This window comes from Streptococcus varani (assembly GCF_001375655.1).
Taxonomy (GTDB): domain Bacteria; phylum Bacillota; class Bacilli; order Lactobacillales; family Streptococcaceae; genus Streptococcus; species Streptococcus varani.
The window spans coordinates 1-230,686 of sequence record NZ_CTEN01000002.1 but is presented as its reverse complement, the minus strand read 5'-3'; the positions used below and the strand labels follow the sequence as shown (position 1 = coordinate 230,686).

Here is a 230,686-nt window from a genome sequence, read left to right as displayed (position 1 = left end):
AGATTCTAACCTTATCTGTAGCAACTTTTAACAAACGAGCCTTGGCACTGTATCAAAAGGTTGGTTATGTAGCAGAAGAATATTATGATCAAACTACCAACGGCGGTCAGTATCCTTTTGTACGATTGATGAAAAATCGAAAGAAAGAAAGTGAATATGTCAACGAAACCTAAAAAAATAAAAGAATTGAAACAGCAGATAGAAAAAGAAGAAGTGGAGGAGAAGCCAAAGAAAACTCTAGACCTAGCATCGGCTTCAGGTATTTTCTTCATCCTCCTCTACATCTTTGGTGTGTACACGAATCTCGGTACAGGGAACTACCTAATGGCTGTTGTTTGGTGCATTCTAATTTTTATTAATCTGTTCTTTATTGTCCGCAACCGTCGGAAAAAATGAGTTTGATTGTTCTTATAAATAACCTTAGGAAACTGGGGTTTTTTGTTTGGCATTTTTTCAATCTGGAGGAAATAGTGCTATAATAAAAACAGGGAACATGCTTGTTACAGATCCGTTTAGATACCATAGGGTTTCCGTATCTTTTTAGATTTTGTAGATGAAAAATGAGGTCGGAGTAGATGATGAGTGAGACTAGAATAGAATTTAAAGGACAATGGAGAGACTATCAAGCCCGTGTCTTAGCCGCCAGTGAGAGTCACTTGAAGGATGGAAAAATTCATATCGTGGCTTCTCCAGGATCAGGTAAAACAACTCTTGGTTTGGAACTGATTGGGCGATTGAATCAGACTGCCCTCGTTTTAGTACCCACTGTCACTATTCGGGAACAATGGGTCAGCCGCATCCAGTCCTCTTTTGTAGTAGAGACCGTAGACGTATCAGAATTTGTTTCTCAGGATCTGAAGCATCCAAAGAAGATTACAGTTGCCACCTACCAGGCTCTTCATTCTGCTATCTCACATTTTAAGGGAACATTAAAGGAAAAGTCGGATGTTAATGAAGAAAGTGATGATCTATTAGCAGAGGTGGATGAACTCGTTGATTTTTCAAACTTTGATCTTATTAACAATATGAGTGAGCTCGGTTTAGCAACGGTTTGTTTAGATGAGTGCCACCATTTGCGCAATGAATGGTGGAAAAGTCTGGAGTTCTTCTGTCAATCCTTTCCGAAGGCAAAAACCATTGCTTTAACAGCTACACCACCCTATGATTCGACGCCTGCTCTTTGGCAACGCTATGTCAAGATGTGTGGAGAGATTGACCAAGAAATTTCAATTCCAGAACTAGTGAAGGAAGGGAGCCTCTGTCCCCATCAAGATTTTGTCTATTTTTCTCAACCAAGTCAGGAAGAAAAGAAGAAATTGGATGCGTTTTACCAGGCTAGTTTCCAATTTTGCGATAGCCTATTAAAGAGTTCTTCCTTTCAAGATGCTATATTGACTCATAAAGCGCTATCAGGGCAGTTGACCGATGAGGAACTCTTAGAACATCCTGCTCATCTCTCTAGTCTGTTAATTTATTTGCAAGCCAAACATCAAGCTTATCCACCACGATTGAAAGACTTGCTTTCAGATAAAAAATTACCGAGATTAACAGTTGATTGGCTGGGTCAACTTTTACAATATTTTTGCTATGATGAAGCTGATTTTTATGGTATTGAAGAAAGTTATCGCAAGCAATTAATCAAAGAGATGAAGGCTAGGGGCCTCATTGAAAAAAATAAAATTAGCCTAGTGAAGAATCAAGAATTAGACAAATTACTCTTACATTCCACAGGCAAGATTCAGTCCATCAAGGAAATTGTTTCACATGAATACCAGCAATCAGGGAGAGATTTACGCCAACTGATTCTAACGGACTACATTCGACGAGAGTTTGAAAGTCAGATTGGACAATACCAGCTCCTTATTCAGAAAATTGGTGTCTTGCCAATCTTTGAAGTTCTTCGTAGAGAGATGGTAGATAAGTGGCAAGAGATGAAAATGGGCATCCTCTGCGGCAGTATCGTGGTTATTCCTCTCTCTGCTAAAAGAGCTTTTTTAGACTTAGTAGACCAGGAAAAAGTTTCCTTGCAAAACTTTGCTGGATTAGAAGATTTCATCTCAGTTTCAACTATTGGCTCGAGTCATTTTTTGACTGCGGCTATAACAGAACTATTTATGCAAGGAGAAATCCAGGTTTTGATTGGGACCAAGTCACTTCTAGGAGAAGGTTGGGATGCTCCCTGTGTCAATAGTCTAATTTTAGCTAGCTTTGTTGGTAGTTTTATGTTGAGCAATCAGATGAGAGGAAGAGCTATCCGTTCTTGGGGTAATCACCCTGAAAAAACAGCCAATATCTGGCACTTGATATCTATGAACCAACGTCCCACCTTCTTTGTCCGAGAGAAAAGTGACAGTGGACTTCAGATGGATTTGGCTGAATCTAAACCAGATGATTCAATGGAGCAGTACGGTGAGGATAGTCCGGATTTTCAACTGTTAAAAAGAAGAACAGAACATTTTCTAGGATTGAGTTATGATGGTCAAACGATTGAGAGTGGTATGGAGCGATTGCAAACCATCAAAGCACCATTTTCTAGAAAAAAATTAAAAGAAATCAACCTTTCTATGCTGGAAGCCTCCAGCAATCGAAAGGCAATTCGTGAAGGTTGGCAAAGTGCTTTAACCATCTCTGATAGTTTTGAAGTGGCCAGTCTGACAGAGATGCCCAAAGAAGTAGTCAGTTCAGCTCTCTTTATTGATGCCAAACGGTCGTTCATTTATTCTTTACTCTTTGCTGGTCTGACCTTATTGCTTCATTCCTTACCTATTTTGCGGATTAATTTCTGGTTAGACCTGGTACTGATACTTGTTCTTCTTACTTTCATCGGAATTCAAGCTTGGCGCTTTTATCACTATCGATCCCCCCTAACGCGCCTACAGGTTTTTGGACAAGGGCTCTTACACAGTTTGCTGGACCAAAACAAATTATCGACACATGAATGCAAAGTCCATGTTGAGACTTTAGATGGCATAGTGATGATGATTTCTCTAAAAGGTGGAAATAACCGAGATAAAGAGATTTTTACACAAGCCATGAAAGAATTTTTTGCTCCTATCGATAATCAACGCTATCTCATTTATCAAAATGGAAAAAAAGCCAGGAAAGAAATGGCGGCCTATTTTGCAGTGCCTTCCATTTTTACGAGACAAGATCAAATTCTAGATTTTGTTAAAAAAATTAGCCACTATATCGGCCAATACGAACTGATCTATACGCGAAATGAACAAGGGCGCAAGAAGCTTCTAGAGGCAAGGGTAGTGGGCTTAGCTAATCAGCAAAATCAACTCTTGAATAAAAAAATGGTTTGCAAATCGGACTTAAAGTAGGACATTGCACTACAATTTAATTTACAGTTATCTCCTAAGAAAGAATCAAAGAAAAAGTGAGTTCACCTATGGATCTTGAAAAATACCACCAACTAGCTTTGCAAAAGCAAGTGGAGCATAAGAAATTTTTAGCAAGCTTGAAGAAAAAAGCTCCAAAGAATCTAGATAGAATCGTTCAGCGCATTCATGAAGAAGTATTTTCAGAGATCGACTGTCTCCAGTGTGCCAATTGCTGTAAGGGACTGGGACCTGATTTGAAAGAAGCAGATATCACACGGATTTCCAAACATTTCCGTATGAAATTGCAGGAATTTGAGGATGCTTATTTACAGGTGGATGAGGATGGAGATAAGGTTTTTCAATGTATGCCTTGTCCTTTCTTAGGACCTGATAACCTTTGTGACATCTATGATATGCGACCCAAGGCCTGTCGTGAATTTCCCCATACGGACAGGAAGAAGATTTACCAAATTAATCATCTGACCATTAAGAATACCTTGATTTGTCCAGCAGCCTATCTTTTTGTAGAAAAATTAAAAAAAGAAATCAAGTAATTGAAAAAAGACAAGAAAAATCACTCCTTTTGATTGACAAACTTTTTGAAAACTGTTACACTAATTAAGTAATAAGTTTTTTGAGTCAAAGTATCAGTTTTATCTATGTTTTATCTCTTTAAAATTTTTTTACAAATAAACAAAAAAGAGGTAACTCAAAATGGCAGTAGGAACTGTAAAATGGTTTAACGCAGAAAAAGGCTTTGGCTTTATTTCACAAGAAAATGGTCCAGATGTATTTGCACACTTCTCAGAAATTCAAACTGATGGCTTCAAATCTCTTGACGAAGGTCAAAAAGTTGAATTCGAAGTAACTGAAGGCAACCGTGGCCCACAAGCAAGCAACATCGTAAAACTTTAATAAGTAGAATCACAAACTGAGGTTTGTGATTTTTTTGTGCTGAGATTCGGATAGTTTGTGTTAAAATGAGGGTAATATAGGAATTTTCTATAGTCAAATGAATGAACTTTTGGACTAGGAATTGATAGACTGTTTGAGGCGGGAAATAAGGACTGACAATAAGTCAGTTCACCTTACAGTCTGGGAATAAACTGTTGGCGGTTGGAAATAGAAGGAACTAAGTTCCTCTCAACTGGAGTACGGCAAGTAGAAAACGACGACGGATCAAAGTTCATTCAAATGACTATATAAAAAGATTTAGTGAGGTGGATGATGGTTTCAGTCGTCTGGTTTAGACGGGATTTGCGGATAGAAGATCAGAAGGTCTTGGCCAAAGCTATTGCAGCTAAAAAGCCAATCTTGTGTTTTTTTCACTTCAACCCTCAGCAATTAAGCTCCCAACCCAGTCCCAATCAGTCAGCTTTTGTGGACAGTGTCCTTCATTTTAGAAAAACACTGCATGAGGCTGGAATTGAGTTGCACTTAGCTTACGGCGATATGATTAATTCCTTTGAAAAGCTACTGGATGATTTGCCGGACTGGACGGATGTGTATTTTAATTATGATGAGTCTGGCTTCGGACGAAAAAGAGATCAGCTTGCTGCTCAATTCTTTAGGAAAAAGGGAATACAGATTCATGCCTATCAGGACCATTATCTTCATGGTAGCCAAGAGATTCTCAACCAATCAGGTCAAACCTATAAGGTTTTCACTCCCTATTTTAAAGTTTGGCAAGAACGTGCCAAGGAGACACCAATTGAACTTGACTTATCACAAGGATCTTGGATTGAGCTTGCTACAGCAGACCAAGTCTTAAATCAAGTGGCATCATTGACAGATGCTAGTCACTTGCACCAAGCTGGTAGTCAGCAGGCAAAAAAACGTCTAGAAGAATTTATAGATACGACTTTGGGCAACTATGACCAGCTAAGAGACTTACCTGCTTATGATGGAACGAGCCGTCTTTCATCCTATTTACGCTCAGGTGAAATCAGCATCAGACAGCTTTATCAGTCCGTTAGTCAAGCGCCTGCTAGTCAAGGACGAGTCACTTACTTAAGAGAGTTGGCCTGGAGGGACTTCTACAATATGGTCTATGTAGCCAATCCCGATCAAAAAGAAAGGTCTATCCAAAAGGAATTTGATTTAGTGGAGTGGGACAATAATGAAGAATATTTTACTGCCTGGAAGAATGGTCAAACGGGCTACCCTTTGATTGATGCTGCCATGCGTCAGCTAAAAGAGACAGGTTGGATGCATAACCGTCTGCGGATGATTGTCGCTTCTTTTTTAACCAAGGATCTCCTCATTGATTGGAGAAAGGGAGAAAAGTATTTTCAAGAAATGCTGATTGATTATGATGCCGCTAGTAATATTGGTGGGTGGCAATGGGCTGCCTCTACTGGAACAGATGCGGTTCCCTATTTCAGAATCTTTAACCCTATTACACAAGGCCAACGATTTGATCCAGATGGTGAGTTCATCAGAAACTATCTACCCGAACTCAGGCAGTTGCCTAAGAAGTTCATCCATGAACCATGGAAATTACCTGAGGATCAAGCTGATGAGTTAGGATTTCAACTGGGTAGGGATTATCCAAAACCGATTGTCGACCATGGTCAGCAACGAAAACGAGCCATCGCAAAATACCAATGGGCTAAAGAAGCCTATGCTAGTCAAGAACATCAATGACCTTTTCAATTTGGAAAGGTTTTTTATTTATTTTCTTTGAGTATGAGCAGATTAGTTGTTATAGTCACTAATTAGTGATAATATAAATTATAGAAATCAGATAGGTAAAATCCTATCATGCTTGAGAGAAAAGAGGTAAACAGATGAAAGATACAGAACTATTAGGACTACACCACGTAACCGCTATGACGGATGATGCGGAACGCAACTACAAATTCTTTACAGAAGTGCTGGGCATGCGTCTGGTGAAGAAAACTGTTAACCAAGACGATATTCATACCTATCATACTTTCTTTGCGGATGACAAGGGATCTGCGGGAACAGATATGACCTTCTTTGATTTTCCTAATAACCCCAAAGCCCAACATGGAACCAATGCCATTACTCGAGCTTCTTTTCGTGTTCCGAGTGATGCAGCCTTAGACTATTACCTCAAGCGCTTTGAGGAGTTTGGGGTCAAGAATGAGGGGATCATAGATCTGTTTGGTCATAAGGCCTTGCCATTTGAGGAATCTGACGGCCAGCGTTACCAGTTGGTTTCAGATGAAAAGAACAAGGGTGTCGCTGGAGGAACTCCATGGCTTCACGGACCAGTTCCAAGCGAGATGGCCATTTATGGATTGGGTCCGATTGAGATTACTGTCAGCTACTTTGAAGACTTTAAAATCTTCCTCATGCAAGTTTATGGTATGAAAGTCTTGGAAGACGGAGAAAATTATAGTATCCTAGAGATGGGAGAAGGTGGGCATGGGGCTCAAGTCATACTGCGAAAGGATGAGACGAGCCAGCAGGAGCGCCAAGGTTACGGTGCTGTTCACCACGTGTCCTTCCGTGTCAAAGACAGCCAGGCTATTCGCCACTGGGCTGAAAAATACCAAACCCTTCACATACCAAACTCTGGTTGGGTCGATCGGTTTTATTTTGAGGCGCTTTATGCTCGGGTAGGTCATATCTTGATTGAAATTTCAACAGATGGTCCTGGTTTTGCGACGGATGAGCCTTATGAAACACTTGGTGAAAGTTTATCCTTGCCACCATTCTTAGAGCCAGAACGAGAGATGATTGAGAATACCATTCGTCCCTTTGATACAAAGAGACCGTAAGATGATTAGGAGTTGACTATGAAGACAATCCAACACATTCATCATATTTCTGCCATCGTTGGGAATGCGCAAGAGAATGTGGACTTTTACCGAGATGTCCTGCAGTTGCGTTTGATTAAGCAGACCGTCAATTTTGACGATTCATCTGTTTACCATCTTTACTTTGCCAACCAAAAAGCAGACGATGGAAGTTTGATGACCTTTTTCCCGTGGGACGAAGTTGCCCCTGGTCAAAAAGGAAGTGGTCAAGTTGGCCGCATCGCTTTTCGACTTCCAAAAGGCAGTCTAGACTACTGGAAAAGACGCTTGGAAGTTCATCAGGTTTCCTATAAAGAAAGTAAGTGGTTTGACCACCAAGCTCTCTTTTTCCAAGACAGACATGGTTTAGATCTGGCTTTGGTTGAAGGAGATGAGGTGGCTGAAGAAGTCGCTATTTTAGGTTTCCACGGAGCGGAACTCCTCTCTAGCAATCCCGAAGGGAGCAAGGATTTCTTGACTGCTTTTATGGGATTGGACCTACTAGCTGAGACGGAATTTGCCTACCATCTGGCAACCATTGGTGTCCTAGGTCATGAAATCATCATCCCTAAATATAGTCTGGACAAAGGTACTTGGGGACCAGGAACGGTTCACCACATTGCCTGGAATGTCCTTGATCAGGAGGAATTGGTAGCCTATGCGCAGTTGTTCAAAAATGAAGGCTATCATCCGACATCTGAACGGGACCGCAAGTATTTCAGGTCGATCTACTTGCGAGAAGCAGGTCGTATCATCTACGAATTTGCGACGCAAGGACCAGGTATGACAGTGGATGAACCCTTTGAAGAATTAGGGAAGAGCCTACAGTTACCAAAAGTATTTGAAAATCGTCGGGCAGCCATAATGGAGAAACTCAAGCCCCTGAAATGATAAGGAGAAAGCATGTTTGATTTTGCAAGTGAACAACTATCTGCCAAGCAACAATACAATATTTTGATTGGAACGGTCATTCCAAGGCCGATTGCCTGGATATCCACCACGACACAAGAAGGAACTGTCAATTTGGCACCTTTTAGTTTTTACAATATTGTGGCCTATGATCCAGCGATTCTTTCTGTCAGTATACAGCGAAATAGTGATGGTTCCATGAAGGATACTGCTCGCAATATTTTGACTGGAAAAGAAGCAGTTGTCCACAGTGTATCAGAAGACAACTTGAACTTAGCCAATCAAACAGCTATAGCTTTGCCACCGGAAGTCTCTGAAGTGGATGAGTCTTGCATGACCCTAGTTCCCTCTAAAACCATTTCAGTACCGGGAGTTTTACAAGCTAAGACCCGTTTTGAAACCAGTTTTTACCAACATATCGAAATCAAAGGCCATGATGGTCAGACGACAGCTGATTTACTCTCGCATGTTGTCAAGTCAAGTGCAACAAGTTGATTGATAACTAGAGATCCAGAGGTTAAGCTATTTGGGCTATCCCAAATAGGAATTTTGAAGATTGGTATTGAAGAAGTCGTCTCGGGCGCTCATTGATGGCTGTGATATAGTTGTCAAGTTCTTCAGAGGTTAGTGAATTAAAAGAGTTTCCTTTAGGGATATATTCTCTGAGGAGACCATTGAAGTTCTCATTTGTACCTCTCTCATGTGAAGAATATGGATGTGCAAAGTAAACATCAACAGCTTCCAAGTCTGAGAGTAAACTAAATTCAGAACCATTATCAGCTGTAATGGATGCAATAGGATACTGACTTGTAAGTTGTTTGACAGCACAATTAATGGTATGGGACTGTTTGTCTTCTAGCTTAACTCCTAGTGCATAGCGTGTCTGGCGCTCTACCAAAGTCAAAACAACAGCTTCACCTTTGGTTTTCTTTCCAAGAACCAAGTCAATCTCCCAATGACCAAATTCAGAACGGTCATTGATACACTCAGGACGTTCTTCGATAGACTGACCTAAAGTTTTCTTATTCGTCTTAATGACTGGCTTAGAACGTTTCCTGATACTGACCATCTTAGGTAAATCGATTGGTTTTATAACTAACAGCCCCTCTTTGATATAGCGATAAATGGTTTTGGTAGAGGGAACAACCTCCTCAGGATGATTTGCTTTATAAGTCTGAACGAAACTATCTACGCTATGGAGACGAATTTTAGCTTTCAAGGCATATCCTAATTGCTCAATGAATTTAGCGGAGCAGTCATTCAACTTGAGATAAGAGCACTTTTGACGATTGGATTCATAGACACGCTGTCCGCTATCAGCGAAATAGGCACTGAAATAGGTACGTTTCCCATTCTTATCCTGTACCTGATCCACCGAACCACGTTTGATTTCTCGACTGATTGTCGACCGGTGACGACCTAGAAGACGAGCGATTTCAGCCGGTTTCTTTCCCATTTTAAGATAAGCAGCCATTTCGCCACGTTCCGAGGCTGAGAGATGAGAATAGGTTGATTTTTTGGTAGAATGAGTGTTGGACATGTTCATCTGCTTTCTATACTGAGTTGGGGAATTCTAGTATATCAGACGAACATGTCTTTTTTGTTGCACTTCATTTTACAACGCGGGGCTGATTTACTCTTGCTTAAAATCGAACATTTCCACCTAGATGAAGAAGTTTTTCAAGAAAATCATATTGAGGATGATATTTTAAAACCCATGAGTCGTTTGGCAGGCAATGACTACAGCAAGCTCGGAGAGAAGGTCAGCCTAGAAAGGCCTTAAAGGAGAATACGATGCACCATATCTTCAAAAATGGGCAAGTTGATCAACCTATCTTTGTTCTTTTGCATGGCACCGGTGGGGATGAGCATTCTCTTCTTGGTATCGCCAATTTTCTCAATCCGCATGCCAGCTATCTTAGCTTACGAGGGCAAGTTAGTGAGAATGGGGCCCTTCGTTTCTTTAAGCGAAAAGCTGAAGGGCTTTATGATGAAGCAGATCTAGCTGAGAAAACCATTGAGACAGCAGCATTTATCAAGGAGGCGGCTCAGACCTATGACTTTGACGTAAACAAGGTCATATTAGTTGGTTTTTCAAATGGTTCAAATATAGGTATCTCACTCATGTTAGCCGATCAATCTCCCTTTAAAAAGGGGATTCTCATGGCCCCTATGTATCCGATAGATACCCACCAGTTGAAAGAAAGTAAGGCACAGAGTTCAGTTTTTCTGTCATTGGGAAGGCAGGATCCGATCGTCCCACTGGACCAAAGTCACAAGGTCATCTCTGAATTTGAATCCCGTGGTGCCCAAGTTGAAAGTTATTGGGTAACAAGCCACCAAGTGACAGAAAGCAGTTTAGAAGCTGCCAAAGACTGGCTAGAAAAAATAGAATAAGAGGAAGACTCCAATCAGTTTAAAGCTGCTTGGGGCTATGTTATACTGTAAGAAAATATGGGAGGAAAAGAGATGAGACCATTTAAAACGAACGATTTGCATTGGACTAGACAGCCAAAAGATTATGTGATTGAAGAGGACAAGATTTCCATCACCACTCAGCCATATACCGACCTCTGGCAGAAGACCTATTACCATTTCGTCAATGATAATGCACCGGTTTTACAGATGGAAACGGAAGAAGAATACTTTTCATTTACGGTCAAGACGGAGTTTTCGGATAGTCATACTCGCTTTGACCAGTGTGGTATCGTTCTTTATCAGGATTCTGAAAACTGGCTCAAGGGATCAATTGAGTATGAGAATGGTGATTTTCAGCATCTGGGCTCTGTTGTGACCAACTATGGTTATTCGGATTGGGCAACGACTGAAATAGACACTTCTGTCAAAAGCATGTGGTATCGCCTCAGTCGCCGGGGATCTGATTACTGCATCGAAAATTCAGTGGATGGCATCACCTTCAAGCAAATGCGGATTTGCCATCTTCAAGAAGGAGTAGGTAAAATCAGGTTTGGCGTCTATGCCTGCTCACCAGAAAATTCCTCCTTTACAGCTGTATTTACTAATATGGAATTGACTGAATGCAAGTGGCTGACCCATGATGGACAGAAACCGGATGAGGGATGAGAAAGTGAAAAATCAATGATTTATTTTAAAATAAGAAAAAAGAAAAAAGCATGAACTGAACAGTTTTTTCATGCTTTTGTTATTTAATTTTTTCAACTATGTTGCTGAGTCTTCCAACCTCGGTCATGTCACAGCGTTCTTCCTGACCGATTTCCTTAAAGTAGGATGTTCCCCACTCATAGAGGGCTAGGATAACAGGAGCCAAACTCTGCCCTCTTTCTGTCAGGTTGTAATCGGTTTTGGGCGGAACTACCGGATAAATGGTCTTGCTGATAAAACCGTCTTCTTCCAACTCTTTGAGTTTCTGGCTGAGAACCTTGGCACTGACATTGGAAAGTTTTTCCTGCAAATCGCCAAAACGTCTGGTTTTTCCCATCAGAACATAGAGGATTTTCAGCTTGTATTTGCCTCCGATAAAGTTAGCAGTGGTCGTGAAGGCACAGGTGGTTAAGTTTTTGGACATGGGCTCCCTTTCTTACTTTTTGGTAACTATCTAACTAAAAAGTGCCTTCTTGTAGGCTTAATGATACCATGATATACTAAGAATTAAGATTAGACAAGGAGTATCTCATGGATTTTCAAAAACTAGTTAGCCAACGACATTCAACACGTTCATTTTCCAATAAAACAGTTGACCTCTCTCTTATCAAAACCATTATAGAAGAAGCACAGACAACGGCATCCTGGGTTAATTCTCAACCTTGGAAGGTCTACGTAGCGACTGGACAGGCCTTGGAAAAAATCAAGGAAGACCATCTCAACTTAATCGAGGCCGGAAAAAAATCAGCACCCATCTTTCCCGTACTTTCACGCGTGGACTGGCAAGCTGATCAGCAGAAAAATATGGCGAATTGGTCTGAGGCATTAGAGCATTCTCAGCTCGATCAAGTGGAGTTTTGGCAACTTAACCGCCAACTCTTCAAGGCACCAGCCATCCTTTATTTTAGCTTACCCAAAGACTCACCAGACTGGTCAATCTTAGATATGGGAGCTTTTGTCCAAACTGCAACCCTATCTGCAAACAATCAAGGTCTGGGCACCATGGTTGCCTATGAATTTGTCAAATTTCCAGTGGAGCTTGCTTCAGCCTTGGAAGTTGATTCCAACTATGACATCGTCATCGGCATGGCCATCGGCTATGAAGATGACAATCCCATCAATGCTTTCCGAGCAAAGAGAAGAATTTTAGATGAAGTTTTGGTAGTGAAAGAATAGGGTGTTTGAACAGCCTTATTTTGTTAGAGTTGTTTATTTTAGAATCTTTTAGGAGTGCTTCGTTTTCTTATGAGAAAAAATCAACATACTATTTAATATTGAAAGTATGAATAAGTCTATTATTCTTTTAGAAAATAATTGATATAGACCTTATGATATAATAGTATTATTTAGTAATAGAATATCTCATCTATGAGACTAATTGGAAATTCGATTAAATATATTATTTTACTATTTTCATTAATTCATCCTCTCCAGAAAGGATCCAAACCCATGTCTTACAAATTTTTACTTTTCGACCTCGACCATACTCTGCTGGATTTTGATTTGGCGGAGGATGTGGCTCTAAGACTCTTGCTGGAAGATGCAGGAGTTGAGGATATAAAGGCTTATCAGGACTACTATATTCCTATGAACAAGGCACTTTGGGAAGATTTGGCGCTAGGGAAAATTTCCAAAGCTGACTTGATTTCGAGTCGTTTTGCCGAGTTGTTTGCTCATTTTGGCCAAGAAGTGGACGGGAATCTATTTGCTGAGAAATACCAAGAATTTCTTAGTCAACAAGGACAGGTCTATGCTGGGGCCAAAGAACTCTTGGAGCAGTTAAAGAAGTCTGATTACCGCATGCTAGCAGCTACTAATGGGGTCACCTACATTCAGAAAGGTCGTCTGGCCCAGTCTGGTATCTCCTCGTTCTTTGAAAAAATCTTTATCTCGGATGAGATGGGCTATCACAAGCCGGAAAAAGAATTTTATGATTTCATTGAGAAGGCGGTAGACGGCTTAAATACTCTTTATATATCAAGGGTTTTGAGCTGTTCGCCCCAAATTCGCCCCAAATTATGACGCTAGAAAAATACTTTTGATTTTCTCAAAGTTTCTCTCAGCTAGTGCCTCCATTTGGTGTGAATAAACTTTCAGAGTAATATCTGGACTTTCATGACCAAGAAGCTTGGAGATGGTCACAATGTCAACACCATTCAAAATCAAAAATGATGCGTATGTGTGCCTCAGAGTATGGTTTCTGACGGGTCTGCCTATAATCTTTTTAATTAGCTTATTACATGCTGAATTAGATACACCAAAACAGATTCTATTCTTGATATTTGCTTGCCAATAGTTTTGTCTATACACATATAAGATTTCTATTGTTTTTCTATCAATAGGAACTTTTCTTTCTGATGGATCATTCTTCAAGTTACAAAAATCTTGAGTTTTTGAGTAATCAAAAGCTTTATTGATATCCAGTATGCTATTTTTAAAGTCAACATCATTCCAGGTTAGCCCCATGACCTCAGAGAATCGCAAACCAGTGACGGAAAGAAGGTAGAGGGTGAAATAGGATACATACTGGATATTCTCTCTTGTGAGGGCTAAGAGAGCCTTATACTCAGTTTCTTCTAAGAAGTCATTCTCCTCAGCTCTTGATTCAATTTGTGATTTAACCTTTGCATCATCAGCAAAGTTAAAATGAATGACTTGTTCCCTCACAGCTACTTTCATAGCTCCCTTAATTTGGTAGTGGAATTTCTCAAGAGTTTCTTGAGCATATTTTTCACCAAATTCATTCAGCCTTTTTTGATAATAGAGCGGTGTTATATCCTTAACCTTTATATCTTTGAAATAGGTTTTGATGTGTCTAAAATTCTTTGTGTATGTTTCCCAGGTCTTATCCTTGACATAAGGTCGCTTATAGACTTCTGACCAAGTCTTGACAAAATCATATAGAGTAACTTCTCCATCTGTCAGGATATTTTGAGATAGTTTTTTCTCAATTTCCCTAGCAGCTGCCTGAGCAAGTTTCTTAGTTTTAAAACCGCTCTTTGATTTCTGCTTATATTTTCCAGATACATCTTTGTAGGAAATGCGGTATTCCCAACCGTTCTCCCTTTTGCGATAATATGCCATTTGTTTTTACCTCATTTTTTTGCTAAAATGGGTATAAGAAAAGACTTCAAAAGATAGTGTCTTTTGAAAAGATTTCTTATACTGTCCGCCTTACGCTCTCCTCTACCAAAATTTGAGCGTAGGGCTTTTTATTTTATTCAAACTCTAATTCATCTACACTTTCAGAAAAACTATCAAGAATTTCGTGCTCATTCATGAACTGAATCCAGTCGTCAATTTCTTCTTGATGAACGAATCGTTTCTTAAATTTTCCGTTAGCCTTGATTTTTTCATAGATATTTTTGATTATACCAGTCCACATTTTTTCAGCTTCACGTTCGATTTTCTCGTCACTCCAACGTTTACTAGCCGGAGTTCGTCGAGCGTTTTTTGTATTTTGATAATCTATAGCTTTTTGCATAAAGCGCTCATAAGACCGGCCATAGTTTTCTAAGTATTGTTTAAATTCATCTAAGTACATACAAACTCCTTAACTAAACAAAATTCCTCTTATATAATCGGTGACTCTCAATGTTTCTATCTACATCATTTTCATCCCAAATTTGTAACTCCCAAGGATAGTAGTGATTGCTCTTATTCTTGAAATAAACATGTATTCCTGTGTAATTATCTTTATCTCGTAAATACCAATTTTTTAAATCAAACGTATCTTTCCATCCATCAAGTTGTTCCATCACTTGTGAAATATCATCAGAAGATAGAATGATACGAGCGCCAAAGATATCATTAAGAATAGAATTCACAGGATAGCCATCTTGTCTTTGCGAAAAGCGTTCAATCTTATCCAAGATGCTTTCTGACGTTTTGACACGATAGACGTAAGGTATATCTTTAACGTCGGCTTTCATCAAATAATCATTGATGGATTCGTGTAAGTTCAAGCGATAGTCTAAAATAGCTTGAACAGGTACTTTTGAAACGGTATGTTTTAGGTTAATCTTTTCAACTTTTCCAGTCTCAAAATAATCTTGCGAATAAACCAGATGTATTCTATTTATTTCAGAAATTAGACGCTCTACTTTCTCTAACATTTTTTCTCCTTTACATCTCAATCGGCGTAAAACTACCGATAATTTCCCCGATAATTCTAAAGTCGCTATCAGCATCTATCTGTATATCATCATACTTAACATTTAAACTGTGTAGAAAGGCTCCCTCGTCGTTTATCAGCAACTGTTTGATATAAGCGTCACCGTAATATTCAAAGACCCCTATATCGCCGTCAGAGAGGTTTACAGACAGTTTAACGAACACATAATCCCCAGAGTGATACTCTGGCTCCATAGAATCGCCGTAGATTGGTATCACGAAGTCTGCGTCATAATCGACTGGTAACTCAATTGTTTCTACTTGAACGTCATTTAGATACTGACCTGTACCAGCGGAAGCAGGTTGGTCGTAGTAGTTGTAAGAGGATAACTTAGGAAATGGAATGATGTTATCAGTTACTGTATTCTTACTATCTTCTACTGTATTTTGTTGTTGTAATTGTGTTTCAGCAGTATCTAGTACGATAAGTTGACGTTCATGTTCGAGCTTAGAAGAAGTAGCATTTATTTTTTGTAGGGTTGATGGGATGAGTTCAACTTGAGGAGCGGAGGGGGTGTTTTTTTTACTTATAGGAGGGAAGAAATCATCAATCGTTTTTTCAAATAAATCAGACAAAGCAAATAAAACATCTTGATTTGCTTTTCTATCGCCTTTTTCATATCTACTTATTGTTTGCTTGGTTGTATCAATAAGATCTGCGAGCTGAGTTTGAGTTAATTTCTTCTCTAATCTGAATTGTTTTATTTTATTGCCTACCCACTGATTGAGTTCCATAGTGTTTTCCTCCTTTTGATTTGCTAATATTATATCACTAAATCACCGAAAAGGAAAACTTTTTTTACAAAAATACAATTTTAGTGTTGACGAGTCACCAAATCGGTGATATAATATAATCAAGCTTAAGGAATTAAGCAAAACGAAAGGAGGTACAACTGATGTTGTCAAGGCTAAACAAAAAGCCTAAACACAAAGAACTAGAAGTCGAAATCAAGATTCTTTGGTTTAAGCTTAGAATTAGATATCTGATTACATGGTAATCGGATAGGGGGTGAAATTCCCCCACCCCTAACGGGGTAAGTTTAGTTTAGCACATTGGCTGTATCTCCGCAAGAATGAAAGGAGAGTAGGTAGCATGCTTGAGATTACATTGTCAACAGATAGTTTAGATTCTGCTTTAGAAGCAATCGAAAAAATACAACAAGCCCACCTTAGTGGCGAGCTTGTATTAAAAGTATCTATTGCTGATTATTCTTGTCAACCTTAGATACAGTTTGGTAAAAAGAGTTATAAAAACTTTGAATATGGTTAACATCTAAATGTGAATGCAAGGCCTTCAGATTTGCTTTTACATTATAGTGTTCGACAGCTAGCTTTGTTAACTCTAATGCGATTTCTTTATCAGTCAATGACATAACTTATCCTCCTTTCCGCTAGGATAAGTTGATTATAACATTTTTAGGAGGCACAAAATGAATTGGAAAAAACTAATGCTAGGCGATTTAGAACGTACGTTTACTAGTCGTGATGGCAAGGAAAAAACAAGTATCAAGTTTGAAGGCGGAGTATTACCAGCGCTGTTAGTGTTAGGTGGTATCGCTTGGTTAGTAGCTTGGTTTATTACAAAATAAAAACTCCCAAGAGGGAGTGGGAAGGAGGAGGAAATGGAAGGAATAGAAAAAGTCCACGATAGACGTGGACGGCCGGATTCTTTGAAAGTTGAACAAGTTATTCACTTGTCGATTTTAAGAGGGGAAGGGACAGAATACGATAAGGTTCGAATGGTGGAACAATACTATGATATGGATGGTAATCTCATTTTTGAATTAGATCCGTGCTCAGAAGGGTATCAAGAATTTTTGGGCTTACGTTGAGATTGTTTGTTAGTATCCATATCTAAAATATCTTGAAGTAGTGTCTCATTATCGTGGCGTTCGATGTACCATTTTTGCATTAGGAGTTCTATAAATTTTAGCAATTTATGAGCTTCTAACGGTTCAATATCAACAATTAAGTTGATGTCTTTTTCAGGATGTGCTCCAATATTTCCGATTTTTCGCAGTGCATCTAGGACTTTCCGTGTACTCGGGTCTACTAAGTCATTTATAGCTTCGATTTCATCAGATAGACTACGTTTTGATACTTGCCAAAAATCTCTAATCATTCCTTGTAGACAACGTCTTGAAAGGGTTGCAGAGGCTTTTGGACTTAGGTTAAGAATAGCATGGGCCTCTTCATAGTCCTCTCTGATTGTCAGAGGGATGTAGTTGGGATAAGATTTTGCTAGCGAAATAGGGTTGAAGTTCATTATACGATTTCGGAACTGTCTGCCCTTGCCAATAATATCGATAGAGACATTTCGACAATTAGGACAATCCACAAGCTGGATAGTTATTTCGTCACGCTTGTGGAAATTTTCATCATCCGAAGGGACAAATTGAGGGCGGCCTTTTGAAAAATTCAGATTTTCTTCTCGGAAGGTATCGTAATGTTTTGGTACAGGACAACCGCAGAAAAGACAAAATAAATGTTCAGAATCCATGATTTTCTCCAATCATTTTATTTAAATTATACCACAGAAAGGGGGGCTAGAGAGATGCGCCCCAAAAAATATCCGTATAGCAAAAAAAATTATCCAGCGCCGAAGCTTCATAACGTCATTGAAACCGATAATCATTTCTTAATAGATGATAAAAGGATTCATTATGTTATTGAAGGTTCTGTAAAGACAAAAACCCTTGGCGATGGCTATGTTGAAGTAACACTTTCCATAATTGCCAAGAGTTTTACAAAATCACAAGGTTAGTTTGGCGATAGTTCTTTTGATAGAAGTTGGTGTAAGAGGGATACCTTCTTCTTTAAGGACATTCTTTAAACGGCTCGAAAAATTATTATCTTTAAGACTTTGAAGATATAAGTAACCAGTTGTTGTTACGCCATCGAAAAAATAGAAAGGAGGAGAAGATGCAGATTCTTTTATACAAACTGCGAAAAGAAAAAGGATTATCTCAAGACGCGTTGGCCTCTGTTATTCACGTCAGTGTAAACCAGTACGGAAAAAAAGAAAGAGGAGCAGCGCAGTTTACGCAGGATGAGATGTTTGCAATTGCAGATTTTTTTAAAAGGCCAATTGCTCAAATTTTTTTACCACGAAAGTCACCGAAACGGAAACAAATCCAACCCCATCCCCGCCGGACATAATCTCCGTTCGGTTGAAGACAGATAGAAAGGAGGAGAGAGATGGTCAATATTTTTGTTTCGGCATTCGTATCTTTTGTTGTATCACTATTTATGCTAAAGGTTAGCATTTACTGGTTTAAAAGATGGATTGATGATTTCTTTGAGAAAGAAGAAAAAGTCATCAAGTCACAATTCGAAGATTTTAAAAACCATATTAAAGAATCACTTCGGAGGTAAGCAGGTTTCACAGAAGTCTTGACCAAAAAATGTTAAGCGAACAATTCCAGGTTGGACATAGACTTCTTGGAAATTTGGATCATGGCTTTGCGTGTGGCTAGTAATATCATCTAAATAATTATTATCGTTTAAAAGAGAGTACTGATTGTTATCTATTTTGGTTTGGTTGTAGAGGATTTCAATAATTCCCATTCTCCTAAGATTTTCTAAGGAAGATGAATTGTAATCTAAGGTTTTTTGGTCTGGATTTAAAAGGAAAACGTTAGGGTGCGCCATTTTTAATCCTCGGCAGTTTTTATAAGTGAAATAATAGTTTGCGACAGGTATATCAGCATATTTGTAGTTAAAAATAATTGATAGGTTTTGAGCATCTAACGGACTGAGCTGTTTGATGATTTCTACGAAAGATGGAAGAACTAGGTTTTCTTTCGATGAATCGATATCAGAAGCAATCAATCGAGCAAACATGTTTCTAATTGTTTCTTGTTCAATATGGTATTTGGATGCCTCGAGAGCAGGACCAAGAATGTTCAAGCTAGGATCTTTCAGTCTATCAGTAGCTATTTGAATAATTTCTTCAGCAATTTTATGCTTGAAGTCGTCAATGTCACTAGCGTGTTTTATTCGGGCTTTTTCTGCCCAAGCGTGAAATTTTTCAAAACCTATCAAGGTCATTAAATCGTCAATAGCTCTTGCGGGATTATTAGCTTTTTGAACAGCGCCGGTTGCCAAGGTTGTTCCTAAACTTACAAGTATACTACTCACAGTTGTATTCATACCTATCTCCAACATTTTTTATTTAAATTATACCACAGAAAGGACACAATATGAGACCAAAACGATATCCGTATCAAAAAAGACCAGCTGATAAGCTAGTCATAAAATCTCAAAACGAGAAAGTAAAAATCGACTTAAACGAAGGAATCATTCACTTTCAAAAGTGATGATAGTAGTGTCGTCTTGCTTTGAAAATACAGGTTTTTTATTAGACCAGAACTCTGCAGTTTCAGAATTTACAAGAATGACTAAACCATTCTTATGAACGGTCAACGCTTGAACCATACTATTCTCGTCTTCACCAGCTACAAAAGTATATTCAACTTCTGAGTTAGCTTTGACACTGGTTTTGCCGATTGTTTGAGTACGGTATTTCAAGAATGTACCATATTTTGGTTTATCCATGTAGCATATCCCCTTTCTATAGTCTTTAGATTAACTCGTTGGTATGGGTCGCTAATCTAAAAACATTATATCAGAAAGGAACGGAAAACACAACATATTGTATTTTGTGAATTTACAAAATACAATATGTTGTATCTAATAGGAAAATGACATGTGGGAAAAAATTGAACAAATGATGGTTGAGAGGAATCTCAATATGAACAAATTAGCAAAACTGACAGGGATTAACAAAAGCCACTTTAGCGATTTAAAAAGTGGCAGAATCAAACATCTATCTTGGCCAAATATGGTCAAGTTATCTACAGGGTTAGGCGTCAGCTTAGACGAATTTAGATAACAGAAAGGAACAAAATGGAGGAAAATATCAAAGTCGGTGGAATGACTTATATAGTCAAAGTGCAAGAACATTTTAAAAGTCACGATGATGAGCGTAATCTTTGGGGGTATTGTGATTATGAACAACAAATCATTTATATTCGACAGTCATTATCAGACCAAAAGAAAAGGCAAGTGCTAATCCATGAATTAACACATGCTATTCTACATGAAGTTGGTTATAAAGAACAAGATGAAGAACTTGTTAGTCGTTTTTCAATCGGTCTGCACCAGGTTTTAAACGACAATCCAGAGCTACTTAGTGTTTAGTAGATTTGTGATTGTTGAGGGTTTGACTAGCCTTGGACTTAGCACTTGATGATTTGCTAGTGGCCAAAGTCTTGCCAGCCTTGCTTACTGGTTTGCAAGATTTCGCCATATTTTCCTCCTTTCCGTCATATTTTCAAGTAGATTATATCATGTTTTGGGGAGGAAAAGTCATCAGAAAGGGGATTTTATGACCGTAAAATTAATTGCCAATTGGCAAAAGAAAAATCATGAGCTTAGTCAGGTCATGATTGATAGTCTTGAGGGACTAGATATTTGGGAGACAATCCTAATACTTCAAAAAATAAGGAAAGGAATTTTATGAACGAAGTTTTTAATTTTCACGGACAGGAAGTCCGTACATTAACCATCGATAACGAACCTTGGTTTGTTGGAAAAGATGTTGCAGATATTTTGGGATATTCCAAAGCAAGAAATGCTATCGCACTTCATGTTGATGAAGATGACGCCCTAAAACAGGGCCTCACAGATAACCTTGGACGTATTCAAGAAACAATCATCATCAATGAATCTGGTCTGTACTCTCTCATTCTTTCAAGCAAACTACCTCAGGCAAAAGAATTTAAACGTTGGGTAACTAGTGAGGTACTTCCCCAAATCAGATTACAGGGAGCTTATGTTCCAGAAAATCTATCTGATGAAGCTTTTATTGCCCTGTTTACAGGACAGAAAAAGCTTAAGGCTAAAACGTTGGAATTGGCTCAGGATGTTGATTATCTAAAAAATGAGCAACCTATTCATCCAAGTTTTGCTCAATCGCTACTCAAGAAGAGAAAAGCTCGTGTTGTGGCTTTTCTTGGAGGAATTGACAGCCCAGCTTATGCTGACAAAATCTTTGCTCAATCTGTCTTTAGACAAGCTGAGGTTGATTTCAAAGACCACTTTAACATTAACCGCTATGACATGTTACCAAAGAAATTTGCTGAGGCAGCATTATCTTACTGGATGACATGGGAGCCAAGCACAAATACCAAAATGAAGATTTTGGAGTTGAATAATTATGCAATGTAAGCAAAAAAGCCTGACGGCAATCAGGCTCAAAACAAATAATTTTATAAGGTAATTTTATCATGGAACTATCTTTTAATCAATTACTTGATGAATTTGAAGCTGGTCTCATGGACAGGGCTTTGAAGGTCATGCATGTCGTTATGGATGAGAAACAGCGTTTCCCTATGGAACTGAACAAGTCTCAATGTTCAGAGATGTTACTTGGAACCAAGGACACTGGGACATTTGATGAACGTTTCAACTGTCATAAGGATTTTCCGAGGATTCCAAATGCTCGTGAGAAATATCCTCGTGATGAAGTCATTGAATGGTATCGCAAGAACTGGCAAAGAACTAGCAAAACATCTTAATTTTCAAGGAGAAAAACAATGGACGAAATCAACCTATCAACTGAGCAAGTTATCTACTTGATGGCCGTACTCATTCCGATCTTGGTTTATTTAATCAATAAGCTAACTGTGGTAAATATTGAAATGGATGATCCAGAGGAAGCAATTCCAGAAACAAATCTAAGATACTTACAGATTAACACATACTACGGGGGATAAACATGACCACTATATTATCAATTGGACTAGCAGCAATGAGCCTTTTAGCTTTCACGGCCATTTTTTACGGCTTTAAATTAAATAAAAAGATGCATTCGAAAGAATTCAAGTGTGAAGTTTTCCGTGAAATTGCTAAGGAAAATCATAAAAGACATGTGATGTTGAAGGAGGTCAAACATGGCAGAAACTAAACCAGTCAGATTTCATGATGGCCTAGTCACACTATCTGCTGAAGATTATTTGGCAGTACATGAGGAAAACTTTAGATTGAGGCAGCGTAATCTTGAATTACAGACAGCGTTGGAATCAATCAAAGGTTTGTCGGAAAGGGTATTAACATGAAAACAGTACCATTTTTTAAAAAAGAGGTTGAGAAATTTCAATATTTCCAACTTCCTCAGTGGCTTTTTAAAGAACCGTACTCTGGATTATCTAATGCTGCTAAGCTGAGTTATGCTTTTATTTTCGATCGTCTTGGCTTTTCGGTAAAGAATGAGTGGCATGATAAAGATGGAAAAGTGTTTATCTACTTTACAAATGCTGAATTTGCTGAAATCCTGAATTGTTCTGAAAAGTCAGTGATCAAAGCGAAAAAAGAGTTATCTGATATTGGACTTTTAAGAGAAGTTAGGCAAGGTTTATCAAAACCAAATAGGATTTATTTACTTGGTCCGTCACCTTTTAAAATGTCTGATAGTTCAGTTCAAGAACTGGAAAATTTACAGTCCAGAACTGTAGATTTTACAGCTACAGAACTGGAAAAAGTTCAGACAATCAAGACTAATAATACCAAGACTAATATATCTAATAATAATATAGTCAAGCAAGATGTGGCTTCCCAAAAAGTTCAGTTCAGGATTCCTTATCAGGATATCATAGATTATTTGAATAAAGCAACTGGAAAGAAATTTAGTCCACAAAGTAAAGCGAATAAGAAGCTTATAAAAGCACGCTGGTCTGAGGGTTATCGATTGGATGATTTTAAAAAAGTAGTCGATAATATGGCAGCTAATTGGGCAGGTACAGAATGGGAGAAGTATCTTCAACCATCCACGCTATTTAGGGATAGTAACTTTGATAAATACTTAAATCAAGTTCCATTTATCCAAAAATCAAATGTTCCAGAGTGGTCTAATGCAGAAATTAAGACTGAACAGACTGAGGAAGGTCAGCAAAAAATGGCAGAGTTATTTGCTGAGTTAGAGCAAATGGAAGGCGTTGGGAATGGTAGTAGTTAAAGAATGCGTTCTAATGAACGCTAAAAAATCAAAAGATCCGTTCATTAGGTTAATTTCTATCGGGTATACGGGTTTTGAGTTCAGATACGGGAATAAACAGCAAGCAATGAAATTCTTATCTCAAAATATTGCCATCATAATTTGCCAGGACATGCATAGGTATGGAGATTTTAGAATTGTGGAGGTGGATGGATGACTTTTGAAGCTAAGTGGATTTTACACGGGTTTTATCCGATACATGTTGGTTTTTACGATACTAAGGAATTGGCTGCTGAGGCACTCATAGGACATGCAGAAGTCTATTCGGCTATTACAAATAAAAGATTTGTTGCAAGCAAAAAAACACGTAGCAATCAAATCCGTCTTGATTACGGTGCTAAAGATTGCTACTACCTGATTGAGGAAATGGAACGTGAACAGGACGATTTGAAGAAAGAAGGACCGTTGTTATGAATAAACAAGAAGCGCTTAAAAAGCTAGAGAGCTATAAAGTGACGACAGCGTTTGCCGACTGGGTTGGTCATTCACTTGGTCTAGCACAATGTGAGATGTTCATCTACTTGCTCTTTGGAAACGAGGAGGAAAAAGATGATTAAAATCACAGCCTATACTGCTAACCGCAGAATTGAAAAATTTATCAAATCGTCTGAAGAAGCCCTTAAACTAAGAACCAAATTTCAATCTCAAATGAACAATGGTCATACAGTATCATTTGATTCAGCGCTACTGAATCCAAGTCACATAGAAGCTATTACTTTTGAGGGAATCGAAGATGAGGAGGCTGAACATGGCTAAAGGAGAAATTATACTTAATAAGGAGAACAATATGGCAGATATAAAAAAAACGCTAAAACTCTATATCGATACAGCACTAGCTGATCGTATAAATTTTCTCGAAGATGAATTATATAACCGGGCCTATAAAGACATTGAGAAATTAGAAACAGAAAATGCCCATCTAAAAAAGCTTTGCATCGAACAGCAGGAAGTAATCATGGATTATGAGTGGCTCAGACTAAAACGCTCTGCTTTTATCAGCCAAAAAAATCACAGAAAATGGAGGGCAAGATGAAATTAAGACTGGAAGAACTAAGAAATAAACTTGGGCTCAGTCGCCGAGATGTGCATGAAGCGACAGGAATAACACTAAATACAATCGGATACTACGAAAAAGGCGGGATTCCCTCAATCGGCAACATTGAAAAGATTGCAAGTGCATATAATGTTAATCCAGCTTGGTTGACTGGGTGGATTAATGATACAAATCAATCACAGCCACTTAAAATAGTCGTCGAAAAGATCGTTTACGTTGAAAAGGAAGGTTGTAGGTTGCCGCCATATTGGAACAATGATAACAATGGCAGAATCATCAAGTGGAAAGAATCAAAAAGAGCATTGCAAAGGAGGAAGGTATGAGAATAATGATAAACGGAGAATTTCAAGCGTTCCTGACATTCATGCTTCACCTTATCGTGATTGACTGGATTTGGAAACTCCTTGAAATCAATATTGCTGGCAAAGAAAATGGTAATCTACCAGATTCAATCTTGCTTGTGCTACTTTGCTTATATATTACTTGGATTTTGAGATAGGGCAGGAATTAGAATATTGAATGAAGCGACCATTAGACAATTAAAAAAACTCAGGCTGTTTTCAAGTATTATTAAGTCCAAGCGTGATGAAATATCAGAGTTACGTTCGGGGATTTTAAGAAGCCAACAATACAAAGACGAACCTAAAGGAAGTAAAATTGGCAATAGCTCAGAGCAATTAAATATTAGAATTATTGATAAAACAGATGAGATTCAGAATGAAATTAGCTTGCTCTATCAAGAAAGAGATACTATTGTGTCTGAAATTGAAAATTTGGATGATCCACAAGAAGCGTTAGTTTTGAGACTCTTTTATCTAAACGGATACTCTTGGGCAGACATATCTAGAGAACTAGGAGGAAGTCCCAAAACATGGCAAAATATACGTAAATCTGGTGTAAATAATCTAGCTAAAGTTTTATCCAAAAATTCCCAAATTTCTCTTTCAAAATGATAATCTGATATTGTGAAGGTAGAAAGAAGATGTATAGTTCACTCAAGAGGTTTTTACGTAAAACAACAAATATTTCCATAACAGAACTTTCTACTTTACGACTATGGGCTTGCTCATAGTCTTTTCTATTAGGAGGAAGACAATGGGAACTGTAGAACCTATAAGAAATCGTAAAGATGTTGAGATGTTAATTCAATACGTATTTGAAGAAAGTCCACATCGCGAGGAGGTACGAAATCGAAATGGTACAATTTTATTGATTGGATTCAATACTGGATTTCGTGTTGGAGATATTGTAAAGCTACAAAAGAAACATATCCGTGGATGGCATATTGAATTCTATGACCAGAAGACTGGTAAACATACTAGACGTAAGATGACAAGAAAACTTAAAACTCACTTACTTAGTTATACGGAAGGGATGAGACCAGAAGATTTTCTCTTTCCTAGTCGTGAGTGCCGTGGTAAAGGAAGCAGCAAGAAACGGCACAAACACATCCATCGTGATACTGTTTATAAATTTTTAAAGGCAGATGCTGACGCTCTTGGGTTAGAAAATATTGCCACACACTCCATGAGAAAAACATTTGGCATGATGATCTACGAACAGCAAAAAGATGTTGCAATAGTAATGGATTTACTGAATCATGCCTCACAATCATACACAGTTAGATATATTGGGAAGAACCAAGACTCTCAAGACAAAGCAATTGCTAAGTTTGAGGGTTTTTAATTTTTTAATGAGTTTAATTCTTTATTTTTTTTTGATGAGGAACTGGAATAGGGAGGTCAGACATAACACTTGATTTTACTGGCTTTAAGGACACTTTGTGAGTTCGACATAATATATAAAATAAAGAATTAAAAGAGGATAAATATACTGTATATATCGAATAAAACGAGAGGAGGTTGATTTGATTTGATTGATGTTTCGAGTAGAGAAAGTCGTAGGCAGTTCTACACATCTACGGCTTGGAGGAAGCTTCGGAGAAAAGTTTTAATCAGAGATCACTTTGAATGTCAGTGGTGTGCTGCTGAAGGTAAAGTAACAATGAGCGATCAAAGCATTCTTGAAGTAGACCATATAAAAGAGTTGGAACACTATCCTGAATTTGCACTTGATATAGATAACCTAAGAACGCTTTGCAAGGAACACCATAATCAGAGACACGAAAGGTTTGAATTTCGCAAAAAGGGTAAAAGTAAGAAAAAAGACTATCGAGATGACGAGTGGTGGGGATAAGTTTACAACGTTGACAATCGTCAATGTATTTGTGAATTTTTCACAAAAGCCCCCCGGTCTAAAAAATCGGTCAAAAAACGAACGTTGGGAACCGGTGGGAGGGGTCAACTCGCAAGAAATATGATGTAAATTTTGATGGGACGGGGGGTAACATGGAGAAAACTATCAAAGAAATTGAAAAACAGCTACTTTCAAAAGTTGGTAGATTTAGTAAAAATAAAAAAGATGCAGTTGAGCTTGAAAAAGTAAAACGCTATATGAATCTTGTAAGACAATATTATAGCTTGCAGGTCGAGATTGATTCTCTGGGGTTATTGGTTGAGACTAGAAATGCTGCTCAAACATTTATAAAAGATAACCCAGCAGTAAAATTACAGCTACAAATTTCAGCTCAACTTCTCGCAATTGAAAAGTCTTTTAGTTTTACTGTTGAAAATTCACCAATTAAACAAGATGAAGATACTGAGGACCTCATATGATTAGTCATAAGTTCATAGATGACTACTTTGGAAGATATGAGAGGGGAGAAATTCTTTTCAACAAAGAGCGTCAGTTGCTTTATGACTATTTAAAAAATGATTTTTTACTAAGAAATGATATCTACATAGATTCGCAGATGGTAGAAGATTATGTGACTTTCTCTGAAAAGTATTTTTTCCCTCTTGACGAGTGGGAGAAGTTTATCACACCATTTATTTTCTGTTATTACAAAAAGACTAATGATCTTGTATTTGAGAAATTCTTTATTACAATGGGTCGTGGAGGCGGAAAGAATGGGTTTATCACGACTCTTTCATTATTTCTGATTAGTCGGCTACATGGCATCAGGCTATATGATGTGACAATTGTTGCCAATTCAGAGTACCAGGCACAGCGTAGTTTTTTGGAGGCCCATTATAAAATTGATGAGAAACCTGTTCTTCAAAAGTATTTTTTGAATGGTAAGGCGAAAATTCAAGATAAAAATCTTAAGGGGACTTTTCGTTTTGCAACTTCTAATGCTAAAACAAAGGATGGCGGCCGTGAAGGTGCTGTTATCTATGATGAAATACATGAAATGGTTGATGATGCCATTGTAGATGTTTTCTCTGGTGGTCTTGGTAAGGTTGATAACCCTAGGGAGTTTTTTATTTCAACTAATGGTTTTGTGAGAGATGGTTATTACGATAAGATTTTTGCAAAGTCGATTTCTTTTTTAAAAGGGGAAGGCCAAGAAAATATTTTTCCGTTTATTTGTAAAATAGATGAATCGGATGAGGTTGATAATTTTGATAAATGGGAAAAAGCCAACCCAGTTTTTGCTAAACCAATGAATCGAAGATCAACTAGGTTATTTAACAAACGTGTCAATGATTACTATGAAATGATTGAGACACCTAGCAAGAGAAAGAATTTCATGAATAAGCACATGAACTTCCCTGAGTTGGATTTAGAAAAAGATGTGACTAGTCGTGAAAAGTTACTGGCTACTCAAAGAGAGCCGTCAGAATCTTTAGCGGGACGGTCATGTGTTGCAGGTTTTGACTTTGCGGGTATACGAGATTTTGCCTCAGTTGGTTTACTTTTTAAGATTGGTGATGATTATGTTTGGAAACAGCATAGTTTTGCTAGGCGTGAAATTATCCAGAAGTTCAATATCAAGGCACCTCTTAAGGAGTGGGAAAATGAAGGCATTGTCACTATTGTTGATGAGCCAAGTATATCGGCTAGTTTGGTGGTTAATAAGCTAATCGAGTGGAGAAACGAGGGATATCAGATAGAGGTTGTTTGTGCTGATAGCCATAAAATGGACTATTTAAAACTCTTATTGGAAGAGGCTGGTTTTGAGTTTGAATTTTTAAGAAACCCTGGCGCTATTCAAGCCAAGATGTCGCCAATCGTTGAAGATAACTTTGAGAATGAGCGGTTTATTTTTGGCAATGATAGAATGATGCTCTGGTATACGGATAATACTTTTGTTAAGCGTGACAAGGCTGGGAATGTTCGCTATGAGAAGAAAGAACAAGTTCGCAGGAAAACAGACGGTTTCCACGCTCTGCTTGCTGCGCTTTATAAGAGGGACAGGATTGAGGAAGGAAGTGCGACTGCTTTCTTAGATGCGCTTGATGGGTGGGATTTTTAAAGTGATTCCCGTTATTTCTATTTTTTCTTTTTTTATTTGGTATTATGTTAATGTGAATAATTGGGCGGCTATGGCTGTCCTTTTTGTTTGCTAGAGAGTGAGGTAGCTATGGGTTTGCTTGAATGGTTGCCCTTTTATCGAAACAAGAGTCCTGCATCAAGTCTTGAGTTTGATATTGATGATTTGTTCATTGACTTCCAAAAAGCCTATTTGAAGACTTTAGCTATTGATAAAAGCGCTGAGTTTGTGGCGCGAATCTTTTCAAAGGCTGAGTTTTTATTTCTAAAAAATGGTGAGGTATCTGATAATTCATGGTCTTACTTACTTAATGTGAAACCTAACAAAGATGATGTTGCTGCACGATTTTGGCAAAAGGTTATTTATCGTTTGATTGTCCATAACGAAGTCTTATTGGTCCTATCTGATGATAATCAGTTGCTTATTGCTGATTCATATACTCGTCGAGAGTATGCTCTATATGATGATGTCTTTGAATCTGTAGTTGTTAAGGATTATCAATTCAAACGATCTTTTAAGCGTGAGGATGTTATCTTTATTGAGTACAACAATCAGAGATTAACTGGATATCTAAACCAGCTTTCTGAAGACTATCAAACATTATATGACCGATTAGTCGAAGCTATTGCAAGAAATAATCAAATACGTGGAACTCTAAAAATTAAGGGTGCTTCACAGTTTGCTAATGATTATATGGAAAAATTAAAATCATATAGTGAACGATTATTTAATGCTTTTAAGCATAAATCAATTGCCATAGTGCCAATGATTGACCAGGTTGAATATAGTGAATTTACTAATAAGCTTAGTGGATCAAGCGTGTCAGTCGAAGACTTAAAGAAACTGAAATATCAATTTGAGGATGATGTTGCTGATCTAATCGGGATCCCTTCTGTAATGTTGCATGGAGAGATTGCTGGAATTGAAGAGGCTCGGAAATCTTTTACTATCGACTGCTTAAAACCTCTCACTAAAAAAGTGTCCGATGAACTTACTGTCGGATTGATTGATGAACGCGAATATAAGAATGGTTTAAGATTGGAAATCATTAAGGTTGTAGATCGTGACATTCTTGATTTATCATCAAACATAGACAAGATAGTTTCAAGTGGGGCATTTTTTGTCAACGAAGTTCGTAGGGAGGTTGGCTACACTCCTATTAAGGATGGTAATGTCATCATACGAACGAAAAACTATGAAGTAGCTAGCAATCAAAATGAGAAAGGAGAAATAAATGTATCAAATACAGATTAAAGGCGCCATCATTCCAGATGATGACCTTTGGTTTTATGAGTGGCTTGATCGAACGGCCACTGCTCCAAGAAATATCATCTTACCAGATGATGGTCAGCCTATTGAAGTGATTATCAACTCTGGCGGTGGTGATGTCTATGCTGGAAGCGAAATCTATACCATGCTTAGAAGTTATCCTGGGGAAGTCACTGTAAAGGTTGTTGGTATTGCCGCTAGTGCAGCTTCAGTTATTGCTATGGCTGGTGATGTTGTTGAAATTAGTCCGACTGCACAGTTGATGATCCATAATGTATCTACTGGTATTTATGGCGACCATAATAGATTACGAAATGAAGCTGAGGTCTTAGAGGGATTTAATCAATCCATTGCAAACAGCTACATTGCAAAAACAGGGCTATCTTTGGAAACATTACTGGAGTTGATGAATCAGACTACTTGGTTTACGGCTGATAAGGCTGTAGAACACGGTTTTGCAGACAAAGTGATGTTTGAAGAATCAGCACCTCAGTTAGTAGCTGGTCTTGATAATCTCATACCAAGCGATGTTATCGCAAAATTTGCCAATATAGTTAATCAGAAACAGGAGATTGACTATGACAAAGTAGTAGAAGCTGTTATTTTAAAAATGGGTACTCAAGCAAGTAGCCCTGTTAAAAAAATTGACAATGGAGCACCAAAAGGATTTGGCGCTTTTTTGTTTTAAAAAAAGGAGAAGAAAATGACTTTAAAACTATCTGAAAAATTCAATGACATTCGTCAGCGATTTATTGACTCTGTTACAAACGGAGAAGACATCACTGTCCAAAACGAAAACTATGCCGCTATGATTGATTCGCTTTTTGAAGAGGCGAAAAAAGAGGCCCGCCAAGAAGTTAGAGAGCTTATCGCCCAGACCCCTGCTGAGGCAGAACTGACTGTAGCGGAGCGCAAGTTCTTTAATGAATTTGACAAAACAAAGTCCGAAGGTATTGAAGAGCTAATTCCTCAGGAAACGGTTGATCGTATCTTTGATGATATGGTAAAAGAACATCCATTGCTGGAAGAAATTGGTTTGCGAAACAATGGTCTTCGATTGAAATTCTTGTCATCTGAAACAAAAGGCGTTGCCGTATGGGGTAATATGTTTGATGGCATTAAGTCTCAACTACAAGCTAAGTTTGGCAAGCAAGAAGCAATCCAGCATAAATTAACTGCTTTTGTGGCAATTCCAAAAGATGCTGTTGAATACGGTCCAGCTTGGTTGAAGTCATTCGTTGCTTTACAGATTAACGAGGCTTTCTCTGTTGCGCTTGAAGCAGGATTCTTGAGTGGAAATGGTTCAAATTGTCCGATCGGGCTCAATCGCAAATTGACTGGCACAACTGAAGATGGGGTTACTACTTACCCTAAAAAAGAAGCTCAAGCAACGAAGATCACATTTGCAAGCGCTGAGAAAGTAGTGGATGAAGTAACAGAAATCTTTAAATATCATTCTGTTAAAGCGGACGGAAAAACATCAGTTAAAACAGATGGTAATGTAGTTATCGTTGCGAATCCTGCTGAAATCTGGGACATTCGCAGTCAGTACACATCGTTAAATGCTATGGGGAGTTTTGTTACAGCACTGCCATACGGGCTAATCATTATCCCTTCATTTGCACAAACTAAGGGCGAGGTGACTTCTTTTGTTAAGGGGCGATATGATGCCGTAGTTGGCGGGGGCATTAAGATTGCTTATTACAAAGAAACTTTGGCACTTGATGACATGGATCTCTATACTTCTAAACATTTTGCTTATGGTAAGTCTCACGATGAGCGTACCTCAGCAGTATGGCAGCTAAATATGGATAAAGTGCTTCCTGGTGGGTAGGATATGAATAGCGAAGAGAATAAGCTATTGACTGCATTCAAAGAGCGGATGAGGATATTTCATGACGAGGATAAGAACTTAATCCAAATTCTTGAAAAATCTACGGCCGCCCTTAGTGAGCGGTTTGGATTTCCAGTTGAGACTGTAGAAACTGGAAAAGAGCTGATTTTAGAACGTTCTAGGTTTGTCTACAATGATAAACTAGAAGAATTTGCTACTGCATTTGCTGACGAACTAAATAGTTTTGCAATTGCCCATACATTAGATGAGGTGACATATGAAAGTAAAAGTTAATAATCCTTTTAGAGATTTGAAAGAAAGCGTTGTTCGACGTAAAGGCGAAGAATTCGAAGTAGACGATGAGCGTTTCAATGAGCTTGAAACAAGGCTTCCGGGATTCGTTGAACCTGTTTTAGAAAACAGTGAAAAGAAGAAATCTAAAAAAACCAAGGTAGAAGAAGATGGCACGGCGTGAGACGACTAATGGCGATCTAAGAACGCCTGTCGTTTTCTATTCTGCCACAGTCAAAGAAGGACTGGATGGTCGAGATACTTACTACAAGGAAGTTTTTAAAAGTTTTGCTAGTGTCTATCATCCAAGCATGAAGGATTTGGAGATTTCTGGTAGTAAAGGAACCAAAGCTAGTTTTACCATCAAAATTCGTGATCCACTTTCCAGCTATATTCCAGATAATAGCCACTATGTTGAAATACAGGATTTGAGGTTGCGTGGTAAAAAATGGTCTATTGTAGACATCCGGCCATCTTTTGATAATAGGCAATTTTTGACAATCTCACTTGGAGGTGATGCCAGTGGCTAGTGGTGTTAAAATAACTGGAATTGATGAACTATTAGCAAAAATGGAACGTGAGCTTGGCGAAGATAAGGTTACTCGTGTCGTTAATAAAGCATTACGAGAAACAGGTAAAGAATTGTTGCCTGACTTCAAAGAAGAGCTTTCTAGTTTTCGTGATACTGGCGAAACTGTTGAAAGTGCTATCATCTCAGGCGTCAGTCGTGCTAGTGGTGTACCAACTATTAAACTCGGATTTGGCGAAGGTACGAGATGGAGGCTTGCTCATTTAAACGAACTTGGTTATGCAAAGAATCCATATCCAAATGGTTTTGGGGTAATCCGTCGTTTTGCTGAGAATTTGGAGGGGAAATATCCAACAATGATAGCAAATAGAGTTAAGGGAGGATTTAGAATTGGTAAATGATATGTTAGGCGATATCTATCAGGCTTTTTTAAAGCAACCAGAGCTAGCTAACATCTGTATTAAATCTTTTGAACGACCAGAAACCTTAGAAGCTGATAAAAGTTCTATTGTTATTAAACCAGTCAGCTCTCCAATGAGGGTAATGAACGGCTCTGATACGAGCCTTGCTAAACGCTTCACGTATCAAATCAATGTGGAGTGTGCTGAACGGATTGAATGTAAAGAAATTTGGTCTGTTATTGAACCTATTTTAGAGAGTTTTCACTTCTATCAAGTAGCTGGTGACTTGGAGGACTACATCAGCCATATCAAGAGATATGTAGACGTGAGGACTTACCGTGGGGTCAGTCCTCTTTATAAAAAATATTAAAGGAGATTTAGGATGACATTAGTCGGATTTGAAAGTGCAGTTATTCGAATTCTGGATGGGAAAGGGCCAGCAACAGAGGGAGAAAACCTATTTACCATCAAGGGTGACGACAGTAAGGGGGCAACTAAGACTGCCCAAGTTTCAGGATTGGCAGTTGATCCTGTCACATCTTGGGGTAGTAATAGACCATACCACATTTCACGAAAAGGTGTGGGAGAACCCAAAGTTGAGTTTTCCGCTATCGATATCCCTCTTGCTTGCCAACATAAAATACTAGGTCGGAAAGAGAAGTCAGGACTTATTGTTGGTGGGTCAGAGACAGAAGCACCAGAATGTTCTTTAGCACTTTACGCCCATGACCCTCGTGGGGTTAAAGTTGCAATTGGATTTTTTGTAGGTGTTTTCTCATTAGATAGTCTTGAAATTGCTTCATCAGAAGGAAAAGCAGCTGAATTAGCAGAAGATAAATTGACTTTTGTTCCTCGTGCTAGTGATGATGAGACTTTTGATGGTGATGTTTATACCATTGCAGATACTAAGGAACGTATTACGACCATGGTAACTGCTCTTAAACATATTTCAGCTGGGTAAGTGAACGGATAGGGCAGCCTATCCGTTTGTTTTTTAGAAAGGAAACTATATGTCGATTCTTGAAATTAAAGTTAGAAACGAACAAGGGCAAAAGGTGGCCTATGAAAATAGCTATCTTCCTGTTTTGAAATATCGTGAGTATCTTGAAATGGCTGCGCGTCATGAAGATAGCGACCTTGGAATTACTGAGGCAGAAAAATTAGATGAGCAGTTGACGTTTATTGCTAGTCTTTTTGATGGGCTGACGGTAGATGCCATGTACTCTGGTATTGAAATGGCAGAGCTAAATGATATCATCAGCAAAGTCTTTATCAAACTTATTGGTGGTGACAACGACCCAAAGGGGAAAGATTAAGTTCCAGAGAGAGTCTAAAAAAGTTTGATTCTTTTATCAAGGCTTTAGTGAAATCTGATTATGGTATGAGTATTAGGGATATAATGAATACTGACTATGAGCACCTAGTTGCTATCCTATATGCAGAAGAAGATTCCCCTGAATCAGAAACAGAGAAAGTTGTGAGTCTAACGGATTTTATAGGGACACTCTGATAAAGTAGAGACCAGCTTCTTGATAATAAATTAGCTTGTCATCGCAATCATAACACATCAAAATACTTGATTTCGTGAGGTATTGGAGTATAATAGAGATAGAAAGAAGGTGTGTCATTATGCATTATGATGAAGAGTTAAATAGCTTACAACATACTTTTAATGTTTTCATTATTCTTTGTTTGCTTTGGATTCCTTATCTTGCATTTCTGGTGTACTGGATGTCTACTGACATTACCTTTTTTTCTCAACTATTCTTAATAATTTTCATTATCCCAGCTTTTTTTCAACCTGTATTTTGGTATTTGATGCTTGGTTGTTTTCTTTGGGTTATTATTGGAATGTACCGAAAGAAGTGGGAGCAAATGCTTGATCCTAAGTACTAGAGACGGTAGTCATATGATTCCTTTATCTGGCAATGTTTAATAGTTTTGTTTTAACACCTAGTTGTAGGTGTTTTTTTGTACTCTAAAATAGAGAAGGGAGAAAAATATGGCTACACCATTAGGTGCTATGCGAGTTGAGTTAGAACTGGATAGTTCAAAATTCGCAAGTAGTCTAACAGCTAGCAAAAAAGCCGTTAATTACTTTAAAGCTGAAGCTAGAGCACTAGATGGCGCTATGAAAAATAATGGGAACACCATGACGCTTCTAAGCGCAAAACAGAAAACCTTGACTCAGGCCTTGGAAAAACAAGGCAGCGTTTTGACGAAATTAAAAACCAATTTTGATACCCTGGAGGTTGGTTCAAAAAAATGGGAGAATGCAGCAACAGAAATCGAGAGGGAGAACGCTAAGTTAGAGCAACTTCGAAATGAACTAGGCAGAGTTCAAGATGCACTGATAAAAGTTCATGCTGAAAATTCAAGATGGGGGAAGGTCGGATCTGCACTAACAGGATTTGGAGAGGGAACTAAAAAGGTTGGTACCGTTTTAACCAATATGGGAAATGCAATGAGGCCTGTCTCAACGATACTAAGTGCAGGCTTTTCACTTGCGACGAAGAAAGCTCTTGATTTCGGCGGGCAAATGCAAACAGTGAAGGCCCTTCTAGGGGATACCATCACTGACTCAAAGAAGCTTGATGAAACAACTCTTCAGCTTGGCAATAGCTCTAAGAAGTGGTCTAAACAATTTGGAATTACTACTACTGAAATTAATACTGGTATGCAGGAAATTATCAAAGCTGGACTTGATGCTAACCAAACGATGGGAGCCATGCCACCGATCCTAACAGCAAGTAAGGCGACTGGTGAGGATTTCAACACGGTAATGAGCGCCTCGACATCAATTATGAGCCAGTTTGGATTAATCACAACCGATACTACTCAGATGTTAAAAAACACCAATAGGGTTACGGATAGCCTGTCCTTTGTTGCAAATAAGACAAAAGCAGGTTTTTCTGACATGGGTCTTGCAATGGAATATGTGGGGCCTGTCGCAAATTCTGTTGGTATGGATTTAGAAGAAACAGCGGCCGCCATAGGTATCTTGTCAAATGCAGGTATTGATGGGCAAAAAGCAGGGACAGCACTTCGCGGGGCCTTATCAAAATTATTAGACCCATCTAAAGAAAATGCTGCCGCATTCGAAAAGCTAGGTTTTTCTGCGGAAGAATTCCGAAGTGGGGCCATCAAGCTACCCGATGTTATTGACCGTATTAAGAAGAATACAGAAGACATGACAGATGCTCAAAAAGCATCGTTGATTGCACAAGCTTTTGGTATTGAGGCTCAGTCAGGGATTAATGCATTAGTTAATGAGGGTGCAGACTCGCTTAGAAAGCTAGCGACGGAAACAAAGAATGCTGAAGGATACACAGATAAACTCTATAAAAAGATGTCTGGTTCCGGCAAATCAGCAGTGGATAGATTTAAATCATCTTTGGAAGTCTTGCAAGTTACAATAGGCGAAAAATTGCTACCGATACTGGCCCCAATCATTGAAAAAGTCACAAAATGGGTCGAAAACTTTGCAGAAGCTGACGAATCAACCCAAAAATTTTGGATGACCATCGCAGGAGGATTAGCTGTAGCGTACCCTCTTTTAAATTTCACTGGCAATGTCGTTTCGGCTATTGGTAGTGTCTCAAGCGCCTTTGGTACGCTTGCTACGAAAATTAGTACGATTTTAGCAAAGAGAGCTATAACTAGCACGTTATCATCTGTAGCAACCTCTGCAACGGCAACAGGCACTGCAATGGCTGGTGCTACTGGAAAAGCAGGGTTGCTAACTAGTGCTATTGGGTTACTTGGGAATCCTCTTACTTGGGGGGTACTACTTGGTGGATCTGCTGTAGTCGCAGCCTCATTGTGGGCGGATGAAGCAAATAAAGCAGCTCAACGAACAGCTGAATGGGGGACCGCAGTTAGCAATACTGAAGCAAACGAACTTTCGAGATTTAAATCTAAGGTCGATGAGACAAATCATGCGATAGAACTTTTTGGGACAAAGGGAGTTCAGGATGTTGAAAACATCAAGAAAGCTTTTTCTGAATTAACTGGAGAAATCGCTAAATTGGTCGATGAAAACCTGACTAAAGATTTAGAATTGGCCGAAAAGCTGGGATTAACTGAAGAAGAAATCCAACGTATCAAAGATAACGCCAATCAGACGAAAAAAGCAACGGATAGCATGGCTTCAGATATCGTTGACATCTATAAGCGTGCGAATGAGCAAAAGCGGAAGTTGTCAGATGAAGAAAAGCAGATTGTACTATCTGCACAAAATGCCTTGATTAATGAACAGTTGGACTTGATGAAATTTTCAAGCAAAGAGAAAGAAGCCATTACCAAAGCCATGAACGGACGGTTGGAAGAGCTGAACTCTACTCAGCTAGCTAAAGCATTGTCAAATACAATGACAATGATAGAAGAGGAGAATAAAGCTTACAAGAGCCGTAAGAAGGATATTGAGCGGCTATATGAAGAAGAAAAAATCACCAAGGAAACCTATCATCGTGAAATTGAGCAACTTGAAGCTGAACATTCGGCTAAAATGGGTGTCTACAGCGAAAAGTACATGGATATGCAAAAGCGTTTGCTGGAAGTTAATGGTTCTCTTGCTAAAAGCACACCAGAAGCTCAGAAGTTAATTCTCAACCAAGTTAAACAAACTATGGAAAGTCTAGGCCTATCCTATAAAGAATTTGAAGCTAAGATGGAAGGAACAGCCCAAAAAGCATCAGAGACTTCATCTTTAGTTGGAGAATATTGGCAAGGGATGAGCGAAGACGCTAGAGCAGCTGTTAATTATTGGAATGGCATTGTTCTAGACCCAGTCACTGGCGAAGTAAAAACAAACGCTAGGGAAGAGATCCAAAAAGCCTTACACGCCGAGGGAGGTTGGGAGGCCATTCGACTGTCTCTTAAAGAAGGCAAGATGACCACAACTGCTAAAATAGCTATTGGTGATGCGCTTGTCGCCTCTGGACAATGGGAGCAACTTCGTCCAGAGGAAAAAGCTTTAGTTGTAGATGGTCAGCCAGCTATAAAAGCGATTGTTGAGAGCAAGGATAATCTTGCTATTTGGAATGCAATGCCAGAGAGTGTAAAAAAACTGCTTGGCGAAAATGATAAATTCATGAGTAGCGCTGAAACTGCGACAGAAACATTGAATAGATGGAATTTCCTTCAACCTTATCAGAAAGACTTGATTGTTAATGATTTGGCTACAGGGAAGACTGAGCAAGCACAGTTGGCGATAAATAATCTAATTGGGAAAACAGTTGGGTTGGATGCAGATGATTTACCAGTTTTGCAAAAGGTTATATCAACAAACACTGCCATCAATGGCTTAAAACAGACCAGTATACCAACCATGAATGCTATAGATGGAACTTCTGCCGAGGTGGCAAAAGCTAATGCTAGTGTTAATAGTCCGAAGCAAAATGCTCCAATCCAAATGTTTGGACTAGATAGCACGGGTCTTGCGGTAGCACAAACCAGTGCAAGTGTCAATAGTCCAAAGCAATTTCAACCAATAAACATGTTTGCTCAAAACAATACTGCAGGACCTGTTGCTCAAGCTACACAGGATGTTAATAGTCCACGGCAATTCAGCCCTGCGGTTATCAATGCAACTAACTATGCCAGTGCAGAAGCAAGACAAGCGACTTGGGATTTGAATAGCATTCCGAGAAGCATCACTTCTACAATTACAACCTTTGTTCAAAAAATCTTTAGCAATGAAAAAGGGACAGACTTCCACCCAGGCGGATTAGCTATGGTTAACGACCAAAAAGGGTCAATGTACAAGGAGTTAGTTACCTTGCCTACTGGCGAAAGCTTTATCCCAGAGGGACGTGATGTTATTTTACCACTTCCTAGAGGTTCAAAAGTTTTACCAGCAAATAAAACAAAACGTTTGATGGCTAAGATGGGGATTCCGAGATATGCTGAAGGGGTCGGCTATTCTAAGGATTCCCAAATCTTTAAAACGATGGACAGAATTGAAAAACAGTACTCGACTGATGTGACAATCAATACTGATAATAGTGCAATTATCCAGTTTTTAAAAGAAATTTTACAGATTTTAAAACAAGGTAAACTATATGATCAACCAATTACAGTTAATGTCGCCTCTGAAAGTGGTACAGACTATAATCGTCTTGCTGAAAAAGTTGGTAATCTGCTAGCTTTAGAAATTCAGAGGAAATCACAATTGAGAGGAGGCTAAAGTGACGCAATACAATGAACTCATTATTGACGGTGTGAAAACATCGTCTTTTCCTTTTCAATTAATTGTCAAAGAACCTCCGTTTTATGAGTTGTCAGAAAGCAAATCACAAATTCTGGAACATGATGGGATAAATGGGGCTATTATTCAATCCAATAAGCACAGACCTATTGTTAAGAAAGAGTACACTTTGCAATTGATTAACCCATCTGAAGAAGAGATTAATCAGTTTTTAGCATTATTCACTAGAGAAGGCTTTTGGTTGGAAAGTGAACGGTTAAAGACAACTCGTAGGTGGTGCTATAAGGTAGAAAATATCTTAGTTACTGAAGAGGCACCTGGCTTATATATCTGTAAAGTTACCTTCATCTGCCACCCTACCAAGTTTTTCAAAGGCACCGACATCCAGACGTTGACTGGGAATGGGGTTTTGAGGGTGCAAGGGTCAGCTCTTGCTTTTCCTAAGATTACAGTGGTTGGTCAGAGCGCTTCTGAGACATCGTTTACGGTGGGGAATCAAGTGATTAAGCTTGAAAAGCTCTCAGAATCGCTTGTGATGACCAATGATCCTGACAATCCTAGCTTTAAGACGGCTAGTGGCAAGCTCATTAAGTGGGCTGGTGATTTTATCACAGTTGATACTGCTAAGGGGCAGAATGTTGGTGTTGTTTTAGGTACTGGCATTCAGTCTTTAAAATTTGAAACAGTTTGGGGGTGGGCATAGTTGCTCTTTTTACTCGATGCAAATGTACGAACGGTCAAATGGAATGGGATTCCACTTCATGAGTCCAGATCTGCCATTGTCAAAGAAGAAGTCAATGGCGACTTCATCCTCACTGTCAGATACCCTATCACGGATTCAGGAGTTTATCAGCTCATCAAGGAAGATATGCTGATAAAGGCGCCTGTGCCTGTGCTGGGTGCTCAGCTGTTCCGTATCAAGAAGCCTATTGAGAATGATGATAGCCTGGATATCACTGCCTATCATGTCTCTGATGACATCATGAAGCGGTCTATCACTCCTGTGTCTGTGGTTGGTCAAGGCTGTGCTATGGCACTGTCTCAAATGGTTCAGAATGCTAAGACTGGGCTAGGTGATTTTTCCTTTACCAGCGACATTATGGACAGCAGAACCTTCAACACGACTGAAACGGAAACGCTCTACTCTGTCTTGATGGACGGTAAGCACAGTATCGTTGGAACGTGGGAGGGTGAGCTTGTCCGTGACAACTTTGCTCTATCTATCAAGCGTAGCCGTGGGGCTGATCGTGGAGTTGTCATCACGACACATAAGAACCTCAAGTCCTATCAGCGAACCAAGAACTCTCAAGGTGTTGTCACTAGGATTTATGCACGTTCTACATTTAAGCCAGACGGTGCTGAAGATGAAGTGACGCTCAGAGTGACTGTTGACAGTCCACTTATTAACTCTTATCCCTACATCAATGAGAAAGAGTATGAGAACAATAACGCTGAAACCGTTGAAGACCTGAGAAAATGGGCTGAGGCTAAGTTTACTAATGAGGGCATTGATAAGGTTTCTGATGCCATTGAGATTGAAGCCTATGAGCTTGATGGTCAGGTTGTCCATCTGGGCGACACGGTCAACCTCAAGAGCAGAAAGCACAGTGCTGACCTCTATAAGAAGGCCATTGCCTACGAGTTCAACGCTCTGACAGAAGAGTATATCTCCATTACCTTTGACGATAAGCCAGGGGTTGGTGGCTCTGGGGTGTCTAGTGGCTTGTCTAATGCTGCTGATGCCATTCTTGGGGCAAGTGCCACAGCTCAGGACGTTGCTATTCAGAGGGCTGTGAAAAATGCTAACGCTGCGTTTGATGCAGAGTTTGATAAAGCCAAAACACAGCTTAATGATGATATCGAAAGAACCAAAGCCAAAGTAGAAGTTGTCAAATCAGAACTGACCAGTCGCTTGGATAATCAGCTATTACCAGTCGCCAGTGAAGCTAAAGGTCTGGCTTTGAAAGCGCAGGCTGCTTTAGTTCAATCACAGGCAGAACTTCAAGGACTTACCAAAGAACTGACCAATCATAGGCAAACAGCCTTAGCTCAAATCGCTCAAGTTAAAGCACAAGCTCTTAGCCAAGGCCAACAACAGGCTGCCTTAACCACACAGATTGAAAATGCTGTTTCAGGCCTAGCCACTTTTAAGCAGACTGTTCATCAAGAGCTAGCTACTTTTAACCGGCTAACAGAGACTGTCAAGGGTAGGATTGATCAGGTTGAAAGCCAGAGTGAACAAACTGCTGCGGGCTTTAAAACCTCACTGAAAGCTCTTGAGACATACACTGCTTTAGAACCAACCAGAGCCAGTCGTTATTTTGAAGCCAGCAAAACAGAAACGGCAAGGCAGCTCACAGCCCTAAGGACAGAAGTTAGTGGATCTTATGTGGCTAAGTCGACCTATGAGGAAAATGCAAGGGGAGTCGCAAGACGCTTTGAAAGTCTCTCATCTGGTGGTCAGAATTACGCATTAGGGACGGAAAAAGATGTCTATGTGACGGTCTCGTCCGATGGTCTTTTTGACCTTTATGACTTTGGTGCCACTTTGGCCGTGAAAGGTGTTCAGGTTGGCGATACAGTGACCCTTGCCTTTAATTATTTCACCACTAATAAAACAGCCTTTGGCTCTTATGAGATTGAACTACACGGTCACAGCGGTAAGATTCAAAGGCTTGGCGAGGTAGAGCGAACGGTCTTAGGCCGTGGCACCTATCAGGTCAGCTTTGTCGCAAACCCTACTAACTATTTAGGTACATCTCTTAAGATACGCTTTACAGCTAGTCAGCTAAGCTTTCGTGTGACTAAGCTGCGACTGACAAAAGGCTCTATCGCAGCCGATTGGAGTCCAGCTCCAGATGACATGAAGGCCTACTCGGACCAAAAGCTGATACAATTTCGTTCGCAGTTTGAACAGACTTCTAGCGAGATAAAAGCCAATGTGGAAAGTCTAAGTAACCAGACGCTCAAAAAAGCCGATGTGAGCATCACCTCTGATGGTATTGTCCTCAAGGCTGGTAAGAGTACTAGTGATATGGCAAGAGCTATTGGCTCCTCCTTTGCGGTAACCCCTGATGCTATAAGGATCTTTAGTAATCTGATAAAGGTCAGCGGGAACATGTTGGTTGATGGCTCTGTCACAAGCCGTAAGTTAGTGACTGGTGCTGTAGAGACTGGTCATATTAAGGCGGGGGCTATTACAGGATACCTCTTATCCGCAGAAGCTGTGAGCGCTAAGCACGTTAAGGTTGATCAAGCCCTCTTTACTAAGCTCTTTGCCAATGAAGCTTATGTGAGACAGCTCTTTGCCAAAACAGCCTTTATCACACAGGTTCAAGCTGTGGACATCTCAGCGAATCGGGTTAAAGGCGGTCTTTTAGCAGCCATTAATGGGGCTACAAAATTCAATCTCCAGACAGGAGCTTTGGATTTCTACACGGACAGCCCGGCGCTTCGTAGGGTCTTATCAGGCTATCCAACGCAATTTATCCGGTTTACAACAGGTACTTCCAATGGTAAGAAGACGGGTGTCACCATTATCGGTTCTAATCGTAATGGAACGGAATCCTCTAATGATGGTGGCTTTGTAGGTGTTCGCTGTTGGAATGGTAATAGTACAGACCAGATTGATATTGTTGGTGATGTCGTACGTTTAGCTTCATCTGCCTTTGACAACTCTGACGGTTGGTCTGTAAAGACTTTACCGGGGAAACTAGAGATCGATGCTCATCGCTCTAGTGATCGCCCTAGTTCAAAATTGAACATTGGCGACGTTAACTTGTTCCGAACTGCCACGAACTATACTAGCTTGAAGGACATTCTTCAACAATTCAATATTAATTTCAAACATTTAGCCAATATCACCGGTCGAGGTGATGTTATTTCGACTTGGGAAACTATCAAATAGGAGAATACCATGGAATTACACTTACAAAATAAAGATTTAAAAGCACTTATCAATGTCCTTGAGACTATCACGGTAAGGAACATGCCAGCCAACCGAGGTAGAGCCAAGTTGCTTATGCATGCGACTAAAAAGTTCAACGAGTATGGTCAAGATGAGCTTGATATTATTAAGGAGTTCGCAGAGACAGACGCAGATGGGGAACTCCTTGTCAATGCATCAGGACAATTTGCTCTCAAAACCGATGCGGACATGACACTTGTTAACACTTTAGTAACAGAGTTATCCACAGAAAAAGTTGTGCTTAGTGCTGGGGAGTATAAGAAGCGCTATGAGGATTTCTTGACATATTTATCAAGCTGCGAAGATAACTTTGACGCAGAAGCTGTGATGGTGATTGATACCATCCTAGACCAATTTGAAGGAGCCAGTAAATGACATTAGTAGTTAAAAAAACGACACGCTTAGTTGGGGAATTAACCGTTGATGGCACTGTTGTAAAGACCATCACTGTTGAGTTAGATGACAAAGCTATGCCTACCGTAACGGAATGGACCAATGACGAAGCGCTCTATGCGGCTCACCGCAAAGAGATGCGCAAACAGAAAAAAGAATTTGATGATAAGCGTTTTGCCCTTGAGGATGCCATCCTAGCAGAGCTAGAAGCAGTCGAGGATTGAGGTAAGCTATGACGGTTGAACAAGCTGAAAGAATAGCTCAATCTCAATTTGTGTGGGCTATTCTCTTTATCTTGCTTTTTATGATTGTAGTTGGGTATCTGGTGCGAACGTCTGATAAGCGTGAGAAAAAGCTAATGGATTTCCACGATCACTCAAAAGCAGAATCTAATAAACGTGAAGAGTGGCTCAAAGGACACTTAGATAAAAATACAGAACAGTTACAGGACATTTCTCAGACCATTGGTGTGGTCCAAAAGGAGATGTCTTATATGAGCGACCGCATTGGTCGTCTAGAAAAACAGGAGACATAAAACATGATTAATTGGACAGTAAGACTTAAAAACAAAGCTTTTTGGACTGCGATTATCCCAGCGGTCTTATTAGTGACGCAAGCGGTAGCGAATGTGTTTGGTTACACGCTTGATTTAGGGGATTTAGGCAATAAGTTACTTGTGGTTGTCAATAGTGTCTTTGCAGTGCTCGTTATTACAGGTATTGTCACAGATCCAACGACTAACGGTGTATCAGATAGTGAACAAGCATTGAATTACACTGAACCTAAATAAGTCTAGCAATATGAAGAACATAGGAAAGGTATTTCTTGTGATGGTACTGGTAGTTTTGTCAGTACCTTTTCTTTTTCTTTTATTTTTTTTAGACCCATTTTTTGAACTATTTTACAAGGAGGAAGACAAATGACAATCAATACTGAGCAAGCTATTGCATGGATGTCAGCACAAGCTGGAAAAGTGACCTATTCAATGGACTACAGAAACGGACCAGGTTCTTATGATTGCTCTAGCTCTGTTTACTATGCCTTGATGTCAGCTGGAGCAATTACAGCAGGCTGGGCAGTAAATACTGAGTATCAGCATGATTGGCTCATCAAGAATGGTTATAAGCTCATTGCAGAAAACAAAGACTGGGACGCTAAGCGTGGTGATGTCTTTATTTGGGGTCGCCGTGGACAGTCTAGCGGTGCTGGTGGTCATACTGGTATCTTTGTAGACCCTGACAACATTATCCATTGTAACTATGCCCGCAATGGAATAACTATTGACAACTACAATCAGACAGCGGCAGCTAGTGGCTGGATGTATTGCTATGTTTACCGTTTATCTAATCAGTCATCAACCTCAACGGCTGGAAAAAGCCTTGATACCTTGGTTAAAGAAACCCTGGCAGGTGTTTACGGTAACGGAGATACCCGCAAGGCAGCTCTTGGCAATCAATATGAGGCTGTCATGGCAGTCATCAATGGCAAAACTACGGCACCTAAAAAGTCGGTTGACCAGCTTGCTCAGGAAGTAATTCAGGGCAAACATGGTAACGGTGAAGAACGTAAGCAGTCACTGGGTGCTGACTATCCAGCGGTTCAAAAACGTGTCACCGAATTGCTCAAAAAACAGCCCTCTGAGCCGTCTAATGCTCAAGAGGTAAAACAGTCCACGGAAACCAAAACAAGCCAAACTGAGCCAACTGGACAAGCCACAGCCACCAAAGAAGAAGGAGAACTCTCTTTCAATGGGGCGGTTCTCAAAAAAGCGGTGCTGGACAAGATTCTGGCCAACTGTAAGAAGCATAACATCTTGCCTAGCTATGCCATCACTTGCCTACACTTTGAGGGCTTGTGGGGTACATCAGCGGTCGGGAAGGCTGATAACAACTGGGGAGGTATGACCTGGACTGGTAACGGAAACCGTCCAAGCGGTGTGACAGTCACACAGGGTTCAGCACGTCCTAGCAATGAGGGCGGTCATTATATGCACTATGCTAGTGTGGATGACTTCCTGACAGATTGGTTCCACTTGCTAAGGGCTGGCGGTTCTTACAAAGTATCAGGAGCTAAGACCTTTTCAGAAGCTGTCAAAGGGATGTTCAAGGTTGGAGGTGCTGTCTATGATTATGCTGCTAGTGGTTATGATAGTTATATTGTAGGTATGGCAAGCCGTCTAAAAGCGATTGAGCAGGAAAATGGACCACTTTCTAAATATGACCAACAGGCCGACATCAGTGTCGGGCAGTCTGACAAGATTGATGTGGTTATTGATAGCCTAGAGATCACTATTAATGGTGTTACCTACACCGCAACTAAAAAACCATTTTAGGAGGTAAAGCTCCGTGATAAGACAAACGCCATCGCTTTTGCGGTGGCTTTTTTCTGTTATAGCGGACTTTTATTGAAAAGTCGCTTATAAAAGACCATTTTTAATAATAAGCTGAAAATATTTGTTAAAAACAATTGCTTTGTGTTGACAAATGTTTAAAACAAGTGTATAATGTAATTAAAGATAAGGAAAGGAGAAAAGCCAATGACAGAGCGAGAGCTTAAGAAAATTGCTAAGAAGCAAGGTTTTAGTAAAACTAACTTTGGCAAAGGGTCACACGAAGTTTGGAAACATCCAGACGGACGGACAGTGACGATACCTAAGCCAAAGGAAAAAGATTACAGACCAGGCACATTGAGCAACATTCTCAAAGTCTTGTATGGGGAGTGAGGATACTCCTCCCCATACCCCTAAAGGGGATACTCTGATCATTGGCTTAATCTAATATTATGAAGTACACTTATTTAGCATTGTTTGAAGCTGATAAAGAAAACGGTGGCTATAACATTTCTTTCCCTGATTTCCCTGGAGCATTTAGCGAAGCTGATAGTTTGAACGAGGCTATTTTTAACGCCCGTGAAGTTCTTGAAATCTATACTATTATGTTTGAAGACGATGGCAAAAAATTTCCGAAAGCATCCTCATTCAAGGCTCTTGCAAGCAATCTAGCAAGTGATGAAGATGTGATTCAGGCTATTTCAGTTGATACTGAGCTTGTTCGTGAGCGTGAACGGTCTAAGATTGTCAATAAGACTGTCACACTACCAAGCTGGCTTGTGGAAGTCGGAAAAGAAAACAAGGTTAATTTTAGTCAACTATTACAAAAGGCAATCCGTGAAGAATTGCAAGTATAAAAAATAGCGGTCAAATTGGCCGCTATTTTGTTTTTATAGGAAAAATTTCTTATCCAAAAGTCTGGCGATAGGTTACGAGCTAAAAAACAATAAAGAGACTGCCCTTATGGGGGCAAATTAGGGGCAAAAACTTTGTAAAAATATGTTTGATACTGGTGAGGTTAGTTTTTTATCTTTTTATTTATCCTTGATTTTGTCGCATTTCGTAGCTCTTTGTCTCTTTTAGTTGTTATAACGAATGTTGTTGCAAAAAGCAATCCGTGAGGAATTGCAAGTATAAGAAAAAGCGGTCAGATGGCCGCTCTTTTCTGTATAAAAAATTATGAAAATAGATAGTAATACTTTTCAAAAATTGAACTATGAAAAACTGTCCGCCCCAAATTCGCCCCAAATTATTTTCAAAGTTAGCCTGAATTAACCTAACGGGAAATCAAAAAAGCCTGTAAAATCAGGCTTTTCATTCGGTTAATTCCTGTTAATTCAGGTACTGAAAGGCGGTAGACGGATTTGAACCAAGTCAAGCGCTCATGATTGGAGATAGTCTGATGGCAGACATTCTCGGTGGTAACAATGCCGGCATCGACACAGTTTGGTACAACACGAAAAAAAGTAGCAATACAAGCTTTGCAAAACCAACTTATACAATCAGCAATTATCAGGAATTAATGCATATACTTCAAAGCTCTTAGATTTTCTAAGGGTTCTTTTTTAGATAAGGTAAAACTAGATAGATTTATTGAAAAATTGAGATTTTACCGCTTTCGTTATGAGAACGCTTTCTAATGTGCTATACTAAACTATATAGACACATGCAGGGGCTCTTAGCAGGATTTGTTGAGAAGCTCCATTCCATATAGAAGGAGGGACCTAATGGCCTATCAAACGATCTACCCTTTCACAAACGAAGTCTTAAAGACTTATGATAATGCAACAGATTCAGATCTAGAAACTGCATTGGACAAGGCTCACCTGTTGTACAAAAAATGGCGCGTGGAAAATGACTTGCAAGAACGGAAAATTATTTTACACAAAGTTGCCGAACTTCTCCGTCGCGATGCTGACAAATATGCTGAAATCATGACCAAGGATATGGGGAAACTTTTTTCCGAAGCTAAGGGTGAAGTAGAACTCTGTGCCGAGATTGCAGATTACTTTGCGGATAAGGCAGAAGAGTTTTTGCAGCCTCAGTCTTTTGAACCGATTCATGGGGAAGCCTATTGCATCAAACAAGCAGTTGGTGTTATCTTCATGGTGGAGCCTGGGAACTTCCCATTCTATCAAATTATGAGGGTTTTTGCACCCAACTTTATGATTGGCAACCCAACTGTTTTGAAACATGCTTCCATCTGTCCTGGTTCTGCCCAAGCCTTTGAAGATCTAGTATCTGAAGCTGGTGCAGAAATAGGTTCCTTCAAGAATCTCTTCCTCACTTATGACCAGGTCAGCAAAGCTATCGCGGATCCAAGAGTTCAAGGTGTAGCTTTAACTGGATCAGAACGTGGTGGAGCCTCTGTTGCTGCGGAAGCCGGTGCCAATATCAAGAAATCAGCTCTAGAGCTAGGTGGCAACGATGCCTTTCTCATCTTGGAAGATGCTGATTTTGAACTCCTAGAAAAGACCATCCTCTTTGCTCGTCTCTTTAATGCTGGCCAGGTTTGTACCTCATCTAAACGTTTCATTGTTGTCGGCCAAGAAAACTATAAGAAGTTTGTCAATATGGTGGTAGAGAAGTTCAAGACGGTCAAATGGGGCGATCCAATGAATTCAGAAACTACGCTTGCACCCCTATCATCTGCAGAAGCTAAGCGCGATGTTCTTTCTCAAATTAAATTAGCTTTGGATAATGGAGCGACAGCAGTTTATGGAAATGAATCCATTGACCATCCTGGCAACTTTGTTCATCCAACTGTTTTGACCAATATTACTAAAGAAAATCCAATCTACAATACGGAAATCTTCGGCCCAGTCGCATCCATCTACAAGGTTGATTCTGAAGAAGAAGCTGTTGCCCTTGCCAATGATTCCAGCTATGGTTTGGGCGGTACAGTCTTTAGTAAGGATGTGGATCATGCCAAAGAAGTAGCAGCTAAGATTGAAACAGGCATGAGTTTTATCAATTCTGGATGGACATCTCATCCTGAAGTTCCTTTTGGTGGAATTAAAAATTCTGGCTATGGAAGGGAACTCAGACAATTAGGCTTTAATGCCTTTATCAATGAGCACTTGATTTTTAGCCCCCACTAAAAATGTCCTTGATTAAAAACACAAGCTGCCTAGAATCTAGTGCAGCTTTTTTCTAAATATATACTATCCTCTGATATAGTAACTCTATCCAACCGATTTGCTGTCTCCATCTTGACAGAGCTAGGAAAAAGAAATAAACTCGAATTAGGATTGAAAAGGAGACAAATTATGACAATTAAAGTCCTTGCAACAGATATGGATGGCACTTTACTTACTTCTAATATGGACTACGATAGAGAGCGTTTTGAACGGCTTTTCCAAGTCATGCAAGAGAAAGGCATTCGCTTTGTAGCCATCAGTGGCAATCAATACTATCAAATTAAATCCTTTTTTCCGAACTTGCAGGATAAGATAACCATTGTCGGGGAAAACGGAGCTTATATTGTTGAAAATGGAATCTTTCTCAAGAGCTATCGCCTTCCAAATGAAATCGTTCGAACTGTTTTGGATTATTTGAGAGAACATGACATGGATGATGAGTTGGTCCTTTGCGGGGAAGCATCTGCCTATATCCTCAAATCTGCCAAGCCAGAAGCCAAAGACTATTTTGCCCTTTACTACCATAACTTGATAGAGGTCGATGCTTTCGAGTTTTTGCCAGCTGACCATTTCATGAAATTTTCTTTCAATACACCTGAAGAAGTAACCATGGACATTATTGCTCATCTGAATGACCTATTAGGTGACCAAGTTCAGGCGGTAAGCAGTGGTCATGACAATATCGATGTCATCGCCAAGGGCATTCATAAGGGAGCTGCAATGACTTATCTTTTGGATTACTGGGGAATTAGCTCAAACCAGTTAGCCGCCTTTGGTGATGGTGGCAATGATCTGGAAATGATAGAATTAGCCAAGTATTCCTATGCCATGGAAAATGGCAGTCAAGCTGCAAAAGATGCTGCTAAGTTCATAGCCCCATCCAATGATGTTAGCGGTGTTATGGAGATTATTGAAAAGCTCTTAAAGGATAATAAACTCAAGGAAATGATTTCTGAAATCAGAAATTAGCGGCTCTTTGTCAACTGTAGTGGGTTGCTGAAAAGTCATAACCTGGAGAGGACCAACTTGGTTCTCTTCTTTTTGATGTTCAAAGCGATGAGAATTCTTAATTTAAAGTTGTCAAAGTTCCGGAAACCAAAGGCATTACGCTTAATGACTTTGATGAGGTTGTTAGTAGCGTCTAGTTTGGCGTTTGAATAGGGGAGTTCTAATGCGTTAATGATCTTGTCCTTATCCTTCAAAAAGGTTTTAAAAATAGTTTGAAAGATGGGATTTACGCTGGGAAGCAGCTCCTCAATGAGGTCAAAGAAATGTTCAGCTTGCTTCTTTTGAAAATGAAAAAGCAATAGTTGGTAAAGTTCATAGTGTTCTCGAAGTTCCTGCGAGTAAGAAAGTAGTTTTTTAAGAATCTCTTTGTTGGTTAAATGCATCCGAAAAGTAGGGCGATAAAAGCGTTTATCGCTGAGTTTACGGCTATCCTGTTGAATGAGTTTCCAGTAGCTTTTTAGCGCCTTGTATTCATGAGATTTTCTGTCAAACTGCTTCATGATTTGGATGCGCAGATGGTTCATGGCCCGACTCATATGTTGGACGATATGAAAGCGATCGAGGACAATTTTAGCGTTTGGAAATAATTTTTTAGCGATATCGTAGTAAGGACTAAACATGTCCATAGTGATGACTTTGACTCGGTTTCTCACCTGTCTGGAATAGCGGAGGAAGTGATTGCGAATGGTCGTTTGTGTTCGTCCATCTAGAATAGCTAAGATAGTAAGCGAGTCAAAATCTTGTGCGATGAAGCTCATTTTGCCCTTCTTGAAACTATATTCATCCCAGCTCATGTGAGCTGGGAGCCAAGTTAGGTCAGTCTTGAATTGGAACTCCTTGAGTTTGCGAATGACTGTTGAAGTGGATACGGCCAAGCATTCAGCGATGTCTGTCATAGAAGCTTTCTCAATCAGCTTTTGAGCAATCTTATGGTTAACAATAGCTGGTATTTGATGATTCTTCTTGACCAGAGAAGTTTCTGCGACAGCTATTTTTCCGCAATCCTGACAACGAAAACGACGTTTCCTTAAACGAATTAAGGTCTTATATCCAGCACATTCCAGATAGGGGATTTTAGATTCTTTTTGGAGGTCATATTTAGCCATCTGACCATGACAGTTGTGGCATTTAGGAGCCGGATAGTCAAGTTTAGCGATGACTTCTTTATGAGTTCCAGCGTCCACATAATCTGAAATGGTGATATTAGGGTCTTTTATTCCAAGTAAGTTTGTGATAAAATCAAATTGTTCCATATGAGTCTTTCTAAAATGATGGTTTTGTCGCTTTTCATTATAGGTCATATGGGACTTTTTGTATACACTCAAAAAGGCTCCATAACCTCCATAGTGGTCTTACCCACTACAGAAATTATAGAGCCAAATTAGCTAGCACGACGCTAGCTTTTTTTAACTCATATTATGGTACAATAAGACTATGAATACCACGATTAAACACAAACTGGAACTCTTACCAGATAGTCCTGGATGTTATATCCACAAGGACAAAAACGGCACCATCATCTATGTTGGTAAGGCCAAAAATCTCAAGAATCGGGTGCGCTCTTATTTCCATGGTAGTCATGATACTAAGACTGAACTTTTGGTCTCTGAGATTGAAGATTTTGAGTTTATTGTTACAGGGTCTGATACCGAGGCCCTGCTTTTGGAGATTAATCTCATCCAAGAGAACAAACCTAAGTACAATATCAAACTTAAGGACGATAAATCCTATCCCTACATCAAAATTACCGACGAGCTCTACCCTCGCCTCCTCATTACCCGCCAAATTAAGAAAAAAGATGGTATTTATTTTGGCCCCTATCCAGATTCAAGAGCTGCGACAGAGATTAAGCGCCTATTAGATAGACTCTTTCCCTTTAAAAAATGTACTAATCCGGCTAACAAAGTTTGTTTTTACTATCATTTAGGACAGTGCAATGCCCACACCATTTGCCAAACAGATAAAGCCTACTGGAAAGGATTGACTGAGGATGTAAAACATTTCCTCAATGGCAAGGATAATAAAATCGTCAATCAATTGAAGGACAAAATGACCAAGGCTTCGGAAATAATGGAATTTGAACGAGCAGCTGAGTACCGCGATTTGATTCAAGCTATCGGACTCTTGCGGACCAAGCAACGTATCATGAACCAGGATCTCATGGATCGTGATATTTTTGGTTACTATGTCGAAAAAGGCTGGATATGTGTCCAGGTTTTCTTCGTTCGACAAGGGAAGCTCATCCAAAGAGATGTCAATACCTTCCCTTATTACAATGAGGCTGAGGAAGACTTTTTAACTTATATCGGTCAATTTTACCGTGATAGCCAACATTTTCTGCCCAAGGAAATCTTTATCCCCCAGGATATTGACCAAGAATTGGTGTCGGCTCTCGTTTCAGCAAAAGTTATCAAACCGCAGCGAGGGGAGAAGAAGCAACTAGTTAATCTAGCTACGAAAAACGCTCGTGTTAGTCTGCAACAGAAGTTCGATTTGTTGGAAAAAGATATAAAGAAAACCCATGGTGCTGTCGAAAATCTAGGTGATTTACTCAATATTCCTAAGCCAAGTCGGATCGAGGCATTTGATAATTCCAATATTCAGGGAACCAGTCCAGTATCTGCTATGGTGGTCTTTGTAGATGGCAAGCCTAGCAAAAAAGACTACCGCAAATTCAAAATCAAAACAGTTGTGGGGCCAGATGATTATGCCAGCATGCGTGAGGTCATTTACCGCAGATATAGCCGTGTGCTAAAGGATGGTTTGACACCACCAGACCTCATCATTATTGATGGTGGACAAGGTCAGGTCAAGGTGGCGCGTGATGTGATTGTGAACAAACTAGGTCTAGATATACCCATTGCTGGACTCCAGAAAAATGACAAACACCAAACCCACGAATTGCTCTTTGGTGATCCTTTGGAAGTAGTGGAGTTACCACGAAATTCAGAAGAATTCTTCCTTCTTCATCGCATCCAAGATGAAGTGCATCGCTTTGCTATTACCTTCCACCGTCAGTTGCGTTCCAAAAACTCATTTAGCTCCAAGTTGGATAGCATTGCTGGTTTAGGACCAAAACGCAAACAAGCCCTTATGAAACACTTCAAAAACCTAAACAATATCCAAAATGCAGCCATTGATGATATCATCAACTGTGGCATTCCACGAAATATAGCAGAAAGCATCAAAGAAAACTTGATGACAAGGGATGAGAATTGAATTCTCCTTTCATTCATGTTAAAATAAATGGAATATAATATTATAATTGAATTCGGCTACTACACGTTGCAAAAAGATAGGCAGCTGTTTCAGCTTTAGCTGGTTACAGATGTGGACGCCTTTAGGTATAAAATTTTCTTAAATGCTCAGCATTTTGTCAGCTTTCTTATTTGGCTACGTGTGGTTAAATGCCTTACTATTTTAAATAAAGGAGTGCCTCATGGCTTTCGGACAAGAAAAAACAAAAAAAACAACATTTGAAAAAATTACTTTGGTCATCATTCTCTTGATGGTTATTGCAACAATTGCTGGCCTTTTAGTTCCAGCCATTAGTGCCCTAGTATAAGAACGCTATTAAGCGTTTTTTTCAGGTAAAGAAAGGAAGGACTATATTTCTCTGTCTACTGAATGGGAAACAGCTGAAAAGTCCAAAATTACAATATTATGAGTATGTTTTTAGATACAGCTAGGATTACTGTTCGAGCTGGTAAGGGTGGCGATGGCATGGTAGCTTTTCGCCGTGAAAAGTATGTTCCAAATGGTGGACCATGGGGCGGTGATGGCGGCAAGGGCGGCTCTGTTGTTTTCCGTGTCGATGAAGGGCTACGGACCCTCATGGATTTCCGATACAATCGTAAATTCCGTGCTAAAGATGGTGAAAAAGGCATGTCCAAAGGCATGCACGGTCGTGGGTCAGAAGATTTGATTGTGCGGGTACCGCAAGGGACAACCGTTCGGGATAGTGAAACCGGAAAAATTATTACGGATCTAGTTGAAAATGGACAAGAGTTTGTCATTGCTCGCGGGGGCCGTGGCGGCCGTGGCAACATTCGTTTTGCCACACCACGTAACCCAGCTCCGGAAATTTCTGAAAATGGTGAGCCAGGTGAGGAGCGTCAGTTGGAATTGGAATTGAAAGTTCTCGCTGATGTGGGCTTAGTTGGCTTCCCATCTGTTGGAAAATCAACTCTGCTTAGTGTGATCACCTCAGCAAAACCAAAAATCGGTGCCTATCATTTCACCACCATTGTGCCAAATTTAGGGATGGTCCGGACCAAGTCTGGCGAATCTTTCGCAGTAGCGGATCTGCCGGGTCTGATCGAAGGGGCTAGTCAAGGTATTGGCTTGGGGACACAGTTCCTCCGCCACATCGAGCGGACTCGTGTTATCCTTCATGTGATTGATATGTCTGCCTCAGAGGGACGAGATCCCTATGAAGATTACCTTTCCATAAACAATGAACTGGAAACCTATAACCTCCGACTTTTAGAGCGTCCGCAGATTATTGTTGCCAATAAAATGGATATGCCAGAAGCCAAAGAGAACTTGGAAGAATTCAAGAAAAAATTGGCTGCTAGTTATGACGAATTTGATGAGTTGCCAATGATTTTCCCAATTTCATCCCTAGCTCACCAAGGTCTGGAAAATCTTCTAGAAGCAACTGCTGAACTCTTGGATAAAACGCCAGAATTCTTACTTTATGATGAAACTGAGTTTCAGGATGATGATGAAGCCTACTATGGTTTCCAAGACGACCAATCACCCTTTGAAATCACTCGTGACGATGATGCAACTTGGGTCTTGTATGGTGAACAATTGGAGCGTCTCTTTATGATGACTAACATGGACCGCGATGAGTCAGTTATGAAGTTTGCCCGCCAATTACGTGGTCTAGGTGTTGATGAAGCCCTCCGTGCCCGCGGTGCCAAAGACGGAGATATTGTCCGCATCGGAAGCTTCGAGTTTGAGTTTGTGGATTAAATTAAGATACAGAGCCGCTCAAACACGTTATTAGAGTGTTTGAGGCTGGCAACTTGAAATCGAGGCTTGCCAGCTTGTTCAAAGGTAATCAATGATTACCTTCAATAAACCAGCGACACAAAGCAAAATAGGAAAGCTGACAAAGATAACAAATTATCTAGGAAGTCTTTATCTTTTTGCACTGTGTCGCAGGCGAGTTCAATTGGAAATTGTCCAGTGGACAATTTCTGCCAGAGCTTAGCAACAAAAAAGGCGATGGAGTCCGGGGGAGTGAAACAGTCTGGAGATAGACTGTTTCAGCCGTCGTTTAAAAATACAAGAACGACGTAAAGAACCCGAGCCTGAAACTATAAGAGCGAGGCAAAGATACAGAGCTTTAAAGCGACACAAAGCAGTTTGAAAGCCTGTGCTTAGACTTTCAAAGTCACGATCACTAAAACAAAAAGTTAGTGAGAAAAACTGACGAGTCAAAAAGTCTGGATAGTTTTTAAGACAACTTGTCTAAAAGCAATAATAGGCAGAATGTCAATCTAGTACTTTTTAGTTAAAGAATCTACACCAATAATTCAACTAAAGCTGAAATGATTACCTATTTTTTACTGTATTATCATAGGTGATTTCAATTACAAACTTAAGGAGAACTGTTATGGGAGATAAACCGATATCCTTTAAGGACAAAGATGGTAATTTTGTTTCGGCAGCCGATGTATGGAATGCCGAAAAACTAGAAGAACTCTTTACTAAACTAAATCCCAATCGCAAGTTGCGCTTGGAACGGGAGAAGTTGGCTAAGGAGAGCCAAAAAAATAATTAGAAATTATGGTCTGAAACTCCGGTTTCAGATTTTTTTGTTGGCAAGTTGATTATTTAAAAATATAGTTTTTTTATCCAAAAATATATACTTTTTGATATACTAGATATATCAAAGTGTAGGCGGTTATCTATCGCTGAGCTAGTTTTAGCTCTAGAAAGGTTTTTATGAAAAATATTGTCTCTAATCTTTCCCAAGATTTCTTGTGGGGTTCAGCCTCTGCAGCCTATCAAGTAGAAGGAGCTTGGAATGAAGATGGTAAGTCTCCTTCAGTATGGGATAACTATGTTCGCATTCCAGGAACAACTTTTAAAGGAACGACAGGCGATATCGCTGTTGACCATTACCATCGCTATAAAGAAGATGTTGCCCTTATGGCTGAAATGGGACTAAAAGCCTATCGTTTCTCAATTGCCTGGACCCGTATCCTGCCTGAAGGTCGTGGTAAAGTTAATCAAGCAGGGGTTCAGTTCTATTCTGACTTGATTGATGAACTCTTAAAATATGGTATTGAACCCTTAATTACGCTTTATCACTGGGATTTGCCACAATGTCTCATGGATGAGTACGGCGGATGGGAATCTCGCAAAATTATCGATGATTTCAATGAATATGCCAGTGTTCTCTTTGAAAACTACGGTGATAGAGTGAAGTATTGGGTTAGTCTTAATGAACAAAATATCTTTGTTAGTTTAGGATACCAATTGGCTCTCCATCCACCAGGTGTTAGCAATGATGAAAGGATGTATCAAGTTAATCACATTGTAAATCTGGCCAATGCCAAAGTTATCAATACTTTCCATGATATGCTGCCACAAGGTAAAATTGGTCCAAGTTTTGCTTATGGTCCAACATACTCGAAAGATTCTGATCCTATCAATGTTTTGGCAGCAGAAAAAGCAGAAGATTTACAATCTCATTTCTGGTTAGATGTTTATCTCTATGGCCGCTATCCCAAATTGGCTCTTGCTGAGTTGGCAAAACAGGACATTCACTTAGATATTCGCCATGGTGATATGGAACTCTTAAAATCAGCCAAACCTGATTTCTTGGGTATCAACTATTACCAAAGTGGGACGGTTGCCTATAATCCGCTTGACGGAGTTGGACGAGGAGAAATGAATACCACCGGTAAGAAAGGTTCTTCTGGAGAATCAGGTATTCCTGGCCTTTACAAACGCATCACCAATCCATTTGTGGAACGAACCAATTGGGATTGGGAAATTGATCCAACTGGCTTGTCCATCGCTTTGACACGCTTAACTAGTCGCTATGATATTCCAATCCTCATTACTGAAAATGGACTTGGCGAGTATGATAAGTTGACAGAAGACGGAAAAGTTCATGACCAGTATCGGATTGATTATTTGGAAACACATGTAGCAGCTATCAATCAAGCAGTTGAAAATGGGGCTACTGTCTTAGGTTATTGTACCTGGTCTTTCACTGATCTTTTGTCTTGGTTGAATGGCTATCAAAAACGATACGGCTTCGTTTATGTGGATAAGCATGAAGTAGACGAAGGAAGTTTGGCACGGATTAAGAAAGATTCATACTTCTGGTATCAAGATATCATTAAAGAACATTCAGAACTTTAAGTATCGAGAAACTAAGAAAGATTCATTTTCAGTCAATTTTTTTCAAAATTATAGTTTAAAAAGGCTTAGAAATCAATCTTTAATGATATGATTCTAAGCCTTTTACTCTACCTAGTCTCTTTTTGAGGTAAATAGGTCAAAATATTAGGATAAATTTAATTCTTCTTCACTCAGCTACTTTTATCACTTGTCATTTCCTGCCTCTTTTCAAATTCAGTGTAAAAAGTCTATAAAATATGCTTTTTCCCAGTTCCAGCCCCAATGTTTGTTCTTTTAGCAGCATTACTTGGCTTTATCTTCTAAAAGAGAAAGATGCTGGCTATCTAATTGATAAATCTTTGTACAAACCTCATTAATAAAGTGACGGTCATGGGAAACGCTGATAATAGTACCCGGATAGTCCACCACCAGTTGGCGGATAAGTGGTTGACTCGTTGGAGAGAAGTGGCGCGTTGGTTCATCTAGAATTAAAACATTATTGCTTTCTAAGACCATGCGAGCTAGGAATAATTTGGCTTTTTGACCACCGGATAAATTCTGAACGTTATGTTGCACTTCCTGACGGGTAAACTGGAGACTGGCTAAAAGAGACCTTGCTTTCTCTTCACTGGCTCTTTGAGTAAGAAAAGAAAGTGCGGTATCCTTTGGGTCGAATTCCTCCTCATACTCTTGTGGCATATATCCGACAGATAGACTCTCTCTGGAACGTAGAATTTCCAAAATTTCTCTTAGTAATCTGGATTTTCCAATGCCATTCTTTCCGGTAATAACGAGTTTATCTTGCCCCCTTATCTGTAAGTGGATGATTTGTCCTGTATCTAAGGTTTTATCCTCTAAATTGAGGATAACTTTGCCTGCTGGCAAGGTTTGGATAGTTGAGAAGAAGAGGTGGATAGCATCCATATCTTGAGGAATTTCTGTGAAGTTCTCTCTTTCTTTCACTAGTCTCTTTTCTTGACCGAGCACGACTTTCATGCGTTTGGCTAACAACCTACCAGCAGTGCTATCGTGAGTATTGCGCAAGGTGTGTTCAACACTCTGATGAATGCGGTTGTGCTTGTCCATCTTTTTGGCATGCTCTTCTCGTTCTTTATTGGCTAGTTGGAGCTGACGCTCAAAGCGAGTCTGTCTTTCCAGTTTATAATTTTCATAGCTCCCTTGAAAAAATGTAGCACGTGGTGTGTTACGTTTTTTTAATAGCTCTAGATGTAAGATAGAAGTCGCAGCCTGTGCCAATAAATTCTCATCATGTGAGATGAAGAGCACCGTTTTCTCTGTTTTTTTGATAAATGTTTCCAACCATTGAATCGTATCCAAATCCAAGTCACTGGACGGCTCATCCAAAATCAATAGATCCGGATCCGTGGCCAATAGTTTAATAAGTTGAACCTTTAATTTTTCTCCACCAGATAGACTAGCTATGTTTTGGTTTTGATGTTCAAAGCGGTCTAAGTCCAATCCGAAGTGTTCAGCATAGCGATAGAAAAGATTAAAATTAAAGCGATCGTAGTTCAAGTCCTTGTAAAGAAAGTCAGTAACAGACATCTTGAGTTGCTTCTTTTCTAAATGCTGAGGTAAATAGCCAATCAGATGAAATTGATTGGTAATTTTACCCTCAAGATGGGCGTAACGTTCAAGTAAATTAGGATTGACAAAGGATTTAATCAAACTGGATTTACCAGTTCCCTCTTCTCCAATGATTGCCAGTTTTTGACCGGGATTGACGACCAGATTAAGGTCTTTTATTAAGTCTTGCAGATCGGTCTGATGGGTGATGGTGAGGTTTTCAATCTGTAGCATATTACCTCCTTTGTGTGTGTTATCTATTGCCTTTACTATGGCTAATGATGTTTTTACCATGTTGATTGGTATGAACTGGCTTCATAGTCTTATGGTTCGCACTAGCATGAGAATGTTTGCCTTCTGCCTGCTTTATTTGTTTTTTCAATTGATTTAGGTTTTTCATGATGGTTCCTTTCTCCTATAAATGAAAGCTTATTTTCTGCCGAGTGTTACAGTTCCAGTTTTGACTTTGGTCGGGACTGCATCAAGGTGTCGAGTTTCACCTTCGCCTTTTCAAGCTTGTCTTGCTAAGACCAGTATAGACCGTAGTTCTCCCAGATGTTCGAACTGCCTCAATGTCTCTAAACTCTGCTAGATCTTATTGACCAGCAATCGTTAAGACTGGTACAGACCGTAGTTCTCCCAGATGTTCGAACTACATCAATGTCTCTAAACTCTGCTAGGTCCTATTGACCAGCAATCGTTAAGAGACATAGAAAATCCCTACTTTATCAAGCAGGGATAGTTGAGTTACTTCAAAAAGACCGCATGCTGGTGCATGCTAGTTTGGGGAGAAGTAGAGCTCACTAAAAAACCACAACTTGATAACGTCTAGTATCTATTCTGAACTAAAACACTATACCAATAAGTGATTTCTTAGTTTTTCATGGCTCCTTACCTCCCTTTATTTTCATAAACAGTTTAGCAGTTTATGGAAGCGTTGTCAAGTGATGTTTCGTTTCTATTACTAATCATCAAGCAAGTAATTTCTTATTTATTTACTAGAAATTGAGAAGAATAAATTTATTCAATTTTTTGTATTTTTGTTTAAATCATCTCTACTAATGTGTCAGACTTTATCTACCATTCATACTGTGTGTAGTTTTTGAAATCTGATGATAAGTAGGAAATTATCTATCATTTTCATAAAGTAGAAAAAATTTTTTTAAAATAAAAATCATAAATTAGAAAGTAGTCTTTTTCAGGATGTTTTAGATGAGTTTAGTCTGGAAAGGAGCTCTGGAGATATCAATATTTCATTTTCAGATAAATAAAAAAGGAACTCAACCGAGTTCCTTTCAGACTGAAGACAAAGTCCTCGGAATTAGGTTTCTAAGGGCTTTTCTTTGTGAATAGGAGTATAATTAAAGTATCTAGTATGAGGAGGTTTGGCTATGCTTCATAAGGAAAAACCAGATTACAACCGCAATAAATATGGTTTCTATACACTTGATGACCTTGTTCCAATTGATCATTTCCTTCGTCAAGTTGATGAGGTGATTGATTTTAACTTCATTTATGAGTTGGTAGAGGACACCTACTCAACCGATAATGGTCGTCCGAGTTTAGATCCTGTCATGCTGGTTAAAATCCCTCTTATTCAGTGCCTCTATGGTATTCGGTCCATGCGTCAAACTATCAAGGAAATCGAAGTCAATATGGCTTATCGTTGGTTTCTCGGTCTTACTCTCGATGACAGGGTCCCCCACTTCACTACTTATGGGAAGAATTACAGTCGAAGATTCCAAGAAAAAGAGCTCATCTCTGAGATTTTCTCTCGAATTCTCAATCAAGCCTTAAGAGCTGGTTTGATTGACCCTTCTGAAATTTTCGTGGATGGAACTCATATCAAAGCTGCGGCGAATAATCACAAGTACACCAAGCAATTAGTGGAACAACAAGCCAAGTTTATGAGTGACCAACTGGAACTTGAGATTGATTTAGATAGGAAAAAACAGGCAAAAAAGTCGCTAAAGCCCGCAGAAAGCGAGGCTAAGGAAAAGAAAATTTCAACCACAGACCCAGAGAGCGGTTGGTTTCATAAGGGCGAACATAAGGAAGTATTTGCCTATTCTGCTCAGGTAGCTTGTGATAAGCACGGTTGGGCACTGGCTTATACAGTTGAAGCAGGCAATATTCATGATAGCCAAGCTTTCCCTACTCTATTTTCTAAAATTGAACCCTTTCAACCACACTACCTGATTGCGGATGCCGGCTATAAAACACCAAGTATTGCCAAGTTTCTTCTAGACCAAAATATTACTCCTGTTTTTCCATACACTAGACCTAGAGGAAAGAAAGGGAAACTACGACCAAAAGATTTTATCTACGATGAGTATTTCGACTGTTACCTTTGTCCAGAAAATCAAGAACTAACCTATCGAACAACAACCCGTGAGGGCTATCGTGAATACAAGAGTGATCCTAAAATTTGTGCACAATGTCCTTTACTATCTGTCTGTACAGAAAGCAGAAACCATCAGAAGGTTATAACACGTCATATATGGAAAGAGGCCCTTGAGATTTGTGAAGATATCCGACATCAAAAAGGAATGAAGGAGCTTTATCAGAAGCGTAAGGAAACGATTGAACGGCTCTTTGGAACAGCCAAAGAGTACCATAATTTGCGCTATACAAGAGAAAGAGGAAAGTCAAAAATGGAAGACAAGGTTGGACTGACTTTGGCATGTCTTAATATCAAAAAACTGGTGAAAATGATGGCTGGGAAGCCTTTTTATTTTGTCCAAATCTGTCAATTTTCACTACATTTCGCATCATTATTCCGAAAATACAAAAAAAGACAAACCTCAAAAATGAAGTTTGTCTACAATCTGAAAGGAACTCAACCGAGTTCCTTTTGCCATTAAACATTCAAGACTTTATCTAAGAAGTCAATCAAACGAGGGTGTTTTGGATTGTCGAAGATTTCTTCAGGTGTTCCGTCTTCCAAGAATTGGCCGCCATCTGTAAAGATGACACGGTTAGCTACCCTGCGAGCAAAGCCCATCTCGTGAGTTACGATCAACATGGTCATGCCTTGATCTGCCAAATCTTTCATTACGTTAAGAACATCTCCGACCATTTCAGGGTCAAGAGCTGATGTTGGTTCATCAAAGAGCATGATGTCAGGATTCATAGCCAGTGAGCGAGCGATAGCCACACGCTGTTTTTGACCACCAGACAAACTGTCAGGCATAGCATCAGCCTTATCTGACAAACCAACTTTTTCGAGCAATTCACGTGCATGTTTTTCAGCGGATTCTTTACTTTCTTTCCCTAATTCGATAGGAGCAAAAGCAATATTGTCTAAAACGGACATATGCGGGAAGAGATTGAAGTGCTGGAATACCATACCGATATTTTCACGAGCCTTATCCACATCGGTGTGTTTATCCGATAGTTCAAAACCATCTACCACAACTTTACCACTTGTAATGGTTTCAAGGAGGTTAAGCGTACGCAAGAAAGTGGATTTACCAGAACCAGAAGGACCGATGATACAGACAACATCGCCCTCATAGAACTTGGCATCAATCCCTTTTAACACTTCATTTTTTCCAAATGATTTATGCAAATCTTGAACGTCAATTTTCAATTCTGCCATTATTTAAGCCTCTTTTCTAATCGTTTGGCCAAGCGAGTCAGCAAGGTAATCATAATCAAGTAGATAACTGCCAAGATAGCGTACATACGGAAAGATTGGTAGTTACGCGCAATGATGATTTTACCAGTTTGGAAAAGTTCTACCAAACCGATAGCAGATACGATCGTAGTATCTTTCAATGAGATAACAAATTGGTTAATTAAACTTGGAAGCATGAGACGAACGGCCTGAGGTAAGATAACTTTTTGCATGGTCTTACCATAAGAGATACCCAAACTACGGCTGGCTTCCATTTGACCTGAAGGAACAGCTTCGATACCACCTCGGACAATCTCAGCGATATAAGCTCCACCATTAAGAGATAGGGCAATGGTAGCAGCGACAAAGTCATTGATTGGACTTTGGTTACCAGTGAGTGACGCAATCAAGTTAGGAATTCCCCAGAAAATGAAGGCAGCCACAATCATAAGCGGAATACCACGGACTACATCAACAAAGACAGAAGCAATCCCGCGGAGGATGCTATTTGGAGAAACACTCATCATACCAAAGATAACACCGATAACCAAAGCGATAGCAAAGGAAATTAGAGTTAAACTGAGTGTTGTTCCTAATCCAGACAGCAATTGATTATAGTTATTTGATAGAAGTCCGCCAATCGTTGATTCATCAACAGTATTAGTTTGTGTATCGGTTTCTTCAGTTTTACCAAGGTAATTTTCAACAATCTCGTCGTATTTACCAGACTCTACCAAAGCTGCCAAACCATTATTGAACATTTCAATCAACTCTGGATTAGAACCCTTGCTTACTGCGAAACCATATGCACCTGAAGGTTCTCCAGGAATTGGAGTATCAAACTCACGGCCCTGCTGGATGGCATAACGAAGAACAGCTTCATCATCCATGAGGGCATCAATGGAACCGGTATTCAAACTATCATACATGGTTGAAGCTTCGTCGAAGGCTCTGACTGTATAGCCGTATTTGCTAGCATTTTCTTCTAAGAAAGCATAAGAAGAAGTTCCATTTTTTGCACCAACGGTCTTACCTGAAAGGTCGTCATAAGAAGCATAAGAACTACCCGATTTTACAGCCAAAAGAATGTTAGAGGTATAATAAGAGTCTGAGAAATCAAAGATCTTTTTGCGGGCATCTGTAATGGACATACCTGCCATAACGGCATCGGCCTGACCTGCTTGGACAGCATTGAGTGCCGCGTCAAATCCTGGATTAGAGAGAGTGATAGTAAAACCTTGTTGCTCTGCAATTGCTTTAATCAAATCAACATCGATACCAACGTACTGGCCTGCATCATTTTGGTATTCAAATGGTGCAAAGGATGAATCCATGAAAATGTTGTAGTTAGCTTTGACGGGGCTAGCTTTGACTTTAGCATCTCCAGTGAGGGTCAAACTACTTGAAGCAGATGCAGTAGATTTTTTGGTATCATCGGCTTTTTCCTCGCCCAACCATTTTGCCATGATGGCATCGTAAGTGCCGTCTTTCTTCATTTCAGCAAGGGCTTTGTTAAAGTCTTCCACCAAGTCCTCATGCTTGCCGTCTTTTTTAACAGCAAAACCAAAACTTCCTACTGATTCACCGGCAATATGAATAGCATAATGTTTGCCTTGGTTGATAGCAAATTGGACAACTGGTTGGTCATCCATAGCTGCATCCACTGCACCAGCATCCAATGAGTTATTCATCAAATCACCAGTATCAAAGCTTTTGACAGTGTAGCCGTACTTATCCTTATTCTTTTCAAGGAATGTTTGAGAAATCGTTCCGTTTTTAACACCTACATTCTTCCCTTTTAACTCACTGTAATCCGTTATTTTTTGGTCAGCTCGAGTATAGAGGACAATCTTGGTGTCGTAATAAGGATCTGAGAATGTAAAGACCTTCTGACGAGCATCTGTGATGGTCATACCGGCCATGATAGCATCCGCTTGACCGGCTTGAACGGCATTGACAGCCGCATCGAAGCCCGGATAGTCCATGGAAAAGTCCCAATTAGCACGCTTAGCGACTTCCTCAATAAGGTCAACATCGATCCCTTTATAGACTTGATCTGAGTCCTTAAACTCAAATGGTGCATAGGCTGTATCAGATACAATGGTAATATCTGCTGCCTTAACAGTAGAATAGACAAAGAATAGTGGTAAGATTGTTGCAAGCAACATCAGTATTTTTTTCTTCATGTCAATCTCCTTCTCTAAATATGAGTAAAAGTATAGCATAAATTCTGAAAATTGGCAAATTCTTAGAACTTTCATGTTAGATTTTCTGACATACCGAGACTGATGCTTTTCTTCTTTAAATCTCTTTAAAAATTTGTTACAATAGAACCATAAAATATGAGGAGACTTTTCTATGAAAGAGGCACGGATTTTTGCCGCAGTCAGAGGTATTAATAACAAACTACTAGCCTGGCTTTACTCTTTAGCGACAATCTTTTTATTAGTTTTCTTTATCGAACTGGGTTCTTTTTTAGGCTCAACTCTCATTTGGGGTCTTCTTATGTCTTTGCCCGGACAAGTCATGCAGTTTCTTATGTTTACTCTAGACCCAATTTTTATAGATCTCTTGACCTTTATCTTTCCGGCCCTACTCCTTTTTCTTTGGGTTATAGCTGTGGAAAGACGTTCGCCAAGGGGGCTTGGTTTCTTCAAGCAGAAAGCTTGGCTCCAACTTCTAAAAGGCTGGGGGATTGGTTTTCTTTTAATTGGTGCTGTCGTTGGTTTACAAGTTGCTACATCAAGTATTCAACTATCTCAACTTGATTTTTCTGGGGCTAATATCCTTACTTTTCTGTTCATCATCCCCTTTTGGTTGCTCCAGAGTGGGACAGAAGAATTATTGACGCGTGGATGGCTTTTTCCAGTCATCTCTAAACATACCCGTTTATGGATTGGAACAAGTATCTCTAGCCTACTTTTTGCCATTCTTCACCTACAAAATCCATCGGTCAATTGGATTTCTATTCTGAATATCGGACTTTTTGGCTTGTTAGCCTGCCTTTATGTTTTGAAGACGGATAATATTTGGGGGATTTCTGCCATACATGCTGCTTGGAATTGTTTCCAAGGTAGTTTCTTTGGGCTAAAGGTTTCTGGCCTGTCCACCTCTTATGCCCCTATGAGATTTGTAAATGGAAGTGTACCAGATTTCATGTCTGGAGGCGATTTTGGACCAGAAGCTTCTATTTTTGCTTCTCTTGTCATGGGAACTTATATTTCTTATCTAGCTTGGACTTTATATAAGAAGAGAGTTGTTAATCGGAAATAACTCTCTTTTTCGTAGATAAGAGTGGCTTGTGATAAAATAGAGTGACACAAAGAAAGGAATAAGGGACGACAGATTCTTGCCAAAAAGATAAAAAGCGCCAAGATAGGAATGTCTTTGATTAGCTTACTTTTTATCTCTATATGCTATCTGCCCTTTGGATCTTAATTATGATTGATAGAAGAGAAAATAATCACTTTAAATTAATTTCAAAATATGAACCCTCTGGCGACCAGCCTCAGGCGATTGAAAAATTAGTGGACAATATAGAAGGTGGCGAAAAAGCCCAGATTCTCATGGGAGCAACTGGTACAGGAAAAACCTATACCATGAGTCAAGTCATCTCAAAAGTCAACAAGCCAACCCTAGTCATCGCTCATAACAAGACATTGGCTGGCCAGCTCTATGGCGAGTTTAAGGAATTTTTTCCTGAAAATGCGGTTGAGTATTTCGTATCTTACTATGATTATTACCAACCTGAGGCTTATGTGCCATCATCTGATACCTATATCGAGAAAGACAGTTCTGTCAACGATGAAATCGACAAACTTCGCCACTCAGCAACCTCATCCTTATTAGAGAGAAATGATGTAATCGTAGTGGCTTCAGTTTCGTGTATCTATGGTTTGGGTTCTCCAAAAGAATATGCGGATTCAGCAGTCAGCCTGCGTCCTGGACAGGAAATTTCTCGTGACCAATTATTGAATCAGTTGGTAGATATCCAGTTTGAGCGCAATGACATTGATTTTCAGCGCGGACGCTTTCGCGTGCGTGGAGATGTGTTTGAAATCTTTCCAGCCAGCCGCGATGAACATGCTTTTCGTGTAGAATTTTTCGGGGATGAAATTGATCGTATTCGCGAAATTGAAAGTCTGACGGGTCGTAATTTAGGAGAAGTCGATCATTTGGTCCTTTTTCCCGCAACTCACTTTATGACAAATGATGACCATATGGAAGCGGCTATTGCCAAAATTGTGGCAGAAATGGAAGAACAGGTCAAACTCTTTGAGTCAGAAGGGAAATTAATTGAGGCTCAACGAATCCGCCAACGAACAGAATATGATGTGGAAATGCTGCGAGAAATGGGCTACACAAACGGTGTCGAAAACTATTCTCGCCACATGGATGGCCGTTCGGAAGGGGAGCCTCCATACACACTCTTAGACTTTTTCCCAGAAGATTTTCTCATTATGATTGATGAAAGTCACATGACCATGGGACAAATCAAGGGTATGTACAACGGTGACCGCTCCCGCAAGGAGATGTTGGTCAATTACGGTTTCCGCCTGCCTTCGGCTCTGGATAATCGCCCGCTTCGCCGTGAGGAATTTGAAAGTCATGTGCATCAAATTGTCTATGTTTCCGCTACACCTGGTGATTATGAGCGTGAACAGACCGATACCGTTATCCAACAGATTATCCGTCCAACAGGACTTTTGGATCCTGAAGTAGAAGTACGTCCAACTATGGGACAAATGGATGATCTCCTTGGTGAAATCAATGCCAGAGTTGATAAGAAGGAACGTGTTTTTGTTACGACCTTAACCAAGAAGATGGCTGAAGACTTGACCGATTACTTCAAAGAGATGGGTGTCAAAGTCAAATACATGCACTCAGATATTAAGACCTTGGAGCGTACGGAGATTATACGCGATCTGCGTCTAGGTGTCTTTGATGTCCTAGTCGGAATCAACTTGTTGCGAGAAGGAATTGACGTGCCAGAAGTAAGTTTGGTAGCTATTCTAGATGCCGATAAGGAAGGGTTTCTTCGCAATGAGCGCGGACTCATTCAGACCATTGGACGTGCAGCTCGTAACTCTGAAGGGCATGTTATCATGTATGGGGACAAAGTTACTGATTCCATGCAAGGAGCCATGGATGAGACTGTCCGCCGTCGTGAAATTCAGATAGCTTATAACCAAGAACATGGCATTACACCACAGACGATCAAGAAAGAAATCCGTGACCTCATCGCCATCAGTAAATCAGCTGGAACAGATGTAGCAGAAGATACGGTTGATTACTCAGCTATGAACAAAAAAGAGCGTCAAGAGGCTATCAAAAAACTGCAAAAACAAATGCAGGAAGCCGCAGAGTTGCTTGATTTCGAACTGGCTGCTGAAATCCGCGATGTAGTCTTGGAACTCAAGGCTATGGATTAGATAAAATAAAAGTAGATTATTTTGAAAAGGAGCACTCATGCTACGTAGTCAAGAAACCATTTTAACCAACATGTGTCTGATTGAAGATGGACAAGGCAATATTGTCATGCAGATTCGAGATCACGAACGCTATGCTTGGTCGGGTGCTACCTTACCTGGAGGGGCTTGTGTCATAATAATGACAGGTGCAAATTACATAGATGTATCAAGGGATTAGAAAGTATCTCTTATAAATAAGGAGATATAATATTTTGTGTGTAGAGTTTAGATGAGTGACAAGCAATGTCCTATATTGTAATTTGGTAACAGAACTTGTAATGACAACCAAAATCCCCCTTGGAAAAGAACCAAGGGGGATTTATTGAGGAGAATATAAGGTTGAAATCCTCCAGCGCCCATTAGGGCTAACCTCGCGATTAACTTTATCTTATATTGGTCACTGGAAAAAGTCAATTATTTTTAGAGAAAATCAGGAAAGTCTCAATCGAAAATGATAGAGGAAATTAGGAAAGGTAATTATTGTTACTTTAGAGCTCATGTGTGATATAATATAAGCACATAAGTAACATTTCGAGGTGGAAATTTTGAACTACACAGAGAAAATCCTAGCATTTTTAGATAGACAAGAGTTGATACGAACTGCTGATTTAACTGAATTAGGTATTCCACGTATTTATCTCAGTAGAATGGTTGCCAAAGGACAACTGATTAAAATATCTCGAGGTTTGTATCGAAAAGCTGATAGTGTCTTGGATGAGTATTATATTTTCCAGCTCAGGTACCAAGCTACGATTTACTCTTATCTGTCAGCCCTATATCTTCATCAGCTGATAGATGTCATTCCTAAATATCTTGAGGTAACTGTTTATTCAGGATACAATGCCAATGCTTTCTCAGATAAGGTTAGGGTTCACTATATTAAGAAAGATTTGCATAAACTGGGCCAGATATGTGTTGTGACAAGCTTTGGTAATGAAGTTCTGACTTATGATAAGGAGCGTACCATATGCGACTTGATTTCTAATCGTTCAAAACTAGATGTAGAAATTTTTTCAACAGCTCTCAAAAGATATATGTCAAGTAATAGTAAAAATCTAACAAAACTCTATCGGTATGCCATAAAAATGGGGATTGAGAAGAAAGTTAGAGAAATTTTGGAAGTGCTAATTTGAATAAGAATAAATTGACAGCACTTTGCCATAAAATAGCCGTTGAGAAAGGAGTTTCCTTCAACGTAGCCATGACCTACTATTTTCTTGAAGTGATATTGGGTAAGATTGCTGCAAGTCCATATCAGAATAATTTTTTTTCAAGGGTGGATTTCTCTTGTCTAATATCATCGGATTAGAAAGTAGAACAACTTCAGATATGGATTTTGTTATTGAATACCTACCCATGGACCGAGAGGTACTTAGTGAAGCTCTGAAAGAAATTTTGATTGATGATGATATTCATTTTGAAATTGGAAAGATAAGTGAGATTAAAGACGAGGATCCATACGGGGGGATCGGATTTCGATTATCTGCCACTTGGAAAATATCAGGCAGACTGTTCCACTTGATATTGCGACTGGAGATCCGATAACGCCCAAGTCAATTTCTTATGCCTACAAGAGTATCTTCTTTGAACGTCAGTATACCATTCTTTCCTACAATGTCGAAACAATATTGGCAGAAAAGTTGGAAACCATCTATAGAAGAGGTTTTTTGAATACTAGAAGTAAAGATTTTTATGACGTTTATATTTTAGGGAAAACCAGAGGAGATTCTCTTGATTTCTCCAAGCTACAGAATGCCTGTGTCAATACCTTTGCCTACCGTGGAACTGATCTTGATATTGCTGATTTCAGGGAGTTACTTTCGGAGATGGTAGAACGACCTGAAATGAAATCTAATTGGATAAAATACCAAGAACATTACGATTACGCTAAAGAAATTTCATTTGATGAAGTCATTATAGTCTGTGATAAAGTTCTGGAAACGCTAGAAAACAGATAACAGTAATCTATTCAGATTTTTGAAATTTTCTTGCAATTCAGTTCTTGATATGTTGTTATTTATTTGTTGAATTGGGGCCTGCTTGTCAGGTCTGGGAGGGTCTGATGCATCAGTCCTCCTTTTTTGTAGAAAAAATCATATTATCGTTAGATATTTGATAGAATAGAAGCAGATTAGTTTGAAAAGGAGTCCCCATTTCCCGTCCCGAAAAGTTATCCTGACCAATATGTGTCTGATTGAAGATGGTTAGGGCAATATTGTCATACAAATCCGTGACCCTGAGCTGAGCGCTACAGGTGGTCTGGGGCGGCCTTGCCAGGTGGGGCTTGTGTCATAATAATGATAAGTGCAAATTACATGGATTTATCAAAGGGTTGGAGTTTCACTTAAATTTCTAGGAGGAGAAGGGACTATGAAGTAATTAAATTTTTCATGGAATGAGTTTTATATAAAAAATGGTTAATGGCCCAGACCTTAACAGTACAAAATTAATGTGAGAGATACATTAGAAAAGAGGAAAGAATTAGATCTCGTTTTGTTTGGTATATCCCATAGAGTATTGGCAAAATGAGCTATAGAGAATGCTTAATCATTCTTGGAGTTTATTGAATTAAAAGATAATAGATTAATAATAAATGGCCCAGAAATCGCCAATCATAACTAGATAGGACTGATTGAGAGAAAGGTCTATTTTATTTTATCAAAAAAATTGCATTTTATCATTTTGTTTGATAAAATACAAATATAATGATAATAAGGAGCTAAATATGGATATTTCAAAAATCAAGAGTGTCCTTAGTGCTTTCCATTTTGAAACACAAATACAGCCAATAATTCTAAAACTTCCGATTGTTTTTCAACGACGATATGAATTTTCAACCTTAACTGTCAAGGATTACACCTTTCTTTTGATCAAAGAAAAAAGGTCAGGGAGTTTAGATAACTTTGTCAAACAAGCTCAAGTTATTCAAAAACAGTTTGAAAAGGATGTTATTCTAGTTTTTAATCAACTATCTGACGGGCAGAAAAAGAAATTAATGCAGGTTGGGGCATCTTATCTTGACTATCAAGAAAATGCCTTTATCCCACAACTAGGATTACTATTTTCTAAATCAACTAAAAATTTTGGACTTGATAATCGGTTGTCTAATACTGAACAAAAGTTATTGATCACCTTGTTACTCCATACAAAAGGTTTCATTATTGACATGGAAAAAGTAAGCCAGTTAACCCATCTTTCTGTCCCTAGCTTATACCGTCATTTTAGAAGTTTTAAGGATCGGGAATGGCTTCATAATAAGCAGAAATCTTACCAATTTGCAAAAACTAAACGTATAATATTTGAAGAGTCCAAAGAGCTAATGGATGGACCAATCAGAGAAGTTTTGACGATAAGTGATACTGATTTTCAAAAATTAAAAGATGAGGTATCCTTCAAAACAACTCATTTTCAAGCCTTATCATACCTAGGCATGCTTGCGGATTCGGAAAATTATGGAAGCTATGCGATTTCAAAGAAAAAATATAAAAGTTTCAGCAGAAAACTTCAACAACATATCCTTCAAGGTCACAGACTTGAAATTTGGAATTATGAGCCAGTTCCATTTGACTACCAGAAAAATAAATGGCTTGAATCAACTAATGTTTCATTGGTTGATCCTATATCGCTCTATTTAACACTAAGAAATGATGAGGACCCTCGTATTGAAGAGGAAGTTGAGCAGCTAGAAGATAGGATTTTGAACTTATTAGGAGAATAAATATGCCCGCAAATATAAAACCAATTTTTCAAGAAATGTTTCATCGTTATCAAGATTACTATGTCCTAATTGGTGGAACAGCCACCTCTATCGTATTAGATGCGAAAGGATTGGAAAGTCGTACGACAAAAGATTACGATATGGTCATTATTGATGAGTTAAAAAATAAAGATTTTTATAACACATTGACTAAATTCTTGGAACTTGGAGAATATGAAGGGAGTCAAAAAGACAACAAAGCTCAACTCTTTCGTTTTACAACCAGGAAAGCTGGATTTCCAGAAATGATTGAATTGTTTAGTATTTTGCCTGAATACCCTCTGAAAAAATTTGGTCGAGAAACACCAGTTCATTTTGATGAGGATGCCAGTCTATCTGCCTTATTACTAGATGAGGAATATTATCAGTTGCTGGTGAAGGAACGGGAAGTGATAGAAGGTTATTCAGTATTAAGTAACCGAGGCTTAATTGTCTTTAAGGCAAAAGCATGGTTAGACATGACTGACCGTGTAAAAAATGGAGCGCAAGGCTTAAGCAAGAAAATTAAAAAGCACTTGAATGATGTGACTCGCCTTGCTGCTCTGCTTCATGAAGGTGAGCGATTGTCAGAGTTAGATGTCTCTGATACTGTTAAGAATGATATGACTAAATTCATTGATTTATTGACTTCAGACATTGAATCAATCCCTCAAAATTCAGATATTATGCTTACAAAAGATGAGGTTTTTGATATTTTAAAGGACTTTTTAACAAGATAAGTACTCTACTTTAAACTTAAACCGAATATACGAATAGAATCAAATATAGAATTTATTTATTCATTGGAAAATCGTATTATCGTTAGATATTTGATAGAATAGAAGCAGATTAGTTTGAAAAGGAGCACCCATGTCCCGTTCTGAAAAAGTTATCCTGACCAATATGTGTCTGATTGAAGATGGTCAGGGCAATATTGTCATACAAATCCGTGACCCCGAGCGCTATGCTTGGTCTGGGGCTGCCTTACCTGGAGGGGCTTGTGTCATAATAATGACAGGTGCAAATTACATAGATTTATCAAGGGATTAGTGGTTCTACCCAAAATTGTGAGGGAAAAACTGCTCTACTGTAGTTAGAAAGAAACTCCGAAATTCTTGACAAATAGTTAGATACCGCGTATAATAGAGGTAAATAAAAAGTAATAATTACTTGTGGGCTAGTGGATATGGTCTGCACCCGCCTGTGGGCTCTGTATACAGTTAGACTGTTTGCAGAGAAAAAGAATAACAGGACTGCCTACCCTTGAGGAATAGATAGGGCATATCTAGCGTGAGGTGAAACTCAATACGTGGAAGAGAAGGAAGCTCCTGCTTCCTTCTCTTTTTTAGGAGAAAAATTCAAATGACATATACTTTAGAATGGTTAGAAACTTTTGATGGTGAAATTGATATTGTCAACGTCAATATGTCGAGTTTAGCCAACACGATTGAGAAATATGTTTCTCAGTACAAATACACTTATAGGACAAACATGGAAGATTACCCTGAGATTATTCTTTTTGTTCCAAACTCTTCAATTCCCCACTTGTTGGGATTATCAAGAGAACATCATGTGAATTTACCGACCAATAATGCGGGGAGTATTTTTGAAGGCCTAAAAGATGATTGGACCTTAGAACGTCTTAATAAGGCGGACAATGGTTGGTTTAATGAAAATAAATACAAAATTGTAGGTACCTTGTTACTTTACCAAATGGTAAACCTGATGGAATGTAAATTTTATACTACTGACGGTATTTTGAATAGAAGAGCTGGTACACGATTTAGGCGAGATAATATCTACTTTGTGGTTTTCAAATTGAGTAATGGTGTTAGTTATACTGTTGAGTTATCACGTGAGCAAGGAAATCAATACTTCCCAAGGAGTCTGAAAATCAATGATTCCTCTATTGTGAATTGTAAGGAAATAGAACTGAAACTGATTGATAAAAAACGGATTAAGACTCCTAAAACAAGAAGGGTTGGTTGGTCGTCCTAAAAATAAATAGTGCATGATATAAAAGTAAACAATTGGTGATATCTGTATTTTGTTGATGAATTGGGGTCTGATGCGTCAGTCCTTCTTTTTTGTAGAAAAAATCGTATTATCGTCAGATATTTGATAAAATAGAAGCAGATTAGTTTAAAAAAAGGAGCACCCATGTCCCGTTCTGAAAACGTTATTCTAACCAACATGTGCCTGATTGAAGATGGTCAGGGCAATATTGTTATGCAAATCCGAGACCCTGAAATGTATGCCTGGTCTGGCGCTGCTCTACCTGGAGGCCACATCGAGGAGAAAGAGTCCTTGCATGGCTCAGTAGTTCGTGAAATTTATGAAGAGACAGGTTTGACCATTAAAAATCCTCGGCTTGTGGGAGTCAAACATTGGCATACGGGAGAGGGTATCCGCTATCTAGTCTTTTTGTATAAAACCAATGAATTTACAGGAACCATACGTTCATCTGAAGAAGGAGAAGTCCGCTGGATTGCTCGTAAGGACTTGGCAACTATGGATCTTGCCTATGATATGCTTAACCTACTCCGTATTTTTGACCAAGAAAACCTATCAGAACTCTTTTATGCAGAACGCTTAGAAGACGATTTTGTCAGAGAATTTTGGTGAGTGAAACAGTCATTGAAGTGACTGTTTCAGCTGGTCTCCTTGAAATGAGATAGAGACCATAAGTCTGGGAGACTATTTGTTCACGAGCCTTGAAAAGCAAAAATGAATTTAAATGGACTTGTGCAAAAACTCAAATACCAGTCATTCTTTTGAATAACAAATACTCTAAAAAGGCATAGACAGAACGTTTTTGATAAGGTAATGCTATGCCTTTTGCTACTCTATTCTGGAGTTTTTGCTAATCCTCTTTTCTAATAGTCAACAGTCTTTAAAGTGAGTGTCTTAGCACCAGCTAGTAATTTGGAAACGGGGCAGCGTAAATGTGCTTGATCCACAATTTCTTTAGCATCTGTGAGGTTCATCCCCTTAATAGCAGCCTCTGCATCCACTTGGAAGTAGTAGTAACCTAGTCCAGCCTCCTCTTTGCAAAGCGTAACAGTGATATCCACTTTAGAATCTATATTTTGTCTCTTTGCTTCCAAAAGAGACTGAATAGTGGCATTGAGACACGTAGCCCAGGCACTGGCAATCAATTGTTCTGGGTTGTAGCCATTTCCATCTCCCAAAGGATGTTTCGTAGGGAGTGGAAGATTGTCTGTAAAATACAGGTAACCATTTATGTCATCGTGTTTGCTAGCTTTTGTTTGGTACATCATGTAAACTCCTTAGATTGGTTTATAGTAAAATTATATCATATTTTGAAATATATTCAAAAAAATGAATATTATTAAAAAATATACTTGACATATGTATAAAAATAATTTAAAATAAACACATCTAAAAAAATAAAAGAAAGTATCTCGGTATTTATTACAGAGGAAATCGAAAAGAGGATTATGATGAAATTGAAAAAAATATTTTTTGCAGCAACACTCTTATTTACTGGTTTAAGTCTAGCAGCTTGTTCATCTGCAAAAACAGAACAATCCCCACTTGATAAAATCAAGGAAAAAGGAACATTGGTTGTGGCAACCAGTCCTGACTATGCTCCCTTTGAATTCCAAACTCTTGTTGATGGTAAAAATGAGGTTGTTGGATCGGATATTCTTTTGGCTCAAAAATTGGCAGATGAGTTAGGAGTTGAACTGGAAATTTCTACAATGAATTTTGACAATGTCTTAAATAGTGTTCAAAATGGTAAGGCAGATTTGGCAATTGCAGGATTAAGTATCTCACCTGAGCGTGAAAAAGTGTTTGATTTCTCTGATCCCTATTATCAAGATGGGAATGTCCTCTTGGTTCAAAAAGGAGATGTTGCAAAGTATGCTAAGGTAGCGGACCTTGATAATGCGGATTTGGCTGTTCAAAAAGGAACGACACAAGAAACATATGCGCGCGCAAACCTTTCAAATGCTAACATCGTTTCATTAACTTTGATGGGAGAAGCAGTTAACCAGCTCAAGAATGGTCAGGTAAAAGCAATTATTTTGGACTCATCAGTTGCGTCTGGTTATATGAGTCAGAATCCTGATTTAGCACTAGCAGAGTTGACCTTTGAAGCTGAGCCAGAAAATGCAAAAGCTATTGCAATGGCAAAGGATAGTGGAGAATTAAAGAAAGAGATTAATAAAATCATTGGCAAAATTGTCGAAAATGATGACTACAAGTCTTATCTTGAAGAAGCTGCAAAATATACAGTTGTTGAATAAAACGAAGAGGCTGGGCAAAAAGTAGCTTCAGAATAGAAAAAACGAGCATTTCCGCAGTTGGAGATGCTCGTTTCCCTATGTCATGGTTTATAATTATAATAACGACAAAACAACTAGAAAGCCATGATCATGTATAAAGAGTTAGAAAAACTTTCCAAAACAGAAAGTGGTCGCCAGAAACAAATCCATTACAATCCGACTTGGAATTACTTTAAAGAACTCATCAAGGAAGAATTACATAGCGAAGAAGGCTCTCGAATCTATGCCAAACGAAAGACAGATGTCGAACCCGTTTTTGGCCGATTGAAGAGTGTTTTTGGCGTGCGCAGGGTTCATGTCAGAGGCAATCAAGCCGTCCAAACGGAGATCGGCTTCCTATTCATGAGCATGAATCTAACAAAATTGGCTAAGAATCTCGACCCTAAAAATTCAAATACTCAAAAACCACACAGTGATTTTTTCATCTTGATTGTTTTCAAGACAGAAATCACTGTGTGGTTTTATTTGAAGCTACTTTTTGCCCAGCCTCTTGTGTTTACTTTTTCTTCTTATTAGGTTTCTTTTCTACTTTTTGGAAATAGTAGGAGGTTAAGCGTGGAACGGTCAATTTTACTCCAGCATCTTTAACACTAAGAGTAAAAGCATTAATTGGGATAGCATTGGATGAGAAAACCAATCGATACTCGCTATCTTTAGGCAAGTTTAGTTCAACATCAAAGACTTCTTGATCATTGAAGTTATTAACGACTAATATTTCTTGATCATCACTATGCCGTGTAAAAGCGTAGAAATTAGCAGATTCGTCAATTTTAATCCACTTAAATCCTTTCTCATGAGCCTGATAATCATACTTCCAAAAAGCATCATTTTTCTTGTAGAAAGTTGATAGAGTTTTCATCATCTGATAGAAGGATTCGTGGATTGGATAGAGTTTTAGATGCCAATCCATTTCTGTGTATTCATGCCATTCACGAATTTGTCCCCATTCATTCCCCATAAAGAGCAATTTTTTCCCTGGATGAGCAAAGAAGAAGCTGTAATAGGCTCTTGCTAAGTGGAACTTGTCCTCATAATTGCCGTCCATTTTATTGATGATGGATAACTTACCATGAACGACTTCATCGTGTGATAAGGGTAGGAGGAAATTTTCATTTGGATTGTAGTACATACCAAATGTAATCTCGTTTGAATGATAAGGTCGATAGATGGCAGGACGACTCATGTATTTGAGAGTATCGTTCATCCAACCTAGGTCCCATTTCATATCAAAGCCAAGACCACCATCTTCAAGAGCATGGGTTACCTTGGGATAGGAGGAAGAATCTTCAGCAATCATGACGACGCCCTTGTATTCAGTATGAACCATGGCATTGACACGTTTGATAAAGTCAATAGCTGCGTGATTGACTTTGTCATCTTCTGTCTCACCACGCAAGTAAATAAGATAAGAAAGAGCATCCACACGAATCCCGTCAAAATGAAACTCTTTCAACCAATATCGAAGATTAGAGAGGAGAAATGAACGAGTCAAACCTTTTCCTAAATCAAAGTTTGCTGTTCCCCACTGGCGATTCTCACGGTCATTTTCATTAGCGTATTCGTAGAGGGAACTACCATCAAATTGGTAAAGACCATGAGCATCCTTACAAAAATGAAGAGGAACCCAGTCCAAAATAACTCCGATGCCAGCCTGATGGCATTGGTCGATAAGGTATTTGAGTTCATCTGGTTTGCCATATCGGCTAGTCGGACTATAATAACCAGTGACTTGATAACCCCAAGAAGCATCCAAGGGATGCTCTGTCAGAGGCATAATTTCGATATGGGTATAGTTATTTTCTTTAACATAGTCAATCAGGAGTGGAGCGATTTCCTTATAAGAGTAAAATGCTGTAGCAGGTGCACCGGACTCATCCTTATTCACTAATTTTTGCTTCCAAGAACCTAAATGGACTTCATAGATGGATATTGGCTGACTTTTAAAATCATAGTTGACCCGATGATACATCCACAGATCATCTTTAAACTTATAACGGCTATTGTAGGTAGAAGATGCGGTATCTGGTCGAACTTGACTAAAGGAAGCAAAGGGATCGGCTTTGTAGATTTCTTGTCCGTCTTTGGTTACGATCAAGTACTTGTAATTTTCCAGTGATTTTAAATTTTCAACGTAGAGACTAAAAATTCCCTCTTGCTCTCGAGACATTGGATGATTTTTAGACCAATCATTGAAATTGCCGACAAGAAAAACTTCCTGTGCATTTGGAGCATAGACGCGAAATTGTGTGCCAAGAATTTTATTTCTTTCTTTTACCAGATGAGCACCCATCTTCTCGTAGAGAGAAGTATGCTCGCCTGTATTCATATAATATAGATCAAGGTCACTAAAAGTATTCATAAAATTCCTTTCAGAAGATACAAAGGCATAAAAGGATACCTGCACAATAGGAAAGTTGATACAGATGCTCAGGCATCTAGTAAATCCTTCCCTTTTTGCAGTGTATTGTAGAAGTTTTAATTTAAAGAGTCAATTCATTTTAAAAAGGGAGTGGTCGGTCCACCCAATGGTTGCCGGTATCGTACTCCCTTAATTTTTTATTGAGTAATCTCTTGGTAGAGATGGATATAGCGGTTAGCAGAAGCAGTCCAACTGACATCTAGATTCATAGCTTGTTCGACTAATTTTTGCCAGTCATCTGGCCGTTCGTAGTATGTCTCAAGAGCCAAATCATAAACCTGTTTCATACTAAAAGCATCTTTGCCACCAAAACTGAAGCCAGTGCCTTCTTTGCTTTCCATGTGATATGGTCTAACGGTATCACGTAGACCTCCTGTCTCGCGAACCAGTGGAAGGGTACCGTAATGCATAGAAATCAGTTGACTGATACCACATGGCTCAAACATAGATGGCATCAGGAAAAGGTCACTAGCTGCGTAAATCTGATGAGCTAGGGGTTCATTGTAGCCACGGTAGAAAGCAAATTTTTCAGGATAAGCTGACTTGAAATGATGGAAGGCATTTTCAATATCTTCTTCCCCATTCCCAAGAATGACAAACTGAACATGTGCTTGCAAGAGATGACTGAGAACTTCCGTCATGAGGTAAAAACCTTTTTGCCATGTCAGCCGAGAAACGATTCCAACTAGGATGACATTTTCATCCTGAGGGAGACCGAACTGAGCTTGCAAGGCCAACTTATTGGCTTTTTTATCTGAAATAGAAGCTAAATCATAATTTTTCACCAGGTAGTGATCATTTTTACTATTCCAGGTATCGTAATCAATACCATTGACAATACCAAGTAAGTCATGACGACGCAACTCAAGAACGTGTTGCATATTTTCGCCAAATTCTTCGGTTAAGATTTCCTGGGCGTAGGTTTCTGAAACAGTTGTAACCTTATCCGCATAAAGAATTCCTAACTTCATGAAGCTGATGCAGTCATCATAGAAACGCGCAGTTCCATCTCGGTAGTACCCATGGTCCATGCCAAGAGCAGACCAGAGATATCGCTCATTAAAGATACCCTGAAAAGCAAGATTATGGATGGTAAAGACATGCTTGATTGAACGAAATTCATCACGGTAGCTATAGAAGGTACGGCAAAGGAAAGGAATAGCAGCAGCATGCCAGTCATGAGAATGGATCACATCTGGGAAGAAGTTGAGAGCCTCAAGGAGGCGACAAGTTGCATGTTGAAAGAAGCCAAAACGCATGGCATCGTCATCATAGCCATAGAGTTCCTCACGTTCAAAGTATTGGCGGTGCTCGATGAAATAGAAGGTTACCCCGTCAACAACCTGACTGTAAACATTTGCCATGGTTTGAATGTCACCTGCACGGACATCAAAGCTAGCCATATAATCAAAATCATCGTGGTTATTGATAGCCATCTTAAGATAAAGAGGCAGGACCACACGGACATCCAAGCCTTGATGGACCAGTTCTTTTGGAAGAGAGCCAATAACATCAGCTAAGCCACCAGTTTTGATAAAGGGAAGTCCTTCTGAAGCTACAAATAGGACAGTTTTTTTAGTCATTTTTTCTCCTAAATGATGTGGTACGACTTGATGTAAGCAGGTGAATTCTCAAATCCTTTGATATCAACAGGATGAACAATTTTAGTTGCCTTATCAATGATTGCATTTTCAATGTGAGCACCGTTTTTTATGACCACACCATTCATGATAATAGAATTTTTGACTGTAACACCATCTTCAATGACCACATCGCGGTCAATAACAGAGTTTTCCACTTGGCCATTGATATTAGCGCCGTTGGAAATCAAACTACCTTTTACATCAGCTAAAGGTCCATACAAACAAGGTGAACTATCGCTTGTTTGAGTGTAAATAGGCCAATTGCTCTTGAAGAGAAGTCTACGAATATCTCGGTCAATCAATTCCAATTGAGTATTGTAATAGGCATCAACGTTGTTGATACAAGCAACATAATCACGGTGTGCGTAACCTACAATCTTATATTGGTCAACCACATCGCGAAGAATATCTTTCAGCCAATAGAGGGCAGAGACGCTCTTAGCGCGTTTGATTAATTCAATGAAAAGTTCTCGTTTCATGAAGTAGGCTTCTAAAGAAACTGGACGGTTTTTATATTTACCATGATTTTCTTGGAATTCTACGATTTGTTTGTCTTCCCCGAATTTCAAGGTTTGACAACCAATGAAGCTTTCCTTAGCTTCCGTCACATTTTTGTAAAGAACGGTGATATCTGCAGCAGTTTCCAAGTGTTGCTCTTGCAGTTTAGAAAAATCTTGGCTGTAGATAAAGTAGGAAGGTGCAATCAAGACGTATTCAGAATTAGCATTTTCAATATAGTGGAGGTTATCCGAAAAGGCTTTAATATCATGTTGGTATATAGAATTTGGGTCAATAGCACTATTCAATAGTCTTAGTTTACCACGTTTGCTATTGATATTGTATTGCTTACCCGTTCCCACATGTTGGATAGTAGAGCGCATTCTAGGTGGCATATAAACTTGGAATTCAGTGACTCCAGAGTTGGACATATTGGACAGAACAAAGTCGATAAGACGGTAGCGGCCTAAGAATCCATAAGCCTGAACACCACGATGGGACATGATTTCACCGAACTGGACATTTGTACCCTCAATATTGACAATTCCTAAGGTATTTCTTAACATAGTTTTCCTCTCCTACTTGGACACATTTTTGTCAATCAATAAGATATCATCAGCTGTACCAGATAAGGTCACACCCTCCGCAATCTTAACATTTTCAGCAACAATAACATATTCTAAGCTAGCATTATCTCCGACTGAAGCACCAGGCAAAATAACGGAATTTTCTACGAGTGATCCAGCACCAATTTGGACATCTGTCGAAATAACAGAGTGACTAACGCTGCCTTCTACGATAGCTCCTTTGTCAATGTAAGCATTGCTAACTCTAGCATGACTTCCGATAACCTGAGCAGGCGATCCAGAATCTTCAGAATAGATTCTCCAGGAAGAATCAGAGAGATCTAAATCTTTGGAATGGTCAATCAGGTCCATGTTGGATTCCCAGAGACTATTGACGGTTCCAACATCCTTCCAGTAGCCACGGAATGGGTATGCATAGAGACGCTTTTTATCCTTCAAATAGGTAGGGATAATATCATGTCCAAAATCGTGAGTAGATGTGTCGAGTTTGTCGTCTTCCTGTAAATATTTTTTAAGAGATTTCCAAGTGAAGATATAGACGCCCATTGAGGCAAGATTGCTCTTTGGATTAGCTGGTTTTTCTTCGAACTCTTCGATACGATACTCTTCATCAGTATTCATAATACCGAAACGAGAAGCTTCTTTGATAGGAACCTCGATAACAGCAATAGTAGCATCGGCTTGTTTTTGAATATGAGCATCCAACATTTTATCGTAGTTCATCTTATAGATATGGTCACCAGACAAAATGAGAACGTACTCAGGCTCATGTAAATCAATGAAGTCAATGTTTTGAGTGATGGCATCTGCAGTACCTTTGTAAAGGCCAAATCCTTCAATTTTCTCACGAGGAGGAAGGACAAAGACACCAGAACCTTGGACATCAAGCCCCCAACGTTGGGACTGAGCAACGTAAGAATTGAGTTGAACAGATTCATATTGAGTCAATACACCAACAACATCAATACCAGAGTTTGCACAGTTGCTCAAAGGGAAGTCAATGATACGATACTTACCACCAAAAGCTACGGCAGGTTTTGCGACTTTTTTTGTCAAGCCTTCCAAACGTGTACCACGTCCACCGGCAAGAATCATCGCTAATAATTTGTTATGTGCCAAAATAATCACTCCTTATTTTATTAAGATACTCTTAGTATATCATATAAAACAAAAAAATGAAAACGTTTTCTGGTCAAAAATCGAAGTATTTTCAATTTTATGCAGTAACATTTTCAATTTTTTTCATAAAACAATGGCGAAATCAATAAAATTGGATAAATAAAGAAAAATTGTCCAGATTTATACATCGTGGGGAACTTCCTCTAGGAGATAGGCAATAAATTTTTCTCCCATATTAGAAAGATTATTTTTTTCGTGTTGGATATAAACCAGCTCGATACGATCATCATAGTCCAAGGGAATAGAGAGGATATCATCGCCATTGAGATTACTATTTAAGATACCAGTCGCAATAGTATATCCGTTTAGACCAATCAAGAGATTAAAGAGTGTGGCCCGGTCGGATACTATAATGGATTTTTTGTGGTGTTCTTGAGAGAGGATTTCTTCAGAAAAGTAGAAAGAGTTGTGGATCCCTTGTTCATAGCTAAGATAAGGAAACTCTTGGAGGTCTTCAAGTGTCACTCGTTCTTTACTAGCTAAAGGATTAGACTTGCTGATAAAAACATGAGGCTTCGCTGTGAAAAGTAGTGTGTAGGTCAAGCGATTGTCATCCAGCATCTTTGTCAAAACATCCCGGTTAAAGTCATTGAGAAAGAGGACACCGATTTCAGAGCGAAAGTTCTTAACATCATCAATGATTTCCCACGTTCTTGTCTCCCTTAAAAAGAGTTGGTAATTTTCCATATTTGTCTTTTTTAAAAGACTGACAAAAGCATTGACTACAAAAGCATAATGTTGAGAGGACACACTAAAAAGCTCTCGTTTCCCATCGGGTTTCTTATAGCGTTCTTCCAGAAGTTCTGTTTGCTCAACAACTTGCCTTGCATAAGAAAGAAATTCAATGCCATCCTTGGTCATGGTAATCCCTTTTGGATTGCGGTGAAAAATCTCGATGCCCATTTCTTTTTCCAAATCCTTAACAGCATTGGATAAACTTGGTTGGGTAATAAAAAGTTGTTTTGCTGCTTCGTTCATAGAACCAGTTTCAGCAATCTTAATGATGTAGTATAACTGTTGAATTCTCATAGAACTAGTTTACCATATTTTTAATAGAATGTTTGAAGATATCTATTTTTATTAAAATTTGACTTTAAAAATTAAATATTCAAATAATTATTAGAATAGAATGGTTGAAATTATGCAAAAACATTTTTTAATAAGTAAAAAAAGATAGCATTATTGCTTGAGAAATACTTTGAAATATGTTATCATTAACAAATATATATAAAATTATTTTGAAATAGGAGAGTATATGTCTAGACATTTACGTACTTCAAGTAAAGGTAAAAAAGTGAGTAGTACTTGGCTACTCATTAATTCTGCGTTTTTAGCTCTATACACAGCACTTGCAGGTTTCTTTATTTATAAAATGTATGCACACCATTTTCTTGCTTTCAGAAATATCAATCACATTGTCGCGGGTATTCTGATTGCTATTTTTGTGTTTTCGGTGGTTTTAATCATTCTCAAAAAAGCAAAATTTTTCACAACTTTTACTCTCGTTTTATTTACACTTTTTACCTCTGCAGGACTTTACTTTGTTCAGTCAACTGTGCAAGTAGCTGAAAAGTTAAACAAAACTGCATCTTATTCAGAAATCGAAATGAGTGTTGTTGTACCTGCTGGAAGTGATATTCAGGATATTTCTCAACTGGGACAACTTCAGGCTCCTGTCAATAATGACTCTGAGAATATTCAAGCTCTGCTTTCAGACTTGAAAGTTCAAAAGAATCTTGATTTGGTCCCTGAGCCAGTAGATTCCTACCAACATGCTTATGAAAATCTACTCTCAGGTGGGACACAAGGAATGGTGCTGAATAGTGCTTATTCGAGCCTGTTAGAGTTGAGTGATGCAGACTATGCTTCAAAGATACGCACGCTTTATACCTATAAAATTACAAAAGAAGTGAAGCCAAGCGTTTCTGAAAATAAAAAGGACGAACATACAAATCCGAATGTTGTGAATATCTACATCAGTGGTATTGATACCTATGGTAATATCTCAACAGTTTCACGTTCGGATGTTAATATCATCATGACGGTAAATATGGATACCCACAAGGTTATGCTTACAACTACTCCACGTGATGCTTATGTTCAAATTCCTGATGGTGGTGCTAATCAGTTTGATAAGTTAACGCATGCTGGCATCTACGGCGTTGAAACGTCAATGAAGACTCTGGAAAACCTCTATGATATAAATATTGATTATTATGCTCGTATTAATTTTACAAGCTTTATGCAGTTGATTGATGTTTTAGGTGGAGTAGAGGTATATAATGATCAAGCTTTTGTAAGTAGAGTAGGGGGATATGAATTTCCTCAAGGACCGATTACCTTAAACTCACAACAAGCTTTAGGTTTTGTTCGTGAAAGATACTCTTTACAAGGCGGAGATGCGGATCGTGGTCGAAATCAACAAAAGGTTATTTCTGCTATTATCAACAAATTAGCTTCAGTAGATTCAATCACAAACTTCTCCACTATTATCAATAGCCTTCAAAATTCTGTTCAGACAAATATGCCATTGGAATCAATGATGCGATTGGCCAATACCCAATTGGCGTCCGGTTCTTCATTTACAGTGGTTTCACAAGATGTGACTGGTACAGGTTCAACAGGTCAATTACCATCTTATGCCATGCCTTCAGCAGCACTTTATATGATGAGCTTGGATGAAACAAGTATCTCAGCCGCAAAGCAGGCCATCAGAAATACGATGGAAGGAAATTAGTCAAAAATGATTGATATTCATTCGCATATTGTATTTGATGTAGATGATGGACCAAAATCACTTCAAGAAAGTATAGATCTCATCAGCGAAAGCTATGCTCAAGGTGTTCGGACGATTGTCTCTACATCTCACAGAAGAAAAGGAATGTTTGAGGAGCCAGAAGAAAAAATCTTTGAGAACTTCTCTATTGTTAAAGAAGAAGCAGAAAAGCAATTTCCAGATTTACAAATCAATTATGGAGGAGAATTGTTTTATACTAGCTCCCTTTTAAAAAAAATTGAGAATCACTTGGTTCCAAACATGGCTGACACGCGGTATTATCTCATTGAGTTTAGTATGGTGACGCCATGGAGAGAGATCCAGACAGCTGTTAAAAATCTATTAGCTATTGGTGTGACACCCATTATTGCTCATATTGAACGTTATAATGCTTTGGAGTTTAATAAAGAACGCGTAAAGGAATTGATTGCTTTAGGGTGTTATACTCAAATCAACTCTTCGCACGTCCTGAAAGCAAAAATATTTGGCGACAAGCACAAAATTTTCAAAAAACGTGCGCGTTTCTTTTTAGAGGAAAACGTGGTTCATTGTGTGGCTAGTGATATGCACAATCTAGATGCTCGAAAACCTTTTATGAGAGAGGCTTATGATATTATAGCCAAAGATTTTGGAGCCAAGCGGGCAAATGATCTCTTCCAGTTAAACCCGCAAATTTTATTAGAAAATGACTATTTATAGGAGATATTATGAATACTACTGGTAATGCGAATGTTATTGAAATTGACGTAATCCACTTGTTGAAAAAGATTTGGCAAAAGAAGGTGTTAATCATTTTTAGTGCCCTATTGTTTGGAGTGCTTTCTTTATTGTTTAGTGCCTTTGTATTAAAACCAACCTTTACTTCTTCAACACGGATTTATGTAGCTAACCAAACTACCGGAAATAATAATTTAACTGCTCAAGACTTGCAGGCAGGATCTTACTTGGTAAATGACTATAAGGAAATTATTCTTTCTGATTCCGTTATGTCTGATGTTATCAATAGAGAAGGCTTGACAATTTCAGAATCAGAATTACGCTCAATGGTTCAAGTATCTATTCCTAGTGATACTCGGATTATTACCGTTTCTGTTAACGCTAAGGAACCTCAAAATGCTCAACAAATGGCTAATACTCTACGTGTGGTTGCCGCTGAAAAAATTAAAGTGGTTACTAAAGTTGAGGACGTAACTACCATAGAAGAAGCAAAACTGCCTAATTCACCTTCTTCACCAAATATAAAACGGAATGTTCTTTTAGGAGCCATGATTGGCGGTTTTATTGCAATGGCACTTGTTTTGCTTTTGGAAGTTTTGGATGATCGAGTTCGGCGTCCTGAAGATATAGAGGAAGTTCTTGGATTGGTACTGATTGGTGTCGTTCCTGACACTGAGAAAATTTAAGGGGAGAAAAAATGTCACAATTTATACTAGGACGGGCGAAAGCTCAAATGGTTAAAGCCATGGAAGAATATTACAATGCTATACAAGTTAACATTCAGTTTAGCGGTAGTAATATTAAAGTTATCGCTGTTACCTCAGTTCAACCAGGCGAGGGTAAATCGACAACTTCAACTAGTCTTGCAATTTCCTTTGCCACATCAGGCTATAAGACCCTTTTGATTGATGCAGATATTCGCAATTCCGTTATGTCAGGAACGTTTAAAGCTGAATCTGCTTACCATGGCTTGACTAGCTACTTGTCGGGCCATGTGGACTTGTCTCAAGTTGTTCACGATACTAGCATTGATAATCTTAGCATCATACCAGCAGGTCAAGTTCCACCAAATCCGACTACATTTTTACAAAATGCTCGGTTTGACAACATGATTGAACGGGTACGCAATGGTTTTGATTATATTATTATCGATACTCCACCAATCGGTTTGGTAGTTGATGCAGCCATAGTGGCACAAAAGGCAGATGGAAGTCTCTTGGTTACAGAATCAGGTGCAGTTAGTCGACGCTTTGTCAAAAAAGCAGTGGAGCAAATGGAGCAAAGTGGAGCTCAGTTTTTAGGTGTTATCCTTAATAAAGTTGATACCACAAAAGACCGTTATGGATCGTACGGTTCATATGGTGCCTATGGAAATTATGGTAATTACGGCAAAAAAACAGATAAAGATTTATAAATCAGGGTTAATAGAATTGAATTAATTTCGGAATAGAGAATGAAATTGAATAATTTGAATAGGACAACGAAACGAATCATTTTGATGTGCATCGATGCAATCTTGCTTTTGCTTGCCTTGCAACTTTCTAATGGTTTCATCCATTTTTTTGCTAACGTCAGTACAGAAAAATTCATCATTACGTATATATTATTAATCTTTATTTACTTTTGTACAGCTTGGAAATTGAAAATTTTCTCTATTATCAATCGTTTTACAGATTATAGAGTCTTATTCAATCTTACTATTTCTATAACAGTTGCCTATCTGTTCATCTTATTCTCTACTTTTTTCTATTCTTCTTTTAGCTATCGTTTTATATTTTTAGGTTGGTTTTTCTCAATACCTATCCTTATGCTTCCACGTATTACTTGGCGTGTTTTAGGTGAAAAAAGTGAGAAAAATACCAAGAGTAAAATCCAAAAGAAGGTCAGAACTCTTGTTATTGGAGCAGGATCTGGTGGAAGTTTGTTTGTTAATACAGTTTTAAGTGGGAAGAGTGATATTGAAATTATCGGGATCGTGGATGCGGATATTAATAAGCATGGGACCTACATTCACGGAATTAAAGTTTTAGGGGATCGGAATGATATCCCTGAGATTGTAAGAAATTATGAAGTTGAGCAAGTAACCATTGCGATTCCTTCTTTGAATGGAACTGAACGCGAGAAATTAGTAGAAATATGCAATGATTTACAAGTAACTGTTAATTCTATGCCTAGCGTAGAGGATGTAGTTGTTGGTAAAGTTTCTACGCATCAGCTTAGAGAGATAGATATTGCAGATTTATTAGGTCGTAAAGAAGTTTTCTTAGACCAAAGAGAGTTTAATCACTATTTTACTCATAAAACTGTCTTAGTAACAGGAGCTGGTGGCTCAATTGGTTCAGAAATTTGTCGACAAATCTCAAAGTTTAAGCCAGCAAAGTTACTTCTGATGGGTCATGGAGAAAACTCAATTTATTTAATTCATCGTGAATTAACCAATCACTATAAAAATGAATTTGAAATTGTTCCGATTATTGCGGATATCCAAGATCGTGAACTCATGTTTAGCATGATGACAAGCTACAAACCAGATATCGTCTATCATGCTGCTGCCCATAAACATGTTCCTCTGATGGAGTATAATCCAAAGGAGTCTGTTAAAAATAATATTTTTGGTACTAAAAATGTAGCTGAAGCGGCAAAAGAAGCTGGTGTAAGCAAATTTGTTATGGTTTCTACTGATAAAGCAGTGAATCCACCAAATGTTATGGGAGCAACGAAACGCCTTGCTGAGATGATTGTTACGGGTTTAAACGAAGTTGGGAAAACTCAATTTGTTGCGGTCCGCTTTGGTAATGTATTAGGTAGTCGTGGGAGTGTCGTTCCAGTTTTTAAAGAACAGATTGCTAAGGGTGGTCCTCTAACTGTGACAGACTTTCGTATGACTCGTTATTTTATGACCATTCCTGAAGCAAGTAGATTGGTGATCCAGGCTGGTTACCTTGCTCATGGTGGGGAGATTTTTGTCTTAGATATGGGTGACCCTGTCAAGATTGTTGACTTAGCTAAGAAAGTTATTAAACTAAGTGGTCATACAGTTGAAGAGATTGGTATTGTTGAATCAGGTATTCGTCCTGGTGAGAAACTATACGAAGAGTTACTCTCTTCTGAGGAACTGGTTAGTGAGCAAATCCATGAGAAAATATTCATTGGTAAGGTAACATCAAAACCGCTAGAAGAAGTAGAAAGTTTTGTCAATGGACTCTTAGAATTAGACGAAGTCAATTTAAAAGAAAGATTACTTGCATACGCAAAACAATAGTTATTATATAGGAGATAAGAAAATGACTAAAATGAATATTCCGTTTTCTCCACCAGATATTTCCCAAATGGAAATTGACGAAGTGGTAGACACACTGAAGTCAGGCTGGATTACAACTGGTCCTAAAACGAAAGAATTAGAGCGTCTATTATCAGCCTATACGCAGACTAATAAAACAGTTTGTTTAAATTCTGCAACTGCTGGCTTGGAGTTGGTTCTCAGAGTTCTTGGCGTGGGTCCTGGTGATGAAGTTATAGTTCCTGCAATGACTTATACAGCTTCATGTAGTGTGATTACTCACGTTGGAGCAACACCTGTTATTGTGGATATTCAAAATGATGGATTTGAGATGGATTACGTTCAACTGGAGAAAGCCATCACAACTAATACAAAAGTTATCATTCCAGTTGAACTTGCGGGAATACCATGTGATTACAATCAACTTTATGAACTTGTAAAAAGTAAATCTCATTTGTTTACTGCAAAAAATAAATGGCAAGAATCCTTTAATAGAGTTGTGATATTATCAGACAGTGCACATGCTCTTGGTTCTTCTTATAAGGGGATTCCTGCTGGTAAGCTAGCTGATTTTACATCATTCTCATTTCATGCCGTGAAAAATTTTACAACTGGAGAAGGTGGCAGTGTCACTTGGAGACCATTTGATAAGATAGATGATGAAGAGTTGTACAAAGAGTTTCAGATGTATTCATTACATGGCCAAACTAAGGATGCTCTTGCCAAAACAAAATTGGGTTCTTGGGAATATGATATCGTTTTGCCAGCTTACAAGTGTAACATGACCGATATCATGGCTTCCATTGGTCTTGCACAAATGAAACGCTATTCTCAATTGCTTAGTCGTCGTAAGGAAATTGTTGATAAATATAATCAAGGTTTTGCTGGTACGACTATCAAAGCATTGCAACACAAAGGTAAGGATTATCAATCTTCTATGCACTTATATATCACGCATATTGAAGGTGCTAGCTTAGAGCAACGCAATGAGATTATCAACCAAATGGCTGAGCGTGGTATTGCATGTAACGTGCACTACAAGCCATTACCGATGCTAACTGCCTACCGTAATCTTGGTTTCTCTGTGGATGATTATCCAAATGCTTACAGCTATTTTGTCAATGAAATCACGTTGCCTCTTCATACAAAACTGACAGATGAAGAAGTTGAATACATCATTGAAAATCTAAAAAACATTGTAGAGAGTGTAAAAAATGTATAAGAATTTTTTTAAGAGATTATTCGATATTTTGATTTCTCTCCTTTGTTTGCCTTTTTTTATCATCATTGTTGTTATCTTTGGCCCTCTTATCTATTTTTCAGATAAAGGGACTATCTTCTATAATGCCGACCGTTTAGGAATGAATGGCAAAGTATTTAAGATGTATAAATTCCGTTCTATGAAGCTGAATGCTCCTGATATCCGCAATGAAGATGGGTCAACTTTTAATTCGGAAGATGATCCTCGTTTGACAAGTATCGGCAAGTTTATTCGTAAAACCAGTGTCGATGAAATTCCTCAAATTTTGAATGTTCTCAAGGGAGATATGAGTATTGTTGGACCCCGTCCAGATCTACCAGAACATTTTGAGGTTTATTCGGAAGCTGAGAAGAAGAAGTTATCTGTTCGCCCAGGGATTACAGGCTATAATCAGGCTTATTTTAGAAATACTATTCCTTGGAAAGAACGTATCAAAAATGACATTTACTATATTGACCATCTGAGCTTATGGATGGATATTCGAGTTGTTTTCAAGACAGCCTTGTCTATTCTCAGTCGCAAGTCAGTATTTATAGAAGTTGAGGAGAAAAATGAGCAGTAACTCATTTGATTATTCATACCTGGATTGGGACACAGATTTTTTTGGTGTGTCTTCTGGAAGAATTGTTTTGAATGATAGACTGACTGATGAAGATAAAAGTCTTGTCAAAGAGTTTTTTTCTCAAAATCAGTTTACAGTCATCTATAACGAAGATAATGTAGCAGCAAGCAACACTTGGCTAGGTGAAGAAACAGTAGCAAGTTTGACTGATGTCAATGTTCAATTCAGTAAAAAAGCTCTACAGTTTTCTACAGTTTTGAATGAAGAAGTCACGATTAGCAATCAACTGACAGCATCAGAAGAAATCCTAGCTATTGCGGAAGAATCCTTTAAGTATTCTCGTTTTTTTAATGATCCTTACTTAGACAAAGAAAAATCAAACAAAGTATACTGGAACTGGGTCAAGTCTTCCTTTGGTAAAGAAGAGAAGTATTTTGTTCAGTATATGCTGGATGGGAAGTGCCAAGGTTTTATTCTCTTTTCTGTGCATGATTCAGCTATCGTCATCGAGTTGATTGCTGTGAAGAAGACAACGATTCAAAAAGGAATCGGAAGTCAACTTCTTCAATCTTTAGAAACCTATGCCAAGGATTTAAGTACAATAGAAGAAATTAAAGTTGGTACACAGATTAACAATGTCGAAGCGGTGCGTTTTTACACAAAAAATGGCTATATTTACCAATCAACATCAAGTGTTTACCACCACTGGAATAAAGAGGAGTAGTAATGAAGAAAGTTCTAATCGTATCAACGGTTAGTCGTCAGTTCTATTTATTTGAACAAGCTAATATTCGTGTATTAAGAAAGCTTGGTTATGAAGTTCATGGAGCTGCTAACTTTGATGATAGAAGTGAACGATTAAAAGAGGTCAACGTCATCGAACATCACATTCCATTTCAACGTTCACCATTCACTCCAAGAAATGTGAAAGCTTATAAAGAGCTCTTAGCATTAGTTGAAAAAGAGCAATTTGATGTCATTCATTGCCACGCCCCAGTTGGTGGTGTATTGGCTCGATTGGTCGGAAAGAAATTTAAAAAGGCTAAAGTCATCTATACAGCACATGGCTTTCATTTTTACAAAGGAGCTTCAAAACTCAATTGGCTCTTGTTTTATCCAGTTGAGAAATGGCTTTCAAAATATACTGATCAACTGATTGTCATCAATCATGAAGATTTTAATATTGCTAATAGTAAATTTAAAATGAAGGCTCTGGATTTAGTTTCCGGAATTGGTGTCAATTTTGATAAGTTTAAGCCAGCTACACCATCATTGAAATCAGAAAAACGAGCAAAACTTGGCTTTAAAGATGATGATAAAATTTTAATCTACGTTGGTGAACTTAGTAAACGAAAAAATCAAAAGGTTTTAATCACTGCTATGGCAGATGTTGTCAAAGATTACCCAAATGCTTACTTACTCTTGGTTGGCCGAGGAGCGCTCAAGGCGGAATATAAGGAACTGATAGCATCTTTGGGACTTGAGAAGAATGTCCGAATGCTAGGCTATCGTGATGATATTGCTACCCTGATGCAGCTTTCTGATGTGGCACTTTCCAGTTCGACCCAAGAAGGACTGCCTGTGAACCTCATGGAGGCCTTGGGAACAGGTTTACCACTGGTCGTGTCAAATTGTCGTGGAAACAGCGATTTGGTTGAGAATGGTGTCAATGGTCAGATTATTTCAGAGAATGAAGCGGGGTTTTGGTCGCAGACCATTATCAACTTGTTAGGAAAGCCTCAAGTACTTGCTCAGTATGGAGTGAAGAGCCTTGAGAAATCAAAACTTTTTTCTGAAGAAGAAGTGATGCAAGAAATGCAGGAAATATATAGCAAGTAGTAGAAAATGTTGCTATTTTCCGGATATGAAAAAGGAAATAAAATGGGAACTAGCGATTTAAAAATTGTTCAAGATTATCTATTGGAAATGGTGATAGATATCAATAAAATGTGTAATGAGGAGAATATTCCCTTATTTGCAGTAGGAGGAACCCTGCTTGGTGCAGTCAGATACAAAGGTTTTATTCCCTGGGATGATGATTTGGACTTTGGAATGAAGCGAAGCGATCTTCCAAAACTGGCAAAACTCCTTGAAGAGTCTGACAAATATGACCTTCATATTCCTGAACTTGATTCACAAGGAAACTACGTCCGTTTTCCAAAAATTTTAAGAAAAAATACCATTTTTAAACAAACAAATGATGATGTTGTTTTTGACCAGCGCTTGTTTATTGATATTTTTACGATTGAAAATGTACCAAATAATCCTGTTCAAAAATTGATTCACGGTGTTCAATCGGAACTATTATCTATGATTGGTTCCTATGTTTTCTTTACGACAGATGGTCGATTTTTACTAGGTGGAAAATCAAAACCAGCCCAGCTAATCGTGCAAGTAATTGGTAAGTTATTTGGTTTTAAATCCTATAGTTACTGGAATGCGAAAGCTTTTCAGGTATTTGGAAAGTATGCTGGGAAAAAAACTGACAATGTTACCTTACCTGGTGGAGCAAAACACTACTTCGGTGAGATTTTATCTCAGCAAGTCTTTGGTGAGGGTAGTAAGATTGATTTTTGCAATATCCAAATTGATGCTCCAAAGGATATTCATGGTTATCTATTGAATCGTTATGGATCAGATTACATGACACCACCGAGTGTTGAAAATCAAATGAACCATGGAATTGTTTATTTTAAAGTAGATGGAAAGGAAATCATCAAATGATTACAGCTTTACTGACTGCAGCAGGAACAGGAACTCGTATGGGACAAGATATTCCTAAACAGTTTTTACATGTGAACAATAAACCAATTATTATTTACACAATGGAAGTCTTTGAAAACGACCCGAATATTGATGGTATCGTTGTTGTAACTTTAGAAGCTTGGGTAGAAGTCGTTCGTGCTTATGCGAAACAATTTAATATCACCAAGTTGAAAGATATTGTTGTTGGCGGAAATACTGGTCAAGAGTCCATCGCTAACGGGATTCACTCCATTGTTCAATTTGCTGGAAAAGACTCAACAGTCTTGATTCATGATGGCAACCGTCCTTTGGTCTCCTCAGAGATCATTTCTAGCGCAGTTGCTACCTTTAACAAGTATGGGTCAGCTGTTGCAGCTATTCCAACTGTTGAAGCGGTCTTTACAAGTCATGATGGCTTAATCAGCGAAGAGACCTTACCAAGAGAACTCTTGTATCGTACTCAGACACCTCACTTGTATTCGATTGCGGATGTTTTAGCTGCTCACGAAGAAGCTAAAGAAAATGGTATCAGCAACACAGCTGCCACTTGTGTTTTGATGCATGAGTTGGGCAAAAAAGTCTATTTTTCAAAAGGTGCGGAAACCAATTTGAAGATTACGACTGTAGATGATTTGTTGATTTTTAAAGCCTTATTGACAACTAGGAAGGATGACTTTATCCGTTGAGAACATTCAATAAGAGTAACTATTTCTCATCATTAGATCGATTAGTGACTGATGAAATAAAAACATTCTTTGATAAATCCATCTTAATTACGGGTGCCAATGGTTTGATTGGAGGAAGTTTGCTTGATTTCTTTCTCTTCTTAAACGAGAAGTATCAGGCCAATATTTCCTTAGCAGTTGTCGTTCGCAAAGACTTAGAAGTTCATGATTTTTTCCAAGAACAGAAGGTCGCAAGGATTATTCAATCTGTTGAGGAAGTCATTCATTTTGATGGTGATTTGGATTATATCTTCCATACAGCTAGCAATGCCCATCCGCAGGCCTACGATTTGTATCCAGTTGAAACCATCATGACGACGGTGGCTGGCACTAAGAATACTTTAGAACTTGCAAAAGAAAAAGATGCAAAGTTGATTTTTGTTTCTAGTTCGGAAGTATATGGTGAATTGCCTGAGGGTGCAAAACATCATGTTGAAAACCTCTATGGTCTGATTGATATCTTATCACCTCGTTCTTGTTATTCAGAAAGCAAACGCTTAGCTGAGACCTTGATTGTGTCTTACATTAAGGAATTCGGAGTAGAAGCCAGCATTGTCAGACCAGCTTATATCTATGGTGCTCGTTTTGCCGAGGCTAATACACGTGCAGATGTTGATTTTATTAAGAAATGTTTGGCAAAAGAGAATATTGTCATGAAAACAAAAGGAAGCCAAAGACGTTCCTATTGCTATGTTTTGGACTGTGTATCTGCTATGTTGGCAGTTGCTTTAAAAGGCGAAAACGGAGCCGCTTATAACATTTCCTCAGATTCAGGCAATGTGCAGCTGGTAGACTTTGCCCGTAAATTAGCTGAAATTTCTGGAGTTGAACTGATTTTCGATATTCAAGAATCCGGTGCTGGCTCACCTGTGCAGAATTCACTTTTATCAAATGAGAAATTAAAAGGCTTGGGTTGGAATGAAGGCTTTGACCTTTCTGAAGGAATTCGAGATACATTTAGTAATATCCTGGTCTCGTCATTCAAGGAGATGAAATGAAAAAAGTAGCAGTTATATTGTCAACATATAATGGCGAAAAATATCTGAGAGAACAGATGGAATCCTTGCTTTCTCAGACCAATGTTGATATCACTTTATTTGTACGAGATGATGGGTCAAAAGACCGGACGGAAGACATTCTTCTAGAATATAGTAACCGCATCAACATCTTACTTTATAAAGAAAAAAACCTTGGTTTCGAGCGCTCTTTCATGGAGGCTGTTTTGAAAACCCAAGGCAGCACCTTTGATTATTATGCTTTTTGTGATCAAGATGATATCTGGTATGCTGATAAGTTGTCAACAGGTATCGATTATATTGAGTCTAAAGGCAATAGCCAGCCTTTTCTCTACTGTTCAAACCAACAAATCATTGACGAAGAAGGACATTTTGTCCGTGATGAAGAGGATAAGCAAGACACGATTAGTAAGCAATCATCCTTGTTTGCCCTGAATCAACGTGGTTGCGTCATGATTTGGAATGACTTATTGCACCTACACCTAGTCGATTCCTATCAAATGATTCGGAAAAGTGATTTTATTCCTGCGCATGATACTTGGATTACTGTACTTGCTTACGCTGTAGGTCAGGTATACATTGATAATGCAAAAACCATGGGTTACCGTGTTTCGACGCACAATACAGCTGGTAGCTATATCGGCCTGGCTGGTAGAATCAAGTATGTTTGGAAAAAACTTGGAACAGTCTATAATAAAAGGAAGCACCAACGGGCGCAAATTTCACACTTGTTGCTATCCTACTTAGAATCTCTTCCTGAGAGTGATAGCGCCTATATTCGTACATTTCTTGATGCACAAACATCATTTTTCAAGGCTGCGGGATTTGTTTTTTCATCCAAACCGTATTTTAGAGGAATGAGTAAGAAGTGGGTCTATCTCACAAAGTTTTTGATTTTATTTAGGAGGATATAAAAATGAAAATACGAGTAAGGCTTTCAAGCCTTATTGCGCTACCATTAATTGCTTTTCAATACATTTTATTTTCCTTCAATACAGCTAATGCGGATATGTTACAGTATATTATGCGTTACAAAAATATTTTAAGACTGGGTCCAAGATATTTCGAAAACTTAGTTGATATTGGCTTTAACTATTTAATTTTCTATATTCAAATATTAAGAGTAGACTACCAAGGTTTTCTAATCATTTTAGGAATTCTCATATTTTTTCTTTTAATTCAACTCTGTCATTTTTATGAGGGAAGCTATTGGATTTTCTTTAGCAGTTTTATTTTGAGCTTTTTCTTTATTGAAGCTGTTATTGTTCGGCAGTTTCTTTCTAGTTCTATATTGGCTGTTGCTTTTATTTTTATTGCAAAAAAACCAACAACCACTAACAAAATAAAAAGTATCGGCCTTATAAGCTTAGCATTTTCCATGCATGTTAGTTCTTTCCTTGGATATTTTTACTATATAGCTGAAAAGATTGAATTGAGAAAACTTTATCTCGCAGCTGCAGTCGGCATGACAGTCAGTTTCCCACTTACGAACGTCGTTCTCCCGTTTTTGACCAGGCTTCTTGGTGCAAAATTCGCTCTTTATACAAATTCTACAAATAACTCGTTTGTATCATTTATTGCCAAAGTTGTATTTGTTGTTGTAACGGTTTTTTTGTTCCAATTGATTTATAGCTATGTTCTTGAGAATAAGCATTTCTTCTCAACGAAACAAATAAAGTTAGCTGAGTTATCTTTAAAATCAACTCTTGTCAATGGACTTTTTATTCCCTTGATGGCTATTAATATCAGTTTTGAAAGATTATTGATTGTTCCTGTCTTTATTTATTTAGCTACAATAGCATTTTTCTTTGAGAATAAGAGTCCAATGACAAACAATAAATTATTTATATTCTTTACTGTTCTTGCATGGCTTGCGTTATCTTATAGAATTTTTGTTTGGAGTGATAGCGCAGGTACGACTATCCCAATCTTGAACCACAACTTACTATGGAGCGAATAGAATATTCAATAGAGAAGTGTTTGTAATTTGAATTTTACATATAGGAGAATATGATGAAAAAATTAGTATTGAATAGTGCCAAAAAAATTTTCGGAAATGCGCTATATAAAAACAGGCAGAAAAAAATTGAGAAAATTTTGCGAAATAGTGATTTTTCAAAAATAGAAAACGAACGTAATATTACGGAAATAAAAACAATAGCTTTTGTCCTTCCGCGCATGGGAGCGTACTCAGGTGGAACAACCTCTATTTTAAGAATGGGGACTTTTCTACAAAGTATGGGTTATACGGTCAGCTATATTAGCTTAGCGCAACAATCGGAAGATGATATGATGACCAATGCTAAGATTAATTTAGAAAATTTTGGCGGAAAGGTTTTGAACTATTCAGATGATCTCAATTTTGATGTAGTAGTTGCGACAGCTTGGGAAACTGCTTATACAGTAAAGAAGATGTCTGGTTATAAAATGTATTTTGTTCAAGATTTTGAACCGCTATTTTGTACAGATGGTGAAACATATGCCCTAGCCCAAAAAACATATGATTTGGGATTACATATGGTTAGTCTGGGTTCTTGGAATAAACAAATGATTTTAAAAAATACAAAAGAAACTGTTAAGATTGATGTAGTCGAGTTTCCGTATGAAAAGAGTGAATATGAATATTTTCCAAGGGACTTCTCTAAATATAAGGGTAAAACGAAAATACAACTTGCGGTATTTTTAAAAGATGTTGGCCGAAGAATCCCAACAATCACTCAGCACGTCTTACTGGAAGCAAAAGAGTGCTTTAGAAGAGATAATATTGATTTACATATTATTGCATATGGAGGAATAAAAAAAATACCAAAAGAATTAGGGATAAATAGAGGAAAACTATCTAAAAAAGAGCTTTCAAATTTATATAAAGAGTCTGATTTTGGTATGGTAGCCTCAATGACAAATATCTCATTAGTTCCTTATGAAATGCTCGCAAGTGGGTTACCATTAATAGAATTTAAAGATGGTAGTTATGAAGATTTTTTAGGTAATGACACAGCAACTTTGATTGATTTTTCTGGACAAGAACTTTATATAAAAATTAAAGAATTAATAGACGAAACATATTTATTGCAGCAAAAAGATGCCAAAGCTCAAGAGAAATTAAAAAAACTTAGTTGGCAAAAAACAGGTCAACAATTTTTGGAAATTTTAAAAAAATTGGAGAAAATAGATGAAATCTGAGAAAATAATTGTCAAAAATACAATGTATAGTATTTTAAAGACAATTGCTACTATTATTTTTCCAATCATTACCTACCCTTATATATCTAGAACACTGAATGTTACAGATATTGGTAAAATTGAATTCTCTAGGTCAATTATTAACTATATCATATTATTAGCTGGTTTAGGAATTAATACATATGCTATTAGAGAAGGTGCGAAAATTAGAGATGATCAGCAAAAAATTAAAATTTTTTCAAATCAGGTCTTTTCAATTAATATTCTTTCAACAGTTTTTGCACTCTTTTTTTTAGGACTATTTATTTATTTTATTAAATACTTTAATCCCTATAGAGAATTGATTCTTATTTTATCTATTTCTATAATTGCAAATCTTGTTTCAAGAGAATGGTTAAACTCCATTTATGAGGATTTTAAATATATTACACTAAGAAACATATTTATTCAAGTTTTGTCTGTTATCTTTATGTTAATATGGGTAAAAAGCGCTAATGATTATTTAATATATGCTTTTATAATTGTTTTTTCTTCACTTGGCCCAGCAATTTTAAATTTATTCTATACAAAAAAATATACCTCTCTTGGAGTTAGTAAACAACTCGAGCTGTCTACTCATTTACCTCCAATTTTATTAATATTTGCTATTAATTTGTCAACTACTATATATGTTAATCTAGATACAACAATGCTAAATATTTTTTCAGGTGATTATGCAACGGGAATCTATAGTGCCTCAACTAAAGTGTATGGTTTGTTAAAAAGTTTGGTTGCTGCTGTTATTATTGTAATGTTACCTCGTTTATCAAATATGGTTGGAAAAGGACATCTCAGAGTTGAACAAATATTGACAAAAATATCGATAGTAATCATTTTATTTGTTGCTCCTGTTTGTTTTTTTACTTTTTTGTTATCTGATAGCATAATTGATATATTGGCTAGTAAAGCTTTTATGGCTGCTAGTTTTTCTTTAAAATTGTTAAGTATTTCATTGGTGTTTTCTTCTCTAGCATCCTTTTTGACAACATCAGTTTTATTGCCATATGGTAAAGAGAAAAAAATACTAATTGCTTCCGTATTTTCAGCACTAATCAATTTTATTTTAAACTTTTGGTTTATTCCAAGATATACCTATAATGGAGCAGCTCTAACAACAATAATAGCTGAGTTCTCAATGCTTATCATCAGTTATTATTTTGCTAGGGAATATTTTAAATTTACTAATGTCTTAATCTCTCTATTTATAAGTGTTATTGGAATGATTCCGGGCATATTATTGTATGTTGTAATCAATATATTTAAATTGAGCAGTTTTTGGAATATATTTTTAATTGGAGGCTTTGGTTTCTTACTTTATTTACTGATTGTCTATCGTCAAATGAGGATTTCCAACTTTTTAGAAAAAATGAATACTTAACTGGATGTTCTCAAAATCAACTTAAGACTAGAATTAAAAGTGATTGTGTCTATTTTTATTTTTCTAGAATATTTTTTGATGAAATTGGTTTTCTTTTTTCGTTAGGTATTTAGTATTTGCTTAAGTTTTAATTAGATAATGTATTACAACTCTATTTGCTTCGTGATTCTAACTTGAAAAACTATATTTCTCCTTGACATCCTATCTTTTTAAAGCTATAATGCTCATAAGTATGTAACCTTTAACTGAGTCCCGTGAGGCTAGCAAGGTGGACGGTTTGCGAATCGTTATCAAGTGAGAAGTAAAGTGGGAGACTCTGTCTCTCAAAAGATTTGAGTTTGTTTGACTCTGCTCTTTTCATGAACCTTGCCCTCGGGTGAGGTTCTTTTTTGTGGAAAGGGAAGTCATGAGTCCAAATTGTCATAAGAAGTCTAAGTTTTTGAAGGAAGATTTGTTGGTTGTTGGCCAAAGGGAGGTTGCTCCTCGTATTTTTGAGATGGTCTTGTCTGGTCAAATGGTTCAAAATATGGCAGTGGGTCAATTTCTCCATTTGCGGGTGCCGGATCCAAGTAAACTCCTGCGTCGCCCCATATCCATCTGCGAAATTGACAAGGAAGCTGGGCTCGTGACCATTGTTTATCGTGTGGAACGTGCTGGGACAGCTATTCTCTCCACGTTGAAAGCAGGTGATATCATCGATACGATGGGACCTCAGGGCAATGGTTTTGATCTTTCTGTTCTTGAGAATGGTCAGCACGCCCTCTTGATTGGCGGTGGTATCGGTGTTCCTCCTCTGGTTGAGACGGCCAAACAACTTCATGCTAAGGGAGTTCAGGTGACGTCAGTCATTGGTTTTGCCACTAAGGATGCGGTTATTCTGGAAGAAAAGCTGCGCTCCTATGGAGATGTCTATGTGACGACGGATGACGGTTCCTATGGGATAAAAGGATATGTATCGACAGTCATTGATAATTTTGACTGGTTGCCAGATGCCGTCTATTCTTGTGGAGCTCCTGGGATGCTCAAGTATGTGGATCAAAAATTTGAAAACCATCCGCATGCTTACTTGTCCATGGAATCCCGGATGGCCTGTGGCATGGGAGCTTGTTATGCTTGTGTGGTACCAGTTCGTGATGCAGTCGCATCTGTAAATAAGCGTGTGTGTGAAGATGGTCCTGTTTTTGAGACAGGTAGCATCAGCCTATAGGGGGAAAAGAGATGACTGAAAATCGATTAGCTATCCAACTTCCAGGTCTTGACCTGAAAAATCCTATCATTCCAGCTTCAGGTTGCTTTGGTTTTGGACAAGAATACGCTAGATACTATGACCTCAACAAGCTCGGTTCAATCATGATTAAAGCTACCACCCAGCAGGCTCGCTATGGCAATCCAACGCCTCGAGTAGCGGAAACACCATCCGGTATGCTCAACGCCATTGGCCTGCAAAACCCGGGCGTGGATGCAGTTTTAACTGAAAAAGTAGCTTGGTTGGCAGAGCATTATCCTGAACTACCGATTATTGCCAATGTAGCTGGTTTCTCCAATGATGAATACGCCTTTGTTTCCGAAAAGATTTCTCAGGCTCCAAATATCAAGGCTATCGAGCTCAATATTTCCTGTCCCAATGTCGACCATGGCAATGCTGGTCTCTTGATTGGCCAGGTGCCTGAATTGGCCTATGCTGCAGTCAAAGCCAGCGTCGAAAATTCGGCAGTGCCAGTTTATGTCAAACTAACACCTAGCGTGGCTGATATTACGACTGTGGCTAAGGCGGTGGAAGAAGCCGGAGCGACTGGTTTTACAATGATCAATACCTTGGTCGGAACCCGCTATGATTTGGCGACACGAAATCCTATCCTCGCTAATGGTCAGGGCGGCATGTCTGGTCCAGCCGTTTTTCCAGTTGCTCTTAAGCTGATTCGCCAAGTGGCCTTGGCTTCTGATCTGCCTATCATTGGGATGGGCGGAGTGGATTCTGCAGAAGCTGCTCTTGAAATGATGATTGCTGGGGCATCAGCGATTGGAGTAGGTACTGCCAATTTTACCGATCCTTTTGCCTGTCCAACAATCATTGATGATTTACCAAGGGTCATGGACAAGTACGGGATTACTGATTTAGAAACATTGCGTTTAGAAGTAAGGCAGCTACTGGGGAAGTAGGGTGTTATGGTGTTTGCAAATGTTTTAAAACCTTATTTTACCTTGACATTCAAGGTTCTAACTGTTAGAATGTAGTTAATTAAATAACCTTTAAACGTGTCCAGAGAGGCATCAAAGGTCTACAATTAGCAAGGGTGCAGTGTGCCCAGATTTTGTGTAGCCTCGCCCTCTTTGGTGAGGCTATTTTTCTATTACTCTTAGCGATTGCAAGTCCTAAGGACGTCGCAAAGCTTAGAGGTATTGATGCAGTTTGAGCGTAGCGAGAACTACGTTCCTTATTTCGCCATTGGCTTAATAGTTTGCGAAAGGACATTTATGAGAGAAACACGCCCCATCATTGCCCTTGATTTTCCTTCTTTTGAGGAAGTCAAGTCCTTCCTAGCACTTTTTCCGAGTCAGGAAAAACTATATGTTAAGATTGGTATGGAATTGTATTATGCTGTTGGTCCAGAGATTGTCTCTTATGTAAAAAATCTGGGGCATTCGGTTTTTTTGGATTTGAAATTGCATGATATACCAAATACCGTTCAGTCGGCTATGGCTGTTTTGGGTACATTAGGAGTAGATATGACCAATGTCCATGCGGCCGGTGGTATAGAGATGATGCAGGCTGCACGTGCTGGTTTGGGCGCAGGCCCCATCTTGATTGCGGTAACGCAGTTGACTTCGACCTCAGAAGAGCAGATGCAGGAATTTCAAAATATCCAGACCTCTTTGGGAGAATCGGTCATCCATTATGCTCAAAAAACTACTGAAGCTGGTCTAGATGGTGTGGTTTGTTCAGCCCAAGAAGTAGACCTCATTAAACGAGCTACGTCGGATCAGTTTCTTTGTCTGACACCGGGGATTCGTCCGGAAGGCTCAGAGTCTGGAGACCAAAAACGAGTGATGTCGCCCAAACAAGCGCGTGAAATAGGAAGTGATTACATTGTAGTGGGCAGGCCAATCACCCAGGCTAAAGATCCTGTGGCAGCCTATTTTGAGATTAAGGAAGAATGGAATTATGGGTAAGATTATATCAAAAGATATTTTTTTAAATGGCTTTAGGTACCGCTTTGATGATGGGCGCGTGGAGCATTTTATGCCTAATATTCTCTTGCACGGTTATAAGGGGGATAATGGCTCTCGTATCGAACCCGCTCTATTTGGTGGCTATAGGGTTATACGAAAAGATGGCCGCATTGAAAAAATGAAGATTTAAAAATAACATATTGGTTAGCCAATCGCACAGAGCATTTTATTGGAGGAAAAACGATGACACTCGCTACAGAAATTGCATCACATTTGTTAGATATCAAAGCCGTTTACTTACAACCAGAGGAGCCGTTCACATGGGCTTCTGGGATCCAATCACCGATTTATACGGACAACCGTGTGACCTTATCTTATCCAGATACACGTAGCTTGATTGAAAACGGTTTTGTGACCAAAATCAAAGAAGAATTTCCAGAAGTCGAAGTGATAGCTGGAACAGCAACAGCTGGGATTCCACATGGGGCTATTATTGCGGATCGGATGAATCTGCCATTTGCTTATATCAGAAGCAAACCCAAAGACCATGGTGCAGGCAATCAAGTAGAAGGACGTATTGTCAAAGGTCAAAAAATGGTCGTTATTGAGGACTTGATTTCGACTGGTGGTTCCGTTCTAGATGCGGTAGCAGCTGCAAAACGTGAAGGGGCGGATGTCCTTGGTGTGGTAGCTATTTTTACCTATGAACTACCAAAAGCCGATAAAAATTTTGAGGATGCTGGAGTCAAATTAGTAACGTTATCCAACTATTCTGAGTTGATTAAGGTGGCTAAGGTCCAAGGTTACATCGATGCGGATGGCTTGCAACTGCTTAAGAAATTCAAGGAAAACCAAGAAACTTGGCAGGATTAAAATAGGGGGCGTAAGCCCTCTTATTTTCTATTTCATAAAAGTCGTATTTCAATAGAAATGATGAAATATCATTTCAACTTTCTATACTCTTCTTGAATAAGATGGAATCCTTCGGTAGAATAATGATAGAAATTGCTGAATCAGAAAGGAATAGACATGACCAATCAGAAACAGAAACAAGCAAGACCTCCAGCGACTCAATTTTACGGAGCTGAAGCCTTTGGAGCCATTGATAAAACTGAACTGCGCTGGTTAGGCAACTCCGGCCTGCATATCAATAGCCATGGGACCAACATCATGATTGATCCAGTGGTGGAGGATTTTGATATGCCGCTGTTGATTGATATGCCCATTACATCTGATAAGATTCCTCATTTAGATGCTGTTCTGATTACTCATGATGATAACGACCATTTTAGTCAAACTTTCCGTGCCAATACCAAAGAAACAGTTGATATCTACCATGCTCCACATTTCGTAGCTGGATTGATTCAAGCAGAAGGTTTAGAGGCTCAAGGTCATGATATTGGCTCTGATTTCACAGTTGGAAATATAGATGTAGAAGTGACAAGAGCTTGGCATAACTGGAAGAGTGATAATCCTAAATACGGCCGTAAGTATGCAGTAGAAGACCTTTGTGGCTTTTATATTCGCACGGTAGATGGTAGTATCTACGTACCTGGTGATTCCAAAGCCTTGCCAGAGCAGTATGAGATGGAAGCACCGGATGCCATCTTCTTTGACTGGTCGGACAATTTCTGGCACATCGGATTTCTCAATGCCGTTCGCTTGGCAAATGCTTATCCAAATGCAGATTTGATCTGCCAGCACTGGGGAACAGTGGATGCACCAGATATGAATACCTTTAATATGGATCCTGCTGATCTTTACGATAAGGTAATTCATCCAGAGCGCATTCGTGTCCTTGCTCCTGGTCAAGCTTTTACTTTAGGAAGAAAATAAAGAAAGAGGCTGGGCAAAAAGTAGCTTCAAATAAAACCACACAGTGATTTCTGTCTTGAAGATGATCAAGATGAAAAAATCACTGTGTGGTTTTTGAGTATTTGAATTTTTAGGGTCGAGATTCTTAGCCAATTTTGTTAGATTCATGCTCATGAATAGGAAGCCGATCTCCGTTTGGACGGCTTGATTGCCTCTGACATGAACCCTGCGCACGCCAAAAACACTCTTCAATCGGCCAAAAACGGGTTCGACATCTGTCTTTCGTTTGGCATAGATTCGAGAGCCTTCTTCGCTATGTAATTCTTCCTTGATGAGTTCTTTAAAGTAATTCCAAGTTGGATTGTAATGGATTTGTTTCTGGCGACCACTTTCTGTTTTGGAAAGTTTTTCTAACTCTTCCAATAAAACATGATTAGGGATACTGTCCACAAAAAGACTGATCAATCTAACCTCGTGATTCATAGGAATATTGTAGGCAAGATTTAGTTCCAAACTGAGTTGATTTGTGTTATACTCTTTATACATGATCATGGCTTTCTAGTTGTTTTGTCGTTATTATAATTATAAACCATGACATAGGGAAACGAGCATCTCCAACTGCGGAAATGCTCGTTTTTTTCTATTCTGAAGCTACTTTTTGCCCAGCCTCTTAGTTTTTGTAGATTAATCATTATCCTCTAATTGTGATGCTAGATTGATTTTCCGAACATAGTTAGAGAAGTAATTTTTCTTGAAATAGACAGCGTAGAGGCTGTTGAGGATGAAGAGGATGGATTCCTCGGTGGAGAAGTTTCCAATTTTTTTGTATTTGGCTTCTCGGGTACAAATTGTAAAATGGATATGACTGACTTGTTTTAGTGGGAAACCGTGTTGGCTGGTCAATCCAATCATTTTTACTTTGTTTTTCTCTAAGATGGAAAGGTAATCAGACGTTTCGGTTTGCAAGGAATTTCCAGAATAAGAAATAATGATTGCAAGATCGCTTGACTGGAGTGAAGCAGCTGTTATTCCAAATTCCCCTGCTTGGGCAACTTCAATAGCTTTGCCAATGCTGAGCATTTTTCGTTTGAAAATTTGAGCCATATATTGATTAGGTGTCAATCCAAAAATCATAACTCGCTTAGCTTTTGCAATCTCCTGAGCAGCCTCTTCTAGATCGCCGGGAACTAGTTTATCAGCTGTATCTTGAATGCTTTCTTTTTCGATAGTAGCAATTTTTTGAATGATGGTTTGGATATCATCCTGGTCTGAAAAGGGCATACTGTGGTCCACATCGGAATAATGAGTCGCCCAATAGTGTCTCTCCTTGAGTAATTGCGGCAAAAATTCTTTCCAACCCTTAAAGCCAAGAGCTTGAGCAAATCGAACCAAGCTAGCCTTGGAGGTATAAGTGGCTTGAGCTAAATCATCCAAAGAAGTCTCTTCAATGGTTTCTAAATGTTGGAGAACATATGAAGCGATGGCGGATTTTGATCCTTTTTTTAAGTCTGCGATAGTTCTGATTTTTTCGAGCATGGAGAATCCTTTTTGTTTCAGTAGATTTCAAAGAAATGAAATTAGAGTAGTTCTTATTGAAACCTTATACCAAGTTTACCGAAAAGCACCTTATTTGTCTAGTTCACCTGTTATAATAACCTTAAATTAAAAGAGAAAGGAACTTGATTTTGAACAGAATTAGAAAAATTTCCCTTTTACTGGTTTCACTCCTTGTTATTTCATCCGGTGTCCTTTTACCTTCCTTACCTGAAATCACCAGCCAATACCAGTCAATCAATCCAACATTTGTAGAAGTTTTGGCGACCCTGCCAGCTCTATTGACCATGATGACCGTGGGATTTAGCCCACGTATCGCTCGACAATTTGGTTATAAAAGGACCGTTCAGCTAGGACTAATCGTCACTTTTCTTTCAGGAATCTTACCTATTTTCACCACTTCCTTTACTCTGCTTTTTGTCAGTCGCGTGACTTTTGGTATTGGCGTAGGACTTTTTAATCCCTTACTCTTTAGTTTTTCATCTCGTCTTTATAAAGGCAAAGAGTTGTCGGATATGATTGGTTTTCAATCAGCTTTTGAAGGAATGGGTGGGATACTGACTTCCTTTCTTGTCGCTCAACTTATTTTATTTGGTTGGAGGCATACTTTGTGGACTTACTTGTTGATTCTTCCTGTCTTTACCTTGTTCACTCTCTTCGTACCAGACATAAAGCCTCTAGAAGAGGAAAAGAAAGCAGAAAAAGTTAAAATTGATAAATCCTTTGTTGCATATATCTTCCTTTTGATTGTCTTGATTACAGTTTACATGAGTGTTTCTATTAAATTGACAGCCTTCTTGTTAGAACAAGGAGTTGGGAATGCAAAGGATACGAGTAATGCTCTGGCTCTCATGGGGGTAGGCGCCATGTCTGCAGGGCTTCTTTTTGGCCGAAATATGCAACTCTTTAAGGAGTGGCTCTTACCTATTGCTTTTTCAGGACTCAGCCTTTCCCTCTTTCTCTTGGCAAATAGTCAGCAGGTTTGGATGGTTCTTGTTCTTAACTTCTTTATCGGACTTTGCTTCCGGACTTTTATGCCTTTTCTACTCAACAAAGCCAATCAGTCTTCAGATGGTGGTGGGGAAAAACGAACAGCCCTCTTATTGGCTGGTTTTAATATCGGTTCTGCCTTGGCACCAGTTAGTATTCGTATCATGCAAAATCTTCTCAGTCTTCGCTATGTCAAAGATATCTATCTAACGGAATCTTTACTCCTTACTATTATCGCCATTGGAGCAATTTTAGCAACCATTTTTTCCAAATTAAACAAAGGTTCGGGTCTATAATCAAATAGGCCTTTTTCTTTGGGTCAAAATGGCTTTGATGCCCATTTTTTGGTATAGTATTACTAAGAATTGGGCTACTCAAAAGGAGAAAAAATGCAACATTCAGCCTGGCATGATGCCATTAAAAAATACTTACCAGAACACTACTACAGCAAAATCAATGATTTTTTAGGTCAAGTTTATGGGCAAGGGACTGTCTATCCGCCTAAGGATAAAGTTTTTGCTGCTTTGCAAACAAGTAGTTTAGAAGATGTTCGGGTGGTCATTTTAGGTCAGGATCCCTACCACGGACCCAATCAAGCTCAAGGTCTGTCATTTTCAGTACCGGATGACTTACAAGCGCCACCTTCCCTTCAAAATATTCTCAAGGAATTGGCTGATGATATTGGGGAGCGAAATCATCATGACTTGACAGCCTGGGCTGAGCAAGGAGTGCTTTTACTCAATGCTTGCTTGACCGTTCCAGCTGGTAATGCCAATGGACATGCGGGATTGATTTGGGAGCCCTTTACGGATGCCATCATCCGAGTCATCAATGATTTGGACAGGCCTGTCGTCTTTATCCTCTGGGGTGGTTATGCTCGTAAGAAAAAAGCTCTCATTAATAACCCACAGCACTTGATTATCGAATCTGCCCATCCTAGTCCTTTATCCTCTTATCGTGGCTTTTTTGGTAGCAAACCCTTCTCCAAAAGCAATGCTTTTTTGATCAAAAACAATAAAAAACCGATTGACTGGTTGAAGTGAGGAAATCATGGTAAAATTAGCAACCATTTGTTATGTGGATAACGGTAAGGAGTGGCTCATGCTCCATCGCAATAAGAAGCCAAATGACGTTCATGCAGGAAAGTGGATTGGTGTCGGTGGTAAGTTAGAGGCTGGAGAAACACCCGATGAATGTGCCATCCGCGAAGTCAAAGAAGAAACTGGCTTGATAGTTAAGAAACTGGAACTGAAAGGTATCATTACTTTTCCAGAGTTCACGCCTGATAATGACTGGTATACCTATGTTTTCAAGGTAACAGACTTTGAGGGTCAAGTTATTGATTGTCCAGAAGGAACCCTTGAATGGGTGCCTTATGAGGATATTTTATCCAAACCGACCTGGGAGGGCGATTACACCTTTATGAGCTGGCTCTTGGAAAATAAGCCTTTCTTCTCTGCCAAATTTGCTTATAAAGGGGATTGCTTGCTAGATTCCAGTGTTCGATTTTATGACTAGGAGGAAGACATGAAGTTAACAATAGAAGATTATCAGGCATATTTAGCGGAACATTATGCACATCATCCTAAGGGGATGGAAACCGGTCTTTTTATGAAATTGGCAGAGGAAGTTGGTGAAGTAGCAGAAGTTCTCAATCAGGCTTCTGGACGCAAAGCCCAAAATAAGGATGATTTAGATAAGGAATTAGTGAGAGAGATAGCGGATGTGATCCACTATGCTGTGGCTCTATCCGCTGTCAAGAAACTTGATTTGACGGCGACGATTCTTGAAAAAGATAAAAGTGCCTCTATTAAATACCAGCATGATATCCATTTGGAAGAATTTATAAAAAAGAGAGGGTACTGAATGGCAAAGTATGGCGAGTTACAGGCAAAATATCCAGATTTGGAAGTTTGGGGGACACCCAGCAGAGTATAGCGACTTGTATGATTTGACGGTTTCAGGACAAAAGACCGCTAGCTCTTACTGGTTTGCAGAGGATGAGTACGATATGGACAGTCTGGACCAAGCTGGAGATCGCTCCATCATGTTGGACAATCTAGATCAGCCAACTCGTGAAGTTCTGTTGGTGACGGATAAGGTTATTGTAGAGAAATTTTCTGACATCTCAGTAGAAACGGCCTACGCTAATGGAGAGGGAAATCGAACCGTGGCAGACTGGCAACGGATTTTCGGGGACTTTTGGAAGAAGTACTTGCCAACAGTTGGACTTGAATTTTCCGAAGACGGTTTGGTCGTGACAGAATTTTTTCATGTAGAAGAAGAATAAGGAGAAACTATGCTCATCATCAAAAACGGTCGTGTCATCGACCCACAATCACACTTTGACAAAGTAGCGGATATGTTGATTGAAGACGGAAAAGTGCTTGAGATTGCAGAAACGATTGAGCGTGCAGATGCTCAGGTTATTGATGCGACAGGTTTGGTGGTAGCACCTGGTTTGGTGGATGTCCATGTTCATTTTCGTGAGCCTGGTCAGACTCATAAAGAAGATATTCATACCGGAGCCTTGGCAGCAGCAGCAGGTGGTGTGACTTCTGTTGTCATGATGGCCAACACCAATCCGACCATCTCCACAGTTGAAACTCTCCGAGAAGTCCTAACTTCATCAAGCAAGGAAGACATCAATGTTCATACGGTAGCAACTATTACCAAGAACTTTGATGGAGAAAATCTCACCGATTTTGACGCTCTTTTGGCAAATGGAGCGGTTGCCTTCTCAGATGATGGGATTCCTTTGACCAATGCAGGGGTGCTTCGTAATGCTATGAAATTAGCTAAGAAACACGATGTTCTCCTCAGTCTTCATGAAGAAGATCCAAATCTCAATGGTATTTTAGGACTTAACGAAAACATTGCGGAGAAGCACTTCCATATTTGCGGGGCAACTGGTGTTGCGGAGTACAGTATGGTGGCACGGGACGTCATGATTGCCTATGAAACAGGTGCTAAGACTCACATCCAGCACTTGTCCAAGGCGGAATCGGTCAAAGTAGTTGAGTTTGCCCAATCACTTGGGGCTAAAGTAACAGCAGAAGCAGCTCCTCAACATTTCTCAAGGACAGAAGATTTACTGTTGACCAAGGGAGCAAATGCCAAGATGAATCCTCCTCTGCGACTGGAATCTGACCGCTTAGCGGTTATCGAAGGCCTCAAATCAGGGGTTATCTCCGTTATCGCAACTGACCATGCCCCGCACCACCCTGATGAGAAAAATGTGACGGATCTGACTCAAGCCCCATCTGGTATGACCGGTTTAGAAACCTCGCTCTCATTGGGTTTGACGCATCTTGTAGAGTCTGGACATCTAACTCTTTCTCAACTCTTGGAAAAAATGACCATCAATCCAGCTCGTCTGTACAAGTTAGATGCCGGCTATCTTGCTGAAGATGGACCAGCGGATATCGTCATTTTTGATCCTAATGCTGACAGAGAAGTCTCAAGTCACTTTGCCTCAAAAGCATGTAATTCACCATTTGTTGGGGATAAACTCAAAGGTCAGGTCAAATACACAATTTGCAAAGGACAAATCGTTTATCAGGCTGATGAAAGTATGTAAAAAGAGGCTGGGCAAAAAAGACTAAAAGATAGAAAATGGCTTAGAATAACGTCGTCAGAAACGTTAATTCTAAGCCATTTTTGGTTATTATGATTTAAATAGAAAGTCTAAATTTTGAGTTTACCCAGCCTCTTATTTTTTGATTTGTTGGGTAATATTTAAGCCGAAAGGCACCAAGTTTTCTCTCTTTTCTTGAATGCGTTTAATATTATCCTTATGTCGGACAATAACAAAGCAGCCTAAGAAGAGGATGACCAAGGTGAAAATCAAGTCATATTTGGGAAGAATAAAATGAACGGCTGGAAAAAGAATGACGGTCAAAATAGCGAAAGTCGCTGCCACAACGCTGGACAAAGAAACAATGGATGTTAGAAAAAGCGTTGTAGAAAAGACGACAAGGAGGAAAAGCCCGTATACTGGAGAAAAACTCATCAGCATGCCTGCTGAAGTTGCGACTGCTTTACCACCCTTAAATTCAGCAAAAATAGGAAAGGTATGGCCCAAAACAGCAAATAAACCGAAGACAATGGGCGATAAGCCATGGACATGAAAAATCATGGGCAACCAAACGGCTAAGCTTCCCTTGAAGAAATCCATTAGAAAGACGATGCATCCGGCTTTAGGACCCAATATTCGAAAAGTATTGGTCGTTCCAGTATTACCAGATCCGTATTCGCGTAGATTTTTCTTGAAGAAAATTTGACCAATCCAAAGGCCAGATGGGATGGATCCCAGTAAATAAGCAATCATTAAAAATAAAATAGTCACTATCATTCTCCTATTATACCATAGAGACACAGTAAAATATCGCAAGTTCTTACTAAAATTTCATCAACTATTGATACAGCGGATAGGAGAAGCAAGAGGATTGATATTTTGAAAATAAGGCAATAAACGTTTAAATATAGCACCTTTTCCGTTTTTTTGGTAAGATAGTAAGGATGAAAAATTTGGAGGATAGAATGTCCAAAAAAGAAATAAATATAAACAATTACAATGATGATGCCATTCAGGTTTTGGAAGGTCTCGATGCTGTTCGCAAACGTCCAGGCATGTACATCGGATCTACCGATGGTACAGGACTTCACCATCTGGTATGGGAAATTGTCGACAATGCAGTTGATGAGGCCTTGTCTGGTTTTGGCGATCGAATTGACGTGACCATCAACAAGGATGGCAGTATGACTGTTGCTGACCATGGTCGCGGAATGCCCGTTGGGAAGCACGCTATGGGAATCCCAACCGTTGAAGTTATCTTTACCATTCTCCACGCGGGTGGTAAGTTTGGTCAAGGAGGGTACAAGACATCTGGTGGTCTTCACGGGGTGGGGTCTTCCGTAGTGAACGCCCTGTCTAGCTGGTTAGAAGTGGAAATTACCCGTGACGGAACGGTTTATAAGCAACGCTTTGAAAATGGTGGCAAACCGGCGACAGGTCTGAAGAAAGTTGGTACGGCACCTAAGTCTAAATCTGGGACAAAAGTGACCTTCATGCCAGATGATAGCATCTTTTCGACAACGGACTTTAAATTCAATACCATCTCAGAACGCCTCAAAGAATCTGCTTTCTTGCTGAAAAATGTGACCATGTCCTTGACGGATAACCGTCCAGATGAAGTTCTTAAGGAAGAATTCCATTATGAAAATGGAGTTCAGGATTTTGTTGAATATTTGAATGAAGACAAGGAAACCTTGACCCCAGTCATTTTCTTTGCTGGTGAAGACCAAGGATTTCAAGTAGAGGTCGCCCTCCAGTATAATGATGGTTTCTCAGATAATATCCTCTCCTTTGTCAATAATGTCCGTACTAAAGACGGGGGAACTCATGAGACCGGATTGAAAGCAGCCATCACTAAGTCTATGAATGATTTTGCACGAAAGACGGGCTTGCTTAAGGAAAAAGATAAGAATCTAGAAGGTTCTGATTACCGTGAAGGTCTGTCTGCTATTATTTCTCTCTTAGTGCCTGAAGCGCATCTGCAGTTTGAAGGGCAAACCAAGGACAAGTTGGGGTCACCTTTAGCTCGACCAATTGTGGATGGCATTGTATCAGAAAAACTGACCTATTTCCTTTTGGAAAATGGAGAAATCGCCTCTAACTTGATTCGTAAGGCTATTAAGGCGCGTGATGCGCGTGAGGCAGCCCGTAAGGCGCGTGATGAATCTCGCAATGGCAAGAAGAACAAGAAGGACAAGGGACTATTGTCAGGGAAATTGACGCCAGCTCAGTCCAAAAATCCTCAGAAAAATGAACTCTATCTAGTCGAGGGAGATTCTGCCGGTGGTTCAGCCAAACAAGGTCGTGATCGGAAATTCCAAGCCATTTTGCCACTTCGAGGTAAGGTCCTTAATACTGCCAAAGCTAAGATGGCTGATATCATGAAGAATGAAGAAATCAACACTATGATTTATACCATTGGAGCAGGAGTTGGAGCTGACTTTAATGTGGAAGATTCCAACTATGACAAGGTTATCATCATGACCGATGCGGATACTGACGGTGCCCATATCCAAACCTTGATTTTGACTTTCTTCTATCGATATATGCGTCCACTCGTTGAATCTGGTCATGTCTATATTGCCCTACCTCCTCTTTACAAGATGTCAAAAGGAAAAGGCAAATCAGAAAAGATTGCCTATGCCTGGTCAGATGGTGAATTGGAAGACCTGCGTAAGGAATTTGGCAAAGGATCTCTCCTCCAACGCTACAAGGGTCTGGGTGAGATGAATGCTGACCAACTTTGGGAAACTACCATGAATCCAGAAACCCGTACGCTCATCCGAGTCACTATTGAAGACTTGGCCCGCGCCGAACGCCGCGTCAATGTCCTCATGGGCGACAAGGTCGAACCCCGCCGTAAGTGGATTGAAGACAATGTTAAGTTTACGCTTGAGGAAAATACTGCTTTCAGCAAATAAAAAGAGGTACTACTATGTTTATTAAATGTATCATTGACAAGGCTCAGGCTAAAAAATTATTAAAAGGGCAGTACAATGCCTCTCGTCAGACAATTGAAAGTCCTGATAAACTGGAAAAATTGCTTCAAGCCATTGAAAGAAAGTTAAAAATAGTTCCTTTCGTTGGGAAAAAAATAAGTAAAATGGCAGTGATGATTTCCTTGGTCAAAGCCTATGTTGAGGGCCGTTATAGAGAAATACCAATTGGGTCATTAATTGCAATCGTTGCTGCCTTGATTTATTTTTTAACACCGGTCGATATGATGCCGGATATTATTCCAAGTTTCGGCTTTCTTGATGATGCCGCAGTTGTTTCAGCTGCTCTCTTGATGGTTCAATCTGATATTGATGACTACATCGCGTGGCGAAAAGGTCAACCAAAAAAGAGTGATCAGTAAACATGGATATTGGGGAAAGTCTAATTAAAGAGATTTCTCTGATAATTAGAAAAAAGATAAAGACTTCCTCTTTTCATTTTGTCGCTAGCAGTAAAGCCAAAAATCCTTCACATTATACGAAAGGAATTAAACCCGGCCAGGGTCTGGGTTTAAGATAATTACCCCCTTTTCATCTTAAACGAAAGGAAAGTTCATTCCATATTGGGATTGAACAAGGGACCAATTTCCTGGTAAAAAGATAAATCTTTCCTAGATGCAAGCATCTTCGTCAGATTTCCTATTTTTCTACAGAAATTTTCACAAATGAAACGTCCCTTTGTATCTTATGAATAACATTCAAAACATGTCCCTTGAGGACATCATGGGAGAGCGTTTTGGTCGCTACTCCAAATACATTATTCAGGAGCGTGCGCTTCCTGATATTCGTGATGGCTTAAAGCCTGTACAGCGCCGTATTCTTTATTCCATGAATAAGGATGGCAATACCTTTGAAAAAGGATTCCGTAAATCGGCCAAGTCGGTCGGAAACGTCATGGGTAATTTTCACCCACACGGGGATTCTTCTATTTATGATGCCATGGTCCGTATGTCTCAGGACTGGAAAAACCGTGAAACCTTGATTGAGATGCACGGTAATAATGGTTCTATGGATGGGGATCCGGCGGCCGCTATGCGTTATACGGAAGCTCGTCTTTCTGAAATCGCTGGTTTCCTCTTGCAAGACATCGAGAAAAATACGGTGCCCTTTGCCTGGAACTTTGACGATACAGAAAAAGAACCAACCGTCTTGCCGGCTGCCTTTCCAAACCTTTTGGTCAATGGTGCGACAGGGATCTCAGCTGGTTATGCGACAGACATTCCGCCGCATAACTTATCTGAAGTCATCGATGCCGTTGTCTACATGATTGACCATCCGTCTGCTAAGTTGGACAAACTCATGGAGTTCTTGCCGGGACCCGATTTTCCAACAGGTGCCATCATTCAAGGCCGCGATGAGATTCGCAAGGCCTATGAAACAGGTAAAGGCCGCGTGGTTGTTCGTTCACGGACAGCAATCGAAGACCTCAAGGGTGGCAAAAAACAGATTATTGTGACTGAAATTCCTTACGAGGTCAATAAGGCTGTACTGGTTAAGAAAATCGACGATGTTCGTGTCAACAACAAGGTTCCAGGCATCGCAGAAGTGCGTGATGAATCGGACCGTGATGGACTACGCATTGCTATTGAGTTGAAGAAGGATGCGGATGAACAAACCATCCTCAATTACCTCTTTAAGTATACTGATTTACAGGTCAATTATAACTTCAACATGGTGGCCATCGACAACTATACGCCGCGTCAAATCGGTATTATTCCGATGCTGACAAGCTATATTGCCCACCGTAAGGATATTATCATCGGTCGTTCTAAGTTCGACAAAGAGAAGGCTGAAAAACGCCTCCACATCGTGGAAGGCTTGATTCGAGTGATTTCCATCTTAGATGAAGTCATCGCCCTCATCCGAGCTTCAGAGAACAAATCGGATGCCAAGGAAAACCTAAAAATCAGTTACGATTTCTCAGAAGAACAAGCAGAAGCCATTGTTACCTTGCAACTCTATCGTTTGACCAATACAGATATCGTGACCTTGCAGAATGAAGAAGCTGGACTGCGCGAGTTGATTGCAACCTTGGCAGCCATTATCGGAGATGAGCGGACCATGTATAATGTCATGAAAAAGGAACTTCGTGATGTTAAGAAGAAATTTGCCAATCCCCGTCTCAGTGAGTTGCAAGATCAGGCGGAGACCATCGAAATTGATACAGCAAGCCTGATTGCAGAAGAAGAAACCTTTGTCAGCATTACTCGTGGTGGTTATATCAAACGGACCAGTCCTCGTTCGTTTAATTCATCAGCAATGGAAGAAATGGGTAAGCGGGATGAAGATGAATTGATTTTCCTGGAGAAAGTCAAGACAACCCAGCATTTGCTGATTTTTACCAACTTTGGAAATGTCATCTATCGACCAATCCATGAATTGACAGACATTCGTTGGAAAGATATTGGTGAGCATTTGTCACAAACCATCACCACTTATGGCAATGAAGAACAAGTTCTTTATGCTGAAATTGTCGATGACTTTGGAGCTCAAACCTACTTTGCGGTGACGAAATTGGGTCAAATCAAGCGATTCGAGCGCAAGGAATTTGCCCCATGGCGGACCTACAAGTCTAAGTCGCTCAAGTTTGCTAAGTTGAAAAATGAAGCAGATTCCATTGTAACCGTTTCGCCAATTCTGATGGATGATGTTATCTTAGTAACGCATAATGGGTATGCACTGCATTTTTCTATCGAAGAAGTGCCTGTTATCGGTGCTAAGGCGGCGGGTGTGAAAGCCATCAACCTCAAAGGTGATGATGTGGTGGCAAGTGCCTTTATTGCAAATACGAAGTCTATGTATGTCTTGACGCAACGTGGTAGTCTCAAACGCATGTCTATCAACGATATTCCATTGACCAAGCGCGCTGGACGCGGTTTGCAGGTTCTCCGTGAACTCAAGGCTAAACCACACCGTGTCTTCCTTGCAGGACCTGTCTTTGCGGAAAATGGCGGAGCAGAATTGGATCTCTTTGCCACAGAAGTTGAAGAGAGACAGCAAATCCTCCAAGTACAAAGTCAAACAGGACAAGTTGAAGAAGTTAATTTAACCAATCTCAACCTGTCAGAAAGAACCAGCAACGGAAGCTTTATATCAGATACTATTTCCGATCAAGGTGTCTTTGCTGCAAAAGTGAAATAAAGATTAAAAGCCTTACTTTTGTTTGGCTTTTAATTTTTTAGATTGGTGTAACAGGCAGGATATCGGAAAAATAGTTTACGACCATATGTGTCAGAAGAACTTTATTTCCCACCAAATCGTTTTAAGCTTTATATTTTGATATACTAATGATAGTAACTCTATTCAGGTTCTGTGTATTATGAATTGTTGAGATTGGAGAATGATATGAAAAAGTTTGTGGTAATGGTGAGTCTTCTCCTTGGAGTTGGTCTCCTTGGTTTTTATGGTTTGGAGTTATTTAATGGCACATCTTATAAAGAAGAAAATGGGACCAATACCAATGCAGCCAGTAATCAACTGGATGAATTTTATCAGGAATTAAAAGAGTATTATCCAGATCTATATGAGAAAGTTCCCTCTGAAAAAAGTCAAACTTATATTGTGCCTGGTTTAGTTCAAACCAATACGATTCAAGCGAAAGGTGAGGATAAGGGGAGTGTTGACCAAGCAGAGGATATGACACCTCAAGGGCTCAGTTTTGTTGAAGACTATGTTCTTATTTCAGCCTATAGCAATAGCTATTCTCATGACTCTGTTCTTTGGATTTTAGATAGAGAAACGGGCGATTATTTAAAAACAATTGTATTGCCGACAACCAGTCACGTTGGTGGATTAGCATATGATAGCCAACACAAGAGACTTTGGATAACGACGACAGATGAGGATAAAAATTCTCAAATTTCTTCTTTAGAATTATCTACAATACAAAAAGAAGATTTTAGTCAATCTAAAAAAGCAGTCTCATTTAGCCAGCAGTACAAATTAGCAAAAATTGAAAAAGCCTCTTTTATGACCTACTTAGATGGGCACCTCTTCATTGGTTATTTTGATAAAAATGACAAGGGATATATGACTCTATTTTCACTTGACGAGAATGGTCTCCTTTACCAAAAATCTCCTAATAGTGATAGTTATTCCCCGATGAAAGTCATTGAAATTCCTCAGCAAATACAAGGTGTTGCCATCGTGGGTAAAGAAATTATTTTATCACAATCATACGGAGATAAGGATTCGAAACTTTTATTTTTTGCCTTTCCAGGTATAGAAAAACTGGAGGACTTAGATCAATCAACGAATCTTTTAAAAGAAGTGACAGCACCACCCTATATGCAACAACTTATTTCTGAAAATCATTATCTTTATCTCTTGTTTGAATCCTCATCCATTAAATATCGATTAAATCCGACTGTAACCTCTATGGATCGAGTGATTAAGATTAAACTTGATTGAGTTGGATAAGATAGGTAAAAATATTAAATTGTCAGAATATTCCTTGATTTTTTTGCCAAAAAGGGTTACAATAGTCACAAATTAAAAGGAGTTACGTTATGACAGTTGAACTTGATTGGGCAAACCTCGGCTTTTCCTATATGAAATTACCGTATCGCTATATTGCTTATTATAAAAATGGTCAATGGCAGGATAGTGGCTTGACAGAAGATGCAACCCTACATCTTTCAGAGAGTTCACCGGCTCTTCATTATGGTCAACAGGCATTTGAAGGTTTAAAAGCCTATCGAACCAAGTCAGGTTCAATCCAACTCTTTCGTCCGGATCAAAACGCTGAGCGTCTGCAAAGGACGGCAGATCGCCTACTCATGCCACAAGTCCCAACTCATATGTTTGTGGATGCGTGTAAGCAAGTTACCAAAGCAAATAAAGATTATGTACCACCCTATGGCACGGGAGGAACCCTTTATTTGCGACCTCTCTTGATAGGTGTGGGTGATATTATTGGTGTTAGTCCTGCCCAAGAGTACATCTTTACAGTCTTTGCCATGCCAGTTGGTAATTATTTCAAAGGTGGTTTAGCTCCGACGAATTTCCTCATTCAAGATGAATATGATCGAGCTGCGCCTCACGGGACTGGGGCTGCCAAAGTTGGCGGTAACTATGCTGCCAGCCTGCTACCAGGTAAAAAAGCAAAAAATACTGGCTTCTCAGATGTGATTTACCTGGATCCTGCAACCCATACTAAAATAGAAGAAGTAGGTTCAGCAAACTTCTTTGGAATTACGGCTGATAATGAATTTATCACGCCAATAAGCCCATCCATTCTTCCATCCATCACCAAATATTCCTTGCTTTATTTAGCTGAAAAACGCCTAGGTTTAACAGCTATTGAAGGAGATGTTTATGTCAATGATTTGGATAAGTTTGTGGAGGCCGGAGCTTGTGGTACAGCAGCGGTTATCTCACCAATCGGTGGTGTTCAAAACGGAGAAGACTTCCATGTCTTTTATAGTGAAACTGAGGTAGGCCCTATCACAGAAAAATTATATAAGGAATTAACAGGTATCCAATTCGGAGATATAGAAGCACCAGAAGGCTGGATTGTGACAGTAGATTAAGTTGAAGAGAATCATTCCCCTTTTTCTTGAACTTAGATTTATCAAGGTTTAAGGATCACCTAAAAAGAAAAATCGCCACGGTCTGTAGCGATTTTTCCCTTTGTGAGCCATCATTCAACGTCAAAGCGTTATAATAGTAGTGCAAACTATAGCTATTAGCGAGGTCTCACATGAAAATTATAACACAACTCAACCTCTTTGAGGACCATGAAATGGGCGATCTAGAAAAAATTTTGACTGTTCTGGATGGTTTGCCAGAAACCAACCTCTTCCAGTGTCTGGAAGAAAGACGTCGTCATGGACGTCGAGATTACAGTGTTCAATCTTACTTCATCGCCTACGTGTCTAAATTTATTTTACAGCTGGAAACCGACCAACAATTGATACGGCATCTGAATATGAATAGTCAGCTTCGACAAATATGTGGATTTGAAACGCACGGTGTCAAATTAAAGAACGGAACAAGGAAACTGGTTCACGCTCCCTCCAAATCGGCCTTTTCACGTTTTATTCAAGATTTGGTAGAACTCTGTCCCGATATTGAGTACTGGGTTCAGTCAGGAGTTTCAGGCCTCTATGAGCTCCTTCCTGATTTTGGTAAGGAACTGGCTTTAGATGGGAAACTAATTGAAAGTTATGCGACTCCTTATGGTCAGAAAAAGAAAAAAGATAAGCGATCTGATCTGGATGCCGATTTCACTTGTAAAGAAAGACATGGTAAAAATGGGTACGTGAAAAAAGAAAATTACTATGGATTTCGCTGTCATCTCATCGTGGATGCCCATTACGAACTCCCGATTACCTGGGAAGTGACACCTGCTTCAAAGGGGGAACAGACTGTCGCTAAGAAGATGATTAGTCACCTAAGTGAGAAAGTTTTAGACAGAGCTCAGTATCTGATGGCAGATCGCGGTTACAGCGGTGAACCGCTTCAACACCTCTTAGAGGATGCGGATATTCTCCCTATTATTGATGCACCTCATCGATGGAAAGAGGAGGAAACACGACAATATTTAGATACTGATATTGTCTATAACCAGTCAGGTCAAGTCTTCTGGGTAGATGATCAATGTGAAGAAATAGAGTTATTGTATAAAGGTTATGATAAATCCTGTGATAGTCTGCGTTATGGCTTTCACCCACAATACCAAGATGATCGGATTTTTCGCTTGAAAAGGAGTTTTGAACCCATTATTTTTAACAAAGTTGGACGAGCTAGTCAGAAATTTAAGCGACAGTACAAGAAGAGAACTTCTGTGGAGCGGGTCAACGGAAGATTGGACAGGGATTTTCGTTTTGAGAATCATACCATTCGAGGCCTGAAGAAGATGAGGTTAGCTATCAGTATGAGTTTTCTTGTCATAATTGGCTTTGCCCTGGCAAAGTTGAAGACTGGAAACCAAGCGCATCTGGCGAGTTGGGTTGTTTAAAAAATCCCTCCACTTACAAGGGCCAAGTGCGCCCTTTTTTCAAGATTAGCTTTGAAATGACTAGTCAAGGTTAGAAAAATACCATTCTGCGGACAAGTTCACTCTCCATTCTTTTTAAAAATATACGAAATTATGAGAAAAAGGCAACAAGGGGAATGGTTCGAAGAGGCTTGCACTTGCAAGCTTTTTCATTTTTAGGTAAAATGAGTAAAGTGAGGTAAATTATGAGAAAAAAAGATAAAAAGATTGAAATTCAAATCGAAGACAGCAAAGTTGAAGTGAACGGTCAAAAATATGATGGTTATCAACTTTCCATTGGAAAAAAAATGATTGGTGAAATCGCAGAACTGGCTGAAAATAATTTTGCAGTTCTAAAAAATGGAAATGCCGAAAGTTTTTATAAGACTTTAGAAAAAGCTGTCGGAAATATTATTGAAAATTACAATTTAAGCCATTAAAACACTTGTTTTAGTCAGTATTTTATGATAGAATAGTGGCTGTTAGTGTTGCGGAAAGATAGCGAAGAGGCTAAACGCGGCGGACTGTAAATCCGCTCCTTCGGGTTCGGGGGTTCGAATCCCTCTCTTTCCATTTCTAAGATACTAAGGGCGTCCAAACACACAGTGAAAATAGGAAGTTGACAGCAAATCCTGATTTGCTAGGAAACTTATCGTTTTTACCTAGCGTTTAGCTAGAGTTCAATTTTGAAATTATCTTGGAATAAACACCATGGGGTATAGCCAAGCGGTAAGGCAAGGGACTTTGACTCCCTCATGCGTTGGTTCGAATCCAGCTACCCCAGTCAAGGTATTAGAGTTCCCCTCTAATTCGTCAAAGAAGCTAAATATTGTTGTCCTTGCGTGTGCCTTAAATAAAATATATTTTATGTTAAGTCGGGAGACTTGATTGTCGGAGGTTTTTAATGAACGAATTTGAAGATTTGTTGAACAGTGTAAATGAGGTTACACCTGGTGATGTGGTAACTGCAGAAGTATTGACAGTGGATGCTGGTCAAGCTAACGTAGCGATCGCTGGAACTGGTGTTGAGGGTGTCTTGACTCTTCGTGAGTTGACAAACGACCGCAACGCTGATATCAATGAACTTGTTAAAGTTGGCGAAACGCTTGAATTACTTGTGCTTCGTCAAGTTGTTGGTAAGGATACAGACACTGTTACCTATCTTGTATCTAAAAAACGTTTGGAAGCACGCAAAGCTTGGGACAAACTTGTAGGCCGTGAAGGCGAAGTAGTAACTGTTAAAGTTACTCGTGCTGTTAAAGGTGGTCTTTCTGTTGAATTTGAAGGGCTTCGTGGATTTATCCCAGCTTCAATGATCGACAGCCGTTTTACTCGTAACACTGAACGTTTCGTAGGTCAAGAGTTTGATGCTAAGATCAAAGAAGTTGATCCAGCTGAAAATCGCTTTATCCTTTCACGTCGTGATGTTGTTGAAGAATCAGCTGCAGCAGCTCGTCAAGAAGTATTTGGTAAATTATCTGTTGGTGAAGTGGTAACTGGTAAAGTTGCACGCATTACTAGCTTCGGTGCCTTTATCGACCTTGGTGGTGTGGATGGTTTGGTTCATTTGACTGAATTGTCGCATGAACGCAATGTTTCACCAAAATCAGTTGTTTCTGTAGGTGAAGAAGTTGAAGTGAAAGTATTGGCTATCGACGAAGTTGAAGGTCGTGTATCCCTTTCTCTTAAAGCAACTCAACCTGGACCATGGGATGGTGTTGAACAAAAACTTGCTGCTGGCGATGTTATCGAAGGCAAAGTGAAACGTTTGACTGATTTCGGTGCTTTCGTTGAAGTATTGCCAGGTATTGATGGTTTGGTTCACATCTCACAAATTTCACACAAACGTGTTGAAAATCCAAAAGATGCTTTGACTGTTGGCCAAGAAGTAACTGTTAAAGTACTTGAAGTGAATGCAGCTGATGAGCGTGTATCCCTTTCAATCAAAGCTTTGGAAGAGCGTCCAGCTCGTGAAGAAGGTTCTGCTGAAGAAGGCGAAAAACGTCAATCACGTCCAGCTCGTCGTCCTAAACGTGAAGCAAAACGTGATTTCGAATTACCAGAAACACAAACTGGTTTCTCTATGGCTGACTTGTTCGGCGATATCGAACTTTAAAAAAGAAAAGAAGGGCTGGATTTAACTCCCAGCCTTTCCCATTGATTGGTAGTTGGCACTATCTCAGCTACCAATTATCCGTCCTTAGTGTAATGGATATCACGTAAGATTCCGGTTCTTGAGATGGGGGTTCGATTCCCTCAGGACGGATTCGTTCATTAAAGAAGACAGAAGGGGTGATAACCTTTTCTGTTTTTTTGCAAATTCTAGAGGAGTAGAGTCTATGTTACATTTTGAAAATGATTATAACAGGCTCTTTGTCAACTGTAGTGGGTTGCTGAAAAGTCATAACCTGGAGAGGACCAACTTGGTTCTCTTCTTTTTGATGTTCAAAGCGATGAGAATTCTTAATTTAAAGTTGTCAAAGTTCCGGAAACCAAAGGCATTACGCTTAATGACTTTGATGAGGTTGTTAGTAGCGTCTAGTTTGGCGTTTGAATAGGGGAGTTCTAATGCGTTAATGATCTTGTCCTTATCCTTCAAAAAGGTTTTAAAAATAGTTTGAAAGATGGGATTTACGCTGGGAAGCAGCTCCTCAATGAGGTCAAAGAAATGTTCAGCTTGCTTCTTTTGAAAATGAAAAAGCAATAGTTGGTAAAGTTCATAGTGTTCTCGAAGTTCCTGCGAGTAAGAAAGTAGTTTTTTAAGAATCTCTTTGTTGGTTAAATGCATCCGAAAAGTAGGGCGATAAAAGCGTTTATCGCTGAGTTTACGGCTATCCTGTTGAATGAGTTTCCAGCGTCCACATAATCTGAAATGGTGATATTAGGGTCTTTTATTCCAAGTAAGTTTGTGATAAAATCAAATTGTTCCATATGAGTCTTTCTAAAATGATGGTTTTGTCGCTTTTCATTATAGGTCATATGGGACTTTTTGTATACACTCAAAAAGGCTCCATAACCTCCATAGTGGTCTTACCCACTACAGAAATTATAGAGCCTTATAACAAAGGAGCGCATCCTGACCTGATTGAAGCATTAATTGTATCAAACGAAGAGGGACTTTCAGGTTATGGAAGTGATCGCTATACCCAATCCGCTATTGAAAAAATTCGTCAGGCAACAGCTTGTCCCCATGCTCAAGTCACTTTCTTGGCTGGTGGTACTCAGACCAATCAGGTGGTCATTGATGCCCTTCTTCAATCCTATGAAGGTGTCATTGCCGCAGAAACTGGTCATATTGCTAGTCATGAAGCAGGTGCCATTGAGTACTCAGGGCACAAGGTATTGACCTTGCCCCATCATGAAGGCAAACTAAAAGCTGCAGAAGTCAAGAACTATATTGAAACTTTCTTTGCGGATGCTAACCATGAACATATGGTTTTTCCAGGGATGGTCTATATTTCTCATCCAACCGAATATGGTACTCTTTATACAAAAGAAGAACTAACTCAACTGTCAACAATCTGTCATCAGTACTCCATTCCTCTCTTTCTTGATGGGGCCCGTTTGGGTTACGCTTTGGCAGCAGAAACGGATTTGGATTTACCAACGATTGCTGGATTGACGGATGTTTTCTATATCGGTGGGACTAAGTTGGGCGCTTTGATTGGAGAAGCAGTCGTTTTTACTAAGAAAAATCAGCCAAGGAACTTTGTAACTATCGTCAAACAGCACGGAGCTCTTTTGGCTAAGGGTCGTGTTGTCGGCGTTCAGTTCGATCGTTTCTTTACAAATAATCTTTATTTTGATTTAGGAAAGAAAGCTATTGGGATGGCCACTCAATTAAAAGATATATTAAAAGAGAAAGGTTATCGCTTTTTCTTGGAATCTCCGACCAATCAACAGTTTATCGTGCTGGAGAATCGTCAACTAGAACGATTGGCCCAAGCTGGTTTGGTTTACAGTTTTTGGGAAAAATTTGATCAGGATCACACTGTTATTCGCTTAGCGACTTCCTGGTCAACTAGTCAAGAAGATTTGGATGCCTTGAGGCAGCTATTGTAAGAGCAGGTTTGCCTGCTTTTTGCTTTTGTAAGAATGTTCTTAAAGTATTGGAATTCAGGTGTAAAAAGTGATAAAATAGGGCTATTGCAGATAATTAGGAAGAAAAAATGATATATTTTGATAATGCAGCGACAACTCAGGTTTATCCTGACGTTTTAAAAACCTATACAGAAGTTGCAACAAAGATTTGGGGAAATCCCTCTAGTTTACACAATTTGGGCAGTCAAGCGAGCCGTGTTTTAGAAGCATCTAGAAAGCAGATTGCTGATTTGTTAGGAAAAAAATCATCGGAAATCTTTTTTACATCTGGTGGAACAGAAGGCGATAACTGGGTCATCAAGGGCCTTGCCTTTGAACGAGCTCGTCTGGGCAAACACATCATCGTCTCTTCTATTGAACATCCAGCTGTTAAGGAATCCGCACTTTGGTTAAAAACTCAAGGGTTTGAGATTGATTTAGCACCAGTCACCAAAGAAGGTTTTTTAGATCTAGCGAAAATGGCGGAACTGATTCGTCCAGATACCATCTTGATTTCTGTTATGGCTGCCAACAATGAGATTGGATCAATACAACCAATCAAGGCTATCTCTGATTTGCTAGCGGATAAGCCAACGATTAGCTTACATGTTGATGCAGTTCAAGCCATTGGTAAAATGCCCTTATCAGACTTTTTGACGGATCGTGTCGACTTTGCGACTTTTTCGGGTCATAAGTTTCATTCTGTTCGAGGGGTCGGTTTTATCTATGCTAAAGAAGGCAAGAAAATCAGTCCTCTCTTGACAGGTGGTGGTCAGGAATCAGATAAACGCTCAACAACAGAGAATGTGGCTGGAATTGCTGCCACTGCAAAAGCCCTCCGCTTGGCTTTGAATCAGTTCGAAGCTGGTCAAAGTCGTCTTCTTGCTATGAAGCAGGTTATTGCTGATGAATTAAGTCAATATTCTGATGTTGTCATTTTTTCTCAAAAGAGTAACTTCTTACCCAATATTTTGACTTTTGGAATTAAAAATATTAGGGGAGAAGTGACGGTTCATGCCTTTGAAAAACACCAAATTTACATTTCAACGACATCGGCCTGCTCCTCAAAAGCTGGTAAGGCTGCAGGAACCCTTATTGCTATGGGGGTTTCTCAGAAAATAGCTCAGACTGCAGTTCGCATTAGTCTAGATGAAGAGAATGATATGAGTGAAGTTGAGCAATTTTTGACTATTTTTAAACAGGTCTACGCTCAAACACAGAAGGTGAGATAATCATGACTGAATCTTGGGAAGATTTGAATAGAAATCTATTGGATAGTTTGAAGTTAGAGTATGAAGGTGAATACGAGGATTGTGAATTCGGTTTTTATGCTACTAATTTGCCTGTTTCTAGAAAAGCAGATTATTATTTAAGCTATCTCGATGGCTGCGTATTCATGGATTTCGGTAAAGATGAGCAAGGAAAAATATATTTAATTCGTATATCATTTGATGGCCATGGCTGTTGTCATCTATCAAACGGTGAGAAAAAAACTTTGGATTCGTCAGAGTCAATTGAGTTTACTGACTTAATCTTGAAATCTGAAATTGATAATACGAAGATGTATCAACTTGTCAAAAGATTGATTGATTTAAACCGAGATGAAATTAGGCAGGATGCATTAGAAGAATACAGTTTATGAAGAGGTTATGGAATCAGCTTCATGAGTTGATAGTAAAGAAAGAAGAGAAGAAAATTGAACTATTCAGAAATTATGATTCGCTATGGCGAATTGTCTACCAAGGGAAAAAATCGCTGGCAGTTTATTAATAAACTACGAAGAAATGTGCAAGAGGCTCTGTCTATTTATCCCCAAATTACAACTTACTTCGATCGTGACCGTGGGCATGTATACTTGAATGGCGCTGACTACCAAGCTGTTGCCGAGTCCCTAAAGAAAGTTTTTGGTATTCAAAATTTTGCTCCCTCTTATAAAATTGACAAGTCTGTTCCTGCTTTGAAAGAAGCAGTCCAGTTGATTATGAAAAATATCTATCAGGATGGCATGACCTTTAAGATAGCTGCTAGACGGAGTGATCATAGTTTTGAACTGGATAGTCGTGACCTCAATCAGACTTTGGGAGACGCTGTTTTTGATGTGATTCCAACTGTTCGAGTTCAAATGAAAAAACCAGACATTGCATTGCGTGTGGAAATCCGTACAGATGCTGCCTATATTTCCCATGAAGAAATTCGGGGTGCTGGCGGTCTGCCAGTGGGTACCGCAGGAAAAGGGATGCTCATGCTCTCTGGTGGAATTGATTCACCTGTAGCAGGCTATTTGGCTCTCAAACGTGGTGTGGATATTGAAGCCGTACACTTTGCTAGCCCTCCTTACACTAGTCCAGGTTCCCTTAAAAAAGCTCAGGATTTGACCCGTAAACTGACGGCTTTTGGAGGAAACATTACTTTTATTGAAGTTCCCTTTACAGAGATTCAAGAAGAGATTAAAAATAAGACACCTGAAGCCTACCTTATGACCTTGACGCGGCGTTTTATGATGCGCATTACAGATCGTATCAGAGAAGTTCGCAATGCTTTGATCATTATCAATGGTGAAAGTCTCGGTCAGGTTGCTAGTCAAACTTTGGAATCCATGCAGGCTATCAATGCGGTTACCCATACACCAGTTATTCGTCCAGTTGTGACTATGGATAAACTGGAAATCATCGATATTGCTGAGAAGATCGATACCTTCGAGATTTCAATCCAACCTTTTGAAGATTGTTGTACGATTTTTGCTCCAGACCGTCCAAAGACCAATCCAAAAATTAAAAATGTAGAGCAATATGAAGCCCGATTGGATGTAGAAGGTTTGGTTGAACGTGCAGTAGCCGGTATCATGTTGACCACCATCACACCGAAAGAAGAGGTTTTAGATCAAGTTGATAGCTTGATTGAGGACTTACTCTAATCGTTAGTATATTAGCTCAGATTCACCTCATTTGCTATCATAAAGGAGTTTTTATCATGACAGAATTGTTTCCCTATCGTACTCTCAATCTCTACCAAAACTACAAAGAAGCTTCTGAACGATTTCCAGATTGCCAGATTATTTTTGATAAAGAATTGCTGGCCTTTCCAGAATTAGGAACAGAAACAACCTATCAAGCTAGTCATGAGGCCATCGTCAAGCGAGCTGGGCAGTTGGCTTCTCTTGGACTTGCAAAAGGAGATAAGGTTATCATCTTTAAAAGTCAGGCCTTTGATACCTATATGTTAGCTGTAGCGGCTACCTTTTTGGGCGCAGTTCCTGTCATGGTATCCTTTCATTTTCCTTCGGAAGTCATCAGAGTCTTTGCTGAGCGTTTGGAAAATCCCTTTATTATCTATGATGAGGCTACAAAAGCAGTTGTCGATGCAGTTGATACCATTGATGAAAATCATAAAATTGAAGTTTCGAAATTGCTGGCTGCTCCGTCCGATTTTGTGGAATCTACATCCCTTCCGGAAGATCAAATTGCCTATATTACACATACATCCGGTACGACTGGTATTCCGAAGTTGATTTGTCATTCTGCCCAGACCATGGGGTGGAGAACCAAGTATCAAAAAGAAATCTTTCATTATATGCCTGAGAGAAGAATAGTTGGCTTCCATATCTCACCAGTTCATTCCCGCTTTAACATTGGTATTTCTTCCCTCATGCTTTTGGGCTTCCCTTTCATTCCCCTATCTACTGCTAAGACAGAAGTGGTTGAAAAAATGTTCTTGCGTCACCAACCTCAAGCAGTTGAAACGCATCCAAATCATTTTGTACAGTGGTCTGACTTGGCTAGAAAAAATCCTGCTGTTTTTGCTAAAACCAATTATTACCATTCAACTTTTGATGCCATCAATAATGCTACTATGCTAGCTTTTCTTGAAGCTTCTGAGAACGAAAATGCCATTTTCTTGCAGATCTATGGTCAGAGTGAATGTGGACCGATGATTTTAAAAGCGCATACCAGAAAGAGCCTTCCAAACTCCAATGCACGTGATATGGGGGTCGATTTTAGAGATTTGACCAAGGCCCGCATTGCTGATGAAAAAGGCAATCCTCTAGCTGTTGGTCAAGATGGACATATCCATCTCCATTCAAAAGGTCGGGCTTTGACATACTTTAAGGAAGACCAACGTTTTCAAGAAAATGTCTATGGTGAGTGGTGGGATTCAGGTGATTATGGTTGCATAGATGAAGAAGGTCACCTCTATTTAAAAGATCGTCAGGTTGATTTGATTGAAACCATCCAAAGCAATCTGGCCTTAGAAGATATGCTGTTGGATCAGCTGACTTTCTTGGCAGAAGTGGTATTGGTCCGGGATCCTCAAGGCAAACCACAACCCTTTGTTGCGACAAAATTAGATTGTCAAATGGATATGGAAGCTTGGTGGGACGCTGTTTCTAATCTTCCCTATCTCAATGCGCCGATCATCATGGATTACGAGGAGATTCCGCGTACGGCAACTATGAAAGTACAACGATTAGAATTAGAAAGAAGATTAATGAAAGAGAATAAGTAGTAAATATGAAAATTCAGAAAATATCCATCCTATCTCCCCACTATAAAAAAGTTAAGAAACTATATGAAGACTCGTTTCCAGCAGTAGAGAGGATTTCATGGACTTGGATGCTGATCATGGCATTCTTTGGTCGTTCTGATTTTTTAGCTTATTTTGATAAGGGAACCTTTGCCGGTTTTTCCTACTCCTTAAAATCAAAGCATGTCTACTACCTACTCTTTTTAGCTGTTCCAAGCAATGCTCATTCAAGAGGATATGGTGGAAAAATTCTGAAAGCAGTGGCAAAGCAAGCCAAGGATAGACCCATTTTCTTAGTGATAGAACCATTAGACAAAAATGCCGAAAACTATAAGTTACGCTTAAAACGATTGGCATTTTATGAAAAAAATGGCTATACTTTAACAGATTACCTTTATTTTGAAAATGAAGAAGTCTATCAAGTTCTTACGAATAAGAATGAAGATCGGATTCAAGAATTTGAAAAACTTGGCAAGTATATTGAATGGTCAGGGATGAAAATTCGTCTCTTAAAAGCAAAAAATTAAAGAAAATTGATAGTTTATTCTTGAAAAAAATTTACAAGAGTGATAATATAGTAATGTTGACTATGCACACCTGTGCAACCGCACGACCATCGTTTTAAGCAGCTTTGAGCTCACGATGCTAGGCGAGTCTTCACAAAAAATGGGGAAACCCACATTATCATAGGAGGTGCATAATGAGCACATATGCAATCATTAAAACTGGCGGTAAGCAAGTAAAAGTTGAAGCTGGTCAAGCTATCTACGTTGAAAAATTGGATGTAGAAGCAGGACAAGAAGTTACTTTTAACGAAGTTGTTCTTGTTGGTGGCGACAAAACTGTTGTCGGAACTCCACTTGTTGAGGGAACTACTGTTGTTGGTACTGTTGAAAAACAAGGCAAACAAAAGAAAGTTGTATCATACAAATACAAACCTAAAAAAGGTTCTCACCGTAAACAAGGTCACCGTCAACCTTATACAAAAGTTGTTATTTCAGCTATCAACGCTTAATCAGCGTTTAGCCTAACAACTGTCAACACTTAAATTTGGAGGAATAACATTATGTTAAACTTGAATCTTACTCAATTAAACCTCTTCGCCCACAAAAAAGGTGGAGGTTCAACGTCAAACGGTCGTGATTCACAAGCGAAACGCCTTGGTGCTAAAGCTGCTGATGGCCAAACTGTATCAGGTGGTTCTATTCTTTACCGCCAACGTGGTACTAAAATCTACCCAGGAACTAACGTAGGTCGTGGTGGAGATGATACTCTTTACGCTAAAGTTGAAGGCGTTGTACGCTTCGAACGTAAAGGTCGCGATAAAAAACAAGTTTCTGTTTACCCAATCGCAAAGTAAGGTAAAAAAACCTTATAAAACAGACTTTCCGAGTTTTCGGAAGGCCTGTTTTTTTGTTTTGATACCCACTATATTTCAGAGAATATTTGCTAAGCTTAACTATTTATTTTTAGTTTTAAATCGACTTTGGGTTGAATGAATTTGCCAATTGTTGATTTAGGAAGATAGAATCTCCCGTTATATGGTAAAATAGAGAAAAAGAACTAGAGGAGATTAAATAAATGTCTTGTTGTGGTAATTGTCAAAAAGATCGGCATAAGGAGGAGGGACATGACTCTCATTGTTGTGGAGGAAATCATCTGCCACAATATGGTGTGATTTTATCTGCCATCGTATATGATGAAAACGAAAGAAACATACTTCTTTTTGAGCAAGGCTATGCTGGTTTGAATACTTTGTTTTCAGTAATGGTAGAATCAGGAAGAAATATAGAGGAAACGATTGCTGAAAGTTTGCAAGGTATGACTAATCTAGAAGTGGTTTCTATCCAGTTCAATTCTAGCCTTGTTGTGGCAGAAGAACAGATGTTATTGATGAACTTTGTTTGTCGTATCAAAGATTCTACAGCTTTGATCAATGATGACTATGGTCCTATGGCAGAATGGTTTGCACCAATTTTAGCTAAGGAAAGTCTAGAGACCAATAGCATCAGTCAGTATTTCTTAGAAAGATGGTTAGATAAACAAGGGTTTATTGATAAGGTTGAAGATTAATTAGAACCTATAATAGGAATGGACGAGTTTATGTAGAAGCTTGTTCGTTCCTATTTCTGCTTTTATGTCACTTTCTGTGGTATAATGTAAAGAGCAAAAAAAGGAAGTAATCTATGAATATTCAACAATTGCGGTATGTTGTAGCTATCGCAAATAGTGGTACCTTTCGCGAAGCTGCTGAAAAAATGTTTGTTTCCCAACCGAGTCTCTCTATCTCTGTTCGAGATCTTGAAAAGGAATTGGGGTTTAAGATTTTTAACCGAACCAGTTCAGGTGCTTTTTTAACGCGTCGTGGTATGGAATTTTATGAGAAAGCTCAGAATTTAGTCAAGGGCTTTGATAGTTTTGAGAATTTATATTTGCAAGCAGAAGAAGAGCGTGTTGAGTTTTCCATTTCTAGTCAGCACTATGATTTTTTGCCCCCACTGATAACGGAATTTTCAGCAACTCATCCGGAGTATGCTAATTTTCGCATTTTTGAATCGACAACGGTTCAAATTTTAGATGAAGTGGCACAGGGGTATAGCGAATTGGGAGTCATTTACCTCAATCATCGCAATACCAAAGGGATTATGCAGAAACTGCACAAGCTCCATTTGGAAGTTTTTGAGTTGATCGAGTTTCAAACTCATCTCTACATTCGCAAAGGTCATCCTTTGGCAAAGCAAACGGAAATTGAGATGGAAGATTTAGTTGGTCTGCCAACTGTTCGTTTTACCCAAGAAAAAGAAGAGTACCTCTATTATTCAGAGAATTTCTTTGATACTTCTGATTCTTCTGTGACCTTTGATGTGACAGATCGGGCAACCTTAAATGGCATTTTGGAGAGGACGGATGCGTATGCGACTGGTTCTGGTTTCTTGGATAGCGAAAGTGTGCATGGGATCACGGTGATTCCGCTTAAGGAAGAAAAAGGGAATCGTATGGTCTATGTCAAGCGTGAAGATACTGATTTGAGTCAATGTGCAAAAGATTTTATTAGTATGATGCAAACATACTTTGATAAGAAAAAGGTATAAGAATGAGAAAATACGGACTTCCACTAGTAATAATTCTCCTGATTGTCCTTGATCAATTGGTCAAGTGGTGGACAGTAGAAAATATTGCTTTGGACACTCTACGGGAATTTATTCCCAATGTGATGAGCTTGGCTTATCTACGAAATTATGGGGCAGCTTGGTCGCTTTTGCAAAATCAGCAAGCCTTTTTTACGATTATTACCATCGTCATCATGTCAGGGGCTATTTGGTACTTGATCAAACATATCAATGCTAGTATCTGGTTGCTTTCCAGCCTCTCTTTGATTATTGCAGGTGGTTTGGGAAATTTTATCGATCGTATTCGTCTTGGATATGTGGTGGATATGTTTCATCTGGACTTTATTAATTTTCCAATTTTTAATGTGGCGGATTCTTATTTAACCATTGGAGTATTGATTTTGTTTATTTGTATCATGAAAGAAGAGGATCATGGAGTTAAAAATTAAAAATGGCGGTATCCGATTAGATAAAGCCTTAGCGGACTTGACAGAATTGTCACGCTCTCTTGCCAATGAACAAATCAAAGAAGGTCAAGTTTTGGTTAATGGTGAGCTGAAAAAAGCCAAATATGCTGTCCAAGCTGGAGATGTTATCAGTTACCAACTTCCACAAGTAGAAGAAGTCGAATATGTTGCTGAAAATATTCCTTTAGATATTGTCTATGAGGATGCTGATGTGGCGGTTGTGAATAAAGTTCAAGGGATGGTAGTTCACCCCTCAGCTGGACATACTTCCGGCACCCTTGTCAATGCACTCTTGTATCATATCAAAGACTTGTCGGGTATCAATGGCATCCTGCGCCCTGGGATTGTCCATCGCATTGATAAGGATACATCTGGCCTTTTGATGATTGCTAAGAATGATCAGGCGCATAGCACATTGGCTGAGGAGCTCAAAGAAAAAAAATCTCTTCGCAAATACCTGGCCATTGTGCATGGTAATTTGCCAAAAGATCGTGGTGTCATTGAAGCGCCAATTGGTCGTTCTGAAAAAGACCGTAAGAAACAAGCTGTTACAGGAAAAGGAAAACCAGCTCTGACTCGCTTCCATGTCTTAGAGCGTTTTGGCGAATATAGCTTGGTTGAGCTAACCTTGGAGACAGGTCGGACGCACCAAATTCGTGTCCACATGGCTTATATCGGGCACCCAGTTGCTGGTGATCCTGCTTACGGCCCTAAAAAGACACTCAAAGGCCATGGTCAATTTTTGCATGCACAAACTCTTGGATTTAGTCATCCACAAACAGGAGAAATGGTTACTTTTACGGCTGAGCCACCCGCTATTTTCCTTGAAACCTTGGAAAAATTACGCAAACAAAGTCAGCCACAAAATGATGCCTAAAAAAATCGTTACATGATAGAGCAAAAAAATGAGGAGAATAAAGGAGAAAGAATGGAAACTTTACCAAATTGCCCAAAATGTCAATCAGAATATGTTTATGAGGATGGCCTTATGCTGGTCTGTCCAGAATGTGCCTATGAATGGAATCCAGCAGAAACTGTTGAAGAAGGGCCTGTAGCCATTGATGCTAACGGAAATCGCTTAGCAGATGGGGATACCGTAACTTTAATCAAAGACTTGAAGGTCAAAGGGGCACCAAAAGATTTGAAGCAAGGAACTCGCGTTAAGGGTATTCGTATCGTCGAAGGCGACCATAATATCGACTGTAAAATCGATGGCTTCGGTGCTATGAAACTGAAATCTGAATTTGTCAAGAAAATTTAATGGTGAGGCTGGATGCGTCCAGTCTTATTTTTTTAAGAAAGGAAGTTATGAAAGACAATAAACTCTTATTTTATTCACGTTGCCTTCTGTTTCTGTTTGCCAGTCTAGGAACTGGTATTCAAATCTATAAGAATGGAATTGGCATGCTCATGTACTATACGACTTTATCCAATCTCTTGGTCAGTTTATTTACTCTCTACATGCTCATGGCCATGTTGAAAAATATCGATCTCCAGTCAAGAAATTTCTTACGAATAAAGGCAGCAGTCACCATGTCCATCATGATTACTTTCGTGATTTATCATTTTATGTTGGCACCCTTAGCGACTCATTTTTGGCGAGTAGAGAATATCCTGTGCCACTATATTACACCGCTTTACTTCTTTTTTGATACGCTCTTTGTTGACCGTCGTCGTCAATATCATTTTTTAGACCCCGTTCGATGGACCGCCCTCCCTCTTCTTTATATGGTCTTTGCTCTTTTTAATGGATTGGTTTTAAAATGGCCCATTCCAGATGCAAAAGACAGCCCTTTTGCTTATTATTTCTTAAATGTTTATAAATATGGATGGAGCTATGTAGCCACACATGCAGTCCTTATTTTCCTGGTATATATCCTTGCAGGCTATATACTTTATCTTTTAAAGTCTTTGCAACTGAAACCAATCAAGACTGAACAGTCATAAAATCCGAACAAAAAAAAATAAAATTGAAAAAAGTTTAGAAAATAAAGGAAATTGTTTGTCACTCCCTTTATTTTTTGTTATACTGTAAGAAATTAATAATCCTTTAAGAATTGTCCTGTGAGGCAAGCAAGGAGTATCATGTAGAGATGGGGCGACTTTTTTGTTGTACCTAGATTTTCTGAAACCTCCTTGGTAAGGAGGTTTTTTTCTGTGTATCTTGGCCAAGGGCGCTTATACTCAAAGAAAATCAAAAGATGAGGCAAATCGATGCAGGTGTACCTAGTGGTGGACAGGGAACTTTAACTCATCTAATGTTGATTTTCAAAGAGTATTAAAAAGCAAAATGAGCCTCGATACATACATTAAACTAGTTTAAACAAAAGTTGAGACTAGCTTCTACATTTTCTGAGTTTTTCTCAGAAATTTTACTTGTTCAACATATGGGAAATTTTCCCTAAATTTTTGGAGGTCTTTTGATGAAAACAAAAGAAATAGTTGACGAAATGACGATGAAACGGGCCATCACCCGAATCACTTATGAGATTATTGAGCGCAATAAGGATCTAGATAATATTGTCCTTGCTGGGATCAAGACCCGTGGTGTCTTTATTGCCAAGCGTATACAGGAGAGGTTGAAGCAGCTTGAAGGGATAGATGTCCCCTTAGGTGAACTAGATACCAAACCATTCCGAGATGATGTGAAGGTAGAAGAAGATACGACTGAGATGATAGCCGATATCAATGGTCGTGATGTGATATTAGTAGATGATGTCTTATATACTGGTCGAACTATCCGAGCGGCCATTGACAATCTGGTTAGCCTTGGAAGACCCTCACGGGTCAGCTTGGCCGTATTGGTTGACCGCGGTCACAGAGAATTGCCCATTCGAGCAGATTATGTTGGTAAAAATATTCCAACCAGTCGTTCAGAAGAAATCATTGTTCACATGACTGAAGTTGATGGACAAGACACCGTTCTCTTACTAGAAGCAAACTAATCATTCATTTATTTTTCAACATCTCTCATCAAAAAGGTTAAATAGGTAATATCATGACAATCACAAATGGTAAAGTTTCTCTCAAACACCTGGTTACAATGGAAACACTCTCTAATGAAGAAGTTCTCGGTCTGATTAAGCGGGGCATCCAATTCAAAAATGGAGAGGTTGAAATTATTCACGATCGAACATATTACGCTTCCAATCTTTTCTTCGAAGATTCGACTAGGACCCACAAATCCTTTGAAATGGCGGAACTTCGACTGGGTATGGGCATGATTGACTTCGATGCTAGGACCAGTTCCGTTAATAAGGGAGAAACTCTCTATGATACCATCTTGACCATGAGCGCTCTGGGAGTGGATATCTGTGTCATTCGCCATTCAGAAGTGGATTACTACAAACAGTTGATTGACAGTCCGACGATTCAAACATCTATTGTAAATGGGGGAGATGGTTCGGGGCAGCACCCTAGCCAATCACTACTAGACTTGATGACCATTTATCAAGAGTTCGGTCAATTTGAAGGCCTAAAAATTGCCATTGCAGGTGATATCAATCATTCGCGGGTTGCCAAATCAAACATGCAAATTTTGAAACGTTTGGGAGCTACAATCTACTTTACTGGGCCTAGCCAGTGGTATTCAGATGAGTTTGATATTTATGGGCAACATGTGGACTTAGATGATGTGATTGATGAACTGGATGTTCTCATGTTGCTTCGTGTTCAACATGAACGTCATGATGGACATGATAGTTTTTCAAAGGAAGATTACAATCGTCAGTTTGGTTTGACAGAAGCTCGCTACCAACATTTAAAAGAAGAAGCAATTGTCATGCACCCTGCACCGGTTAACCGAGATGTTGAAATAGATGATCATCTGGTAGAAGCACCAAAATCGCGTATTGTGAGTCAAATGACCAATGGAGTTTTTGTTCGGATGGCCATTTTAGAAGCTGTTCTCAACGGTAAAGCTTAGAATGATGTAGATACTGTCCCTTAAGACAAGAATGAATGACAGATAGAGAAAGGAAGATTATGTCAAGAAGATTACTAATCCTAGAAGATGGAACAATTTTTGAGGGACAAGCCTTTGGAGCAGACTTCGATGTAACGGGTGAGATTGTATTTAATACTGGTATGACAGGCTATCAAGAATCAATTACGGATCAATCCTATAATGGTCAGATATTGACCTTTACCTATCCTTTGGTGGGAAATTACGGCATCAATCGTGATGATTACGAGTCCATTATCCCAACTTGTAAGGGAGTAGTTGTGGCAGAAGCGGCTCGTCGCCCGAGTAATTGGCGTAGTCAGATGACTCTCGATGAATTTTTAAAAGCAAAAAAAATACCGGGTATTGCCGGGATTGATACACGCGCACTAACCAAAATTATTCGTCAGCATGGGACGATGCGGGCAACGATAGCCAATGCTGGAGATACCGTTGAGCATTTGACAGACCAACTCCGTGCCACTGTTTTACCAACCAATAATATAGAAGAAGTTTCCACTAAAACGGCCTATCCAGCTCCGGGCATTGGAAAAAATATAGTATTAGTTGACTTTGGACTTAAACATTCTATTTTACGGGAACTGTCCAAGAGGGAGTGCAACATTACTGTCGTGCCTTACGATACAAGGGCCGAGGAAATTTTGACACTGAATCCTGATGGGGTCATGTTGTCAAATGGTCCAGGAAATCCAGATGACGTACCGGAAGTTTTGGACATGATTCGTGGTGTTCAAGGGAAAATCCCCATTTTTGGTATCTGTATGGGACACCAACTGTTCGCCAAAGCAAATGGTGCAGGAACCTTTAAAATGAAATTTGGTCATCGTGGCTTTAATCATGCCGTTCGTGAGATTGCGACTGGCCGTGTTGATTTTACTAGTCAAAATCATGGATTTGCAGTTTCACGAGAAAACTTCCCAGAGGATCTCATGATTACGCATGAAGAGATTAATGACAAGACAGTGGAGGGCGTACGTCACCGTCGCTTCCCAGCCTTCTCGGTCCAGTTTCATCCAGATGCTGCACCTGGTCCACATGATGCTTCTTATCTTTTTGATGAATTCTTAGAGATGATTGATGCGTTTAAGTTAGAACATAGCGGTCGATAATATGGAAGGTTATTGCCTGGTGCACGGTTAGCTGAAAATAGTTCAAGGATGATTGAAGTCACTTCTTGAACTACGCTAGTCACTATGGTGCCCTAGTTATTTCCCGCACTAGCTCGAAAATGATTTGTGATTGAAATCGTTTTCTCACGTCGAAATCTTATTTAATGCCGTCCTGAGAGTCGGCAAATGAAAGAAAGGAGAGGATACAGAATTCAAATGAGCTAACTCGCTCATTTGAACACGGGACTAATTTTCTAGAAAAAAGATAAAATTTCCTAGGCGCTAGATGCCTTCCTTGATTTTTCTATTTTTTACAAAAAATTTCGCAAGCGAAATGTCCCTTTGTATCATAAATTATGCCTAAACGTAGAGATATTACTAAAATCATGGTGATTGGGTCGGGTCCCATTATTATTGGTCAAGCTGCAGAGTTTGATTATGCTGGGACGCAGGCTTGTCTGGCTTTAAAAGAAGAAGGATACAGTGTTGTCCTTGTTAATTCAAATCCTGCCACCATCATGACAGATAAGGAAATTGCGGATAAGGTTTATATCGAACCGATTACGATTGAATTTGTCAGCCGTATTTTACGTAAAGAACGTCCCGATGCGCTTTTACCCACTCTCGGTGGACAAACGGGGCTTAATATGGCTATGGAATTATCTAAAACTGGTATTTTAGAAGAGCTTGGAGTGGAACTTCTTGGGACGAAACTGTCTGCAATTGATCAGGCTGAAGACCGCGATCTCTTTAAAAAGCTCATGGAGGACTTGAAGCAACCTATCCCAGAATCTGAAATTGTGACAACGGTTGACCAAGCAGTTGCTTTTGCCAATACCATTGGCTACCCACTCATTGTCCGTCCAGCCTTTACTCTTGGTGGGACAGGTGGTGGCATGTGTGCCAATGAAGAAGAATTACGTGAAATAGCCAAAAATGGTCTCAAGTTGTCCCCTGTTACTCAATGTTTGATTGAACGCTCTATCGCTGGTTTCAAGGAAATCGAATATGAAGTCATGCGGGATGCAGCAGACAATGCCTTGGTTGTCTGTAACATGGAAAACTTTGATCCTGTTGGGATTCATACAGGAGATTCTATCGTCTTTGCACCGACACAGACCCTTTCTGATATCGAAAACCAGATGCTTCGTGATGCCAGTCTCAGTATTATCCGTGCTTTGAAAATCGAAGGGGGCTGTAATGTACAGCTGGCTCTAGATCCGCATAGTTTCAAATACTATGTCATTGAAGTCAACCCACGTGTTTCTCGTTCATCAGCCCTAGCTTCAAAAGCTACTGGCTATCCAATTGCTAAACTAGCTGCTAAAATCGCAGTAGGTTTGACCTTGGATGAAATGATTAATCCAGTAACAGGCACCAGCTATGCCATGTTTGAACCAGCTCTGGACTATGTGGTGGCTAAGATTCCACGCTTCCCCTTTGATAAATTTGAGCATGGGGAGCGTCGTCTCGGTACCCAGATGAAGGCAACTGGGGAGGTCATGGCTATCGGTCGCAACATTGAAGAGTCTCTTCTCAAGGCTTGTCGTTCCCTAGAAATTGGTGTTTATCACAATGAAATGACTGAACTCACAGAAAAAACGGATGACCAACTGATTGAGAAAATCGTCAAGGCACAAGATGACCGACTGTTCTATGTATCTGAAGCCATCCGTCGTGGTTTTACCATCGAAGAAATTGCGGACTTAACGAAAATTGACCTCTTTTTCTTGGACAAATTGCTTCATATTTTCGAAATCGAAGAAGAACTGAAAGTCAACCCAGGAAATCTTGCTATTCTAAAAGAAGCCAAGCGAAATGGTTTTGCGGATCGTAAGATTGCCGAACTCTGGAATCAGACAAGCGCTGATATCAGAAAACTCCGTACAGAAAATAAAATCATTCCAGTTTATAAGATGGTCGATACCTGTGCAGCGGAGTTTGAGTCTTCAACCCCTTATTTCTATTCGACCTACGAGTGGGAAAATGAGTCTATTAAAACAGACAAAGAATCGGTTATTGTACTAGGTTCTGGTCCAATTCGTATCGGACAAGGTGTGGAGTTTGACTATGCGACTGTTCACTCGGTCAAAGCCATTCAGACTGCTGGTTATGAAGCCATCATCATGAACTCCAATCCGGAAACAGTATCCACTGACTTTTCTGTATCGGATAAACTTTACTTTGAACCATTGACCTTTGAAGATGTTATGAATGTCATCAATTTGGAGCAGCCAAAAGGAGTGGTCGTGCAGTTTGGTGGACAGACGGCTATCAACTTGGCAGAAAGTTTATTCAATGCAGGTGTAAGGATTCTTGGGACACAGGTTGCTGACTTGGATCGGGCTGAGGATCGCGATCTTTTTGAAAAAGCTCTCAAAGATTTGGGTATACCGCAACCGCCTGGTCAGACGGCAACCAATGAGGAAGAAGCAGTTGATGCAGCTCGTGCTATTGGCTTTCCAGTCCTTGTTCGTCCCTCTTATGTACTGGGTGGTCGGGCCATGGAAATCGTGGAAAACGAAGAAGACCTTCGTTCCTATATGCGAACAGCTGTCAAGGCCAGTCCAGAGCATCCTGTCTTGGTAGACTCTTACATTGTCGGACGTGAATGTGAAGTGGATGCCATCTCAGATGGAAAATCTGTCTTGATTCCAGGGATTATGGAACATATCGAGCGGGCGGGGGTCCACTCAGGGGATTCTATGGCCGTTTATCCGCCTCAGACTCTCTCCAAAGACCTTCAAGATACCATTGCAGACTACACCAAACGCTTAGCAATTGGTCTCAACTGTATCGGAATGATGAATATCCAATTTGTTATTAAGGATGAGACGGTCTATGTGATTGAGGTCAATCCACGCGCCAGTCGGACAGTACCATTTTTATCAAAAGTAACCGATATTCCAATGGCACAAGTGGCGACCAAGTTGATTTTGGGACAAGGTTTAGAGGAGTTGGGCTATTCAGATGGCCTCTATCCTGAAAGTCCACAGGTTCATGTCAAAGCGCCGGTCTTCTCCTTTACAAAACTAGCCAAAGTAGACAGTCTTTTAGGGCCTGAAATGAAGTCAACCGGTGAGGTCATGGGGTCTGATTTGACCTTAGAAAAAGCACTCTATAAGGCTTTTGAGGCTTCTTACTTCCATCTACCAGAATTTGGAAATGTAGTCTTCACTATTGCAGATGATACGAAGGAGGAGGCACTGGCTCTGGCTAAACGCTTCACAACTATTGGTTACGGTATCCTTGCAACAGAAGGAACAGCCAAATATTTTGCTGAGAATGGTTTGGCACCGGTTCTTGTTGACAAACTTGGTCTGGATCCAGAGAATAATATTCCTGCTTTGGTTCGTGCCAAGAAGGTACAAGCCATTATCAATACTGTGGGTACCAAGCGGACCTATGACAAGGTTGGAACAGCCATCCGTAGCTCAGCGACTGAACAAGGTGTACCTCTTTTTACAGCCCTAGATACAGCGGATGCCATGCTTCGTGTCCTAGAAAGCCGTAGTTTTACAACACAGGCTATCTAAACAAACTTCAAGTTCGAGATTGTCTCGGACTTTTTTCATTTTTCTCCTAGAGAGAAATGAAAAAAACCACCAGCTAATACTCATTTAAAATCAAAATCTGATATTCTAGACTGTCCTTTGTTGCTAGTTAATGCCATTCAAATATTTTACGGATTGAACTTGTCTACAGAGAAACATTCAGATTTTGAAATTCATCCAGTATAAGCTGGTGGCTGACAAGGCTTCTAGTTTCCATTTATTTTTCCATTTTCTCTATATCTATATTTTAAAATTTATAGAAAAAAGAGAAAAGGAGGTTTCGTGAGATATAAGAAAGTTATTGAATTAGCTATATATTGACGCCTTTTTCCTAGGATGGTAAAAAATAAATGAGATGGATAATAAACCTTTTTCTAATTAGTTTGCTATTGAGTATATTTACAGCTTTTCTAACAAACAAATATTTGGAAGAAAATAATATACAGGAAAGAGTTGGCCATCGTTCATATGAAAGGTAGGGTTGTAAAACTAAGTAAAAATATGGTATTATATCATAACTATCGAGTAAAACAAATTAGAATTTGATTGAGGTGTTTGTTGCATGCAAATAAGAAAAGAAGTTCCAGCGGACTATGAAATGGTATATACAATTGTGAAATCCGCTTTCGAAAGTGCTGAACATAGTGATGGTAATGAGCATAATTTGGTAAATGATTTGAGAAATGGTGATGCGTTCATCCCAGAATTATCTTTGATCGCAGAAATAGATGGAATAATCGTTGGGCATATAATGTTTACAAAGGCAAAAGTAAATGAAGAATCATTAATTGTGCTAGCACCATTATCTGTTTCACCAAAATTCCAAAATAAGGGAGTTGGTACTGCTCTAATTTTGGAGGGGCATAATTTGGCTAGAACATTAGGATATACTTATTCGGTTGTTTTAGGAAGTGATATTTATTATTCAAGAATAGGATACAAATCTGCAAATGAGTTTGGAATAAAACCACCATTTGATGTTCCAACGGAATACTTTATGGCATACAGATTAAAAGATAATACTCCGCCTCTTTGTGGTACTTTAAAATATGCTAAGGAGTTTGGTATCGAATAAATTAAATCCCAGTTTGTCTAATTGAATAGAACAATTTTAGAAACAGTAAATCAAGTTCGAGATTGTCTCGGACTTTTTTCAGTAAGGAAAAGAAAAGTGCTATAATATGATGAGACTGCTACTCATTGAAAAGCTGATTCGGAAGTTGACCAGAGGTTAATCGATGAGAAGGTGTTGAAAAAGGATTTCAATTAAGGAGGCCTTATCATGGCATCAAGCAAGGAATACATAGATTTTATTTTGGAACAGTTGTCCGGATTGGAAGACATCCACTGTCGGTCTATGATGGGGGAGTATCTCCTCTATTACAAAGGAAAAGTTGTCGGTGGTGTCTATGATGATAGACTGTTGGTAAAAGCTGTCAAATCAGCTCTTGAATACATGCCAAATGCAGATTATGAATTGCCTTATCCGGGTGCAAAAGAAATGCTTTTGGTCGATGATGTCGATAATCGAGACTATCTATGTGGTTTGTTTGATAGGATGTATGATGAATTACCAGCACCTAAGAAGAGGAAGTGAGTGCATGACAAAAAAACTGGAGGAAATGACACTGGAAGAACGCTGGCAGCTCTTTCCTATTTTTCTTGTTGCTCCTAGGGCAGAATGGGCAACTTGGTTTCAAGAAGAAAGATCGAGCTTGCTCAGCCTACTTGGAGAGAAGAGATGCAAGGACATTTCCCATGTTGGCAGCACAGCTATTCCAGCTATTTGGGCTAAGAATATTGTCGATATTTTGCTAGAGGTTGAGACCAGGGAAGATTTGGACGATTGTCAATCTATTTTGCTTCAACACGGTTGGTTTGCAATGTACAAAGAGCATGACCGTATCGGTTTAAACAAAGGATATACGCAAGAAGGTTTTGCTGAAAAAGTCTTCCACCTGCATGTGCGGTTAGTTGGCGATAGGGATGAAGTCTATTTTAGAGACTATCTAATTCATCATCCACCTATTGCTAAGGATTATGAAGCTCTTAAGTTGAACCTTGGTGAAAAATTCCAACACAATCGGAATGCCTATACAGATGCTAAAAGCGACTTTATTCGCAAGTATACAGACTTGGCCAAGCAAGAGTATACGAAGAGTACCTAATGATGTATAGTCTTTTGAATTAACTTCAATACGTTTTCACTATCGGCTTGCCGTACTCCAGTACTGCCTGCACCTCAGTTCCTAGTCCTAAAGCTAATTCATTCGACTATAGAATCCTATATGAATATAGATGGATGAATAATCTGGCTTTTCTATATTCTTTAAAAAGGCTATTTTATGAAAACGTTTTATGGTATAATGAACTAAATAATATTTTATGATAACTTGAATTGTAAATTCTACTCTTCTTGTTGTAGTACTTGTGAGCAGTCTTCGAATCGATGACGAATTGGAATAGGAGCGTTAATGAAAAAATATATTCTTACTTTACTAACTATCATATTAATAATTCCTTTCTTTGCTGAAAAGGTTTTAGCAAGAGAAGGGGGCAGAGAAGAATCTGCTCAAACCTCGCTTCTCTATGTGACTTTTTCGAGTCCTGGAGTTGGAGTGATTGCGGAGAATCAGGAGATTGTCTTGACTAAGGATGCGGGGTCTTACACGATAAATCCGCCAGTCATTCAAGGGTATACCTATAACAATGCAACCTTCTATAAGGATCAATTTGTGATTGGTGGAGAGAATGTAAACCTTCCTCTTCAAGTTCGCTATCAGGATCCGCCGGCAGGTTATTACACTCACATGCAATGGGTTGATATCTCTTACGTTCCAACGGGTAGACTCTTTGTTTACCGACTTTATTATCCTGACTTGCAGGTTCATCTCTACACAACGGATACTAATGAATATAACGTCTTACAAGGACGTGGTTGGAATGGCGAGGGAATTGCTTGGTCAACTGAAACGGATAAAGGAGAGCCTGTTTATCGGATGTACAATCCAGGCTTAAAAGTTCATCTCTACACTCGAGATGCCAATGAATATAACATATTAGGTACACGTGGTTGGAATCAAGAAGGCGTGGCATATCGTTCTTACGGTGAGATAGCCATTTATAGACTTTATAATCCTAATATAAAAAAACACCTCTACACACATGATGAAAACGAAAAAAATATACTTCAGACAAGAGGGTGGCAATATGAAGGTATTGCATGGTATAGTCAACCTTAATTGGAATTAAATAGTTCAGCCTGATTAGCTGGGCTATTTTTCTATGTGGTTAAACGATTAAAAGTTCTAAAGGTGAAGTAGATTTTAAAGAGCTTGGGGAAGTTTAGTTGAATGAACGACCTACGAACTTGTTAATCTATGCTATAATACTCCTATGATCATTACAACGAGTTCCAGAATGACAGAAGATCTGGAAAATCAAGCAAAAAAAGTGGCTCATGAGTTGCGGATGGAATATATAGTCCGAAACAAGCGTTCTCTGGCCAAGTTGCAAGAACTATATGGACATGTTCTTCTGGTAACTAAAGAAGGTCTGACCTTACAATATAGGAATGGTCAATCCCTTTCCTTTCATCCAGATACAGCTATGTTGCGGATCAAGGCACCACGCGATCCCTTGATTGAGTTAGTGGGACCAGAAAAATTGTCAGTCCTTGATACCACCATGGGACTGGCTAGTGACGCCCTTGTGCTCTCTTATGCTGGCCATGCTGTTACAGCCTTAGAAAGCCAACCTATCCTCCATTGTATCGTGGCGCGTGGGTTACAAGACTTTGATACTGGAAATGCTGGTATTAACCAAGCGATGAGAAATATCAAAACGGTCTGTACTGATTCGCTGGAATATCTGAAAATGCAAGTTGACAATACCTTTGATATCATTTATTGTGATCCCATGTTTTCAGAAGTTATCACTGAATCCGAAAACCTATCAGGTCTCAAACCGCTGGCAAATTATGAAAAATTCACAGAAGCATTTCTCAAAGAATGCAAACGCGTGGCCAGACGAAAAATCATTCTCAAGGCACACTTCCGAGATACAGTCTTTGAAGACTTTGGATTTACTAGGAAGATCAGGCCCTATCAGAAATTTCATTTTGGCGAAATCATCCTAAATGAATAATTTTATCTCTGTCAAGTTTTTTTCTTGACACCCTATCTTTTTGTGTTATAATAGTTAAAGTGAGTTGAGAGACTCAAACATAAAATTAATAAGAAAAGAGATATACTCAAAATGGCAGTAAAAATCCGTTTGACTCGTATGGGTTCTAAAAAGAAACCTTTCTACCGTATTAACGTAGCTGATTCACGTGCACCACGTGATGGCCGCTTCATCGAAACAGTTGGTACTTACAACCCATTGGTTGCTGAAAACCAAATCACTGTTAAAGAAGACCGCGTTCTTGACTGGTTGGCGAAAGGTGCACAACCTTCAGATACAGTTCGTAACATCCTTTCAAAAGCTGGCGTGATGGCTAAATTCCACGAACAAAAATTCTCAAAATAAGAAGTAAGCGAGCACACTGATGGACATGATTGAAAATCTTATTATTGCAATTGTGAAACCTTTGATTTCACAACCGGATAGCTTGACGATTAAAATCGTTGATACACCTGAGTTTTTAGAATACCATTTGGATCTGGACCAGACTGATATCGGTCGTGTTATCGGAAGAAAAGGTCGTACAATTTCTGCGATTAGAACGATTGTCTATTCTGTTCCAACAAGTGATAAAAAAGTTCGTCTTGTTATTGATGAAAAGTAGATTAGTTCTGAAAGGGCTAAGATACGGACTTTCCTTAATGCGAGAAACTGGCTTAATGAAGCAGTCCCAAACGGGCTGCTTTTTAAATTCATCCCAAGTTGAGAAAATAGACTCTTTCTGTTAGAATAGAGAAAATATGTTTTTGGAGAAATCATGAATTATTTTAATGTAGGAAAAATCGTCAATACCCAAGGTTTACAAGGGGAACTGCGGGTGATGAGTGTAACAGATTTTGCGGATGAACGCTTTAAAAAGGGTGCTATTTTGTCGCTTTTTAATGAAAAAAATCAATTTGTCATGGAAGTGGAAGTTGCCAATCACCGGAAACAAAAGAACTTTGATATCATCAAGTTCAAGGGGCTCTACCATATCAATGATGTAGAAAAATACAAGGGTTTCACCCTCAAAGTTGCTGAAGAAAATCTAACTGATTTGGAAGATGATGAGTTTTACTATCATGAAATCATTGGTTTGGATGTCTATGAAAAGGATGTTTTGATTGGAACAATCAAGGAAATATTGCAACCTGGGGCCAATGATGTTTGGGTCGTTGCACGTAAAGGCAAGCGTGATTTACTTCTCCCCTACATTCCGCCTGTTATCCTCAATGTGGATATTGCTAATAATCGCGTAGATGTAGAAATCATGGAAGGATTGGATGATGAAAATTGATATCCTGACCCTTTTTCCAGATATGTTTGCACCGCTAGAGCATTCTATTGTCGGTAAGGCGCGTGATAAAGGTTTGTTGGATATCAACTATCATAATTTCCGTGAACATGCGGAAAAAGCGCGCCACGTCGATGATGAACCTTATGGTGGTGGGCAAGGGATGTTGCTTCGTGCTCAGCCAATTTTTGATGCGATTGAAAAGATTGAAGCTAAAAATCCTCGTGTTATCTTGCTAGACCCAGCGGGTCGACGATTTGACCAAGCCTATGCAGAAGAATTGGCACAGGAAAAAGAGTTGATTTTTATCTGTGGACATTATGAGGGCTATGACGAGCGGATCAAGACCCTTGTCACAGATGAGATTTCTTTGGGGGACTTTGTCTTAACAGGTGGTGAATTAGCTGCCATGACCCTGATTGATGCCACTGTCCGTTTGATTCCAGATGTCCTCGGCAAGGAAGCTAGTCATGCGGATGATAGTTTTTCATCCGGTCTATTGGAATTTCCTCAGTACACTCGTCCCTATGAATACCGTGGTATGAAAGTACCGGAGGTTCTCATGAGCGGGCACCATGAAAAAATCCGTCTCTGGCGCATCTATGAGAGTTTGAAAAAAACTTACTTACGCAGACCAGATTTGCTGGACAACTATCCATTTACAGCTGAAGAGCTGAAGATTATGGAAGAGATTAAGAAAGAAATTGGAGAAGTTTAGCTTGCTAATCTTCTCCCTTTATATAAATTGAGAATTTATTTAGAAAGTGCATCTTATGGTTACATTTAGAAATGATTTGGAAAGTTTTGGTTCTTATAAAATCGAGAAAACAGCTAAGCATAATTTGGGTGACAATGAAAATCGTCTCATTGATTGGTCTGGCCTTTTGGAAGAGATAGCTAAAGAAATCCCTCTCTCAGATCTTCAATATTATGGAGATAACAAGTATAGTCAAATTATTCAAGCCTATGCAGAATATGTTGGTCTTCAGCCAAATCAAATCGTACAAGGAGTGGGTTCTGATCAGATGATTCATACGATTATCACCACATTTTTACAAGCTGGTGAAGTACTTCTAACTGTAGAACCTGATTTTTTTATGTACAGTGTTTTTTCTCAGGTACATGGCACAAAGTTGGAAACCTACCAACTTGAATGGATTGACGGAGTGCCCACTTTATCAGCAGAGAAACTGATGGAACATGCAGAAAAAGTGGGAGCCAAGCTCATCATTCTCTCTAACCCCAATAATCCAGCCTCAATTGCTTTTGAAAGTGGAGAATTAGAAAAAATAGTAGCAAACTTTAATGGCATCGTTGTGATTGATGAAGCATACATTGACTTTGCTCAGGTTAAGTCCATGCTGGATAAAATCAATTCTTATGATAATCTCATTGTCCTACGGACTATGTCTAAAGCCTTTGGTTTGGCTGGTCTTCGATTGGGATTTGCTCTTTCTTGTCAGCGTTTAGCTTACGAGTTGGATAAAGTTTTAGCTCCTTACAGCATGCCCAATATTGTTGGGAAAATTGGTGTTCAGGCTTTGAAACACAGCGATAAAGTGAAAGAATCAGTAGCTCGTATAAAAGAGATTCGTCAAGACTTTATGGCTTTTCTTGAGCAGCAACCCAACCTTCATCTCCTGCCAAGTCAAGCTAATTTCATTACTTTTACAGCCCCTTATGCTGAGAAAATACTAGAAGTCGGCTTGACACAGGATTTTAATTTCAAATACTATGCTGATGGTCCTATGAAAGGTTACATTCGCATGGGAATCGGTCACTCAGATGAAATGAATCTTATGAAAGAAATCATTAGAAAAGTAGTAAAAAACAAGTTATAGAAAAGAAAGGGAGAAAAGCTTCTCCTTTTTATTTATGAAAGAAAATGATGGTATTTTCAATATCTTTCATAAATAGCTGATACAGAATGCTGAAACGTGATTTTTTTCCCGCGTTGTAAAATGAAGTGCAACAAAAAAGACATGTTCGTCTGATATACTAGAATTCCCCAACTCAGTATAGAAAGCAGATGAACATGTCCAACACTCATTCTACCAAAAAATCAACCTATTCTCATCTCTCAGCCTCGGAACGTGGCGAAATGGCTGCTTATCTTAAAATGGGAAAGAAACCGGCTGAAATCGCTCGTCTTCTAGGTCGTCACCGGTCGACAATCAGTCGAGAAATCAAACGTGGTTCGGTGGATCAGGTACAGGATAAGAATGGGAAACGTACCTATTTCAGTGCCTATTTCGCTGATAGCGGACAGCGTGTCTATGAATCCAATCGTCAAAAGTGCTCTTATCTCAAGTTGAATGACTGCTCCGCTAAATTCATTGAGCAATTAGGATATGCCTTGAAAGCTAAAATTCGTCTTCATAGCGTAGATAGTTTCGTTCAGACTTATAAAGCAAATCATCCTGAGGAGGTTGTTCCCTCTACCAAAACCATTTATCGCTATATCAAAGAGGGGCTGTTAGTTATAAAACCAATCGATTTACCTAAGATGGTCAGTATCAGGAAACGTTCTAAGCCAGTCATTAAGACGAATAAGAAAACTTTAGGTCAGTCTATCGAAGAACGTCCTGAGTGTATCAATGACCGTTCTGAATTTGGTCATTGGGAGATTGACTTGGTTCTTGGAAAGAAAACCAAAGGTGAAGCTGTTGTTTTGACTTTGGTAGAGCGCCAGACACGCTATGCACTAGGAGTTAAGCTAGAAGACAAACAGTCCCATACCATTAATTGTGCTGTCAAACAACTTACAAGTCAGTATCCTATTGCATCCATTACAGCTGATAATGGTTCTGAATTTAGTTTACTCTCAGACTTGGAAGCTGTTGATGTTTACTTTGCACATCCATATTCTTCACATGAGAGAGGTACAAATGAGAACTTCAATGGTCTCCTCAGAGAATATATCCCTAAAGGAAACTCTTTTAATTCACTAACCTCTGAAGAACTTGACAACTATATCACAGCCATCAATGAGCGCCCGAGACGACTTCTTCAATACCAATCTTCAAAATTCCTATTTGGGATAGCCCAAATAGCTTAACCTCTGGATCTCTAGTTATCAATCAACTTGTTGCACTTGACTTGACAACATGCGACGTGATTTTTTTTGAAAGAAAATGATAGAAAGTGATTGACAAAGCAAAAAAGACATGTTCGTCTGATATACTAGAATTCCCCAACTCAGTATAGAAAGCAGATGAACATGTCCAACACTCATTCTACCAAAAAATCAACCTATTCTCATCTCTCAGCCTCGGAACGTGGCGAAATGGCTGCTTATCTTAAAATGGGAAAGAAACCGGCTGAAATCGCTCGTCTTCTAGGTCGTCACCGGTCGACAATCAGTCGAGAAATCAAACGTGGTTCGGTGGATCAGGTACAGGATAAGAATGGGAAACGTACCTATTTCAGTGCCTATTTCGCTGATAGCGGACAGCGTGTCTATGAATCCAATCGTCAAAAGTGCTCTTATCTCAAGTTGAATGACTGCTCCGCTAAATTCATTGAGCAATTAGGATATGCCTTGAAAGCTAAAATTCGTCTTCATAGCGTAGATAGTTTCGTTCAGACTTATAAAGCAAATCATCCTGAGGAGGTTGTTCCCTCTACCAAAACCATTTATCGCTATATCAAAGAGGGGCTGTTAGTTATAAAACCAATCGATTTACCTAAGATGGTCAGTATCAGGAAACGTTCTAAGCCAGTCATTAAGACGAATAAGAAAACTTTAGGTCAGTCTATCGAAGAACGTCCTGAGTGTATCAATGACCGTTCTGAATTTGGTCATTGGGAGATTGACTTGGTTCTTGGAAAGAAAACCAAAGGTGAAGCTGTTGTTTTGACTTTGGTAGAGCGCCAGACACGCTATGCACTAGGAGTTAAGCTAGAAGACAAACAGTCCCATACCATTAATTGTGCTGTCAAACAACTTACAAGTCAGTATCCTATTGCATCCATTACAGCTGATAATGGTTCTGAATTTAGTTTACTCTCAGACTTGGAAGCTGTTGATGTTTACTTTGCACATCCATATTCTTCACATGAGAGAGGTACAAATGAGAACTTCAATGGTCTCCTCAGAGAATATATCCCTAAAGGAAACTCTTTTAATTCACTAACCTCTGAAGAACTTGACAACTATATCACAGCCATCAATGAGCGCCCGAGACGACTTCTTCAATACCAATCTTCAAAATTCCTATTTGGGATAGCCCAAATAGCTTAACCTCTGGATCTCTAGTTATCAATCAACTTGTTGCACTTGACTATATCACAGCCACAATGAGCGCCCGAGACGACTTCTTCAATACCAATCTTCAAAATTCCTATTTGGGATAGCCCAAATAGCTTAACCTCTGGATCTCTAGTTATCAATCAACTTGTTGCACTTGACTTGACAACATGCGACGTGATTTTTTTTGAAAGAAAATGATAGAAAGTGATTGACAAAGCAAAAAAATATTGTATAATAGAATTTGTAATCGGTTTCAGGAGGTGATACCTATCTTAAAATCTGAACGAAAACAGTTGATTCTTGATGAAATCAAGGAGAAAAAGTTCATCCAACTAGAAGAAATGGTTCAATTGTTGGAGACTTCTGAATCAACTGTCAGAAGGGATTTGGATGAATTGGAGTCAGAAGGACATTTGCGACGTGTACATGGCGGAGCGGAGGTCATCACAAAACTTCAAGCTGAAGAGTCAATGCAAGAGAAATCTATCAAAAACGTTCAAGCAAAGTCAGAAATTGCTAAAAAAGCTCTTTCTTTGATTGAGGACGATGATGTGATTTTCATTGATGCAGGAACAACAACAGAATTATTGGTTGATATGCTCTACCAAGAAGACTTGACAGTTGTGACAAATTCGATTCATCATGCAGCGAAATTAGTTGAAATGCAGTTCAAGACTATCATTATTGGTGGATTTGTCAAGCATTCAACGGATGCCAGCATTGGTAAAACAGCTGTAGATCAAATTTCTCAACTGAACTTTGATAAAGTTTTTATGGGTATGAACGGTGTAGATGAGCATTTCTTGACAACACCAGATATCGAAGAAGCGGTTATCAAAAAAACTATTATTGAAAATGCACAAAAAGCCTTTGTCCTGCTGGATGCTTCCAAACTAGGACAAGTTTCTTTTGTCAAGGTAGAGCAGATCGAGAAAGTAACTTTGATTACTCAAAGATCTGACGGAGCCCTTATGAAAAAAATTAAGGAGAAAACGGAGGTCATCGAACTATGATTTACACCGTTACCCTCAATCCATCCATAGACTTCATTGTTCGTCTGGAAAATTTAGAGCTTGGCTCGGTTAACCGCATGGAAAGTGATGATAAGTATGCTGGAGGAAAAGGGATAAACGTTTCTCGTATTTTGAAACGCCTAAATATTGACAATACCGCGACTGGTTTTGTCGGTGGATTTACAGGCCGTTTCATTGAAGAAAGTCTGCAAACTGAGGGAATCACAAGCAACTTTGTTCATGTAGAAGAAGATACGCGAATCAATGTAAAAGTCAAGGCTGGACTGGAGACAGAAATCAATGGACCGGGTCCACATATCTCATCTGGAAAATTAGCTGAATTGGAAACCATTTTAGCTGCATTGACAGAAAAAGATACAGTCGTTTTTGCTGGTTCAGCACCGAGCAATCTTGGGAATCAGGTTTATAACACTTTGATTCCGCTTGCACGAAAAGCAGGCGCTCAAGTTGTCTGTGATTTCGAAGGGCAAACTCTCCTGGATTCTCTCCAGTATGGGCCACTTCTGGTCAAACCAAATAATCACGAATTAGCTGACATCTTTGATGTAGAGTTGAATGGACTGACAGATATTGAAAAATATGCTCGTCAGATTTTAGCCAAAGGTGCCCAAAATGTCATTATTTCCATGGCTGGTGATGGAGCACTCTTGGTTACACCAGACTCAGCTTATTTCGCAAAGCCAATCAAAGGAAATGTCAAAAATTCAGTCGGAGCTGGTGATTCCATGGTAGCTGGCTTTACAGGCGAATTTGTCAAATCAGGTGATCCAGTGGAAGCCCTCAAATGGGGTGTTGCTTGTGGTACGGCCACAACCTTCTCAGATGACCTAGCAAGCGAAGCATTTATTAAAGAAACTTATGAAAAAGTAGAGGTAGAAAGATTATGAAAATTCAAGATCTTCTGAAAAAAGAAGTCATGATTTTGGACTTGCAAGCAACTTCAAAAGAAGCAGCTATCGATGAAATGATTACAAGCCTTGTTAGCAACGGTTTTGTAAGTGATTTTGAGACATTCAAAACAGGCATCATGAACCGTGAAGCACAAACGTCAACAGGTTTGGGTGATGGGATTGCTATGCCACATAGCAAAAATGCTGCCGTAAAAGAAGCCACAGTTCTTTTCGCTAAATCGGGTGCTGGTGTGGACTATGCGGCACTTGATGGACAGCCAACCGATCTCTTCTTCATGATTGCGGCACCAGACGGAGCCAATGATACTCACTTAGCAGCTCTTGCTGAATTGTCTAAATATCTCCTGAAAGATGGCTTTGCAGAGAAATTGCGTCAGGTATCATCAGCTGACGAGGTAATTGCAACCTTTGATGCAGCAGAAGAAGCAGATAAAGTTGTGGAAGCGCCTCTAGTTCCAGCCGCAAACCAAGACTTTATCGTTGCGGTTACTGCATGTACAACTGGTATTGCTCATACATACATGGCAGAAGAAGCATTGAAGAAAACAGCTGCTGAATTAGGCGTAGCCATCAAGGTTGAAACAAATGGTGCATCTGGTGTCGGAAACAAATTGACGGCAGCAGATATCGCCAATGCTAAAGGTGTTATCATTGCAGCTGACAAAGCTGTAGATATGGCTCGTTTCAATGGAAAACCATTGGTAAACCGTCCAGTAGCTGATGGTATTAAGAAAACAAAAGAGCTTATTAATCTTGTTCTTGATGGCAAAGCAGACACTTATGTAGCAAAAGAAGGAGCAACAAGCGTGCAATCAGAAGAAAAAACTTCAGCCGGTCAAGCCTTTTACAAACACCTAATGAGTGGTGTATCTCAAATGCTTCCATTTGTTATTGGTGGTGGTATCATGATTGCTTTGGCATTCTTATTTGATAACATCATGGGTGTGCCTCAAGATAGCCTTGGTAGTCTAGGTTCTTATCATGAAATTTCTGCCATCTTTATGAAGATTGGTGGAGCAGCCTTTGGCTTTATGATTCCAGTATTTGCTGGCTATGTAGCTTATTCAATCGCTGAAAAGCCAGGTTTGGTTTCTGGTTTTGTGGCTGGTGCCATCGCTTCAAACGGTTTAGCTTATGGTAAAATACCATTTGCAGCTGGTGGTGAAGCAACTGCTAACCTTGCAGGTGTCCCTTCAGGTTTCCTCGGTGCTCTTGTCGGTGGTTTCCTTGCAGGATTTGTTGTATTGGCTCTTAAAAAATACGTTAAGGTACCACGTTCATTGGAAGGTGCTAAATCCATCCTTATCTTGCCATTGTTTGGAGTTATCATCACTGGTCTCTTGATGTTGGCTGTTAACATTCCGATGTCAGCTATCAACACTGCTCTTAATGATTTCCTTAATAGTTTGTCAGGTGGTTCAGCAGTTGTTCTTGGTCTCCTTGTCGGCGGTATGATGGCTGTGGATATGGGTGGACCAATTAACAAGGCAGCTTATGTCTTTGGTACTGGTACACTTGCAGCATCTGTCACAACGGGTGGCTCCATCGTCATGGCAGCAGTTATGGCGGGTGGTATGGTTCCACCATTGGCAGTATTTATCGCAACTCTTCTTTACAAAAATAAATTCACGGCTGAAGAGCGTGATTCTGGTTTGACCAACATCATCATGGGTCTATCTTTCATCACAGAAGGTGCCATTCCATTTGCGGCTGCTGATCCGGCACGTGCTATCCCAAGCTTTATCGCTGGTTCTGCCTTGTCAGGTGCCCTTGTTGGTTTGTCAGGCATCAAACTCATGGCCCCACACGGCGGTGTATTTGTTATCGCTCTTACAAGCAACCCATTCCTTTACATTGTTTATGTATTGATTGGTGCTCTTGTTTCAGGTGTTATCTTCGGTTACCTTCGTAAAGCAAAATAAGATGCAAAGTCGAGCCTAGCTCGGCTTTTTTTTTGTTAAAACAATAAAATCAGCTCTTCAGCAGTCAACGCTCTATATTCATCTATGATTAATTTGCCAGCTTATTTGCCTTAAAATCGTCGGAACCAACAAGTGAAATTCTATAAATTTATACTATTTTATGGTATAATGAACATTATTACTGTACTGAGGAGTCAACAATGAAAGTTATTCGAGAAAAAGAATATGTTAATCGCTATCACTTTGATATGCGTAATTTCAAGATGGAAGAAGAGCATGGGTCTCCAAAGTCTCAATACAATATTGAGTTTCATTTGGTTGAAAAAAATGAAAGCGAAGAATCAACCACTATCATTTTGGTTATGCAATTCATGAATGTTCAAGAAAAATTTGTTGTTTCTGGTCTGATTTCGCAACAAGTGAAAATTACAGATGGAATCATCAATGAGCCAACTGATATTTCTGATGACGATAAGCGTGCCTTGGCTCAACCGCTTTTTGATATGGTCAATCGCTTGACTTATGAAGTAACTGAAGTTGCCTTTGATGCACCAGGAATTGACCTTGGAGAGGTAAGATGAAATTAGCTATTATCACAGATTCTTCAGCTGTTATCAGTCCAGAATTTATCCAAACGGAGAATCTGTTTGTTTTAGACATTCCCGTTACCATTGATGGACAGGAATATATTGAAGGTAAGAATCTAAGTCCTGAAGATTTCTACGAAAAAATGGCCAGTTCTTCAGAATTGCCAAAGACTAGTCAGCCAAGCCTTGCAAAATTGGATGAAATCTTGATGACTTTACCTGCGCAAGGTTACACACATGCAATCGGTTTATTTCTATCATCAGGGATTTCTGGTTTTTATCAAAACATTCAATTTTTGAAAGAAGAAGTACAAGGTCTAACCCTTGCCTTTCCAGATAGCCGGATCACCTCTGCCCCACTGGGGATGATGGTGGAAAATGTTCTGCATTGGGTTAATCAGGGGCTCGATTTTGACCTTATCTTGGAGCGTTTGAATTTTCAGATTCAGGCAACGACCGCTTTCATCATGGTAGATGATCTTAATCATCTGGTCAAAGGTGGTCGTTTGTCTAATGGAGCAGCTCTTCTAGGAAACTTGCTTAGTATTAAGCCTATTTTGTATTTTACTGACGAAGGTAAGATTGAAGTTTATGAGAAAGTTCGGACGGAGAAAAAAGCAGTTAAGAGACTCTTAGAGATTCTTGATGAAAAAACTAGAGAAGGAAACTATCAAGTAGCTCTTATACATGCCAATGCTCCTGAAAGAGCAGAGAACTTTAGAAATATGATGCTAGAAGCAGGCATGAAAGGCCAATTTCCTATTGTTAGTTTTGGTTCGGTCATCGGCACTCATCTCGGTGAGGGAGCAGTCGCTTTTGGTATTACCCCCATCGTAGAGTAGGAGTAAGTGATGTCAATTAAGGTTATTATTGCAGGTTTTAAAGGGAAAATGGGGTCAACAGCTCTTGAAATGGTTAAAGCAGACAAGGATTTAAGTCTGGCTGCGCTTTTAGATCCATTTGCGACGGAAGAAAGCTTTGAGGGTGTTCCAGTATTTAAAAACAAAGAAGACTTGATTGGTCTTGACGCGGATGTGTGGGTAGATTTTACAACCCCTAAATTCGCTTATACCAATACGCGCTTTGCATTAGAAAATGGATTTGCTCCGGTAGTTGGAACGACTGGTTTCACAACAGAGGAGATAGAGGGATTGACCGCTCTTTCTGTTGAAAAAAAATTAGGTGGGTTGATTGCACCAAATTTTGCGATTGGAGCTATCTTACTGATGCAGTTTGCGGCACAAGCTGCTAAATATTTCCCTAATTTAGAAATTATTGAGTTGCACCATGATAAGAAAAAGGATGCGCCAAGCGGAACAGCTGTCAAAACAGCGGAATTGATTTCTCAAACACGTGCCGCTCTTCAACAAGGTGCCAGTGATGAGGAAGAATTGATGGCTGGTGCTCGTGGAGCGGAGTTTGATGGTTTCCGTATTCACAGCGTTCGCTTGCCTGGTTTGGTTGCTCATCAAGAAGTCATTTTTGGTGCTCAAGGTGAAGGATTGACCATTCGCCATGATTCTTATGACCGTGTTTCTTTCATGTCTGGTGTCAACTTGGGCATTAAAGAAGTGGTCAAACGTGAGAAACTTGTTTACGGTTTGGAACATTTACTATGAAATTAACACATTTGCCTTCTGAATTTCAGGAGGCTTTGCCGATTTTAGAAAAATTAAAAGCTGCTGGTTATGAAGCTTATTTTGTGGGTGGTTCCGTTAGGGATGCGATTTTAGGACGACCGATTCATGATGTCGATATTGCTAGCAGCTCCTATCCTGAAGAAACCAAGGCTATTTTTCCTCGAACCATTGATGTTGGAATTGAGCACGGGACTGTATTGGTTCTCCAAGGGGAACAGGAATACGAAATTACTACTTTCCGGACTGAGGATGTCTATGTTGATTTTCGTCGCCCTAGTCAGGTTTCTTTTGTGCGCTCTCTAGAAGAAGATTTGAAGCGAAGGGACTTTACAGTCAATGCATTCGCTCTCAATGAAGAATCGCAAATCATTGATAAATTTGAAGGCCTTAAGGACTTGGATGCCAGAGTTTTGCGAGCAGTTGGACTAGCCCAAGAACGCTTTAACGAAGACGCTCTTCGGATTATGCGTGGTTTTCGCTTTGCTGCTAGTTTGGATTTTGATATTGAAGAAAAAACCTTTCAAGCGATGCAGGAAACAGCACCACTTTTGGAAAAGATTTCAGTTGAGCGGATTTTTATTGAATTTGATAAACTCTTAACGGCATCGTCTTGGCGCAAAGGTTTAGAAAAGTTGATTGCTGCCGTCGCCTATGACTATTTACCAGAAATGAAGGGCAAAGGCCAGCTCTTGCAGAAGATGTTGGATCGATTAGAACCTGAATTTCTTTTTCAAAGCTCCGAACAAGCTTGGGCCATGTTATTGATTGCCTTAGAAGTCAGTGATCCGCGCGCCTTTCTTAAAAAATGGAAAACTTCCAATGATTTCCAAAAACTTGTTTGTGCTTTAGTAGCAGCTTATCAAGAAAGAGCAGTTGCGCGTCCTGATAAATTCATGACCTATCAATTTGGTCTTGAAAACTTGATGCTCGTTGAAAATCTCCGCCAAGCTCAAGGGCTATCTGTTGCACTATCAGAAATCAAGCAACTGGATGCAGACCTTCTTATTCATGATAAGCATGAAATAGTGGTCAATGGCGGTATTCTTATAGCAAAGCTTGGATTAAAACCAGGTCCAACATTAGGAGCTCTTCTTCATGATATTGAAAAAGCCATTGTTCTAGGGTATTTGCCTAATGAAAAAGAAGCGATTTTTGCTTATCTACTTGAGAAAGGGAGAATATGAGCGATTTTATTGTAGAAAATTTAAGTAAATCGGTCGGTGATAAGACGGTCTTTCAAAATATATCTTTCATCATTCATGAGCAGGATCGCATTGGGATTATCGGTGTCAATGGTACAGGCAAAACGACTCTCTTGGATGTTCTTTCAGGTAAATTGGGGTTTGACGGTGATCGTTCCCCATTTTCTGCAAAAAATGATTATCGAATTGCTTATCTCACTCAAAATCCGACCTTTGATGAGACTAAAAGCATATTAGATACCGTTTTGTCAGATGATTTGAAAGAAATGCAGGTCATTAGAGAATACGAAAATCTTATGGCTTCCTATGAGGAGACGAATCAAGCCAAGCTTGAAAAAGTTATGGCTGAAATGGATGCGCTGAATGCCTGGGAAGTGGAGAGTCAAGTTAAAACTGTACTGACCAAACTTGGTTTGACAGACCATAGCCAGAAAGTTGGAGACTTGTCAGGTGGTCTTCGTCGGCGTGTTCAGTTAGCCCAAACCTTACTTGGCAAGGATGATTTATTGCTACTAGATGAACCAACCAACCATTTGGATATTGATACCATTGAGTGGTTGCAGAATTTCCTGAAAAACTCAAAGAAGACTGTTCTTTTTATTACTCATGACCGCTATTTTTTGGATAATGTTGCCACTCGGATTTTTGAACTGGATAGGGCCAGTTTGACAGAATATCAGGGAAATTATCAGGATTATGTAAGTCTCAAAGCTGAGCAAGATGAGAGGGATGCGGCACTACGTCATAAGAAAGAACAACTCTATCAGCAGGAATTGACGTGGATGCGCCGACAACCACAAGCTCGAGCTACCAAGCAAGAAGCACGAATTCATCGCTTCCATGATTTGAAAGAGTATCTTTCTGACAAAGCAGAAGATACTCGTCTGGAAATCAATTTTGAAACCAGTCGTATCGGTAAAAAGGTTGTTGAGTTTGAACGTGTCAATTTTTCCTATCCTGGCAAACCGATAGTACAAGATTTTAGCCTCTTGATTCAAAATGCGGACCGAATTGGTATTGTTGGTGATAATGGTAAGGGGAAATCAACTCTCCTGAACTTGATTGCAGGCCAACTAAATCCTGATTCCGGCAAAGTTTCCGTCGGTGAAACCATTCGTATCGGTTATTTCTCCCAACAAATCAAAGGACTAGATGAAAGCAAACGGGTGATTAATTTCCTTCAGGAAGTGGCAGAAGAAGCCCAAACGACATCTGGTATGGTTTCTATTGCTGAACTCTTGGAACAATTTCTCTTCCCGCGTAATACTCATGGTACTCTCATTGAGAAGTTATCGGGTGGTGAGAAGAAGAGACTTTACTTGCTGAAAATCTTACTGGAACGTCCAAATCTTCTCTTGTTAGATGAGCCAACCAATGATTTGGATATTGCCACTCTAACCGTTTTGGAAAAATTCTTACAAAACTTTGCTGGACCTGTTATCACGGTTAGTCATGACCGCTATTTCTTGGATAAGGTAGCCACAAAAATCATTGCTTTTGAAGAAAATGGTCTTCAAATTTTATTTGGAAACTATACAGATTATCTGGATGAAAAGAAATTTTTAGCGGAGCAAGAAAACCACCCGCTTCCTAAAAAAGGACGTGAGAAAGTGGATAGTCAGACCAATGAAAAGCAAAGGATGAGTTATCTAGAGAAGCAAGAATGGGCTAAGATTGAGGAGAATATAGCGCTTATTGAAGAAAAAATTGCTGAGATTGAATCTGACATGCAGACCTGCGGTTCTGATTTTGGTCGTCTTTCAGATTTGCAAAAGGACTTGGACCAGCAAAATGACATGCTACTTGAAAAGTATGAACGTTACGAATATTTAAGTGGCTTGGAAGCCTAGATAAGGAGGAAAGATGTTTCGTCATCTCATGATTGTCTATATGGGCATCTACATGTTAATTGTTCTCGGATCAGCTATCTATAGTTTTTTCAAAAGCAAGCGAATGAATGGATTAGGATTTAGTCTATGTTTACTATGTTTAGCAGTGGTAGGAGTTAGTCTCGTTTTTTATGCTCAAGCTTATCATCCTCTACAAATGGTTGGTTTTGCTCTCAGTTTTACTCTTATTTCTTCCATTTTTTTCTACAATGGAGTAAGGGACAAAACCAGTAAATTCAATATGGTTATTACATTGAGTATGATTCGTCTTTTTCTTCACTTACAGTTGCTCTTCTTCTTGTATTTATTTAGATAATTGTTTGAAATATTTTTAAAAAAAGTTTTTGCAACCATTTTCATTGTGGTATAATAGAGAAAATATAGATCAAATTGGAGATTCATATGTCAAAGAAAATTATCGGTATTGACCTAGGTGGTACATCTGTTAAGCTGGCGATTTTATCTGAAGCTGGTGAGATTTTAGAGAAATGGTCTATCAAGACCAATATTTTGGATGAAGGAAGCCATATCGTTCCAGACATCATTGCCTCTATCCAACACCGTTTTGAAAGTCATGGCTTATCGAAAGAAGATTTCTTAGGAATCGGAATGGGGTCACCAGGTGTGATTGATGTGGAAGCAGGAACCGTCATTGGAGCTTATAACCTCAACTGGAAAACCTTGCAGGAAGTGAAGAAGCAGTTTGAGACAGCTATCGGTTTGCCTTTCTTCATCGATAATGATGCCAACGTAGCTGCCCTTGGTGAGCAGTGGGTAGGTGCTGGTCAAAATAATCCTGATGTCGTCTTCATGACCTTGGGAACTGGAGTTGGTGGAGGTGTAGTAGCTGCTGGTAACCTCATCCATGGTTTTGGTGGCGCAGGTGGTGAATTAGGGCATATGCCAGTTGATTTCGAGGATGCTTTTGCATGCACCTGTGGTAAAAAAGGTTGTTTGGAAACGGTGGCTTCTGCAACAGGTATCGTTAACTTAGCTCGTCGCTATGCAGATACATATGCGGGCGATGCAGCCCTCAAAAAAATGGTCGATGATGGTCAAGAAGTTACTGCCAAAGATGTATTTGATTTGGCAAAAGAAGGCGATGACTTGGCCCTAATCGTCTACAAGAACTTTTCACGTTACCTAGGAATTGCTTGTGCTAATATCGCTAGCATTCTTAACCCGGCCTATATCGTTTTGGGCGGTGGAGTTTCTGCAGCTGGAGAATTTCTTCTCTCAGGTGTCAGAAAAGTTTATGAGGAAAATGTCTTTCCACAAATCAAACAAAGTACCAAACTTTCTCTTGCAACACTTGGTAATGACGCTGGTGTCATCGGTGCTGCATCTTTGGTTTTGAAATAAAGTATGAAGAGGTTGGGCAAAATGTCCAGACCTCTTTTTTAGTACGACGGGCATGTCGTACATCTGAGGTGCAAGTCCTCCGTGGGCACCCGCTACCGGTGAACCCAATAGCGACTCCCAAGCCTGACTATCGCGAGGTAGCGGGGAGAGGAAGGGATAGCGAAATCGTGGCTCTACGAACAGAAACGTGATATTAAGGCGTATATAGCGGATGAGGGGGCTGAAAGCTCTAAAGTCCAAATAGGTAGTCGTAACCTATATGCGTAAATCACGAGAGTAATGGAAGTGGAGCGAAGGGCTTAACAATTAACCGAAGTAATCCTACTTCACTTGTGTCTGTAAAACTAGCGGTCTGATAGAACTGGATGCGGTCATGTATTGACTAGAGGAAGGTTCACCAATATAAGATGTCCCTCAGACACCGAAACAAGAAAGGAATACGCACATGTCACAGTTACTAGATACTATTCTATCTCGCTCCAACATGGTGGAAGCCTACAATCAAGTGAAAGTCAACAAGGGTTCAGCTGGAATTGATGGCATCCCAACAGTAATGGACAGAATGATTCAACAGGCCATCGTCCAAGTTATCAGCCCTCTGTGTGAACCTCATTTCTCCGAAACGAGCTATGGGTTTAGACCGAAACGGTCATGCGAAAAAGCCATCATCAAGTTACTAGAATACCTTAATGATGGCTATGAGTGGATTGTGGACATTGACCTTGAGAAATTCTTCGACACAGTTCCCCAAGATAGATTGATGTCTCTTGTCCATAACATTATCCAAGATGGAGATACAGAGTCTCTGATTCGTAGGTATCTTCATTCGGGTGTAGTTATCAATGGACAGCGCCATAAAACGCTGGTGGGAACACCACAAGGTGGGAATCTATCTCCCCTCCTGTCCAATATCACGCTCAATGAGCTGGACAAGGAATTGGAAAATCGAGGGCTTCGTTTCGTCCGGTACGCAGATGACTGTGTCATCACAGTTGGGAGCGAAGTATCTGCCAAACGTATCATGTATTCAGTTAGCCGATTCATTGAGAAGCGACTGGGATTGAAAGTCAATATGACCAAGACTAAGATTACCAGACCGAGTCAACTGAAGTACCTTGGATTCGGATTCTGGAAATCAGCTGAAGGGTGGAAAAGTCGTCCACATCAAGAGAGTATCCAGAGTTTCAAGAGGAAACTTAGGAAGCTCACAACACGCAAATGGAGCACTGACTTGGGTAGCCGTATTGAGAAACTCAACTGGCTTATTCGCGGATGGATAAACTACTTCGCATTGACTAACATGAAGTCAGTCATGGGAGAAATTGATAAACGATTGAGGACACGAATTAGAGTTATTATTTGGAAACAATGGAAGAAGAAGTCAAGGCGACTTTGGGGACTACTTAAACTAGGGACTCCCAAATGGATAGCTGATAAGGTATCTGGCTGGGGTGACCACTATCAATTAGTGGCACAAAAGTCAATTCAGCTATATCAAAACCAGTCCTCGCTAAACGTGGACTGGTTTCATGCCTAGATTATTATCTTGAACGACATGCGTTAAAAGTTAGTTGAACCGCCGTGTGCCGAACGGCACGCACGGTGGTGTGAGAGGGGCTAGGAATTAGTCTCTACTCGATATAATATTCGGTATATGACCAAGACTAAGATTACCAGACCGAGTCAACTGAAGTACCTTGGATTCGGATTCTGGAAATCAGCTGAAGGTTGGAAAAGTCGTCCACATCAAGAGAGTATCCAGAGTTTCAAGAGGAAACTTAGGAAGCTCACAACACGCAAATGGAGCACTGACTTGGGTAGCCGTATTGAGAAACTCAACTGGCTTATTCGCGGATGGATAAACTACTTCGCATTGACTAACATGAAGTCAGTCATGGGAGAAATTGATAAACGATTGAGGACACGAATTAGAGTTATTATTTGGAAACAATGGAAGAAGAAGTCAAGGCGACTTTGGGGACTACTTAAACTAGGGACTCCCAAATGGATAGCTGATAAGGTATCTGGCTGGGGTGACCACTATCAATTAGTGGCACAAAAGTCAATTCTAAAACGAGCTATATCAAAACCAGTCCTCGCTAAACGTGGACTGGTTTCATGCCTAGATTATTATCTTGAACGACATGCGTTAAAAGTTATTTGAACCGCCGTGTGCCGAACGGCACGCACGGTGGTGTGAGAGGGGCTAGGAATTAGTCTCTACTCGATATAATATTCGGTATATGACCAAGACGCAGTAGCCTAGTGAAGATTCCTTCGCTTTTTTTAGAGCTTGAACATTGACGCTGACCTTGTCAGCTCCATTTTCACACTCTAACAGTCTCCCAGACTATTAGAACTACTAGGCTTGCGAGGGATGGGAGTGAAAGAGTATTGGAAGAGGTTTTTTCAGCCCGAACTTAGAAATTAGGACGTGAAGGGAACTATTTTTTCACTTGTCGTGTTCTGTCCCACTCCCTTTTTGATGGTTTCCATTTTTAAAAAATCATGTCTTCGTGTTATAATGTCTTTATGACAAAAGCAGATGTAATTTTTAAAGAAAATATTTCCAAAATTTTGAATGAAGGTGTCTGGTCTGAACAAGCCCGTCCAAAGTATAAAAATGGGCAAACCGCTAATTCCAAGTACATTACTGGCTCCTTTGCTGAGTATGATTTGAGCAAGGGAGAGTTTCCAATTACGACCCTTCGTCCTATTCCTATCAAATCAGCTATCAAGGAGATTTTTTGGATTTATCAGGATCAAAGCAATGATTTGTCCCTTCTCAATGACAAATACAAGGTAACTTATTGGAACGACTGGGAAGTTGGACAAACAGACACCATCGGCCAACGCTATGGTGCCATCGTAAAGAAACATGATATTATCAATAAACTTCTCAAACAGTTGGAAGAAAACCCATGGAACCGTCGCAATGTCATTTCTCTCTGGGATTATGAAGCATTTGATGCATCAGAAGGACTCTTACCATGTGCCTTCCAGACCATGTTTGATGTCCGTCGGGTAGATGGTGAGATTTATTTAGATGCTACGTTGACTCAACGCTCAAATGACATGTTGGTCGCACACCATATCAATGCCATGCAGTATGTGGCCTTACAGATGATGATTGCCAAGCATTTTGGATGGAAATTAGGCAAGTTTTTCTACTTCATCAACAATCTCCATATTTATGACAATCAGTTCGACAACGCCGAAGAACTATTGCGTCGTGAGCCAACAGATTGCCAGCCACGTTTGATTTTGAATGTACCAGACGGTACCGATTTCTTTGCTATGAAACCTGAAGATTTCGAGTTAGTGGATTATGATTCCGTCAAGCCACAATTAAAATTCGACTTAGCCATCTAAAACGGTACTTGCTAGATGTTTAGCAAGTGCATTTTTATTGATTATTTGTTAGAATAGTAAGATAGACAAGGGAGAGTTCAAGCAAACATGACAAAGAAAATTGTAGGAATCTGGGCTCAAGATGAGCAGGGTGTGATTGGAAAAAATCATGTTTTGCCTTGGTACTTGCCAGCCGAATTACACCATTTTAAAGAAACGACTATCGGTCATAACATTTTGATGGGGCGTGTAACTTTTGACGGTATGGGACAACGTGCCCTTCCAAAGCGCTTGTCCTTGATATTGACACGCGATACAGACTATCGAGTTGACAACGAGCGTGTCTTGGTTTTCCATTCGCCCTGGGCAATTTTGGATTGGTACGAGAAGCAAGATAAGAATCTGTATGTCATCGGAGGTAAGCAAATTTTCACCATTTTCGAGCCGTATTTGGACGAGATTCTTAAAACAGATATCCATGCTAGTTATGAGGGGGATACTTATTTCCCTGATCAATTTGATTGGTCTGTTTGGGCGGAGGTTTCTTCTGAATTTCGGGCCAAAGATGCGGAAAATCCAGCAGATTTCACCATCCGTAAGTATGAAAGAAAGTAATATAAGATGCAGAAAAGTTTATTTGGCCTATTTACAGCCTTTTTGTGTGGCATTTGTGTCATCTGTGCTGGACAGGCGCTCCAGAAAAAACGCTACGGATTAGCGACTCTATTCTTGCTGAATGCCTTAACCAATCTGGTCAATAGCATTCATGCATTCTATGGTTTTTTATTCTAGTATAAGGAAAATATTGAGGTAAACAATGGCAGTTCATAAGAACAATGAAATGATTTATTGCTCATTCTGTGGCAAAAATCAAGAAGAAGTAAAGAACATTATCGCAGGCAATAATGTTTTTATCTGTGACGAGTGTGTCGAGTTGGCTCAGGAAATTATCCGCGAAGAGCTCGCTGAAGAAGTCTTGACTGATTTGGCAGATACACCAAAACCACAAGAGTTGCTTAATATTCTCAATCACTATGTTATTGGACAAGATAGAGCTAAGCGAGCACTTTCTGTGGCCGTTTATAACCACTACAAACGCATTAACTTCCAAGATACACGTGGAGAAGATGATGTGGATTTGCAGAAGTCAAATATCCTTATGATTGGTCCAACTGGTTCCGGTAAGACTTTCTTAGCCCAAACCTTGGCTAAGAGCCTCAACGTTCCCTTTGCAATTGCAGATGCGACAGCTTTGACGGAGGCTGGCTATGTCGGTGAAGATGTAGAAAATATCCTGCTCAAGCTCTTACAGGCAGCTGATTTTAATATTGACCGAGCTGAACGTGGAATCATCTATGTGGATGAAATTGATAAGATTGCGAAAAAAGGTGAAAATGTTTCCATTACCCGTGATGTATCGGGTGAGGGTGTCCAACAAGCTCTTTTGAAAATCATCGAGGGAACTGTTGCCAGCGTACCACCGCAAGGCGGACGCAAGCATCCACAACAAGAAATGATTCATATTGATACCAAGAATATCCTCTTCATCGTGGGTGGAGCTTTTGACGGTATCGAAGAAATCGTCAAACAGCGTTTGGGTGAAAAAATCATCGGTTTTGGTCATAATAACACTGCCATTTCTGAAGAAGATTCTTACATGCAACATATCATTTCTGATGATATTCAAAAATTTGGGATTATTCCTGAATTGATTGGTCGCTTGCCTGTATTTGCTGCCCTTAACCAGCTAACAGAAGAAGATTTAGTGCGTATTTTGACCGAACCGAAAAACGCTCTCGTTAAACAGTACCAAACTCTCTTATCTTATGATGATGTGGACTTGGAATTTGATCCAGAAGCTTTGGTGGAAATTGCTAAGAAAGCTATCGAGCGTAAGACAGGTGCCCGTGGACTTCGTTCTATTATCGAAGAAACCATGATGGATATCATGTTCGAAGTACCTAGTCAAGAAAATGTTAAGAAGGTTCGTATCACAAAGGATGCAGTTGATGGCAAGGAAAAACCACTTTTGGAAACTGCTTAAGCCCTTCTAATTTGAAAGGATTCACATGGAAATCAATACCAATAACGCTGAGATTATTCTCAGTGCTGTTTCAAAAGCTCAATATCCTGATGACGATAAGCCAGAGATTGCTTTGGCAGGACGTTCCAATGTCGGTAAATCTAGCTTTATCAATACCCTATTGGGCCGTAAAAACCTAGCCCGTACCTCAGGAAAGCCTGGTAAAACCCAGCAATTGAACTTCTACAATATTGACGATAAAATCCGCTTTGTTGATGTTCCAGGTTACGGTTATGCAAAAGTTTCAAAGACCGAACGGGCTAAATGGGGAAAAATGATCGAGGAATATCTGACCAATCGTGATAATTTGAAAGCAGTAGTCAGCTTGGTAGATGTGCGTCATGATCCATCTGCTGATGATATTCAAATGTACGAATTTCTCAAGTACTATCAGATTCCTGTTATCCTTGTGGCCACAAAGGCTGATAAGATTCCTCGCGGGAAGTGGAACAAGCATGAAGCTGCTATTCGACGAAAATTAAATTTTGACTCAACCGATCGGTTTATTGTCTTTTCATCTGAAACAAGACAAGGATTTGAAGAAGCTTGGAATGCCATTTTAGAGATGGTGTAAGATGACGTTTCTGTTTTTGATTTCTTGTTTTTTCATCTTTCTTGGCTTAATAATAGGGATACCAATTTTCATTCATATCAACAAACTGAATGAAGAAGGAGTTGAAGTGTTTGAAAATCGGCTTATTTTAGAAGCATTATGGCTTCAGGCTCCCCTCTTGCTGTTACTTTTCCTCTTTAACCTTATTTTTGCAGATATTAGTGAAACTGAAATCGTTTTTGTTGTCTCATTTGTATTGGTTTTGTTGGATCAACTATTTGGCTTTCTTGGAACAAATGGGAAGATGAAGAAAAATTCAACGTATCAATGGCATAAGTTTATCATCTACATGCTTTGCTTTTTAGTGATTGGCTTGTTTGCTATAGCTATATATGGATTGCTCCTATTGTTTAACCATCCGTATTAATCTATTATCTAATTGCTTTATGAAGAAGATCATTTGGTCTTCTTTTTTTTTGCAAAATGTGCCATATTTTTGTCAATAAGTGACATATAAAGAAAGACAAAGTCGCTCTTAAAAAATATGAATAGGACAAAGTTTGCCGACCATGTTATGATAGTAATATCCTATTTAGGAAAAGAGGAATTTATGGAAAATCATAATTTTGAAAATGAAGGTCAGTTTAATCGACAGATGACCAGCCGTCACTTGCAGATGCTATCTATCGGTGGGGTAATCGGGACAGGACTCTTTTTGAGTTCGGGTTATGCAATTAACCAAGCTGGACCTTTTGGAGCTATTCTATCTTATCTCTTTGGCGGAGTCATGGTTTACTTGGTTATGTTTTCATTGGGAGAGCTTTCAGTTGCCATGCCAGTTACAGGTTCCTTCCACACCTATGCAACTCGCTTTATTAGTCCAGGAACAGGTTTTATGGTCGCTTGGATGTATTGGCTCTGTTGGGTTGTGGCTTTAGCCTCCCAGTTCATCGGAGCTGCACAATTGGCTTTGAGATGGTTTCCAGGAGTTCCAATCTGGGTTTTTGCCAGTATTTTTGCAATTCTGGTCTTTGGATTAAATATGCTGAGTGTTGGATGGTTTGCAACAGCTGAAGATTATTTCTCGAGTATCAAATTTTATGCCATTCTTGTATTTATCCTCCTCGGTCTACTAGCAGTTTTCGGTCTACTTCCTTATGAAGGAAGCAGCTCAGCCCCACTTTTTTCAAACTTAACTGCTAATGGACTCTTTCCAAATAAATTTGTTGGACTTATATCGGTCATGCTTTCTGTTAACTATGCTTTCTCGGGTGTCGAAATGATTGGAATAGCTGCGGGTGAAACGGATAATCCTAAACAAGCTGTCCCAAAAGCTATTAAGTCAACAATCGGTCTTTTAGTAACTTTCTTTTGTATGACTATGTTGGTCTTAGCTTCACTTCTACCCATGGATCAAGCTGGAGTGGTAGAAGCGCCTTTCGTGACTGTTTTTGAAAAAATCGGTATTCCTTATGCGGCTGATATTATGAATTTTGTTATTTTAACTGCTATTCTTTCAGCATCCACATCCGGTCTTTATGCTTCTAGCCGTATGCTCTGGTCATTGGCAAACGAAGGAATGATTAGTAAGAATGTTGTAAAAATCAACAAACATGGTGTCCCGATGCGAGCAATGTTCTTATCTATGATTGGTGTTATTGTTGCTTTGGTAGCAAGTATCTATTTTGCAGATACGATTTTCTTAGCTTTGGTTTCCATTGCTGGTTTTGCAGTTGTTATTGCCTGGCTAGCGATTCCCTTAGCACAAATCGGTTTCAGAAAACAATTCCTAAAGAATCATCGTGTCGATGAACTGGAATATAAGACTCCATTTTCACCAATTTTACCTTGGATTACCGTTCTTCTTTTGCTAGTTTCTATCGCTGGAATTGCTTGGGATCCTTCTCAAAGAGCAGGACTATACTTTGGAGTACCTTTTATGCTCCTTTGCTATGTGTATTACTATATACGATTTAAGAAATGGTAGGGAGTTTCCATGGGAAAATTTAAAGATCTACTAGAACGCTATGATGTCCTCATCTTACACGGAGCTCTCGGAACAGAATTAGAAGCATTAGGTTATGATATTTCTGGCAAACTTTGGTCAGCTAAATATTTGATGAAAGAAGCGGCTATTATTCAAAAGATTCACGAGACTTATATTGCTGCGGGTGCAGATTTGATTACAAGCTCCTCTTATCAGGCAACCATACCTGGTCTTATGGAGGCTGGCTTATCACAAGAAGAAGCCAAAACAATGATTGCTGAGACTATTAGCTTAGCAAAAAAAGCACGTGAAAGTGTTTGGTCGCAATTGTCTGATCAAGAAAAATCAAAGCGTCCCTATCCTTTGATTTCAGGTGATGTCGGACCCTATGCTGCATATTTGGCAAATGGTTCAGAATATACTGGTGATTATGGACAGGTCAGCTTTGATGATTTGAAAAATTTCCATAGACCCCGTATTGAGATTCTCTTACGTGAAGGTGCTGACTTGCTTGCTTTAGAAACTATTCCAAATGCTTTGGAAGCTCAAGCCTTAGTTGAATTACTTGCTGATGAATTTCCTGATGTAGAAGCCTATTTATCCTTTACCATTCAAGACAGCGCTAGTATATCAGACGGCACTAGTTTTGAAGATATTTGTAAGATTATTAATGATTCAAAACAGATTCTAGCTCTTGGAATCAACTGCAGTTCACCTTTACTTTATGATGTTGCCTTAGAAAAAATAAGAAGTCTAACAAATAAATACTTAGTTACCTATCCAAATTCAGGTGAAATTTATGATGGTTGCACACAGACTTGGAAAGCAAAGGATATTGATGCTAAAAATCTAGTAGAACATAGTCAATTTTGGCAGAAGCAGTTTCAAGTAAAAATTTTAGGTGGTTGTTGCCGAACAAGACCAAATGATATTAAAGCTCTCTATCAAACTTTTAGAAACTAGCCAGCAAAGAGGAGGACGAGCTCCTCTTTTTCTAAATAATTCTAAATAATTCAAATAAAATGAAGGTTTTTTTCTTGACAAGTTTTTCTGAACATGATATGATAATTGAGGTTTGAAAAAAATGACCTAAGACAGTAGGGGAGCCGGACTCATAATCATCCTACCGAGGCACAAAACGTAATTTTATATAACGTATTTGTACTTTCGTGTCTAGGTTTAGGTGCGATTTTTTTGTGCCTATCCCAAAATAATAACGGAGGTAAAACTTAATGAGTGAAGCTATTATCGCTAAAAAAGCGGAATTAGTAGATGCAGTTGCCGAGCAAATGAAAGCTGCAACGTCTATCGTTGTTGTTGATGCGCGTGGTTTGACTGTTGAACAAGATACAGTTCTTCGTCGTAACTTGCGTGATCAAGAAGTTGAGTACAAAGTAATCAAAAACTCAATCTTGCGTCGTGCTGCTGTTCAAGCTGGACTTGACGGACTTGCAGAATTATTTGTAGGACCATCAGCTGTTGCATTTTCAAATGATGCAGTTGCACCAGCGAAAACAATCTATGATTTCGCGAAAACTGCTGATGCTCTTGAAATCAAAGGTGGAGCTGTTGAAGGTAACGTTTCTTCTAAAGAAGAAATCGAAGCACTTGCAACATTGCCAAACCGCGAAGGCATGCTTTCTATGTTGCTTTCTGTACTTCAAGCACCAGTTCGCAACGTTGCATATGCTGTCAAAGCAGTTGCAGAAAAAGAAGACGCAGCTTAATGTGTCAGAGCGTAGCTGCTTAGTGCTACAAACAACATTTTAATAACCTATTTGGAGGAAATCACAATGGCATTGAACATTGAAAACATTATTGCTGAAATTAAAGAAGCTACAATCCTTGAGCTTAACGATCTTGTAAAAGCGATCGAAGAAGAATTTGGTGTAACTGCAGCTGCTCCTGTAGCTGCTGCTGCAGCTGGTGGTGCTGCTGAAGAAGCTAAAGATTCATTCGACGTTGAATTGACTGCAGCTGGCGACAAAAAAGTTGGCGTTATCAAAGTTGTACGTGAAATCACAGGCGAAGGTCTTAAAGAAGCGAAAGCTCTTGTTGACAACGCACCATCTGTACTTAAAGAAGGTGTTTCTGCAGCTGAAGCTGAAGAACTTAAAGCTAAATTGGAAGAAGCTGGTGCTTCAGTAACTCTTAAATAATAGAGTTTCTAAGCCAATTGCTTACATCAACCATTACTCACAAGAGTAGTGGTTTTTTGATTTTTTAAAAAACTATCTACAGGCCTGAGCAAACAGAATAGCACTTCAAGACTGACAAAATTTTCTGAAAATTTCTTAAATATTTGGTACAATAGTGATTGGAGGTTTATAAGAAATGTTAAAAGAAAGATTATTTTCATTATTAGAGTCCAAGTGGCCTGATATGCTGAAACATAGACGGTGGTTGCATCAACACCCAGAGTTGTCTTTTCAAGAAAAGGAAACGAGTGCTTATATTGCTAGACAGTATGAAGGTAAAGATGTAAAACTTGAAATGAATATGGGTGGGTATGGAATCAAAGTGACCATTGATTCTGGAAAAGCTGGAAAAACACTAGCTTTAAGAGCTGATTTCGATGCTTTACCGATTTTTGAAGAGACTGGTCTGTCATTTGCCTCGCTTGAAGAGGGGGTCATGCATGCTTGTGGTCATGATGCACATACGGCTTATCTGCTTGTTTTAGCAGACTGCTTGTTAGAACTTAAGAGTGATTTAATCGGTAGAGTTGTTTTGATTCATCAACCGGCAGAGGAAATGCCTCCTGGTGGTGCTATTCATATGATTGCGGATGGTGTCCTGGATGGTGTCGACAATGTGATTGGTTGCCACGTCATGTCTCAGATGCCTTATGGAAAGGTTTTTTATCATGAGGGCCCAACCCAGCAAGCACGAGCTAAATTTGTCATCAAGGTGCAAGGAAGTGGTGGTCATGGGGCAGCTCCGCATGAGGCCAATGATGCTATTTTGATTGCTAGCCAATTGGTAGTTAATTTACAATCCATTGTATCCCGTCGACTCAATCCTTTTGATCCAGGAGTTGTGACCATCGGTTCATTTGATGCTAAAGGTCAATTCAATGTTATCAAGGATTCAGTGGAACTGGAAGGGGATGTGCGATGCATGTCTGATGCGACAAGAGACCTAATTGAGAAAGAAGTGGCTCGGATTTGCCGTGGTATGGCTGAAACCTATCATTGCATCATAGACTTGGATTATAAGAATGACTATCCTGTCTTAATCAATGATGGGAAGATAACCAAACTCATTGTTAGGGCAGTTGAGAAGGCTAATATAAAAGAAGTAGAAGATGTTGAAGATTGTGGACCACTCAGTCCTTCAGAAGATTTTGCCTACTATTCGAGGGAATTACCTTGTTCCTTCTTCTATATCGGGGCCCAACCTTTTGATTCTGCCTATCCACATCATCATCCTAAGTTTGACATCGTCGAAGAATCGATGATGGTTGCTGCTAAGGCAATGGGAGCAGCTGTCTTAGAATATTTTGGATTATTGGAGGTCTAATCAATGAAATTAATGTCAAAATTTCCAGGGGGGACTCTTTTAATTCCCATGTTTCTATCTTCCCTTATTCATAGTTTTTTCCCTAATCTTTTTAAAATTGGCGGTTTAACAGAAGGTCTTTTATCTGGTTCTGCCTTGGGTTTTATTCTGGGATCGGCTGTTATGATTTCGGCTTGTAGTCTTGATTTCACAACCATAGGAAAAGTAGCAAAACGGTATAGTTTGTTAATTGGTATCCGCTTGGCTATAAATATTCTTTTGTCACTTGCTTTTGTATCTTTCTTTGGCTTGGATGGTTTCTGGGGCTTGAGTGCCATTGCTTTTATTACAACCTTAACCTCGACCAATCCAACGCTTTTTTTGGGCATTGTAAGAGATTTTGGGGATCCGGTGGATCAGTCTGCCTTTGGCTTGGTATCCTTGTTAGCCTCACCATTAGTTCCTATGATTATCTATGGTTTCATTAACCCCACTAATATTAATATCATGCCGTTTATCTCTACTTTGATTCCTTTGATACTAGGTATCATAATCGGGAATACAGACAGAGAATTAGCCAAACTCATGTCCTCTGCCATGCCATACATCATTATCCTCTTGGGATGGGCAGTGGGTGCAGGTATCAATATGTTAGATGCCCTTAAAGCAGGAATTCCTGGTATCATTGTTCTTAACTGAGAAATATATTTTGAGAAGAAAAGGTGTATCCTCAATTGGACTTTCTACCATTGCAGGTGTTTCAGCTAGTGTGCCTCTCCTCATGTCAGCAAGTAATCCAGAAATTGCCGTTTATGCACCAGAAGCTGCGGCAATTGTTACTTTAGGGGTAGTCGGAACAGCAATTTTTTCACCCCTTTTAGCTAAAAAAATATCAAAATAAAAACAAGGTATCCAAAAATGGGTACCTATTTTCTATTCATCCAAATCTTGAAAATCTCTTTTCATAGCACCATCATATTATAAGCTCTATCTATCTTTTATATACAGATATGACTTATAATGAACTATTGTCATCCATGTGATTGGGATAAGTCTCTTTGTTTCTTCTATGTTATAATAGAGAAAGATGGAGGTTTGGACATGTCGAAAAAAATTGCAGTCATCGGTTTAGGAGTAAGTGGTTCGGCCGTTCTACTGGCCTTGTCACGATTACCTAAGGATACTCTTACTCATTATGAAATGGCCTGTTTTGATGAAACAAAGTATATTGGGCATGGGATTCCATTTCAAGAAGATAGTGATCTAGCCTTAATTAATTCTCCCATTGATGATATTTCTTTTGATTATCACGACATGTCAGATTTTGAAAAATGGTTGGAGCACAAAAAATGGAAGAAAATGAGTCCTTATGTCCCGCATTCCATTTACGGGGACTATATGAAGGAATCCCTAACGAACTTACAAAGCCAACTGTCAATAAAAGTAATTGAGCAAAAAGTTGAGGCAATTGAGTATTTGGCTGAGGAGAAGCAGTGGCTCTTGACCGTACCAGATGGTCAAGGAAAACAAATCTTTGATGAAGTGCATTTAGCCTGCGGAGCTCTACCTCCCATAGATCCCTATGAACTTGAAGGCAGGGAAGGTTACATAGCAGACCCTTATCCACTAGACCAAATGTTGACAAATATGAAGTCAAAGGAAAGACTAGCAGTGATTGGAACAGGATTGGCCGCTGTTGATGTTCTCAAGTGGCTCATTTCTCATAGTAATGCCACTATTCATGTTTTTTCAAGATCCAATTATTTTCCTACTGTACGCAGCATGCATGAAGTAGCAGTTGAATTTAGGATCATGACGCAAGAAAGATTAGAAAAACGCTTATTGCAGATGGATAAACTTTTTGAAATGGATGAATTCCAAGAACTGTTTCATGCTGAATTAAAAGCTTTAGGTCTAGGAGAGTGGGACCAATTTTTAGAGGACTATTTAGTAGCCGGTTTTGAGGGTATAGAAGCATCTATTCAGCATGCTGAAAGGTTCTATTTATTACAAAAATTGGCCTCACACGTGTCCGATTGGTTCACAGATTTATGGCCTTTAATGCCTGCCAAAGATCGGAAAGTATACAAAGGAAAATACCATAAATGGATTGTAAATCTTCGTAATCCCATGCCATATGATTCAGCAAGATTTCTTTTAGATGCTGTAAAATCTGGACGGTTGACTATTATCAATGATGTTGAGGAGTTGGTGAAGTTATCTGCTGATTTTGTTATGAAAGGAAAAGATGGACAATCGATCTCTGTGAATGGTGTTGTGAATGCTACAGGATACCAATTAAATTCCGATAATCAGCAAAAAGCTGACCCTATCTTGAAATCACTCCTCTATCAGGAACTGGCTCAAATCTCTTCAGAAGGTGGATTGACTATTGATCCTCAAAGCATGCGCGTGATTTCACCGAAATATGGAATTTTAGCAACTCTCTTTGCTCATGGTAGTCTTGTCAACGGAAGTGTTTACCAAAATAATTCAACTATAAAAATACAAAAAATGGCTGAAAAAGCTATTTTATAATTAAGATTGGCCAGCTATAGCTGGCTTTTTTTAATCATTGTTCGTATTTTTATAAAATAAAACGTATAATTTTCTTTTTTTATCAATTTTTTATTGACATTTCATTCAATAACCTTTAGAATATGTTGTATATTTATACAAAGGGGTGAATAAGATGGAAGTATCGATTGTTGGAATCACAGGTTACAGTGGACTGGAGTTAGTTCGAATCTTGCATCAGCATCCAAGAGTTGAGCTTGTTTCTATTCATGCTAGCAAAAATCTTGGGCAAAAACTATCTGATATTTATCCTTACTTATCTGGAATTTGCGATTTAATGATTCAAGCTTTTGATGCAGAGATTATTATGAAGAAAGCTGACTTAGTTTTTTTGCTACACCAAGTGGGGTTGCAAAAGATTTGGCTATGGAATTTGTAGAAGCAGATTTTCCGATTATTGATTTATCTGGTGATCATCGTTTACCTGCTAGAAGTTACGAAAAATGGTATGGTAAAGTTCCGACTAGTCAAGAAATATTGGACAAATTTGTGTATGGTTTGGCTGAATTTGCGGATGTGAAAGAGAAATTTTTCATCGCCAATCCAGGTTGCTACGCTACAGCAACGAGTCTTGCTTTAGCTCCACTTTTGCTAGAAAAACTAATCGAACCCAACTCCATCATTATCGATGCTAAGTCAGGTCTGACTGGTGCAGGCAAAGCTCTGAGCGAATCCAGTCATTTTGTCAATGTTCATGATAACTATGTGACCTACAAACTGAATCATCACCAACATATCCCAGAGATTGTTCAACAATTAAAGACTTTTGAGCAGAGTTTGGACTATATCCAATTTTCAACATCGCTACTACCTGTCAACCGGGGGATTATGGCTACGTGTTATGCTAGGATAAAGGATGACATTACAGACCTTGACATCGAATCTGCCTTTACAAAGATTTATGCAGATAAGCCATTTGTTCGAATTCAGAAAGAGCTTCCCGAACTACACAATGTCATAGGCTCCAATTTTACAGATATTGGCTTTGCCTATAATCCAGTAAGCAAAATTGTAACTGTGATTGCTGTTATTGATAATTTACTCAAAGGTGCAGCTGGACAAGCCGTTCAAAATCTAAATATCATGTTGGGCTGGGATGAGACATCTGGTTTTACCATGGCTCCTAGCTATCTCTAGAATAAAAGGATAATAGAAATGAAAGTAATCAAAGGAAGTATTGCTACCCCAATTGGTTTTTCGGCCGATGGACTACATGCTGGATTTAAGAAGAAAAAAATGGATTTGGGTTGGATTGTTTCAGACGTTTCTGCCAGCGTGGCAGGGGTTTACACGACTAATAAGGTTATTGCAGCTCCTCTAACTGTCACAAAAGAAGCGATTGCAAAATCCAGAAAGATGCGCGCTATCCTTGTCAACTCAGGCTGTGCCAATTCTTGTACTGGTCAGCAAGGTATGAAAGATGCTTATAGCATGCAAAAGTGGACGGCGGATAAATTGGGGATTGAACCCGAATTAGTTGGTGTGGCTTCAACTGGTGTTATCGGTCAATTACTCAATATGGATATTCTGAAAAGTGGTTTATCCAAACTAGTAGTGAATGGGAATGCAGATTATTTCTCAGAAGCTATTTTAACCACGGATACTGTTGTCAAAACAGTGGCTGTAACGGAAATGTTTGAGAAAATTGAAGTCACAATGGGAGGTGTTGCAAGGCAATATTCATGATAGCCAAGCTTTCCCTACTCTATTTTCTAAAATTGAACCCTTTCAACCACACTACCTGATTGCGGATGCCGGCTATAAAACACCAAGTATTGCCAAGTTTCTTCTAGACCAAGATATTACTCCTGTTTTTCCATACACTAGACCTAGAGGAAAGAAAGGGAAACTACGACCAAAAGATTTTATCTACGATGAGTATTTCGACTGTTACCTTTGTCCAGAAAATCAAGAACTGACCTACCGAACAACAACCCGTGAGGGCTATCGTGAGTACAATAGTGATCCTAAAATTTGTGCACAATGTCCTTTACTATCTGTTTGTACAGAAAGCAGAAACCATCAGAAGGTTGTGACGCGTCATATATGGAAAGAGTACCATAATTTACGTTATGCAAGAGAAAGAGGAAAGTCCAAAATGGAAGACAAGGTTGGACTGACTTTGGTGTGTCTCAATATCAAAAAACTAGTGAAAATGATGGCTGGGAAGCCTTTTTATTTTATCCAAATCTGCCAATTTTCACCATATTTCGGCAATATACAAAAAAAGACAAACCTCGAAAATAAAGTTTGTCTTCAATCTGAGAGCCAAAATTTGGCTCAATCTTCCTTCTTTAACTGTTCATATTCTGGCGTTCAATTTCCAGCCAGAGTATTCCATCTTCAAAATTTCCACTAGCTAGGTCAATCGCTTTTCCAAGGAAGGTGTAGTCATGATCATGACTGAAGCTACCCAAGAGAGCATTGAAATATTCATCTACCTCGATCTGTCGTTCAGTATGTAAATCATGAATTAATTTATCAAAGCTTTCAGGTTTATTGGAAGCTGGGGCAGAGATTTTCAGGCGAAACAAATCATTATCAACGCTGAATTTGAGGTCGAATTCATTTAAATCATTGTCTAAAAAATAAGAAATAATTTCTTTCGTAATACGAGTCGCTTTATTTTTTTCTGCTAACATAATTGCTATATCCTATCTTTATTTTTTGTAACCAATAACGGTTGTTTTCTTGTATGGTATCGATAATAGGGGCTAAAAAGGCTGCAACAAAGCCAGTTGCATAACCATTATTATAGAGTGTCATTCCTTGATGCATCATAAAGGTGACAGAGGTTAAACTGTAATGAATCATTCCCGCAATAAAGCCATAACCAAGGCCATAATAACCTGATATAGGCGCTAAGCCTGTACTAAACAATAGGGCTAATTGAAAACGGATATCCGTCAAGGAAGTCCCAAGTAGCAAAGCTCCAAGGGTTACCCCAGCTGAAACCGGCAAGGAGTTTCGAGGGTGTTTACCGAAAGCAGAAAAGCCCATGATGGATAAAAGGCCTCCTAGAATAGGACCGTTGAATGGTTCACGAAAAATTAGAAGAATCAGAAAATAAATTCCCGAATTGAGACACATATTGAGCAGTGTAGAATGGCTACCGAATTTGGTCATAAAGTCATCTGGTGTACGACCGGATGTTTTAATCAACTTTGGATAAGTGGACCAAGCAGACTTCCAATTCATCAAAACCAAAACAGCTAGAATTAGCCAAAGGCATAGAAAATAGACTAAAGGATAGATTTCCAAATGACTACTGACCACGCTAACTTTTTCAACTTGCCGCCCCATATAAGGAAAGATTAGGGCAAAAAACATGGCAATAATACCTGTTGTAAATCCGTAGTTGTAGAGTGATAAACCATGGTGAAATTTCAAAAACTGCTCAGCTAAGGGAGGAGAAATGAACCCCAATAGTAAGCCAGTCAGACTGGCGACAAATACTCCCAGAACTGGCGAAGTAAAGGAATGGCCCATAAAGGTGACAATGGGACTTGTCGCTATAGCAAAAAGTGAGACCGTTGTAAAAATCTTATAGGATTGTCTGGACCAACGAGCATAGAGAACAACACCTATAAAAATAGGGATGGAACTTAAAACAGTAGATCCAAAAAAAGCATGACCAAGATAAATGCCAATACCGGCAACTTGAAGTCCATTTATCTTTGTTTTTTCATTTCGACTCATTAGAAAATAAGCCCAAAAAGCATGTATTGCCGCATTGAGGAAAGTTCCAGAGGGACCGGCGATTTCAAAAAAATCTCTTAATAAATAGTTTTGCCCTATTTGTAAAAACCAAAATTTTGAAATCATATCTTGACGGTCGGGTGAAGCAAGTGCAAATAATAAAGTCAAACAAGATAGATATAAGATAGCCCTTTTTCGAGCCGATTGGTGAATAAAGTGCTCAGAGAACCAGGTCATGAACCCTCCTCAAATAGTTTTTAAAAACATTTTCTTTCATTGTATCATATTCTGTTAGCGGAAACATTTTTAAAAATTTCATTGTCCCCTCTCCAAGTTTTCTCAACGAGCTATCCATGACAATTTAAGACATTTCTGCTATAATTGGACTAGGTACAAGCCGTCATGACGGCTTTTTATACTCTTTAAAAATCAACATTAGGTTTTGTTAAAACTCCTTGCCTACCACTAAGTATGCCTGTGTCGCTTTGCCTCATCTATTTTTGATTTTCTTTGAGTATTAGATGAAAAAAAGAAATTTAAAGGAGAATTTATGGCACTTATTCAATGGTTTCCAGGCCATATGTCCAAGGCAAGAAGACAAGTACAGGAAAATATCAAATTTGTTGATTTTGTGACTATTTTAGTGGATGCTCGTCTACCTTTGTCCAGTCAAAACCCTATGCTGACTAAGATTGTTGGTGACAAACCAAAACTCTTGATTCTCAACAAGGCTGATTTGGCAGATCCAGTTCTTTTAAAGGAGTGGAAAGCCTACTTTGAAGCACAAGGCATCAAGACTCTCTCTATCAATTCTAAAGAGCAATCAACCGTGAAGAGAGTAACAGAAGCAGCTAAAAGCCTTATGTCAGATAAAATTACTCGATTAAGAGAACGCGGCATCCAGAAGGAAACTTTGCGAACCATGATTATTGGGATTCCCAATGCTGGTAAGTCAACCCTCATGAATCGCCTAGCTGGTAAGAAAATTGCTGTCGTTGGAAATAAACCAGGAGTTACCAAGGGGCAACAGTGGCTCAAATCTAATAAGGATTTAGAGATTTTGGACACACCTGGAATTTTATGGCCAAAGTTTGAAGATCAAGTCGTTGGGTTGAAATTAGCTCTGACAGGGGCTATCAAAGATCAGCTTTTACCAATGGATGAAGTCACTATTTTCGGTCTCAACTATTTCAAAGAATTCTATCCAGAGCGCCTGAAAGAGCGCTACAAAGGTATTAACTTGGAAGAGGAAGCCGCAGAAATCATTATGTCTTTAACTCAAAAAATGGGTTTCCGGGATGATTATGACCGATTTTATAACCTCTTTGTCAAAGATGTTCGTGATGGAAAATTGGGTCTTTATACCTTGGATCGAGTGGAACAGATAGAGACCCTGGATTAAGCCCGTTCAACTCTTTCCCAGCTTGTCTGGAAAAGATTCTACTATCTAGTAACTAGCAACTAGAAAGGCAAATATGGCAAGTATTAAGGAAATCAAAGAACTGTTGAAAGAATTGACAGAGCTGACAGACAGTCGCTGGGCTGATTTTGAAGCGGATAGCAGAAGTGGTGTACAAGTTGCTGTTAAGCAACGGAAAAAAGTTCTACAAGCTGAACTCGATGAGGAAGCCCGTTTAGAGTACATGCTTCGTTATGAGAAGGATCTTTATGCACGAGGTTTTCAAGCTATTGCTGGTATCGATGAGGTAGGACGAGGTCCCTTGGCTGGCCCAGTTGTTACCGCCTGTGTCATTTTACCCAAAAACTGTAAAATCAAATACCTCAATGACTCCAAAAAAATTCCTAAGACTAAGCATGAAGCCATTTATCAAGCAGTTCTCCATCAAGCTTTGGCAGTAGGAGTGGGTATCGTAGAAAATAAAATAATTGATCAGGTCAATATCTACGAAGCTACTAAAATCGGCATGTTGCAGGCTATTGACAACTTACAAGGTCAAATCACCAAACCCGATTACCTACTAATTGATGCAATGAAATTAGATAGCACTATTCCGCAGCAATCCATTATCAAGGGCGATGCCACTTCACTTTCTATTGCAGCAGCCTCTATTGTGGCCAAAGTTACTAGAGATAAGATAATGGCCGATTTTGATCAAAAATTTCCAGGCTATGCTTTCGCTAAAAATGCTGGCTATGGCACTGCTGAGCATCTAGTTGCACTGGATAAATTAGGAATCACTCCTATTCATCGACAATCTTTTGAACCCATCAAATCCATGATAAAGGCTTGATTCCTCAAGAGAACTGCTTTGTTTGATTCAATTTTAGACGGAGGTTACGAACATGTATACAAGAGGATTTTCAAGAAAAATTGCTAAAGCCCTAGCTGGCAAAGTCAATCAGAGTCAGCACCGAAATTTGATTTTGATCATTTTTCACCTAGCTTTGGGATTATTTCTTCTAGGAGTTGCTATCTATAATTTCATTTCTAGAGTAACGCCTGATCCAACAACACGCTGGATTGGCATCACTATTTGCCTTGTCATTTCTTTCTTCTCTCTCTATTTAGGGATTACTCTATTGATACAGACTAGAAAGTATCCTGAAGATAAGTAAATCTCTAAAAAGTTTAAACCGTTCAGTCAATTGCTGAGCGGTTTTCGAATAAACTAAGTGGAGGATCTTATGAATAATTTTGAAATCTTTAAACTGAAAAAAGCTGGCTTAAGCAATTTACAAGTCCATAAAGTTCTTACTTATAGAGAAAAAACAGGCAAATCACTTAGTTTACGCACGGTTGCTCTTGTATCGGAAACGACAAAAGCAAGTCTTTTTATGGAAAACTATAAAGCATTGGATATCAAGACTTGTCGAGAGGAGTTCAACCGTTTTCCATCTTTCTCTATTTTGGATAAGGTCTATCCTTTGGCTTTAAAAGAAATCTATAACCCACCTACTTTACTGTTTTACCAAGGAAACCTAGAACTATTGGAATTTCCTAAGTTAGCAGTAGTTGGCACCCGGAATGCCAGCAAAAATGGTATCCAATCTATTCAGAAGTTAGTCAAGGAGCTGGAAAATCGTTTTGTTATTGTTAGTGGCTTGGCTCGTGGAATTGATACGACTGCCCATATTGCAGCTTTAAAAAATGGAGGAAAAACCATTGCGGTTATCGGAACAGGATTGAATCAGTTTTATCCTAAAGAAAATCGACAACTTCAGACTTACATTTCTAAAAATCATTTACTTCTGTCTGAGTATGCAGCTGATCAAACAGCACTTAAATTTCATTTTCCTGAACGAAATCGGATTATCGCTGGATTGGCTAGCGCAGTTTTAGTGGCAGAAGCCAAGATACGCTCTGGAAGTCTTATCACTTGCCAACGAGCGCTAGAAGAAGGACGTGATATTTTTGCAGTACCTGGCTCCATTTTAGATGGAAAATCTGATGGATGTCATCATTTGATTCAAGAAGGTGCAAAGTGTATCACATCGGGCTTTGACATCCTTTCGGAGTATAAAAACTAAACTGCTTTCTCCTATAGGAAAAAGAAATTTCTTGACACATACCTTAAAATAGTTTATTCTTTGTGAAGTTAAATGAATAAAGGTATGGAAATGGCTACTAAAACAAGCACAAGAAAAACAAGTACTAAAAAGACAACAAGTAAAAAAACTACCAATCAAAAAAATCTAGTAATCGTGGAATCTCCTGCTAAGGCAAAAACCATTGAAAAATATCTAGGGCGTAACTACCGAGTTGTGGCTTCTGTCGGACATATCCGTGATTTAAAAAAATCGACCATGTCTGTTGATTTTGACAATAACTACGAACCACAATATATCAATATCCGTGGTAAAGGTGATCTCATTAATTCTTTGAAAAAAGAAGCCAAGAATGCAAAAAAAGTCTATCTGGCAAGCGACCCGGACCGAGAAGGGGAAGCTATTTCTTGGCATTTAGCACATATTCTTAATTTGGATGAGAGTGATGCTAATCGTGTTGTCTTTAATGAAATAACCAAAGAGGCTGTTAAAAATGCCTTTAAAGAACCACGCAGCATTGATCAAGATTTGGTAGATGCTCAACAGGCTCGTCGAGTCTTGGACCGGATTGTCGGCTATTCTATTTCTCCCATCCTTTGGAAAAAAGTCAAAAAAGGTTTGTCAGCTGGTCGTGTCCAATCCATTGCCCTCAAACTGATTATCGATCTCGAAAATGAAATCAACCAGTTCCAACCAGAAGAGTACTGGACTATTGATTCTACCTTCAAAAAAGGCAATAAGAAGTTCCAAGCTAGCTTCTACGGCTTAGATGCTAAAAAGGTCAAATTGGAAAACAATGACCAGGTCAAGGAAGTCTTAGCACGTATTAAAAACGATGAATTTTCTGTTGACCAGGTGGAGCGCAAGGAGCGTAAGCGCAATGCTCCTCTTCCATACACAACGTCAACCATGCAGATGGATGCGGCCAATAAGGTTAATTTCCGTACTCGTAAGACCATGATGGTGGCCCAACAACTTTATGAAGGGGTTAGTCTGGGTACAGGTGGCACGCAAGGTTTGATTACCTATATGCGTACCGATTCAACTCGTATCAGTCCAGTTGCACAAGCCCAAGCTGCTGACTTCATTACAGAACGTTTTGGTGAGAAATATTCTAAGCATGGAAGTCGTGTCAAGAATGTTTCAGGTGCCCAGGATGCCCATGAGGCTATCCGTCCCTCTAATGTCAATCTGACACCAGAAGGCATTGCCAAATATTTGGATAAAGACCAACTGAAACTCTATACCCTTATCTGGAATCGCTTTGTGGCCAGTCAGATGACAGCAGCCATCTTTGATACCATGAATGTTCGTTTAGGACAAAATGGCGTTATCTTCTCAGCCAATGGTAGTCAGGTCAAATTCGACGGTTATATGGCTGTTTACAACGATTCGGATAAGAATAAGATGTTACCTGACATGGAGCAAGGGGACACTGTCACACGCGCAACAACTAGTCCAGAGCAGCACTTCACACAACCACCCGCTCGTTATTCTGAGGCAACTCTGATCAAGACCTTGGAGGAAAATGGTGTTGGTCGTCCATCAACCTACGCACCGACTATTGAAACCATTCAAAAACGATACTACGTGAAATTGGTTTCCAAGCGCTTTGAGCCAACCGAACTTGGAGAAATTGTCAATAAACTGATTGTGGAATTCTTCCCAGATATCGTCAATGTCAAGTTTACTGCCGAAATGGAGCAGAAGTTGGATGATGTTGAGATTGGTACGGAGCAGTGGCAGAAGGTCATCGATAGTTTCTATCAACCGTTTAAGGATGAATTGGCTAAGGCCGAAACGGAGATGGAAAAAATCCAAATCAAAGATGAGCCAGCTGGTTTTGATTGTGATGTCTGTGGCCATCCCATGGTGATTAAATTAGGCAAATACGGTAAATTCTACGCTTGTTCTAATTTCCCAGATTGCCGCAATACCAAGCAAATAGTCAAGGCCATTGGTGTAACTTGTCCAGACTGTAAGGAAGGACAAGTTATCGAACGCAAGAGCAAACGCAACCGCATTTTCTATGGTTGTGACCGCTACCCAGCCTGTGAATTTACTTCATGGGACAAACCAGTTGGTCGCGCCTGTCCAAAATGTGACCATTACCTAGTGGAGAAAAAGGTTCGTGGTGGTGGCAAGCAAGTTGTTTGTCCTAACGGAGACTATGAAGAAGAAAAAGTGAAATAAGATTTACAGGTTTGCATAATATCATTTATGCAAACTTTTTTGTCTATTATAATAGCAAATCGGAAATATTTCCGTTATAATAGACAATTATCTTTTTGTCTGTTATAATAGACATAGAAAAGAGGTAATTCTATGGATTCTATGGATTATATAGCGATTATTGGCGATATGATTGATTCAAAGATCATTGCTAATCGCGCTAAATATCAAGATGATTTGAAAACTTGCTTAGATTTACTGAATCAAAAGTACCAGACAGTAATTGTCTCCAAATTTTCCATTACCTTGGGAGATGAATTTCAAGGGCTTTTGGGCAAGCAAGCCCCTATCTTTCAAATTATTGACGAAATTACGCAATTCATGAAAGGAATTAAACTACGATTTGGGATTGGATTTGGCGAAATTGTAACAGATATTGATCCAGAAATCAGTATAGGAGCGGATGGACCGGCTTATTGGTATGCTAGAGAAGCCATCCAATATATCCATCAAAAAAATGATTATGGTAATACTCAACTGGCTCTTCGGATGAAGGATAAAGAAAAAGAAGAAGTAATCAATAGTTTGCTTGCAGCTGGAGAGGCTATTAAAACAAATTGGAGAGGTAGCCAAGAAGAACTTCTTGAGGGCCTTTTAGAGATGGGAATCTACGATGAACAATTTGAACAGGGAATCCTCGCTCAAAAACTGGAAATCAATCCAAGCGCCCTTTCCAAACGATTAAAAAGTTCCAGTACCAAGGTCTACCTACGAACAAGAAAATCAGCCTTACAGGTCCTATGCAGTGCTAGAAAGGAAAATGATAAATGACAGGTTTATCACAGTATTTAAACCAAAACCCAATCTTAAGTCTCATGCTTATTTGTCACTTTCTATCTGATTTTCACCTACAAAGTCAAAAAGTAGCCGATTTAAAACATAGCAGAAAAAAATATCTGTTCAAACATCTGTTTTGGGTAGCTATTCCACTTTTCATCAGCTTTTTCTTGCAGTGGCGCATGTGGTGGATACTTTTGCTGATTTGGTTTAGTCATGCCGCTATTGATTTGACAAAACCATTGCTTATGCAAGGTTTAAAGTTAAATAAGAAAAAAGGGTTTCTCCTTGATCAATTCCTGCATTTGACTATTCTTTTAGCAACTAGCTTTTCTATAAGGATCTTTCTTTACCAAATTGGTTACCGATTCAGATGTTACCCCTTATCCTGTTCCTGATTCTGATCAGCAAGCCGACGACCATTCTCTTTAGACTCTTTTTCCAACAGTATCAGCCGGATAATATGGATAAAATAGATACCATCCCTGGGGCCGGTGCTAGAATTGGATTGTTGGAACGAATCATAATGGGTATTTGTATTCTTTTCGGACAATTTGCTTCAATTGGACTGGTTTTCACAGCAAAATCCATCGCTCGTTACAATAAAATTTCTGAGAATCCAGCCTTTGCGGAATACTACTTGATTGGCTCTCTTTTTAGTATCTTGAGTGCTCTAGTAGCTGCATGGATTTGTTTGTTGTAAAAATAAGGATTCTAAAAAATATATGTCACTTATATTTCAAGCTGCCGCTGACTAGATTTACTCAATTAGGAGAATAGAATGAAAAAACGATATCAACTTCTTAGCCTTACCTTACTTATTCCTGTTTTAGTGGCTTGTGCAAATACGTCAACGAAAGAAGCAGAAAAAGCACCATCTTTATCTACTCAAAAAAAGGACACGGATACGGGGAAAACCACTAGTTTAAAATATCCACCGATGCAGTCAAATCAATTGGATAAGACAACTTTTTTATTTAATGGTGCAGAAAATGATTTGTCTGTAATGAAAACAATCGAACGGTATGTTCACCTTACATCTAATTATGATTTTGCTAATTTTGATCAAACTGAAGCGGACAAACGCCTGGCTGAAGTAAAAAATCTAAAATTAAATATGGAGCTGGCACCTGATGAACAAGAAATGTTTCAGACAATTGTTGAAAAGGCCAAGTCAGTAGGTAGTGGAACTTCAAAAGTGACCCAACTTGGGATTTTTAAGGAGAAGAATTCGGAAAAAGATCCTGAAGGAACCTATGATGATAGCTACCAAGTAGCTCTTACAATGCGAATTGAGGAAGATGAGAGAGTCGTAAGTGAGACGACCATGGTAGCATTAGTTTGGATGAAGGCTGATAAAATCCAAGCATCCTTTTCAGTCGCAGATTTACAAGAAGTTGTTGATGTTGCGGATTTTTTCAACAATCTTAACTAAGGAAAAACAAAATATTTCTTCTCGAAAACTGTCTCACTCGAACTGTGGGGCTTTTTTTGGTATAATAGTCCAGTATGAAAATAGAAAGGTTCTGTTTTGGGGAATTCCCAAACAGTAGTCAGTTATCTGACTAGAGGTATTAGTATCTTGTCTCAATCCATCAAAAAAGCTGAACATATCAATGTTATCGGAGCTGGTTTAGCCGGTTCTGAGGCTGCATATCAAATTGCCAAACGCGGTATTCCCGTAAAATTGTACGAGATGCGTGGTGTCAAACCCACTCCACAGCACAAGACAGACAATTTTGCAGAGTTGGTTTGTTCCAATTCTTTTCGTGGCGATAGCCTTACCAATGCGGTCGGTCTCCTTAAGGAAGAGATGCGTCGTCTTGATTCTATCATTTTGCGCAATGGTGAAGAACACCGTGTACCTGCAGGTGGAGCTATGGCTGTTGACCGTGAAGGTTATGCGGAAGCAGTCACTGCTGAATTACATGCTCATCCGCTGATTGAAGTCATTCGTGGTGAAATCACAGATATTCCAGAGGATGCCATTACCATTATTGCAACTGGTCCGCTGACTTCTGATAGCTTGGCTGAAAAGATTCACGCGCTTAACGGTGGTGATGGTTTTTATTTCTACGATGCAGCAGCACCAATCATCGATAAGTCCACTATCAACATGGATAAGGTTTACCTAAAATCTCGCTATGACAAGGGAGAAGCAGCCTATTTCAACTGTCCTATGACCAAGGAAGAGTTCATGGCTTTCCACGAAGCCTTGACAACGGCAGAAGAAGCACCGCTCAATTCTTTTGAAAAGGAAAAATACTTTGAGGCTTGTATGCCCATTGAGGTAATGGCAAAACGTGGCATCAAAACCATGCTCTATGGCCCTATGAAACCAGTTGGCTTGGAATATCCAGATGACTATACTGGACCGCGTGATGGGGAATTTAAAACACCCTATGCCGTTGTTCAGCTTCGCCAAGACAATGCAGCAGGGAGCCTCTACAATATGGTTGGTTTCCAGACCCACCTCAAATGGGGCGAGCAGAAACGTGTTTTCCAAATGATTCCAGGCCTAGAGAACGCAGAATTCGTCCGCTATGGTGTGATGCACCGGAATTCCTATATGGATTCGCCGAACTTGCTGACACAGACTTTCCAATCCCGTAGCAATCCAAATCTTTTCTTTGCTGGTCAAATGACAGGAGTTGAAGGCTATGTGGAATCAGCCGCTGCAGGAATGGTTGCCGGTATCAATGCTGCTCGTCTCTTTAAAGGAGAAGAAGCAGTCGTCTTCCCACGCACGACAGCCATTGGCAGTCTGCCTTATTACATTACTCACACAGAGAGCAAGCATTTCCAACCGATGAATGTCAACTTTGGAATCATCCAGGAACTAGAAGGCCCACGTATCCGTGACAAGAAGCTCCGCTACGAAGCCATTGCGGAACGAGCGTTGAACGATTTGGAGCCACTATTAGGAGTCTAAGATGGAAGAAGTTATTTTCAGACTGAAGGGCTATGACGAAGAATATTTTTGTCTAAAAGGTTGGCCGCTTTCGATGGGTTACTCAGCAGATGGTGGAATCTCAATTGAAGCAAATCTTTATCAGAAAACAGGAGTTTATCAAATAAATGGTGGTAAATTATTCCTTTCAACTTATTTGTTAGAAAATTTTCTTGCTGATATACAAACTTGTTATAAAACATTGTCTGGTCAATCTAGTTATAAAGCAGACTATGATGAAGAACTTATTTTTCAGATTTTGATGGAAAGGGGAGGTAACTTGATTTTACTTGGTACCTACCAAGAACACCTCTCTGCTTTCTCATCACTTCGGTTTGAAATGGCGAGTGATCAAACCTTTCTGGCTACAGCCATCAGAGATTTGGAAACTTTCTTATCTCATATTTCAGACTAATCAGGATCATCTCACTGGAGGTGGTCTTTTTCTAGAATATTCATTCGTTCATTCGTTAATTCCGAATGTTTTTTGGAAAATGCAAAATTTTCAGAATATTTCCCGAAAACTATGATATAATACTGTAAAATGAATGCGAAAGAGTAGAGAATGAACAAAGCCTATTTTTATTTAGAAATGCGGACACATGAACTCCATGTTCCTTATACCAATCATAAACGCCGGGTGCGGGTTCTTCTGCCTAAAAACTATCAGGAGGATAGAGAGCAAAGCTATCCAGTCCTTTATTTTCATGACGGGCAAAATATTCTCTATAGTAAGGAGTCCTTTTCAGGTCACTCTTGGAAGCTGATCCCGGCCATCAAACGCAACCCAGACATTAACAAGATGATTGTGGTGACCATTGATAATGACGGACCAAATCGTATGAATGAATACGCGGCTTGGAAATACCAAGAGTTCGGGATTCCAGGTATGCAGTTTGGCGGTAAAGGAATCGAGTACGGAGAATTTGTCATGGAAGTGGTCAAACCCTTTATTGATAAAGAATACCGAACCAAGTCGGATAAGGCCCATACAGCTATGATTGGCTCCTCGCTGGGCGGAAATATCACCCAGTTCATGGGTTTGGCCTATCAGGACCAAATCGGCTGTTTAGGTGTCTTCTCATCGGCTAACTGGTTGCATCAGGAAGCTTTTAATCGTTATATGGAACGGAAAAAACTAGATTCTGACCAACGCGTCTATATTTATGTTGGTACAGAAGAAGCAGATGATACAGATAAAACCCTCATGGCAGGGAATATCAAACAAGCCTATATTGACTCCTCTCTTTCCTACTATCGTCAACTAATAGCAGGAGGAGTAAATTTAGACAATATTGTTTTAAAAATCGCCTCAGGTGCACCTCATAACGAGGAAGCATGGGCAGCTCAGTTACCGGACTGCCTACGATTTTTAAGTGAAAAATGGTAAGGAGAAAATGAAAAAATGCATGTAGAATTTTTAAGCCACTGGTCAGGTCATCTTGGTCGTGAAATGAATATGAACCGTTATGGACACGCGGGTATTCCCGTAGTTGTTTTTGCCTCTTCAGGGGGATCTTATAGCGAATATGCTGATTTTGGCATGGTTGAAGCTTGTAAAGACTTGGTCGAGGCTGGAAAAATCCAGTTTTTCACTGTAACCAGTATTGATAAGGAAAGTTGGTTGGCCGATTGGAAACCGATGCACGACCGTGCCTTGGCCCATCAAGCCTATGAGCAGTACATTATCAATGAAGCGATTCCTTTTATCAAGCATAAAACCAACTGGTTTGATGGTATGATGGCGACAGGTTGTTCGATGGGGGCCTATCATGCTCTGAATTTCTTCTTGCAGCATCCAGATGTCTTCACTAAGGTTATTGCTCTCTCAGGTATCTACGATGCTCGTTTCTTTGATAACAGTCAAGATTATGATAACGATTCTCTGGTTTACCAAAATTCTCCTGCGGATTATATCTGGAATCAAAATGACGGTTGGTTTATCGACCGCTATCGTCAAGGGGATATTATTGTTTGTACCGGTTTGGGTGACTGGGAACAGGATGGATTGCCAAGTTTCTACACTCTCAAACATGCTTTTGAAGAGAAAAACATCCCTGCTTGGTTTGATGAATGGGGCGCTGATGTAGCCCACGATTGGGTATGGTGGCGTCAACAAATGCCATTCTTCCTTGAGCAGATGAATTTATAGAAAGGTAAAACTATGAACTATCTTGTAATTTCTCCCTTTTATCCGGAAAATTTCCAACAATTTACGATTGAACTAGCAAAGAAAGGCATCAAGGTTCTTGGAATTGGCCAAGAACCTTATGATCAGCTTGGAAAAGATTTACAAAATGCTCTAACCGAGTACTTCAAAGTTGAAGATTTGGAAAATCTGGACGAAGTCAAACGTGCAGTTGCTTTCTTGTTCTACAAACATGGACCAATCGATCGGATTGAATCCCATAATGAGCACTGGTTGGAAATGGATGCTGAGCTACGTAAACAGTTTGATATATTTGGTGCCAAACCATCTGAATTGAAAAAGACAAAATTCAAGTCTGAAATGAAGAAATATTTCAAAAAAGCGGGCGTTCCAGTCGTTCCAGGTCAGGTGGTTAAGAATGAAAAACACATGGCTAAGGCTGTGAAAGAAATCGGTTTTCCGATGATTGCTAAGCCAGACAATGGTGTTGGTGCTGCAGCGACCTATAAATTATCCAACCAAAAAGATTTGGACCATTTCAAGGAAAATTGGGATGGTGAAACGGTTTATTTCTTTGAGCAATTTGTTGCTTCAAAACAGGTCTGTACCTATGATGGACTAGTGGATAGCCAAGGCAATGTTGTCTTTGAAACCAGCTTTAATTACCGCTATGCTCCATTAGAGTTACTGACTCATAACCGCGACAATGCTTACTATGTCCTAGATAAGATTGATCCAAAACTACAGGAATATGGTAGAGCGATTATCAAGGCCTTTGGTATGAAAGAACGTTTCTTCCACATTGAGTTTTTCCGTGATAAAAAAGACTATATCGCTCTGGAGTACAATAACCGTCCGGCGGGCGGCTTCACGATCGATGTCTATAATTTTGCCCACTCCATCGATCTTTACAGCGATTATGCAAGTGTCGTCGTTGGAGAAGGAGTGGCTGAGCGTCCATTTGAGCCCCAGTTCTGTTTGGCAACAACTCGTCGTGACAAACTCACTTATGTTCACACAGAAGACGAAATTCGTGAGACATACGGAGACAAGCTGAAGACCGTCAAACGCATGCCTGAAGCTTTTGCAGCCCTACAAGGGGATACTCTCTACATGCTGACAGCAAGCGATGAAAAAACAGTAAAAGAGATGATCAACTATATTTGCGAAAAAGAAGCAAAATAGCACAAAACCTAGTCAGCATCAGCTTTCTAGGTTTTGTTTTTATATTTCATTTACGTAAAATATATTATGTAAATTATAATTTATCCAGTGCATTTTTTTGTTCGTCATTGACGATATGCGTATAGAGGTCCGTTACTTGGGTAGAAGCGTGTCCCAGTTGATGGCTGACCAAGACTTGTGATTTAGTAGCATCATAGAGTCTGGTAGCCAGGGTATGACGAAGTTTGTGGGGAGTCACGCGGATTTTGAAGTCTTGGGAGTATTTTCCGACCATCTTTTCGACACTAGAAGCATCGATACGGTTGGGAATACCGCGGTATTCGGTTAAAAAGAGAGCAAGATCCTGTTTTTCTGCCTTGTAACGGGCTTTACGGATTTGGAGGTATTGTTCTAAATAGGGTTTCGCAAAACCAGCCACATTGACTGAGTCTCTTTTTCCACCCTTGCGAGTGACGTCAATGACCATCATCTTGAGATTGAGGTCTTTCACATCCAGATTGACTGCTTCAGACAAACGGACACCTGAAGCCAATAGTAAGGCGATGAGCGCTAAGTCACGTTCCTTATTTTTTCGGAAAGATGATTTGGCTCGGTTAGACAATTTGATTTCATATTCTCTATCCACATAGTCCAGAAATTCCATGGTTTCATCGCCTAAAAAGAGTTTCTGCTTGATATTTTCAGCTCGTGAAGCCAAGGTTTCTTTCTTTTTCTTGGTAGCAACCTTCTTCATGACATTGCGATAGAAGTAGGGCTCACCATTTTTATCCTCAACTTCTTCGGTCAAATATTTGAAAAGGCTAGAGAGTGCTGACAAAGTCCGGTTGATAGTGGTCTGCGATACCCCTTGCTTGGTCGAATAGGTATTGAGAGATGGTCGTTCCCGTAGATAAAGAATAAAAGTTTCCAGATCTTTCTTGCTGAGGTTTTCTAAACTATTCAAGTCAATATCGGCGATTTGTACAGCATTTGAAATATCAGCATCCAGTAACCACTCAAAAAAACGTCTGTATTCCTTGAGATATTCGTAGAGTGTCGTAAAGCTATATGGAACGGTTAGTTTTGACTGGTAATATTCCAGAACAAACCAGGGCATAATTCCTTTTAGTTCTTCAATTTTTTCTAAGAGCAATTCACGTCGCATAATCTTTTCTCCCAATCTTTCTGTAATAGTAGTATATCACAAGTTCATATGTATTTCAAGAAAATTATAGTTTTTCGGAAAGATGATATAGAAAAAATACAGCCTCTTTTTCATAACAAACCAACTGTTAAGAGGCTATACGCTTAGGATTCAAATTTTGTTCTTCAGTATTTCTGTTACAATCTCTTCAGGAGACTTCTTATCCGTTCGAATCTTTTGTCCAGGTATGTCATTTTCAAACGCCTGCAAACAACTCTCCAAATGATTTCTTGCCCAGGTATTGTCCTCTAAACTACGTTTATCCAATCTATCTAATATGGTATCTTTAGCAGCCATCAGAATAATATGTTGCACCTGGATGTCCTCTGCGAGGCCTTGTTCGATGATTTCTTGATAATATTCCTTTTTATAGATTGTCATAGGTACGATAATCGTTTTGTTTGTCCGATGCACTAAATCACGGATAATCTGAATGGTCGCCTGTCTCCAGGGCAGATTATCCTGAAAGTCTTCTGGGACCCCTGACTTTGGAAGGATTGCCTGTAAAAAATCTCCCAATAATTCAGGGTCATATAAGATAGAATTTGGGAGTTTCTGATGTAAAAGACATGCCACAGTTGATTTTCCGGCTCCAAAGGCACCGTTTATCCAAATAATCATTTTTTCTCTTTCATAAATAAGTTTACATAATAAATATTATGTAAACTTATTCTTTTATTCTTCAATCCATACTGACACGGACCCAGCTTGAACCAGGAATCGTCCCCAACCATTCTCGTCAAGAGTGACTTTGTCTGTATGATTGCCTAGATAATCGATAAAGGTTTTTCCAGCATTTAACTCTCCCATGCTCATATCTTTAAAGCCTGCGTCTGAGTTGCTGATCACTGCTGCTAGTCCTTTGGGATGTTCATCATCCCCTAAGAAAGTCCAACCAATACAGTTTGGATGATCAAAATAGTCCGTTTGTAGACCATAAGCATGTTCTTTACGAATATGGAGCAATTTATCGAGAATATCTTGGAAGGATGCTTGAGAAAATTCTCCTGAGATGCCGTAATAATCACCATAAAAGATGGTCGGAATCCCTTCTTGTCGTAAGAGAATTAGACTATAAGCCATGGGTTTAAACCATTCCTCAACTGTTGATTCTAGAGCTTGTCCACGCTGAGAATCATGGTTGTCAACAAAGGTTACTGAGAATTCGGGTCTATTTTTTGCTAGACTGCCATCAAAAATCGTCTGAAGATCATACTGATTTCCAGCTAAACTTGCTTGATAGAAATTCATATGCAAAGGAACATCCACCAAGTCTATCTGATTGCCAGTTTCTTCAATGTAGTTTAAATTAGCATCCTTATCGTCTTTCCAATATTCTGCAAATGCGTAAAGGTCTGATTTTAACTCTTGACGGACATATCCAATAAATTCTTCGATAAAATCGTGTTCGATATGCTTGGCGGCATCAATACGAAATCCAGCAATATTGGTCGTTTCAATGAACCACTTTGCCCAATCCTTAATATTTGCAACTACATCAGGATGTTTAAAGTCAATGTCATTAAACATCAGGTAGTCATAATTTCCATGTTCTGCATCGACTTGGTCTTGATTAGCCCAACCTTTGTTTTCACCTGTAATTTGGTAAATGCCAGTCACATCATGTAAGGCATCATAATCTAAGCCAGTAAAGTGATACCAATGCCATTTGAAGTCATTGTAGGTATCCTTACGACCAGGGAAATCGTAGCCAGTGTAGCCCTCAATCTCAAATGCTTCTGAAATTGCCTCTTGGCGATTGTCAGGATTCATCCGTAAAACATGGAAACGTTCTTTATAGTCTCCACCAGCCTTGTGATTCAAGACAATATCAGCAATACTGGCTATCCCGTTATTATGGAGTGCTTCAATAGCGGCTAAGTAATCATCTTTTGTTCCGTATTTAGTTTCTATTGAGCCTTTTTGGTCAAATTCCCCCAAATCAAAGAGGTCATAAACACCGTAGCCAACATCATTTTTTCCAGTTGCTTTAAAAGCAGGTGGCATCCAAACCTTTGTGATGCCAAGTTCTTTTAGATGAGCAGCATCTTCAGCTAATTTTTTCCAATGATTCCCATCAGCTGGTAGATACCACTCAAAATACTGCATCATGGTTTGTTTTTCCATTTTTTACCTACTTCTCTTCTATTGGGGAGACTAAATAATTCTATAATGAAGTAATACAGATTCGTTTCTAGTCTTATTTACGCTTTTTCTTAGCTTTTTTAATCTTGTTGGCCTGACGTTTCATGGCTTGTTTCATAGCAAATTCACCAATTTTACCTTTGATACCGCCACCCATCATTTGGCTCATATCTGGCATTCCAGCTCCACCCATCATGCCTTCAAGAGCAGACATGTCTGGCATACCCATACCACCGCCCATATTGGGCATGTTTTTAGGCATATTATTGGGGTTAATACCCATTTGACGCATCATCATATTCATATCGCCAGACATAACACCCTGCATCATGGTTTTAGCTTGGTTAAAGTCTTTGATGAACTTGTTCACATCTACAAAGCTATTTCCGGAACCAGCAGCAATCCGACGTCGACGGCTTGGAGAAAGCAAGTCTGGATTTTCACGTTCAGCCGGGGTCATAGAGGACACGATGGCCCGCTTACGGGCGATTTCGCGCTCATCTACCTTGATATTGGCCAAAGCCGGATTTCCTGCCATACCTGGAATCATCTTAAGCAGGTCTTCCATAGGACCCATACTTTGAACCTGGTCTAATTGATCAATGAAATCGTTGAAATCAAAGGTATTCTCTCGCATTTTCTCAGCAAGTTCTATTGATTTCTTCTCATCGTATTCTTGAGAAGCCTTCTCAATAAGGGTCAAGAGGTCTCCCATACCCAGGATACGGCTAGACATGCGGTCTGGGTGGAAGGTTTCAATATCGGTAATTTTTTCACCAGTACCGGTGAATTTGATTGGTTTACCAGTGATTTCACGGACAGAAAGGGCCGCACCTCCACGGGTATCCCCATCAATCTTGGTCAGAACGACACCAGTAACAGACAGCTGCTTGTTAAACTCAGCCGCCACATTAGCGGCTTCTTGACCAATCATGCTATCGATAACGAGGAGAATTTCATTTGGATTAGCGAGAGCTTTAACATCACGGAGTTCTTCCATAAGTTTCTCATCGATTTGCAGACGACCAGCTGTATCGATAAGGACATAGTCATTTCGATTTTCACGTGCTAAAGCCAAACCTTGCGAAACGATATCGACAGCTGAATGGTCCGTTCCCATATCAAAAACGGGAACATTGATTTGTTTCCCAAGAGTTTTCAACTGGTCGATGGCTGCTGGACGATAAATGTCGGCCGCAATCATCATCGGACGGGCATTTTCTTCCTTAATCAGTTTGTTGGCCAATTTACCAGCAAAGGTTGTTTTACCAGCACCCTGAAGACCAACCATCATGATGATAGTCGGAATCTTTGGCGATTTTTCAAGCTCGGCAGTTTCTGATCCCAGAATCTCTGTTAATTCTTCATTAACGATTTTAACGATTTGTTGTGTTGGATCTAGAGTATCAATAATTTCATGCCCGACTGCGCGCTCACGCACTCGCTTGATAAAGGTTTTGACAACCGGAAGAGCAACATCTGCTTCCAAGAGAGCCATGCGAATCTCTTTGGTCACTTCTTGGACATCTTTTTCAGATAGTTTTTTCTTTCCACGTAGGTTTTTAAAGACGCTCTGCAAGCGTTCAGTTAAGCTTTCAAAAGCCATGATTCATTCTCCTAAAGTTTTTATATTTCGATAGATTCTTCAATAAATAAAATAGTCGTTTATTTTGTTTCTAGACTTAAAGTTCACACAAGAGTCTGACTAATCTCGATTGTCGATACTAGATAAAATGGCGATTTTTTCCTGAAGAAAATCATCTGTTGGGTATTTTTCTGTGATTTCATCGAAAATCTGTCCACGAACAATGTAATCCGAGTACATGTGCAACTTCATTTCGTAGTCTTCCAATATTTTTTCAGTACGTTTGATGTTATCGTAAACAGCCTGTCGACTGACACCAGATTCTTCGGCAATTTCTGCTAAACTGTAATCATCAGCGTAGTAGAGCTCGATATAATTCATTTGCTTGTCGGTCAAAAGTGCCGCATAAAACTCAAAAAGGGCATTCATCCGATTGGTTTTTTCAATTTCCATACCATTTATTATATCAAAAAAGCCCGTATTTTGATAGAGGAAATACGGGTATCTGGATATATTTTAGGAATCACTTTTAATCTTATATTTGTACTTCATACGAGCAAGTTCAAGAGCGCTATCATCGCTATCGTACGGGTTATTGCCACTACTATCTCCACACCACTCACAGACTGGACAAACTTGATAAGCAATTTGATGAGGATGAAATGTTTTGTGTTGACAACAGGGACATTGAATTAAGATTTTATCGAGATAGTTTGCAACTAATTCGTCATCCAAATGATGAGTTTCGTTTATATTTTGCGACCAAGAAAGGATAGAATAAGCCAGATTAGTAGAATGTATTGTGAGTACGGGAGAAAGAAGATCTAAAATTTGGTCATCATTTGATGGAGTAGTAGAAATCAGACAGGAAAGCAACCATTTTCCATTTTGGTCACAGGAAAATAAATATGCATTCTCTCGAAAAATAGACTCTGTAATTTTGAAAATACAAAAGCAGTTCACCGCCCTCATCAACAATAAATAATTGATGTGCATCCTTCTCAAAGAGAAGGACATCACGCGCTTGCCAAGTTGGTTGAAAGTTCTTCAGTTTTTCTTCAACCCACTTCAAACTTGTAAAGAAAATCAGTTATTCTCCAGATAAAATTCAAATCGATCTCCGACATATTGGCTATTGACGTACTCAAAAGCCTGCCCATCTTCCAAGTAAGAAACTTGTCTTAGAGCAAGGATGGCTTGATTCTTCTTGATTTGAAGGAGTTTAGCCACCTTATCGCTCGCTAATCGGGCAAAAATAGTCTGGTGGCTTTTCCCAATACGGTAGCCATTCTCCGTTAGCGCTTTAAAAAAGTGATTGGTGACATCTTCTTTCTTAACGTTTTTAATCAATCCTTCAGGGATACTTGCCACTTCGTAAACAACGGGAATATCATCTGCATAGCGAACCCGTTCCATCCGGATAACATATTCATTGACCTTGAGATTGAGCATATCGATTTCTTTATCATTGGCTAGGGTCTTGGTATAAGAAAGGAGGTGACTAGATGGATTTTTCCCTTGTAATTGAATGATTTCAGTAAAGGAGGTCGTGCCACGCATCTTCTCTTGGACACGGGTGCTAGCGACATAGGTTCCAGAACCAACTTTTCGTGTTAATACGCCTTCTTCAACCAAAAGGGTAATAGCTTGACGCAGCGTCATCCGAGAGACCGCAAAATCATCGGCCAAGTCTCGCTCGCTGGGCAAACGTTGACCGATTTTCCAGATCCCGGCATCAATATCATCCTTTATCTTATCATGAATGGTTAGATAGGCAGCTTTCATTCTCATTCCTCACTTCTTCTGCTCTTATTCTACCAAATTTCTATATTTTTCTCCATACTTACTGCAAATAGTTCGCTTTTGTGTTAAAATATATATCAGAAATGGATAGAATTTCTATTTGAAAGGAAAAAAGAATGACAATGCAAGATGTTCAAAAGATTATCGTTCTGGATTATGGTAGTCAATACAATCAGCTTATTTCGCGTCGTATACGTGAATTTGGTGTTTTTTCAGAATTGAAGAGCCATCGAATTACTGCTCAAGAGGTCCGTGAGATGGCTCCTATCGGGATTGTTCTCTCTGGTGGTCCAAACTCAGTTTATGCCGAAAACTCTTTTGATATTGACCCAGAAATTTTCGAATTGGGGATCCCAATCTTAGGAATTTGTTATGGTATGCAACTGATTACCCATAAACTAGGTGGAAAAGTTGTCCCAGCTGGTCAAGCGGGTAACCGCGAATATGGTCAGTCAACGCTTCGTCTGCAAACCAGTTCAGAATTGTTTACTGATACACCTGATGAGCAGCTTGTTCTGATGAGCCATGGCGATGCTGTGACAGAAATCCCTACTGATTTCCATTTGGTGGGCTTGTCATCGGACTGTCCATTTGCTGCTATGGAAAATAGCCAAAAGAAAATTTACGGTATTCAATTCCACCCCGAAGTCCGTCACTCTGAATATGGAAATGACATCCTGAAAAACTTTGCTATCAACATTTGTGGTGCCAAGGGCGACTGGACTATGGAAAACTTTATCGATTCAGAAATCGAAAAAATCCGCCAAATAGTGGGGGATAAAAAAGTTCTCCTAGGTTTATCTGGCGGTGTTGATTCATCTGTGGTCGGTGTTCTTCTGCAACGTGCCATCGGAGATCAACTAACTTGTATCTTTGTTGATCATGGTTTGCTTCGTAAAAATGAAGGCGATCAAGTTATGGAGATGCTTGGTGGCAAATTTGGCCTCAATATCATCCGTGTCGATGCTGCCAAACGCTTCCTAGATCTCCTGTCAGGTGTTGCTGATCCAGAGAAAAAACGCAAGATTATCGGAAACGAATTTATCTATGTCTTTGATGACGAAGCTAGCAAACTGACAGATGTTGATTTCCTAGCCCAAGGAACGCTCTATACTGATATTATCGAGTCTGGTACAGAAACGGCCCAAACTATCAAGTCTCACCATAATGTTGGTGGACTTCCTGATGATATGCAATTTAAACTGATTGAACCACTGGATACCCTTTTCAAGGACGAAGTTCGTACTTTGGGTACTGCTCTTGGTATGCCAGATGATATTGTATGGCGTCAACCTTTCCCAGGACCTGGACTAGCTATTCGCGTTATGGGTGAAATCACAGAAGAAAAACTGATGACTGTCCGCGAATCAGATGCTATCTTACGGGAAGAAATCGCCAAGGCTGGCCTGGACCGTGATGTATGGCAATACTTTACTGTTAATACAGGCGTTCGCTCTGTTGGTGTCATGGGAGATGGTCGTACCTACGACTATACGATTGCTATCCGTGCTATCACTTCTATCGACGGTATGACTGCTGACTTTGCCAAACTTCCATGGGAAGTTCTCCAAAAAATCTCTGTCCGCATCGTCAATGAAGTCGACCACGTTAACCGCATTGTCTACGACATCACCAGCAAACCACCAGCAACCGTTGAGTGGGAATAGAGTTAATAAGTATAAAAAGCCTATGAAATCAGCATTTCTAGGCTTTTTTATCTTGTTCTAACAACAATTTAACAACAAAAAGGTAATAAACTAATGATCCTCATCAAAAAATTCTTTAAGTAAATCTGGGTTATCATTATCAAGATTGACTCTTATTGAGGTTAATTCACTTAATTCTGCTATATTTAACAATGAACTATCTTTTTTGTAAGTTTCTCTATCGTACAGCAAAAAGCTTCCACGTTTAAATCTTTTGTAATTTAACTGATTAACCGATAAATCAGAGTTAGTCAGTACATCATATGTAATACAATCAACATCATAATATGGAAATGCTTTTTCTAACTCCTCATGTAATGTTATAAAGTTAAAATCCCCTAAATTTGATTGTTTATCATACACATAAACTAAGGAAACTGTCTTGTTTGGAAACAATTCATTTGTTTCCAAAAAATCCCCATATATAAAAATTTTGACTAAGTTATATTTTTCAGCAATTGGAGCAATCCGTTTTCGGAATAATTTTAGATTATTCATAATATTGTAATCTTTATCTATCATAAAAGTACCTCTCCTTTTATTATATCAAAAAAGAGGCTGGGCAAAAAGTAGCTTCAGAATAGAAAAAACGAGCATTTCCGCAGTTGGAGATGCTCGTTTCCCTATGTCATGGTTTATAATTATAATAACGACAAAACAACTAGAAAGCCATGATCATGTATAAAGAGTATAACACAAATCAACTCAGTTTGGAACTAAATCTTGCCTACGATATTCCTATGAATCATGAAGTTAGATTGATCAGTCTTTTTGTGGACAGTATCCCTAATCATGTTTTATTGGAAGATAAATCACACACTGGCCGTCCTGCCTTCCATCCGGCTATGCTCATGAAGATGACGCTCTTCGCCTACGCTCGTCAGGTTCTTTTCAAATCCAACGGACACCAGAACTCTAAAACCCTTTCTCCAATCGATTCAAACCCTAGACTTGTTCCAAAATATTGTCGCCGATGCCGGTTATGGCAGTGAGGAGAATTATAGTTTTATCATTGATGAGTTGGAGAAGACCCCTCTGATTCCCTATGGTATGTACCAGAAGGAATTGACGAAGAAATATAAGAACAGTCCTACTAATCCAAATAATTGGGACTACCTTGAAGAGACAGATCAGTTTATTAAACCAGACGGAGTTGTTTATTCCTTTAAGAATTACTCTCGTCGAACTGACAAGTACGGATTTAAACGTGACTTTAAAATCTATGAGGCGGATAACATACAAGGCACAGAAGAGTTAGAAAAACTTTCCAAAACAGAAAGTGGTCGCCAGAAACAAATCCATTACAATCCAACTTGGAATTACTTTAAAGAACTCATCAAGGAAGAATTACATAGCGAAGAAGGCTCTCGAATCTATGCCAAACGGAAAATCGATGTTGAACCCGTTTTTGGCCGATTAAAGAGTGTTTTTGGCGTGCGCAGGGTTCATGTCAGAGGCAATCGAGCCGTCCAAACGGAGGTTGGATTCCTCTTCATGAGTATGAATCTCACGAAATTGGCCAAGAATCTAGCCTCTAAAACTTCACATACTCAAAAACCACACAGTGATTTTTTCATCTTGATTGTTTTCAAGACAGAAATCACCGTGTGGTTTTATTTGAAGCTACTTTTTGCCCAGCCTCCCAGCCTGCGTTTTTATCGGACAGATTGTACTAGTCCTCAAAAAGCCACGGCTTCTATTGTGAGCGATATTGATTTCCATTAAATTTACTTTTATAAAAATTATCATTGGGTATTTTGATAACTCCAGACATTCTATCCGCCACCTCTTTCATAGCATTTGGTCTTAAATGAGAGTACGTGCCGAGTGTTGTTTTAATATCTGCATGTCCCAGGCGATTTTGCATTTCCAAGTCATTCATACCAAGCGAGAGCATAAAACTAGCATGAGAGTGTCTCAAATCATGAATACGAATAGCTTTTATACCTGCAAATTCACTATGCACTTGCAAGACACGTTTTAGCGTAGATTTTACCAATGGAATATTTGCTAGAGAAAAGACAAATCCGCATTCTCCTATTTGAGCTTGTGCTTGTTTCCAGTATTTCAAATGCTCTAACGTATCGTCATCAAGATACAATAACCTATTACCTGAAATAGATTTTGTATCTGTAATATACCATTCTTTTTGATTTTTATAATACATTGAACAATCTATCAAGACTGTACCACTATCAAAATCTATCTTCGACCACTCAATAGCTTGTAATTCACTTGTACGAACCCCAGTCATAAAGAAGAACCAAAACGTGGTAAAATATAGCAAATCATAAATATTAGACTTGTCAAATGTACTGATGAATTTCTGAAATTCTTCAACTGTCCAAAAATCAACTTTAGGCTTATCTTTCTTGACATTGCCAACCTGTTTAGCCACATTGCTAGGCAACATACCAAGTCGAACAGCTAAATCAAAAACTTGTTGTAGTATCTGATGTACAGAACGAATATAATTATTTGATAGTCCTTCAATAAACATAGCATTCTGCCATTGCTTAACATGGGGAGGAAGAATATCTGATAATTTCATATTATCAAAATAGGCTAGTCTTTTAAACTTTGAACGTGACATATCAAAAGTACGCTGTCTAACTTGGCTTTGATAATCTGGTATAAAGTAATCATCTAGAAATTTTTTGAAAGTCATTGAGCTATTAGATGATAATGCACCTTTACCAAAGTCAGCTAGTATTTTCAAGCGCCATTCTAAAGCTTCCTTTTGCGTTTTAAAGCCGTTTTTGAACTTATGTATCCTTTTACCTGTTACAGGGTCAAATCCAAGCGATACAGAAGCTCTAAAAGTACCGTTTGTCATTGGATAGATATTGGATATTTTAGGCATGTTCCACTACTTCCTCGCCCATCAAATCAGCTTCATCAATTTTCACACCTAAAATCTCCTCAACTGTTTCAAGTGGAACACGACCAAGTCCTTTACTCTCATACCATGTTAGACCTTGACTAGCCAATTTTGCCTTAGCTTGTTTCACTAACATCATAGCCTGCCACGAACTAAATCCTAATTTCATTAAATCTTTTTTTATCACAAACATGGCTTTTATTTTCCTTTCATGTTATAATTTCCTTAGTTATTTTTTATATTTGATGCGGTTTGCCGACTGCATCATTTTTTTTGTTTTCTGCCAATCTTTTAACCATAAAAATTTGAAATTCATACTGTTGTAATCGACACAATAATTATCTTCTAAATTCAATCTGTCACTTATCATCACTACTAACTTAACCATTAGCCACCTCACTAGGAGAAATACGAGGATAAATATACTCATCTAATAGTTTAATGATGAACCTTGACTTATCTTGCATGCTAAACAAATCTTCAAAGTCAAAATTCAGTACAATACTAGAACCATCAGACCTTTGATAGTGACTAGCTGCTTTTTCTTCTTTGATTTGAGATACACTGTAAAATCTATCTTCCCTACCGTGCTTTAAACTAATCTCTGATGAAAAATTAATCCGACGAAGATATTGATTTAAGTCCTCTGTTTCAATTTGTCCAAAGAAAGTTTTCGGAGACATATAGGCTGATAAAATAACCAATCTAGGAACAACCAACTTATTTTGATAACGTGCCGACATTCTCGCAGAATTGATTGGGTCAAAAAGTTTTAGCCAATCTGTCCCAGAAATACTATCCTTTCTCAAATCATCTAACAAAAGAATTTCTTCCCCATAGTAATTATCAAATGGATTTTTTGAGCCTGCAGAATATATCTCTCCTTTCAGACCTTGAGTGTTTAATCGTTTCTGTGTTTCAAGCGCTAAATCTCTTGCAAGTGTTGATTTCCCAATACCAGGCTTTCCTTGAATATAAAGGACAGTCAGCTGGTAATCTCCACGTTGTAAAGATTGTAAGCGTAAAAATGCTTCACGTTCTCCGTAGAAATTAAAGCTCTCACGGAATTTCTGTTGATTATTAGCAAACAGAAAAGCCAGTTTATCATCTTTCATAACATCTAGATAAGTTAATTCTCCAGATTGAACTTTAGATAAAACTAAATCAAGTTTTTCTTCTGCTTTTTCACGTTTTCGAGTTGCAGAATAGTTTTCAAAATCCTCTTTATTCTGATTGATAAAGACTTCATAATCAAGCGTATCAAAGGTTTCTACATCACTGACTGGATATTGAAATTTATCCTTATCCTTGGCATGGATAAGGTATGCTAAAGCGTTAATACGAGTGTAAGCTCTTCCCCCTTTTGATTTTGGGGTCTCAATTCGTTCACGCTCTACACCTAAAATGCTAGCCACTTTTGATAAATCGACCAGCTTTGGAAAGTCTACATAACCATGCACATGAGGGTCTACTAACTTTGTTCCGTAAGAAATATCCCTGTCATGGACAACTATTGCAAATTCTACAAACTCATCTTCTTCCACTAGAGCTCTAACTCGGTTGAAAATCAGCCTAAAAATCTTCTCTTTATTAGTTTCCCAGTCATCAAATAATTGCTTATCTTGGATAGACCAATCCCAAAATTTAGATTTTAATTGTTGCTCAAATAAAAATCTCCTATTTCTAATTCGTTTTGTCATAAACACCTCTGAATAATTATTCTTTAACTTTTGGTTATTAATTCTATGTTTTTGGATATATACTCCACTTTTTCGAGAATATATCCAAGTATATATCCAAGTATATATCCATGATTTTAGCTCTTTTTCTCTCCTACCGCATACGCTGGACCGTCCCGATGTCCCACGGTTGAAATGCCTTCAAATCAAGGTTTATCCTTGTTTTTCACCATTCTATCGTCAAGTCCAAGAATGGCGCCCGTGCGTAGAAATGGATATTTGGATATATACTATGCCTAAAAAAGTTTTACGCTGAATTTTATGGATATTATACTGCTAAAAACACGACTGCTTTTTGGTAGCTTGTCGCCAACGCACCATGACTTACTAGCGGAATTTCCACCCCGCAAGTCATGGTGCTGGCAATGCTCCCAAAAGTCGTATTTTTAGCCGATTACACCAATTTCAAACCACTTGCAACTAATTTCAATCCTTTATATCCTGCGTTACGGCCATCAATCCATTGAGCCATAACACGAGTATCAAGCAATTCAACAAAGGCTAATTGAGAACCTTCCATAGCACTTTCAATCACATCAAAACTCCCCAAGACCTCAATCGTGATATGCTTGACATCTTCCATATCTATCAAACTTTGCTCTACTGCACTAGCTGTTCGCTCATCAATACCATTCAACATATAGCTTTCAACAGCATCTGTTGCTTTACCATCTTTGTATTTGTTTTTAGGACGTGCTTGCGAAAAGTCAATCTTTACTTTTTTAGGGATATAGAACTGAGAGCTATCAAGAGCCATTTCTTTAAGTGAGAGTTCGCTTGTTAATTTCATTTTGTTATTTGCCATTACTATTTACCAATCTTTCTTTTATTTCGTGTGAAGAAACCTTTGGATTGATTATCTTCCAAATCCTCAATCCGTTCTTCTAGTTTCTGTATTTTATTTTTCAGTACAGATATCGTAATATTTTTATTATTATGGGCTTTTACTAGCTTGTTTAGAGTAACTTTCATATTAGCAACATCTTGCTTTAGTTGTCGCTCCTCACGAGCCTTTAAATTGCCCCATACTTCTATCACAGACTGAGCCATGTTATTTGTTTCATCAATTCTTTGTGAAAGTCTGATAAACTTATCAAACTCATCTTCAGTAAATTGATAAACATCTTGTACACGCCTGCGACTAACACGCATTCTAGTTTTTTTAAATTCATAACCAGAAAGCTCTTCAATTTTTAAGCGCCACTTTTTAACAGACGTAACTGATTTTCCAGTAGCTTTCATAATATCCTTGTATTCCTTATAAGCCATTTCTCCTTGTCTCTTTCTTTTAAAATGTGATATAATCTAGATAGTTAATTTTGGTAAGTCTTTGAGAAGTTTTGCTTTTCAAAGACTTTTTTATACAATCATAAGCTGTTACCTCACTTTCACTTGCCAAACGTTAGACTAGTTTGGTATAATTTTGTTAACCACTTGTGGTTACAGATAGATTGTATCCAAATATGGTTACAATGTCAAGCGTTATATTGTTGAAAGGTAATATTATGTCAAAATTTTCAGAGAACCTAAAAGAGTTTAGAGAAAAAAATAAGCTAACACAAAAAGAGTTAGCTCATTTATTGGGGGTAAACAGGGTTTCATATGCTAGGTGGGAGAACGGTTCTAGAGAACCAAACATGAAAACAATAAAAAAAATAGCTACAACTTTGGATATATCCGTAGAAGATTTACTTGTAGAACCAAATTGGAATGAATATATAAAGAAATATCCAGATAGACCAAATTACTCAAAAATCGATTCGGTTTCCTACATAGATTTAGAGATAGACAGTTATGACGAAATACGAGAAAATAAAGATAAGCGTGACAAGCTAAAGAAATCAATTTTGATTGCTTTTCTAGATGGAGAAAATATTTTTGAAGTATACAACTATTTACTCAAAAAGTGGAATCTTAATGAAGATGAAACAAAAGATTTCAATTCAATCTTTCAAGAAGTTCAAGAATACAATTATCTTCGCTAACAACAATTTAACAACAATACACTCAAATAACAACAAATAATACTTATTCATTGTATTAGCACTCGCTAAAAATCAAGCTTTCTAGTCATTCAAAATGTGACTATTAGCGAGTGGGAATAAGACAATGAGGGAAGTAACTGTTTCAACCTGAATCCTAAAAGCAAATTAAAAAGTATTTTACTATTTCCCAATTTATAAAAAGCAAAACCGCTACTTCAAACCTTTTACGATTTGAGGTAGCGGTTTTCTTATTTATTTTTGCATAATATTTTTTATGCAAAAATTATGTTCACTATTTATCTAGAACACTCACCATCTAAAAAATCATACTATGGCATATAGACAATTAAATCTTTTGTTTGGGACAGGATGACTCCGTTGCGGTAAACGCGATAAAGTGCTCCGTTGTCTCCTCTAAGGAGTTCAAACGGAATACTTTCGGTCCGATTATAGTTGCTTTCAATCAGTTGCCAGTTAAGAGGGCCTAAAATAGCATTTGCATAGTCTATGGTAGATTGGCCACTTTCTAGTGCAACTCCTGTATCAATATTGGTCAAAGGGTTGTCTGACGATCCTGCTGTCCTAGAAACAAGTCGATAGTACATATTTAAATCATCTACTTTTTCTGCTACACTTTGAGTGCCAAACATGCGGTCGCGATTGATATCCGATGTATCTGTTCCAGTTGAAAAATGCTTATTCGGGATACTTGTTCCAGATGGGATAAAAACAAGCGCAAAGCCTCCCGTTCCAATCGTGCTTGAAACATTTATTTCTAAAGCACCGTCTACCAAAATAGAATGTCCTTGAATAGTCGAGTCTCCAACTAGACCTAGTGAATTGAAGGTTAGTGAGTTTCCTTCCTTATTTTCCCATCTGCCAATGACACTGGAAAAATCTCCCTTAGAAATCTCTTCGAGATTCATTTTGGCAAAATTAGGACTTTGTACTACTTCCTCAGTTGTTGCTTCTTGTGTTGTAACTTCTTCCCTTGTAGAGGATGTTGAACTAGAAGATTTTGATATTTCACTCGTCTGCGTCGTTTTTTGAGTCTGACTAGTCGAATTTGTTTCTGCCTTCTTTCCACAAGCAGTGAGCAGACTGGCTAAAAGTAGACTACATGCTAGAAAACTTACCTTTTTCATACAAGATTATCCTCCTTAAACTTCTCTATGAATCGTAAAACCTGTCGCTTGCTGATTGGCCATAATAGTAATGTCAGAAATTTGAACACGCCTTGGCTGGTTGGCAACATAGAGAGCAACATCTGCAATGTCCTCAGCTTGCAATGCTTCTACACCCTTGTAAACTTGCTCTGCTCGCTCTTTATTTCCATGGAAACGTATTTGACTAAAAGGAGTTTCCACGATACCAGGTTGTAGAGTCGTTACTTTAATATCTTTATCAATAGTATCAATTCGAATCCCATCGCTAAGCACTTTCACGGCTGCCTTTGTTGCTGAATAAACGGCTGCCCCTGCGTAAGCATAAATACCGGCCGTTGATCCGATATTGATGATATGACCGCTATTTCTTTCCACCATTTGTGGTAAAATCTGACGTGTTACCAATAGAAGGCCCTTAATATTTGTATCAAGCATGGTCAGCATGTCTTCCACAGCGTAATCTTGAAATTTATCCAGACCTAAGGCTAAGCCAGCATTGTTTACTAAAATGTCAATCGGTCCGACCTCTGAAAGTATAGTTTGGCAAACCGTTTCGACCATTTCTTTTTTTGTCACATCTAATGGGTAATCGTAAACGCTAACCTGATACTTGGCTTCTAAATCAGTTTTGACAGCCTCCAAACGCTCAAGCCTGCGTCCCGTTAGAACCACTTTATCGCCATTTTTTGCAAAAGCATGGGCCATAGCCTCCCCAATTCCGCTGCTTGCTCCTGTAATCAGTACTGTCCGACTCATGTGATACCCCTTTCAATTTCTAAATTCATTATAGCATTAATCAATCAAAAGAAAAAGCCAACCAAGCAGTTGATTCACTTCTAGAATAGATTGACTAATTTCATAATGTAAAGATTGAGTTGTACTTGGCGAGAATAATAAATATTTCCTCCGTTAACGTAAAGTTTTGCTCCATGAAAGATGGAGATGGGATGGATATAGTTATAGGTTCTTCCACTGTCGTTCCCCAAACTCGGTGCGACGACATCTCTCGAATATTTTTCAGCTAGTTCTATTGTATTTTTTCCGCCATTTTTAGCAATATAGGAAATATAGGCAGAACCATAATTATAGGCCTGTACAGCTGTCCAGACATCCACTTGAGATTCGTGTGCCAAGAGTAGATTATCTGATAAATATTGAACACCTTGGCGAATACTTTCTTTGCTATCGGTGATGCTGTTGATATAGCCGTTGGCAGACTCACTAGACTGCATGACATCAGCTATTTGTCCCTTAGTCTCCGTGTAAATCATAGCCAAAACCAATTCTTCGTTGGCTTTCGTGTCGTTTTCGGCCAAAACTTCTTGTACCAGTGTTTGGTAGGTCATGACTTGCTTGACGTTTCGCCATGTCTGATAGGCTCGATAGGCTAGAAATACAAGGACGACTAAGAAAATCACTCTTGTAAATTTCTTCATATTAATTGTTTTTTATATCCTCGATATTCTTAATTAGGATGGAATAGGTCCCATTTTCGTTCTGAATAAATTCAACAGATTCTGCATCCTGATAGATATTGTTGGGTACAATGAGTTCAATTCCGTTCGATAGAGATAATTTCTGATTTTCAAATTTTTTCAACTGTCGGCTGGCATCAATTTCATCAAAAACAATTTTTTCAGGAACAACTTCTTTCAATTGATCCACAAAGGACAAGCGAGCTGTCAAATTTTGATCAAAAAGCTGGTTGGCCAGTTTTTCGGGTGACAATTCCCCATCTTCTTCCAAATTGTTAAAGATAGCCGATTTGACTTTCGATTGGAATTGAAAATCCCCTTCTTGGAAATTATCGGCAATTTTCTGAGCGGTTTTCTCTACTGCCTGAATAGACTTTTTAGCGGATACTCTTGGTTTCTCCTGCAAGAGATTATCTGAAAAATAATTGAGAAAAGCCCCGTTGTACTTGATACGCTTTTCAATCAAGTGGTACTTGCCCGATTGTAGATTAATGATGACAGCCTCATCCGGTGCTGAACCAGCGCTTGGCAGATTGTTCTGGGTCAGCATGAGTGGGTTATCGCTGTTATCGGCAATATGGACTAAATTTTCTCTCAAGGCAATTCGCAAGAAAGCAAAATGTTCGATACCATTCTTCTCGTAAGCAACAAAGAGTAAATCATTTGTTTTCTGATTTTCAGAGAGAATGAACTCTTCTTTCCAGAGTGGGGCAATCTTGATAGAAGCTTCCAGCAAATCAGCCTGAGCTAGTTCAAAAAATGTATTGTCACTGTTTAGTTGACCTGTTTTAGCATCATCTGAATAAACCCGTTCAATTTTTTTGCGGAGGTATTCTTCAATCTTTGGAGTGATAGTCAAGAGCTGGTCCGAAAGAACCAGCTCTGTATCATCTGGACTAAACTGATGCAAAACAGCTTGTTTAATATAAATATCCATTTTAATTCTCGTAGAGTGGGAAGCGATCTGTCAAAGCACGGACATCAGCACGGACTTGATCCAGAACAGCTTTATTTTCAGTGTTTTTAAGGGCTGTGATAATCAAGTTTGCAACTTGACGACATTCCTCTTCCTTGAAACCACGCGCCGTCACGGCAGCTGTCCCCACACGGATACCAGATGTCTTGAATGGTGACAATGTTTCAAATGGGATAGAGTTTTTGTTGAGGGTGATGCTGACTTCATCCAGCATGTTTTGGGCAACTTTGCCATTTTCAACAACCTTTGTCACATCCACAAGGAAGACATGGTTGTCTGTTCCGCCTGAAATGACACGGAAATCTTCATCTTGGACAAAGACATCTGCCATCGCTTGACAGTTCTTAATGATTTGGGCCGCATACTCTTTAAAGGCTGGGTCCAAGTTTTCCTTGAAGGCAACTGCTTTAGCAGCAATAACATGTTCCAAAGGACCGCCCTGCATACCTGGAAAGACAGCTGAGTTGATTTTTTTCGCCAAGTCTTCATCGTTGGTCAAAATCAAGCCACCACGTGGGCCACGCAAGGTTTTGTGCGTGGTACTTGTCACGATATGGGCATGCGGCATTGGATTTGGATGGAGACCAGCAGCCACCAAACCAGCGATGTGAGCCATATCCACCATGAGGTAGGCTCCTACTTCATCAGCAATGGCACGGAATTTTTCAAAATCAATAGTGCGTGAGTAAGCTGATGCACCCGCAACAATCAATTTTGGAGAAACCTCTTTAGCACGCGCCAAGATGGCATCGTAATCCAACTGTTCTGTTTCAGCATCTACGCCATAGGCCACAAAGTGATAAGTTTTACCTGAGAAGTTGACAGGTGAGCCATGCGTTAGGTGTCCACCTGCTGACAAATCCATCCCCAAGACAGTATCACCTGGTTGGATAAGAGCCATATAGGCTGCTGCATTGGCTTGACTTCCTGAGTGAGCTTGCACATTGGCAAAACCAGCGCCAAAAATTTCTTTAGCACGCTCAATGGCTAAGTTTTCAACCACATCAACTACTTCTGTACCACCATAGTAACGTTTCCCAGGATAGCCTTCAGCGTATTTGTTGGTCAAAATAGAACCTTGTGCAGCCATCACTGCCTTGGATACAACATTTTCAGATGCAATCAATTCAATATTGTGTTGTTGACGCTCTTCTTCTGCTTGGATAGCATCCCAAAGATCCGCATCATAGGCTTTAAAATCAGGGTTATCAAAAATCATAAGGTTCTCCTTTATTATAAGATGATGACAATAGGTCTCTATGACCTTAGGTGTGGTTTAAAATTCCAATTCAGGGACTTTTTCCAAGAGCATTTCCTTGGTAATGGCTCCCTGTCTTAAGATACGTGCTTTTTTACCAGACACATCAAGAATGGTCGAATCCAATCCAGTCAGTGCTGCATCATCTTCAATTCCCAACAAATTTTCCTGAAATTCTGCTTGAATCTCCTTGAAAATCTGACCACTAGCTGTTCCTGAAATATTGGCTGAAGGTCCAATCAAGATACCCGACTTGCCAATGATATCAAGTGTAGGTGTATAGGCTGGAACGCGAAAACCGACTGTTTCCATACCAGAATTAATCCAAAACGGAACCTTGTCATTGGCTTTCAAGATAATGGTCAAGGGCCCTGGTAGAAAAGATTGGTAGAGTTTTTCTAGAAAAGCCGGTTGCTCCTTAGAATAGGCATAGATAGTCGCTAAATCGGCAACATTGAGATTGAGTGCCTTGTCCCGTGGACGTTTTTTCAATTTGTAAACGTTATTAACTGCTGCTTCATCCAAAGCCTTGGCAAAGAGTCCATAGACGGTTTCTGTCGGCAGAATAACTGCTTCACCAGATTCTAAAGTTTGCAGGATTTTATCCATTGTCCACTACCACTTTTCGATCTTTTCCAAAGATGTCTTTGAGAACACGAACTCTTTTATCCGGAAAATGTTGCTCAATCAAGTCCTGCAGTATTTTCCCTTGTTTGTAACCAATCTCAAAATAGAGTTTGCCATGTTCAGTCAGGTAATCCCTGGCTTGCTCAATGATTTGTCGGTAAATAGCAAATCCATCCTCTTCTGCAAAGAGAGCTAGATGGGGTTCAGACGCCAAAACGTTTGTTCCCACTTCGTCCATATCCTCAAAAGCAATATAAGGTGGATTTGAGACAATGATATCATACTTTCCTGAAACTTGTCTGAAAATATCTGTCAAAACAAAACGAACGTTCGTCTTGTTGGCTTTGGCATTTTCTTGAGCTACTTCTAGTGCTTCTTGAGAAATATCACCAGCCATGACTTGCCAATCCGGTCTAGCCTGCTTAAGTGAGATAGCGATGGCGCCAGATCCAGTTCCTATATCTAGTACAGACAGATTGGATGAAGGATTTTCCTGCAAAATCAGGTCAACCAATTCTTCCGTTTCCGGTCTAGGAATGAGAACTCGTTCATCCACTTTAAATACTAAACCATGAAATTCAGCTTGACCAATAATGTACTGGGCTGGAATGTGTTTTGACAGTTTTTCAAAAATACTGACGACTAGTTGCTTATCTTCTGGTGAAACTTCCTGACGTAAAGAAAGGAAAAAATCAGTAGAAGTCATCTTCTTCAAAGCACGAAAGGTAAAGGTCAGACTCTCCGCTTCTTCACCAATTGCCAGGAGCTTTTCTTCATAGTGGGCAAAGATTTGGGCGTAATTCATTATTTGTTCAAATCTTCCAGTTTTTGTGTTTGATCGTAGAGAACGAGGGCATCAACTACTTCATCCAATTTTCCAGACAAAATGGTATCCAGTTTTTGCAGGGTCAAGCCGATGCGGTGGTCTGTCACACGGTTTTGTGGGAAGTTGTAGGTACGGATACGTTCGGAACGATCCCCTGTACCGACGGTTGATTTGCGCTCTGCATCTTGCTCATCTTGAGCAATTTGGGCAAAGTGGTCTGCAACGCGGGCCCGAATAATCTTCATGGCCTTGTCACGGTTTTTCTGCTGGGTCCGTTCTTCCTGCATCTCTACCTTGATGTTGGTTGGCAAGTGAACGATACGCACGGCAGTCGCTACTTTATTGACGTTCTGACCACCCGCACCTGAAGCATGGTAGATATCAACACGGAGGTCTTTTGGATCGATGTCATACTCGACTTCTTCGATTTCAGGCATGATCAGCACTGTTGCCGTTGAGGTATGAACACGTCCCTGACTTTCTGTAACTGGGACACGCTGCACACGGTGGGCCCCTGACTCATATTTGAGTTTTGAGTAGACAGATTGTCCCGAAACCATAGCGACAACTTCCTTGATACCACCAACACCGTTGTAAGAAGCCTCCATGACTTCAAAGCGCCAGCCCTGACCTTCCGCAAACTTTTGGTACATGGTCAAAAGATCCCCTGCAAAGAGGGCGGCCTCATCACCGCCAGCAGCACCACGGATTTCCAAGATGATGTTCTTGTCATCATTGGGGTCTTTTGGCAAGAGAAGAATCTTTAATTTTTCTTCGTACTCTTCTTTGGCGGCCTTTGATTCTTTGAGTTCTTCCTTGGCCATTTCTTCCAAGTCACTATCGCCGCCAGAATCCTTAATCATCTCCTCTGCATCTGCGATATTTTGGATGACTTGTTTGTATTCCCGATAAGCCGTAACCGTATCCCGGCTGCCTGCTTCTTCTTTGGACAATTCCATGAAACGCTTGGTATCAGAGACAACAGCAGGATCCGACAAGAGCTCGCCCAGTTCCTCATAGCGGTCTTCCACCGCCTGTAATTGATCATAAATGTTCATAATTGAGATAAATTTCCTTCTTTAAAATTAAGTAGTCATAACGTAAATTTTTTTTAGTCTTTGATAGGGGGATTGAAATAATGCTTACGGCATACTGGAATATAGGTTTCATTTCCACCGATTTGCACCTGTGCACCGTGATAAACAGGCTTGCCATTTTCTGTTCGCAAGACCATGGTTGCCTTCTTAGAACAATATTGGCAGATGGTTTTAATTTCTTCAATTTTATCGGCCAAGAGCAAGAGTTCGCGCGACCCTTCAAAAAGATGATTCTGGAAATCATTCTTGAGACCGAAAGCCATGACTGGAACCTTGAGATGATCGACAACTCGTGCCAAATCATAGACATTGGCCTTTGTTAAAAATTGCGCCTCATCAATCAGGATACAATATGGTTTTTCAGGCAAGCCCTCAATGTAGGCATAAATGTCAGTATCTTCTGAAATGGGCACCGCCTCGCGACGCATGCCAATTCGGCTAGAAACCTTGCCAAAACCATCACGCGTATCCAAGGCACTCGTCATAATGACAACAGGTTTGTTCTGCTCTTCATAATTATGGGCCACCTTAAGAATTTCAATGGTCTTGCCCGAGTTCATAGTGCCGTATTTGTAATATAATTGAGCCACGTTCTTTCATCCATTCTAAATTTTTCACTCTTTCTATTTTAACATAAAAGAGGAGATATGACACTCGTAGTCACATTGATTTCAAAAAGAAAAAACAAGCCCAAAGGAGCTTGTCGGATTTATGGCCACATCAGAAAATTAAACATCAATTCTAGAACAATTTCGGCAATTTTCTTGTTCTTCTGATAAAGAGAAATCATACTGAAAACAAAAGAGCAGACAGATAGGATTATCAACAAAGGTCCTATGAAAAAAGACTGTGCAAAGACCGTGGCTGCTAAAATAAACGCAAAAATAGTCGTTACGAGTAGAACTAAAAAACGTTTCATCAGAGGACCCTCCTTTATATGAATATCCTAGCACAAATAGGGTGGTTTTGTCAAAGCTGAATTTGTTGCAATTCTTTGATATATGCTATACTGTAGAAAATAAAAAGGAGAAATCATATGCCATTTGTTAAAATTGATTTATTTGAGGGCCGTTCAGAGGAACAAAAAGCTGAGTTGGCGCGTGAGGTAACGGAGGTTGTTTCCCGTATCGCAAAAGCGCCTAAGGAAGCCATTCACGTCTTCATCAACGACCTACCAGAAGGAAGCTACTTTCCTGCTGGTGAAGTAAAGAAGAAGAAATAAAGAAAAATACTCCAGCTTTGAAAGCTAGAGTATTTTTTGTGCATCAAATTCTTAATTGTGTTGGTCGGACTTCTTTTTTAGGGTAATCACTGTCAACATGGTGAAGCCAATCAAGCTGAAGACGTATCCATTCTTACTACCAGTTTTTGGAAGTTCTTTCTTAGGATCCTTGCTTGTAGTCACCTGTGGCGCTGTCGTGGTTGGCTCTTGCGAAGATTGTCCAGCACTTGTCGTTGGATTTTCAGTTGTACTTGGATCAACATGAACTGACTCAACATAGTTAAAGCGGAAATCTCCAAAACCATCACTGCTCGATGCACCAAGGTATGTAATATCCTTAGTATCCTCTGTCAGAAGATTCTTAGCACGGTCAGCAGTCAAGAAACGTAGGTCAAGACCTTTGATAGAATCCGTAAAGTTCCAGTTGGCATCCGCAGATGGGTTGATGGTTTTTACTTCCAAGATATAATTGATAATTGCTTGGCGGTTTTCGAGGTTGAGCAGACGATTGATAGAGGCATTTCGGACACCTGGGAAGTTACCGCTTGCTCGGTAGTTATTGGTTACCACGATAAATTCTTGCGCCGAATCGATAGCTTTTCCTTGGTATTGAAGGTTACGCACACGGGAAGCTCCTGCATTCACCACTTCACCGCTGCGATCGTATTTATTTGGTTGTGTAATATCAAACTCATAGGTCAAACCGTCAATCACATCAAAGTTGTAGGTCCGGAAGTCAGTATTAACCAGATTTTGTGGCTCTTTGCTGTTTGGATCAACTTGATTAAATTGACCGGCAGACATTTCCAACCATTCTTTAATATCGGCACCGTTGAGTTTCAAGATGGCCGTAACATTATCATAAAGATAGAGGTCTGCTATGTTCTTGATGGCAATCGGACCAGCTGGGATGTCTGTATAAGCTGTCGCATCACCACGAGTTCCAGCTTTAAACGGAGCTGCAGCAGAAAGGATTGGCAGATTAGCTTCTGGCGTTCCCGCTAGTTGATTTTTAGCATACCAAACTTGAGCATTGTTAACAATTTGAACAGATGGGTCATCCTTTACAAGTGCAAAGAATGAGTTGATTGGGGCAGTTGATGTTCCGACTTCTTGGCGAACATAGTTGACCGTACCTTCATGGGCTTCTTTCGCCAAAGACCAGATAGCAGGGTCTGATTCGTTGGACGCTGTATCAATCTTGCGGATAGAACCAACACCTTTGGTCACAGTCCATTTACCATCCGTAAAGGTCAAATCGAGATCGATCAAGCCAAGGTGGTCACCATATTTACCAGCCATTGTGACTGGAGTTCCGTTGATGGTACCGTTGACATCATCAACACCACTATATTGACCATAGAAGCCTGTACCGCTTCCTGTTGGGAATTCTGCATGTGAATGACCTGTAACGACTGCATCCACACCTGGAATGTTGGCAATGTGGTAGCCGACGTTTTCTTCCCCTTTTTGATAAACATCATCACCGATACCAGAGTGGGAAAGAACGATAACGACATCCGCACCTTCTGCTTTCATTTGTGGTACTAGGGCATTCAAACTTTCAACAGAATCGTTAACTAATACCTTGCCTTCCAAAAGGGCCTTATCCCAGTTGAGGATTTGTGGTGGGACGATACCTGTGATACCGATATTGACAGTGACTTCTTTTCCATCAGCATCTAAAAAAGTTTTCTGGATGATTTCGTGGGTTTTAAAGAGTGGTTGTTTGGTTTGGGCATTGATAACATTAGCATTGACCAAAGGCAATCCAGCAGTTGCAATGACATTATTCAAAAATTCCAAGCCGTAGTTAAATTCGTGGTTTCCGAGTGTTCCAGCATCAAAACATAGACTTTGCAAAGCCTTGTACATTGGGTGTTGTTCGCCAGCTTTGACTGGATCTACAATAGCCTTGTAGGTTCCAAGTGGCGTCCCCTGAATAGTATCTCCATTGTCAACCAAGACAACATTAGGATTTTCTTTTTTAGCCTTATCAATTAAGATAGCTGTCTTAGCCAAGCCTAAGTTCTGTGTTTCTTTATCTTGGTAGTAATCATAGTTGACTAAGTTGGTATGCAAATCTGTAGTTGATAAGATACGAACCGCAACAGATTGACCGTTGATAGGCTGGTTTTCTTTTTGCGCCTTGAGACTTGCTTCTTCCAAAGTTGTAGGAAGACTGATAGTCGTACTTGGGCTTTCAGTAACTTGCGTACTTTCCACGGTTGTTGGCACCGTAGTCGTCTTCTCCTCTGTCTGTACCGATTGACCATTGAAGGCAAAAAGGAACAAGGACATAGCAAGCAAACTTTTTAAAGTAAAACGTTTGGGCATAATATCTCCTCTTCTAAAATAGAATTTTAATGCTGGACTTTTATTATACCTAAAGATAAATAAACAATCAAAAGTTAAGTAAGCGTTTACCAACTTTAATTGGAAATAATTATAATAAAGGCAAAATATAATAAAAAATCCCCCAGTTAAAAAACTGAAGGATAGAGAATTATATAGTCAAATGAATTATCTTTAGGACTAGGAACTGAGGTGCAGGCAGTAATGGAGTACGGCAAGGCGATAGTGACAAGGTATTGAAGTTAATTCAAAAGACTATACTGCTTCTTGACTAAACTGGCTCATATAGAGATCATAGTAAAAACCTTTATCAGACAATAGACTTTCGTGATTGCCTTGTTCGATAATTTGTCCATCTTTGAGGACCAAAATCTTATCTGCTTCCTGAATCGTGGATAGGCGATGGGCAATAACAAAACTAGTCCGACCTTGCATAAGACGTTTCATAGCCTTTTGAATCAAGAGTTCCAAGCGTGTATCTACTGAGGAAGTCGCTTCATCCAAAATGAGAATCTTGGGATCTGCTAAAAGAGCCCTAGCAATGGTTAAGAGTTGTTTTTGACCGAGTGAAATATTACTAGACTCCTGATTCATCTCCATATTATAGCCACCAGGTAAGGTTCGGATAAAGTGATCCACATTGGCTGCCTTGGCTGCTTCAACGATTTCCTCATCAGAGGCACCCAGATTTCCAAAGCGAAGATTTTCTTTAATGGTCCCCTCATACAACCAAGCATCCTGCAAGACCATACCGAACTGTTTCCGGTATTCTTGACGAGAAAGATGGCGAATATCATGACCATCCACTGTGATAGAACCTTGTGTCACATCGTAGAAACGCATAAGGAGATTGATCAGAGTCGTCTTGCCAGCCCCAGTTGGACCAACAATAGCCACCATCTCACCCGGCTTCACTTCTAGAGTAAAGTCACGAATCAAAGGCTTGTTCTCAACGTATTGGAAATGGACATCATTAAAACTCACCTGACCGGTCAGATCGCCTGCTAGGGTTTCACTTGCCTCTGCCGCTTCATCTAGTTCATCCAAAACTTCAAAAATACGTTCCAAGGAGGATTTGGCGCTTTGCAAGATACCAGCCAGCTGACTCAAGACTTGGATGGGTTGGCCGATTTGGAAAACATATTGAACAAAGGCCTGGATATTCCCTATGGTCATCTTACCAGCCATGACTTGTAAGCCACCCAACAGTGCAACAACCAAGTAAGTGATATCAGAGATTCCATGTAAGATGGGCATCATAATCCCAGACATGAAACTAGCCTTGAAACCAACCTCCTGCAATTCATCTGTGATTTTGGCAAATTCTTCTGCGGAAGCTTCCTCACGTCCATAGAGCTTGAGAATATTAAATCCTGTCAAGTTTTCTTGAACAAAGCCATTCATATCTCCCAGAACATTGGCCTGACGTTTGAAGTAGGGCTGAGATTTCTTAAGGATGGTCTGAGCAGCCAAGTAGGTAATGGGAATGCTGATGATGACCACCATGGCTAACTGGACATTAAGATAGAGAACCATGGCGATAACTAGGGTCAGACTAACAATTGCATTGACAATTTGCAAAAAAGATTGTTGGAGGGCATTGGAAACTGTCTCCACATCACTCGTAAAGCGTCCCAACATATCTCCAAACTGGTGCTTGTCAAAGTAGGATACTGGAATCTTGTTGATTTTTTGACTTAAACTATTTCTCAAATCACGAATGGAATTTTGGACCGTGCGCGTGATGTAATAGTTCGATCCATATGCTCCAAACTCATAAAAGAGAGCTCGGATGGCATAGATGACCAATACCCAGAAAACATATGAATAGTTGATACCAGCACCGGGTACCTGATTGGCCATGTCCAATAGATTCTTCGTCAACTCCGTGATGACCAAACCAAGAACAAAGGGTTCTAGAACATTGGCGACGGCAGCCATAATTTTTAAAAAGATAGCTAAAAAGAGAGTAGCCTTGTAGTGTTTCAAATAAACCCACAAGCGGATAAATAATGATTTTTCTTTCATCTTACTCTCCTTCCGTTAGTGATTGATTGTTAAGCTGAGAATGAGCGATTTCTCGGTAAATATCATTCGAAACCATGAGTTCTTCATGCGTGCCACGACCCACTACTTCCCCCTGGTCCAACACGATGATTTGGTCCGCATCCATAATGGTCCCAACACGCTGGGCAACGATGAGGACCGTCGCATTCTCAGTAACAGATTTGAGGCGACGACGCAGGGTTGCGTCTGTTTTGTAATCTAGGGCTGAGAAAGAATCATCAAATATATAGATATCCGGCTTTTTCACAATAGCCCGTGCGATAGACAAGCGTTGCTTTTGACCACCAGACAAGTTGCTTCCACCTTCTGCTAAGTGAGTGTCATAACCCTCATCTCGACTCTGGATAAATTCTTTGGCTTGCGCCACATCGGATGCCTGGTCCAACTCAGGAATGGTAGCATCCTGCTTACCATAGCGAAGATTTGCTTGGATGGTCCCAGTAAAAAGCAGAGCTTTCTGTGGAATAAAGCCTACTTTTTGACGGAGTGCTTTTAATTGATACTCCCTAACATCTACACCATCAACCAAAATTTTCCCCAGAGTAACATCATAAAAGCGAGGAATTAAATTGACCAGAGATGATTTCCCAGACCCGGTGGATCCGATAAAGGCGATGGTCTCACCTGGCTTGGTTTTAAAGGAAATGTTGTGCAAAACTGGACTTTCCGTCTCACCGGGATAAGCAAATGTTACATTGTCAAATTCCAAATAACCGCGTGTCTGAGTTTCTGTAATGCCATCCTCATTTGGAGAAATGGAAATCGGCATATCCAAGACTTCCTGAATCCGGCTGCTGGAAACAGCCATCTTTGGATACATGGTAAAGAGATTGGCAAAAATCAAGAAAGAGAAAAGCGCGTGGAAACTGTACTCGATAAAGGCAACCAAGTCACCAATTTGCAGATTTCCTTTAGCCAAGGGATTTAAGGCAAACCAAACGATGGCCACAATCATGGCAATGATGATCTGAACAAAGAGTGGCTCTGTTAATCCAGTCAGGGTAAAGAGTCTTCTAGAAATGTTGGCATATTCCTGGTTTTTTTCCGCAAAACGTCCCTCTTGAAAATCTTCACGAGCAAAGGCTCGAACAACCCGCAAGCCCATGAGGTTTTCACGGACATATTGATTGATTTTATCCAAGGTATTTTGTTGCTGATTTGAAATTGGTCGTGTCTTAACCGCAACATAGAGGACAACAACAACCAAGAAAGGCATGGAAACTGCTACGATCCATGCTAGTGATGGGCTGGTCAATAGAATCATAACAACAGAAAAAATCATCATGAGCGGGGTCACCACTCCGATTCGCAAACTCATTTCCGCAAATTGCATGAGAACAAAGGCATCGTTGGTCATCCGTGTGACCAAAGAGGAAACACCAATCTGTTCAAACTCGTGATGGGAATAAGTCTGTAACTTGGCATAGATATCCGTTCGTAGCTCCTTAATCATACTCGTCGTCAAGCGTCCAGAAGCATAGACTAATGAGATTCTTCCTGCGATTCCCAAGATGACAATGACAAACATGATCATCGCCCAGAATGTCAAACGTTCAGGGTTGTACTTAATAATTCCTTCATCAATCATTTTTGCTAAAATAAAAGGCATGCCCAGATTGACCACTACAAATAAAAACCCACCAAAACAGTCCAATAGTAACCATTTTTGCTTGGATTTTAAATAGGACCAAATTAAATTCATATATTCTCCTCTACTTTTTATATCATAACTTACTCATTGCTTTTAGTAATTTTAAGATATAAGAGGGAGTACACCATGTGCACCCCCTTGATTTTAAGCATCTGCTTGGGCAAAGACGACTTGCCCATTTTCAAATTTTTCGATGCGAGCTAATGAAACGACTGTTTGACCAGCATCCAGTAAAATCTGGCGCCCATCCTGGAATGATTTTTCGATGACAATACCGATAGCTTCAACGCTTGCTCCAGCTTGCCCAATTATTTCAACCAAACCTTTAGCTGCTTGTCCATTGGCTAAGAAATCATCAATGACCAGTACTTTGTCTTCCTTGTCTAAGAATTTAGCAGCAATGGAGACCGTGCTGGTGACTTGTTTGGTAAAAGAGTAAACTTCCGCTGTCAAAATGCCTTCTGTCATGGTTATGTTTTTAGCTTTTTTAGCAAAAATCATAGGTACCTTCAAAGCCTCAGCTACGTAAAGGGCAGGAGCAATCCCTGATGCTTCAATGGTCACCACCTTGGTGATGCCAGCTTGTCGAAATTTATCCGCAAAGACTTGCCCAATCTCTTTCATCAGTGCAAAATCTACTTGGTGTGTGAGAAAAGAATCGACTTTAAGAATATTTTCACCCAAAACTCTACCATCTTCACGAATACGGTCTTCTAATAACTTCATCAGTTTACTCCTTTTTATCGCCACGACTAGTCTTGTAAAACCACAAGGGTCCTATTACCTTATTATATAAAAAGAAGACCTGCTTTTGCAAGTCTTTTTCTAGATTAGATTGAATCACCATTCCAAATGGAATTTTTAACGATGACATAATCCACTCGAGTCAAACTTTTCAGGTCTCGTCCACCCGCATAGGAAATGGCAGATTGCAAATCTTCTCGCATTTCTTTCAGGGTGTCGTTCAAATGACCTTTAACTGGAAGTAAAATCTTCTTGCCTTCAACATTCTTATGCTCACCTTTTTGGTATTGAGAGGCTGAGCCGTAGTATTCTTTGAACTGCTCTCCATCCACTTCAACTAGTTTACCAGGACTTTCTAAATGACCTGCAAAGAGAGAGCCCACCATGACCATGCTTGCACCAAAGCGGATGGACTTGGCGATATCACCGTGGGTACGAATACCGCCATCGGCGATAATTGGCTTACGAGCAGCCTTAGCACACCAACGAAGAGCAGCTAACTGCCAACCACCCGTACCAAAACCAGTTTTGACTTTTGTGATACAAACCTTACCAGGACCGATTCCTACTTTAGTGGCATCCGCACCAGCATTTTCCAACTCACGAACAGCCTCTGGCGTACCGACATTTCCTGCAATGACAAAGGTCTCTGGCAATTCTTTCTTGATATGCTGAATCATATTGATAACGGAATCAGAGTGCCCATGAGCAATATCGATGGTGATAAATTCAGGAGCATCTTCTTTCAAGCTAGTGACAAAATCATATTCGTAGTCTTTAACACCAACTGAGATAGAAGCAATTAAACCCTGCGCATGCATGCGATCAATAAACGGTTTACGAGCAGCCTCATCAAAGCGGTGCATGATGTAGAAATAACCATCTTTTGCAAATTGCTCAGCGATACCTTCATCCATAATCGTTTGCATATTGGCAGGAACAACTGGTAATTTGAAAGTATACTTGCCAAGAGACACGCTCGTATCTGCTTGCGAACGACTTGAAATGATGCATTTGTTGGGCACCAATTGGATATCCTCATAGTCAAAAACCGGTACTTCGTTAAACATTGTCTACACTCCTAATGATTTTATAACCTACCTATATGATGGAATCACCATATCGCTACGCTTTTTCTCACGTTTCCATAATTGATTATAGCACAATGTACGGAAATTGTAAAATATAAACAGTTGTTAAACAAGATAATTCGTTTTTTATCAAAATTTAATGGAATCTTCTTCGCATTAGTTCGTGAGTGTTTTCTAATCGAAATGATGGCGGAGATTTCTGAATTAAAGTATGGATTTGAAATCATGCTAGTCATAATAGAATGATATGGATAAAAGGCTAAAGCATTAGAAAAAGACCAGAGGGAATCTAGTCTTAAATATTGTTATCTATAAATCTAATTGATTCAAGAATGCTGATAATTCTTCCTGAGCTTCTGGTGTTTTCCCTTTGAGCTGATTGAGTATGCCTAGTAATTCCTTGGTTTGGCTTTCAATCTTAGCATTGGTTTCCTTGATATTGGTCGCAATTTCAGTTAATGGAGCCACTTCTTCTTCCTCAAAGGTATCGACATAGCGAGGGATATTGAGATTGAAGTCATTTTCCTTGATCTCCTCAAAGCTAGCAAGATGTGCAAACTTATCCATATCTTTTCTAGACTGATAAGCATCCAGAATCTTTTGGATATGGGCATCTGTCATGATGTTTTGATTTTTACCCTTGTCGAACTCTTTAGAGGCATCAATAAAGTAAACATCACGGTCCGTTCTGTCTTTCTTGAGGATGATAACCGTGGTCGGGATGCTGGTATTAAAGAAGATATTAGCTGGCAGTCCGATGACCGTATCAATCCCGCCTTCCTCTAACAAATGCTGGCGAATCTTGCCCTCCGCATTGCCACGGAAGAGTACACCATGCGGCAGAACGATAGCCATAATTCCCCCATCCAACTTGAGATGATAATAGCCATGAAGTAGAAAGGCGAAGTCAGCCTTGGACTTAGGTGCTAAAGCTCCAAAAGCAGAGAAACGAGGATCCTGTAAAAACCCTGCATCTGCTTTCCATTGTGCTGAATAGGGTGGGTTCATGAGAACACCATCAAAGTTGGTCGGCTCTTGAGTTGGCCAATCTTCGTCCAAAGTATCTGCATTGTGTAAATGTTGGTTTTCAACGGGGACACCATGCAGAATCATGTTCATACGAGCCAGATTATAAGTGGCGGTATTGAGCTCTTGACCAAAGTAAGAAACCGTACCCGCTTCCTTGCTGTACTTCTTAGCATTGAGCAACAGGGAACCTGAACCCATAGTCGGGTCATAGAGGGTAAAGCCCTTCTTGTCTTCACGTCCCAAAAGAGCAATCTGCGTCATGAGCTTAGCCACCGGCTGCGGCGTATAAAACTCTCCTGCTTTTTTACCAGAATCCGTCGCAAACTGACCAATCAGATACTCATAAGCATCACCCAGCATATCACCATCATGACCAGCAACATCCAAAACAGCCAATTGTTTCATAACGGCTGAAATAGTCTGATTCTGCTTCTGAGGCGTCGCACCAAGTTTTTTTGAATAGAGATCAATATCCTCAAAGAGGTTGACGAAAATCTCGTCATTCTGCTCGATATTGCGGAATCCCTGAGCCAATGATTCCAACTGAAATTGACCCATATTGATTTCATTGACCAAAGCTGTGAAAGTCAAATCTGGCTCAATAGCATAAGACATCTCGCTCTTCACCACATCGATTAAGTCCTTATGCGTTTCTGGGTCATCATAGTACTTGCGATAAGTCTCCAGAGCTTCTGTCAGGTTGTCCGTCTCTTCTTCCATGGTCTCCGCCACGAAGAACAGCATCTTATCCGAAAGGTACTTGTAAAAGACCATGCCCAAAAGATAGGACTTATAGTCATTCGCATCCATCTTAGAGCGGAGAATATCCGCCGAATTCCACAGTGCCTGATAAAGAGACTGGGAGGTTTGATTTTCCATTTTGTATTCCTTTTTGTCCTTAATTTAATTTGAAAAATTACAAAGCCGCTAATAAATCATCTGTAAATAGAAAGGTTAATTTGGACAGACAAATGCCATTAGTCCTGATGAAATAAAACAATTTTTAAATTTTTTATCTGAAAAATATGTATTTGAAATAAAGTCATAAAGCTTATCTGCTGGAGAGTTATACCAATCTTTATAGACATAATGCATTTCATAAATCAGAATAGGTTTTCCATCTAGAGAAATCCCCCTAAATGTAATATAGATACCATCCCGATAACCAACAATATCTTTCTTTTTCCCAAATTTTTTATTTCGGTAAACTTCAAAATCATCAACTTGAATGTATTTGTAGAGTTTAGATAATTGTTTTTCTTTTAAATGAAAGGCATGATCTTCGATAATCATCCCAGTATTGCCCACTTGTTGAAAAGACAATTCCCCATTGATGACATCGCAGAGCAAGATAGCAACTGTTTCATAACCAGAGTGTATTTTGAATTCAAATTTTGAAAAATAAGATTCATTCCAAGTCATAACTCTACCTCGTCAAATAAACATATCCTGCAAGAGCTTCTTCTTCAGTGTTTCTAACGAATCAATTTTAGTTTGGTAAGAGGAAATAAGGTCGTCAAGGTTGGAGAAGAAAGAGCCGATGGCACGTTGTTCATCAACAGTGGGAATGGCAAAAGGAATTTCCGAAAATGTTGGAAATTGAACACGTTGTTTCTCAATTAGACTTCCCGTTGCATACTGTTTGTATTGAAAAATTGCAAAACTTGTTTTTAATAAAATTTTGAAATAATCAATATCATATTTTGATTGGTCTTCAATGGACATAACTACATAATAACCTGATACCGAAATCGATTTACCAAGTTGATTAGCATCTAACGATCCCAACGTAAGATTCATTGGATTATATGCAAAATCATTTGGTTTTACCCTTTTGAATTTATCTGTTTTCTTGACTAGAAAATCACGTTTATATCGGTCAGTTTTAGGTGTTAAACCTTTTTCAACAGTCAAGCTCCAAAGTTCATTGTTTTCATCTGGCTCAATATATTCCACTTGTTGAGTAAAAATCTTACCCATTTTTATCAGCTCCCACTCTCCTTCAAACCCATCCAAACGTATCTCAGGAATAGTCTGCCCAGCCTTTGGAAACATCTTGGATAACATGGATTTTTTAAAGGATTGATAATTCTCTAAATTGTCCTTGTAAGAAGATAAAAGAGAATCAATTGTGGAGAAAAGAGAGCCGATTTGGGATTGTTCGCATCTATTTTTAGTGATTCTAAATTTAAAATTATCAATTTCTTTCGATGAAATATTTGGTTGAGCTCCGGCTATAAGTACAGATTTTAGTTGATTTGAAAAATATTTACTTCTTAATATTGAAGACAAAAATGTATAATCAATTCTATCGTTATCAACAAAATAACCAACACGTTGGTTTTGATAATACTTATTACTACTATCAAGGATAGATATTTTCCCTGTTGTTGCACCAGACATAGCAACAAGAATAGATTTTCCTAATAGAACAAAATTTCTATCATTTATTAATTCATCATGATATGCAAAATCCCCACCTACACTACCATCTGATTGCACATTTGAAATCCGTACAATCGGAATACCTGTGCCAGTGAATTTTTCACTTTTAAATGCAAATCCACCTCTTAATGGAGAAACATCACCTAATCGAATTGTTTCCCACTCATCTTCAAATCCTACAAACCTGACTTTGGGGATATTGTTTTTTGACACTTTTTATTCTCCTATTTCTAACAATCCAACTTGATCTAATAATGCTAAACATGCTTTAGAATCCCAATAACCATTCTTATATTTTTCAAACATCTTTAAAAATTGTAAAGAATCAATAATGAGTACACTATTAAAAGGATTCTTAGCTAGATCGATAATATTTTTATTTACTGGTAATCTGTCCTCTACATTTTCATCCTTAAATCTGTTGGCAATTATTATTCTTCTAATGTTATTTTCGTCAATACTATTAGTTTCAGCATATTTATAAACATGCGTTATAAGTTGTGGTATATTAGTTTTCTTTATGTCTTTTGTTACTCCCTTGAATTCGAAAACATAATGCTTATTATCTTTATTGAAAGAAAAATCTTCATCTTTATTGTCAGCAAATTCCTCTCTAACTTCAAACATTTCGGACAGCATCTCTACTAAAATATCTTCTAGTTCTTGACCGGTCTTATACAAGATGGATTTATAATAATTATTTTTTTTAAGGATTCGCTCAGCATCGTCAATTTTTCTTTTTGCTTCAATTATGATGTCTTTTTCATTCGATACAATCGTTTTCTGAACACCATCATCAAATAAGTTTACACTCAAAAACCACTCTGGTACATTTTGTTCGGAATTATCTTCAGGATAAATTGATGATAAAAATGCTTGAAACTCATCATTATTTGTTAATTGTAAACAAGAAAAAGTAAACCTATCTTGCGAAAACGAAACTAGTTTATTGCTTATATTAGAATATATAGGATTCTCTATTTCATCCGAATAATATTTTGAAAAATAAAAGTCAGCAGAAACGTTTTGCTCTCCTATTGTTGTATCAGTTCTTTCGTAACTAATATTAAAGTTCGAGGGATAAATAATCTTTTTTAAATTGTAACTAAATCTATCACCTAAGTCTTTCAGTAAAACACGAACATTATGATATTTTTTTCCATTGTAAGTATCAGTTTGATACTCCGTTTTAAAATGATAATTTACTGGTAATACATATATAATCTTAGATTTATTAGAATTATAAATACTATCCATAAGAGTTAAAAAATCATTGTCAATAGCAAGTTCGGAGAATGATTTGCTATATGAATAGTTTTTCCAAATATCTTCATCACTCAAGTCAATGATATTTATATCAAACATATCTAAAGATTTTGCATTTCCAAAACTATTGCACTCAGAAATCTTATATCCCTTCTTGTTACTTCCAGTAAAATTGATTAACTGTATTTTCATTTTTATTTCCTTTGATTAAGATATTAAATAGAGTATTAGAACCATTTCTTAACCCCTACAATTTACATTTACTCACCCCTCCATTATACCACTATTTACACAGAAAACTCTAAGCAGTTTTCACCTGCTAACTCATGACAGAAAAAGATTTTCGACATATAATAGAGATGAACAATACAAATCCGTGGTCTTTAATAGGGCTTTGCCTAGCCTGTACAGAAAACTGGATGAATAAGAGTCATGAGATAACTCGAATACGCCTGGAGCGTGAAAATAAAATTACAAGAAGCCTCTTATTCCATTGTTCAAGATTAGAATAGGAGGCTTTTCGTATGGAAGTCATGATTGAAACCTGCTGCGGTATTGATGTCCACCAAAAATCCATTGTTTGTTGTATCCTAGATGGTCCACTAGATACCAACAAACCTAAGAAAATTCAGAAGAAATTCGGGACAACGACAGTCGCCCTTCAAAATGCTCTAGCCTGGCTAGAGGAAAACCGTGTGACCCATGTCTTCTTTGAGTCTACTGGCCAATATTGGCTCCCTCTTTTTAATATTTTCTCTGATTCCGATTTAGTCCTTGTTCTAGCTAATCCACAACACATCAAAAATGTTCCTGGTCGAAAAACGGATGTGAAAGATGCAGAGTGGATCGCTCAACTGGGTCGGTGTGGTCTCATTTCGCTATCTTATATTCCCAGTCCCGAGGTCATGCAATTGCGTTTACTCACTCGTCGGCTACGTTCTTATAAACAGCGTCAAACACAAGTCAAAAACGAAATTCATAATCTCTTACAGCGTGCCAACATTAAACTAACCAGCTATCTTTCTGATATCTTCTCCAAGACAGGCCAATCCCTTCTAACACTCTTTATTAACGGGGAAGTCATTGACTGTGATAGTGTATCAGCTTGCCTTCACAAGCATGTTAAAGCGAGTCCTGAGGAACTAGTTGAGGCCATGAATGGGAAGTTATCACTGGAAGATCGTTTTCTATTGAATCAGAGTTTGGAAGAATATCGGATGTATCAAGAACTTATGGATAAATTGACCAGCGAAATACAGACTTACATCGCAAAGGAGTTTCCCTGAAGAAAATCGATTACTCCAAACCATTCCTGGTGTGAGTGAAGCCTGTGCAGCCACTGTTTTAGCTGAAATTGGACCAAACGTAGATAGTTTTGAAACAGATGGACACTTAGCTTCTTGGGCGGGACTTTGTCCTGGTTCCTATGAAAGTGCTGGGATTAAAAAATCCTC

The 230,686-nt window shown here is 39.2% G+C and carries 232 protein-coding genes, 3 tRNA genes, 19 pseudogenes and 2 other annotated features (1 of these 256 cut by a window edge); of the genes and pseudogenes, 196 read left to right on the top strand and 58 right to left on the bottom strand.

All coding sequences use genetic code 11. The annotated features are described in order from the left end of the window. The 9 genes from BN1356_RS04775 to BN1356_RS04735 all read left to right on the top strand — a co-directional run. A protein-coding gene (locus tag BN1356_RS04775; protein ID WP_093650264.1) for a GNAT family N-acetyltransferase crosses the window boundary here: on the top strand, positions 1-173 show its final stretch. 481 nt of this gene lie to the left of the window's left edge; only the last 173 of its 654 coding nucleotides appear in the window; its start codon lies off the left edge, out of view; it ends in the stop codon at positions 171-173. After that, the gene (locus tag BN1356_RS04770; RefSeq protein ID WP_093650263.1) at positions 157-396 is read left to right on the top strand and encodes a hypothetical protein; all 240 of its coding nucleotides are present in this window, start codon (positions 157-159) and stop codon (positions 394-396) included. Before BN1356_RS04775 ends, BN1356_RS04770 begins: the two co-directional genes overlap by 17 nt. A gap of 182 nt (positions 397-578) precedes the next feature. Next, positions 579-3,326 carry a DEAD/DEAH box helicase family protein gene (locus BN1356_RS04765; RefSeq protein WP_218054293.1) on the top strand — a complete coding sequence of 916 codons (2,748 nt, stop codon included), beginning with the start codon at positions 579-581 and terminating at the stop codon, positions 3,324-3,326. A 68-nt stretch (positions 3,327-3,394) separates the two neighbouring features. Further along, complete coding sequence (locus BN1356_RS04760; RefSeq protein WP_425423513.1) at positions 3,395-3,880, top strand: YkgJ family cysteine cluster protein; 486 nt, start codon at positions 3,395-3,397, stop codon at positions 3,878-3,880. A 160-nt stretch (positions 3,881-4,040) separates the two neighbouring features. Continuing rightward, on the top strand, positions 4,041-4,241 hold the full coding sequence (locus BN1356_RS04755; protein WP_093650260.1) for a cold-shock protein: 201 nt from the start codon (positions 4,041-4,043) through the stop codon (positions 4,239-4,241). A gap of 312 nt (positions 4,242-4,553) precedes the next feature. After that, positions 4,554-5,972 (top strand): cryptochrome/photolyase family protein, encoded by a 1,419-nt coding sequence (locus BN1356_RS04750; RefSeq protein WP_176694237.1) that lies wholly within the window; start codon positions 4,554-4,556, stop codon positions 5,970-5,972. 143 nt (positions 5,973-6,115) lie between these two features. Further along, the gene (locus BN1356_RS04745; protein WP_093650258.1) at positions 6,116-7,075 is read left to right on the top strand and encodes a ring-cleaving dioxygenase; all 960 of its coding nucleotides are present in this window, start codon (positions 6,116-6,118) and stop codon (positions 7,073-7,075) included. A gap of 18 nt (positions 7,076-7,093) precedes the next feature. Next, positions 7,094-7,984: a VOC family protein gene (locus BN1356_RS04740; RefSeq protein WP_093650257.1), complete on the top strand. Its 891-nt coding sequence runs from the start codon at positions 7,094-7,096 to the stop codon at positions 7,982-7,984. A gap of 12 nt (positions 7,985-7,996) precedes the next feature. Then, on the top strand, positions 7,997-8,497 hold the full coding sequence (locus tag BN1356_RS04735) for a flavin reductase family protein (RefSeq protein WP_093650256.1): 501 nt from the start codon (positions 7,997-7,999) through the stop codon (positions 8,495-8,497). A gap of 22 nt (positions 8,498-8,519) precedes the next feature. Here BN1356_RS04735 and BN1356_RS04730 read toward each other — a convergent pair whose 3' ends face one another. After that, positions 8,520-9,542, bottom strand: a complete 1,023-nt coding sequence (locus BN1356_RS04730; RefSeq protein ID WP_141651815.1) for an IS30 family transposase — start codon at positions 9,540-9,542, stop codon at positions 8,520-8,522. Positions 9,543-9,593: 51 nt separating this feature from the next. On the opposite strand from BN1356_RS04730, the gene BN1356_RS04725 reads away from it, so the two are divergent. The 3 genes from BN1356_RS04725 (at position 9,594) to BN1356_RS04715 (ending at position 11,086) form a co-directional block, all read left to right on the top strand. Continuing rightward, positions 9,594-9,785 carry a hypothetical protein gene (locus BN1356_RS04725; protein ID WP_141651826.1) on the top strand — a complete coding sequence of 64 codons (192 nt, stop codon included), beginning with the start codon at positions 9,594-9,596 and terminating at the stop codon, positions 9,783-9,785. An 11-nt stretch (positions 9,786-9,796) separates the two neighbouring features. Further along, positions 9,797-10,399, top strand: coding sequence for an alpha/beta hydrolase (locus BN1356_RS04720; protein ID WP_093650254.1), 603 nt, complete (start codon positions 9,797-9,799; stop codon positions 10,397-10,399). Between the two features lie 72 nt (positions 10,400-10,471). Next, positions 10,472-11,086 (top strand): DUF1349 domain-containing protein, encoded by a 615-nt coding sequence (locus BN1356_RS04715; RefSeq protein ID WP_093650253.1) that lies wholly within the window; start codon positions 10,472-10,474, stop codon positions 11,084-11,086. A gap of 79 nt (positions 11,087-11,165) precedes the next feature. On the opposite strand, the gene BN1356_RS04710 is transcribed toward BN1356_RS04715, so the two are convergent. After that, positions 11,166-11,549, bottom strand: a complete 384-nt coding sequence (locus BN1356_RS04710) for a winged helix-turn-helix transcriptional regulator (RefSeq protein ID WP_093650252.1) — start codon at positions 11,547-11,549, stop codon at positions 11,166-11,168. Between the two features lie 107 nt (positions 11,550-11,656). Here BN1356_RS04710 and BN1356_RS04705 point away from each other — a divergent pair, with 107 nt between their 5' ends. Both BN1356_RS04705 and BN1356_RS04700 read left to right on the top strand, forming a co-directional pair. After that, positions 11,657-12,301, top strand: a complete 645-nt coding sequence (locus BN1356_RS04705; RefSeq protein ID WP_093650251.1) for a nitroreductase — start codon at positions 11,657-11,659, stop codon at positions 12,299-12,301. A gap of 273 nt (positions 12,302-12,574) precedes the next feature. Next, positions 12,575-13,090, top strand: a pseudogene (locus tag BN1356_RS04700) (HAD family hydrolase); the annotation flags it as partial. A gap of 51 nt (positions 13,091-13,141) precedes the next feature. Here the strand turns inward: BN1356_RS04700 and BN1356_RS04695 are convergent. The 4 genes from BN1356_RS04695 to BN1356_RS04680 all read right to left on the bottom strand — a co-directional run bounded on the left by BN1356_RS04695 (position 13,142) and on the right by BN1356_RS04680 (position 16,033). Continuing rightward, positions 13,142-14,209, bottom strand: coding sequence for a site-specific integrase (locus BN1356_RS04695; RefSeq protein WP_093650249.1), 1,068 nt, complete (start codon positions 14,207-14,209; stop codon positions 13,142-13,144). Between the two features lie 133 nt (positions 14,210-14,342). After that, on the bottom strand, positions 14,343-14,669 hold the full coding sequence (locus tag BN1356_RS04690; protein WP_093650248.1) for a hypothetical protein: 327 nt from the start codon (positions 14,667-14,669) through the stop codon (positions 14,343-14,345). A 13-nt stretch (positions 14,670-14,682) separates the two neighbouring features. Then, positions 14,683-15,240, bottom strand: a complete 558-nt coding sequence (locus BN1356_RS04685) for a nucleotidyltransferase family protein (RefSeq protein ID WP_093650247.1) — start codon at positions 15,238-15,240, stop codon at positions 14,683-14,685. Positions 15,241-15,250: 10 nt separating this feature from the next. Then, positions 15,251-16,033, bottom strand: a complete 783-nt coding sequence (locus tag BN1356_RS04680) for a LexA family transcriptional regulator (RefSeq protein ID WP_093650246.1) — start codon at positions 16,031-16,033, stop codon at positions 15,251-15,253. Between the two features lie 358 nt (positions 16,034-16,391). Here BN1356_RS04680 and BN1356_RS12970 point away from each other — a divergent pair, with 358 nt between their 5' ends. From BN1356_RS12970 to BN1356_RS04670, 3 genes are all read left to right on the top strand, one after another. Then, positions 16,392-16,523, top strand: coding sequence for a hypothetical protein (locus BN1356_RS12970; RefSeq protein ID WP_281175823.1), 132 nt, complete (start codon positions 16,392-16,394; stop codon positions 16,521-16,523). A 205-nt stretch (positions 16,524-16,728) separates the two neighbouring features. Continuing rightward, complete coding sequence (locus BN1356_RS04675; protein ID WP_093650245.1) at positions 16,729-16,887, top strand: hypothetical protein; 159 nt, start codon at positions 16,729-16,731, stop codon at positions 16,885-16,887. Between the two features lie 33 nt (positions 16,888-16,920). Beyond that, positions 16,921-17,130, top strand: coding sequence for a hypothetical protein (locus BN1356_RS04670; protein WP_093650244.1), 210 nt, complete (start codon positions 16,921-16,923; stop codon positions 17,128-17,130). Here the strand turns inward: BN1356_RS04670 and BN1356_RS04665 are convergent. Further along, positions 17,106-17,798: a DUF4145 domain-containing protein gene (locus BN1356_RS04665; RefSeq protein ID WP_063812958.1), complete on the bottom strand. Its 693-nt coding sequence runs from the start codon at positions 17,796-17,798 to the stop codon at positions 17,106-17,108. The two genes, BN1356_RS04670 and BN1356_RS04665, sit on opposite strands and share 25 nt — an antisense overlap. 54 nt (positions 17,799-17,852) lie before the next feature. Between BN1356_RS04665 and BN1356_RS04660 the strand changes: the two genes are divergently transcribed. The 3 genes from BN1356_RS04660 to BN1356_RS12605 all read left to right on the top strand — a co-directional run bounded on the left by BN1356_RS04660 (position 17,853) and on the right by BN1356_RS12605 (position 18,673). After that, positions 17,853-18,062 (top strand): hypothetical protein, encoded by a 210-nt coding sequence (locus BN1356_RS04660; protein ID WP_093650510.1) that lies wholly within the window; start codon positions 17,853-17,855, stop codon positions 18,060-18,062. Positions 18,063-18,220: 158 nt separating this feature from the next. Continuing rightward, a complete protein-coding gene (locus BN1356_RS04655; protein WP_093650243.1) occupies positions 18,221-18,457 on the top strand; it encodes a helix-turn-helix transcriptional regulator in 237 nt (78 codons plus the stop codon). Positions 18,458-18,496: 39 nt separating this feature from the next. Further along, complete coding sequence (locus BN1356_RS12605) at positions 18,497-18,673, top strand: hypothetical protein (RefSeq protein ID WP_176694229.1); 177 nt, start codon at positions 18,497-18,499, stop codon at positions 18,671-18,673. On the opposite strand, the gene BN1356_RS04650 is transcribed toward BN1356_RS12605, so the two are convergent. Further along, positions 18,659-19,450 (bottom strand): DUF4393 domain-containing protein, encoded by a 792-nt coding sequence (locus BN1356_RS04650; RefSeq protein WP_176694228.1) that lies wholly within the window; start codon positions 19,448-19,450, stop codon positions 18,659-18,661. The genes BN1356_RS12605 and BN1356_RS04650 overlap by 15 nt on opposite strands. Positions 19,451-19,597: 147 nt before the next feature. Next, complete coding sequence (locus tag BN1356_RS04645) at positions 19,598-19,855, bottom strand: hypothetical protein (protein WP_093650241.1); 258 nt, start codon at positions 19,853-19,855, stop codon at positions 19,598-19,600. Between the two features lie 151 nt (positions 19,856-20,006). Here BN1356_RS04645 and BN1356_RS04640 point away from each other — a divergent pair, with 151 nt between their 5' ends. The 42 genes and pseudogenes from BN1356_RS04640 (at position 20,007) to BN1356_RS04435 (ending at position 50,074) form a co-directional block, all read left to right on the top strand. Then, positions 20,007-20,192: a helix-turn-helix domain-containing protein gene (locus tag BN1356_RS04640; RefSeq protein ID WP_093650240.1), complete on the top strand. Its 186-nt coding sequence runs from the start codon at positions 20,007-20,009 to the stop codon at positions 20,190-20,192. A 14-nt stretch (positions 20,193-20,206) separates the two neighbouring features. After that, entirely contained in the window at positions 20,207-20,500 is a 294-nt protein-coding gene (locus BN1356_RS04635) for an ImmA/IrrE family metallo-endopeptidase (RefSeq protein ID WP_093650239.1), read from the top strand. 187 nt (positions 20,501-20,687) lie between these two features. After that, positions 20,688-20,822: a hypothetical protein gene (locus BN1356_RS12965; RefSeq protein WP_281175822.1), complete on the top strand. Its 135-nt coding sequence runs from the start codon at positions 20,688-20,690 to the stop codon at positions 20,820-20,822. Continuing rightward, on the top strand, positions 20,819-21,529 hold the full coding sequence (locus BN1356_RS04630; protein WP_093650238.1) for an ORF6C domain-containing protein: 711 nt from the start codon (positions 20,819-20,821) through the stop codon (positions 21,527-21,529). Before BN1356_RS12965 ends, BN1356_RS04630 begins: the two co-directional genes overlap by 4 nt. Before the next feature lie 59 nt (positions 21,530-21,588). Next, positions 21,589-21,879: a DNA-binding protein gene (locus BN1356_RS04625; protein WP_093650237.1), complete on the top strand. Its 291-nt coding sequence runs from the start codon at positions 21,589-21,591 to the stop codon at positions 21,877-21,879. An 18-nt stretch (positions 21,880-21,897) separates the two neighbouring features. Next, a complete protein-coding gene (locus tag BN1356_RS04620; protein ID WP_093650236.1) occupies positions 21,898-22,077 on the top strand; it encodes a hypothetical protein in 180 nt (59 codons plus the stop codon). A 177-nt stretch (positions 22,078-22,254) separates the two neighbouring features. Continuing rightward, positions 22,255-22,419, top strand: a complete 165-nt coding sequence (locus tag BN1356_RS12600; RefSeq protein ID WP_176694227.1) for a hypothetical protein — start codon at positions 22,255-22,257, stop codon at positions 22,417-22,419. Beyond that, positions 22,416-23,315, top strand: a complete 900-nt coding sequence (locus tag BN1356_RS04610) for a conserved phage C-terminal domain-containing protein (RefSeq protein WP_093650234.1) — start codon at positions 22,416-22,418, stop codon at positions 23,313-23,315. Before BN1356_RS12600 ends, BN1356_RS04610 begins: the two co-directional genes overlap by 4 nt. A gap of 192 nt (positions 23,316-23,507) precedes the next feature. Further along, a complete protein-coding gene (locus tag BN1356_RS04600; protein ID WP_093650232.1) occupies positions 23,508-23,768 on the top strand; it encodes a hypothetical protein in 261 nt (86 codons plus the stop codon). Continuing rightward, entirely contained in the window at positions 23,765-23,911 is a 147-nt protein-coding gene (locus tag BN1356_RS12595; protein ID WP_176694226.1) for a hypothetical protein, read from the top strand. Before BN1356_RS04600 ends, BN1356_RS12595 begins: the two co-directional genes overlap by 4 nt. Beyond that, positions 23,904-24,110 carry a hypothetical protein gene (locus tag BN1356_RS04595; protein ID WP_093650231.1) on the top strand — a complete coding sequence of 69 codons (207 nt, stop codon included), beginning with the start codon at positions 23,904-23,906 and terminating at the stop codon, positions 24,108-24,110. The genes BN1356_RS12595 and BN1356_RS04595 overlap by 8 nt, the downstream gene beginning before the upstream one ends. Beyond that, positions 24,103-24,387 carry a hypothetical protein gene (locus BN1356_RS04590; RefSeq protein ID WP_245620301.1) on the top strand — a complete coding sequence of 95 codons (285 nt, stop codon included), beginning with the start codon at positions 24,103-24,105 and terminating at the stop codon, positions 24,385-24,387. The genes BN1356_RS04595 and BN1356_RS04590 overlap by 8 nt, the downstream gene beginning before the upstream one ends. Beyond that, positions 24,384-24,731, top strand: coding sequence for a helix-turn-helix domain-containing protein (locus tag BN1356_RS04585; RefSeq protein WP_176694225.1), 348 nt, complete (start codon positions 24,384-24,386; stop codon positions 24,729-24,731). Before BN1356_RS04590 ends, BN1356_RS04585 begins: the two co-directional genes overlap by 4 nt. Continuing rightward, a complete protein-coding gene (locus tag BN1356_RS04580; RefSeq protein WP_093650229.1) occupies positions 24,728-24,907 on the top strand; it encodes a hypothetical protein in 180 nt (59 codons plus the stop codon). The genes BN1356_RS04585 and BN1356_RS04580 overlap by 4 nt, the downstream gene beginning before the upstream one ends. 16 nt (positions 24,908-24,923) lie before the next feature. After that, a complete protein-coding gene (locus tag BN1356_RS04575; RefSeq protein ID WP_093650228.1) occupies positions 24,924-25,361 on the top strand; it encodes a sigma-70 RNA polymerase sigma factor region 4 domain-containing protein in 438 nt (145 codons plus the stop codon). A 142-nt stretch (positions 25,362-25,503) separates the two neighbouring features. After that, positions 25,504-26,094 (top strand): tyrosine-type recombinase/integrase, encoded by a 591-nt coding sequence (locus tag BN1356_RS04570; RefSeq protein WP_093650227.1) that lies wholly within the window; start codon positions 25,504-25,506, stop codon positions 26,092-26,094. Positions 26,095-26,280: 186 nt separating this feature from the next. Continuing rightward, positions 26,281-26,604: an HNH endonuclease gene (locus BN1356_RS04565; protein WP_093650226.1), complete on the top strand. Its 324-nt coding sequence runs from the start codon at positions 26,281-26,283 to the stop codon at positions 26,602-26,604. A gap of 152 nt (positions 26,605-26,756) precedes the next feature. Next, entirely contained in the window at positions 26,757-27,083 is a 327-nt protein-coding gene (locus BN1356_RS04560) for a P27 family phage terminase small subunit (protein ID WP_093650225.1), read from the top strand. Continuing rightward, positions 27,080-28,726 (top strand): terminase TerL endonuclease subunit, encoded by a 1,647-nt coding sequence (locus tag BN1356_RS04555; RefSeq protein ID WP_093650224.1) that lies wholly within the window; start codon positions 27,080-27,082, stop codon positions 28,724-28,726. Before BN1356_RS04560 ends, BN1356_RS04555 begins: the two co-directional genes overlap by 4 nt. A 108-nt stretch (positions 28,727-28,834) precedes the next feature. Continuing rightward, on the top strand, positions 28,835-29,998 hold the full coding sequence (locus tag BN1356_RS04550; protein ID WP_093650223.1) for a phage portal protein: 1,164 nt from the start codon (positions 28,835-28,837) through the stop codon (positions 29,996-29,998). Further along, positions 29,979-30,701: a head maturation protease, ClpP-related gene (locus tag BN1356_RS04545; RefSeq protein ID WP_093650222.1), complete on the top strand. Its 723-nt coding sequence runs from the start codon at positions 29,979-29,981 to the stop codon at positions 30,699-30,701. The genes BN1356_RS04550 and BN1356_RS04545 overlap by 20 nt, the downstream gene beginning before the upstream one ends. Before the next feature lie 15 nt (positions 30,702-30,716). Beyond that, on the top strand, positions 30,717-31,847 hold the full coding sequence (locus BN1356_RS04540) for a phage major capsid protein (protein ID WP_093650221.1): 1,131 nt from the start codon (positions 30,717-30,719) through the stop codon (positions 31,845-31,847). A 3-nt stretch (positions 31,848-31,850) separates the two neighbouring features. Then, positions 31,851-32,141 (top strand): hypothetical protein, encoded by a 291-nt coding sequence (locus BN1356_RS04535; protein WP_093650220.1) that lies wholly within the window; start codon positions 31,851-31,853, stop codon positions 32,139-32,141. Then, on the top strand, positions 32,125-32,322 hold the full coding sequence (locus tag BN1356_RS04530) for a hypothetical protein (protein ID WP_093650219.1): 198 nt from the start codon (positions 32,125-32,127) through the stop codon (positions 32,320-32,322). Before BN1356_RS04535 ends, BN1356_RS04530 begins: the two co-directional genes overlap by 17 nt. Next, positions 32,309-32,668, top strand: a complete 360-nt coding sequence (locus BN1356_RS04525) for a phage head completion protein (RefSeq protein WP_093650218.1) — start codon at positions 32,309-32,311, stop codon at positions 32,666-32,668. The genes BN1356_RS04530 and BN1356_RS04525 overlap by 14 nt, the downstream gene beginning before the upstream one ends. Further along, entirely contained in the window at positions 32,661-33,068 is a 408-nt protein-coding gene (locus tag BN1356_RS04520; protein ID WP_245620300.1) for a hypothetical protein, read from the top strand. Before BN1356_RS04525 ends, BN1356_RS04520 begins: the two co-directional genes overlap by 8 nt. Next, positions 33,058-33,438, top strand: coding sequence for a hypothetical protein (locus tag BN1356_RS04515; protein WP_245620299.1), 381 nt, complete (start codon positions 33,058-33,060; stop codon positions 33,436-33,438). Before BN1356_RS04520 ends, BN1356_RS04515 begins: the two co-directional genes overlap by 11 nt. Before the next feature lie 12 nt (positions 33,439-33,450). Continuing rightward, complete coding sequence (locus tag BN1356_RS04510; RefSeq protein WP_093650215.1) at positions 33,451-34,029, top strand: major tail protein; 579 nt, start codon at positions 33,451-33,453, stop codon at positions 34,027-34,029. 49 nt (positions 34,030-34,078) lie between these two features. Continuing rightward, entirely contained in the window at positions 34,079-34,384 is a 306-nt protein-coding gene (gene gpG, locus BN1356_RS04505; RefSeq protein ID WP_093650214.1) for a phage tail assembly chaperone G, read from the top strand. Between the two features lie 686 nt (positions 34,385-35,070). After that, a complete protein-coding gene (locus BN1356_RS04495; protein ID WP_093650212.1) occupies positions 35,071-39,255 on the top strand; it encodes a phage tail tape measure protein in 4,185 nt (1,394 codons plus the stop codon). 1 nt (position 39,256) lies between these two features. After that, the gene (locus BN1356_RS04490; RefSeq protein ID WP_093650211.1) at positions 39,257-39,979 is read left to right on the top strand and encodes a phage tail protein; all 723 of its coding nucleotides are present in this window, start codon (positions 39,257-39,259) and stop codon (positions 39,977-39,979) included. Further along, the gene (locus BN1356_RS04485) at positions 39,980-43,183 is read left to right on the top strand and encodes a phage tail spike protein (protein WP_093650210.1); all 3,204 of its coding nucleotides are present in this window, start codon (positions 39,980-39,982) and stop codon (positions 43,181-43,183) included. It abuts the gene before it with no gap. Between the two features lie 9 nt (positions 43,184-43,192). Further along, positions 43,193-43,618 carry a DUF1617 family protein gene (locus tag BN1356_RS04480; protein WP_093650209.1) on the top strand — a complete coding sequence of 142 codons (426 nt, stop codon included), beginning with the start codon at positions 43,193-43,195 and terminating at the stop codon, positions 43,616-43,618. Beyond that, positions 43,615-43,860: a hypothetical protein gene (locus BN1356_RS04475; RefSeq protein WP_093650208.1), complete on the top strand. Its 246-nt coding sequence runs from the start codon at positions 43,615-43,617 to the stop codon at positions 43,858-43,860. The genes BN1356_RS04480 and BN1356_RS04475 overlap by 4 nt, the downstream gene beginning before the upstream one ends. An 8-nt stretch (positions 43,861-43,868) precedes the next feature. Next, entirely contained in the window at positions 43,869-44,171 is a 303-nt protein-coding gene (locus BN1356_RS04470; RefSeq protein ID WP_093650207.1) for a hypothetical protein, read from the top strand. Between the two features lie 3 nt (positions 44,172-44,174). Next, entirely contained in the window at positions 44,175-44,426 is a 252-nt protein-coding gene (locus BN1356_RS04465; protein ID WP_093650206.1) for a phage holin, read from the top strand. Positions 44,427-44,555: 129 nt separating this feature from the next. Then, positions 44,556-45,968, top strand: coding sequence for a peptidoglycan amidohydrolase family protein (locus tag BN1356_RS04460; RefSeq protein WP_093650205.1), 1,413 nt, complete (start codon positions 44,556-44,558; stop codon positions 45,966-45,968). Between the two features lie 204 nt (positions 45,969-46,172). Further along, on the top strand, positions 46,173-46,358 hold the full coding sequence (locus tag BN1356_RS04455) for a type II toxin-antitoxin system HicA family toxin (protein ID WP_024376845.1): 186 nt from the start codon (positions 46,173-46,175) through the stop codon (positions 46,356-46,358). A gap of 59 nt (positions 46,359-46,417) precedes the next feature. After that, positions 46,418-46,822: a type II toxin-antitoxin system HicB family antitoxin gene (locus BN1356_RS04450; RefSeq protein ID WP_071127058.1), complete on the top strand. Its 405-nt coding sequence runs from the start codon at positions 46,418-46,420 to the stop codon at positions 46,820-46,822. A gap of 497 nt (positions 46,823-47,319) precedes the next feature. Then, positions 47,320-47,511 (top strand): annotated as a pseudogene (locus tag BN1356_RS04445) (HAD hydrolase-like protein); the annotation flags it as partial. Between the two features lie 181 nt (positions 47,512-47,692). Continuing rightward, positions 47,693-49,066, top strand: a complete 1,374-nt coding sequence (locus BN1356_RS04440; RefSeq protein WP_093650203.1) for an NAD-dependent succinate-semialdehyde dehydrogenase — start codon at positions 47,693-47,695, stop codon at positions 49,064-49,066. A gap of 168 nt (positions 49,067-49,234) precedes the next feature. Continuing rightward, positions 49,235-50,074, top strand: coding sequence for a Cof-type HAD-IIB family hydrolase (locus BN1356_RS04435; RefSeq protein ID WP_093650202.1), 840 nt, complete (start codon positions 49,235-49,237; stop codon positions 50,072-50,074). A gap of 35 nt (positions 50,075-50,109) precedes the next feature. Here the strand turns inward: BN1356_RS04435 and BN1356_RS04430 are convergent, their stop codons facing one another. Beyond that, positions 50,110-51,366, bottom strand: coding sequence for an ISL3 family transposase (locus tag BN1356_RS04430; RefSeq protein ID WP_176694213.1), 1,257 nt, complete (start codon positions 51,364-51,366; stop codon positions 50,110-50,112). A 181-nt stretch (positions 51,367-51,547) separates the two neighbouring features. On the opposite strand from BN1356_RS04430, the gene uvrC reads away from it, so the two are divergent. The 5 genes from uvrC to BN1356_RS04405 all read left to right on the top strand — a co-directional run bounded on the left by uvrC (position 51,548) and on the right by BN1356_RS04405 (position 57,502). Beyond that, positions 51,548-53,332 (top strand): excinuclease ABC subunit UvrC, encoded by a 1,785-nt coding sequence (gene uvrC, locus BN1356_RS04425; RefSeq protein ID WP_093650201.1) that lies wholly within the window; start codon positions 51,548-51,550, stop codon positions 53,330-53,332. A 220-nt stretch (positions 53,333-53,552) separates the two neighbouring features. After that, the gene (locus BN1356_RS04420) at positions 53,553-53,678 is read left to right on the top strand and encodes a DUF4044 domain-containing protein (protein ID WP_093650200.1); all 126 of its coding nucleotides are present in this window, start codon (positions 53,553-53,555) and stop codon (positions 53,676-53,678) included. 98 nt (positions 53,679-53,776) lie between these two features. Next, on the top strand, positions 53,777-55,093 hold the full coding sequence (obgE, locus tag BN1356_RS04415; protein ID WP_093650199.1) for a GTPase ObgE: 1,317 nt from the start codon (positions 53,777-53,779) through the stop codon (positions 55,091-55,093). A gap of 646 nt (positions 55,094-55,739) precedes the next feature. Then, positions 55,740-55,907, top strand: coding sequence for a hypothetical protein (locus tag BN1356_RS04410; protein ID WP_093650198.1), 168 nt, complete (start codon positions 55,740-55,742; stop codon positions 55,905-55,907). 164 nt (positions 55,908-56,071) lie between these two features. Further along, on the top strand, positions 56,072-57,502 hold the full coding sequence (locus tag BN1356_RS04405; protein WP_093650197.1) for a glycoside hydrolase family 1 protein: 1,431 nt from the start codon (positions 56,072-56,074) through the stop codon (positions 57,500-57,502). A gap of 282 nt (positions 57,503-57,784) precedes the next feature. Here the strand turns inward: BN1356_RS04405 and BN1356_RS04400 are convergent, their stop codons facing one another. Both BN1356_RS04400 and BN1356_RS12590 read right to left on the bottom strand, forming a co-directional pair. Beyond that, a complete protein-coding gene (locus BN1356_RS04400) occupies positions 57,785-59,302 on the bottom strand; it encodes an ATP-binding cassette domain-containing protein (RefSeq protein ID WP_093650196.1) in 1,518 nt (505 codons plus the stop codon). Between the two features lie 19 nt (positions 59,303-59,321). Further along, positions 59,322-59,468 carry a hypothetical protein gene (locus BN1356_RS12590; RefSeq protein ID WP_176694224.1) on the bottom strand — a complete coding sequence of 49 codons (147 nt, stop codon included), beginning with the start codon at positions 59,466-59,468 and terminating at the stop codon, positions 59,322-59,324. 991 nt (positions 59,469-60,459) lie between these two features. On the opposite strand from BN1356_RS12590, the pseudogene BN1356_RS04395 reads away from it, so the two are divergent. Continuing rightward, positions 60,460-61,952, top strand: a pseudogene (locus tag BN1356_RS04395) (IS1182 family transposase). Here the strand turns inward: BN1356_RS04395 and BN1356_RS04390 are convergent. Next, positions 61,929-62,669 carry an amino acid ABC transporter ATP-binding protein gene (locus BN1356_RS04390; RefSeq protein WP_093650195.1) on the bottom strand — a complete coding sequence of 247 codons (741 nt, stop codon included), beginning with the start codon at positions 62,667-62,669 and terminating at the stop codon, positions 61,929-61,931. The pseudogene BN1356_RS04395 and the gene BN1356_RS04390 sit on opposite strands and share 24 nt — an antisense overlap. After that, positions 62,669-64,873: an ABC transporter substrate-binding protein/permease gene (locus tag BN1356_RS04385; RefSeq protein ID WP_093650194.1), complete on the bottom strand. Its 2,205-nt coding sequence runs from the start codon at positions 64,871-64,873 to the stop codon at positions 62,669-62,671. The genes BN1356_RS04390 and BN1356_RS04385 overlap by 1 nt, the downstream gene beginning before the upstream one ends. Before the next feature lie 172 nt (positions 64,874-65,045). Between BN1356_RS04385 and BN1356_RS04380 the strand changes: the two genes are divergently transcribed. The 10 genes and pseudogenes from BN1356_RS04380 to BN1356_RS04335 all read left to right on the top strand — a co-directional run bounded on the left by BN1356_RS04380 (position 65,046) and on the right by BN1356_RS04335 (position 74,519). Beyond that, positions 65,046-65,960 (top strand): CPBP family intramembrane glutamic endopeptidase, encoded by a 915-nt coding sequence (locus BN1356_RS04380; RefSeq protein ID WP_093650193.1) that lies wholly within the window; start codon positions 65,046-65,048, stop codon positions 65,958-65,960. A gap of 167 nt (positions 65,961-66,127) precedes the next feature. After that, positions 66,128-68,119 (top strand): excinuclease ABC subunit UvrB, encoded by a 1,992-nt coding sequence (uvrB, locus tag BN1356_RS04375; RefSeq protein ID WP_093650508.1) that lies wholly within the window; start codon positions 66,128-66,130, stop codon positions 68,117-68,119. A gap of 37 nt (positions 68,120-68,156) precedes the next feature. Continuing rightward, positions 68,157-68,282, top strand: a pseudogene (locus tag BN1356_RS04370) (8-oxo-dGTP diphosphatase); the annotation flags it as partial. A 421-nt stretch (positions 68,283-68,703) separates the two neighbouring features. Further along, the gene (locus tag BN1356_RS04365; RefSeq protein ID WP_176694223.1) at positions 68,704-69,291 is read left to right on the top strand and encodes a type IV toxin-antitoxin system AbiEi family antitoxin domain-containing protein; all 588 of its coding nucleotides are present in this window, start codon (positions 68,704-68,706) and stop codon (positions 69,289-69,291) included. A 154-nt stretch (positions 69,292-69,445) separates the two neighbouring features. Next, a pseudogene (locus tag BN1356_RS13005) lies at positions 69,446-70,116 on the top strand (nucleotidyl transferase AbiEii/AbiGii toxin family protein). A 767-nt stretch (positions 70,117-70,883) separates the two neighbouring features. Next, entirely contained in the window at positions 70,884-71,876 is a 993-nt protein-coding gene (locus BN1356_RS04355) for a hypothetical protein (RefSeq protein WP_093650190.1), read from the top strand. Positions 71,877-71,878: 2 nt separating this feature from the next. After that, positions 71,879-72,343 (top strand): annotated as a pseudogene (locus BN1356_RS12855) (hypothetical protein); the annotation flags it as partial. A gap of 421 nt (positions 72,344-72,764) precedes the next feature. Then, positions 72,765-72,890 (top strand): annotated as a pseudogene (locus BN1356_RS04345) (8-oxo-dGTP diphosphatase); the annotation flags it as partial. A 366-nt stretch (positions 72,891-73,256) separates the two neighbouring features. Next, positions 73,257-73,892, top strand: coding sequence for a hypothetical protein (locus BN1356_RS04340; RefSeq protein WP_093650187.1), 636 nt, complete (start codon positions 73,257-73,259; stop codon positions 73,890-73,892). Positions 73,893-74,054: 162 nt separating this feature from the next. After that, positions 74,055-74,519: an 8-oxo-dGTP diphosphatase gene (locus BN1356_RS04335; protein ID WP_093650186.1), complete on the top strand. Its 465-nt coding sequence runs from the start codon at positions 74,055-74,057 to the stop codon at positions 74,517-74,519. Positions 74,520-74,770: 251 nt separating this feature from the next. Here BN1356_RS04335 and BN1356_RS04330 read toward each other — a convergent pair whose 3' ends face one another. Further along, positions 74,771-75,172: an OsmC family protein gene (locus tag BN1356_RS04330; protein WP_245620298.1), complete on the bottom strand. Its 402-nt coding sequence runs from the start codon at positions 75,170-75,172 to the stop codon at positions 74,771-74,773. A 192-nt stretch (positions 75,173-75,364) separates the two neighbouring features. Here BN1356_RS04330 and BN1356_RS04325 point away from each other — a divergent pair, with 192 nt between their 5' ends. Next, entirely contained in the window at positions 75,365-76,168 is an 804-nt protein-coding gene (locus tag BN1356_RS04325) for a transporter substrate-binding domain-containing protein (protein WP_425423519.1), read from the top strand. A gap of 138 nt (positions 76,169-76,306) precedes the next feature. Then, positions 76,307-76,749: pseudogene (locus BN1356_RS04320) on the top strand (transposase); the annotation flags it as partial. Here the strand turns inward: BN1356_RS04320 and glgB are convergent. From glgB to BN1356_RS04295, 5 genes are all read right to left on the bottom strand, one after another. Further along, positions 76,704-78,566, bottom strand: coding sequence for a 1,4-alpha-glucan branching protein GlgB (glgB, locus tag BN1356_RS04315; protein ID WP_093650183.1), 1,863 nt, complete (start codon positions 78,564-78,566; stop codon positions 76,704-76,706). The pseudogene BN1356_RS04320 and the gene glgB overlap by 46 nt on opposite strands. Before the next feature lie 197 nt (positions 78,567-78,763). After that, positions 78,764-80,209: a glycogen synthase GlgA gene (gene glgA, locus BN1356_RS04310; protein WP_093650182.1), complete on the bottom strand. Its 1,446-nt coding sequence runs from the start codon at positions 80,207-80,209 to the stop codon at positions 78,764-78,766. An 8-nt stretch (positions 80,210-80,217) separates the two neighbouring features. Next, complete coding sequence (glgD, locus tag BN1356_RS04305; RefSeq protein ID WP_093650181.1) at positions 80,218-81,333, bottom strand: glucose-1-phosphate adenylyltransferase subunit GlgD; 1,116 nt, start codon at positions 81,331-81,333, stop codon at positions 80,218-80,220. Between the two features lie 12 nt (positions 81,334-81,345). After that, positions 81,346-82,473 (bottom strand): glucose-1-phosphate adenylyltransferase, encoded by a 1,128-nt coding sequence (locus BN1356_RS04300; protein ID WP_093650180.1) that lies wholly within the window; start codon positions 82,471-82,473, stop codon positions 81,346-81,348. 180 nt (positions 82,474-82,653) lie between these two features. Next, on the bottom strand, positions 82,654-83,562 hold the full coding sequence (locus BN1356_RS04295; RefSeq protein ID WP_093650179.1) for a LysR family transcriptional regulator: 909 nt from the start codon (positions 83,560-83,562) through the stop codon (positions 82,654-82,656). Positions 83,563-83,788: 226 nt separating this feature from the next. Between BN1356_RS04295 and cpsA the strand changes: the two genes are divergently transcribed. From cpsA to BN1356_RS04185, 22 genes are all read left to right on the top strand, one after another. Further along, positions 83,789-85,270, top strand: a complete 1,482-nt coding sequence (gene cpsA, locus BN1356_RS04290; protein ID WP_093650178.1) for an LCP family glycopolymer transferase CpsA — start codon at positions 83,789-83,791, stop codon at positions 85,268-85,270. 6 nt (positions 85,271-85,276) lie between these two features. Beyond that, a complete protein-coding gene (gene cps4B, locus BN1356_RS04285) occupies positions 85,277-86,008 on the top strand; it encodes a capsular polysaccharide biosynthesis protein Cps4B (RefSeq protein ID WP_093650177.1) in 732 nt (243 codons plus the stop codon). Positions 86,009-86,016: 8 nt separating this feature from the next. Next, positions 86,017-86,712: a Wzz/FepE/Etk N-terminal domain-containing protein gene (locus tag BN1356_RS04280; RefSeq protein WP_093650176.1), complete on the top strand. Its 696-nt coding sequence runs from the start codon at positions 86,017-86,019 to the stop codon at positions 86,710-86,712. An 11-nt stretch (positions 86,713-86,723) separates the two neighbouring features. After that, complete coding sequence (locus BN1356_RS04275; RefSeq protein ID WP_093650175.1) at positions 86,724-87,440, top strand: tyrosine-protein kinase; 717 nt, start codon at positions 86,724-86,726, stop codon at positions 87,438-87,440. 39 nt (positions 87,441-87,479) lie between these two features. Beyond that, the gene (locus BN1356_RS04270) at positions 87,480-89,288 is read left to right on the top strand and encodes a polysaccharide biosynthesis protein (protein WP_176694222.1); all 1,809 of its coding nucleotides are present in this window, start codon (positions 87,480-87,482) and stop codon (positions 89,286-89,288) included. Between the two features lie 22 nt (positions 89,289-89,310). Next, a complete protein-coding gene (locus BN1356_RS04265; RefSeq protein WP_093650174.1) occupies positions 89,311-90,528 on the top strand; it encodes a DegT/DnrJ/EryC1/StrS family aminotransferase in 1,218 nt (405 codons plus the stop codon). Further along, the gene (locus tag BN1356_RS04260) at positions 90,521-91,129 is read left to right on the top strand and encodes a sugar transferase (protein WP_093650173.1); all 609 of its coding nucleotides are present in this window, start codon (positions 90,521-90,523) and stop codon (positions 91,127-91,129) included. The genes BN1356_RS04265 and BN1356_RS04260 overlap by 8 nt, the downstream gene beginning before the upstream one ends. Next, positions 91,119-91,853, top strand: a complete 735-nt coding sequence (locus BN1356_RS04255) for a GNAT family N-acetyltransferase (RefSeq protein ID WP_093650172.1) — start codon at positions 91,119-91,121, stop codon at positions 91,851-91,853. The genes BN1356_RS04260 and BN1356_RS04255 overlap by 11 nt, the downstream gene beginning before the upstream one ends. Before the next feature lie 2 nt (positions 91,854-91,855). Beyond that, on the top strand, positions 91,856-92,968 hold the full coding sequence (locus tag BN1356_RS04250; protein WP_093650171.1) for a glycosyltransferase family 4 protein: 1,113 nt from the start codon (positions 91,856-91,858) through the stop codon (positions 92,966-92,968). 42 nt (positions 92,969-93,010) lie between these two features. Further along, positions 93,011-93,853 carry a LicD family protein gene (locus BN1356_RS04245; protein WP_176694221.1) on the top strand — a complete coding sequence of 281 codons (843 nt, stop codon included), beginning with the start codon at positions 93,011-93,013 and terminating at the stop codon, positions 93,851-93,853. Beyond that, positions 93,850-94,560 (top strand): IspD/TarI family cytidylyltransferase, encoded by a 711-nt coding sequence (locus BN1356_RS04240; protein ID WP_093650169.1) that lies wholly within the window; start codon positions 93,850-93,852, stop codon positions 94,558-94,560. The genes BN1356_RS04245 and BN1356_RS04240 overlap by 4 nt, the downstream gene beginning before the upstream one ends. 44 nt (positions 94,561-94,604) lie before the next feature. After that, on the top strand, positions 94,605-95,597 hold the full coding sequence (locus BN1356_RS04235; RefSeq protein ID WP_176694220.1) for an NAD-dependent epimerase/dehydratase family protein: 993 nt from the start codon (positions 94,605-94,607) through the stop codon (positions 95,595-95,597). Continuing rightward, positions 95,594-96,529, top strand: a complete 936-nt coding sequence (locus tag BN1356_RS04230) for a glycosyltransferase (RefSeq protein WP_093650167.1) — start codon at positions 95,594-95,596, stop codon at positions 96,527-96,529. Before BN1356_RS04235 ends, BN1356_RS04230 begins: the two co-directional genes overlap by 4 nt. A 2-nt stretch (positions 96,530-96,531) precedes the next feature. Then, a complete protein-coding gene (locus BN1356_RS04225) occupies positions 96,532-97,575 on the top strand; it encodes an EpsG family protein (RefSeq protein WP_093650166.1) in 1,044 nt (347 codons plus the stop codon). 53 nt (positions 97,576-97,628) lie between these two features. Beyond that, positions 97,629-98,798, top strand: a complete 1,170-nt coding sequence (locus BN1356_RS04220; protein WP_093650165.1) for a glycosyltransferase family protein — start codon at positions 97,629-97,631, stop codon at positions 98,796-98,798. After that, positions 98,788-100,215: a flippase gene (locus BN1356_RS04215; protein WP_093650164.1), complete on the top strand. Its 1,428-nt coding sequence runs from the start codon at positions 98,788-98,790 to the stop codon at positions 100,213-100,215. Before BN1356_RS04220 ends, BN1356_RS04215 begins: the two co-directional genes overlap by 11 nt. A gap of 406 nt (positions 100,216-100,621) precedes the next feature. After that, positions 100,622-101,422: a dihydroorotate dehydrogenase electron transfer subunit gene (locus BN1356_RS04210; protein ID WP_093650163.1), complete on the top strand. Its 801-nt coding sequence runs from the start codon at positions 100,622-100,624 to the stop codon at positions 101,420-101,422. A gap of 11 nt (positions 101,423-101,433) precedes the next feature. Then, the gene (locus BN1356_RS04205) at positions 101,434-102,375 is read left to right on the top strand and encodes a dihydroorotate dehydrogenase (RefSeq protein ID WP_093650162.1); all 942 of its coding nucleotides are present in this window, start codon (positions 101,434-101,436) and stop codon (positions 102,373-102,375) included. Positions 102,376-102,690: 315 nt separating this feature from the next. Beyond that, positions 102,691-103,386, top strand: a complete 696-nt coding sequence (pyrF, locus tag BN1356_RS04200; RefSeq protein ID WP_093650506.1) for an orotidine-5'-phosphate decarboxylase — start codon at positions 102,691-102,693, stop codon at positions 103,384-103,386. Continuing rightward, positions 103,379-103,576, top strand: coding sequence for a hypothetical protein (locus BN1356_RS04195; protein WP_093650161.1), 198 nt, complete (start codon positions 103,379-103,381; stop codon positions 103,574-103,576). Before pyrF ends, BN1356_RS04195 begins: the two co-directional genes overlap by 8 nt. 53 nt (positions 103,577-103,629) lie before the next feature. Next, positions 103,630-104,259 (top strand): orotate phosphoribosyltransferase, encoded by a 630-nt coding sequence (gene pyrE / locus BN1356_RS04190; protein ID WP_093650160.1) that lies wholly within the window; start codon positions 103,630-103,632, stop codon positions 104,257-104,259. A 156-nt stretch (positions 104,260-104,415) separates the two neighbouring features. Next, the gene (locus BN1356_RS04185; protein ID WP_093650159.1) at positions 104,416-105,222 is read left to right on the top strand and encodes an MBL fold metallo-hydrolase; all 807 of its coding nucleotides are present in this window, start codon (positions 104,416-104,418) and stop codon (positions 105,220-105,222) included. Here BN1356_RS04185 and BN1356_RS04180 read toward each other — a convergent pair. Together BN1356_RS04180 and BN1356_RS04175 are read right to left on the bottom strand one after the other, a co-directional pair. Next, a pseudogene (locus tag BN1356_RS04180) lies at positions 105,203-105,618 on the bottom strand (transposase); the annotation flags it as partial. The gene BN1356_RS04185 and the pseudogene BN1356_RS04180 overlap by 20 nt on opposite strands. A gap of 267 nt (positions 105,619-105,885) precedes the next feature. Further along, entirely contained in the window at positions 105,886-106,737 is an 852-nt protein-coding gene (locus tag BN1356_RS04175) for a MurR/RpiR family transcriptional regulator (RefSeq protein WP_093650158.1), read from the bottom strand. A gap of 149 nt (positions 106,738-106,886) precedes the next feature. Here BN1356_RS04175 and BN1356_RS04170 point away from each other — a divergent pair, with 149 nt between their 5' ends. The 6 genes from BN1356_RS04170 to BN1356_RS04145 all read left to right on the top strand — a co-directional run bounded on the left by BN1356_RS04170 (position 106,887) and on the right by BN1356_RS04145 (position 111,325). Further along, complete coding sequence (locus BN1356_RS04170) at positions 106,887-108,041, top strand: MFS transporter (protein WP_176694219.1); 1,155 nt, start codon at positions 106,887-106,889, stop codon at positions 108,039-108,041. 93 nt (positions 108,042-108,134) lie between these two features. After that, on the top strand, positions 108,135-108,788 hold the full coding sequence (locus BN1356_RS04165) for a uracil-DNA glycosylase (RefSeq protein ID WP_093650156.1): 654 nt from the start codon (positions 108,135-108,137) through the stop codon (positions 108,786-108,788). 7 nt (positions 108,789-108,795) lie between these two features. Continuing rightward, the gene (locus BN1356_RS04160; RefSeq protein WP_093650155.1) at positions 108,796-109,263 is read left to right on the top strand and encodes an NUDIX hydrolase; all 468 of its coding nucleotides are present in this window, start codon (positions 108,796-108,798) and stop codon (positions 109,261-109,263) included. Between the two features lie 9 nt (positions 109,264-109,272). Next, positions 109,273-109,611: a MazG nucleotide pyrophosphohydrolase domain-containing protein gene (locus BN1356_RS04155; RefSeq protein ID WP_093650154.1), complete on the top strand. Its 339-nt coding sequence runs from the start codon at positions 109,273-109,275 to the stop codon at positions 109,609-109,611. Positions 109,612-109,621: 10 nt separating this feature from the next. Continuing rightward, positions 109,622-110,035 carry an ASCH domain-containing protein gene (locus BN1356_RS04150; RefSeq protein ID WP_245620297.1) on the top strand — a complete coding sequence of 138 codons (414 nt, stop codon included), beginning with the start codon at positions 109,622-109,624 and terminating at the stop codon, positions 110,033-110,035. Between the two features lie 9 nt (positions 110,036-110,044). Further along, positions 110,045-111,325 carry a dihydroorotase gene (locus BN1356_RS04145; protein ID WP_093650153.1) on the top strand — a complete coding sequence of 427 codons (1,281 nt, stop codon included), beginning with the start codon at positions 110,045-110,047 and terminating at the stop codon, positions 111,323-111,325. Between the two features lie 132 nt (positions 111,326-111,457). On the opposite strand, the gene plsY is transcribed toward BN1356_RS04145, so the two are convergent. Next, a complete protein-coding gene (gene plsY / locus BN1356_RS04140; RefSeq protein ID WP_093650152.1) occupies positions 111,458-112,099 on the bottom strand; it encodes a glycerol-3-phosphate 1-O-acyltransferase PlsY in 642 nt (213 codons plus the stop codon). A gap of 188 nt (positions 112,100-112,287) precedes the next feature. Here plsY and parE point away from each other — a divergent pair, with 188 nt between their 5' ends. The 11 genes from parE (at position 112,288) to BN1356_RS04085 (ending at position 123,563) form a co-directional block, all read left to right on the top strand. Further along, a complete protein-coding gene (parE, locus tag BN1356_RS04135; protein ID WP_093650151.1) occupies positions 112,288-114,243 on the top strand; it encodes a DNA topoisomerase IV subunit B in 1,956 nt (651 codons plus the stop codon). Positions 114,244-114,257: 14 nt separating this feature from the next. Further along, positions 114,258-114,680, top strand: a complete 423-nt coding sequence (locus BN1356_RS04130; protein WP_093650150.1) for a YkvA family protein — start codon at positions 114,258-114,260, stop codon at positions 114,678-114,680. A 325-nt stretch (positions 114,681-115,005) separates the two neighbouring features. After that, positions 115,006-117,459 carry a DNA topoisomerase IV subunit A gene (parC, locus tag BN1356_RS04125; RefSeq protein WP_093650149.1) on the top strand — a complete coding sequence of 818 codons (2,454 nt, stop codon included), beginning with the start codon at positions 115,006-115,008 and terminating at the stop codon, positions 117,457-117,459. A gap of 204 nt (positions 117,460-117,663) precedes the next feature. After that, a complete protein-coding gene (locus BN1356_RS04120; RefSeq protein WP_093650148.1) occupies positions 117,664-118,728 on the top strand; it encodes a hypothetical protein in 1,065 nt (354 codons plus the stop codon). 98 nt (positions 118,729-118,826) lie between these two features. After that, positions 118,827-119,849, top strand: coding sequence for a branched-chain amino acid aminotransferase (locus BN1356_RS04115; RefSeq protein ID WP_093650147.1), 1,023 nt, complete (start codon positions 118,827-118,829; stop codon positions 119,847-119,849). A gap of 170 nt (positions 119,850-120,019) precedes the next feature. Then, positions 120,020-121,279 (top strand): transposase, encoded by a 1,260-nt coding sequence (locus BN1356_RS04110; RefSeq protein ID WP_093650146.1) that lies wholly within the window; start codon positions 120,020-120,022, stop codon positions 121,277-121,279. Positions 121,280-121,503: 224 nt separating this feature from the next. Next, positions 121,504-121,737 carry a DUF2969 domain-containing protein gene (locus BN1356_RS04105; RefSeq protein WP_093650145.1) on the top strand — a complete coding sequence of 78 codons (234 nt, stop codon included), beginning with the start codon at positions 121,504-121,506 and terminating at the stop codon, positions 121,735-121,737. A gap of 52 nt (positions 121,738-121,789) precedes the next feature. Next, positions 121,790-121,870: transfer RNA gene (locus BN1356_RS04100), tRNA-Tyr, on the top strand. A gap of 139 nt (positions 121,871-122,009) precedes the next feature. After that, positions 122,010-122,081, top strand: a tRNA-Gln gene (locus BN1356_RS04095). 120 nt (positions 122,082-122,201) lie between these two features. Then, positions 122,202-123,413 (top strand): 30S ribosomal protein S1, encoded by a 1,212-nt coding sequence (gene rpsA, locus BN1356_RS04090; protein ID WP_093650144.1) that lies wholly within the window; start codon positions 122,202-122,204, stop codon positions 123,411-123,413. Between the two features lie 78 nt (positions 123,414-123,491). After that, positions 123,492-123,563, top strand: a tRNA-Arg gene (locus tag BN1356_RS04085). 135 nt (positions 123,564-123,698) lie between these two features. On the opposite strand, the pseudogene BN1356_RS04080 reads toward BN1356_RS04085, so the two are convergent. Next, positions 123,699-124,154, bottom strand: a pseudogene (locus BN1356_RS04080) (transposase); the annotation flags it as partial. Continuing rightward, complete coding sequence (locus BN1356_RS12440; protein ID WP_141651823.1) at positions 124,076-124,276, bottom strand: hypothetical protein; 201 nt, start codon at positions 124,274-124,276, stop codon at positions 124,076-124,078. The pseudogene BN1356_RS04080 and the gene BN1356_RS12440, both read right to left, overlap by 79 nt. Before the next feature lie 102 nt (positions 124,277-124,378). Between BN1356_RS12440 and BN1356_RS04075 the strand changes: the two genes are divergently transcribed. From BN1356_RS04075 to BN1356_RS13070, 57 genes and pseudogenes are all read left to right on the top strand, one after another. Beyond that, positions 124,379-125,359, top strand: a complete 981-nt coding sequence (locus tag BN1356_RS04075) for a threonine aldolase family protein (RefSeq protein ID WP_245620309.1) — start codon at positions 124,379-124,381, stop codon at positions 125,357-125,359. A gap of 107 nt (positions 125,360-125,466) precedes the next feature. Then, complete coding sequence (locus BN1356_RS04070) at positions 125,467-126,609, top strand: cysteine desulfurase family protein (RefSeq protein ID WP_093650143.1); 1,143 nt, start codon at positions 125,467-125,469, stop codon at positions 126,607-126,609. 2 nt (positions 126,610-126,611) lie between these two features. After that, a complete protein-coding gene (locus BN1356_RS04065; protein ID WP_093650142.1) occupies positions 126,612-127,019 on the top strand; it encodes a hypothetical protein in 408 nt (135 codons plus the stop codon). Positions 127,020-127,073: 54 nt separating this feature from the next. Next, entirely contained in the window at positions 127,074-128,291 is a 1,218-nt protein-coding gene (thiI, locus tag BN1356_RS04060) for a tRNA uracil 4-sulfurtransferase ThiI (RefSeq protein ID WP_093650141.1), read from the top strand. 56 nt (positions 128,292-128,347) lie between these two features. Next, positions 128,348-129,880 (top strand): AMP-binding protein, encoded by a 1,533-nt coding sequence (locus BN1356_RS04055; protein WP_093650140.1) that lies wholly within the window; start codon positions 128,348-128,350, stop codon positions 129,878-129,880. Between the two features lie 5 nt (positions 129,881-129,885). Continuing rightward, positions 129,886-130,425 (top strand): GNAT family N-acetyltransferase, encoded by a 540-nt coding sequence (locus tag BN1356_RS04050; protein WP_093650139.1) that lies wholly within the window; start codon positions 129,886-129,888, stop codon positions 130,423-130,425. Positions 130,426-130,491: 66 nt separating this feature from the next. Then, positions 130,492-130,565 (top strand) — a sequence feature (ribosomal protein L21 leader region). 33 nt (positions 130,566-130,598) lie between these two features. Further along, positions 130,599-130,913 (top strand): 50S ribosomal protein L21, encoded by a 315-nt coding sequence (gene rplU, locus BN1356_RS04045; protein ID WP_093650138.1) that lies wholly within the window; start codon positions 130,599-130,601, stop codon positions 130,911-130,913. Positions 130,914-130,964: 51 nt separating this feature from the next. Continuing rightward, a complete protein-coding gene (rpmA, locus tag BN1356_RS04040; RefSeq protein ID WP_093650137.1) occupies positions 130,965-131,258 on the top strand; it encodes a 50S ribosomal protein L27 in 294 nt (97 codons plus the stop codon). A gap of 221 nt (positions 131,259-131,479) precedes the next feature. Further along, a complete protein-coding gene (locus BN1356_RS04035; RefSeq protein ID WP_093650136.1) occupies positions 131,480-131,971 on the top strand; it encodes a hypothetical protein in 492 nt (163 codons plus the stop codon). A 113-nt stretch (positions 131,972-132,084) separates the two neighbouring features. Next, positions 132,085-132,990: a LysR family transcriptional regulator gene (locus BN1356_RS04030; RefSeq protein ID WP_093650135.1), complete on the top strand. Its 906-nt coding sequence runs from the start codon at positions 132,085-132,087 to the stop codon at positions 132,988-132,990. 2 nt (positions 132,991-132,992) lie between these two features. Continuing rightward, positions 132,993-133,457 (top strand): signal peptidase II, encoded by a 465-nt coding sequence (lspA, locus tag BN1356_RS04025; RefSeq protein ID WP_093650134.1) that lies wholly within the window; start codon positions 132,993-132,995, stop codon positions 133,455-133,457. After that, positions 133,441-134,352 (top strand): RluA family pseudouridine synthase, encoded by a 912-nt coding sequence (locus BN1356_RS04020; RefSeq protein WP_093650133.1) that lies wholly within the window; start codon positions 133,441-133,443, stop codon positions 134,350-134,352. Before lspA ends, BN1356_RS04020 begins: the two co-directional genes overlap by 17 nt. Before the next feature lie 51 nt (positions 134,353-134,403). Further along, the gene (locus tag BN1356_RS04015) at positions 134,404-134,736 is read left to right on the top strand and encodes a zinc ribbon domain-containing protein YjdM (RefSeq protein WP_093650132.1); all 333 of its coding nucleotides are present in this window, start codon (positions 134,404-134,406) and stop codon (positions 134,734-134,736) included. 47 nt (positions 134,737-134,783) lie between these two features. Beyond that, on the top strand, positions 134,784-135,422 hold the full coding sequence (locus tag BN1356_RS04010; RefSeq protein ID WP_093650504.1) for a Pr6Pr family membrane protein: 639 nt from the start codon (positions 134,784-134,786) through the stop codon (positions 135,420-135,422). 476 nt (positions 135,423-135,898) lie between these two features. Continuing rightward, positions 135,899-136,420 carry a bifunctional pyr operon transcriptional regulator/uracil phosphoribosyltransferase PyrR gene (gene pyrR, locus BN1356_RS04005; RefSeq protein ID WP_093650131.1) on the top strand — a complete coding sequence of 174 codons (522 nt, stop codon included), beginning with the start codon at positions 135,899-135,901 and terminating at the stop codon, positions 136,418-136,420. Positions 136,421-136,473: 53 nt separating this feature from the next. Next, the gene (locus tag BN1356_RS04000) at positions 136,474-137,400 is read left to right on the top strand and encodes an aspartate carbamoyltransferase catalytic subunit (protein WP_093650130.1); all 927 of its coding nucleotides are present in this window, start codon (positions 136,474-136,476) and stop codon (positions 137,398-137,400) included. Positions 137,401-137,459: 59 nt separating this feature from the next. After that, positions 137,460-138,548, top strand: coding sequence for a carbamoyl phosphate synthase small subunit (locus BN1356_RS03995; RefSeq protein ID WP_093650129.1), 1,089 nt, complete (start codon positions 137,460-137,462; stop codon positions 138,546-138,548). Positions 138,549-138,904: 356 nt separating this feature from the next. Further along, positions 138,905-142,084, top strand: coding sequence for a carbamoyl-phosphate synthase large subunit (gene carB / locus BN1356_RS03990; protein ID WP_093650128.1), 3,180 nt, complete (start codon positions 138,905-138,907; stop codon positions 142,082-142,084). Between the two features lie 580 nt (positions 142,085-142,664). After that, positions 142,665-143,177 (top strand): GNAT family N-acetyltransferase, encoded by a 513-nt coding sequence (locus tag BN1356_RS03985; protein ID WP_093650127.1) that lies wholly within the window; start codon positions 142,665-142,667, stop codon positions 143,175-143,177. A 207-nt stretch (positions 143,178-143,384) separates the two neighbouring features. Beyond that, positions 143,385-143,699 carry a TfoX/Sxy family protein gene (locus BN1356_RS03980; protein ID WP_093650126.1) on the top strand — a complete coding sequence of 105 codons (315 nt, stop codon included), beginning with the start codon at positions 143,385-143,387 and terminating at the stop codon, positions 143,697-143,699. Positions 143,700-143,703: 4 nt separating this feature from the next. Continuing rightward, complete coding sequence (locus BN1356_RS03975) at positions 143,704-144,270, top strand: GrpB family protein (protein WP_093650125.1); 567 nt, start codon at positions 143,704-143,706, stop codon at positions 144,268-144,270. Positions 144,271-144,576: 306 nt separating this feature from the next. Further along, positions 144,577-145,344, top strand: a complete 768-nt coding sequence (locus BN1356_RS03970; protein WP_093650124.1) for a hypothetical protein — start codon at positions 144,577-144,579, stop codon at positions 145,342-145,344. A 154-nt stretch (positions 145,345-145,498) separates the two neighbouring features. Further along, positions 145,499-146,248: a class I SAM-dependent methyltransferase gene (locus BN1356_RS03965; RefSeq protein ID WP_093650123.1), complete on the top strand. Its 750-nt coding sequence runs from the start codon at positions 145,499-145,501 to the stop codon at positions 146,246-146,248. Between the two features lie 111 nt (positions 146,249-146,359). After that, positions 146,360-146,632, top strand: a complete 273-nt coding sequence (rpsP, locus tag BN1356_RS03960; protein WP_093650122.1) for a 30S ribosomal protein S16 — start codon at positions 146,360-146,362, stop codon at positions 146,630-146,632. A gap of 19 nt (positions 146,633-146,651) precedes the next feature. After that, entirely contained in the window at positions 146,652-146,891 is a 240-nt protein-coding gene (locus BN1356_RS03955) for a KH domain-containing protein (protein ID WP_093650121.1), read from the top strand. Between the two features lie 153 nt (positions 146,892-147,044). Beyond that, entirely contained in the window at positions 147,045-147,563 is a 519-nt protein-coding gene (gene rimM, locus BN1356_RS03950) for a ribosome maturation factor RimM (RefSeq protein WP_093650120.1), read from the top strand. Next, on the top strand, positions 147,553-148,278 hold the full coding sequence (gene trmD / locus BN1356_RS03945) for a tRNA (guanosine(37)-N1)-methyltransferase TrmD (RefSeq protein WP_093650503.1): 726 nt from the start codon (positions 147,553-147,555) through the stop codon (positions 148,276-148,278). The genes rimM and trmD overlap by 11 nt, the downstream gene beginning before the upstream one ends. A gap of 55 nt (positions 148,279-148,333) precedes the next feature. After that, entirely contained in the window at positions 148,334-149,401 is a 1,068-nt protein-coding gene (locus tag BN1356_RS03940; protein ID WP_093650119.1) for an aminotransferase class I/II-fold pyridoxal phosphate-dependent enzyme, read from the top strand. A 194-nt stretch (positions 149,402-149,595) separates the two neighbouring features. Next, complete coding sequence (locus BN1356_RS03935) at positions 149,596-150,618, top strand: IS30 family transposase (protein ID WP_141651815.1); 1,023 nt, start codon at positions 149,596-149,598, stop codon at positions 150,616-150,618. A 162-nt stretch (positions 150,619-150,780) separates the two neighbouring features. Then, entirely contained in the window at positions 150,781-151,803 is a 1,023-nt protein-coding gene (locus tag BN1356_RS03930; protein WP_141651815.1) for an IS30 family transposase, read from the top strand. Between the two features lie 272 nt (positions 151,804-152,075). Further along, a complete protein-coding gene (locus BN1356_RS03920) occupies positions 152,076-152,825 on the top strand; it encodes a DeoR/GlpR family DNA-binding transcription regulator (RefSeq protein ID WP_093650502.1) in 750 nt (249 codons plus the stop codon). Continuing rightward, the gene (pfkB, locus tag BN1356_RS03915; RefSeq protein ID WP_093650118.1) at positions 152,822-153,733 is read left to right on the top strand and encodes a 1-phosphofructokinase; all 912 of its coding nucleotides are present in this window, start codon (positions 152,822-152,824) and stop codon (positions 153,731-153,733) included. The genes BN1356_RS03920 and pfkB overlap by 4 nt, the downstream gene beginning before the upstream one ends. Then, positions 153,730-155,679 (top strand): PTS fructose transporter subunit IIABC, encoded by a 1,950-nt coding sequence (locus BN1356_RS03910; RefSeq protein WP_093650117.1) that lies wholly within the window; start codon positions 153,730-153,732, stop codon positions 155,677-155,679. The genes pfkB and BN1356_RS03910 overlap by 4 nt, the downstream gene beginning before the upstream one ends. A 200-nt stretch (positions 155,680-155,879) precedes the next feature. Further along, the gene (locus tag BN1356_RS03905) at positions 155,880-156,260 is read left to right on the top strand and encodes a DUF1149 family protein (protein WP_093650116.1); all 381 of its coding nucleotides are present in this window, start codon (positions 155,880-155,882) and stop codon (positions 156,258-156,260) included. Beyond that, positions 156,257-157,108, top strand: coding sequence for a DegV family protein (locus tag BN1356_RS03900; protein WP_093650115.1), 852 nt, complete (start codon positions 156,257-156,259; stop codon positions 157,106-157,108). The genes BN1356_RS03905 and BN1356_RS03900 overlap by 4 nt, the downstream gene beginning before the upstream one ends. A gap of 9 nt (positions 157,109-157,117) precedes the next feature. Beyond that, a complete protein-coding gene (gene dapB, locus BN1356_RS03895) occupies positions 157,118-157,885 on the top strand; it encodes a 4-hydroxy-tetrahydrodipicolinate reductase (RefSeq protein WP_093650114.1) in 768 nt (255 codons plus the stop codon). Continuing rightward, positions 157,882-159,090 carry a CCA tRNA nucleotidyltransferase gene (locus BN1356_RS03890; protein WP_093650113.1) on the top strand — a complete coding sequence of 403 codons (1,209 nt, stop codon included), beginning with the start codon at positions 157,882-157,884 and terminating at the stop codon, positions 159,088-159,090. The genes dapB and BN1356_RS03890 overlap by 4 nt, the downstream gene beginning before the upstream one ends. Then, positions 159,087-160,958: an ABC-F family ATP-binding cassette domain-containing protein gene (locus BN1356_RS03885; protein WP_093650112.1), complete on the top strand. Its 1,872-nt coding sequence runs from the start codon at positions 159,087-159,089 to the stop codon at positions 160,956-160,958. The genes BN1356_RS03890 and BN1356_RS03885 overlap by 4 nt, the downstream gene beginning before the upstream one ends. A gap of 13 nt (positions 160,959-160,971) precedes the next feature. Further along, the gene (locus BN1356_RS03880; RefSeq protein WP_093650111.1) at positions 160,972-161,313 is read left to right on the top strand and encodes a hypothetical protein; all 342 of its coding nucleotides are present in this window, start codon (positions 160,972-160,974) and stop codon (positions 161,311-161,313) included. A gap of 86 nt (positions 161,314-161,399) precedes the next feature. Continuing rightward, complete coding sequence (locus tag BN1356_RS03875) at positions 161,400-162,359, top strand: ROK family glucokinase (RefSeq protein ID WP_093650110.1); 960 nt, start codon at positions 161,400-161,402, stop codon at positions 162,357-162,359. 445 nt (positions 162,360-162,804) lie between these two features. Beyond that, positions 162,805-163,934, top strand: a pseudogene (gene ltrA, locus BN1356_RS03870) (group II intron reverse transcriptase/maturase). Positions 163,935-164,013: 79 nt separating this feature from the next. Continuing rightward, positions 164,014-164,523 (top strand): annotated as a pseudogene (locus BN1356_RS03865) (group II intron maturase-specific domain-containing protein); the annotation flags it as partial. A gap of 368 nt (positions 164,524-164,891) precedes the next feature. Continuing rightward, positions 164,892-165,731: a thymidylate synthase gene (locus BN1356_RS03860; protein ID WP_093650108.1), complete on the top strand. Its 840-nt coding sequence runs from the start codon at positions 164,892-164,894 to the stop codon at positions 165,729-165,731. An 87-nt stretch (positions 165,732-165,818) separates the two neighbouring features. Further along, positions 165,819-166,325 carry a dihydrofolate reductase gene (locus tag BN1356_RS03855; RefSeq protein ID WP_093650107.1) on the top strand — a complete coding sequence of 169 codons (507 nt, stop codon included), beginning with the start codon at positions 165,819-165,821 and terminating at the stop codon, positions 166,323-166,325. Between the two features lie 202 nt (positions 166,326-166,527). Beyond that, a complete protein-coding gene (gene clpX / locus BN1356_RS03845) occupies positions 166,528-167,754 on the top strand; it encodes an ATP-dependent Clp protease ATP-binding subunit ClpX (protein ID WP_093650105.1) in 1,227 nt (408 codons plus the stop codon). Positions 167,755-167,779: 25 nt separating this feature from the next. Next, a complete protein-coding gene (gene yihA, locus BN1356_RS03840; protein WP_093650104.1) occupies positions 167,780-168,367 on the top strand; it encodes a ribosome biogenesis GTP-binding protein YihA/YsxC in 588 nt (195 codons plus the stop codon). Positions 168,368-168,473: 106 nt separating this feature from the next. Further along, positions 168,474-168,773, top strand: a complete 300-nt coding sequence (locus BN1356_RS03835; RefSeq protein WP_141651822.1) for a hypothetical protein — start codon at positions 168,474-168,476, stop codon at positions 168,771-168,773. Positions 168,774-168,956: 183 nt separating this feature from the next. Beyond that, complete coding sequence (locus BN1356_RS03830) at positions 168,957-170,333, top strand: amino acid permease (protein WP_093650102.1); 1,377 nt, start codon at positions 168,957-168,959, stop codon at positions 170,331-170,333. Positions 170,334-170,342: 9 nt separating this feature from the next. Continuing rightward, the gene (gene mmuM / locus BN1356_RS03825; RefSeq protein WP_093650101.1) at positions 170,343-171,296 is read left to right on the top strand and encodes a homocysteine S-methyltransferase; all 954 of its coding nucleotides are present in this window, start codon (positions 170,343-170,345) and stop codon (positions 171,294-171,296) included. Between the two features lie 107 nt (positions 171,297-171,403). Beyond that, positions 171,404-171,537 (top strand) — a sequence feature (ribosomal protein L10 leader region). A 28-nt stretch (positions 171,538-171,565) separates the two neighbouring features. Beyond that, positions 171,566-172,060 (top strand): 50S ribosomal protein L10, encoded by a 495-nt coding sequence (gene rplJ / locus BN1356_RS03815; RefSeq protein ID WP_093650100.1) that lies wholly within the window; start codon positions 171,566-171,568, stop codon positions 172,058-172,060. A 66-nt stretch (positions 172,061-172,126) separates the two neighbouring features. Further along, positions 172,127-172,492 (top strand): 50S ribosomal protein L7/L12, encoded by a 366-nt coding sequence (rplL, locus tag BN1356_RS03810; RefSeq protein ID WP_093650099.1) that lies wholly within the window; start codon positions 172,127-172,129, stop codon positions 172,490-172,492. 175 nt (positions 172,493-172,667) lie between these two features. After that, a complete protein-coding gene (locus tag BN1356_RS03805) occupies positions 172,668-173,855 on the top strand; it encodes an amidohydrolase (RefSeq protein ID WP_093650098.1) in 1,188 nt (395 codons plus the stop codon). Between the two features lie 3 nt (positions 173,856-173,858). Then, positions 173,859-174,735 (top strand): annotated as a pseudogene (locus BN1356_RS03800) (2-keto-3-deoxygluconate permease). Positions 174,736-174,935: 200 nt separating this feature from the next. Next, positions 174,936-176,372 (top strand): FAD/NAD(P)-binding protein, encoded by a 1,437-nt coding sequence (locus tag BN1356_RS03795; RefSeq protein ID WP_176694218.1) that lies wholly within the window; start codon positions 174,936-174,938, stop codon positions 176,370-176,372. Between the two features lie 154 nt (positions 176,373-176,526). Continuing rightward, positions 176,527-177,548: pseudogene (gene argC, locus BN1356_RS03790) on the top strand (N-acetyl-gamma-glutamyl-phosphate reductase). 18 nt (positions 177,549-177,566) lie between these two features. Further along, a pseudogene (locus BN1356_RS13075) lies at positions 177,567-178,085 on the top strand (bifunctional ornithine acetyltransferase/N-acetylglutamate synthase); the annotation flags it as partial. Further along, positions 178,069-178,770 (top strand): annotated as a pseudogene (locus tag BN1356_RS13070) (transposase); the annotation flags it as partial. The pseudogenes BN1356_RS13075 and BN1356_RS13070, both read left to right, overlap by 17 nt. Here the strand turns inward: BN1356_RS13070 and BN1356_RS03780 are convergent. Then, positions 178,706-179,053, bottom strand: coding sequence for a hypothetical protein (locus tag BN1356_RS03780; RefSeq protein ID WP_093650096.1), 348 nt, complete (start codon positions 179,051-179,053; stop codon positions 178,706-178,708). The pseudogene BN1356_RS13070 and the gene BN1356_RS03780 overlap by 65 nt on opposite strands. Next, a complete protein-coding gene (locus BN1356_RS03775; RefSeq protein WP_093650095.1) occupies positions 179,034-180,347 on the bottom strand; it encodes a DUF1576 domain-containing protein in 1,314 nt (437 codons plus the stop codon). The genes BN1356_RS03780 and BN1356_RS03775 overlap by 20 nt, the downstream gene beginning before the upstream one ends. A gap of 313 nt (positions 180,348-180,660) precedes the next feature. Here BN1356_RS03775 and ylqF point away from each other — a divergent pair, with 313 nt between their 5' ends. The 13 genes and pseudogenes from ylqF (at position 180,661) to BN1356_RS03710 (ending at position 192,910) form a co-directional block, all read left to right on the top strand. Beyond that, a complete protein-coding gene (ylqF, locus tag BN1356_RS03770) occupies positions 180,661-181,512 on the top strand; it encodes a ribosome biogenesis GTPase YlqF (RefSeq protein WP_093650094.1) in 852 nt (283 codons plus the stop codon). A 73-nt stretch (positions 181,513-181,585) separates the two neighbouring features. Beyond that, the gene (locus BN1356_RS03765; RefSeq protein WP_093650093.1) at positions 181,586-182,362 is read left to right on the top strand and encodes a ribonuclease HII; all 777 of its coding nucleotides are present in this window, start codon (positions 181,586-181,588) and stop codon (positions 182,360-182,362) included. 52 nt (positions 182,363-182,414) lie between these two features. Then, entirely contained in the window at positions 182,415-182,687 is a 273-nt protein-coding gene (locus tag BN1356_RS03760) for a hypothetical protein (RefSeq protein ID WP_093650092.1), read from the top strand. A gap of 69 nt (positions 182,688-182,756) precedes the next feature. Then, positions 182,757-183,599 carry a DNA-processing protein DprA gene (gene dprA, locus BN1356_RS03755; RefSeq protein ID WP_093650091.1) on the top strand — a complete coding sequence of 281 codons (843 nt, stop codon included), beginning with the start codon at positions 182,757-182,759 and terminating at the stop codon, positions 183,597-183,599. 84 nt (positions 183,600-183,683) lie between these two features. Further along, complete coding sequence (gene topA / locus BN1356_RS03750) at positions 183,684-185,810, top strand: type I DNA topoisomerase (protein ID WP_281175830.1); 2,127 nt, start codon at positions 183,684-183,686, stop codon at positions 185,808-185,810. Positions 185,811-185,951: 141 nt separating this feature from the next. Continuing rightward, the gene (locus tag BN1356_RS03745) at positions 185,952-186,620 is read left to right on the top strand and encodes a SatD family protein (RefSeq protein WP_093650500.1); all 669 of its coding nucleotides are present in this window, start codon (positions 185,952-185,954) and stop codon (positions 186,618-186,620) included. Next, a pseudogene (locus BN1356_RS03740) lies at positions 186,617-187,329 on the top strand (DUF3307 domain-containing protein). Before BN1356_RS03745 ends, BN1356_RS03740 begins: the two are co-directional and overlap by 4 nt. A gap of 78 nt (positions 187,330-187,407) precedes the next feature. Further along, positions 187,408-188,061: a hypothetical protein gene (locus BN1356_RS03735; protein ID WP_093650090.1), complete on the top strand. Its 654-nt coding sequence runs from the start codon at positions 187,408-187,410 to the stop codon at positions 188,059-188,061. A gap of 147 nt (positions 188,062-188,208) precedes the next feature. Continuing rightward, positions 188,209-189,558 carry a methylenetetrahydrofolate--tRNA-(uracil(54)-C(5))-methyltransferase (FADH(2)-oxidizing) TrmFO gene (gene trmFO, locus BN1356_RS03730; RefSeq protein WP_093650499.1) on the top strand — a complete coding sequence of 450 codons (1,350 nt, stop codon included), beginning with the start codon at positions 188,209-188,211 and terminating at the stop codon, positions 189,556-189,558. A gap of 1 nt (position 189,559) precedes the next feature. Next, positions 189,560-189,991 (top strand): WapI family immunity protein, encoded by a 432-nt coding sequence (locus BN1356_RS03725; RefSeq protein WP_093650089.1) that lies wholly within the window; start codon positions 189,560-189,562, stop codon positions 189,989-189,991. 150 nt (positions 189,992-190,141) lie between these two features. Further along, positions 190,142-190,966 carry an alpha/beta hydrolase gene (locus BN1356_RS03720; protein ID WP_093650088.1) on the top strand — a complete coding sequence of 275 codons (825 nt, stop codon included), beginning with the start codon at positions 190,142-190,144 and terminating at the stop codon, positions 190,964-190,966. 15 nt (positions 190,967-190,981) lie between these two features. After that, entirely contained in the window at positions 190,982-191,728 is a 747-nt protein-coding gene (locus tag BN1356_RS03715; RefSeq protein ID WP_093650087.1) for an esterase family protein, read from the top strand. A 12-nt stretch (positions 191,729-191,740) separates the two neighbouring features. Next, positions 191,741-192,910, top strand: coding sequence for an ATP-grasp domain-containing protein (locus BN1356_RS03710; RefSeq protein WP_093650086.1), 1,170 nt, complete (start codon positions 191,741-191,743; stop codon positions 192,908-192,910). Positions 192,911-192,983: 73 nt separating this feature from the next. On the opposite strand, the gene xerS is transcribed toward BN1356_RS03710, so the two are convergent. From xerS to BN1356_RS03675, 7 genes are all read right to left on the bottom strand, one after another. After that, positions 192,984-194,054, bottom strand: coding sequence for a tyrosine recombinase XerS (xerS, locus tag BN1356_RS03705; RefSeq protein ID WP_093650085.1), 1,071 nt, complete (start codon positions 194,052-194,054; stop codon positions 192,984-192,986). 150 nt (positions 194,055-194,204) lie between these two features. Further along, positions 194,205-194,714, bottom strand: coding sequence for an AAA family ATPase (locus BN1356_RS03700; RefSeq protein ID WP_093650084.1), 510 nt, complete (start codon positions 194,712-194,714; stop codon positions 194,205-194,207). Positions 194,715-194,768: 54 nt separating this feature from the next. Continuing rightward, positions 194,769-196,220 (bottom strand): alpha-amylase, encoded by a 1,452-nt coding sequence (locus BN1356_RS03695; RefSeq protein WP_093650083.1) that lies wholly within the window; start codon positions 196,218-196,220, stop codon positions 194,769-194,771. Between the two features lie 73 nt (positions 196,221-196,293). Beyond that, positions 196,294-197,844 carry a signal recognition particle protein gene (gene ffh / locus BN1356_RS03690; protein ID WP_093650082.1) on the bottom strand — a complete coding sequence of 517 codons (1,551 nt, stop codon included), beginning with the start codon at positions 197,842-197,844 and terminating at the stop codon, positions 196,294-196,296. 99 nt (positions 197,845-197,943) lie between these two features. Next, positions 197,944-198,276 (bottom strand): putative DNA-binding protein, encoded by a 333-nt coding sequence (locus BN1356_RS03685; protein WP_093650081.1) that lies wholly within the window; start codon positions 198,274-198,276, stop codon positions 197,944-197,946. Between the two features lie 63 nt (positions 198,277-198,339). Next, a complete protein-coding gene (locus BN1356_RS13065) occupies positions 198,340-198,795 on the bottom strand; it encodes a CPCC family cysteine-rich protein (RefSeq protein WP_425423518.1) in 456 nt (151 codons plus the stop codon). A 114-nt stretch (positions 198,796-198,909) separates the two neighbouring features. Beyond that, positions 198,910-199,608, bottom strand: coding sequence for a GntR family transcriptional regulator (locus tag BN1356_RS03675; protein ID WP_093650079.1), 699 nt, complete (start codon positions 199,606-199,608; stop codon positions 198,910-198,912). Between the two features lie 134 nt (positions 199,609-199,742). Between BN1356_RS03675 and guaA the strand changes: the two genes are divergently transcribed. Further along, on the top strand, positions 199,743-201,293 hold the full coding sequence (gene guaA / locus BN1356_RS03670; RefSeq protein ID WP_093650078.1) for a glutamine-hydrolyzing GMP synthase: 1,551 nt from the start codon (positions 199,743-199,745) through the stop codon (positions 201,291-201,293). A gap of 90 nt (positions 201,294-201,383) precedes the next feature. On the opposite strand, the gene BN1356_RS03665 is transcribed toward guaA, so the two are convergent. Continuing rightward, positions 201,384-201,854, bottom strand: a complete 471-nt coding sequence (locus BN1356_RS03665; RefSeq protein ID WP_093650077.1) for a hypothetical protein — start codon at positions 201,852-201,854, stop codon at positions 201,384-201,386. A gap of 149 nt (positions 201,855-202,003) precedes the next feature. Here BN1356_RS03665 and BN1356_RS13060 point away from each other — a divergent pair, with 149 nt between their 5' ends. Then, positions 202,004-202,324 carry a transposase gene (locus tag BN1356_RS13060; RefSeq protein WP_483855122.1) on the top strand — a complete coding sequence of 107 codons (321 nt, stop codon included), beginning with the start codon at positions 202,004-202,006 and terminating at the stop codon, positions 202,322-202,324. Further along, positions 202,221-203,008 (top strand): annotated as a pseudogene (locus BN1356_RS03660) (transposase); the annotation flags it as partial. The gene BN1356_RS13060 and the pseudogene BN1356_RS03660, both read left to right, overlap by 104 nt. 20 nt (positions 203,009-203,028) lie before the next feature. On the opposite strand, the gene BN1356_RS03655 reads toward BN1356_RS03660, so the two are convergent. The 5 genes from BN1356_RS03655 to BN1356_RS03635 form a co-directional block, all read right to left on the bottom strand. Continuing rightward, on the bottom strand, positions 203,029-204,195 hold the full coding sequence (locus tag BN1356_RS03655) for a site-specific integrase (RefSeq protein ID WP_093650076.1): 1,167 nt from the start codon (positions 204,193-204,195) through the stop codon (positions 203,029-203,031). Next, positions 204,188-204,406, bottom strand: coding sequence for a DUF3173 family protein (locus BN1356_RS03650; protein ID WP_093650075.1), 219 nt, complete (start codon positions 204,404-204,406; stop codon positions 204,188-204,190). The genes BN1356_RS03655 and BN1356_RS03650 overlap by 8 nt, the downstream gene beginning before the upstream one ends. A 187-nt stretch (positions 204,407-204,593) precedes the next feature. Next, positions 204,594-205,913 (bottom strand): Rep family protein, encoded by a 1,320-nt coding sequence (locus BN1356_RS03645; protein ID WP_093650074.1) that lies wholly within the window; start codon positions 205,911-205,913, stop codon positions 204,594-204,596. Between the two features lie 433 nt (positions 205,914-206,346). Continuing rightward, positions 206,347-206,757: a hypothetical protein gene (locus BN1356_RS03640; RefSeq protein ID WP_093650073.1), complete on the bottom strand. Its 411-nt coding sequence runs from the start codon at positions 206,755-206,757 to the stop codon at positions 206,347-206,349. Positions 206,758-206,759: 2 nt separating this feature from the next. After that, entirely contained in the window at positions 206,760-207,221 is a 462-nt protein-coding gene (locus BN1356_RS03635) for a hypothetical protein (RefSeq protein WP_093650072.1), read from the bottom strand. A gap of 236 nt (positions 207,222-207,457) precedes the next feature. Between BN1356_RS03635 and BN1356_RS03630 the strand changes: the two genes are divergently transcribed. Further along, positions 207,458-207,937, top strand: a complete 480-nt coding sequence (locus BN1356_RS03630; RefSeq protein WP_093650071.1) for a helix-turn-helix transcriptional regulator — start codon at positions 207,458-207,460, stop codon at positions 207,935-207,937. A 329-nt stretch (positions 207,938-208,266) separates the two neighbouring features. Here the strand turns inward: BN1356_RS03630 and BN1356_RS03625 are convergent, their stop codons facing one another. The 9 genes from BN1356_RS03625 to BN1356_RS03585 all read right to left on the bottom strand — a co-directional run bounded on the left by BN1356_RS03625 (position 208,267) and on the right by BN1356_RS03585 (position 215,952). Further along, positions 208,267-209,082: a DUF6287 domain-containing protein gene (locus BN1356_RS03625; RefSeq protein ID WP_093650070.1), complete on the bottom strand. Its 816-nt coding sequence runs from the start codon at positions 209,080-209,082 to the stop codon at positions 208,267-208,269. Between the two features lie 15 nt (positions 209,083-209,097). Beyond that, positions 209,098-209,859: an SDR family NAD(P)-dependent oxidoreductase gene (locus BN1356_RS03620; protein WP_093650069.1), complete on the bottom strand. Its 762-nt coding sequence runs from the start codon at positions 209,857-209,859 to the stop codon at positions 209,098-209,100. 80 nt (positions 209,860-209,939) lie between these two features. Continuing rightward, positions 209,940-210,539 carry a lysozyme family protein gene (locus BN1356_RS03615; RefSeq protein ID WP_093650068.1) on the bottom strand — a complete coding sequence of 200 codons (600 nt, stop codon included), beginning with the start codon at positions 210,537-210,539 and terminating at the stop codon, positions 209,940-209,942. A 1-nt stretch (position 210,540) separates the two neighbouring features. Continuing rightward, a complete protein-coding gene (locus tag BN1356_RS03610) occupies positions 210,541-211,515 on the bottom strand; it encodes a nucleoid-associated protein (RefSeq protein WP_093650067.1) in 975 nt (324 codons plus the stop codon). Position 211,516: 1 nt separating this feature from the next. Beyond that, positions 211,517-212,773: a serine hydroxymethyltransferase gene (glyA, locus tag BN1356_RS03605; protein ID WP_093650066.1), complete on the bottom strand. Its 1,257-nt coding sequence runs from the start codon at positions 212,771-212,773 to the stop codon at positions 211,517-211,519. A 57-nt stretch (positions 212,774-212,830) separates the two neighbouring features. After that, positions 212,831-213,421 carry an L-threonylcarbamoyladenylate synthase gene (locus tag BN1356_RS03600; protein ID WP_093650065.1) on the bottom strand — a complete coding sequence of 197 codons (591 nt, stop codon included), beginning with the start codon at positions 213,419-213,421 and terminating at the stop codon, positions 212,831-212,833. Further along, positions 213,414-214,244, bottom strand: a complete 831-nt coding sequence (gene prmC / locus BN1356_RS03595; protein ID WP_093650064.1) for a peptide chain release factor N(5)-glutamine methyltransferase — start codon at positions 214,242-214,244, stop codon at positions 213,414-213,416. The genes BN1356_RS03600 and prmC overlap by 8 nt, the downstream gene beginning before the upstream one ends. Beyond that, complete coding sequence (gene prfA, locus BN1356_RS03590; protein WP_093650063.1) at positions 214,244-215,323, bottom strand: peptide chain release factor 1; 1,080 nt, start codon at positions 215,321-215,323, stop codon at positions 214,244-214,246. The genes prmC and prfA overlap by 1 nt, the downstream gene beginning before the upstream one ends. 53 nt (positions 215,324-215,376) lie before the next feature. Continuing rightward, positions 215,377-215,952 (bottom strand): thymidine kinase, encoded by a 576-nt coding sequence (locus BN1356_RS03585; RefSeq protein WP_093650062.1) that lies wholly within the window; start codon positions 215,950-215,952, stop codon positions 215,377-215,379. A gap of 446 nt (positions 215,953-216,398) precedes the next feature. Between BN1356_RS03585 and BN1356_RS03575 the strand changes: the two genes are divergently transcribed. Beyond that, positions 216,399-216,584, top strand: a complete 186-nt coding sequence (locus tag BN1356_RS03575; RefSeq protein WP_093650060.1) for a 4-oxalocrotonate tautomerase — start codon at positions 216,399-216,401, stop codon at positions 216,582-216,584. A gap of 51 nt (positions 216,585-216,635) precedes the next feature. On the opposite strand, the gene BN1356_RS03570 is transcribed toward BN1356_RS03575, so the two are convergent. From BN1356_RS03570 to BN1356_RS03530, 9 genes are all read right to left on the bottom strand, one after another. Beyond that, complete coding sequence (locus tag BN1356_RS03570) at positions 216,636-218,921, bottom strand: bifunctional 2',3'-cyclic-nucleotide 2'-phosphodiesterase/3'-nucleotidase (RefSeq protein WP_093650059.1); 2,286 nt, start codon at positions 218,919-218,921, stop codon at positions 216,636-216,638. Positions 218,922-219,194: 273 nt separating this feature from the next. Next, complete coding sequence (locus tag BN1356_RS03565; protein WP_093650058.1) at positions 219,195-220,967, bottom strand: ABC transporter ATP-binding protein; 1,773 nt, start codon at positions 220,965-220,967, stop codon at positions 219,195-219,197. 1 nt (position 220,968) lies between these two features. After that, positions 220,969-222,708, bottom strand: a complete 1,740-nt coding sequence (locus BN1356_RS03560; RefSeq protein WP_093650057.1) for an ABC transporter ATP-binding protein — start codon at positions 222,706-222,708, stop codon at positions 220,969-220,971. 93 nt (positions 222,709-222,801) lie between these two features. Further along, on the bottom strand, positions 222,802-223,383 hold the full coding sequence (locus BN1356_RS03555; protein ID WP_093650056.1) for a xanthine phosphoribosyltransferase: 582 nt from the start codon (positions 223,381-223,383) through the stop codon (positions 222,802-222,804). Between the two features lie 104 nt (positions 223,384-223,487). Next, positions 223,488-224,471: a GMP reductase gene (gene guaC, locus BN1356_RS03550; protein ID WP_093650055.1), complete on the bottom strand. Its 984-nt coding sequence runs from the start codon at positions 224,469-224,471 to the stop codon at positions 223,488-223,490. A gap of 330 nt (positions 224,472-224,801) precedes the next feature. Then, positions 224,802-226,400: a type I restriction-modification system subunit M gene (locus BN1356_RS03545; RefSeq protein ID WP_093650054.1), complete on the bottom strand. Its 1,599-nt coding sequence runs from the start codon at positions 226,398-226,400 to the stop codon at positions 224,802-224,804. A gap of 75 nt (positions 226,401-226,475) precedes the next feature. Further along, a complete protein-coding gene (locus tag BN1356_RS03540; RefSeq protein ID WP_093650053.1) occupies positions 226,476-226,943 on the bottom strand; it encodes a hypothetical protein in 468 nt (155 codons plus the stop codon). Positions 226,944-226,955: 12 nt separating this feature from the next. Further along, a complete protein-coding gene (locus tag BN1356_RS03535; protein WP_245620296.1) occupies positions 226,956-228,179 on the bottom strand; it encodes a restriction endonuclease subunit S in 1,224 nt (407 codons plus the stop codon). A 3-nt stretch (positions 228,180-228,182) separates the two neighbouring features. Further along, positions 228,183-229,424: a hypothetical protein gene (locus BN1356_RS03530; protein ID WP_093650052.1), complete on the bottom strand. Its 1,242-nt coding sequence runs from the start codon at positions 229,422-229,424 to the stop codon at positions 228,183-228,185. Positions 229,425-229,756: 332 nt separating this feature from the next. Between BN1356_RS03530 and BN1356_RS03525 the strand changes: the two genes are divergently transcribed. Continuing rightward, positions 229,757-230,518, top strand: coding sequence for an IS110 family RNA-guided transposase (locus BN1356_RS03525; RefSeq protein ID WP_093649747.1), 762 nt, complete (start codon positions 229,757-229,759; stop codon positions 230,516-230,518). Positions 230,519-230,537: 19 nt separating this feature from the next. Then, positions 230,538-230,686 (top strand): annotated as a pseudogene (locus BN1356_RS13055) (transposase); the annotation flags it as partial.

Bases quoted from the DNA above. Each gene is read 5' to 3' on its own strand.
- BN1356_RS03885 (WP_093650112.1), top strand. From the start codon at position 159,087: ATGAGCGATTTTATTGTAGAAAATTTAAGTAAATCGGTCGGTGATAAG.
- BN1356_RS04525 (WP_093650218.1), top strand. From the start codon at position 32,309: ATGGCACGGCGTGAGACGACTAATGGCGATCTAAGAACGCCTGTCGTT.
- BN1356_RS04645 (WP_093650241.1), bottom strand. From the start codon at position 19,855: ATGGATAAACCAAAATATGGTACATTCTTGAAATACCGTACTCAAACA.
- gpG (WP_093650214.1), top strand. From the start codon at position 34,079: ATGTCGATTCTTGAAATTAAAGTTAGAAACGAACAAGGGCAAAAGGTG.
- topA (WP_281175830.1), top strand. From the start codon at position 183,684: ATGGAAATGGCTACTAAAACAAGCACAAGAAAAACAAGTACTAAAAAG.
- BN1356_RS13060 (WP_483855122.1), top strand. From the start codon at position 202,004: ATGATCATGTATAAAGAGTATAACACAAATCAACTCAGTTTGGAACTA.
- BN1356_RS04460 (WP_093650205.1), top strand. From the start codon at position 44,556: ATGACAATCAATACTGAGCAAGCTATTGCATGGATGTCAGCACAAGCT.
- BN1356_RS04145 (WP_093650153.1), top strand. From the start codon at position 110,045: ATGCTCATCATCAAAAACGGTCGTGTCATCGACCCACAATCACACTTT.
- BN1356_RS03940 (WP_093650119.1), top strand. From the start codon at position 148,334: ATGGTTACATTTAGAAATGATTTGGAAAGTTTTGGTTCTTATAAAATC.
- dapB (WP_093650114.1), top strand. From the start codon at position 157,118: ATGTCAATTAAGGTTATTATTGCAGGTTTTAAAGGGAAAATGGGGTCA.
- BN1356_RS04590 (WP_245620301.1), top strand. From the start codon at position 24,103: ATGGCTAAAGGAGAAATTATACTTAATAAGGAGAACAATATGGCAGAT.
- BN1356_RS04340 (WP_093650187.1), top strand. From the start codon at position 73,257: ATGACATATACTTTAGAATGGTTAGAAACTTTTGATGGTGAAATTGAT.
- BN1356_RS03855 (WP_093650107.1), top strand. From the start codon at position 165,819: ATGACAAAGAAAATTGTAGGAATCTGGGCTCAAGATGAGCAGGGTGTG.
- BN1356_RS03710 (WP_093650086.1), top strand. From the start codon at position 191,741: ATGAACTATCTTGTAATTTCTCCCTTTTATCCGGAAAATTTCCAACAA.
- BN1356_RS04000 (WP_093650130.1), top strand. From the start codon at position 136,474: ATGACAATCACAAATGGTAAAGTTTCTCTCAAACACCTGGTTACAATG.
- BN1356_RS04440 (WP_093650203.1), top strand. From the start codon at position 47,693: ATGGCCTATCAAACGATCTACCCTTTCACAAACGAAGTCTTAAAGACT.
- BN1356_RS04510 (WP_093650215.1), top strand. From the start codon at position 33,451: ATGACATTAGTCGGATTTGAAAGTGCAGTTATTCGAATTCTGGATGGG.
- guaC (WP_093650055.1), bottom strand. From the start codon at position 224,471: ATGTTTAACGAAGTACCGGTTTTTGACTATGAGGATATCCAATTGGTG.
- BN1356_RS04730 (WP_141651815.1), bottom strand. From the start codon at position 9,542: ATGTCCAACACTCATTCTACCAAAAAATCAACCTATTCTCATCTCTCA.
- BN1356_RS04275 (WP_093650175.1), top strand. From the start codon at position 86,724: ATGTCACAATTTATACTAGGACGGGCGAAAGCTCAAATGGTTAAAGCC.
- prfA (WP_093650063.1), bottom strand. From the start codon at position 215,323: ATGAACATTTATGATCAATTACAGGCGGTGGAAGACCGCTATGAGGAA.
- BN1356_RS04265 (WP_093650174.1), top strand. From the start codon at position 89,311: ATGACTAAAATGAATATTCCGTTTTCTCCACCAGATATTTCCCAAATG.
- BN1356_RS12600 (WP_176694227.1), top strand. From the start codon at position 22,255: ATGGCAGAAACTAAACCAGTCAGATTTCATGATGGCCTAGTCACACTA.
- BN1356_RS03650 (WP_093650075.1), bottom strand. From the start codon at position 204,406: ATGTTTGTGATAAAAAAAGATTTAATGAAATTAGGATTTAGTTCGTGG.
- BN1356_RS04665 (WP_063812958.1), bottom strand. From the start codon at position 17,798: ATGGATTCTGAACATTTATTTTGTCTTTTCTGCGGTTGTCCTGTACCA.
- BN1356_RS04155 (WP_093650154.1), top strand. From the start codon at position 109,273: ATGAAGTTAACAATAGAAGATTATCAGGCATATTTAGCGGAACATTAT.
- BN1356_RS12605 (WP_176694229.1), top strand. From the start codon at position 18,497: ATGGTCAATATTTTTGTTTCGGCATTCGTATCTTTTGTTGTATCACTA.
- BN1356_RS03975 (WP_093650125.1), top strand. From the start codon at position 143,704: ATGACAAAAAAACTGGAGGAAATGACACTGGAAGAACGCTGGCAGCTC.
- BN1356_RS03980 (WP_093650126.1), top strand. From the start codon at position 143,385: ATGGCATCAAGCAAGGAATACATAGATTTTATTTTGGAACAGTTGTCC.
- BN1356_RS04540 (WP_093650221.1), top strand. From the start codon at position 30,717: ATGACTTTAAAACTATCTGAAAAATTCAATGACATTCGTCAGCGATTT.
- BN1356_RS04710 (WP_093650252.1), bottom strand. From the start codon at position 11,549: ATGTCCAAAAACTTAACCACCTGTGCCTTCACGACCACTGCTAACTTT.
- clpX (WP_093650105.1), top strand. From the start codon at position 166,528: ATGGCAGTTCATAAGAACAATGAAATGATTTATTGCTCATTCTGTGGC.
- BN1356_RS04650 (WP_176694228.1), bottom strand. From the start codon at position 19,450: ATGAATACAACTGTGAGTAGTATACTTGTAAGTTTAGGAACAACCTTG.
- BN1356_RS03860 (WP_093650108.1), top strand. From the start codon at position 164,892: ATGACAAAAGCAGATGTAATTTTTAAAGAAAATATTTCCAAAATTTTG.
- BN1356_RS04570 (WP_093650227.1), top strand. From the start codon at position 25,504: ATGGGAACTGTAGAACCTATAAGAAATCGTAAAGATGTTGAGATGTTA.
- BN1356_RS03575 (WP_093650060.1), top strand. From the start codon at position 216,399: ATGCCATTTGTTAAAATTGATTTATTTGAGGGCCGTTCAGAGGAACAA.
- BN1356_RS04195 (WP_093650161.1), top strand. From the start codon at position 103,379: ATGGGTAAGATTATATCAAAAGATATTTTTTTAAATGGCTTTAGGTAC.
- BN1356_RS04660 (WP_093650510.1), top strand. From the start codon at position 17,853: ATGCGCCCCAAAAAATATCCGTATAGCAAAAAAAATTATCCAGCGCCG.
- BN1356_RS03775 (WP_093650095.1), bottom strand. From the start codon at position 180,347: ATGACCTGGTTCTCTGAGCACTTTATTCACCAATCGGCTCGAAAAAGG.
- BN1356_RS04355 (WP_093650190.1), top strand. From the start codon at position 70,884: ATGGATATTTCAAAAATCAAGAGTGTCCTTAGTGCTTTCCATTTTGAA.
- BN1356_RS13065 (WP_425423518.1), bottom strand. From the start codon at position 198,795: ATGAGGGCGGTGAACTGCTTTTGTATTTTCAAAATTACAGAGTCTATT.
- BN1356_RS04495 (WP_093650212.1), top strand. From the start codon at position 35,071: ATGGCTACACCATTAGGTGCTATGCGAGTTGAGTTAGAACTGGATAGT.
- BN1356_RS03685 (WP_093650081.1), bottom strand. From the start codon at position 198,276: ATGGAAATTGAAAAAACCAATCGGATGAATGCCCTTTTTGAGTTTTAT.
- BN1356_RS04035 (WP_093650136.1), top strand. From the start codon at position 131,480: ATGTCTTGTTGTGGTAATTGTCAAAAAGATCGGCATAAGGAGGAGGGA.
- BN1356_RS04680 (WP_093650246.1), bottom strand. From the start codon at position 16,033: ATGGAACTCAATCAGTGGGTAGGCAATAAAATAAAACAATTCAGATTA.
- BN1356_RS04245 (WP_176694221.1), top strand. From the start codon at position 93,011: ATGGGAACTAGCGATTTAAAAATTGTTCAAGATTATCTATTGGAAATG.
- pyrE (WP_093650160.1), top strand. From the start codon at position 103,630: ATGACACTCGCTACAGAAATTGCATCACATTTGTTAGATATCAAAGCC.
- BN1356_RS04215 (WP_093650164.1), top strand. From the start codon at position 98,788: ATGAAATCTGAGAAAATAATTGTCAAAAATACAATGTATAGTATTTTA.
- BN1356_RS03765 (WP_093650093.1), top strand. From the start codon at position 181,586: ATGGCAAGTATTAAGGAAATCAAAGAACTGTTGAAAGAATTGACAGAG.
- BN1356_RS03630 (WP_093650071.1), top strand. From the start codon at position 207,458: ATGTCAAAATTTTCAGAGAACCTAAAAGAGTTTAGAGAAAAAAATAAG.
- BN1356_RS04020 (WP_093650133.1), top strand. From the start codon at position 133,441: ATGGAGTTAAAAATTAAAAATGGCGGTATCCGATTAGATAAAGCCTTA.
- pfkB (WP_093650118.1), top strand. From the start codon at position 152,822: ATGATTTACACCGTTACCCTCAATCCATCCATAGACTTCATTGTTCGT.
- BN1356_RS04015 (WP_093650132.1), top strand. From the start codon at position 134,404: ATGGAAACTTTACCAAATTGCCCAAAATGTCAATCAGAATATGTTTAT.
- BN1356_RS03695 (WP_093650083.1), bottom strand. From the start codon at position 196,220: ATGGAAAAACAAACCATGATGCAGTATTTTGAGTGGTATCTACCAGCT.
- BN1356_RS04670 (WP_093650244.1), top strand. From the start codon at position 16,921: ATGGAAGGAATAGAAAAAGTCCACGATAGACGTGGACGGCCGGATTCT.
- rpmA (WP_093650137.1), top strand. From the start codon at position 130,965: ATGTTAAACTTGAATCTTACTCAATTAAACCTCTTCGCCCACAAAAAA.
- BN1356_RS03955 (WP_093650121.1), top strand. From the start codon at position 146,652: ATGGACATGATTGAAAATCTTATTATTGCAATTGTGAAACCTTTGATT.
- pyrR (WP_093650131.1), top strand. From the start codon at position 135,899: ATGAAAACAAAAGAAATAGTTGACGAAATGACGATGAAACGGGCCATC.
- BN1356_RS04105 (WP_093650145.1), top strand. From the start codon at position 121,504: ATGAGAAAAAAAGATAAAAAGATTGAAATTCAAATCGAAGACAGCAAA.
- rplJ (WP_093650100.1), top strand. From the start codon at position 171,566: ATGAGTGAAGCTATTATCGCTAAAAAAGCGGAATTAGTAGATGCAGTT.
- BN1356_RS04655 (WP_093650243.1), top strand. From the start codon at position 18,221: ATGCAGATTCTTTTATACAAACTGCGAAAAGAAAAAGGATTATCTCAA.
- BN1356_RS04715 (WP_093650253.1), top strand. From the start codon at position 10,472: ATGAGACCATTTAAAACGAACGATTTGCATTGGACTAGACAGCCAAAA.
- BN1356_RS04120 (WP_093650148.1), top strand. From the start codon at position 117,664: ATGAAAAAGTTTGTGGTAATGGTGAGTCTTCTCCTTGGAGTTGGTCTC.
- BN1356_RS04210 (WP_093650163.1), top strand. From the start codon at position 100,622: ATGAGTCCAAATTGTCATAAGAAGTCTAAGTTTTTGAAGGAAGATTTG.
- BN1356_RS03905 (WP_093650116.1), top strand. From the start codon at position 155,880: ATGAAAGTTATTCGAGAAAAAGAATATGTTAATCGCTATCACTTTGAT.
- BN1356_RS04405 (WP_093650197.1), top strand. From the start codon at position 56,072: ATGAAAAATATTGTCTCTAATCTTTCCCAAGATTTCTTGTGGGGTTCA.
- BN1356_RS04010 (WP_093650504.1), top strand. From the start codon at position 134,784: ATGAAAGACAATAAACTCTTATTTTATTCACGTTGCCTTCTGTTTCTG.
- BN1356_RS04165 (WP_093650156.1), top strand. From the start codon at position 108,135: ATGCAACATTCAGCCTGGCATGATGCCATTAAAAAATACTTACCAGAA.
- BN1356_RS03620 (WP_093650069.1), bottom strand. From the start codon at position 209,859: ATGAGTCGGACAGTACTGATTACAGGAGCAAGCAGCGGAATTGGGGAG.
- BN1356_RS04740 (WP_093650257.1), top strand. From the start codon at position 7,094: ATGAAGACAATCCAACACATTCATCATATTTCTGCCATCGTTGGGAAT.
- BN1356_RS03900 (WP_093650115.1), top strand. From the start codon at position 156,257: ATGAAATTAGCTATTATCACAGATTCTTCAGCTGTTATCAGTCCAGAA.
- lspA (WP_093650134.1), top strand. From the start codon at position 132,993: ATGAGAAAATACGGACTTCCACTAGTAATAATTCTCCTGATTGTCCTT.
- glyA (WP_093650066.1), bottom strand. From the start codon at position 212,773: ATGATTTTTGATAACCCTGATTTTAAAGCCTATGATGCGGATCTTTGG.
- BN1356_RS03625 (WP_093650070.1), bottom strand. From the start codon at position 209,082: ATGAAAAAGGTAAGTTTTCTAGCATGTAGTCTACTTTTAGCCAGTCTG.
- BN1356_RS04765 (WP_218054293.1), top strand. From the start codon at position 579: ATGAGTGAGACTAGAATAGAATTTAAAGGACAATGGAGAGACTATCAA.
- BN1356_RS03985 (WP_093650127.1), top strand. From the start codon at position 142,665: ATGCAAATAAGAAAAGAAGTTCCAGCGGACTATGAAATGGTATATACA.
- parC (WP_093650149.1), top strand. From the start codon at position 115,006: ATGAATAACATTCAAAACATGTCCCTTGAGGACATCATGGGAGAGCGT.
- BN1356_RS03615 (WP_093650068.1), bottom strand. From the start codon at position 210,539: ATGAAGAAATTTACAAGAGTGATTTTCTTAGTCGTCCTTGTATTTCTA.
- BN1356_RS04480 (WP_093650209.1), top strand. From the start codon at position 43,193: ATGGAATTACACTTACAAAATAAAGATTTAAAAGCACTTATCAATGTC.
- BN1356_RS03735 (WP_093650090.1), top strand. From the start codon at position 187,408: ATGAAAAAACGATATCAACTTCTTAGCCTTACCTTACTTATTCCTGTT.
- BN1356_RS04065 (WP_093650142.1), top strand. From the start codon at position 126,612: ATGACTGAATCTTGGGAAGATTTGAATAGAAATCTATTGGATAGTTTG.
- BN1356_RS03965 (WP_093650123.1), top strand. From the start codon at position 145,499: ATGATCATTACAACGAGTTCCAGAATGACAGAAGATCTGGAAAATCAA.
- BN1356_RS04725 (WP_141651826.1), top strand. From the start codon at position 9,594: ATGTCTTTTTTGTTGCACTTCATTTTACAACGCGGGGCTGATTTACTC.
- BN1356_RS04755 (WP_093650260.1), top strand. From the start codon at position 4,041: ATGGCAGTAGGAACTGTAAAATGGTTTAACGCAGAAAAAGGCTTTGGC.
- BN1356_RS04070 (WP_093650143.1), top strand. From the start codon at position 125,467: ATGATATATTTTGATAATGCAGCGACAACTCAGGTTTATCCTGACGTT.
- BN1356_RS04530 (WP_093650219.1), top strand. From the start codon at position 32,125: ATGAAAGTAAAAGTTAATAATCCTTTTAGAGATTTGAAAGAAAGCGTT.
- BN1356_RS03725 (WP_093650089.1), top strand. From the start codon at position 189,560: ATGGAAGAAGTTATTTTCAGACTGAAGGGCTATGACGAAGAATATTTT.
- mmuM (WP_093650101.1), top strand. From the start codon at position 170,343: ATGGGAAAATTTAAAGATCTACTAGAACGCTATGATGTCCTCATCTTA.
- BN1356_RS04760 (WP_425423513.1), top strand. From the start codon at position 3,395: ATGGATCTTGAAAAATACCACCAACTAGCTTTGCAAAAGCAAGTGGAG.
- BN1356_RS04585 (WP_176694225.1), top strand. From the start codon at position 24,384: ATGAAATTAAGACTGGAAGAACTAAGAAATAAACTTGGGCTCAGTCGC.
- BN1356_RS04380 (WP_093650193.1), top strand. From the start codon at position 65,046: ATGAAAGAGGCACGGATTTTTGCCGCAGTCAGAGGTATTAATAACAAA.
- BN1356_RS03880 (WP_093650111.1), top strand. From the start codon at position 160,972: ATGTTTCGTCATCTCATGATTGTCTATATGGGCATCTACATGTTAATT.
- BN1356_RS03830 (WP_093650102.1), top strand. From the start codon at position 168,957: ATGGAAAATCATAATTTTGAAAATGAAGGTCAGTTTAATCGACAGATG.
- BN1356_RS04230 (WP_093650167.1), top strand. From the start codon at position 95,594: ATGAAAAAAGTAGCAGTTATATTGTCAACATATAATGGCGAAAAATAT.
- BN1356_RS03545 (WP_093650054.1), bottom strand. From the start codon at position 226,400: ATGGAAAATCAAACCTCCCAGTCTCTTTATCAGGCACTGTGGAATTCG.
- BN1356_RS03645 (WP_093650074.1), bottom strand. From the start codon at position 205,913: ATGACAAAACGAATTAGAAATAGGAGATTTTTATTTGAGCAACAATTA.
- BN1356_RS04705 (WP_093650251.1), top strand. From the start codon at position 11,657: ATGGATTTTCAAAAACTAGTTAGCCAACGACATTCAACACGTTCATTT.
- BN1356_RS04335 (WP_093650186.1), top strand. From the start codon at position 74,055: ATGTCCCGTTCTGAAAACGTTATTCTAACCAACATGTGCCTGATTGAA.
- BN1356_RS04630 (WP_093650238.1), top strand. From the start codon at position 20,819: ATGAACGAAGTTTTTAATTTTCACGGACAGGAAGTCCGTACATTAACC.
- BN1356_RS04410 (WP_093650198.1), top strand. From the start codon at position 55,740: ATGGGAGATAAACCGATATCCTTTAAGGACAAAGATGGTAATTTTGTT.
- BN1356_RS04745 (WP_093650258.1), top strand. From the start codon at position 6,116: ATGAAAGATACAGAACTATTAGGACTACACCACGTAACCGCTATGACG.
- BN1356_RS03665 (WP_093650077.1), bottom strand. From the start codon at position 201,854: ATGATAGATAAAGATTACAATATTATGAATAATCTAAAATTATTCCGA.
- BN1356_RS04110 (WP_093650146.1), top strand. From the start codon at position 120,020: ATGAAAATTATAACACAACTCAACCTCTTTGAGGACCATGAAATGGGC.
- BN1356_RS04385 (WP_093650194.1), bottom strand. From the start codon at position 64,873: ATGAAGAAAAAAATACTGATGTTGCTTGCAACAATCTTACCACTATTC.
- BN1356_RS03640 (WP_093650073.1), bottom strand. From the start codon at position 206,757: ATGGCAAATAACAAAATGAAATTAACAAGCGAACTCTCACTTAAAGAA.
- BN1356_RS04220 (WP_093650165.1), top strand. From the start codon at position 97,629: ATGAAAAAATTAGTATTGAATAGTGCCAAAAAAATTTTCGGAAATGCG.
- BN1356_RS04750 (WP_176694237.1), top strand. From the start codon at position 4,554: ATGGTTTCAGTCGTCTGGTTTAGACGGGATTTGCGGATAGAAGATCAG.
- glgD (WP_093650181.1), bottom strand. From the start codon at position 81,333: ATGTTAAGAAATACCTTAGGAATTGTCAATATTGAGGGTACAAATGTC.
- BN1356_RS03910 (WP_093650117.1), top strand. From the start codon at position 153,730: ATGAAAATTCAAGATCTTCTGAAAAAAGAAGTCATGATTTTGGACTTG.
- BN1356_RS03560 (WP_093650057.1), bottom strand. From the start codon at position 222,708: ATGAATTTAATTTGGTCCTATTTAAAATCCAAGCAAAAATGGTTACTA.
- BN1356_RS03570 (WP_093650059.1), bottom strand. From the start codon at position 218,921: ATGCCCAAACGTTTTACTTTAAAAAGTTTGCTTGCTATGTCCTTGTTC.
- BN1356_RS04185 (WP_093650159.1), top strand. From the start codon at position 104,416: ATGACCAATCAGAAACAGAAACAAGCAAGACCTCCAGCGACTCAATTT.
- BN1356_RS04720 (WP_093650254.1), top strand. From the start codon at position 9,797: ATGCACCATATCTTCAAAAATGGGCAAGTTGATCAACCTATCTTTGTT.
- BN1356_RS04250 (WP_093650171.1), top strand. From the start codon at position 91,856: ATGAAGAAAGTTCTAATCGTATCAACGGTTAGTCGTCAGTTCTATTTA.
- BN1356_RS03780 (WP_093650096.1), bottom strand. From the start codon at position 179,053: ATGTTAGCAGAAAAAAATAAAGCGACTCGTATTACGAAAGAAATTATT.
- BN1356_RS04450 (WP_071127058.1), top strand. From the start codon at position 46,418: ATGAAGTACACTTATTTAGCATTGTTTGAAGCTGATAAAGAAAACGGT.
- BN1356_RS12970 (WP_281175823.1), top strand. From the start codon at position 16,392: ATGCTTGAGATTACATTGTCAACAGATAGTTTAGATTCTGCTTTAGAA.
- BN1356_RS04435 (WP_093650202.1), top strand. From the start codon at position 49,235: ATGACAATTAAAGTCCTTGCAACAGATATGGATGGCACTTTACTTACT.
- BN1356_RS04420 (WP_093650200.1), top strand. From the start codon at position 53,553: ATGGCTTTCGGACAAGAAAAAACAAAAAAAACAACATTTGAAAAAATT.
- BN1356_RS04430 (WP_176694213.1), bottom strand. From the start codon at position 51,366: ATGGAACAATTTGATTTTATCACAAACTTACTTGGAATAAAAGACCCT.
- rpsA (WP_093650144.1), top strand. From the start codon at position 122,202: ATGAACGAATTTGAAGATTTGTTGAACAGTGTAAATGAGGTTACACCT.
- BN1356_RS04255 (WP_093650172.1), top strand. From the start codon at position 91,119: ATGAGCAGTAACTCATTTGATTATTCATACCTGGATTGGGACACAGAT.
- uvrC (WP_093650201.1), top strand. From the start codon at position 51,548: ATGAATACCACGATTAAACACAAACTGGAACTCTTACCAGATAGTCCT.
- BN1356_RS03700 (WP_093650084.1), bottom strand. From the start codon at position 194,714: ATGATTATTTGGATAAACGGTGCCTTTGGAGCCGGAAAATCAACTGTG.
- BN1356_RS03720 (WP_093650088.1), top strand. From the start codon at position 190,142: ATGAACAAAGCCTATTTTTATTTAGAAATGCGGACACATGAACTCCAT.
- trmD (WP_093650503.1), top strand. From the start codon at position 147,553: ATGAAAATTGATATCCTGACCCTTTTTCCAGATATGTTTGCACCGCTA.
- BN1356_RS04550 (WP_093650223.1), top strand. From the start codon at position 28,835: ATGGGTTTGCTTGAATGGTTGCCCTTTTATCGAAACAAGAGTCCTGCA.
- BN1356_RS04635 (WP_093650239.1), top strand. From the start codon at position 20,207: ATGGAGGAAAATATCAAAGTCGGTGGAATGACTTATATAGTCAAAGTG.
- BN1356_RS03890 (WP_093650113.1), top strand. From the start codon at position 157,882: ATGAAATTAACACATTTGCCTTCTGAATTTCAGGAGGCTTTGCCGATT.
- BN1356_RS03805 (WP_093650098.1), top strand. From the start codon at position 172,668: ATGTTAAAAGAAAGATTATTTTCATTATTAGAGTCCAAGTGGCCTGAT.
- BN1356_RS04225 (WP_093650166.1), top strand. From the start codon at position 96,532: ATGAAAATACGAGTAAGGCTTTCAAGCCTTATTGCGCTACCATTAATT.
- BN1356_RS12595 (WP_176694226.1), top strand. From the start codon at position 23,765: ATGAATAAACAAGAAGCGCTTAAAAAGCTAGAGAGCTATAAAGTGACG.
- BN1356_RS04260 (WP_093650173.1), top strand. From the start codon at position 90,521: ATGTATAAGAATTTTTTTAAGAGATTATTCGATATTTTGATTTCTCTC.
- BN1356_RS03525 (WP_093649747.1), top strand. From the start codon at position 229,757: ATGGAAGTCATGATTGAAACCTGCTGCGGTATTGATGTCCACCAAAAA.
- BN1356_RS04240 (WP_093650169.1), top strand. From the start codon at position 93,850: ATGATTACAGCTTTACTGACTGCAGCAGGAACAGGAACTCGTATGGGA.
- rimM (WP_093650120.1), top strand. From the start codon at position 147,045: ATGAATTATTTTAATGTAGGAAAAATCGTCAATACCCAAGGTTTACAA.
- parE (WP_093650151.1), top strand. From the start codon at position 112,288: ATGTCCAAAAAAGAAATAAATATAAACAATTACAATGATGATGCCATT.
- BN1356_RS04160 (WP_093650155.1), top strand. From the start codon at position 108,796: ATGGTAAAATTAGCAACCATTTGTTATGTGGATAACGGTAAGGAGTGG.
- BN1356_RS04400 (WP_093650196.1), bottom strand. From the start codon at position 59,302: ATGCTACAGATTGAAAACCTCACCATCACCCATCAGACCGATCTGCAA.
- BN1356_RS03995 (WP_093650129.1), top strand. From the start codon at position 137,460: ATGTCAAGAAGATTACTAATCCTAGAAGATGGAACAATTTTTGAGGGA.
- BN1356_RS03600 (WP_093650065.1), bottom strand. From the start codon at position 213,421: ATGGATAAAATCCTGCAAACTTTAGAATCTGGTGAAGCAGTTATTCTG.
- BN1356_RS04685 (WP_093650247.1), bottom strand. From the start codon at position 15,240: ATGTTAGAGAAAGTAGAGCGTCTAATTTCTGAAATAAATAGAATACAT.
- BN1356_RS04205 (WP_093650162.1), top strand. From the start codon at position 101,434: ATGACTGAAAATCGATTAGCTATCCAACTTCCAGGTCTTGACCTGAAA.
- BN1356_RS04470 (WP_093650207.1), top strand. From the start codon at position 43,869: ATGACGGTTGAACAAGCTGAAAGAATAGCTCAATCTCAATTTGTGTGG.
- BN1356_RS04295 (WP_093650179.1), bottom strand. From the start codon at position 83,562: ATGAGAATTCAACAGTTATACTACATCATTAAGATTGCTGAAACTGGT.
- carB (WP_093650128.1), top strand. From the start codon at position 138,905: ATGCCTAAACGTAGAGATATTACTAAAATCATGGTGATTGGGTCGGGT.
- BN1356_RS03540 (WP_093650053.1), bottom strand. From the start codon at position 226,943: ATGACTTGGAATGAATCTTATTTTTCAAAATTTGAATTCAAAATACAC.
- BN1356_RS04130 (WP_093650150.1), top strand. From the start codon at position 114,258: ATGTTTATTAAATGTATCATTGACAAGGCTCAGGCTAAAAAATTATTA.
- glgA (WP_093650182.1), bottom strand. From the start codon at position 80,209: ATGACTAAAAAAACTGTCCTATTTGTAGCTTCAGAAGGACTTCCCTTT.
- BN1356_RS04055 (WP_093650140.1), top strand. From the start codon at position 128,348: ATGACAGAATTGTTTCCCTATCGTACTCTCAATCTCTACCAAAACTAC.
- pyrF (WP_093650506.1), top strand. From the start codon at position 102,691: ATGAGAGAAACACGCCCCATCATTGCCCTTGATTTTCCTTCTTTTGAG.
- rplU (WP_093650138.1), top strand. From the start codon at position 130,599: ATGAGCACATATGCAATCATTAAAACTGGCGGTAAGCAAGTAAAAGTT.
- ffh (WP_093650082.1), bottom strand. From the start codon at position 197,844: ATGGCTTTTGAAAGCTTAACTGAACGCTTGCAGAGCGTCTTTAAAAAC.
- BN1356_RS03795 (WP_176694218.1), top strand. From the start codon at position 174,936: ATGTCGAAAAAAATTGCAGTCATCGGTTTAGGAGTAAGTGGTTCGGCC.
- BN1356_RS12440 (WP_141651823.1), bottom strand. From the start codon at position 124,276: ATGACCTATAATGAAAAGCGACAAAACCATCATTTTAGAAAGACTCAT.
- BN1356_RS04695 (WP_093650249.1), bottom strand. From the start codon at position 14,209: ATGGCATATTATCGCAAAAGGGAGAACGGTTGGGAATACCGCATTTCC.
- BN1356_RS04280 (WP_093650176.1), top strand. From the start codon at position 86,017: ATGAATACTACTGGTAATGCGAATGTTATTGAAATTGACGTAATCCAC.
- BN1356_RS04610 (WP_093650234.1), top strand. From the start codon at position 22,416: ATGAAAACAGTACCATTTTTTAAAAAAGAGGTTGAGAAATTTCAATAT.
- plsY (WP_093650152.1), bottom strand. From the start codon at position 112,099: ATGATAGTGACTATTTTATTTTTAATGATTGCTTATTTACTGGGATCC.
- BN1356_RS04600 (WP_093650232.1), top strand. From the start codon at position 23,508: ATGACTTTTGAAGCTAAGTGGATTTTACACGGGTTTTATCCGATACAT.
- BN1356_RS04640 (WP_093650240.1), top strand. From the start codon at position 20,007: ATGTGGGAAAAAATTGAACAAATGATGGTTGAGAGGAATCTCAATATG.
- BN1356_RS04175 (WP_093650158.1), bottom strand. From the start codon at position 106,737: ATGCTCGAAAAAATCAGAACTATCGCAGACTTAAAAAAAGGATCAAAA.
- prmC (WP_093650064.1), bottom strand. From the start codon at position 214,244: ATGAATTACGCCCAAATCTTTGCCCACTATGAAGAAAAGCTCCTGGCA.
- dprA (WP_093650091.1), top strand. From the start codon at position 182,757: ATGAATAATTTTGAAATCTTTAAACTGAAAAAAGCTGGCTTAAGCAAT.
- BN1356_RS04330 (WP_245620298.1), bottom strand. From the start codon at position 75,172: ATGTACCAAACAAAAGCTAGCAAACACGATGACATAAATGGTTACCTG.
- ylqF (WP_093650094.1), top strand. From the start codon at position 180,661: ATGGCACTTATTCAATGGTTTCCAGGCCATATGTCCAAGGCAAGAAGA.
- BN1356_RS04620 (WP_093650236.1), top strand. From the start codon at position 21,898: ATGGACGAAATCAACCTATCAACTGAGCAAGTTATCTACTTGATGGCC.
- BN1356_RS04465 (WP_093650206.1), top strand. From the start codon at position 44,175: ATGATTAATTGGACAGTAAGACTTAAAAACAAAGCTTTTTGGACTGCG.
- cps4B (WP_093650177.1), top strand. From the start codon at position 85,277: ATGATTGATATTCATTCGCATATTGTATTTGATGTAGATGATGGACCA.
- BN1356_RS03745 (WP_093650500.1), top strand. From the start codon at position 185,952: ATGGATTATATAGCGATTATTGGCGATATGATTGATTCAAAGATCATT.
- guaA (WP_093650078.1), top strand. From the start codon at position 199,743: ATGACAATGCAAGATGTTCAAAAGATTATCGTTCTGGATTATGGTAGT.
- BN1356_RS03760 (WP_093650092.1), top strand. From the start codon at position 182,415: ATGTATACAAGAGGATTTTCAAGAAAAATTGCTAAAGCCCTAGCTGGC.
- BN1356_RS03930 (WP_141651815.1), top strand. From the start codon at position 150,781: ATGTCCAACACTCATTCTACCAAAAAATCAACCTATTCTCATCTCTCA.
- rplL (WP_093650099.1), top strand. From the start codon at position 172,127: ATGGCATTGAACATTGAAAACATTATTGCTGAAATTAAAGAAGCTACA.
- BN1356_RS03635 (WP_093650072.1), bottom strand. From the start codon at position 207,221: ATGGCTTATAAGGAATACAAGGATATTATGAAAGCTACTGGAAAATCA.
- BN1356_RS04770 (WP_093650263.1), top strand. From the start codon at position 157: ATGTCAACGAAACCTAAAAAAATAAAAGAATTGAAACAGCAGATAGAA.
- BN1356_RS04555 (WP_093650224.1), top strand. From the start codon at position 27,080: ATGATTAGTCATAAGTTCATAGATGACTACTTTGGAAGATATGAGAGG.
- BN1356_RS04270 (WP_176694222.1), top strand. From the start codon at position 87,480: ATGAAATTGAATAATTTGAATAGGACAACGAAACGAATCATTTTGATG.
- BN1356_RS04030 (WP_093650135.1), top strand. From the start codon at position 132,085: ATGAATATTCAACAATTGCGGTATGTTGTAGCTATCGCAAATAGTGGT.
- cpsA (WP_093650178.1), top strand. From the start codon at position 83,789: ATGTCTAGACATTTACGTACTTCAAGTAAAGGTAAAAAAGTGAGTAGT.
- obgE (WP_093650199.1), top strand. From the start codon at position 53,777: ATGAGTATGTTTTTAGATACAGCTAGGATTACTGTTCGAGCTGGTAAG.
- BN1356_RS04675 (WP_093650245.1), top strand. From the start codon at position 16,729: ATGAATTGGAAAAAACTAATGCTAGGCGATTTAGAACGTACGTTTACT.
- BN1356_RS03675 (WP_093650079.1), bottom strand. From the start codon at position 199,608: ATGAAAGCTGCCTATCTAACCATTCATGATAAGATAAAGGATGATATT.
- BN1356_RS04115 (WP_093650147.1), top strand. From the start codon at position 118,827: ATGACAGTTGAACTTGATTGGGCAAACCTCGGCTTTTCCTATATGAAA.
- BN1356_RS03530 (WP_093650052.1), bottom strand. From the start codon at position 229,424: ATGAAAATACAGTTAATCAATTTTACTGGAAGTAACAAGAAGGGATAT.
- uvrB (WP_093650508.1), top strand. From the start codon at position 66,128: ATGATTGATAGAAGAGAAAATAATCACTTTAAATTAATTTCAAAATAT.
- BN1356_RS04595 (WP_093650231.1), top strand. From the start codon at position 23,904: ATGATTAAAATCACAGCCTATACTGCTAACCGCAGAATTGAAAAATTT.
- BN1356_RS03655 (WP_093650076.1), bottom strand. From the start codon at position 204,195: ATGCCTAAAATATCCAATATCTATCCAATGACAAACGGTACTTTTAGA.
- BN1356_RS04735 (WP_093650256.1), top strand. From the start codon at position 7,997: ATGTTTGATTTTGCAAGTGAACAACTATCTGCCAAGCAACAATACAAT.
- BN1356_RS04050 (WP_093650139.1), top strand. From the start codon at position 129,886: ATGAAAATTCAGAAAATATCCATCCTATCTCCCCACTATAAAAAAGTT.
- xerS (WP_093650085.1), bottom strand. From the start codon at position 194,054: ATGCGACGTGAATTGCTCTTAGAAAAAATTGAAGAACTAAAAGGAATT.
- BN1356_RS03610 (WP_093650067.1), bottom strand. From the start codon at position 211,515: ATGGATATTTATATTAAACAAGCTGTTTTGCATCAGTTTAGTCCAGAT.
- BN1356_RS12590 (WP_176694224.1), bottom strand. From the start codon at position 59,468: ATGAAAAACCTAAATCAATTGAAAAAACAAATAAAGCAGGCAGAAGGC.
- BN1356_RS04690 (WP_093650248.1), bottom strand. From the start codon at position 14,669: ATGTACTTAGATGAATTTAAACAATACTTAGAAAACTATGGCCGGTCT.
- BN1356_RS04625 (WP_093650237.1), top strand. From the start codon at position 21,589: ATGGAACTATCTTTTAATCAATTACTTGATGAATTTGAAGCTGGTCTC.
- BN1356_RS03935 (WP_141651815.1), top strand. From the start codon at position 149,596: ATGTCCAACACTCATTCTACCAAAAAATCAACCTATTCTCATCTCTCA.
- BN1356_RS03970 (WP_093650124.1), top strand. From the start codon at position 144,577: ATGAAAAAATATATTCTTACTTTACTAACTATCATATTAATAATTCCT.
- BN1356_RS04545 (WP_093650222.1), top strand. From the start codon at position 29,979: ATGTATCAAATACAGATTAAAGGCGCCATCATTCCAGATGATGACCTT.
- BN1356_RS03875 (WP_093650110.1), top strand. From the start codon at position 161,400: ATGTCAAAGAAAATTATCGGTATTGACCTAGGTGGTACATCTGTTAAG.
- BN1356_RS03565 (WP_093650058.1), bottom strand. From the start codon at position 220,967: ATGAAAGAAAAATCATTATTTATCCGCTTGTGGGTTTATTTGAAACAC.
- BN1356_RS04390 (WP_093650195.1), bottom strand. From the start codon at position 62,669: ATGGCAGAATTGAAAATTGACGTTCAAGATTTGCATAAATCATTTGGA.
- glgB (WP_093650183.1), bottom strand. From the start codon at position 78,566: ATGAATACTTTTAGTGACCTTGATCTATATTATATGAATACAGGCGAG.
- BN1356_RS03555 (WP_093650056.1), bottom strand. From the start codon at position 223,383: ATGAAGTTATTAGAAGACCGTATTCGTGAAGATGGTAGAGTTTTGGGT.
- BN1356_RS04535 (WP_093650220.1), top strand. From the start codon at position 31,851: ATGAATAGCGAAGAGAATAAGCTATTGACTGCATTCAAAGAGCGGATG.
- yihA (WP_093650104.1), top strand. From the start codon at position 167,780: ATGGAAATCAATACCAATAACGCTGAGATTATTCTCAGTGCTGTTTCA.
- BN1356_RS04580 (WP_093650229.1), top strand. From the start codon at position 24,728: ATGAGAATAATGATAAACGGAGAATTTCAAGCGTTCCTGACATTCATG.
- BN1356_RS04560 (WP_093650225.1), top strand. From the start codon at position 26,757: ATGGAGAAAACTATCAAAGAAATTGAAAAACAGCTACTTTCAAAAGTT.
- BN1356_RS12965 (WP_281175822.1), top strand. From the start codon at position 20,688: ATGACCGTAAAATTAATTGCCAATTGGCAAAAGAAAAATCATGAGCTT.
- BN1356_RS03715 (WP_093650087.1), top strand. From the start codon at position 190,982: ATGCATGTAGAATTTTTAAGCCACTGGTCAGGTCATCTTGGTCGTGAA.
- BN1356_RS04455 (WP_024376845.1), top strand. From the start codon at position 46,173: ATGACAGAGCGAGAGCTTAAGAAAATTGCTAAGAAGCAAGGTTTTAGT.
- BN1356_RS04475 (WP_093650208.1), top strand. From the start codon at position 43,615: ATGACATTAGTAGTTAAAAAAACGACACGCTTAGTTGGGGAATTAACC.
- BN1356_RS04150 (WP_245620297.1), top strand. From the start codon at position 109,622: ATGGCGAGTTACAGGCAAAATATCCAGATTTGGAAGTTTGGGGGACAC.
- rpsP (WP_093650122.1), top strand. From the start codon at position 146,360: ATGGCAGTAAAAATCCGTTTGACTCGTATGGGTTCTAAAAAGAAACCT.